Origin of the sequence: Halomonas jincaotanensis (genome assembly GCF_018448785.1) — a bacterium.
Lineage (GTDB): Bacteria > Pseudomonadota > Gammaproteobacteria > Pseudomonadales > Halomonadaceae > Halomonas > Halomonas jincaotanensis.
The window spans coordinates 1-189,954 of record NZ_JAHCLU010000002.1; the positions used below are offsets into that span (position 1 = coordinate 1).

The 189,954-nt window shown below is 60.5% G+C and carries 182 protein-coding genes, 1 tRNA gene and 2 pseudogenes; 89 read left to right on the forward strand and 96 right to left on the reverse strand.

Translation table 11 applies throughout. The annotated features are described in order from the left end of the window. Positions 1-311 precede the first annotated feature (311 nt). From tig to KG088_RS02445, 7 genes are all read left to right on the forward strand, one after another. Positions 312-1,691: a trigger factor gene (gene tig / locus KG088_RS02415; RefSeq protein WP_213823901.1), complete on the forward strand. Its 1,380-nt coding sequence runs from the start codon at positions 312-314 to the stop codon at positions 1,689-1,691. 84 nt (positions 1,692-1,775) lie between these two features. After that, complete coding sequence (gene clpP / locus KG088_RS02420; RefSeq protein ID WP_213823902.1) at positions 1,776-2,396, forward strand: ATP-dependent Clp endopeptidase proteolytic subunit ClpP; 621 nt, start codon at positions 1,776-1,778, stop codon at positions 2,394-2,396. Between the two features lie 143 nt (positions 2,397-2,539). Continuing rightward, entirely contained in the window at positions 2,540-3,820 is a 1,281-nt protein-coding gene (gene clpX, locus KG088_RS02425; protein ID WP_213823903.1) for an ATP-dependent Clp protease ATP-binding subunit ClpX, read from the forward strand. Between the two features lie 229 nt (positions 3,821-4,049). After that, positions 4,050-6,458 (forward strand): endopeptidase La, encoded by a 2,409-nt coding sequence (gene lon, locus KG088_RS02430; protein WP_213823904.1) that lies wholly within the window; start codon positions 4,050-4,052, stop codon positions 6,456-6,458. Positions 6,459-6,634: 176 nt separating this feature from the next. Then, entirely contained in the window at positions 6,635-6,907 is a 273-nt protein-coding gene (locus tag KG088_RS02435; RefSeq protein WP_213823905.1) for an HU family DNA-binding protein, read from the forward strand. A 173-nt stretch (positions 6,908-7,080) separates the two neighbouring features. After that, on the forward strand, positions 7,081-8,901 hold the full coding sequence (locus KG088_RS02440) for a SurA N-terminal domain-containing protein (RefSeq protein ID WP_213823906.1): 1,821 nt from the start codon (positions 7,081-7,083) through the stop codon (positions 8,899-8,901). 185 nt (positions 8,902-9,086) lie between these two features. Next, positions 9,087-10,097: a CobW family GTP-binding protein gene (locus KG088_RS02445; RefSeq protein WP_250148030.1), complete on the forward strand. Its 1,011-nt coding sequence runs from the start codon at positions 9,087-9,089 to the stop codon at positions 10,095-10,097. 20 nt (positions 10,098-10,117) lie between these two features. On the opposite strand, the gene KG088_RS02450 is transcribed toward KG088_RS02445, so the two are convergent. Continuing rightward, positions 10,118-10,879 (reverse strand): UDP-2,3-diacylglucosamine diphosphatase, encoded by a 762-nt coding sequence (locus tag KG088_RS02450; RefSeq protein WP_213823908.1) that lies wholly within the window; start codon positions 10,877-10,879, stop codon positions 10,118-10,120. Beyond that, positions 10,876-11,367, reverse strand: a complete 492-nt coding sequence (locus KG088_RS02455; protein WP_213823909.1) for a peptidylprolyl isomerase — start codon at positions 11,365-11,367, stop codon at positions 10,876-10,878. Before KG088_RS02455 ends, KG088_RS02450 begins: the two co-directional genes overlap by 4 nt. Before the next feature lie 193 nt (positions 11,368-11,560). Between KG088_RS02455 and KG088_RS02460 the strand changes: the two genes are divergently transcribed. From KG088_RS02460 to KG088_RS02475, 4 genes are all read left to right on the forward strand, one after another. Next, the gene (locus KG088_RS02460) at positions 11,561-13,273 is read left to right on the forward strand and encodes a glutamine--tRNA ligase/YqeY domain fusion protein (RefSeq protein WP_213823910.1); all 1,713 of its coding nucleotides are present in this window, start codon (positions 11,561-11,563) and stop codon (positions 13,271-13,273) included. Positions 13,274-13,287: 14 nt separating this feature from the next. Continuing rightward, positions 13,288-14,694: a cysteine--tRNA ligase gene (cysS, locus tag KG088_RS02465; RefSeq protein WP_213823911.1), complete on the forward strand. Its 1,407-nt coding sequence runs from the start codon at positions 13,288-13,290 to the stop codon at positions 14,692-14,694. A gap of 201 nt (positions 14,695-14,895) precedes the next feature. Then, the gene (locus KG088_RS02470) at positions 14,896-16,239 is read left to right on the forward strand and encodes a type II toxin-antitoxin system HipA family toxin (RefSeq protein WP_213823912.1); all 1,344 of its coding nucleotides are present in this window, start codon (positions 14,896-14,898) and stop codon (positions 16,237-16,239) included. Continuing rightward, complete coding sequence (locus KG088_RS02475; protein WP_213823913.1) at positions 16,236-16,541, forward strand: helix-turn-helix transcriptional regulator; 306 nt, start codon at positions 16,236-16,238, stop codon at positions 16,539-16,541. The genes KG088_RS02470 and KG088_RS02475 overlap by 4 nt, the downstream gene beginning before the upstream one ends. A 103-nt stretch (positions 16,542-16,644) precedes the next feature. On the opposite strand, the gene KG088_RS02480 is transcribed toward KG088_RS02475, so the two are convergent. Then, positions 16,645-17,631 carry a DUF1853 family protein gene (locus KG088_RS02480; RefSeq protein WP_213823914.1) on the reverse strand — a complete coding sequence of 329 codons (987 nt, stop codon included), beginning with the start codon at positions 17,629-17,631 and terminating at the stop codon, positions 16,645-16,647. A 105-nt stretch (positions 17,632-17,736) separates the two neighbouring features. Here KG088_RS02480 and osmF point away from each other — a divergent pair, with 105 nt between their 5' ends. From osmF to KG088_RS02525, 9 genes are all read left to right on the forward strand, one after another. Then, positions 17,737-18,639 carry a glycine betaine ABC transporter substrate-binding protein OsmF gene (gene osmF / locus KG088_RS02485; protein ID WP_406565582.1) on the forward strand — a complete coding sequence of 301 codons (903 nt, stop codon included), beginning with the start codon at positions 17,737-17,739 and terminating at the stop codon, positions 18,637-18,639. Between the two features lie 12 nt (positions 18,640-18,651). Then, a complete protein-coding gene (locus KG088_RS02490; RefSeq protein WP_213823916.1) occupies positions 18,652-19,812 on the forward strand; it encodes an ABC transporter permease in 1,161 nt (386 codons plus the stop codon). After that, a complete protein-coding gene (locus tag KG088_RS02495; RefSeq protein WP_213823917.1) occupies positions 19,809-20,753 on the forward strand; it encodes an ABC transporter ATP-binding protein in 945 nt (314 codons plus the stop codon). Before KG088_RS02490 ends, KG088_RS02495 begins: the two co-directional genes overlap by 4 nt. Continuing rightward, positions 20,746-21,507, forward strand: a complete 762-nt coding sequence (locus KG088_RS02500; RefSeq protein ID WP_319941372.1) for an ABC transporter permease — start codon at positions 20,746-20,748, stop codon at positions 21,505-21,507. The genes KG088_RS02495 and KG088_RS02500 overlap by 8 nt, the downstream gene beginning before the upstream one ends. A gap of 230 nt (positions 21,508-21,737) precedes the next feature. Then, complete coding sequence (locus KG088_RS02505) at positions 21,738-22,952, forward strand: thiamine pyrophosphate-dependent dehydrogenase E1 component subunit alpha (RefSeq protein ID WP_213823918.1); 1,215 nt, start codon at positions 21,738-21,740, stop codon at positions 22,950-22,952. Position 22,953: 1 nt separating this feature from the next. Continuing rightward, positions 22,954-23,931, forward strand: a complete 978-nt coding sequence (locus KG088_RS02510; RefSeq protein WP_213823919.1) for an alpha-ketoacid dehydrogenase subunit beta — start codon at positions 22,954-22,956, stop codon at positions 23,929-23,931. A 45-nt stretch (positions 23,932-23,976) separates the two neighbouring features. Then, entirely contained in the window at positions 23,977-25,335 is a 1,359-nt protein-coding gene (locus KG088_RS02515; RefSeq protein ID WP_213823920.1) for a 2-oxo acid dehydrogenase subunit E2, read from the forward strand. A 4-nt stretch (positions 25,336-25,339) separates the two neighbouring features. Then, complete coding sequence (locus tag KG088_RS02520; protein WP_213823921.1) at positions 25,340-27,202, forward strand: protein kinase domain-containing protein; 1,863 nt, start codon at positions 25,340-25,342, stop codon at positions 27,200-27,202. A gap of 139 nt (positions 27,203-27,341) precedes the next feature. After that, positions 27,342-27,770 carry a YqaA family protein gene (locus KG088_RS02525; protein WP_213823922.1) on the forward strand — a complete coding sequence of 143 codons (429 nt, stop codon included), beginning with the start codon at positions 27,342-27,344 and terminating at the stop codon, positions 27,768-27,770. A 77-nt stretch (positions 27,771-27,847) separates the two neighbouring features. Here KG088_RS02525 and KG088_RS02530 read toward each other — a convergent pair whose 3' ends face one another. Beyond that, positions 27,848-28,288: a DUF411 domain-containing protein gene (locus KG088_RS02530; protein ID WP_213823923.1), complete on the reverse strand. Its 441-nt coding sequence runs from the start codon at positions 28,286-28,288 to the stop codon at positions 27,848-27,850. Further along, positions 28,285-28,428 (reverse strand): hypothetical protein, encoded by a 144-nt coding sequence (locus KG088_RS02535; protein ID WP_213823924.1) that lies wholly within the window; start codon positions 28,426-28,428, stop codon positions 28,285-28,287. Before KG088_RS02535 ends, KG088_RS02530 begins: the two co-directional genes overlap by 4 nt. A gap of 246 nt (positions 28,429-28,674) precedes the next feature. On the opposite strand from KG088_RS02535, the gene KG088_RS02540 reads away from it, so the two are divergent. After that, entirely contained in the window at positions 28,675-29,154 is a 480-nt protein-coding gene (locus KG088_RS02540) for a cupredoxin domain-containing protein (RefSeq protein WP_213823925.1), read from the forward strand. Between the two features lie 9 nt (positions 29,155-29,163). Beyond that, positions 29,164-29,463 (forward strand): response regulator, encoded by a 300-nt coding sequence (locus tag KG088_RS19485; protein WP_250148031.1) that lies wholly within the window; start codon positions 29,164-29,166, stop codon positions 29,461-29,463. On the opposite strand, the gene KG088_RS02550 is transcribed toward KG088_RS19485, so the two are convergent. From KG088_RS02550 to KG088_RS02560, 3 genes are all read right to left on the reverse strand, one after another. Further along, entirely contained in the window at positions 29,437-30,735 is a 1,299-nt protein-coding gene (locus KG088_RS02550; protein WP_213823926.1) for a TRAP transporter large permease, read from the reverse strand. The genes KG088_RS19485 and KG088_RS02550 overlap by 27 nt on opposite strands. A 67-nt stretch (positions 30,736-30,802) precedes the next feature. Continuing rightward, the gene (locus KG088_RS02555) at positions 30,803-31,354 is read right to left on the reverse strand and encodes a TRAP transporter small permease (protein ID WP_213823927.1); all 552 of its coding nucleotides are present in this window, start codon (positions 31,352-31,354) and stop codon (positions 30,803-30,805) included. A gap of 70 nt (positions 31,355-31,424) precedes the next feature. Next, positions 31,425-32,429 carry a TRAP transporter substrate-binding protein gene (locus KG088_RS02560; RefSeq protein ID WP_213823928.1) on the reverse strand — a complete coding sequence of 335 codons (1,005 nt, stop codon included), beginning with the start codon at positions 32,427-32,429 and terminating at the stop codon, positions 31,425-31,427. A 190-nt stretch (positions 32,430-32,619) separates the two neighbouring features. Here KG088_RS02560 and KG088_RS02565 point away from each other — a divergent pair, with 190 nt between their 5' ends. Genes KG088_RS02565 through KG088_RS02575 form a run of 3 tightly spaced genes read left to right on the forward strand, consistent with a single transcriptional unit; the run spans position 32,620 to position 35,059 of the window. Continuing rightward, on the forward strand, positions 32,620-33,375 hold the full coding sequence (locus KG088_RS02565; protein WP_213823929.1) for a 5-oxoprolinase subunit PxpA: 756 nt from the start codon (positions 32,620-32,622) through the stop codon (positions 33,373-33,375). A gap of 11 nt (positions 33,376-33,386) precedes the next feature. Beyond that, positions 33,387-34,118, forward strand: a complete 732-nt coding sequence (gene pxpB, locus KG088_RS02570; protein ID WP_406565579.1) for a 5-oxoprolinase subunit PxpB — start codon at positions 33,387-33,389, stop codon at positions 34,116-34,118. Beyond that, on the forward strand, positions 34,118-35,059 hold the full coding sequence (locus KG088_RS02575; protein WP_213823931.1) for a 5-oxoprolinase subunit C family protein: 942 nt from the start codon (positions 34,118-34,120) through the stop codon (positions 35,057-35,059). Before pxpB ends, KG088_RS02575 begins: the two co-directional genes overlap by 1 nt. An 81-nt stretch (positions 35,060-35,140) precedes the next feature. On the opposite strand, the gene KG088_RS02580 is transcribed toward KG088_RS02575, so the two are convergent. From KG088_RS02580 to KG088_RS02590, 3 genes are all read right to left on the reverse strand, one after another. Next, positions 35,141-35,353 carry a hypothetical protein gene (locus KG088_RS02580; protein ID WP_213823932.1) on the reverse strand — a complete coding sequence of 71 codons (213 nt, stop codon included), beginning with the start codon at positions 35,351-35,353 and terminating at the stop codon, positions 35,141-35,143. A gap of 186 nt (positions 35,354-35,539) precedes the next feature. Then, positions 35,540-36,226: a DNA-binding transcriptional regulator CsiR gene (gene csiR, locus KG088_RS02585; protein ID WP_213823933.1), complete on the reverse strand. Its 687-nt coding sequence runs from the start codon at positions 36,224-36,226 to the stop codon at positions 35,540-35,542. Between the two features lie 93 nt (positions 36,227-36,319). Further along, positions 36,320-38,041, reverse strand: a complete 1,722-nt coding sequence (locus KG088_RS02590; RefSeq protein ID WP_213823934.1) for a SulP family inorganic anion transporter — start codon at positions 38,039-38,041, stop codon at positions 36,320-36,322. 120 nt (positions 38,042-38,161) lie between these two features. On the opposite strand from KG088_RS02590, the gene KG088_RS02595 reads away from it, so the two are divergent. Then, positions 38,162-39,436, forward strand: a complete 1,275-nt coding sequence (locus KG088_RS02595; RefSeq protein ID WP_213823935.1) for an O-acetylhomoserine aminocarboxypropyltransferase/cysteine synthase family protein — start codon at positions 38,162-38,164, stop codon at positions 39,434-39,436. 36 nt (positions 39,437-39,472) lie between these two features. On the opposite strand, the gene rarD is transcribed toward KG088_RS02595, so the two are convergent. Then, positions 39,473-40,414 carry an EamA family transporter RarD gene (rarD, locus tag KG088_RS02600; RefSeq protein ID WP_213823936.1) on the reverse strand — a complete coding sequence of 314 codons (942 nt, stop codon included), beginning with the start codon at positions 40,412-40,414 and terminating at the stop codon, positions 39,473-39,475. A 217-nt stretch (positions 40,415-40,631) separates the two neighbouring features. Between rarD and KG088_RS02605 the strand changes: the two genes are divergently transcribed. Both KG088_RS02605 and KG088_RS02610 read left to right on the forward strand, forming a co-directional pair. Beyond that, the gene (locus KG088_RS02605) at positions 40,632-41,447 is read left to right on the forward strand and encodes an amidohydrolase (RefSeq protein ID WP_213823937.1); all 816 of its coding nucleotides are present in this window, start codon (positions 40,632-40,634) and stop codon (positions 41,445-41,447) included. Then, positions 41,447-42,151, forward strand: coding sequence for a pseudouridine synthase (locus KG088_RS02610; protein ID WP_213823938.1), 705 nt, complete (start codon positions 41,447-41,449; stop codon positions 42,149-42,151). The genes KG088_RS02605 and KG088_RS02610 overlap by 1 nt, the downstream gene beginning before the upstream one ends. Positions 42,152-42,155: 4 nt before the next feature. Here KG088_RS02610 and KG088_RS02615 read toward each other — a convergent pair whose 3' ends face one another. The 7 genes from KG088_RS02615 to gloB all read right to left on the reverse strand — a co-directional run bounded on the left by KG088_RS02615 (position 42,156) and on the right by gloB (position 51,917). Continuing rightward, positions 42,156-43,910 (reverse strand): sensor domain-containing diguanylate cyclase, encoded by a 1,755-nt coding sequence (locus tag KG088_RS02615; RefSeq protein ID WP_213823939.1) that lies wholly within the window; start codon positions 43,908-43,910, stop codon positions 42,156-42,158. 165 nt (positions 43,911-44,075) lie between these two features. After that, the gene (locus KG088_RS02620; RefSeq protein WP_213823940.1) at positions 44,076-45,677 is read right to left on the reverse strand and encodes an ABC transporter ATP-binding protein; all 1,602 of its coding nucleotides are present in this window, start codon (positions 45,675-45,677) and stop codon (positions 44,076-44,078) included. Beyond that, positions 45,667-46,761, reverse strand: coding sequence for an ABC transporter permease (locus KG088_RS02625; RefSeq protein WP_213823941.1), 1,095 nt, complete (start codon positions 46,759-46,761; stop codon positions 45,667-45,669). The genes KG088_RS02620 and KG088_RS02625 overlap by 11 nt, the downstream gene beginning before the upstream one ends. 4 nt (positions 46,762-46,765) lie before the next feature. Next, positions 46,766-47,839, reverse strand: a complete 1,074-nt coding sequence (locus KG088_RS02630; protein ID WP_213823942.1) for a microcin C ABC transporter permease YejB — start codon at positions 47,837-47,839, stop codon at positions 46,766-46,768. 85 nt (positions 47,840-47,924) lie between these two features. Next, entirely contained in the window at positions 47,925-49,760 is a 1,836-nt protein-coding gene (locus KG088_RS02635) for an extracellular solute-binding protein (protein ID WP_213823943.1), read from the reverse strand. Positions 49,761-49,883: 123 nt separating this feature from the next. Further along, a complete protein-coding gene (locus tag KG088_RS02640) occupies positions 49,884-51,068 on the reverse strand; it encodes a transglycosylase SLT domain-containing protein (protein WP_213823944.1) in 1,185 nt (394 codons plus the stop codon). Positions 51,069-51,149: 81 nt separating this feature from the next. After that, the gene (gene gloB / locus KG088_RS02645) at positions 51,150-51,917 is read right to left on the reverse strand and encodes a hydroxyacylglutathione hydrolase (RefSeq protein ID WP_213823945.1); all 768 of its coding nucleotides are present in this window, start codon (positions 51,915-51,917) and stop codon (positions 51,150-51,152) included. A gap of 232 nt (positions 51,918-52,149) precedes the next feature. Between gloB and KG088_RS02650 the strand changes: the two genes are divergently transcribed. From KG088_RS02650 to nudC, 4 genes are all read left to right on the forward strand, one after another. Then, on the forward strand, positions 52,150-52,884 hold the full coding sequence (locus tag KG088_RS02650) for a class I SAM-dependent methyltransferase (protein ID WP_250148032.1): 735 nt from the start codon (positions 52,150-52,152) through the stop codon (positions 52,882-52,884). Then, positions 52,877-53,347 (forward strand): ribonuclease HI, encoded by a 471-nt coding sequence (gene rnhA, locus KG088_RS02655; RefSeq protein WP_213823947.1) that lies wholly within the window; start codon positions 52,877-52,879, stop codon positions 53,345-53,347. The genes KG088_RS02650 and rnhA overlap by 8 nt, the downstream gene beginning before the upstream one ends. A gap of 69 nt (positions 53,348-53,416) precedes the next feature. Next, a complete protein-coding gene (dnaQ, locus tag KG088_RS02660) occupies positions 53,417-54,169 on the forward strand; it encodes a DNA polymerase III subunit epsilon (protein ID WP_213823948.1) in 753 nt (250 codons plus the stop codon). Then, complete coding sequence (gene nudC / locus KG088_RS02665) at positions 54,169-54,942, forward strand: NAD(+) diphosphatase (RefSeq protein ID WP_213823949.1); 774 nt, start codon at positions 54,169-54,171, stop codon at positions 54,940-54,942. Before dnaQ ends, nudC begins: the two co-directional genes overlap by 1 nt. A gap of 16 nt (positions 54,943-54,958) precedes the next feature. Here the strand turns inward: nudC and KG088_RS02670 are convergent. After that, a pseudogene (locus KG088_RS02670) lies at positions 54,959-55,039 on the reverse strand (SCP2 sterol-binding domain-containing protein); the annotation flags it as partial. Between the two features lie 91 nt (positions 55,040-55,130). Here KG088_RS02670 and sohB point away from each other — a divergent pair. Further along, a complete protein-coding gene (gene sohB / locus KG088_RS02675) occupies positions 55,131-56,171 on the forward strand; it encodes a protease SohB (RefSeq protein ID WP_213823950.1) in 1,041 nt (346 codons plus the stop codon). Between the two features lie 13 nt (positions 56,172-56,184). On the opposite strand, the gene KG088_RS02680 is transcribed toward sohB, so the two are convergent. Next, positions 56,185-56,514, reverse strand: a complete 330-nt coding sequence (locus KG088_RS02680; RefSeq protein ID WP_213823951.1) for an ArsR/SmtB family transcription factor — start codon at positions 56,512-56,514, stop codon at positions 56,185-56,187. A 214-nt stretch (positions 56,515-56,728) separates the two neighbouring features. Here KG088_RS02680 and KG088_RS02685 point away from each other — a divergent pair, with 214 nt between their 5' ends. The 3 genes from KG088_RS02685 to KG088_RS02695 all read left to right on the forward strand — a co-directional run bounded on the left by KG088_RS02685 (position 56,729) and on the right by KG088_RS02695 (position 60,518). Then, on the forward strand, positions 56,729-58,744 hold the full coding sequence (locus KG088_RS02685; protein WP_213823952.1) for a propionyl-CoA synthetase: 2,016 nt from the start codon (positions 56,729-56,731) through the stop codon (positions 58,742-58,744). A gap of 245 nt (positions 58,745-58,989) precedes the next feature. Continuing rightward, positions 58,990-59,673: a 7-cyano-7-deazaguanine/7-aminomethyl-7-deazaguanine transporter gene (locus KG088_RS02690; RefSeq protein ID WP_213823953.1), complete on the forward strand. Its 684-nt coding sequence runs from the start codon at positions 58,990-58,992 to the stop codon at positions 59,671-59,673. A 23-nt stretch (positions 59,674-59,696) separates the two neighbouring features. Next, positions 59,697-60,518 (forward strand): alpha/beta fold hydrolase, encoded by an 822-nt coding sequence (locus tag KG088_RS02695; protein WP_213823954.1) that lies wholly within the window; start codon positions 59,697-59,699, stop codon positions 60,516-60,518. Here KG088_RS02695 and KG088_RS02700 read toward each other — a convergent pair. Both KG088_RS02700 and KG088_RS02705 read right to left on the reverse strand, forming a co-directional pair. Continuing rightward, entirely contained in the window at positions 60,515-61,900 is a 1,386-nt protein-coding gene (locus KG088_RS02700) for a 3'-5' exonuclease family protein (RefSeq protein WP_319941373.1), read from the reverse strand. The two genes, KG088_RS02695 and KG088_RS02700, sit on opposite strands and share 4 nt — an antisense overlap. Before the next feature lies 1 nt (position 61,901). Continuing rightward, complete coding sequence (locus KG088_RS02705) at positions 61,902-63,086, reverse strand: ABC transporter substrate-binding protein (protein ID WP_213823955.1); 1,185 nt, start codon at positions 63,084-63,086, stop codon at positions 61,902-61,904. Positions 63,087-63,357: 271 nt separating this feature from the next. Between KG088_RS02705 and KG088_RS02710 the strand changes: the two genes are divergently transcribed. Continuing rightward, positions 63,358-65,064, forward strand: a complete 1,707-nt coding sequence (locus tag KG088_RS02710) for a potassium/proton antiporter (RefSeq protein ID WP_213823956.1) — start codon at positions 63,358-63,360, stop codon at positions 65,062-65,064. 58 nt (positions 65,065-65,122) lie between these two features. Here KG088_RS02710 and KG088_RS02715 read toward each other — a convergent pair whose 3' ends face one another. Continuing rightward, positions 65,123-65,671: a YaeQ family protein gene (locus KG088_RS02715; protein WP_213823957.1), complete on the reverse strand. Its 549-nt coding sequence runs from the start codon at positions 65,669-65,671 to the stop codon at positions 65,123-65,125. Positions 65,672-66,318: 647 nt separating this feature from the next. On the opposite strand from KG088_RS02715, the gene KG088_RS02720 reads away from it, so the two are divergent. Then, entirely contained in the window at positions 66,319-68,472 is a 2,154-nt protein-coding gene (locus tag KG088_RS02720; protein ID WP_213823958.1) for a heavy metal translocating P-type ATPase, read from the forward strand. 413 nt (positions 68,473-68,885) lie between these two features. Here the strand turns inward: KG088_RS02720 and KG088_RS02725 are convergent, their stop codons facing one another. Further along, positions 68,886-69,464: a GNAT family N-acetyltransferase gene (locus KG088_RS02725; RefSeq protein WP_213823959.1), complete on the reverse strand. Its 579-nt coding sequence runs from the start codon at positions 69,462-69,464 to the stop codon at positions 68,886-68,888. Positions 69,465-69,911: 447 nt separating this feature from the next. On the opposite strand from KG088_RS02725, the gene KG088_RS02730 reads away from it, so the two are divergent. Both KG088_RS02730 and KG088_RS19995 read left to right on the forward strand, forming a co-directional pair. Beyond that, positions 69,912-70,805 carry a hypothetical protein gene (locus KG088_RS02730; RefSeq protein WP_213823960.1) on the forward strand — a complete coding sequence of 298 codons (894 nt, stop codon included), beginning with the start codon at positions 69,912-69,914 and terminating at the stop codon, positions 70,803-70,805. Position 70,806: 1 nt separating this feature from the next. Then, positions 70,807-70,974 (forward strand): annotated as a pseudogene (locus tag KG088_RS19995) (hypothetical protein); the annotation flags it as partial. A 191-nt stretch (positions 70,975-71,165) separates the two neighbouring features. Here the strand turns inward: KG088_RS19995 and KG088_RS02735 are convergent. Next, a tRNA-Ser gene (locus tag KG088_RS02735) sits at positions 71,166-71,256 on the reverse strand. Between the two features lie 254 nt (positions 71,257-71,510). Here KG088_RS02735 and KG088_RS02740 point away from each other — a divergent pair. The 6 genes from KG088_RS02740 to KG088_RS02765 all read left to right on the forward strand — a co-directional run bounded on the left by KG088_RS02740 (position 71,511) and on the right by KG088_RS02765 (position 74,309). Then, on the forward strand, positions 71,511-72,179 hold the full coding sequence (locus KG088_RS02740) for a Bax inhibitor-1/YccA family protein (RefSeq protein WP_213823961.1): 669 nt from the start codon (positions 71,511-71,513) through the stop codon (positions 72,177-72,179). A gap of 72 nt (positions 72,180-72,251) precedes the next feature. Next, the gene (tusD, locus tag KG088_RS02745; protein ID WP_213823962.1) at positions 72,252-72,644 is read left to right on the forward strand and encodes a sulfurtransferase complex subunit TusD; all 393 of its coding nucleotides are present in this window, start codon (positions 72,252-72,254) and stop codon (positions 72,642-72,644) included. Positions 72,645-72,654: 10 nt separating this feature from the next. Beyond that, the gene (gene tusC, locus KG088_RS02750) at positions 72,655-73,026 is read left to right on the forward strand and encodes a sulfurtransferase complex subunit TusC (protein ID WP_213823963.1); all 372 of its coding nucleotides are present in this window, start codon (positions 72,655-72,657) and stop codon (positions 73,024-73,026) included. A gap of 42 nt (positions 73,027-73,068) precedes the next feature. Next, a complete protein-coding gene (tusB, locus tag KG088_RS02755; protein WP_213823964.1) occupies positions 73,069-73,359 on the forward strand; it encodes a sulfurtransferase complex subunit TusB in 291 nt (96 codons plus the stop codon). Beyond that, entirely contained in the window at positions 73,359-73,712 is a 354-nt protein-coding gene (locus tag KG088_RS02760; protein ID WP_213823965.1) for a TusE/DsrC/DsvC family sulfur relay protein, read from the forward strand. The genes tusB and KG088_RS02760 overlap by 1 nt, the downstream gene beginning before the upstream one ends. Before the next feature lie 24 nt (positions 73,713-73,736). Further along, positions 73,737-74,309: an acyl carrier protein phosphodiesterase gene (locus KG088_RS02765; protein WP_213823966.1), complete on the forward strand. Its 573-nt coding sequence runs from the start codon at positions 73,737-73,739 to the stop codon at positions 74,307-74,309. A 32-nt stretch (positions 74,310-74,341) separates the two neighbouring features. Here the strand turns inward: KG088_RS02765 and KG088_RS02770 are convergent, their stop codons facing one another. The 11 genes from KG088_RS02770 to KG088_RS02820 form a co-directional block, all read right to left on the reverse strand. Further along, positions 74,342-75,550, reverse strand: a complete 1,209-nt coding sequence (locus KG088_RS02770; RefSeq protein WP_213823967.1) for a molybdopterin molybdotransferase MoeA — start codon at positions 75,548-75,550, stop codon at positions 74,342-74,344. Next, a complete protein-coding gene (gene moaB, locus KG088_RS02775; RefSeq protein WP_213823968.1) occupies positions 75,543-76,064 on the reverse strand; it encodes a molybdenum cofactor biosynthesis protein B in 522 nt (173 codons plus the stop codon). The genes KG088_RS02770 and moaB overlap by 8 nt, the downstream gene beginning before the upstream one ends. Then, entirely contained in the window at positions 76,065-76,394 is a 330-nt protein-coding gene (locus KG088_RS02780) for a DUF1244 domain-containing protein (protein ID WP_213823969.1), read from the reverse strand. 96 nt (positions 76,395-76,490) lie between these two features. Continuing rightward, complete coding sequence (locus tag KG088_RS02785; RefSeq protein WP_213823970.1) at positions 76,491-77,552, reverse strand: formate dehydrogenase subunit gamma; 1,062 nt, start codon at positions 77,550-77,552, stop codon at positions 76,491-76,493. 12 nt (positions 77,553-77,564) lie between these two features. Next, positions 77,565-78,179: a formate dehydrogenase FDH3 subunit beta gene (gene fdh3B, locus KG088_RS02790; protein WP_213823971.1), complete on the reverse strand. Its 615-nt coding sequence runs from the start codon at positions 78,177-78,179 to the stop codon at positions 77,565-77,567. 26 nt (positions 78,180-78,205) lie between these two features. Beyond that, positions 78,206-81,061: a formate dehydrogenase subunit alpha gene (locus KG088_RS02795; protein ID WP_213823972.1), complete on the reverse strand. Its 2,856-nt coding sequence runs from the start codon at positions 81,059-81,061 to the stop codon at positions 78,206-78,208. 27 nt (positions 81,062-81,088) lie between these two features. Further along, entirely contained in the window at positions 81,089-81,292 is a 204-nt protein-coding gene (locus KG088_RS02800) for a twin-arginine translocation signal domain-containing protein (RefSeq protein WP_213823973.1), read from the reverse strand. Positions 81,293-81,363: 71 nt separating this feature from the next. Beyond that, complete coding sequence (locus KG088_RS02805; RefSeq protein ID WP_213823974.1) at positions 81,364-81,996, reverse strand: TorD/DmsD family molecular chaperone; 633 nt, start codon at positions 81,994-81,996, stop codon at positions 81,364-81,366. Between the two features lie 5 nt (positions 81,997-82,001). Continuing rightward, on the reverse strand, positions 82,002-83,726 hold the full coding sequence (locus KG088_RS02810) for a 4Fe-4S binding protein (RefSeq protein ID WP_213823975.1): 1,725 nt from the start codon (positions 83,724-83,726) through the stop codon (positions 82,002-82,004). Between the two features lie 61 nt (positions 83,727-83,787). Next, positions 83,788-84,450 (reverse strand): DUF3306 domain-containing protein, encoded by a 663-nt coding sequence (locus tag KG088_RS02815; protein ID WP_213823976.1) that lies wholly within the window; start codon positions 84,448-84,450, stop codon positions 83,788-83,790. Next, positions 84,447-84,878, reverse strand: coding sequence for a DUF3305 domain-containing protein (locus KG088_RS02820; protein ID WP_213823977.1), 432 nt, complete (start codon positions 84,876-84,878; stop codon positions 84,447-84,449). The genes KG088_RS02815 and KG088_RS02820 overlap by 4 nt, the downstream gene beginning before the upstream one ends. A gap of 93 nt (positions 84,879-84,971) precedes the next feature. Between KG088_RS02820 and KG088_RS02825 the strand changes: the two genes are divergently transcribed. Continuing rightward, on the forward strand, positions 84,972-85,811 hold the full coding sequence (locus KG088_RS02825) for a formate dehydrogenase accessory sulfurtransferase FdhD (protein WP_213823978.1): 840 nt from the start codon (positions 84,972-84,974) through the stop codon (positions 85,809-85,811). Positions 85,812-85,866: 55 nt separating this feature from the next. Here the strand turns inward: KG088_RS02825 and KG088_RS02830 are convergent, their stop codons facing one another. Further along, positions 85,867-86,502, reverse strand: coding sequence for a helix-turn-helix domain-containing protein (locus KG088_RS02830; RefSeq protein ID WP_213823979.1), 636 nt, complete (start codon positions 86,500-86,502; stop codon positions 85,867-85,869). Positions 86,503-86,673: 171 nt separating this feature from the next. Continuing rightward, a complete protein-coding gene (locus KG088_RS02835) occupies positions 86,674-87,606 on the reverse strand; it encodes a histone deacetylase family protein (protein WP_213823980.1) in 933 nt (310 codons plus the stop codon). Positions 87,607-87,723: 117 nt separating this feature from the next. Between KG088_RS02835 and KG088_RS02840 the strand changes: the two genes are divergently transcribed. Beyond that, positions 87,724-90,471 (forward strand): bifunctional acetate--CoA ligase family protein/GNAT family N-acetyltransferase, encoded by a 2,748-nt coding sequence (locus KG088_RS02840; RefSeq protein WP_213823981.1) that lies wholly within the window; start codon positions 87,724-87,726, stop codon positions 90,469-90,471. A 65-nt stretch (positions 90,472-90,536) separates the two neighbouring features. On the opposite strand, the gene pdxH is transcribed toward KG088_RS02840, so the two are convergent. The 4 genes from pdxH to KG088_RS02860 all read right to left on the reverse strand — a co-directional run bounded on the left by pdxH (position 90,537) and on the right by KG088_RS02860 (position 92,767). After that, positions 90,537-91,178 carry a pyridoxamine 5'-phosphate oxidase gene (gene pdxH, locus KG088_RS02845; RefSeq protein ID WP_213823982.1) on the reverse strand — a complete coding sequence of 214 codons (642 nt, stop codon included), beginning with the start codon at positions 91,176-91,178 and terminating at the stop codon, positions 90,537-90,539. Positions 91,179-91,255: 77 nt separating this feature from the next. After that, on the reverse strand, positions 91,256-91,651 hold the full coding sequence (locus KG088_RS02850; RefSeq protein WP_213823983.1) for a DUF2069 domain-containing protein: 396 nt from the start codon (positions 91,649-91,651) through the stop codon (positions 91,256-91,258). Next, positions 91,648-92,271, reverse strand: a complete 624-nt coding sequence (wrbA, locus tag KG088_RS02855) for an NAD(P)H:quinone oxidoreductase (RefSeq protein ID WP_213823984.1) — start codon at positions 92,269-92,271, stop codon at positions 91,648-91,650. Before wrbA ends, KG088_RS02850 begins: the two co-directional genes overlap by 4 nt. A gap of 52 nt (positions 92,272-92,323) precedes the next feature. Continuing rightward, positions 92,324-92,767, reverse strand: a complete 444-nt coding sequence (locus KG088_RS02860) for a gamma-glutamylcyclotransferase family protein (protein ID WP_213823985.1) — start codon at positions 92,765-92,767, stop codon at positions 92,324-92,326. A gap of 117 nt (positions 92,768-92,884) precedes the next feature. Between KG088_RS02860 and smrA the strand changes: the two genes are divergently transcribed. After that, the gene (gene smrA / locus KG088_RS02865; RefSeq protein WP_213823986.1) at positions 92,885-93,478 is read left to right on the forward strand and encodes a DNA endonuclease SmrA; all 594 of its coding nucleotides are present in this window, start codon (positions 92,885-92,887) and stop codon (positions 93,476-93,478) included. A gap of 4 nt (positions 93,479-93,482) precedes the next feature. On the opposite strand, the gene KG088_RS02870 is transcribed toward smrA, so the two are convergent. From KG088_RS02870 to metH, 3 genes are all read right to left on the reverse strand, one after another. Beyond that, positions 93,483-94,055: a DUF934 domain-containing protein gene (locus tag KG088_RS02870; protein WP_213823987.1), complete on the reverse strand. Its 573-nt coding sequence runs from the start codon at positions 94,053-94,055 to the stop codon at positions 93,483-93,485. Then, positions 94,048-95,700 carry a nitrite/sulfite reductase gene (locus KG088_RS02875; protein WP_213823988.1) on the reverse strand — a complete coding sequence of 551 codons (1,653 nt, stop codon included), beginning with the start codon at positions 95,698-95,700 and terminating at the stop codon, positions 94,048-94,050. Before KG088_RS02875 ends, KG088_RS02870 begins: the two co-directional genes overlap by 8 nt. A gap of 169 nt (positions 95,701-95,869) precedes the next feature. Then, the gene (gene metH, locus KG088_RS02880; RefSeq protein ID WP_213823989.1) at positions 95,870-99,583 is read right to left on the reverse strand and encodes a methionine synthase; all 3,714 of its coding nucleotides are present in this window, start codon (positions 99,581-99,583) and stop codon (positions 95,870-95,872) included. 243 nt (positions 99,584-99,826) lie between these two features. Between metH and nfuA the strand changes: the two genes are divergently transcribed. Beyond that, entirely contained in the window at positions 99,827-100,417 is a 591-nt protein-coding gene (nfuA, locus tag KG088_RS02885) for a Fe-S biogenesis protein NfuA (protein ID WP_213823990.1), read from the forward strand. Between the two features lie 11 nt (positions 100,418-100,428). Here the strand turns inward: nfuA and KG088_RS02890 are convergent, their stop codons facing one another. Beyond that, a complete protein-coding gene (locus tag KG088_RS02890; protein ID WP_213823991.1) occupies positions 100,429-101,499 on the reverse strand; it encodes a DNA-binding protein in 1,071 nt (356 codons plus the stop codon). Positions 101,500-101,839: 340 nt separating this feature from the next. Here KG088_RS02890 and KG088_RS02895 point away from each other — a divergent pair, with 340 nt between their 5' ends. Continuing rightward, positions 101,840-102,904: a tyrosine-type recombinase/integrase gene (locus tag KG088_RS02895; RefSeq protein WP_250148044.1), complete on the forward strand. Its 1,065-nt coding sequence runs from the start codon at positions 101,840-101,842 to the stop codon at positions 102,902-102,904. 80 nt (positions 102,905-102,984) lie between these two features. Further along, positions 102,985-103,410, forward strand: coding sequence for a SufE family protein (locus KG088_RS02900; protein ID WP_213823993.1), 426 nt, complete (start codon positions 102,985-102,987; stop codon positions 103,408-103,410). A 25-nt stretch (positions 103,411-103,435) separates the two neighbouring features. Here KG088_RS02900 and yidD read toward each other — a convergent pair whose 3' ends face one another. The 6 genes from yidD to KG088_RS02930 all read right to left on the reverse strand — a co-directional run bounded on the left by yidD (position 103,436) and on the right by KG088_RS02930 (position 108,195). Then, positions 103,436-103,780 carry a membrane protein insertion efficiency factor YidD gene (gene yidD, locus KG088_RS02905; RefSeq protein ID WP_213823994.1) on the reverse strand — a complete coding sequence of 115 codons (345 nt, stop codon included), beginning with the start codon at positions 103,778-103,780 and terminating at the stop codon, positions 103,436-103,438. A gap of 17 nt (positions 103,781-103,797) precedes the next feature. Continuing rightward, positions 103,798-104,250: a phosphoribosyl-AMP cyclohydrolase gene (gene hisI / locus KG088_RS02910; RefSeq protein WP_213823995.1), complete on the reverse strand. Its 453-nt coding sequence runs from the start codon at positions 104,248-104,250 to the stop codon at positions 103,798-103,800. 40 nt (positions 104,251-104,290) lie between these two features. Next, complete coding sequence (locus KG088_RS02915) at positions 104,291-104,743, reverse strand: transcriptional repressor (protein ID WP_213823996.1); 453 nt, start codon at positions 104,741-104,743, stop codon at positions 104,291-104,293. Positions 104,744-104,811: 68 nt separating this feature from the next. Next, positions 104,812-105,801 (reverse strand): alpha-L-glutamate ligase-like protein, encoded by a 990-nt coding sequence (locus KG088_RS02920; protein ID WP_213823997.1) that lies wholly within the window; start codon positions 105,799-105,801, stop codon positions 104,812-104,814. Positions 105,802-105,805: 4 nt separating this feature from the next. After that, the gene (locus KG088_RS02925; RefSeq protein WP_213823998.1) at positions 105,806-107,311 is read right to left on the reverse strand and encodes a UUP1 family membrane protein; all 1,506 of its coding nucleotides are present in this window, start codon (positions 107,309-107,311) and stop codon (positions 105,806-105,808) included. Positions 107,312-107,349: 38 nt separating this feature from the next. Beyond that, positions 107,350-108,195 (reverse strand): ATP-dependent zinc protease family protein, encoded by an 846-nt coding sequence (locus KG088_RS02930; protein WP_213823999.1) that lies wholly within the window; start codon positions 108,193-108,195, stop codon positions 107,350-107,352. Between the two features lie 260 nt (positions 108,196-108,455). Here KG088_RS02930 and KG088_RS02935 point away from each other — a divergent pair, with 260 nt between their 5' ends. Further along, positions 108,456-109,004: a DUF3833 domain-containing protein gene (locus KG088_RS02935; protein WP_213824000.1), complete on the forward strand. Its 549-nt coding sequence runs from the start codon at positions 108,456-108,458 to the stop codon at positions 109,002-109,004. A 72-nt stretch (positions 109,005-109,076) separates the two neighbouring features. Here KG088_RS02935 and KG088_RS02940 read toward each other — a convergent pair whose 3' ends face one another. The 3 genes from KG088_RS02940 to gorA all read right to left on the reverse strand — a co-directional run bounded on the left by KG088_RS02940 (position 109,077) and on the right by gorA (position 111,978). Next, a complete protein-coding gene (locus KG088_RS02940) occupies positions 109,077-109,487 on the reverse strand; it encodes an ectoine synthase (RefSeq protein ID WP_213824001.1) in 411 nt (136 codons plus the stop codon). Between the two features lie 246 nt (positions 109,488-109,733). Further along, entirely contained in the window at positions 109,734-110,312 is a 579-nt protein-coding gene (gene ectA / locus KG088_RS02945) for a diaminobutyrate acetyltransferase (RefSeq protein WP_213824002.1), read from the reverse strand. A 271-nt stretch (positions 110,313-110,583) separates the two neighbouring features. Then, positions 110,584-111,978 (reverse strand): glutathione-disulfide reductase, encoded by a 1,395-nt coding sequence (gorA, locus tag KG088_RS02950; RefSeq protein ID WP_319941374.1) that lies wholly within the window; start codon positions 111,976-111,978, stop codon positions 110,584-110,586. A gap of 136 nt (positions 111,979-112,114) precedes the next feature. Between gorA and can the strand changes: the two genes are divergently transcribed. From can to KG088_RS02995, 9 genes are all read left to right on the forward strand, one after another. Next, on the forward strand, positions 112,115-112,813 hold the full coding sequence (gene can / locus KG088_RS02955; RefSeq protein WP_406565580.1) for a carbonate dehydratase: 699 nt from the start codon (positions 112,115-112,117) through the stop codon (positions 112,811-112,813). A 128-nt stretch (positions 112,814-112,941) separates the two neighbouring features. Beyond that, a complete protein-coding gene (locus KG088_RS02960; RefSeq protein ID WP_213824004.1) occupies positions 112,942-114,507 on the forward strand; it encodes an ABC transporter substrate-binding protein in 1,566 nt (521 codons plus the stop codon). A gap of 100 nt (positions 114,508-114,607) precedes the next feature. Continuing rightward, positions 114,608-115,654 carry an ABC transporter permease gene (locus tag KG088_RS02965; protein WP_213824005.1) on the forward strand — a complete coding sequence of 349 codons (1,047 nt, stop codon included), beginning with the start codon at positions 114,608-114,610 and terminating at the stop codon, positions 115,652-115,654. After that, the gene (locus tag KG088_RS02970) at positions 115,651-116,595 is read left to right on the forward strand and encodes an ABC transporter permease (protein ID WP_213824006.1); all 945 of its coding nucleotides are present in this window, start codon (positions 115,651-115,653) and stop codon (positions 116,593-116,595) included. The genes KG088_RS02965 and KG088_RS02970 overlap by 4 nt, the downstream gene beginning before the upstream one ends. Positions 116,596-116,600: 5 nt before the next feature. After that, entirely contained in the window at positions 116,601-117,623 is a 1,023-nt protein-coding gene (locus KG088_RS02975; RefSeq protein WP_213824007.1) for an ABC transporter ATP-binding protein, read from the forward strand. After that, positions 117,620-118,681 (forward strand): ABC transporter ATP-binding protein, encoded by a 1,062-nt coding sequence (locus tag KG088_RS02980; RefSeq protein WP_213824008.1) that lies wholly within the window; start codon positions 117,620-117,622, stop codon positions 118,679-118,681. The genes KG088_RS02975 and KG088_RS02980 overlap by 4 nt, the downstream gene beginning before the upstream one ends. A gap of 61 nt (positions 118,682-118,742) precedes the next feature. Beyond that, positions 118,743-119,651 carry a LysR family transcriptional regulator gene (locus KG088_RS02985; RefSeq protein WP_213824009.1) on the forward strand — a complete coding sequence of 303 codons (909 nt, stop codon included), beginning with the start codon at positions 118,743-118,745 and terminating at the stop codon, positions 119,649-119,651. Between the two features lie 54 nt (positions 119,652-119,705). Then, positions 119,706-121,013, forward strand: coding sequence for a Xaa-Pro dipeptidase (gene pepQ / locus KG088_RS02990; protein WP_213824010.1), 1,308 nt, complete (start codon positions 119,706-119,708; stop codon positions 121,011-121,013). Positions 121,014-121,020: 7 nt separating this feature from the next. Continuing rightward, positions 121,021-122,055 carry a hydrolase gene (locus KG088_RS02995; protein ID WP_213824011.1) on the forward strand — a complete coding sequence of 345 codons (1,035 nt, stop codon included), beginning with the start codon at positions 121,021-121,023 and terminating at the stop codon, positions 122,053-122,055. Here the strand turns inward: KG088_RS02995 and msrA are convergent. The 4 genes from msrA to KG088_RS03015 form a co-directional block, all read right to left on the reverse strand. Then, positions 122,036-122,650, reverse strand: a complete 615-nt coding sequence (gene msrA / locus KG088_RS03000) for a peptide-methionine (S)-S-oxide reductase MsrA (protein ID WP_213824012.1) — start codon at positions 122,648-122,650, stop codon at positions 122,036-122,038. The genes KG088_RS02995 and msrA overlap by 20 nt on opposite strands. A 59-nt stretch (positions 122,651-122,709) precedes the next feature. Next, complete coding sequence (gene tamB, locus KG088_RS03005; RefSeq protein ID WP_213824013.1) at positions 122,710-126,741, reverse strand: autotransporter assembly complex protein TamB; 4,032 nt, start codon at positions 126,739-126,741, stop codon at positions 122,710-122,712. Then, the gene (gene tamA / locus KG088_RS03010) at positions 126,741-128,564 is read right to left on the reverse strand and encodes an autotransporter assembly complex protein TamA (RefSeq protein WP_213824014.1); all 1,824 of its coding nucleotides are present in this window, start codon (positions 128,562-128,564) and stop codon (positions 126,741-126,743) included. The genes tamB and tamA overlap by 1 nt, the downstream gene beginning before the upstream one ends. A gap of 124 nt (positions 128,565-128,688) precedes the next feature. Then, positions 128,689-129,528 carry a coiled-coil domain-containing protein gene (locus tag KG088_RS03015; protein WP_213824015.1) on the reverse strand — a complete coding sequence of 280 codons (840 nt, stop codon included), beginning with the start codon at positions 129,526-129,528 and terminating at the stop codon, positions 128,689-128,691. A gap of 257 nt (positions 129,529-129,785) precedes the next feature. On the opposite strand from KG088_RS03015, the gene KG088_RS03020 reads away from it, so the two are divergent. Next, positions 129,786-130,379, forward strand: coding sequence for a Fe-Mn family superoxide dismutase (locus tag KG088_RS03020; protein ID WP_213824016.1), 594 nt, complete (start codon positions 129,786-129,788; stop codon positions 130,377-130,379). Between the two features lie 103 nt (positions 130,380-130,482). On the opposite strand, the gene KG088_RS03025 is transcribed toward KG088_RS03020, so the two are convergent. Further along, complete coding sequence (locus tag KG088_RS03025) at positions 130,483-131,781, reverse strand: nucleotide sugar dehydrogenase (RefSeq protein WP_213824017.1); 1,299 nt, start codon at positions 131,779-131,781, stop codon at positions 130,483-130,485. A gap of 3 nt (positions 131,782-131,784) precedes the next feature. Continuing rightward, a complete protein-coding gene (gene galU / locus KG088_RS03030) occupies positions 131,785-132,675 on the reverse strand; it encodes a UTP--glucose-1-phosphate uridylyltransferase GalU (RefSeq protein ID WP_213824075.1) in 891 nt (296 codons plus the stop codon). Positions 132,676-132,818: 143 nt separating this feature from the next. On the opposite strand from galU, the gene ubiG reads away from it, so the two are divergent. Together ubiG and KG088_RS03040 are read left to right on the forward strand one after the other, a co-directional pair. Further along, positions 132,819-133,544, forward strand: coding sequence for a bifunctional 2-polyprenyl-6-hydroxyphenol methylase/3-demethylubiquinol 3-O-methyltransferase UbiG (gene ubiG, locus KG088_RS03035; protein ID WP_213824018.1), 726 nt, complete (start codon positions 132,819-132,821; stop codon positions 133,542-133,544). Beyond that, positions 133,544-134,206 (forward strand): HAD family hydrolase, encoded by a 663-nt coding sequence (locus tag KG088_RS03040; RefSeq protein ID WP_213824019.1) that lies wholly within the window; start codon positions 133,544-133,546, stop codon positions 134,204-134,206. The genes ubiG and KG088_RS03040 overlap by 1 nt, the downstream gene beginning before the upstream one ends. 20 nt (positions 134,207-134,226) lie before the next feature. On the opposite strand, the gene KG088_RS03045 is transcribed toward KG088_RS03040, so the two are convergent. The 13 genes from KG088_RS03045 to KG088_RS03105 form a co-directional block, all read right to left on the reverse strand. Further along, complete coding sequence (locus tag KG088_RS03045; RefSeq protein WP_213824020.1) at positions 134,227-134,991, reverse strand: YciK family oxidoreductase; 765 nt, start codon at positions 134,989-134,991, stop codon at positions 134,227-134,229. A 15-nt stretch (positions 134,992-135,006) separates the two neighbouring features. Beyond that, on the reverse strand, positions 135,007-135,774 hold the full coding sequence (gene ybgF, locus KG088_RS03050; protein ID WP_213824021.1) for a tol-pal system protein YbgF: 768 nt from the start codon (positions 135,772-135,774) through the stop codon (positions 135,007-135,009). Between the two features lie 30 nt (positions 135,775-135,804). Then, on the reverse strand, positions 135,805-136,344 hold the full coding sequence (pal, locus tag KG088_RS03055) for a peptidoglycan-associated lipoprotein Pal (protein ID WP_213824022.1): 540 nt from the start codon (positions 136,342-136,344) through the stop codon (positions 135,805-135,807). A gap of 69 nt (positions 136,345-136,413) precedes the next feature. Continuing rightward, positions 136,414-137,700 carry a Tol-Pal system beta propeller repeat protein TolB gene (tolB, locus tag KG088_RS03060; RefSeq protein WP_213824023.1) on the reverse strand — a complete coding sequence of 429 codons (1,287 nt, stop codon included), beginning with the start codon at positions 137,698-137,700 and terminating at the stop codon, positions 136,414-136,416. Further along, positions 137,700-138,863 carry a cell envelope integrity protein TolA gene (gene tolA / locus KG088_RS03065; protein WP_213824024.1) on the reverse strand — a complete coding sequence of 388 codons (1,164 nt, stop codon included), beginning with the start codon at positions 138,861-138,863 and terminating at the stop codon, positions 137,700-137,702. The genes tolB and tolA overlap by 1 nt, the downstream gene beginning before the upstream one ends. A 9-nt stretch (positions 138,864-138,872) precedes the next feature. Then, entirely contained in the window at positions 138,873-139,313 is a 441-nt protein-coding gene (gene tolR, locus KG088_RS03070) for a protein TolR (protein ID WP_213824025.1), read from the reverse strand. A 12-nt stretch (positions 139,314-139,325) separates the two neighbouring features. Further along, positions 139,326-140,015, reverse strand: a complete 690-nt coding sequence (gene tolQ / locus KG088_RS03075) for a protein TolQ (RefSeq protein ID WP_319941375.1) — start codon at positions 140,013-140,015, stop codon at positions 139,326-139,328. A gap of 11 nt (positions 140,016-140,026) precedes the next feature. Then, complete coding sequence (gene ybgC, locus KG088_RS03080; protein WP_213824026.1) at positions 140,027-140,464, reverse strand: tol-pal system-associated acyl-CoA thioesterase; 438 nt, start codon at positions 140,462-140,464, stop codon at positions 140,027-140,029. A gap of 25 nt (positions 140,465-140,489) precedes the next feature. Beyond that, positions 140,490-141,527 carry a Holliday junction branch migration DNA helicase RuvB gene (gene ruvB / locus KG088_RS03085; RefSeq protein ID WP_213824027.1) on the reverse strand — a complete coding sequence of 346 codons (1,038 nt, stop codon included), beginning with the start codon at positions 141,525-141,527 and terminating at the stop codon, positions 140,490-140,492. Between the two features lie 48 nt (positions 141,528-141,575). Continuing rightward, positions 141,576-142,190, reverse strand: coding sequence for a Holliday junction branch migration protein RuvA (gene ruvA, locus KG088_RS03090; protein WP_213824028.1), 615 nt, complete (start codon positions 142,188-142,190; stop codon positions 141,576-141,578). 143 nt (positions 142,191-142,333) lie between these two features. Then, positions 142,334-142,873 carry a crossover junction endodeoxyribonuclease RuvC gene (gene ruvC, locus KG088_RS03095; protein WP_213824077.1) on the reverse strand — a complete coding sequence of 180 codons (540 nt, stop codon included), beginning with the start codon at positions 142,871-142,873 and terminating at the stop codon, positions 142,334-142,336. Between the two features lie 138 nt (positions 142,874-143,011). Further along, positions 143,012-144,793: an aspartate--tRNA ligase gene (aspS, locus tag KG088_RS03100; RefSeq protein ID WP_213824029.1), complete on the reverse strand. Its 1,782-nt coding sequence runs from the start codon at positions 144,791-144,793 to the stop codon at positions 143,012-143,014. 65 nt (positions 144,794-144,858) lie between these two features. Beyond that, the gene (locus KG088_RS03105; protein ID WP_213824030.1) at positions 144,859-145,149 is read right to left on the reverse strand and encodes an FmdB family zinc ribbon protein; all 291 of its coding nucleotides are present in this window, start codon (positions 145,147-145,149) and stop codon (positions 144,859-144,861) included. A 200-nt stretch (positions 145,150-145,349) separates the two neighbouring features. On the opposite strand from KG088_RS03105, the gene KG088_RS03110 reads away from it, so the two are divergent. The 3 genes from KG088_RS03110 (at position 145,350) to KG088_RS03120 (ending at position 148,225) form a co-directional block, all read left to right on the forward strand. Further along, a complete protein-coding gene (locus KG088_RS03110; RefSeq protein WP_213824031.1) occupies positions 145,350-146,285 on the forward strand; it encodes a D-2-hydroxyacid dehydrogenase in 936 nt (311 codons plus the stop codon). 13 nt (positions 146,286-146,298) lie between these two features. Next, positions 146,299-147,207 (forward strand): ribokinase, encoded by a 909-nt coding sequence (locus KG088_RS03115; RefSeq protein ID WP_213824032.1) that lies wholly within the window; start codon positions 146,299-146,301, stop codon positions 147,205-147,207. Between the two features lie 73 nt (positions 147,208-147,280). Continuing rightward, complete coding sequence (locus tag KG088_RS03120; protein WP_213824033.1) at positions 147,281-148,225, forward strand: nucleoside hydrolase; 945 nt, start codon at positions 147,281-147,283, stop codon at positions 148,223-148,225. Between the two features lie 30 nt (positions 148,226-148,255). Here KG088_RS03120 and KG088_RS03125 read toward each other — a convergent pair whose 3' ends face one another. Further along, positions 148,256-148,528 carry an acylphosphatase gene (locus KG088_RS03125; protein WP_213824034.1) on the reverse strand — a complete coding sequence of 91 codons (273 nt, stop codon included), beginning with the start codon at positions 148,526-148,528 and terminating at the stop codon, positions 148,256-148,258. 59 nt (positions 148,529-148,587) lie between these two features. Continuing rightward, complete coding sequence (locus KG088_RS03130) at positions 148,588-149,496, reverse strand: YihY/virulence factor BrkB family protein (protein ID WP_213824035.1); 909 nt, start codon at positions 149,494-149,496, stop codon at positions 148,588-148,590. 136 nt (positions 149,497-149,632) lie between these two features. Between KG088_RS03130 and KG088_RS03135 the strand changes: the two genes are divergently transcribed. Continuing rightward, positions 149,633-150,727, forward strand: a complete 1,095-nt coding sequence (locus KG088_RS03135; RefSeq protein WP_213824036.1) for a bifunctional nicotinamide-nucleotide adenylyltransferase/Nudix hydroxylase — start codon at positions 149,633-149,635, stop codon at positions 150,725-150,727. A gap of 11 nt (positions 150,728-150,738) precedes the next feature. On the opposite strand, the gene KG088_RS03140 is transcribed toward KG088_RS03135, so the two are convergent. From KG088_RS03140 to KG088_RS03170, 7 genes are all read right to left on the reverse strand, one after another. Continuing rightward, positions 150,739-151,656, reverse strand: a complete 918-nt coding sequence (locus KG088_RS03140; RefSeq protein ID WP_213824037.1) for a LysR substrate-binding domain-containing protein — start codon at positions 151,654-151,656, stop codon at positions 150,739-150,741. Between the two features lie 66 nt (positions 151,657-151,722). After that, positions 151,723-153,141, reverse strand: a complete 1,419-nt coding sequence (gene cls, locus KG088_RS03145) for a cardiolipin synthase (protein ID WP_213824038.1) — start codon at positions 153,139-153,141, stop codon at positions 151,723-151,725. Between the two features lie 126 nt (positions 153,142-153,267). Further along, positions 153,268-154,773, reverse strand: a complete 1,506-nt coding sequence (locus KG088_RS03150) for a fumarate hydratase (protein ID WP_213824039.1) — start codon at positions 154,771-154,773, stop codon at positions 153,268-153,270. A gap of 171 nt (positions 154,774-154,944) precedes the next feature. Continuing rightward, positions 154,945-155,769 (reverse strand): endonuclease VIII, encoded by an 825-nt coding sequence (gene nei, locus KG088_RS03155; protein ID WP_213824040.1) that lies wholly within the window; start codon positions 155,767-155,769, stop codon positions 154,945-154,947. A 12-nt stretch (positions 155,770-155,781) separates the two neighbouring features. Continuing rightward, on the reverse strand, positions 155,782-157,809 hold the full coding sequence (uvrB, locus tag KG088_RS03160) for an excinuclease ABC subunit UvrB (protein ID WP_213824041.1): 2,028 nt from the start codon (positions 157,807-157,809) through the stop codon (positions 155,782-155,784). 67 nt (positions 157,810-157,876) lie between these two features. After that, complete coding sequence (locus tag KG088_RS03165; protein WP_213824042.1) at positions 157,877-158,299, reverse strand: OsmC family protein; 423 nt, start codon at positions 158,297-158,299, stop codon at positions 157,877-157,879. Positions 158,300-158,334: 35 nt separating this feature from the next. Next, the gene (locus KG088_RS03170; RefSeq protein ID WP_213824043.1) at positions 158,335-158,532 is read right to left on the reverse strand and encodes a hypothetical protein; all 198 of its coding nucleotides are present in this window, start codon (positions 158,530-158,532) and stop codon (positions 158,335-158,337) included. A gap of 144 nt (positions 158,533-158,676) precedes the next feature. Between KG088_RS03170 and ygfZ the strand changes: the two genes are divergently transcribed. Further along, the gene (gene ygfZ / locus KG088_RS03175) at positions 158,677-159,714 is read left to right on the forward strand and encodes a CAF17-like 4Fe-4S cluster assembly/insertion protein YgfZ (protein WP_213824044.1); all 1,038 of its coding nucleotides are present in this window, start codon (positions 158,677-158,679) and stop codon (positions 159,712-159,714) included. A 3-nt stretch (positions 159,715-159,717) separates the two neighbouring features. Here ygfZ and KG088_RS03180 read toward each other — a convergent pair whose 3' ends face one another. Both KG088_RS03180 and KG088_RS03185 read right to left on the reverse strand, forming a co-directional pair. Continuing rightward, entirely contained in the window at positions 159,718-160,476 is a 759-nt protein-coding gene (locus KG088_RS03180) for a TatD family hydrolase (RefSeq protein WP_213824045.1), read from the reverse strand. A gap of 25 nt (positions 160,477-160,501) precedes the next feature. Continuing rightward, a complete protein-coding gene (locus KG088_RS03185) occupies positions 160,502-162,091 on the reverse strand; it encodes a peptide chain release factor 3 (RefSeq protein ID WP_213824046.1) in 1,590 nt (529 codons plus the stop codon). Positions 162,092-162,234: 143 nt separating this feature from the next. Between KG088_RS03185 and KG088_RS03190 the strand changes: the two genes are divergently transcribed. Beyond that, positions 162,235-162,609, forward strand: coding sequence for a DCC1-like thiol-disulfide oxidoreductase family protein (locus tag KG088_RS03190; RefSeq protein WP_213824047.1), 375 nt, complete (start codon positions 162,235-162,237; stop codon positions 162,607-162,609). Positions 162,610-162,683: 74 nt separating this feature from the next. After that, positions 162,684-162,812, forward strand: a complete 129-nt coding sequence (locus tag KG088_RS19820) for a hypothetical protein (protein ID WP_264759028.1) — start codon at positions 162,684-162,686, stop codon at positions 162,810-162,812. Between the two features lie 34 nt (positions 162,813-162,846). On the opposite strand, the gene KG088_RS03195 is transcribed toward KG088_RS19820, so the two are convergent. After that, complete coding sequence (locus KG088_RS03195) at positions 162,847-164,802, reverse strand: winged helix-turn-helix domain-containing protein (RefSeq protein ID WP_213824048.1); 1,956 nt, start codon at positions 164,800-164,802, stop codon at positions 162,847-162,849. Between the two features lie 183 nt (positions 164,803-164,985). Here KG088_RS03195 and KG088_RS03200 point away from each other — a divergent pair, with 183 nt between their 5' ends. After that, positions 164,986-165,591 (forward strand): DUF1326 domain-containing protein, encoded by a 606-nt coding sequence (locus tag KG088_RS03200; protein WP_213824049.1) that lies wholly within the window; start codon positions 164,986-164,988, stop codon positions 165,589-165,591. Between the two features lie 13 nt (positions 165,592-165,604). Further along, the gene (locus KG088_RS03205) at positions 165,605-166,369 is read left to right on the forward strand and encodes a DUF2182 domain-containing protein (RefSeq protein ID WP_213824050.1); all 765 of its coding nucleotides are present in this window, start codon (positions 165,605-165,607) and stop codon (positions 166,367-166,369) included. An 88-nt stretch (positions 166,370-166,457) separates the two neighbouring features. On the opposite strand, the gene KG088_RS03210 is transcribed toward KG088_RS03205, so the two are convergent. Continuing rightward, a complete protein-coding gene (locus KG088_RS03210; RefSeq protein ID WP_213824051.1) occupies positions 166,458-166,865 on the reverse strand; it encodes an HAD family hydrolase in 408 nt (135 codons plus the stop codon). A 994-nt stretch (positions 166,866-167,859) separates the two neighbouring features. On the opposite strand from KG088_RS03210, the gene KG088_RS03215 reads away from it, so the two are divergent. Beyond that, a complete protein-coding gene (locus KG088_RS03215; protein WP_213824052.1) occupies positions 167,860-169,131 on the forward strand; it encodes an ATP-binding protein in 1,272 nt (423 codons plus the stop codon). Between the two features lie 35 nt (positions 169,132-169,166). Next, on the forward strand, positions 169,167-169,706 hold the full coding sequence (locus tag KG088_RS03220; RefSeq protein WP_213824053.1) for a response regulator transcription factor: 540 nt from the start codon (positions 169,167-169,169) through the stop codon (positions 169,704-169,706). Between the two features lie 12 nt (positions 169,707-169,718). Here the strand turns inward: KG088_RS03220 and KG088_RS03225 are convergent, their stop codons facing one another. Next, positions 169,719-170,489 carry a 3-hydroxybutyrate dehydrogenase gene (locus KG088_RS03225; protein ID WP_213824054.1) on the reverse strand — a complete coding sequence of 257 codons (771 nt, stop codon included), beginning with the start codon at positions 170,487-170,489 and terminating at the stop codon, positions 169,719-169,721. 94 nt (positions 170,490-170,583) lie between these two features. After that, the gene (hybE, locus tag KG088_RS03230) at positions 170,584-171,000 is read right to left on the reverse strand and encodes a [NiFe]-hydrogenase assembly chaperone HybE (RefSeq protein WP_213824055.1); all 417 of its coding nucleotides are present in this window, start codon (positions 170,998-171,000) and stop codon (positions 170,584-170,586) included. A 111-nt stretch (positions 171,001-171,111) separates the two neighbouring features. Between hybE and KG088_RS03235 the strand changes: the two genes are divergently transcribed. From KG088_RS03235 to KG088_RS03245, 3 genes are all read left to right on the forward strand, one after another. Beyond that, positions 171,112-171,936, forward strand: a complete 825-nt coding sequence (locus KG088_RS03235) for an inositol monophosphatase family protein (RefSeq protein WP_213824056.1) — start codon at positions 171,112-171,114, stop codon at positions 171,934-171,936. Between the two features lie 196 nt (positions 171,937-172,132). After that, the gene (locus tag KG088_RS03240) at positions 172,133-172,408 is read left to right on the forward strand and encodes a GrxA family glutaredoxin (protein WP_213824057.1); all 276 of its coding nucleotides are present in this window, start codon (positions 172,133-172,135) and stop codon (positions 172,406-172,408) included. Between the two features lie 154 nt (positions 172,409-172,562). Then, positions 172,563-173,351 carry a VOC family protein gene (locus tag KG088_RS03245; protein WP_319941376.1) on the forward strand — a complete coding sequence of 263 codons (789 nt, stop codon included), beginning with the start codon at positions 172,563-172,565 and terminating at the stop codon, positions 173,349-173,351. 201 nt (positions 173,352-173,552) lie between these two features. On the opposite strand, the gene KG088_RS03250 is transcribed toward KG088_RS03245, so the two are convergent. After that, a complete protein-coding gene (locus tag KG088_RS03250) occupies positions 173,553-174,215 on the reverse strand; it encodes a CoA transferase subunit B (RefSeq protein ID WP_213824058.1) in 663 nt (220 codons plus the stop codon). A gap of 81 nt (positions 174,216-174,296) precedes the next feature. Beyond that, the gene (locus tag KG088_RS03255) at positions 174,297-174,998 is read right to left on the reverse strand and encodes a CoA transferase subunit A (RefSeq protein WP_213824059.1); all 702 of its coding nucleotides are present in this window, start codon (positions 174,996-174,998) and stop codon (positions 174,297-174,299) included. A gap of 159 nt (positions 174,999-175,157) precedes the next feature. On the opposite strand from KG088_RS03255, the gene KG088_RS03260 reads away from it, so the two are divergent. The 6 genes from KG088_RS03260 to KG088_RS03285 all read left to right on the forward strand — a co-directional run bounded on the left by KG088_RS03260 (position 175,158) and on the right by KG088_RS03285 (position 180,390). After that, entirely contained in the window at positions 175,158-176,057 is a 900-nt protein-coding gene (locus KG088_RS03260) for a LysR family transcriptional regulator (RefSeq protein ID WP_213824060.1), read from the forward strand. A 79-nt stretch (positions 176,058-176,136) separates the two neighbouring features. Then, positions 176,137-177,009 carry an acyltransferase gene (locus tag KG088_RS03265; protein ID WP_213824079.1) on the forward strand — a complete coding sequence of 291 codons (873 nt, stop codon included), beginning with the start codon at positions 176,137-176,139 and terminating at the stop codon, positions 177,007-177,009. 89 nt (positions 177,010-177,098) lie between these two features. Next, positions 177,099-177,935, forward strand: a complete 837-nt coding sequence (locus KG088_RS03270) for a LysM peptidoglycan-binding domain-containing protein (RefSeq protein ID WP_250148035.1) — start codon at positions 177,099-177,101, stop codon at positions 177,933-177,935. Positions 177,936-178,056: 121 nt separating this feature from the next. Further along, positions 178,057-179,217: a glycosyltransferase family 4 protein gene (locus tag KG088_RS03275; RefSeq protein ID WP_213824062.1), complete on the forward strand. Its 1,161-nt coding sequence runs from the start codon at positions 178,057-178,059 to the stop codon at positions 179,215-179,217. Continuing rightward, positions 179,189-179,731 (forward strand): phosphatase PAP2 family protein, encoded by a 543-nt coding sequence (locus tag KG088_RS03280; RefSeq protein ID WP_213824063.1) that lies wholly within the window; start codon positions 179,189-179,191, stop codon positions 179,729-179,731. The genes KG088_RS03275 and KG088_RS03280 overlap by 29 nt, the downstream gene beginning before the upstream one ends. 53 nt (positions 179,732-179,784) lie before the next feature. After that, a complete protein-coding gene (locus KG088_RS03285) occupies positions 179,785-180,390 on the forward strand; it encodes an alpha-ketoglutarate-dependent dioxygenase AlkB family protein (RefSeq protein ID WP_213824064.1) in 606 nt (201 codons plus the stop codon). 101 nt (positions 180,391-180,491) lie between these two features. Here the strand turns inward: KG088_RS03285 and gcvT are convergent, their stop codons facing one another. Further along, entirely contained in the window at positions 180,492-181,601 is a 1,110-nt protein-coding gene (gene gcvT, locus KG088_RS03290; RefSeq protein ID WP_213824065.1) for a glycine cleavage system aminomethyltransferase GcvT, read from the reverse strand. An 84-nt stretch (positions 181,602-181,685) separates the two neighbouring features. After that, positions 181,686-183,092, reverse strand: a complete 1,407-nt coding sequence (locus KG088_RS03295; RefSeq protein ID WP_213824066.1) for an alanine/glycine:cation symporter family protein — start codon at positions 183,090-183,092, stop codon at positions 181,686-181,688. Between the two features lie 592 nt (positions 183,093-183,684). On the opposite strand from KG088_RS03295, the gene gcvH reads away from it, so the two are divergent. The 3 genes from gcvH to ppnN all read left to right on the forward strand — a co-directional run bounded on the left by gcvH (position 183,685) and on the right by ppnN (position 188,561). Next, entirely contained in the window at positions 183,685-184,077 is a 393-nt protein-coding gene (gene gcvH / locus KG088_RS03300; protein ID WP_213824067.1) for a glycine cleavage system protein GcvH, read from the forward strand. A gap of 96 nt (positions 184,078-184,173) precedes the next feature. Further along, entirely contained in the window at positions 184,174-187,068 is a 2,895-nt protein-coding gene (gene gcvP / locus KG088_RS03305) for an aminomethyl-transferring glycine dehydrogenase (protein ID WP_213824068.1), read from the forward strand. Positions 187,069-187,199: 131 nt separating this feature from the next. Beyond that, a complete protein-coding gene (gene ppnN, locus KG088_RS03310) occupies positions 187,200-188,561 on the forward strand; it encodes a nucleotide 5'-monophosphate nucleosidase PpnN (RefSeq protein ID WP_250148036.1) in 1,362 nt (453 codons plus the stop codon). A gap of 25 nt (positions 188,562-188,586) precedes the next feature. Here ppnN and KG088_RS03315 read toward each other — a convergent pair whose 3' ends face one another. Beyond that, the gene (locus KG088_RS03315; RefSeq protein ID WP_213824069.1) at positions 188,587-188,955 is read right to left on the reverse strand and encodes a hypothetical protein; all 369 of its coding nucleotides are present in this window, start codon (positions 188,953-188,955) and stop codon (positions 188,587-188,589) included. After that, on the reverse strand, positions 188,955-189,419 hold the full coding sequence (locus KG088_RS03320; RefSeq protein ID WP_213824070.1) for a flavodoxin: 465 nt from the start codon (positions 189,417-189,419) through the stop codon (positions 188,955-188,957). Before KG088_RS03320 ends, KG088_RS03315 begins: the two co-directional genes overlap by 1 nt. 179 nt (positions 189,420-189,598) lie before the next feature. Here KG088_RS03320 and KG088_RS03325 point away from each other — a divergent pair, with 179 nt between their 5' ends. Further along, on the forward strand, positions 189,599-189,808 hold the full coding sequence (locus KG088_RS03325; RefSeq protein ID WP_213824071.1) for a DUF2788 domain-containing protein: 210 nt from the start codon (positions 189,599-189,601) through the stop codon (positions 189,806-189,808). Positions 189,809-189,954 lie beyond the last annotated feature (146 nt).

A 189,954-nucleotide genomic window follows, 5' to 3' on the forward strand; every position in this document is an offset into this window, starting at 1 on the left:
ATTTGCCCGTTCTTCCTCAGAATTTCCCTCTTGTTTGTCCCCTTGCCAACGAATTTGAACGTGCCCCTCGACGAACGAAGGATCGCTAACATTGTTGTTGTTCGACATGGCTTGTTGGGCGAAGCCTGTCATGACTCGGATCGAAACACAGCGTTGCCGCATGTTTTTTGGCCCTTGGCGCCTTGTATTACCGCCCGACGCCCCCATTTCACCGGCAAGGCGCTTGCCAGTGCCAGGAGGGATTCATAGAATCCTTCCCTTAACGTTTTTCACGCACCCAACAGAACGCCCCAGTCGGTAGAGGACATTTCATGCAAGTTTCCGTCGATACGACCTCCCAGATCGAACGCCGCATCACCGTGCAGGTGCCGGCTAACGAGATCGATGAGGCCGTCGCTGCCCGTCTCAAGGATGCCGCCAAGAACGTACGAATGGACGGGTTCCGCAAGGGCAAGGTGCCGATGTCGGTGATTCGTCAGCGCTACGGCAGCGACGTGCGCAACGAAGTGGTGGGTGAAGTGATGCGCGAGCGCTACGTGCGCGTCATCAGCGACGAGAATCTCAATCCGGCCGGCTACCCGAATATCGAAGCCACCGTCAATGAGGCGGGAAAGGATCTTGAGTTCACCGCAACGCTTGAGATCTATCCGGAAATCGAGCTGGCGTCCATCGACGGAACCGAGGTCGAGCGGCCGGTGGTCGAGATCACCGAGGCGGATGTTGACGAGATGATCGAGACGCTGCGCAAGCAGCATGCCTCTTGGGAAGAAGTCGAGCGCGCCGCCGAAGATGGCGACCAGGTGACGATCGACTTCCAGGGGTTTCTCGGCGATGAGCCTTTCGAGGGCGGTAGCGCCGAAGGTCATCAGTTGGTGATAGGGTCCGGCAACTTTATTCCGGGTTTCGAGGAGCAGCTCATTGGTGCCAAGGCCGGTGAAGAAAAGACGCTCAAGGTGACTTTTCCGGAAGACTACCAGGCCGAGAATCTGGCCGGTCAGGAAGCGACCTTCCAGGTCAAGGTGCATGCGGTCAGCGGTCAGGCCCTGCCGGAAGTGGATGCCGAATTCGTCAAGCGCTTCGGTGTCGACGATGGCGACCTCGACAGGTTCCGCGAAGAGGTCAAGCAGAACATGACGCGCGAGGCCAACCAGGCCGTCGACAACCGCGTCAAGCAGCAGGTGCTCGAGGCGCTCAAGAAGGCCAACGAGATTCCGGTGCCGCAGAATCTCGTCCAGCAGGAAACCGACGGGCTCAAGCGTCAGGCGGCTCAGCAGTTTGGTCTCGGCGAGGACTTCGATGTCAACCAGCTGCCCAACGAACTGTTTGCCGATCAGGCAAAGGGCCGCGTTCAGGCGGGCCTGCTGCTCGCCGAAGTGATCAAGACTCATGGCGTTGACGCCAGTGATGACGAGATCAAGGCCAAGGTTCAGGAGCTCGCCCAGCAGTATCAAGAGCCCGAACAAGTGGTCGAGTATTACATGGGTAACGAGCAGATGAAGACTCAGGTCAAGTCTGCCATCCTCGAAGAGAAAGCTGTCGATATCCTGTTGGAACAGGCATCCGTCAAGGATGTGGAGATGAGTTATCAGGAAGCGCTGGCGACAGCGCAGCAGCAAGCAGAAGTCGACGACGATGCCGAGGATGACGCTGAAGAGCAAAGCGAAGAAGGCAGTGACCAGGCCAAGGCCTGATGGCTGCGATGCCCCGTGCCAGCAAGGCATGGGGCGCCGCCCTTACCCACCCTTTCCTTCATCGGATGCAAGGACTTCACGCAAATGAGTAACGAGTTCGATATTCAAAACGCCGGCGGCCTGGTGCCGATGGTGGTCGAGCAGAGCGCGAGAGGCGAAAGGTCTTATGACATCTACTCTCGTCTGCTCAAGGAGCGTGTGATCTTCCTGGTGGGTCCGGTGGAAGACTACACGGCCAACCTGGTGGTCGCGCAGCTGCTGTTTCTTGAATCCGAGAATCCGGACAAGGACATTCATCTTTACATCAACTCGCCGGGTGGCGGCGTGACGGCTGGTATGTCGATCTACGACACCATGCAGTTCGTCAAGCCCGATGTGTCGACTGTCTGCATCGGCCAGGCCGCGAGTATGGGGGCCTTCCTGCTGGCAGGCGGGGCAGCCGGCAAGCGTTTTTGCCTGCCCAATTCCCGCATGATGATTCACCAGCCGCTGGGTGGGTATCAGGGTCAGGCCTCGGATATCGAGATCCACACCCGCGAGATTCTGGGCATCCGTGACAAGCTCAACCGTATTCTGGCGCACCACACTGGCCAGGACTTCGAGACGATCGCCCGGGATACCGACCGCGATAACTTCATGGATGGCAAACAGGCCGCCGAGTATGGCTTGATCGACGCGGTGCTGGATAAGCGTCCCACATCCTGATAGCGTAATTCGTAATAGTTACGCCGTTCAGGCGAAGGATGCCGTTCAGGCGAAGTTAGTTTCCCGGCGGCGTGCGCCGCCGTGACGAATCCGACGATCCAGGCGGTTACTGTCAGGATCGTCTTTGTGAAAGAGGTACGCGAATGGCCGACGGCAAAGGCAAGGACGAAGGTAGCAAACTGCTTTACTGCTCGTTCTGCGGCAAGAACCAGAACGAAGTGCGCAAGCTGATTGCCGGCCCGTCCGTCTATATCTGCGATGAATGTGTCGACCTGTGTAATGACATCATTCGCGAAGAAGTTCTCGATGCCGATGCCGAGAGCGATGAAGAGCGTCTGCCGGCTCCCCGCGAGATTCGTCACACCCTCGACGATTACGTGATCGGCCAGGACCGCGCCAAGATGGTGTTGTCCGTGGCAGTTTACAATCACTACAAGCGGCTTCGCTCCGGCGTGAAGGGGGAGGATGTCGAACTCGGTAAGTCGAACATCCTGCTGATCGGCCCTACCGGCAGCGGCAAGACTCTGTTGGCCGAGACGCTGGCGCGGCTTCTCAATGTGCCTTTTACCATTGCCGACGCGACCACCTTGACCGAAGCCGGCTATGTCGGTGAAGACGTCGAGAACATCATTCAGAAGCTGCTGCAGAAGTGCGACTACGACGTCGAGAAAGCGCAACGTGGTATCGTCTATATCGATGAGATCGACAAGATATCGCGCAAGTCGGACAACCCGTCGATCACGCGAGATGTCTCCGGCGAGGGTGTCCAGCAGGCCTTGCTCAAGTTGATCGAGGGTACCACGGCCTCGGTGCCGCCCCAGGGTGGTCGTAAGCATCCTCAGCAGGAGTTCCTGCAGGTTGATACTGGCAATATCCTGTTTATTGTAGGCGGCGCTTTTGCCGGCCTGGACAAGGTGGTCCGTGAGCGCACCGAAAAGGGGGGTATCGGGTTCAATGCCGAGATCAAGAGCAAGGACGAAGCCAAGGGCGTGGGTGATCTGCTGACCAACGTTGAGCCCGAGGATCTGGTCAAGTTCGGCCTGATTCCCGAATTCGTGGGCCGACTGCCGGTTATCGCCACCTTGACCGAACTGACCGAGGATGCCTTGATCGAGATCCTCACCGAGCCCAAGAACTCGCTGGTCAAGCAGTACGCCAAGCTGTTCCATATGGAAGATGTGGAACTCGAGTTCCGTGAGGATGCCTTGCGCGCGGTGGCGCACAAGGCGATGGCGCGCAAGACCGGTGCACGTGGCCTGCGCTCCATTCTTGAATCAGTGCTGCTCGATACCATGTACGAGATCCCTTCGCTCGAAGGGGTGTCCAAGGTGGTTATCGATGCGTCGGTGATCACCGGCGAGAGTGAGCCGCTGATGATCTACTCGCAGCAGGAAGAGGCGCGAGTCGACGGCACCGACGGCTGAGGCGAAGGCAAAGGCGGGAACAAGCTCTCCTTGTGCTGGGAGTGGGGTCATTGCGATGGCGTGCTGATAGGGACGTGCCGCAATGGGTTCGCTCCCATCGTTTTTATAACCTAGTGCCGCTTTTTTATGCCCTCCTGCGCCTTGCCTTGCAATATGGCAATGCCGCCCCCACTCCGTTGGTAATACGTCAGTCAGTATTCTTCCGATTCGTTTTTGAGGAACGTCTGCGATGCAGCAGAACGCCGAACAGACCCTGAGTCTGCCCCTTTTGCCGCTGCGGGACGTGGTCGTCTACCCGCAAATGGTTATCCCCTTGTTCGTCGGCCGCGAGAAATCGATCCAGGCTCTCGAGGCAGCCATGGAGGCGGATAAACGTGTCCTGCTGGTAGCTCAGCGTGAAGCCAGCAAGGATGACCCTGATCACGGTGATCTTTTTTCGATCGGAACCGTGGCCGAGATCATGCAGTTACTCAAGCTGCCCGATGGCACCGTCAAGGTACTCATCGAGGGTGTCTCGCGCGCCAACGTCGGGGAAATCCTTGTTGTCGATCAGGGGTATAGCCGTGCCGAGGTAAACCTGCGCGAGAGTGAACCCCTCACCGAGCGGGAGCAGGAGGCGCTGGTACGTGTCTTGCTCAACCAGTTCGAGCAATACGTGAAGATGTCGAAGAAAGTGCCCAATGAGGTGCTCAACTCGCTCTCGGGCATCGAAGATCCCAGCCGCCTGGTCGACACCATCTGCGCGCATCTGTCGCTGAAGATCGACGACAAGCAACAGTTGCTGGAGATGGATCGCGTGCGTGATCGCATCGAGCATCTCATGGCGTTGATCGAGTCAGAGATCGATCTCTTGCAGGTCGAGAAGCGTATCCGCTCGCGGGTCAAGGACCAGATGGAGAAGTCTCAGCGCGAGTACTATCTCAACGAGCAGATGAAGGCCATCCAGAAAGAGATGGGCGAGCTCGAGAATGTGCCCAACGAGGCCGAGAAGTACGAGCGGGCGATCAAGGACGCCGGCATGCCCAAGGAGGCGGCCGAGAAGGCGACCCAGGAGCTCAACAAGCTGAAGATGATGTCGCCGTCATCCGCAGAAGCCACGGTCGTGCGCTCCTATCTTGATTGGCTGGTGGCGGTTCCGTGGAAGAAGCGCACGCGTGTAAAGCATGACCTGGTGCATGCCCAGAAAGTGCTCGACGAGGATCACTACGGCCTCGAAGAGGTCAAGGCGCGGATCCTCGAATATCTTGCCGTGCACAAGCGGGTCAAGACGCTCAAGGGGCCGGTGCTCTGCCTGGTCGGCCCACCTGGCGTTGGCAAGACATCGCTGGGTCAGTCCATCGCCCGTGCCACCAATCGCAAATATGTGCGTCTGGCGCTGGGTGGCGTGCGAGACGAGTCCGAGATTCGGGGCCATCGTCGCACCTATATCGGTTCGCTGCCAGGCAAGATGGTTCAGCGCATGTCCCGGGCTGGCGTCAAGAATCCGCTGTTTCTGCTTGATGAAGTCGACAAGATCGGCATGGACCATCGTGGTGATCCCGCTTCCGCGCTGCTCGAGGTGCTTGATCCGGAGCAGAACAATACCTTCAGTGATCACTACCTCGAACTGGATTACGACCTCTCCGAGACGCTGTTCATCTGCACGGCCAATTCAATGAACATCCCTGGCCCGCTGCTCGACCGCATGGAAGTGATCCGTCTGCCGGGTTACACCGAAGACGAGAAGCTTGCGATCGCCAAGCGCTATCTGGTACCCAAGCAGCTCAAGGCCAACGGCTTCAAGGACGAAGAGTTGGAGTTTGCAGATGAGGCGTTACTGGAACTGATACGCTATTACTCCCGTGAAGCTGGGGTGCGTGAGCTCGAGCGTCAGATCGCCAAGGTATCGCGCAAGGTGTTGCGCGAACTGCTTGCCAAGGAAGCCAAGGAAGGGGCCCAGGCGCCGGTGGTGTTGGCAGGTGCTGATATTGAGCAGTATGCAGGCGTTCGCCGCTACAGTTATGGCCTGGCCGATCAGGAGGATCAGGTGGGGCGCGTGACGGGGCTGGCCTGGACCTCCGTTGGAGGAGAGCTGTTAAGCATCGAGTCGGTGGTCACGCCTGGCAAGGGGCGCATCAACAAGACCGGCTCGCTGGGTGATGTGATGAAAGAGTCAGTGAGTGCTGCCCATACCGTGGTGCGTGCTCGCGCCGTGTCGCTGGGTATCGATCCCGAGCGCTTCGAGAAGGAAGACTTGCACATCCACGTGCCCGAGGGGGCAACACCCAAGGATGGTCCCAGTGCGGGCGTCGCTATGGTGACGGCGATGGTGTCCGCCTATTCCGGTCGGGCCGTGCGCTGTGATGTGGCCATGACCGGGGAAGTCAACCTGCGTGGCGAGGTTATGCCGATCGGTGGCCTGAAGGAGAAATTGCTGGCAGCCAGGCGCGGTGGTATAAAGACGGTGCTGGTGCCCGAGGAGAATCGGCGCGATCTCAAGGAGGTTCCCGACAATATCAAGGAAGCCCTCGACATCAGACCTGTCCGCTGGATAGACGATATTCTCGAAGAGGCGTTGGCTAAAAAGCCTGAAGCATCAGGCGAGGATTCTCGGACTGATGATCCAGTCGCTGCGCATACGATGGTAAGCACGCATTAACGATAATTATCCTGTCATATCGGTTCCAAAATCCCGGTATGGCGGGGTCTGGCGCTCAAGATTACTTGACAGTCGTTTGACCGCATTGCTATAAATCATGTCAGGCTGAGACCGCGTCATTTAGTTTAAAGTTGCGCCGGTTAAAGCCAATTTCCGTAAAAGTCAAGGGGTGAAGTGTGAACAAATCCGAGCTGATCGAAGCCATCGCCGCATCTGCCGATATTCCCAAGGCGGCAGCGACTCGCGCCCTGGACGCCATGGTCGATTCCGTAACCGATAGTCTAAAGAAGGGCGATAGCGTTTCGCTGGTAGGCTTTGGCACTTTCACCGTCAAGGAGCGGGCTGCGCGTACTGGCCGCAATCCCCAGACTGGTCAACCGATCGAAATCAGTGCTGCCAAGGTGCCGAGCTTCAAGGCCGGTAAGGCACTGAAGGACTCCGTCAACTGAGCGACCGGCTTGTGCCATCGCCATGACGCTTGTTTCCTCCAGGCGCATCGCCCACCGGCGGTGCGCCTGTTTTCTTGTGAAGCGCCGATTTAGCGTGGACTGATGGTCGCGTGTCAGGCGTCGATGCGTATAATGTGGCGGGACTCTGCCCATACCACCTACCCGAGGCCTGCATGCTGCAAAGTATTCGAGACCGCTCCAGGAGCTGGGGCGCCAAGATCATCATCGGTGCCGTCGTCGTGACCATGGCATTGTTTGGTGTCGAGTCGCTGGTCGGACTGCTCGGTAACAGCGGAGAGGATATCGCCGAGGTTAACGGTGAGACGATCACGCGTCAGCAGCTCGAGATGGAGGTCCAGCGAGCCATCCGTAGCGGGCAGGTCCCCCCTGAGCAGGAGCGGCAGCTTCGCAACGAGATGCTAAACGAGCTTATTAGCGTCCGTTTGTTGACCCAGTATACCGACGAAGGTGGAATGCATCTCTCCGAAAATCAGCTTGATGAACTGATCGTTTCGCTGCCGGAGTTCCAGGACCAGGAAGGGCGGTTCTCTCAAGAACTTTTCCGCAACCGTTTGGCCAGCGCCGGTTATACGCCGCTCTCCTTCCGCGACCAGCTGCGAACCGACATGAAGCGCCAGCAGCTCGAGCAGGGCATGGCGCTCAGTGAGTTCACCTTACCCGCCGAGCGCGAGACACTGGGTGCTCTGCAGCGTCAGACACGTGACTTTCGCTACCACGCGTTGACCGTCGACGATCTCGAGAGCCTTCCCGAAGCCGACGATCAGGCCATCCAGCGTTATTACGAAGAAAATACTGAGGACTTCCGTCGTCCCGAGCAGGTGCGTCTCGACTATGTGGTGCTCGATCGACAGCAAATGGCACAAGACGTCGATGTCGAGGAAGACGCCCTGCGTGAACGCTGGAATGCGACGAGCGCCGATGCCGATCGTCGCGTCTCGCACATCATGCTGACCTATGGCGAGGAGCGAACGCGTGAGGAAGCCGAAGCGGCTCTGCAGGATGTTCGAGAACGCCTCAACGACGGCGATGCCTTTGAAGACGTGGCCGCTGAGGTGTCCGAGGATAACGTCTCCGCCGAGCAGGGTGGTGATCTCGGCGTCATCAGCCGTGGCTTCTTTGGTGAGGCTTTCGAGGATGCGGCATTTTCCCTGGATGAAGGCCAGGTATCGGAAATCGTTGAAACTGACAATGGCCTGCACTTGATCAAGGTGACCGAGTTGGAGCGGCCTGACTTCGAGGAGGTTCGCGATCAACTTGAGCGTGAGATTGCCTTGTCGAGGGTGTCGGATCAGTTCAACGAAAAAGCACAACAGCTGATCGACAGGAGTTTCGCCGCTGATGACCTGCAGAGTGTCGCCGACGAAATAGGCCTCACGCTGCAGACCAGTGACTGGATGTCTCGCGATGAAGCCGAGGGGGTGCTATCCGAGCCTGGTGTCATGCAGCAGGCATTCAGCGACGATGTCATCGAGGAGGGGTATAACAGCGAAGTCATCGAACTCGATGAAGATCGTCGAATGGTGTTGCGTGTTGCCGATCATCGGGACGCTAGCGTGCTTGAACTCGACGAGGTACGTGAAGAGGTGCGCTCGAGGGTCGAGACCAGGCTGCGCCGTGAAGCCTTGAGGGAACTTGCCGCCGAACGCGTCAAGCAATTGCGTAGTGGTGATTCTCCTGATATCGACTGGGAGAGTGCCGAAGACGTTGGCCGTCAGTCCTCGGCTGACGTCAGCCAGTCGGTGATAGAAGCGGTCTTTCGTTTGCCGGCACCCAAAAATGGCGAAGCGGTTTTTGGCCATGTCGTCGATGGGGATGAAGCGATTTTGATAGCGCTCGACAGCGTCGAGGAAGGCGAGGTCGATGAGCAAGTCGAGCAATTTGTGGCACGCATGGCCGAGCGGCTACGTGTTCAGGCCGCAATCCAGGGACTTCTCGAGACACTTCGCGATCAGGCGGATATTGAGCGGCTGTAATACATGGTTGGGATGGTATGGGGCGCTGAAGCGCCCCATTTTTTAACCATGATATTTATACCGTTATCTTTTTGATTTCACGTTTATAGAACAGTTCCAATATGGCCAAGCAGCCCTGTTAAGTTATAATATAACAGAACTATTGCGACCTTCATGGACCTCCACGTTTCGTTATGCAGAATCTGTTGAACCCGATAACCGTACATTTGATCACCGGCTTTCTGGGCAGTGGCAAGAGCACCCTGATTCGTCGACTGATCGAGCAGAAACCGACCCATGAGCGTTGGGCAGTGGTGATCAACGAATTCGGTCGGGTCGGGATCGATCAGACAATGTTTCCCGAGCGAGACGATCTGATCATCCAGGGACTGCCGGGAGGGTGTCTGTGCTGCCAGTTGGCGTTTGTGCTGCAGGCGTCTCTGGTCAAGCTGGTACACCGATATCGACCAGACCGACTGATTATCGAGCCGTCGGGGTTGGGGCATCCGGCCGGCCTGCTGGATGTCCTGCAAGGGGAAGGCTTCGCAGGGGTGCTGGAAGTACGCGACATTATTGCTGTCCTGGATCCCCGGCGCCTGGAGGACCCACGCTCCCGCGACAGCGTGACCTTCAGCGATCAGTTGAGCATTGCCGACGGGATTGCGCTGACGATGACCGACTTGTCGACGCCTGCCCAGATTCAGGCTGCTCTCGAGTTGGCAGAAACGCTTTGGCCGCCACGCAAGTGGGTAAGGCAGGCGCCCCATGGAGAGCTTGCGCTATCCTGGCTGCTTCAGGCTGGTGATCAGGATAGGCCTAGCAGCGACCGTACCCCACCTGTGCATCGTCATACTCACAGGGCAGCGGCTCACAGTTCGCAGGAAGACGCGATGTTTCGCGAGCCCGCACTCGGTGAGCCGATTCTCGACATCGGTTCCTCGCTCGGATATGTGTCTCTGAGTTGGCGCTGGCACGCGCAGGATCGTTTCGATCTGGACCGTTTGACGGCGTACCTGGGGGAACTGCCGGGGGAGTTGCGGGTAAAAGGCGTGTTTCACACTGTAGATGGCTGGAAGCTCTATAACCGCGCCGACGCTGCGGTCACCCTGACGGCGTCGGCCTGGCGTCGTGATTCACGACTGGAGCTTATCGGTGAACCCGACGCCATGCCGAAGGCAGAGGCAATACAGTTAGCCTTGCAGGGCTGTCAAGCTTGAGAGAAGGCGACATCCAAGTGTCACGACAGGGCAAATTCGCGTAACTGAGGTGTCTGTCCAGCTTCCACGAGGATTTCCCAGCCCTTGTCAGGGTGCCAGTCGCCCAGCACGAAGCGTTTGGCTGGCTCGCCGTCGACCTCGAGCTCATGCACTGCTGGCCGATGGGTATGACCGTGGATCAGGGTCGTCACACCGTACCCACGCATGATGTGGATGACCTCATCCGGCGTTACGTCCATGATGTCCTCGGCCTTGTTGGAATTGGCTTCTCCCGATTGCTCGCGTAGCTGGCGGGCGAGCGCGATACGCTCAGTGATCGGCATGGCGAGTATCTGGCGCTGCCACACAGGGTCGCGGGCCTGCCGCCGGAAGGCCATGTAGGCGGTATCGCGGGTACACAGGCTATCGCCATGCATCAGCAGCACCTGGCTGCCGCCGAGCACCACGACGCTCGGGTCGTCGAGCAGGCGTGCGCCGGCTGCATCCGCAAAGCGCTCGCCCAGCAGAAAGTCGCGATTGCCGTGCATGATGAATATTTCCGTACCCTGGGCGGCCAGGCGGTGCAGGGCGCTGGCGACACGCGCCGCGAGGGCGGCGCTGCCAGTGGGATCGCTGTCCGTGAGGTCGAGCAGGTCGTCGCCGATCCAGGCGTCGAAGAAATCACCCAGGATGTAAAGGGAGTCGGCGTCGCTGGCACGCCGCTCGAGCCATCGCATGAAGCCTTCAGTGACCTCGGGAGCGCCGGGATGCAAGTGCAGGTCCGAAATCAATAAGGTGGTCATGCGATATAGGCACGCTGGATGATGACATCCTCGGCGGGCACATCGGCATGCATGCCGCGGCGTGTGGTGGGAACCGCCTTGATGCTTTCCACCACCTCTATTCCGTCAGTGACTTCTCCGAACACGCAGTAGCCCCAGCCCTGGATCGACTTGCCGCTGTGGTTGAGAAAGTCATTATCCGCGACATTGATGAAAAACTGCGCGGTGGCCGAGTGCGGATCCTGGGTGCGTGCCATGGCGAGGGTACCGGCGGTGTTCTTGACGCCGTTGTCGGCTTCGTTCTGGATGGGGTCACCAGTCGTTTTCTGGTTGAAGTCGGTGTCGAAGCCGCCTCCCTGGACCATGAAGCCTGGAATGACGCGATGGAAGAGTGTGCCGTCATAGAAACCGTCGCGCACGTATTGCTCGAAATTGGCTGCGGTCTTGGGCGCCTTGTCGTAGTAAAGCTCGATGGTGATGTCGCCGTAATTGGTCTGCAGTACGATCATTGACAAATTCCTGTCTCGTGGTGTCTCGGTAATGTGTCGAGTGTCTGGCAATAACCCGGATGCGCCTTGGCGCTACCCCTAGACGTGGCGCTATAATAGCCCTTTTGCATCGATGCGCGAAGTCGAGGGGCGTTCAAACCGTTCCCCTCCCATTGTCAGGCTCGCGATTCAACCAGAGGTTGCCTCTCCTACCATGACCACCGACACCACTAGTGCGCCGAATTTTATCCGCAATCAGATACAGGAGGAGGTCGAGGCAGGGCAGACAGCCAAGGTCGTCACTCGCTTCCCGCCGGAGCCCAATGGTTTCCTGCATATCGGCCATGCCAAGTCCATCTGCTTGAATTTCGGGCTGGCGGAACAGTTCGGTGGCGACTGCCACTTGCGCTTCGACGATACCAATCCGGCGAAGGAAGAGCAGGCCTACATCGATGCCATCAAGGCTGACGTCAACTGGTTGGGTTTCGAGTGGGCCGGTGGTGTGCGCTTCGCCTCCGACTACTTCGATCAGCTGTATGCCTGGGCCCAACACTTGATACGCGAAGGCAAGGCGTATGTCGACGATCTTTCCCCTGACGAGATCCGCGAGTACCGCGGCAGCCTGACCGAACCGGGTCGTCCCAGCCCCTACCGCGAGCGTCATGCCGACGAGAATCTCGACCTGCTCGAGCGCATGCGCGTGGGCGACTTCTCCGAGGGGCAGAAGGTGCTGCGCGCCAAAATCGACATGGCCGCGCCCAACATCAACCTGCGCGACCCGATCCTCTATCGCATCCGTCACGCCAGCCATCACCAGACCGGCGATAAGTGGAAGATCTATCCGTCCTACGACTTCACCCACGGCCAGTCGGATGCGATCGAGGGCGTCACGCACTCCATCTGTACGCTGGAATTCGAGGATCACCGCCCGCTCTATGAGTGGTTTCTCGATAACCTGCCGGTGCCGGTGAAGCCCCGCCAGATCGAGTTCGCGCGCCTCAACCTCAACTACACCCTGACGTCCAAGCGCAAGCTCAGGTTGCTGGTGGACGAGGGGATCGTCGACGGCTGGGACGACCCGCGCCTGCCGACCATTTCCGGCATGCGGCGCCGCGGCTACACGCCGGCCTCGATCCGCAAGTTCTGCGACATGATCGGCGTGACCCGCGCCGATGGCGGCCTGGTGGACATCGCCATGTTGACCCATGCCATCCGCTCCGATCTCGAGGACAACGCCCCTCGCGCCATGGCCGTGCTCAAGCCGCTGAAGCTCGTGCTGACCAACGTGGCGGAAGATGTCGAAGAGGTCTACGAGGTGCCCGGCCACCCGGCGCGCGAGGACATGACGGTGCGGAAGGTGCCGTTCACGCGGGAGCTCTACATCGACAAGGATGACTTCATGGAGGAGCCGCCCAAGAAGTTCTTCCGCCTGGCACCGGGCAAGGAGGTGCGCCTGCGCAACAGCTACGTGATCCGCTGCGATGAGGTGATCAAGGACGCCGCCGGCGAAATCAACGAACTGCGCTGCTCTGTGGATTTCGATACGCTTGGCAAGAACCCCGAGGGTCGCAAGGTCAAGGGCGTGATCCACTGGGTCAGCGCCACGCATGGCGTGCCCCTCGAGGTGCGCCTCTACGACAACCTCTTCCAGGTCGAGCAACCGGACAAGGACCGGGACGCCGACTTCCTCGAGCATCTCAATCCCGAGTCACTGGTCACCGTCGAGGGCATCGGCGAGCCGAGCCTGGCCACCGCCACCCCGGAGAGTCGCTTCCAGTTCGAGCGGGTGGGCTACTTCTGTGCCGACCGTCATGACAGCCGCGATGGCCGGCTGGTGTTCAACCGCACTGTAGGACTCAAGGACAGTTGGGCCAAGGTCAAGAAGCAAGAAGCCCAGAAAAAAGATCAAGATAAGACGAAGGGGTGAACGTGAGCGCTGATATGCAGATCTACAACACGCTGACGAGGCGCAAGGAACCCTTCACGCCCATCGAGCCGGGCAAGGTGCGCATGTATGTCTGTGGCATGACCGTCTATGACTTCTGTCACTTGGGTCATGCGCGGGTGATGGTGGCCTTCGATGTGATCACCCGCTATCTGCGCGCCCGGGGCTACGACGTCACCTATGTGCGCAACGTCACCGATATCGACGACAAGATCCTCAAGCGCGCCGATGAAAACGGTGAGTCGATCGCGTCGCTGACCGAGCGCATGATCGAGGCCATGCACGAGGACGAGGCGCGCCTCTGGGTGCTGCCGCCGGATCACGAGCCGCGTGCCACGCGTCATGTCGACGACATCCTGCGCATGATCGAGACGTTGATCGACAAGTCCTACGCTTATGCCGCCGACAATGGCGATGTCTATTTCCGGGTGCGCCGCTTCGAGGGCTATGGTCGGTTGAGCAACCGTGATCCCGACGACATGCGTGTCGGCGCGCGCATCGACGTTGACGAGCACAAGGAAGATCCGCTGGACTTCGTGCTGTGGAAGGCCGCCAAGCCCGGCGAGGCCAGCTGGCCTTCGCCCTGGGGCGAGGGACGCCCGGGCTGGCACATCGAATGTTCGGCGATGTCGACCTGCTGTCTCGGCGAGACCTTCGATATTCACGGTGGCGGCCCCGACCTGCTGTTCCCCCATCACGAGAACGAGATCGCCCAGAGTGAAGCCGCCACCGGGCATCACTACGTCAATACCTGGATGCATGCGGGGGCGGTGCGGGTGAACCAGGAGAAGATGTCGAAGTCGCTGGGCAATTTCTTCACCATCCGTGAGGTTCTCGAACATCACGACCCCGAGGTGGTGCGCTACCTGCTGGTGGCGAGCCACTACCGCAGTCCGATCAATTACGCCCCGGATTCGCTCGCCGAGGCGCGCAAGTCGCTGGAGCGTTTCTATAACTCGCTTGAAGGAGTGGCACTCGAGGGCGTCGATTTCGTTGAAGATGACGTGGATAGCCGCTTTCATAAGCGCTTTACCGCGGCCATGGACGACGACTTCAATACCCCCGAAGCGCTGTCGGTACTCTTCGACCTTGCGCGCGAGCTCAATCGTGCGAGGAAGGAAGCCCCAGAACAGGCCCCGGCGCTGGCCCACGAACTTCGCCGGCTAGGCGACATGCTGGGACTGCTGCAGCAGGACCCGGCGACCTTCCTGCAGGGCGGTGTCACTGACGTTGCGCTTGACGAGGCGGAGATACAGGCGCGTATCGAGGCGCGTGCCACCGCCAAGAAGGCCAAGGATTTTGGTACGGCTGATGCTATCCGCGACGAGCTGGCGGCGCTGGGTATCGTGCTCAAGGATTCCCGCGAAGGCACCAGCTGGGTTTTCGAAAAGCCCGAGGGGTGAGGAGCCAATGGCGCATTCCGGTCTCGACGCCCGGCTCACGAAGAGATGCGCCGGGCGTCTAGTATTGCTTGGTAGTGATTGCCTGCCTTGATGAGCATTATTCTACGCAAAAAATTATTTTGTATGATATTCTGTGCGCCAAGTTGCTCATAAGTAAGAAGGTTCGCTTTTTTTGAGCATTACTTTGCGCAGGAGTAAGCTTTGGAACTGACGCTGCAGATTCACTTCGATCAGGCTTGGCATGATGCGGCCATCCTGATACTACCTGCGCCTGATCGAGGCATCAGGGGGGAAGCCAAGCTTCGCTATGAACACAATTACGCCATCGACTGGATGTTTCATGATGACTTGCATGCTTGTAGCTTGCTCCTTCCCGTAGAGCTGATGCTCACCCATAGTGCACCTCGCTGGTTTGGCTTCCTGGAGGACATCATGCCCGCCGGTGCCAGCCGCCGCTTTTGGGTGAACTACCTTGGGTTGCACGAGCTGCCGGAAGGGCGTCAGGACACGTTGTTGCTTGCCAAGGGGACCATAGCGCCTGTGGGAAATCTGCGAATTAAGGAAGCCGTGCCGGAGAAGCGCGCTACAGCTTCTCAGAGCAAACGGCGCTTTTCCCTGAGCAGCGTGGTGGAGCGGCACACCGATTTTCTGGAATATGCCCAGCAGATGGGGGCCGCCAGCGGTGGTGCTACGGGCGCCGGGGGGGAGGCACCCAAGTTGTTGCTGCGGTTGGGGGCAGACGAGCGGGTCTGGATCGACACCTGGCAGGATGAGGATCAACAGCCCGATAGGCCGATGCTGGTGAAATTTCCGCGTGGAAGGCGCTCCAGTGATGACTGCGATATTCTGCGTGCCGAATACCATTATTATCAGGAGCTTGCAGCGCTGGGCGTTGATACCATCGACACTGAGTCCATGCAACTCGTCGAAGGCGAGAGATACCCATCCCTCTGGCTGCCACGATTCGCCATGCAATATCGTAATGGAGCCTGGCAGCGATATGGCCTGGAATCGGTCTACTCGCTCATGGAAGCTGCCCCGGGAAGTTTTCTCAAGCACGGCGTGACGCTGCGTCGGCTTGTCGACCTGCTGCAGGGACAGTATAGAGTCACTGAGCAGATAGCATTCGACAGCGAAGCCTTCGTGATCGAGTGGGTCAAGCGTGACCTGCTCAATATCGCTTTCGGCAACTCCGATAATCATGGCCGTAATACCGCCTTGCTCAAGCGAGCAGAGGGGGTCTGGCTCTCTCCTGTGTTCGACTTTGCTCCCATGAAGGCCGACCCCGAAGGGGTGACCCGCACCATGCAGTGGGGGACACCGCTTGAAGTGGGGGGCGAATTCGATTGGCTCGGCATTGCCGATTCCCTGGCCGATCTGGTTGCACCCGAAAGACTGATGGCGGCGCTGACGGAGCTGGCACTCGCATTGGAGGGCCTTGGGGAACGCCTGGAGAGCCGAGGGGTGCCGACGCGTATACTCGGCATGCCGGCGGTAGGGCTGAATTCGCTGAACGCCAGACTGCAGCGCTGGGGGCTACTGTGAAACCCCGTAGTCAGCCGGATCGAGAGGCTGCGCTGCTGTTCCTGCTCGAGCAGTTCTACGCAGACGAGCTCACCGAGGGGCAGCTGCTACGCGCCCTCCGCCGAGATGTGCTGGGGCTTTCCCAGACCGATTATGCCAGCCTGGTAGGCATCAGTCGGCGCACGCTTTCCGACTTGGAAGGCGACAAGAGCAATATTACTCTCGCCGTGATGAACCGAGTCTTCAAGCCGTTGGGGTTAAAGGTCGGTCTGCTGCCCCGTCAGCGCCATCTGTTGGAGCAGGCGCTGAATCCAGCGCAGTAATGGTTAGCGCTTCGGATCATCTCTCCTTCCGCCATGTCACCTCCATGAAGTCTGGCGCCATACTGGCCTGTCGAATGATCTGCACTATGACTGTTGTTGAGGCTCAGCCATCGGCGCAGGCGGGCATGGGCGGCAGAGGAATCTGCCGTGGCCAGTCATCTGCCACCAGGAACAACCGTTGCCGTTGGCCGTCAGGTGTCATTACGACGAGTTGTAACGGCGAGGCGGCAAGCTGGAAGTGGCGGGCGAGTCCTTGCTCAAGCCCTTGCATCGACCACAGTTGCTCATCGCGGGGCTCGGCGAACCAGTGAGGCCTTCTGAGCCAGGCGCCACGGGTACCGGCCGGTTGTGATGCGCGCCATTGTTGCCAGTCCTTCCAGAATAGCCATTGCCCGGACAGATGTGCCGGGCCGGCTTCCATGGGGGCCGGCATGGGCGCATGCCAGGGATAGAAGAGGACGCCGGGCATTGCGAGGCGGTGTTTGATAGGTATCGGCTCATCGACCTCGTATGTCGTTTCGCCAACGGCGGAACGGATCGCCTCCCTCGCTTCTGCCATGCCGCTTAACGGCAACTGGTGCCGATGCAGACGCTCCCGCTTGATCGCCAGGCTGTCGGCACCACTCGGGCCAATCCAGCGGGCCTGGTCCGTGGCGGGGCCGGGGCCGTCCGGCAACCCCAGGTAAAATTTGATCGCCACCTCGAGGTGCACGGGTGTGGGGTCATCCTTCCGGCAATACAGCAAATCGAGTTCGCCAAGCGTCAGCTTGCCTCGACTGATCCGTTGATTGTGTGCCAACAGCCTTATAGCGGGCGCGCGTTCGAGCAGGAATTGCCAGAGGCGCTCATGGTAGAGTCCCATGCGACCGGCCAGCGTATTGCCAAGGTAACGTTGCAGCCCTTGAGGATATTGCTCAAGCTGACCTAGCCATGCCTCTAACGTCGCGTTATCACTCAGACCCAACTCGTTGATGGATGGCCGCCCCAGGTAGGGAGTGACGATCAGGTCAGGCGCCAGGAGCACCCAGGCAAGATCGCGTACCAGTGGGTGATGCAGGCGGGAGAGCAGCGCAAGAGCCGATGGTGGCATTACGTTGATGATTCGCGTTGAGAAATATAATGAGTGATTGGCTGATACAGGTTTTATAGTCAGCTTACCTTCACAAGGAATCGGGTGATAATCATGTTTCGACCTATGTCTCGTATCGGGGTAGTGGCTGCCAGTGCCCTGCTGACATTTACCCTGGCTCAGGCCCAGGACCCTGTCGTAGTTTCCTCAAAGATCGACACCGAAGGCTCGGTGCTCGGTCAGCTGATTCTGCAACGGCTAGAGGGCGGTGGCATCGACGTCGAAGATCGCCTACAGCTCGGAGCCACCAGCATCGTGCGTGAGGCGCTTATCGCCGGTGAGATCGACCTGTACCCCGAATATACCGGCAACGGTGCCTTCTTCTTTGATATGGCCGATAGCCCGGTGTGGAATGATCCCAGAGAAGCATTCGAAACAGTCCGTGAGCGCGACCGTGAGGCCAACGACCTCATCTGGCTGACGCCTGCCGAGGCCAACAATACCTGGGCAATCAGCGTGCGCGAAGATCTCGCCAGCGAGGAGGGTCTCGAGAGCCTCGAAGACCTGGCAACGTATCTTGAGCAAGGAGGCGAGTTCAAGTTGGCCGCGAGTGCCGAATTCGTCGAGTCGCCGCAGGCGCTGCCGGCGTTCCAGGAGGCCTATGGTTTCGAGCTCTCCGAGGAACAATTGCTGGTATTGTCCGGCGGCAATACAGCAGCCACGATGCGCGCCGCTGCGCAGCAGACCAGTGGCGTCAACGCCGCCATGACCTACGGGACCGATGGGGGCATCGGCGCGCTGGGGCTGGTCGTGCTCGAGGATACGCTCGGGGTGCAGCCCGTCTATCAGCCAGCGCCGGTGGTTCGCCGCAGTGTGCTCGACAGCTACCCGCAGATCGAGTCGCTGCTGGTGCCGCTCTTCGAGGCACTCGACCTGGAGACCCTGCAGAATCTCAACGGCGAAGTGGCGGTCAATGGTCGCCCGCCTCGTGAGGTGGCATCCGAATTTCTCGATACCCTGGACGAGTGATCCGACCAGCGAATGGATCCTCAGCATCATAATCGCGTTTTACCAGCCTTGATGATCGCGGCGTTGGTGGCCTGGTTTGTCGCCGACCTGGTCAGCGTGGCAGCCAACCGCATCGTGCCCGGCGAAGGCGTTGCTACCCTCGATGCCATCGGCTGGGGTGGCGTGCTGGCGGGTTCGCTGGCGATGCTCGCGGTGGCCATATTGGGGTTTCGTCCCAACCCGCGCAAATACCGCGCTGCCTTGATTGTGACGGTGACCATGCTGATGGCCCTGCCGGCGGTGCTCGCGCTGGCCGCCGCCAGGCTCGCCGATTCCGATATGCCTCAGGCGCGCCTGGGTATCGGGCCGGGCTTCTGGGTCGTGCTGTTCGTGACGTTGCTGGCCATGATCGAGTTGCGCACCCGCCTGGGGGTCTCACGCCTCAATGGCTGGGTGCTGATGCTTCCCGTGGTACTCAGCTGGTGGCTGTGTCTGAGTCTGTGGCTGGCGCCATTGGCGCTGCTCCAAGAGTTTCGTGGGCGTAGTGATCAGTTCGTGTCTGCCGTGCTCTATCACTTGGCACTGGTCGGTGCAGCAGTCGGCACAAGCCTGGTGCTGGGTGTGGCACTGGCGCTCGCCATGCGGCGTTTCCCGACCCTGCAGCGCGCCGGTTTTGGCGTCCTCAATTTTCTGCAGACCATTCCCAGCCTGGCCCTGTTCGGTCTGTTGCTGGCACCGCTCGCCTGGCTAGCGGCCAATGTCGAGTGGGTCTCGACTCTCGGGGTACGTGGCATCGGCTGGGCCCCGGCATTGATCGCTCTGGTGGCATACAGCCTGCTGCCGATGGTGCGCAACACCTTTGTGGCGCTTTCGCAAGTCGATCCGGGCGTGATCGAATCCGCGCGGGGCATGGGCATGAGTCACGTACAGGTTTTTCTTCAGGTGCGGTTGCCGCTGGCACTGCCGGTCATGCTGGAGGGTGTTCGAATCACTACCGTGCAGGCGATCGGTCTCACTGCCGTGGCGGCCTTGATCGGCGCCGGAGGACTGGGTGGCTTTATCTTCCAGGGGTTGGGGCAGGCGGCGATGGACCTGGTGCTGCTGGGTGCGCTGCCGATTTTGGGCATGGCCTTGGTGGCGGATGCCTTGCTCGGGGCCTTGAGCGAGCGACTGCGCCCGGGAGGGGCGAAATGATCGAACTCTTTGACGTCACCAAACGCTTTGGCGAGGAAGCCGCCGTCGATGCCATTTCGCTGCGGGTCGATAGTGGCGAGCTGTGTGCGCTGGTCGGCACCTCAGGATGCGGCAAGTCGACGACGCTGCGCATGATCAACCGTCTGATCGAGCACAGTGATGGCGAGATCCATATCGACGGTCAGCCGGTTCGTCGCTTCAAGGAAGACACGCTCAGGCGACGTATCGGTTATGTAATCCAGAGCACCGGTTTGTTTCCACATTGGACGGTAGCCCGCAACATTGGCCTTGTGCCACGGCTTCTCAAGTGGTCGCCCGAGCGGATCGAATCGCGAGTCGAGGAGTTGATGACACTGTTGGGGTTGCCGCACGAGGCATTCGCCGACAAGTATCCCGACCAACTGTCGGGAGGACAGGCACAGCGTGTCGGCGTGGCCCGCGCGCTGGCCGCCGACCCGGACATCTTGCTGATGGACGAGCCGTTTGGTGCCCTGGATCCCATCACTCGCGAGGCGCTTCAGGACGAGTTGCGCGAATTGCAGGCGCGACTGCACAAGACCATCGTCTTTGTGACCCACGACATGGACGAGGCATTGCGTCTCGCCGACAAGCTGGTGGTGATGGACGCCGGGCGGATCGTCCAGCAAGGCACCCCCCTGGAGTTGCTCCGCGAGCCGGCAACCCCCTTCGTCGAGTCGATGCTTGGTGGCGATGATCGTGGCCTGAAGGAAACTAGCCTGGTGCGTGTCAGTGAGCGCATGCAGCCGCCAGGACAGACACTCAACGCGAAGGCCCGGGTCCATCGTGATGCTACGCTTCGCCAGGCGCTCGCGGTCATGTTTCGCGAGCACGCCGATCAACTCACGGTGTTCGATGACGAAGATAGGCCCGTGGGCGAGCTGTCGTTACAGCGCCTGGTCGGGGTCACACGCCATGAATGAGCATGGTGTTCAATGGCGAGCAAACCGCGCCCTGCGCCACTGGCGTCTGCCACTGGCATGGTTGGTGCTGCTGACGGCGTTGACCGTCGGCATGGCCGAGCTGGAGAGTGTGTTTCGCTGGGTCGAGGCCGACAGTCGACAGGTGATCTACGATCGCGCCGACTTCGTCACCTTGCTAGGACGTCATCTGCTGGTGGTGTCGGTGGCCTCGTTGCTGGCCACGCTGATCGGGGTGAGTGCGGCCATCGCCGTGACGCGCCACGCCGGCCAGGATTTCCTACCGCTGGTCGCGCAGATCGCCTCCATGGGCCAGACCTTTCCGCCCGTTGCGGTGCTGGCCCTGGCCGTGCCGGTGCTGGGCTTCGGAACCTTGCCGATCATCGTCGCCTTGCTGCTCTACGGACTGCTGCCCATCGTGCGCAATACCCTGGCGGGGTTACAGGGCATCGAGCCATCGATACTCGAGGCGGCCCGTGGCATGGGCATGAGCGGGGGCCAGGTGCTTCGTCAGGTCGAACTGCCCTTGGCCGCGCCGGTGATTCTGGCGGGCATCCGCACCTCGGTAACGGTCAGCATCGCCACCGCCGCACTGGGAGCGACGGTCGGTGCCAGCAACCTCGGCGATCCCATCATCTCCGGCATCGTTAACGGCAATACTGCCTATATCCTGCAAGGCGCGCTGATGATCGGGTTGCTGGCACTTACCGTGGACAGCACGTTCGAGCGTCTGACCGTGCGGCGCATCAGTCGCTGAACCTGCGTAGTGAATCCCACTTAGTGACCCTTCCCGCATAGTGACTCTCGCTTGTAAGTCAATATCACCTGCAATCTGGAGGCAACGTCCGCGCGGGAAAACGCTTTCCCTCACATGCCGCTTACGTTAACGTCAGGTTTGATTGCGTTGACGGCCGCCGGGGCCGATCCCCTGGCGGAGAGGCTCATTAGCGACAACACTGCCCTCAAAAGGGACCCAGGATCACGGTGATGACAACGACAACAGATATCCACTCGCCGGACTTTCTCGCTGGCGATGAATTCAGCATTCCCACCTTCCGCCTCCTTCAACAGGACGGCACGCTCTTCGACGGGGCGGTGGCGCCCGAGCTGAGCCGCGAAGAGGCGCGACACATCTATCATGCCATGGTGGCGACCCGGGTACTCGACGAGCGCATGATGGCGGCGCAACGTCAGGGCCGGCTGAGTTTCTACATGCAGTGCACCGGCGAGGAAGCCGCGGTCGTCGGCGCAACAGCGGCGCTCGATGACGCCGACATGATCATGGCGCAGTACCGTGAGCAGGGTGCCCTGATGTATCGCGGTTTCAGCTTCGACGAGTTCATGAACCAGTTGTTCGGCAACGAGCTCGATTATGGCAAGGGCCGCCAGATGCCGATCCATTATGGATCGCGCAAGCTCCACTACATGACCATCTCTTCACCGCTGGCCACGCAGATTCCCCAGGCCACCGGCTTTGCCTATGGGCAGAAGCTGGCCGGAGAAGGGCAGTGCACCATCGTGTTCTTCGGCGAGGGTGCCGCTTCTGAAGGCGACTTCCATGCGGCCTTGAACATGGCGGCGGTGCATCAGGTGCCAGTGATTTTCTTCTGTCGTAACAACGGCTACGCGATCTCCACGCCCTCCATCGAACAGTTCGCTGCCGATGGCGTGGCGCCGCGTGCGTTCGGTTACCGTATGCATGTGATCCGCGTCGATGGCAACGATATCCTGGCGGTCTACGACGCCACTCGGGCGGCGCGTCGCCTGGCCGCCGAGCACAACCAACCGGTGCTGATCGAGGCGATGACCTACCGCCTGGCGGCCCATTCCTCGTCGGACGACCCCTCGGGGTATCGCTCGAAGAAGGAAGAAGAGGCCTGGCGTGAGAAGGATCCGCTCTTGCGTATGCGTCGCTGGCTGAACGACAAGGGCTGGTGGAGCGACGAGGAAGAGACGGAGTGTCAGGAGCGCCTGCGTCGCGAGGTGCTCGAAACCATGAAGCGTGCCCAGAAGCGCCCGCCGCCACCACTCGATAGCCTGGTCACCGATGTCTATGCCGACGTGACGCCGGCCCTGCAGCGCCAGCTGGATACCCTCAAGACGCACATTCGTCGCTATCCCGACGCCTATCCGAAGGGTGCCATGTCGCTGGACCCCGATGTCTCGCCGCGTGACGACGCCGACGACAAGGGAGGCGCCTAGGATGCCGACCATGAACATGCTGCAGGCCATCAATAACGCGCTGGATATCGCCATGGCCGAGGACGACAAGGTGCTCTGCTTTGGCGAGGACGTGGGCGGCTTCGGCGGGGTTTTCCGTGCCACGAGTCATCTTCAGGAAAAGTACGGCAGGTCGCGCTGCTTCAATACGCCGCTGGTCGAACAGGGCATCATCGGCTTCGCCAACGGCCTGGCCGCCCAGGGTTCGGTCCCGGTCGCCGAAATCCAGTTCGCCGACTACATCTACCCGGCCTTCGACCAGATCGTCAACGAGACGGCCAAGTTCCGTTACCGCTCGGGGGATCTCTTCAACGTCGGCGGACTGACCATTCGCGCGCCCTACGGGGGCGGCATTGCCGGGGGCCACTACCATTCCCAATCCCCCGAGGCCTATTTTGCGCACACGCCGGGTCTCAAGGTAGTGGTGCCGCGCGATCCCTACCAGGCCAAGGGGCTGCTGCTGGCGTCGATTCGTGACGCCGACCCGGTGATCTTCTTCGAACCCAAGCGTCTCTATCGGGCCTCCACCGGCGAGGTGCCCGAGGAGGATTACCAGCTGCCCATCGGCGAGGCCGAGGTCACCCGCGAAGGCGCCGACGTCACCCTGGTGGGCTGGGGGGCGCAGATGGAAGTCATCGAGCGCGCCGTCGAACTTGCCGAGAAGGAAGGGATTTCCTGCGAGGTCATCGACCTGCGCACCATCCTGCCCTGGGACGAGGACAGCGTGGTGGAGTCGGTACTCAAGACCGGGCGACTCCTGATCACCCACGAGGCGCCATTGACCGGAGGCTTCGCCGCCGAGATCGCGGCCACCGTCCAGGAGCGTTGTTTCCTGTATCTGGAATCGCCGATCGCCCGAGTGACCGGCCTGGATACGCCGTTTCCGCTTACGCTGGAAAAGGAGTATCTGCCCGACCATCTGAAGATCTTCGAGGCGATCAAGGCCAGCCTGGCCTTCTGACGATTCGGTATCAGGGCTTATGCGAGCCAGGACAGGAGACGCATCATGAGCGAGTTCAAGCTGCCCGATATCGGTGAAGGTATCGTGGAGTGCGAGATAGTCGAATGGCGGGTCGCCGAGGGTGATCTCATCGAGGAGGACCAGCCGGTGGTCGAAGTCATGACCGACAAGGCGTTGGTCGAGATCACGGCCCCCGAGGCGGGCAGGGTGACGCGGTTATTCGTCCCCAAGGGCGAGATTGCCAAGGTGCATGCGCCGTTGTTTTCCTATGACGTCCAGGGTGAGGGTCAAGGACAAGGCGACGATCAAGAAGGAGGAGAACTGGGCGACTTGCAGGAAAAACCGCAGGGAAGTGTTCCGCTTGATGACGAACGTGTTAGTAACGACAGAGACGCTGGGCTCGACGACGGTTCATTCACCGATTCGGCATCGGCGCCTTCGGCCGAGCAACGAGTGGCGTCGAGCGAGGCCTCGAGGGGGCAGGGGCCCTATGGACGCATTCCCGCGAGCCCGGCAGTGCGTCGATTGCTGCGCGAACATGGCCTGGCCCTCGAGGATGTGCCTGGTTCCGGCAAGGACGGCCGGGTGCTCAAGGACGATGTGTTGCATGTGCTCGAGCAGGGGGTCGACAAGGGTAGCGAGCCGGCGGCCCGAACCGATGCCGCGGTCGAAGGCGGGCGGCGTCATTCCGATGCGGCCGAGACTCGGGTGGAGCCCCTGCGCGGCATGCGGGCGGTCATGGCGCGGCGGATGGTCGAGGCGGCGACCACGATCCCTCACTTCCACTATGGCGAGCAGCTCGACGTCACCGACCTGCTCGCTCTGCGCGAACGGCTCAAGCCGCGTGCCGAGGCGCAGGACTCGAAGTTGACACTGATGCCCTTCTTCATGAAGGCCCTGGCGCTGGCGGTGCAGGAATTTCCGATTCTCAATGCGCGCCTGAACCAAGCCGTCGACGAGATCCATTATCTGCCGTCGGTGAATATCGGCATGGCCGTGGATGGCAAGGCCGGATTGATGGTTCCCAACGTCAAGGGTGTGGAGCGATTGAGCCTGCTCGAGCTTGCCAGGGAGACGCAGCGCCTGACCGCTGAGGCGCGCGAGGGGCGAGTCGCCCAGCAGGACCTCAAGGGCGGTACCATCAGCATCTCCAATATCGGCGCGCTGGGCGGGACCTACGCCGCGCCGATCATCAACGCCCCGGAAGTGGCGATCGTCGCCATCGGCAAGACGCAGTGGTTGCCGCGCTTCGATGAAAACGACAATGTCATCAAGCAGGCCATCCTGACCGTCACCTGGGCGGGCGATCACCGTCTCATCGATGGCGGTACCATGGCCCGCTTCTGCAACGCCTGGAAAGGTTATCTTGAAGCTCCGGAAACCATGTTACTGAACCTTAGCTAAGCCCATGAGTCATGGTCCCCTGCAGCAGTTCTATATACCCGAAGAGCAATCGGTGTATCTGCTCAGCCATGACGATGCGCGCAAACTCAAGGCGTGGGTGGCGTTGTGCCAGACACAGCTCGAGCAACTGGGTTATCGCCATATCGAGTTGATCGGCAAGGGGGCCTACGGATTCGTGTTCGCCGGGCTCACTGGGCTCGGCGACGAATACGTGTTCAAGTTCACCCGGGTGAACCTGCCCCAGCATCTCCAGGACCGGCTCGAGGAAGAGGCCTTCATGCTGGAACAGGTCGATCATCCCCGCGTGCCCAAGCTGATCGTCTTCCAACGCGTGCGTCGCCAGTCGATCCTGGTGATGCAGCGCGCCCCCGGGCTCAACCTGGAGGAGGTGTCGCTTCGCGAAGGGCGGCTCTCACCGCGCCTGGTGGTGCGCATTGCCGATCAGATCGCCGATATCCTGCGCACCCTGCGTCGAGAAGCGTCCCATAAGCCGGGCAGTGGGCTCATCGACAGGCCCATCGTGCATGGCGACATCAAGCCCTCCAATCTGGTGTTCGACGCCGGTATCGAGCGGGTAGCGCTGATCGACTGGGGATCCTCGGTCTTCGCGCAACTCGATGCCAATCTGCAGTTCGTGGCGGCCAACGTCATGGAGCTGATGTCGGACAACCTGCAGCAGACCAACGCCCGACTGGGGGACGTCTACTTCATCGGCGAAGAGCAGCTCAATGGGGCGTTGTCTTCGCCCCGCTTCGATGAGCAGGGCGCCGCGGCCACCCTCTATGCGCTGGCCTCGGCCCAATCCTGTCGTTTCGGTCATCGCGCCATTCCCGCGACCTCACTGGGCCTCCCGGTCGAGTTTGCCCGCATGCTCGACGCGATGCTCGACCCCGACCCGCGCACGCGGTTGAAGGCAGGTGATCATTTCATCCGCGAGATGCCGCGGCTCGCCAGGCTGGTCATGCTCGACATCCCTCAGAAATCCGCTGCGCCGCTGGTGCCGGTATGGGTGCGTCCGGCGACGCGCGAGATCGATACCGTGGTCTACAGCTCGCGCAAGGCCTTTCTGCGCGAGGAAGGCGAGCCGGAGACACTCAACGATGTCAACGACGTGCAGCTTGATCGCTATTACAAGAATTTCATGCAGGGCATGGGCGAAACCGAGAAAGCCTTTCTCGCCGCCGTGAGTCGGCTGGGCAAGTACCCGGTGGTCGGGGGGCTGGCGGTACGCTGGGAGGCCGAAGGCGTCTACATCGATACCTCACTCAACCTGCACGATGCGGCGCTCAAGTCGGCCTTTGTCGCGGCCGTGAACAACATGGTGACGCTCGCCCGGGCCATTCATCGCCGTGGCATCTTCAAGAGCTGTCTGTTCAACGCCCGCGATACCCTGCACCTGGACCGCGAGGGCCCCGAGCGTCCCTTCGTGATCGAACCCGGCATGCGTCTGGCCTTCGAGGTCAGCGCGATGCCGGAGCTGGAGGACCATACCCGCGTGCACAGTTACTTCGAGGACGGCCCCGACCCCGAAGAGTTCCTGGTATTGCCCCAGGCGATCATCGCCTCGCTTGAAGCGCTCAACGAGATCCATCACACCGGCATGATCATCTTCGAGGCACTGCCGGCGCATCTCAAGATCCACAGCTACTATCGCCTGCTCGACCCCTCGCGAGAGGCGGAATTTCGCCAGCGGCTGGACGATATTCTCGCGGCGGTGGGGCTGATCGAGGGGCTTGGGGTTTCAGGTTTCATGAAGATGCCCTACAAGGATACCCGCCTGTTTGCGCACGTGGCCCGACAGCCTGAGCGTTTCTATCCCCGCGATCCGCGAGCGGCGCTGGTGGCGGTAGATACCACCCGACGCTAGAGAGTCATGAAGGGAACGGCTTCTTGGCCGGAGCCGACGATGTTCAGGCTATTGAATAGGAATCAGGGGACGGACTTGATCTTATGTCGTTGCGTTTCAAGAGGGCAGAAAGCGTTCTGGAAGGACGCACGATAGTGCCATGCTGAGCCTCTTTCTGGTGGCGCTGATCAGCGCCACTTTGCTGCCCGGTGGCTCCGAGGTATGGCTGGCCCGACAGTGGTGCCTTAATCCATCCTGGTTGGGTCTTTGGGCGGTGGCCACCGCCGGCAATAGCCTGGGGAGCTTGATCAATGTGGCCCTGGGTCGCTATGCGCGTCACTTCAGCGACCGCTGGTGGTTTCCTGCTAGTCCTGCTGGGCTGGCCAGGGGCGAGCACTGGTATCGGCGCTTCGGTCAAGCCAGCTTGTTGCTGTCTTGGGTACCGGTGGTTGGTGACCCGCTCACCGTTCTTGCCGGTATCTTTCGCTTGCCCTTGTGGCGAGCCGCATTGCTGATCATCCTTGCCAAGGGTGGCCGCTACGCCTTGGTACTTATGCTCGCCGAGGCTTGGCTGGCACCGCTGTGTTGAGCAAAACTGTCCTTGAAACGCTTCGCCCCGGCGAGTTCCGGGGCGAAGTGGTTATACTCGACATGCCCGACGGATCCTCAAAGGGTTATGAAGGAGGCGTCCTGCCGGTCGGTGAACTGATACACCTCATAGGGCTCTTGCTGAGGGCCAGGCATACCGGGAGTGCCAATAGGCATGCCAGCCAGGCCGATGCCATCGATGTCGGGTTGCTCCTCGAATAGCTTCTCGATGGCTGCCATGGGGACATGGCCTTCGATGATATAGTCGCCCATCTCGATGGTATGACAGGAACCAAGGCCATAGGGAACGCCCGAGGCTTCCTTGATCTTGCCCAGTTCCACGTCGTCGATGATGGTCACGTCAATGCCCATCTCCTCCAGGTGGCGACCGTACTCATCACAGCAGCCACATTGCGGGTTCTTGTAGAGGGTAGCTTCAGTCGGCATGGCCGCCTGAGCGGTAGTCGCGCCCAGCAGCAGGGCGCCGGAGAGAAGCAGGGGAGTGGTGTAACGGCTCATGTACGATCTCCTTTGGAAGAGAAGAGGTATTTGACGAGAGAGGCGATACCCAAGCCTACGAGAAGCAGGAAGGCGAGTGGCATCACCCAGCCCATCCAGCCCATGGCACCCATGTGGGCAAAGCAATCGCTGGTCATCATGATGTGATTCCTGATAATGGTACAAGTGAATTTGGTAGCGGGCGCGTGGCCGGCGTCACCGTGGTGATGGAGGCCTCATCAAGGCCCTTTCATTTTATGCGAATGTCGCATATCAGCTTAAAACCTGTGGGTAGCCCCTAGGTCAAGAAGACTTATCCCTTTGCAAGCAATCTGTTCCGGGTTCAGTCTCATTTCAGTTTCGTGCGGTATAAACGAGATTCCCAGCACCACTGATGAGATGACACGATGCGCAAGACACTGCTGGCCCTGGCACTGGGCATGATCACGACCACGGCATTCGCTGCCGGTGAGCATGGCGGCTCCCACGCTGACGTGAGCGAGGCCGATATCGATCGCACCATCAGCTTTGAGGCGGGCGACATGTGGTTCGACTCAGAAAGTCTCGACATCTCACCGGGTGAGACCGTCAAGTTCGAGATCGTCAACACCGGTAATCTCGGGCATGAATTTGTCATCGGGGATGCCGAGGCGCAGGAAGCGCACCGCAAGATGATGCAGGAAATGAGTGGCGGGCACGATGATGGTGGACATGACATGGCCGAGGGAGAGCATGGCGGCAACATGCCGGCGATTACCATCGCGAAGGGCGAGACGGCAGAACTCGTCTGGACCGCCCCCGAGAACGTCGACGACCTGGAGTATGCCTGCAACATCCCGGGGCACTATGAGGCCGGCATGTCAGGAAACATCGATCTCCAGGGGTGATGCTCCCGCATGAAATTTTTGCTGCTCGAAGATGACGACCTGCTCGCGGAGAGCCTGGCCGAGAGTCTGAAGGACAACGGTTACCGCGTCGATCCGGCCACCTCGTTGAGAGTGGCCAGATCCGTCATGAGGACCGAGAACTATGCCCTGGCCATTCTCGATCTCGGATTGCAGGACATGACACGGCGCTTCTGGATCGGCCTGGTGCTGGCCCTGCCGGTGCTGATGCTGGAGATGGGCGGTCACCTCTTCAGGCTCGATCATCTGATAGTCAGCCATCGCTCAGCGGTTTCCCATGGCCGTCGGTAGGAAGGTCACGATTTCGGGAAACAGGCTGATCAGCACCAGGCCCAGCATCATCAGGAAGAAGAAGGGCATGGCCGCCCAGGCGATATAGAGGATGTCGCGGCCGGTCATTCCCTGCAGGACGAATAGGTTGAAGCCCACCGGGGGGGTGATCTGGGACATTTCCACCACGATTACCAGATAAATGCCGAACCAGATCAGGTCGATGCCCGCCGCCTCGACCATCGGTAGCATGATCGAGGTGGTCAACACGACCACCGAGATGCCGTCAAGAAAGCAGCCGAGCAGAATGAAGAACACCGTCAGTGCCGCCAGCAGCATGAAGGGTGAAAACCCCTGGGCGCCGATCCAGGCGGCGAGATCGCTGGGCAGGCCGGTGAAACCCATGGCGACCGTGAGAAACGACGCTCCGGCGAGGATGAAGGCGATCATGGTCGAGGTGCGCACCGCGCCCATCAGGGCGTCGCGAAACACCTCCCTGTCCATGTTGCCCTGCGCCTTGGCGAGTATCAGCGACAGTAAGACCCCGACAGCGGCCGCCTCGGTGGGCGAGGCCAGGCCTGCGTAGATCGAGCCGATCACGCCAATAATGAGGGCCAGCAGTGGCGCCAGCCGCCTCGAGCGGCGCAGTCGTTCCGACCAGGGCATGCTGGGATCAGCCGCAGGAATCCGCTCGGGATGCCGCCAGGACCAGAGCATCAGGTAACCGGCGAACAGGCTGACCAGCAACAGCCCTGGAAACACCCCGGCCATGAACAGTCGAGCGATGGACTGTTCGGTGGCGACGCCGAAGACGATCAGGATGATCGAGGGCGGGATCAATAGCCCGAGGGTGGCCGAACCGGCGAGGGTGCCGATGACCAGTTGCTCGTCATAACCGCGGCGAGTGAGCTCGGGGAGAGTCATCTTGCCCATGGTGGCGCAGGTGGCCGCCGATGAGCCGGAAACGGCGGCGAACAGACCGCAGCCCACCACGTTGGTATGCAGCAACCGACCGGGAATGCGCTGCATCCAGGGTGAGAGACCCGTGAACATGTCGTCGGCAAGACGCGAGCGGAAGAGGATCTCGCCCATCCAGATGAACATTGGCAGGGCCGTCAGTTCCCAACTGTAGCTGGATCCCCAGACATTGGAGGCCATGACATCGCCGGTGGGAATGGAGGTGAACTGCTCGATGGCGATCCAGCCCAGGGCGAGCAGCGAGAACGCCACCCAGACGCCGCTCCCCAGGAGTACCAGCAGCACGACGAAAAGCGTCAGCATGATCAACAGCATGATCGTGCCTTATTTATGGGTCGTGTTTGGTTCATAGGTCGTGCCCTGTACGTAGGTCTTGACTCGTTCATAGTGGCGGCTGGTCGTCGATGGCGAACGATGTGGGATCACGTAGCGCGGTCAGCAGGGTCTGAACGAAGGCTTCGCCAAGCGCCAGGCAGAACAGCAGCACGCCCAGAAGCATCGCCGACTGGGGAATCCACAAGGGAATGCTGATCAGGCCGTAGGAGGTTTCACCGAAGGCGATGCTGTCGGCAAGCAGCCAATAGAGGTACCAGGCCAGGTAAAGGCACAGCACCAGCGAAATGGCCAGACAGAAGGTCTCGACGTATACGCGGATATGCATCGGTAGGCGGCCGATCAGCAGCGTGACCCGGATATGGGCACCGTTGACGAAGGTGTAGGCGAGTCCCAGGAAGCTGGCGCCGACCAGCAGGAACCCGGACACTTCCGACAGGCCGGGAATGGCCAGACCGATGCGATCACCGCCGATCCCCGTGGCGATTCGGTCGATGATCCGGCCGAGGATCTGTGCCGTGATCAAGGTGCAGATCAGGATCAGACAGGCAGCCGAGAGGTAGCCGCCCAGGTTGTAAAGCGCTCTGAAACGGTAGGTCATGACGGCAACCGAAGGCAGACCCGGGGCGTGTCAAGCCCCGGTGGGATAAGGTTCAGTGGTGGAGGCGCGCTCAGTCGCGGACGTTCTCATAGGCATCGAGGATCGTCTGGCCCTGTTCGCCGGCACGCCCGACCCATTCTTCGGTCATGGTTTCGCCGACCTGCTGGAGTAATTCGGCCAGTTCCGGCGTTGGCTCGGTGACCTCTATGCCGTTCTCTTCCAGGACGGCGAGCGCATCGTCGGTTTCCTGGCGGCTCATGTCCCAGCCACGCGTTTCCGCCTCGGTAGCGGCGTCGAGCAGAGCCTGCTGGGTGGCCTCATCGAGTCGCGAGAATGCTTGTTCGCTGACGATGACCATGTTCTTGGGCAGCCACAGTTGCGCATGGTTGAAGTGGTTCAGGTAATCCCAGGCCTTGGTGTCGGCCCCCGTGGCAGGAGAGGTGATCATGGCATCGACACGGCCGGTGCTGAAGGCGGTGGGAATATCCGGCACCTCGACCTGGGTGGGTACGGCGCCGGTCAATTGGGCGAGCCGCTCACTGGCAGCGTTGTAGGCACGCATGCTGAGGTTCTTCAGGTCGTCTGGACCTTCCAGCGCTTCCTGGGTGTAGATTCCCTGTGGCGGCCAAGGGACAGCAAACAGCAGACGAAGCTGCTGCTCGGCCAGTTCCTCGGCAATTACCTCGCGAGAGGCGTCCCATAGCGCCTGTGCCTCGTCATAACTGGCCGCCAGATAGGGCACCGAGTCGACCTCGAAGATCGGGTTCTCGTTGGCCAGGCGCGACATGATCAGTTCACCGATCGGCACGATACCGCGACGCACCGAATTCTTGATCTCGGCATGGCCGATCAGCGAGCCGTTGGAATGCACGGTGATGTCCAGTTCACCATCGGTGGCCTCGCGAACATCGTCGGCAAATTCGCGGATATTGACGGTGTGAAAGGTCGGGTCACCGTAGGGTGTCGGCATGTCCCATTCCGTGGCGGCCTGGACACCGGCGCTCAGGGTCATGACGCCCAAGCCCATCGCAGCGGTCATGCCGAGGTGGGCCAGTGGCTTGAGTCGAGTGGTCATGAACGCGTCCTCATTCGGTTGGTTTATCGGGCTGGAGGCCAATCATCTCGACTTAGATAATAGCCATTGTTTCAAACCGGGGGCGGGTCTATCACCCATGTGTCATCAACGGTAACGGGGTAAGGCATGGCTGTGTTGTCGTGAAAACGTTGGTAGATTGGATTATATCGCCGCGCGGAGAGACGCCTTCATGAAAGCCTTGCTGTTGAATGCCGATGTGGGAGAGAGCTTCGGGTCCTGGGTGATGGGGCTCGACCATGAGGTGATGCCGTATGTCGATCTGGCCAACGTGGCCTGTGGTTTTCATGCCTCGGACCCGGACGTGATGCGAAGGACCGTCGCACTGGCCCGGCAGTATGGCGTCAGGGTCGGTGCCCATCCGGCGTATCCCGACCTGGTCGGCTTCGGGCGCCGTTCCCTGGCCTGCAGCGCCGAGGAGATCGAGAATATGGTGCTCTACCAGGTCGGGGCACTGGCGGGGATCGCGCGTGCCGAGGGCGTCGAGCTCGATTACGTGAAGCCCCATGGCGCGTTGTATAACGACATGATTCGCGAGCCGGCGACGCTGTCGGCCGTCATGCGCGCCGTCGTGGCGTTCGACACTCGCCTGCCGCTGATGGTGATGGCGACACGGGATACGTCTCCGGCTCGCGAGCTTGGCGAACAGCATGGCGCAAGCTTGTGGTTCGAGGCCTTCGCCGATCGGGCTTACGATGGTGAGGGGCGGCTGGTCTCACGCCGCGAACCCGGCGCCGTGCATCATGATCGCGAGGTGATCGTCGACCAGGCGCGTCGCATTGCGACTGGCAAGCCTCTCACCGCTAGCGATGGAAGTGACTTGATGCTCTCGGCCGATACCCTCTGCGTCCATGGTGACAATCCCGAATCCATCGCGTCGGTCAAGGCGATTCGCCATGCGCTCGACGGCCTCGTGCAGTCCTCATGAGAGCACGAGACGTGAGTCGATTGCCTAGGGTCGAGCCGGCCGGGCTAGATGCCTGGCTGCTGCGTCTGTTTGACACCATCGACGAAGCCAATCTCCCATGGATGACCGCTTTGACACGGGCGTGCGAGAAGGCCCTGGGGCCCGATCTGGTGGATCTTGTGCCGTCATACACCACGCTGCTGGTGGTCTTCGATCCGCTGCGACTCGAGCCCGACGCAGCTCGTCGATGTCTTGAGGCACAATTGGCCTCACTAACCCCCGATGGGGCAGGCGACGACGGCAAGCGTCATGAACTACCGACCTGGTACGACGTCAGTGTCGGGCCAGAGCTACCAACATTAGCCGAGCGCAGCGGCTTGAGTGTGGACGAAGTAATTGCCTGTCACAGCGAACGGAGCTATCGCGTGTTTGCCCTGGGCTTCGCGCCGGGTTTCGCCTTCATGGGGCTGCTCGACGAGCGTCTCGAGTGCCCACGGCTGGATACGCCGCGTCGACGCGTCCCCATGGGCAGCGTGGCCGTCACGGGGCGTCAGACGGCGGCGTATCCGGCTGTGACCCCGGGGGGGTGGAACCTGATTGGCCGTACCTCGACAACGTTGTTCGACCGGCACCATGACGGTTTCAGTCTGCTGCGCATGGGAGACCGCGTGCGTTTCGTGAGTGTCGATCGCGCCGATTTCGAGGCCGCAGGTGGTGACGCGACCCCCATGGACCCTATGCCCAAGCACAAGGAGCACTCGTGATGGCCGAGGAAGGCGTATCCGGGTTGCGGGTCCAACGTGCCGGTCCTCTGGCCTTGCTGCAGGATGCCGGCCGCTTCGGCGTGCGTCAGCTAGGGGTGACTCAGGGCGGTCCCGCGGATCTGCATGGTTGGGCCTGGGCCAACCGGTTGGTAGGCAATGACTGGGGGGCGCCGGCATTGGAAGTGACCTTTGGTGGCCTGGAACTTGTCGCCGAACGGGATCTCTCGGTCGCAATTGCCGGGGCCGACCTTGGTGTCACCGTAGACGGAAAACCGTTGGCCATCTGGCGGTCCCTTACGCTTCGCGAAGGACAGGTGCTGGCCTTCGCCTCTCCTGTCAATGGATTACGGGCGTACCTGGCCGTCGCGGGCGGCTTTCGGGCCCTGCCGGTGCTGAACAGCGTGGCGTGCGTCGTGCGTGAAGGGTTGGGAGGGCATGACGGCGAAGGACACAAGCTTGCCGAGGGAGATCGCTTGCGGGTTTCTGCAACGGCCGGTCGAGAGGCGCCGGTCGACGCTGCCCAGCCCCCTTCGCCTCCCGATTATCAGCAGCCCGGGCCACTCGGTCTGCTCGCCGGTGCACAAATCGCCGAGTTCTCGGGTACCAGCCTGTTTCGCGCCTTCAATACGGTTTGGCGTGTGGATGACCGTGCCGATCGCATGGGTGTTCGGCTGACCGGGCCACGCCTGCAATGCCGGCTGTCGACAATGATCTCCGAGGGGATCGGCATGGGAGCCGTACAGGTGCCCCCTGATGGACAGCCAATCGTGCTGCTCAATGATCGACAGACCATTGGTGGCTACCCGCGCCTGGGTGCATTGACGCCGCTTGCCGCGAGCCGGCTCGCTCAATGCCTGCCGGGTCAGGAGGTGAAAATCATGGCCGTCTCGCACGAGCGAGCGCTGGCCGAGTATCGACGCTTTCGTGGCGGCTTCGGCTGAACTAGCTTTAGCTGAACCAGGAAAGCGTGCATGCGGCTAAACCGAACTCCAAGCCGAGCCCTAATCTGAACTATGCTGTCATCATGCGCCCAGACCACTTTCGCGCAGTAACTGATCGATAGGTCGCTCGACGCGATTGAGCGCGGAAGTCTCCAGCAACAGCTGGCTCTCCAGGCCGTTGAGTCCATCATCGAGGCAACGTTCGATCAGCACGGTTTTGCTGAGCCCGGTCTGTCGGCTGAGTCTTTCGAGGCGTCCTTCGGTATCGCGGGGAAATCGCAGCAGGTGTGGCATCGGGTTTCTCCATCAGCTGGCGCCTCGAGTCGTAAGCGCCCATGGTCTAACATCAGTCTACCATCGCCGATCGCGGGGATTGGCTGATATCGAGTCTCGTGACTTTCCATGACGTCTTCATGACATCGAGCTATGGCGTTTGCTGACAAGGTTAAAACTCCTGGCGGATTTCATGCCAAGAGACACTTATGCCAGGCCGTGCCGGTGCATCACTTCGGTAATGACAGGAACAGGGGTCATCAAGTGGTCATGGATCAGTTCCGTGGCGCGCTCGGCGTTGCGTGCCAGAATGACCTCGACAAGTTCGGCATGCTCCTGTCGCTTGCGTGCCAATGCCGAATCGGAAAATACGGTCTCGCGTAGCCATAGGTGGCGGTAGCGCTCGACCTGGTCGAAAAGGTTGTCGCGCACCTGCAACAGGTGGGGCGAATGGCAGCCTTTTACCATGGCAGTGTGAAACGCCTTGTGGCGCGTGTCCCAGACTTCCAGCAACTCGTCGGGGCTATTGACCTCTACGACCTTGGCCAGGGTATGGGCGCAGGCCAGGATATCGGCTTCCCAGGTATCGTCACCACGCTCGATGGCCAGTCGTAGCATCATGGCTTCCAACTGGGCGCGTGCGTCGTAAAGGTCGGCAAGTTCGGCCAACGACATCGGCGCCACCCGGTAGCCGCGCTGGCTGATCGCTACGACCAACCGATCGGCAACCAGTTGCGACAACGCTTCGCGCAACGGCCCGACCCCCAGGGCGTAGCGTGCCTTGAGCCCTGTCATCAGCAGCTTTTCGCCTGGTGGGAACACGCCACGGATGATGTCGCGCTTGAGCCATTGATAGGCGCTGATGCCAAGATTCTGTCGAGGGGGTTGCGCCATGATGCCGCCGTTCGCTAAATAATAGCGCCATAGTAACCGATCGTCGCAACTCTCGTTAATCGTCGCCAACGCCGATACGGAGCGTCACTCGCTTCAATCGGCATCATCCGGCTTGCGGTTGAGCTCAGTCCAGGCAGCGAAGGTGCTCAGAAAGACCCGGCCGGTGATGTCGTTGAGAAAATCGCTGTTCTTTAGTCGGTCCATGACCGGCCCCTTGACCTCCGCCAGGTGCATGGTGACGTCAGAATCCTTGAGGCGGGCATTGATGGCATCGAGGCTTTCCAGTGCCGAGGCGTCAATGAGGTTCACGGCCGAACAGATCAGCACGACATGCTCCAATTCCGGCCGGCTCGCGACCAGGCTGTAAAGCGTATCCTCCAGGTAGCGCGCATTGGCGAAATAGAGACTCTCGTCGATGCGCAGCAAGGCGATATGGCTGGCGGTTTCGGTACTGTGTCGTTCGATGTTGCGAAAGTGCTCGGTGCCCGGGATGCGTCCCACGAGCGCGCTGTGGGGCCGGCTGGTGCGATACAGGAATAGGCCGATGGAAAGCACCACCCCGGCGATGATCCCGGCTTCGACCCCCTCGACCAGCGTCAGTAGAATGGTCACGGCCATGGCCGAGAAATCGCTACGCGAATAGCGCCAGGTCTGACGAACCATGGGAATGTCGACCAGCGTAAGAATGGCCACGGTGATGGTGGCCGCCAGGGTAGCGATAGGCAGGTGATGGAGCAGCGGGGTCAGGGCAAATGTCACGATACCGATACCCACTGCCGCGAAGAGGCCTGCCATGGGAGTTTGGGCGCCGGCATCGAAGTTGATCACGGTGCGTGACAAGCCCCCGGTAACCGGCATGCCGCCCGAGAAGGCCGCTGCCAAGTTGGCACCCCCCAGGCCAATCAGCTCCTGATTAGGCGAGATGCGCTGGCGTCGCTTGGCGGCGAGCATCTGTCCCATGGAAACCGATTCGACGAACCCCACCAGGCTGATCAGCAAAGCGGGGACGAGCAGGTGTTGCCATAGTGATGCATCGAAGAAGGGCAGAGTGAGAGGCGGAAGCCCTCGCGGGATGTCACCGACCACGGCGACGCCTTGCTGGGCCAGATCAAAGTGCCAGGCGACAAGCGTCGTTACCACGACCGCGAGCACGGGGCCGGCCTTGGCCAGAAGGGTCGCCAGGCCCGGGCTCAGGCCGACACGCATCAGCGTGGATTTCCCTTGGTGGCGCACGCCGACCAGGAACAGCAGGCTGCCGGCACCGATGGCCAGGGTCGGCCAGTGAATCTCGGCAAGTTGCGAGGCCAGGCTGACGACGAGGGCCATCACCGTATAACCACTGCTCTCGATGCCCAGCAAATGGCCCGCCTGGCTAGCGGCGATCAGGATCCCTGACGCCGACAGGAAGCCGGCAATCACCGGATGGCTCAAGAAGTTGGTGAAAAAGCCCATCCGCAATAGGCCCATCAGCGTGAGCATTCCCCCCGACAGCATTGAAAGCACCAGAGCCGCCTGGAGATACTCGGGACTGCCCGGTGCGGCCACGCCACCGAGCGCAGCGCCGGTCATCAGAGCGATGATCGCCACCGGACCTACCGCCAGGGTGCGGCTGGTGCCGAGCAACGTGTAGGCGACCAGCGGTAGAATACTGGCATAGAGACCAACCACGGCTGGCAGACCGGCGAGCAGGGCATAGGCCAGGGACTGGGGGATCACCATGATGGTGACGATGACCCCGGCCAGCAGATCGGCACCACCCAGTCGAAGGTTGTAGTGCGGCAGCCAGGTGAGAATCGGCAGGTAGCGCTTGAGCATCCGGTCTCTTCGCGTTGTGGGTCTGGACCCTCAGACTAAACGATATTGGTGGATGGGTTGAGTGTTGGTTAGCATCAGATGAAATAACGCAACACCGAATCGACCTCCACAGGACACGCCATGAAACCCGAAACCATCGCCTTGCACCACGGCTATGTTCCCGACGACCAGCATGCCGTGGCGATACCCATTCATCAAACCACGTCGTTCGCTTTCGACAGCGCCCAGCATGCGGCTGACCTCTTCGACCTCAAGGTCGAGGGCAACATCTATTCGCGCATCATGAACCCCACCTGTGCCGTACTGGAGCAGCGGATTGCGGCATTGGAGGGAGGTATCGCCGGACTGGCAGTCGCCTCGGGAATGGCCGCGATCACCTACACCATTCAGACCATCGCCGAGGCTGGCGACAATATCGTCTCGATCAGCGAATTGTACGGCGGCACCTATAACCTCTTTGCCCATACTTTTCCGCGCCAGGGCATTAAGGTACGCTTCGCCGACAAGGATGATATCGACGGTATCGAGTCGCTGATCGACGCGCGTACCAAGGCGGTGTTCTGTGAGAGTGTCGGGAACCCGTCGGGCAGCGTGGTCGACATGCAGAGACTGACCGAGGCTGCACATCGACATGGGGTACCGGTGATCGTCGACAACACGGTGCCTACGCCTTTCTTGTGGCGGCCGATCGAGCACGGTGCCGATATCGTCATTCACTCCGCTACCAAGTACATCGGTGGCCACGGCACTACCATGGGCGGGGTCATCGTCGATTCCGGCAAGTTTCCCTGGGCCGACCATGCCGATCGTTTCCCGCTGCTCAACGAGCCTGACGCCTCCTATCACGGCGTCTGCTATACCCGTGACCTGGGCGAGGCTGCCTTCATCGGCAGGGCCCGGGTAGTGCCGCTGCGCAACATGGGGGCGGCACTCTCTGCTCAAGCGGCGTGGAACCTGCTGCAGGGTCTGGAGACGCTGGCGCTACGTATCGAGTGTATTTGCAAAAACGCTCGATCCGTTGCCGAGTATCTGGAAGGCCATCCGCAGGTGACTTGGGTCCAGTACGCCGGTCTGCCCGGCCACAAGGATCAAGAACTGGCCCAGCGCTACATGGGTGGGCATGCATCGGGCATTCTCAGTTTCGGTATCAAGGGTGGGCGCGAGGCCGGGGCGCGGTTCTACGACGCGCTGGGCATGATCCTGCGGCTGGTCAACATCGGTGATGCCAAGACGTGCTCGTCGATTCCCGCTGCGACCACGCACCGCCAACTCAACGATGATGAGCTCAAGGCCGCCGGCGTCACCGCCGACATGGTGCGCCTCTCCATCGGCATCGAGCACGTCGACGACATCATTGCCGACCTGGAGCAGGCGATCGCCGCCAGCCAGGCTTGAAGGTGTGCCGGGCGCCTCACAACGAGAGGCGACCGCTTAGCGACGCTGCTGTTGCTGAGGTGATGCCCCCGCGGGTGCCTGGAGCGTACGCGCTCGCTCGCTCCAGGCCGACCAGGAGTAGAGTGCCAGACCCACCCAGATCAGCAGGAAGGTGCCAAGTTGCACGGACGATAGCGGCTCATTGAACACCAGTAGAGCGATGAAGAACTGAATGGTTGGGTTCAGGTACATCAGAAAACCCAGGGTGGCAAGACGCAGACGCCTGGCGGCACCGGCGAAGGCGAGCAGCGGCAGTGCGGTAATCACGCCGCTGGCGATCAACAGCATCGTGGTGCGTGAGTCGGCGAAGAAGTGCGAAAGCTCGGCCTGTGAAAGCCATGTCAGGGCCATGAGCGCGAGTGGCAGCAACAACAGGGTTTCAACGAACAAACCCGAAAGTCCGTCGAGCGGGACTTGCTTGCGCAGCAGCCCGTAGGTGCCGAATGACAAGGCTAGCGTTAGGCTAATCCAGGGGATTTTGCCCAGCATGAGCAACTGCAGGGCGATGGCCAGGGTGGCCAAGGCAACCGCTACGGCCTGAAGTCGATGCATCCTTTCGCGCAGAATCAACATACCCAGTGCCACGTTGACCAGCGGTGTCAGGAAGTAACCGAGGCTCGCTTGCAGGACTTGTCGCGTCTCCACCGAATAAATGTAGAGCCCCCAGTTGATGGCGATCAGAACGGCACAGCCAAGCACGCGTCCCAGTCGGCGAGGTTCCCGTAGCGCTACCCGAATCGGCTTCCAGCGTCCCATCAGCGTGACCAGGCCCACCAGGAACAAGCACGACCAGGTCACACGATGAATGAGTATCTCGTAGGCGGGCACGGCATCGAAGAGGGCAAAGAACAGCGGAAAGCAGCCCCACATGACGTAGGCAATGAGCCCGAAAGCGACGCCCTTGCCGGCTTCGGGAATGTTAGTAGAGGGAGCAGACATGCCGTGTCCATCAGCGAAAAGGGTAATCTACCACACGATGCCCTTACCTGGATGAATGGCCTCATAGGAAGGCTTCTACTTGAAAGTCCGGACGAGCCGACGAGAGGGCTGCGCGATGCGCCCGGGTCGGTTACGCTGGATGTTGATCCCTGCATACCATAAGACATACCCCCATACTCCATACTCCGCGACCTGTTATGCCGATAGGAGCTCTTCGATGAGTGAGCTGAGAACCACCTTGGTGCAGTGTGACCTGCGCTGGGAAGACCCCGACGCCAACTGTCGGATGCTGGAAGACACATTGGGAGACTTGGGTGCCAGCGACACCGACCTGATCGTGTTGCCGGAGATGTTCGCCACCGGCTTCACCATGAATTCCCAAGAGATGGCCGAACCCATGGAGACGAGCACCGCGGTGGCATGGCTGCAGGCCCAGGCGCGTCAGCGTGGCTGTGTCGTCACCGGCAGCGTGGCGGTAGTCGAGGATGGCAACTATTATAATCGACTGGTCTGGGCACGGCCCGACGGCAGCCGCGCGACCTACGACAAGCGGCACCTCTTTCGCATGGCGGGCGAACATGAGCGTTACGGCATGGGTCACGAGCGAGTGATCGTCGAGCTCAAGGGCTTCCGAATCCTGCTCAGTGTCTGTTATGACCTGCGCTTCCCGGTATGGCTACGCCAGCAGCCCGGCCCGGATGAGCATTTCGAATACGACCTGCTGCTGTGTGTGGCCAACTGGCCGGCGCCGCGTCGCCATCCCTGGCGTATCTTGCTACAGGCTCGCGCGATCGAGAACCTGTGCCCGGTGATCGGCGTCAACCGTGTCGGGGAAGACGCCAAGGGACTCGCCTATGCCGGCGACTCGATGCTGGTGGACTTCAAGGGCGAGGCAATGCTCGATGAGCCGCCCGACCAACCCTTCGTTCGTACCGGTCGGCTTTCCCGGGATGCGCTGGACGCCTTCCGCGAGAAATTCCCGGCTTGGCGGGATGCCGATCATTTTGGCCTCGCCGACGGTGTGGGGTACTGATGCGCCTGGATCGTTTTCTCGCTGAGACCACTGAATTGACGCGCAGTCTGGCCAAGAAGGCCATGCACCGTGGTGAGGTTTGCGTGAACCACGAAATCGTCAAGAACCCAGCGACCCAGGTCGATACCGAGCATGTGGTGACCTGGAATGGGGAGCGATTGTCGCTGGTGGGGCTGCGTTATGTGATGCTCAACAAGCCGTCGGGGGTCGAATGCACGGCACGTCGAGGGCTTTATCCGCGAGTGGTGGATCTTATTGACCTGCCCAAGGTGGAGCGTCTCCAGCCAGTAGGCCGGCTGGACGTCGATACCACCGGATTGTTGCTGTTGACCGATGACGGCCAGTGGTCGCATCGGGTGTCATCACCGAAACGGCGTTTTGGCAAGGTCTACCAGGCGAGCCTGGCCGAAGCGCTGACAGGTGAGGCCCTGGAGCAGACCGTCGAGCGGTTTGCTCAGGGCATTGAGCTTGAAAGCGAGGAGATGCCAATGCGCCCGGCCGAGCTTGTCATGCATACCGATACCGAAGCGCAACTGACCCTCTACGAAGGCAAATATCATCAGGTGAAGCGTATGTTCGCGGCTGTCGGCCATCACGTAATGGCTCTGCATCGGGAGACGATAGGGCCACTTTCGCTCGACGCATCATTGGCACCGGGCGAATGGCGCGAACTTGACGCATCGGAGATCGCCGCGTTCAGCTAGCATTTTACCCAGCAACAGAGGCGACATAGGTTTCGCTGCGATCGCGGCCGGCGTGCTTGGCCCGGTACAGGGCCTGGTCGGCGAGCGTGACCAATTCGCTAGGGTCACGGGTGTGCTGCGGATAGGCCGCGATGCCGCAGGACAATGTGACCTCGTCCAGTGGTGTGTCGAGGTGTCGGAAGCGCCTGCCACGGATGGCAAACAGCAGCGCCTGCACGCGTGCCTCTGCGCGTTGTGCCGTAGCGCCCGGGAGTACCACGACGAATTCCTCGCCGCCCAGGCGGCAGACAACATCCGCATCGCGAAAATGCTCGCGTAGCAAGGCGCCCACTGAGGCCAATACTGCATCGCCGGTCTCGTGGCCATGGCGATCGTTGAACTGCTTGAAATGGTCAATATCGAGCATGACGAGGGCGAGTGGTGTGCGTTCACGGCGCGCCGAGGCCGACTCGTGAACCAGCAATTCCTCGAAGTGACGTCGGTTCTTCAAACCGGTGAGCGGATCCTGATACGAGTAGTCCCTAAGGGTGTCCACCAGTGTTTCCAGTTCCTGGGTTCTGGCAGCTACTTCCTGCTTGAGCTCGCGATTCAGGCGCTGGATTTCACGTTGCGTTCTTGCATAGTCAGCGAGTGAAATTATCACCATGGTGAGGGAAAACCCCAGCGCGCCAAGGCTTACGGGAATCCGGCGCCAGGAGAGCAGGCCATGAGCGACGGCCATGTCGGCGATCAGCAGCAGGCTAAAGAAACCGCTGGCTGTGATAATTGCCTTCTGTTCGAGTGAAAGGTGACGAAACAAGACCAACACTGGGCCGAGCATGATAATCAGGCTGACTACCAGAAGGGCATCGAAGGGTGGGTAAGTGGTCGACAGATCCACGACACCCGACAGCGATAGCCCCAGTGCAAGAACCGCATAAAGCAGGTGACCCTGCCAGAGTCGCCGCATGACCCACGAATACCGCCCCTCCAGCCAATGTTCCAGCAGCAGTGCCAGTGCGACTGGCAGCAGGAAGTAGCTGCCGGCGGCGAGTGTGTCCCAGAAAAGGGGCGCTTCGAAAAGCAGCTGGCTGGCCTGCGATTCGGCCAGGATCATCAATCCCGAAGCCAGGGAAAACAGGCCGATGGCAGCGAAGCTGCGCCGGTTGGTCTGGAGCAGGGCAAAAAAGAAGGTGAGCAAGGCGATCAGCAAGGAAAAACCACTGATCGCCAGGGCTTTGGCGGATCGCTCGAGGATATAGACGAACAGCTCGGGGCGCTCCATGAGCTTGACCTCGCCCCACAGGCCGATATCGGTGTAATCGGAAAAAACCCGAAAATACAATGTACTGTTGCCGAAGTCTTCGGGTAGCTCGATCAGGTGCCAAGGCCAGCCTTCGAAACGTCCCCGGCCGTCCTGGTCGAAGGCGCCGTACTGGTAGATCAGGTCCGATTCCAGATAGACCTGCACGATCAAGTCGACGCTGAAGATATACACCACCGGATCACGCCAGTCGCCCTCCGGCAGGGTGATGCGAAACCAGGCATTTTGACGTTCGTCACGACCCGGCGGGTTGGAAGGAAAGCCGATGGGTTGCCATGCCTCATCGACAGCTTCCTGGGTCCAGACAAGGGTGCCATTCTCGTCGAGGGGGGAATCTCCCCAACGATATTGCCAGCCGCTTTCGAGGTCGGTGGTAGTGGCGCCTGCCTGCAACGGCACGCTTATCGAAAGGCAGAATACCAAGGCCCACAATAGCGGGGGGAGGGATGAACGCATGATGAGCCATGACCGGCTTGCAGATCGCTGGTATTATTATAAGGCAAACCTAAAACTCTGTCCCCTTATTCGATATAGGGAACTACTGGCCATCAAGTAAAATTATACCGTTATCTTTCATTAAATATCAAAAAGTGAAACTTATTGAACAATTTAAAGAATAGGTTAAACAGCAGTTCGTGTGCTGAGGGAGAGTCCAGCCGCCTTAACGAGAGCGCGAGTATAGTCGGTAGTTGGGCGCTCGAGCACAGCCAGACATTCACCCTGCTCGACGACTTTTCCTTCCTTCAACACCATCACACGATGCGCCATCGCATGGATCACCGCCAGATCATGACTGATGAATAGATAGCTCATTCCCCGACGAGCCTGAAGATCACGCAACAGTTCGATCAATTGTTTCTGCACGGTACGATCCAGCGCCGAGGTGGGTTCGTCCAGCACGAGCAGTTCCGGCTCGAGAATGATAGCCCGCGCGACGGCAATGCGCTGACGCTGCCCACCAGAGAACTCATGGGGGTAGCGCGAGGCGCAGTTTTCCGGCAGGCCGACTTCACGGAGCGTGTCCTGGACCCGGCGGATGACGTCGGCTTCCTTCAGCTCGGGAAAATGAAAGCGCAGGCCCTCGCTGATGATCTGCGATACCGGCAGGCGGGGTGACAAGGAGCCATAGGGATCCTGAAAAACCACTTGAAATCGGCGGCGAAGCTGGCGCAGCGGCTTGCCGGTCAGTTGGTCGAGCCTTGAGCCTTCGAACTCGATCCCGCCCGTTGACTCGGTCAGACGCAGCAATGCCAATGCCAGTGTGGTCTTGCCGGAGCCGGACTCGCCAACGATGCCCAGGGTTTCACCGGGCGACAGCGTCAGATCCAATGGGCAAACCGCTTCAAAGGGCGCCGGGCGGCGGCTGAAAAGCCTTTTAGGCCGCTGAAAACTGACACCGAGTTGGCGAGCCTGTAGCAATGGCGACACGCCGGGAATCGCAACCGGTCGGCCCTCGGGTTCGGCATCGATCAGCAGTCGAGTGTAGGTACTGCGCGGCTGACGAAATACCTCGCCGACCTCGCCGGTTTCCTGTTCACGCCCCTGGAAGAGCACGCAGACACGGTCGGCATGGCGACGCACCAGGTTAAGATCATGGGTAATGAACAGCATTCCCATGCCGTGATGGTCGCGTAGCTCAGCGAGCAGAGCCAGGATTTCCTGCTGTACGGTCACATCCAGGGCGGTGGTCGGCTCATCGGCAATCAAGAGTTCCGGCTCGTTGGCGATGGCCATAGCAATCATTACGCGCTGCCGTTGTCCCCCGGAAAGCTGGTGCGGCCAGACATCAAGCAATTCCTCGGCGCGTGGCAGCTTGACCTGTTCGAGCAATTCGCGGCTGCGTCGCCGGGCTGCCTTGCCCGAGAGCCCCTGATGCAGGCGCAAGGTTTCGCCAATCTGCTTGTCGATGGTTTGCAGCGGGTTTAGCGAGGTCATCGGTTCCTGGAAGATGAAGCCGACCTGCCCCCCGCGCAGGCCACGCCAACCTCGCGCCGACAGCGTCGTAAGATCAGTATCGCCTAACCGGCGCTCGCCGGTGACCCGGGCGTTGGAGGGCAGTAGATTCATCGCCCCGAGCGCAGACACCGACTTGCCGGAACCCGACTCGCCCACCAATGCCAGCGTCTCGCCGCGTCCAACGGTAAGCGACAGCTTGTCAACGACATTGATACCGTCGAAAGCGATGGACAGGTCATCGAGGCGTAGCAGTGGCTCAGCAGGCATCGCGAGGTTTCCTTGTCGCCCCGGCGGTGGGGTCGGGGCTGGCGGAGTACTGAATATGGCGTGGGTCGAAGGCGTCACGCAGCCCTTCGCCGATGAACACCAGCAGCGAGAGCATCACCGACAGCGTAATGAAGGCGGTGATGCCCAGCCAGGGAGCCTGCAGGTTGTTCTTGCCTTGAGCTACCAGTTCCCCCAGCGAGGGCGACCCCGGCGGCAATCCAAAGCCCAGGAAGTCGAGGGCCGTCAGCGTAGTGATCGCCCCGGTGAACAGAAAGGGAATAAAGGTCAGGGTCGCGACCATGGCGTTGGGCAGCACGTGACGCCACATGATCAGCCGCGAGGGCAGGCCCATGGCTTTGGCGGCGCGGACATATTCGAGATTGCGGGCGCGCAGGAACTCGGCGCGCACCACATCGACGATGCCAAGCCAGGAGAAGAGCAGCATGATACCCAGTAGCCACCAGAGATTGGGCTCCACCAGGCTCGCCAGGATGATCAGCAGGAACAGCATGGGCAGTCCCGACCAGATTTCGGTGAAGCGCTGCCCGATCAGGTCCACCTTGCCGCCGAAGTAACCTTGAATCCCGCCGGCGAGCACGCCGAGTACCAGAGAGCCGGCAGTGAGGATCAACGCAAACACTACCGAAAGACGAAAGCCATAGATCACCCTGGCGAGTACATCGCGGCCCTGGTCATCGGTGCCCAACCAGTGGCGAAAACCCGGCGGCGAGGGGGCCGGATGATCGAGCTCCATGTCGAGGGTTTCATAGGAGAAGGGAATGGGAGGCCACAGCATCCAGCCATTGGCCTCGATCTCATCGCGGACATAGGGGTCGCGATAGTCGGCGGCACTCGGCAGGAAGCCGCCGAACTCGGTATCTGGATAGTCCACCAGCAGTGGCAGGTACCAGTCGCCCTGGTATTGCATGACGATAGGCCGATCGTTAGCGATAAGCTCGGCGACAAGGCTAAGGAGAAACAGCGCAGCGAACAACCACAGCGACAGCCGGGCACGCCGGTTCGCACGAAATACTGCCAGTCGGCGGCGGGTAATGGGGGAGAGCGTGGGCGACAACAGGGACATGGGCTCAAGACTCTCGGGTTTCGAAATCGATTCGCGGATCCACCCACACATACGTTAGATCCGAGATCAGTTTCAACACGAGCCCGATCAGGGTGTAGAGGTAGAGGGTGCCGAAAATGACGGGATAGTCGCGCTGCATCACCGCCTCGAAGCCTAGCAAGCCGAGGCCGTTCAGCGAGAAGATGACCTCGATCAATAACGAACCGGTGAAGAAAATGCCCACCAGCGCGGCGGGAAGCCCGGCGATGATAATCAGCATGGCGTTGCGGAACACATGACCGTAAAGCACCCGGCTGTCGCTTGCTCCCTTGGCCCTGGCAGTCAGCACGTATTGCTTGTGGATTTCATCCAGAAAGCTGTTCTTGGTCAGCATGGTCAGGGTGGCGAAGCTGCCGATCGCCGAGGCGATCACCGGCAGCGTGATGTGCCAGAGATAGTCCTTGACCTTCCCCCAGGCGGAAAGCTCGTCGAAGTCCGGCGAGGTAAGCCCTCGCAGCGGGAAGACATCCCAGTAACTTCCGCCGGCGAACAGGACAATCAACAGGATAGCAAACAGAAACCCCGGGATAGCATAGCCGACGATCACCAGCCCCGATGACCAGACATCGAAACGTGACCCATGGTGAAGCGCCTTGCGAATGCCCAGCGGTATCGATACGAGATAGACCACGAGGGTGGTCCAAAGTCCGAGAGAGATGGATACGGGCAGGCGGTCCAGCATCAGGGTGATGACCTTCTCATCGCGAAAGAAACTCTCACCGAAATCGAAGGTGGCATAGTCTGCCAGCATGCCCAGGAAGCGTTCGTGAGGCGGCTTGTCGAAGCCGAACTGTTGCTCGAGCTCGACGATGAGGTGCTCGGGAACGCCACGGGCGCCACGTGAATCGCCACTTGCCGCCGCATCGCCACCGCCACCCTCCATTCGGGTGCTGGCCTGACTCGAGAAACCCTCGAAGCGAGCCAGCATCTGGTCGATAGGCCCGCCCGGTGCCGCTTGCACAATGATGAAATTGAGCAGCAGGATCCCCAGCAGGGTGGGAATCATCAGCAGCAGGCGGCGCACGACATAGGCGGCCACGGCGTCTCCTTGGAGGCTATAAAGGTGATAGTGGATGCCCCTGGCTGGCTCGGCTCTCTTGGCTTAGCCCAGGAGCAAATACGGCTCAGCGGTTGCGCTGCCGGGCCTCAATGGTGGCTCCCCGCTCAGGGTCTACCCACCAGGCGGCCAGGTCCAGGGTGTACTCGGGGAAGGGCTCGCGCCAACCGAACTTATCCCAGATGGCGATTCGGGTCTGGCCTAGATGCCATTGGGGAATAACGTAGAAGCCCCAGCGCAGCACCCGGTCCAAGGCTTGCGCTGCCGTATCGAGAGCGTCTCGGGAATCGGCGGCAATCAGCTTATCCACCAAGGCATCGATCGCCGGGTCGGCCAGGCCAATAAGGTTGCGGCTCTGGGGCACATCGGCATAGGGGCTAGTCCAAAAATCGCGCTGCTCGTTGCCCGGATTCGCTGACTGGGGGAAGCTGCCGACGATGATATCGAAGTCGAAGCGGCGCAATCGGTTAAGATACTGGTTGACATCGACGACACGGATCCTGCCCTCGATACCCAGACGCGATAGATTACGTAGAAGTGGCTGGACCACGCGCTCGAACTGGGTGTCGAAGAGCAGCACTTCCAGTTGCAGAGGCTCGCCACTTTGCCCATCGACCAGCTTGCCGTCACGAGTCTCGTAGCCGGCTTCACGCAGCAGCTCCAGGGCCCGACCCAGACGAGGGCGCATTTCCTCGGGATGCTCGATGGGTAGCGGTTGTTCAAAGACTCGCTCGGGCAGGCTGTCGCGGTGAGGCTCAAGAAGCGCCAGTTCCGCTTCGCTTGGCAGTCCCTCGGCGGCCATTTCGGAATTGGCGAAGTAGCTTTCGGTGCGCTCGTAGGCGCCATAGAAGAGGTTGCGGTTGAGCCAGTCGAAATCGAAAGCCAGGTTCAAGGCTTCGCGTACCCGCACATCCTGAAAGGTCTCGCGTCGCAGGTTTATCACATAGGCCTGCATGCCCGCGGGCTGGCCATCGGGAATTTCCAGACGCTTCCCGAGCCCTTCTTCCAAGGCGGGAAAATCGTAGGCCGTCGCCCAGTTGCGGGCGCTGGACTCGATACGCATATCCAGGTTGCCGGCCTTGAATGCCTCGAGCGCGACGGTCTGATCGCGGTAATAATCGTAAACTAACCGGTCGATGTTATGACGGCCACGATTTACCGGCAGGTCCCGGCCCCAGTAATCCTTGACGCGCTGGTAAACGATGCGGCGGCCCGGGTCGACCTCGGCAATGCGATAGGGGCCCGAACCGAGCAGGGCATCACGCGTTGTCGCTTCGAAATCGCGCTCTTCCCAGAAGTGAGCCGGCAGGATCGGCAACTGGCCGATGATCAGTGGCAGCTCACGCGATTCGCTCTCGGCAAGATCGAAGTGGACGGTTTGCTCATTGACGGCGCGAACCTCGATGACGTCGTTATAGTAGGCGCTATAAAAGGGCTGGCCCTGCTCGGTCAGTGTCGTAAAACTGAAGACCACGTCGTCCGCGGTGACCGGTTCGCCATCGTGGAAACGCGCCTCAGGATGGAGGTCGAATTCGATCCATTGCCGGTCCGGGTCGAGGCGAATGCCCTGGGCGAGTTGGCCGTACATGGAGAAAGGCTCATCCGGATTCTGGGTGAGCAGCGTATCGTAAATTTCGGTCAGGTCGGTGGCGGGGGTGCCGCGAATGATGAAGGGATTGGTGGAGTCGAAGCTGCCGATGGAGGACCGTGTGAGCGTGCCGCCCTTGGGCGCTTGAGGATCGGCGTGAGGAAAATGCTCGAAGCCTTCGTCCAGGCCCGGCTCGCCGTAAAGGGCCAAGCCATGCACGGTGGGGACATCGGAAGGGTCGGCGGCCCAGGCGGACGAAATCAGCGCCGTGACAAGCAGGGCACTCGACAAGCAACAACGCGGGATGAACGGCATCACTGACTTCCTTGATCGAATCTACTCCCGGTCGATCCGGGATTCGTTATCGCCATAAGGTGTCAGGACGCCGTGTGCTTGTAAACCTTGGCCTGCAACGTCCTTGTCAACAATAGGATCGATTTAACGCGATGCAAGGCTTCGTTGAGGGATATCGAGCACTTGTCCCGACTGTATAAGGTTACTGTCCAGGCCGTTGTGGCGACGAAGCTCTTCCACGCTCACTCCTTGCCTTGAGGCGATGAGCGAAAGCGAGTCGCCGTTCTGGACGACATAGGAACCCTCGCTTGCCGTGTTGCTCGGGGGAGACCGACGGTTTTCCAATTGGCTGAGCAGCCTCTCCTTCCGGCCGTTGGGCACCAGCAGGACTCTGGTGTGGTTGGGATGCGCGTTGCCGCCAATCAGGCCCGGGTTGAGATCGGCCATGGTATCGAGCGATACCCCGGTAAGGCGAGCCGCCTCGGCAAGACCCAATGGCCGTGTCAGCGGAATACTGGCGAATCCCGGGTTTGCGTCTATCTCAGGAAGCGTCACCTGATAGTCGTCGGGGGCATCGATGATGGCCGCGATGGCCTTGAGCTTGGGCAGGTAGTGCATGGTTTCGTTGGGTAGCTGCAGGCTCCAGTAGTCGCCAGCTTCGCCGCGGGACAATGATATATTCCTTGCGCGGTTGACGGTGCCGGCGCCGGCATTGTAAGCGGCCAGCGAGAGCTGGATGTTGCCGTCATACCATTGATCGGCCTGAAGCTCGATATAATCCAGCGCGGCCCGGGTCGAGGTGACGACGTCGAGTCGCCCGTCATAGGCACCGTTGCGGCGCAGGCCCAAGGCATCCGCGGTCCCTGGCATGAATTGCCAGAGACCAGCAGCACCGCGATGGCTGCGCGCTCGCGGATCGAAGGAGCTCTCGATGAAAGGAACCAGCGCGATTTCGCCAGGTAGGCCACGCTCTTCAACCTGCTCTGTGATCCAGGCAAGCCAGGGGCGCGCTCGCTCGGAGATCTTGGCAACGTTCTGGGGGTTGGCCTGGTAATGGGTTATCCAGTGTTTGACACGCTCGTTGTGCGGCTGGTCTTGCCACTGGAAATTCGCACGTAAATGACTCCAGGCATCTTTCGGTTCCAGCGCCAGGGCTCCCCAGAAATGGCCGCCCACAAAAGGTGCGGTGTCATCCTGGGGGATGGCGTTACCACCGCCGGGGGGCAGGCTGGTAGATGCTTGACCATGCGTGAAGGTCAACAGCGAGCCGATCATTGCGGCGACGCTGGCGAACCCCATCATCCGTCGACGTGTGTTGTAATAGGTCATCGAGCAATAGCCTCTGGTCGCAAGCACAAGGGAGCATAGCCGGCTGGCAACGCTCCAGGGCTTGTGCCCATCGGGTAATGTTCAGAAATTGTCTTTCCATGCGCGCAGTGTGGCAAAGGTCGCCTCGCTGGTATCGGTGTTGCCCTGCGATGAGACAGCCTGGCGAACATGGTGATCATTACAGCGCAGGAATGGGTTTATGCGCTTTTCACGACCCAGCGTGCTGGGTAGCGTCGGGCGGTCGAGCTCACGTGCTCGCTGACATTCTTCGAGGGCGCTGGCCACATCGGCATTCCCCGGGTCTGCTGCCAGGGCAAACCGCAAATTGGCAAGCGTATATTCATGAGCGGCGAACACCATGGTGTCATCCGGCAGCAACGAGAGCTTGTTGATCGAGTCGTGCATTTGCGCGGGCGTCCCTTCAAAGAGACGACCGCAGCCTCCGCTGAAGATGGTGTCACCACAGAACAGCAAGGGGGGGATGCCGGCGGTGAAGAAAGCGATATGGTCGAGGGTATGACCGGGCACTTCATGGACTTCGAACAGCCGCCCCATGACACGGAACTCATCCCCCTCCCGAACCGATTGGTCGATACCCGCGATATCAGGATTGTCGGGGCCGATTACATGGGGTGAATAACGCTCGATCAGTTCCGCCAGACCGCCGGTATGATCTTGATGGTGATGGGTGATCAACACCGTGGATAACGTAAGATTCTCTCGCTCGAGAAGCCGGATAACCGGTCCGGCATCACCAGGATCAACCACGCAGACATCGGCATTGGCATCTTGGCGGAGCAACCATATATAGTTGTCGCCAAGCGCGGGAATCGGTGTCACGCTCAACATATGCAGGGTATCCAGTTCGGGGAATGGTATCCGCTCAGCCTCCCCGCCGCGGGAAAATGCTCGCTAGCGAAGAAATAACAGGTGGCACCTGGGTCGTGGCTAACGCGCATCGTGACCTAACCTTGCGGTTAATCGGAAAAATTTCAAAATCCTCTTACGTTATAGGGTAGCGCTCGACATGTCAACTACGTCGTCCACGCTAGAACTAGCAAGGCTCGTGCGCGAGGGGCGTATGTATTGGGCGAGTCAGTCAGGACAGGCTGTCCGCCAGGCTGAACGGGCCTGCCTGGGACCGGTCTGCGAGGGGGTCTTCGGTGCCCACAGCCTGGAACTCGGTATGGGCGTTACGATGGCCGATATGTGTCCGGTGCGTCACCCTATGCGCTGGGCACCCACCCGTGAACTTGCCGACGACGCCTCGACGCTGGTCTGTCAGCCTGATGCCTTGCCGTTACCGGACGAGTGCCTCAGTCTGGTGGTGATACACCATCTTCTCGAGGTGGTGCCCCATCCACACCATGCTCTGCAGGAAGCGGCCCGCGTGACCGCCGCCGAAGGTCGATTGATCATTTTCGGCTGGGCACCCTTGGGTCCCGGTGGCCTGAGCCGGGCTCTACCGAGACGCCGCCGCCGGCTGCCGTGGCGGGGCCACTGGCGTACGCCGGGTCGTCTTGGCGATTGGTTGGCGTTTGTCGATTTTGAAATCGAGCGAGTAGACTATTGTGGCTTTCATCTGCCCGGCAGTCTGCCGTGCAATGCCATGCTGGAAACTCTGGGTCGTCGCCACAATCTTCCATTGGGCGACAGCTACATGATTCATGCGCGTCGCAAGTCGCAGATTGTTCGGCCGCAAGGGGCTTCTCTTCCCTTCGCCCGGCCTTTGGGTACCTCATCGTTAGGAGGTGCGGCGAGACTCGGGCAGGCTCGCTCCGAGCACGAACTGGAAAGGACGACCGAGGGTGACTGATACACGAAAGGCTACAGACCTGCCCCGGGTGACGATCTATACCGATGGCGCTTGTCGCGGTAACCCCGGGCCGGGCGGGTGGGGCGCATTGATGGTCAGCGGGCGCCATGAAAAACCCCTCAATGGCTTCGAGGCGGTGACGACGAACAATCGCATGGAGCTGATGGCCGCCATCATGTCGCTGCGCGAGCTGAAGCGCCCCTGCCACGTCGAGTTGTGGACGGACTCCGAGTATCTGCGCAAGGGCATTACCGAGTGGATCCACAGTTGGATCAAGCGTGGCTGGAAAACCGCCGCTCGCCAGCCGGTCAAGAACGCCGAGCTATGGCGGGAGCTTCTGGAAGAGACCCATCGTCATCGCATCGACTGGCACTGGGTAAAGGGTCATAACGGCCATCCCGGCAACGAACGGGCCGATGCACTTGCCAATGCCGCCATCGATGCCAATCGGGCCCCGGCCTGAATCGTGACGTAGACTCATTTCCCGCTCTACATCTTACCGCCCACCATTCTGCCAGCCGACGAGACCACCATGCGTCAAATTATATTGGACACCGAAACCACCGGCATTGACCCCCGTGATGGCCATCGCATGGTCGAGATCGGCGCGGTCGAGATGCTCAACCGCCGCCTTACCGGCAAAACCTACCATCAATATATCAACCCGGAACGCGAGATCGATCCCGAGGCCGTGGCGATACACGGCATCACCAACGAGGATGTCGCCAACAAGCCACGATTCGGAGATATCGCGGATGAATTCTGGGCGTTTATCGAGGGCGCCGAGTTGGTGATTCACAACGCGCCCTTCGATGTCGGTTTCATGGACCACGAGTTCCGTCTGTTCAATCGGTACCTCGGTGAATCGCGATTCGCTCCGGTCGCCGAGCATTGCCGAATCCTCGATACGCTTCAGTTAGCCCGCGACAAGCATCCCGGCCAGCGCAACAGCCTGGATGCTCTCTGCAAGCGTTACGAGATCGACAATGGCCACCGGGTACTGCACGGCGCGCTGCTCGATGCCGAGATTCTCGCCGATGTCTATCTGGCCATGACGGGGGGGCAGACCGCGCTATCTCTCGATGCTTCCACTACCCGCGAGGGGCAGACGGGGGCTCAGGATGGGCTATCGATTCGCCGCATCGCGCTTGAGCCGGGTCGCCTGAGAATCACCTCCCCCGACGACGCTGAGCTGTCCGCACACCGTGCCAAGCTTGCTGGTATTCGAGCGGCGGCAGGGGAATGTCACTGGGATCGCCTGGCCGGAGATGGGGAGGCGAACTGATGCTGCGTCGCGAGTTGCCGGTCAATGCCGATGCAGGACACGTGATTCGCTTGTCCGAAGGGCGCATTGCGCCGTCTGAGAACGGCGATTTTCTGCAGCCCGTTTGTCACTGGACCTCGGCGATGCAGCCGCTGTGCTATTGGAACGATGAACCGGTGGCGCTCAGCGTGGAAGCGAGTGCCGGCGACGACTGGCCCGATGGACGCAGCTGGTTGAGTCGCCTCCCAGAGTCCCGATTTGGCCTGCTATCGACGGCACTTGAGGTGGGGGCCTGGCTGCGCAATCACCATTTCTGTGGGCGTTGTGGTGCCCAGGCCTCGCGTCTTGATGCCGAATTCGCGATGCACTGTCATGCTTGTGGGCATCGCAACTACCCCCGCATCTCGCCCTGTATCATCACTCTGGTCACCCACGGTGAATCAATCCTGCTGGGTCGTAGTCCGCGTTTCCCCGTCGGGCGCTACTCGACGCTGGCAGGATTTATCGAACCCGGGGAGGCCGCCGAGGAGGCGGTGCGCCGGGAGGTCTTCGAGGAAGTGGGAATTGCCGTGGGTCACGTCCGTTATTTCAAGAGCCAGGCCTGGCCCTTCCCCCATTCTCTGATGTTGGGATTCTTTGCCGAGGCAGCGAGCCGGCGTATCCGTATCGATGGGGTTGAAATCAGCGATGCGGCCTGGTTCAGCCCGCGCAGCTTGCCTCAGTTGCCGCCGCTCTATTCCATCTCCCGCGCGTTAATAGAGACACATCTGGCAGAGGTCAAGACGGGACACTGATACCGCGGCGACCGATCTATCGTGTCGGGAAGAGGCTGCTCAACTTGGTGGCCAGCGTGACGTTTCCGGTGGCCTTGAGCTTTCCCGTCATGTAAGCCGCATGTTGACTTCAATGCAGGCTTGAATGTGCGGTTAGGGTGGCCTGTTTCCATCCTGGGTCGAGGCAAAATATAGGCGAGGAGTCTGATGTGAACGAGTGGTTGACTGATTTTGGCATGTTCCTGGCACAGCTACTGAGCTTGGTCCTTATCATCGCACTGATTGCCGCGGTGGTGATGCGAGCAAGAAACAGCAGTCCGGAGCAAAGCCGTTTGCATCTCGAGGAGCTCAACGAGACGCGAAAGCACCGCCAACGGCGAATGACCATGGCCGTTAGCGAGCCGGGGGCTCGCAAGCGATTGTTAAAAGCTTTTCGCAAAGAAGACAAAAGGCGGGGCCACCGCGAGCGCAAGACGCAGGAAGACGCTCGCTCTACGGTCTGGGTGTTGGATTTCCATGGCGATATCAAGGCCAGTGGTGCTGCCAGGCTCGCCGAGGAGATTTCCGCTGTTATCGCCGTTGCGGCGGAGGGCGACGAGGTAGTGCTGCGTCTGGAGTCCGCCGGAGGCCTGGTGCATGCCTACGGGTTAGCGGCTGCCGAGATGGATCGCCTGCGACATGCCAAGCTTTCAACGACGGTATGTGTCGACAAGGTGGCGGCTAGCGGAGGCTACCTGATGGCGTGTGCTGCTGATCGAATACGTGCCGCCCCCTTTGCAGTACTCGGCTCCATCGGGGTGGTGGCACAACTACCTAATGTGCACCGTCTGTTGAAGCGTCACGATATCGATGTGGAGTTGCTGACCGCGGGCCGTTACAAGCGCACCCTGACGGTGTTTGGCGAGAACACCCAAGAAGGCCGGGATAAATTTCTCGAGGATATGCAAACCACTCATGACCTATTCAAGCGCCATGTTGCCGAGCGACGCCCAGTCCTTGATATCGATGCAGTCGCGACAGGTGAAATATGGTACGGCAGTCAAGCTTGCGAGATCGGCCTGATCGATGCGCTGGGGACCAGTGAGGCGTATCTGGTCGAGCGCATGGAGCATCAAAAGGTGATCAGTTTCAAGCTGCAGCCCAAGCGCAAGTTGGGCGATCGCTTGGGTCTGGCGATATCGCGAGGCGTTGAAAGGACCCTCGAACGTGGTCTTGAAGTGCTGGACGCAACACGCTGGCAAAAGCGCTAGATAGCAAGATGATTCAGTCTTTCGAGGCGAATTCGGTGCTGCCCAATGCATCGATCACAATACGCGCATGATCGCCGCTCAACGAGTAGTAGATGGTCTGCGAGGCGCGACGGGTGCTGACCAGCCCTTCGCGGCGCAGGATCGCCAGATGCTGGGAAAGCGCGGACTGACTGAGAGACAGACGTTGATTGAGTTCTGTCACAGAGAGTTCCTGTTCCTGGAGCAAGCAGAGGATTCTCAGGCGGTTGTCGTTGGCCATGGCTTTCAACAATGATGTGGCCTGATTGATGACCGAATCTCCTCTCTTGAGGAGCCGAGATGTGTCGTTACGGGTATTGCTCATTGTGCTCTCCCTGAGCTGGCGTAAGTCGCGGATCCAAATAGCGGCCCCAGCGAATGGCTGCCTAGGGTCCAACCCCCGGCAGATCTTCCTGTTTTAACTATCCCTCAATGATAGACCAGCGAGGCAACGGAAGACGTCATGTTTTCGACTGATTCCACGGCACGAACTTAGTCAGGCCCTCCCCGTTTGTTTGTCGACAATGACGGCGAGGAGGATGCTGATTTTGTCGAACGTTAGCCCATTGTATGAGTGGCAGTCGGTCAATTCTGCTCTAAAGTGTCGACAATCTTCGACGCTAACGACCACAAGCAGGCCACTCATGGACTCCTATCGCAGCCACTTCGACCGCTCTATCGAACAGCCAGAAGTCTTCTGGGCCGAGCAAGCCAACCGTATCCCTTGGTTCAAGGCCCCCACGACGATTCTCGAGTACGACGACACTGGACATGCCCGCTGGTTTGTCGATGGCGAGCTTAATATTTGTCATGCCGCGCTGGACTTCCACGTGGAACAGGGCCGAGGTGACCAGCCTGCCATCTACTGGGATTCACCGGTAACCGGCAACAAGCGCACCCTATCGTTCCGCGATATGCGTGACGATGTGGCGCTGTTCGCCGGGGCTCTCAAGGGGCTCGGGGTGGAAAAGGGCGATCGCGTGGTCATCTACATGCCGATGGTGCCGGAGGCATTGGTCGCCATGTATGCTTGCGCGCGTCTGGGCGCCGTGCATTCTGTCGTGTTCGGCGGGTTTGCGCCTCACGAGCTGGCGGTGCGTATCGAGGATGCCGAGCCCAAAGTGGTGGTGGCGGCTTCCTGCGGCATCGAGGTCGACCGGATACTGCCCTACAAGCCGATCATCGACAAGGCGATCGAGCAGAGCGCCTACAAGCCCCAAGCCTGCGTGATATTTCAGCGTGAGCAACAGCGCGCCGAACTGAGTGCTAACGATCACGACTGGTCTGCCTTGGTGAGCGAGGCCAAGCCTGCCGATTGCGTGGCAATGAAAGCCAGTGATCCGCTCTATGTGCTTTATACCTCCGGGACTACCGGCAAGCCCAAGGGAGTCGTGCGCGATACCGGCGGGTATGCTGTTGCATTGCACTACTCAATGGACGTCATTTACGACGTTGCTCCCGGGGATGTGTTCTTCTCGGCCTCGGATGTCGGTTGGGTCGTTGGTCACTCCTATATTGTCTACGCTCCTTTGCTACGAGGGTGCACCACGGTCGTCTATGAAGGAAAACCAGTGATGACTCCGGATGCCGGAGCCTTCTGGCGGTTGATCGAGACGTACCGTGTCAAGAGTTTCTTCACGGCGCCGACGGCGTTTCGCGCCATCAAGAAACAGGACCCGGATGGCAAACTGCTTGCGCAATATGACATCAGCAGTCTCAAGGCCCTATTCCTGGCGGGCGAACGGCTCGACCCTCCCACCTATCATTGGCTTGACGACTTGCTCGAGGTGCCGGTGCTCGATCACTGGTGGCAGACCGAAACTGGCTGGCCTATCGCTGCCAACCTGCATGGCCTTGAACCTATGCCTACCAAGGCGGGCAGCGCCACGGTTCCGGTACCCGGCTTCAATGTGCAGATACTCGGCCGCGATGGTCAGCAGGTCGGCGCCATGCTCCAAGGCAGTGTGGTCATAAAGCAGCCCATGCCACCGGGATGTCTAATCGGCATCTGGCGGGATCCAAAACGCTTCCATAACGCCTATATGGCAGCCTTTCCCGGCTATTACCTCACCGGCGACGGGGGGTACGTCGATGAGGACGGCTATCTGTTCATCATGGGGCGTACCGATGATGTCATCAACGTGGCGGGGCATCGCCTTTCCACCGGTGAGATGGAAGAGGTAGTGGGGGCGCACGCAGCGGTGGCTGAGTGTGCCGTTATCGGCATCCACGATGCTCTCAAGGGGCAGGTGCCGGTCGGACTGGTGATCCCCAAGGATGGCTTCGACGGCGATGAATTGCGGCTGGAAAAGGAACTCATCGACCTGGTTCGTAACCGGATTGGCCCCGTCGCCAGTTTCAAACAGGTGCTGGTGGTCGACAGACTACCCAAGACACGCTCCGGAAAGATTCTGCGCAAGCTGATCCGCAACATCGCCGACGGCAATGAGTTCGGGATTCCTTCGACGATCGACGATCCATCTAGTCTGCACGATGTACGGGAGGCAATGATAGAGAGGTCCCTGGGCTTGGCCCATGAGGCACGACAGGTGTAAATAGCCAGAGGAGTTAGCTAGTTCGCTGCTGCTGCCTCCAGGTGGCAGCAGGGCAAGTATCGCTTGTTGCTATTGTCGTCATAGCCAGCTTGAAGTCGTCCCCGTATAATGCCCCTCCATTCACTCGATGCTAGCGGTCTTGACGCTAGCGATTTCGATCAAGAGGGTTCCCTCACCCCTCTTCTCCAAGCCTCTTGGCAAAACGCCTTTCGGCAAAACGCCCTTCGGCAAAAAAGGACAACGGCATGTTTGCGCTTTCCCCTGACCAGTACCGCCGCTGTGTTGTGTTACTGGTGGGTTTTCATATTCTGGTTATCGCAGCCAGCAATTATCTGGTGCAGTTGCCCTTCACGCTAATGGGCTTTCATACCACTTGGGGCGCGTTCAGCTTCCCGTTTATCTTCCTGGCGACTGACCTGACTGTCCGCCTGTTCGGCAAGGAGCCAGCCAAGGCGATTGTGATGCGTGTCATGTTGCCCGCGCTGGTCATGTCCTATGTGATCTCGGTGGTCTTCCCCCAGGGGGGCTTTGCAGGCTGGGCGGCGCTAGGAGAAGTAAACCTGTTCGTTGCCCGCATTGCTGTGGCGAGTTTCATGGCCTATTTGCTCGGGCAACTTCTCGACGTGAACGTCTTCGATCGGCTTCGCCGGCTGCGTGCCTGGTGGGTGGCGCCGGCAGTTTCCACGGTGCTGGGCAACCTGATCGATACCTTCGCCTTCTTCTCGATCGCTTTCCTTCACAGCCCGGACCCCTTCATGGCCGCTAACTGGCTGGAAATTGCCTGGGTCGACTATGTCATCAAGCTTGGTATCAGCCTGTTGTTCTTTCTGCCACTGTATGGCTTGCTGTTGTCTTGGCTGAGCCAACGACTGGTGGCGGTAACCGGAAGCCGGGATCTGCCGCCGTCCGCCTTATCAGCGCGCCATTGAACCCATAACCGCCGAGGAGAGAGATGCCAACGCCACTCCACTATGTTGATACCCAGGTCGATACCCACGCTGATAACGGTGACGACAACAGCAAAGGCATTCCGCTGGTGGTGATCCACGGCCTGTTCGGCAACGCCGACAACTGGCGCTCGCATGTCAAAGCCTGGCAAGACGTGCGTCGGGTGATTGCCGTGGATCTGCGCAATCATGGTCGTTCCCCCCATCTGGCGGGAATGGGCTACGCCGAGCAGGCGGAGGATGTGGTGGCCTTGCTCGATCGTCTGGGTATCGAACAGGCTCACCTGCTGGGTCACTCAATGGGCGGCAAAGTGGTGATCAGTGTCGCACGGCAGTATCCGCAGCGGGTGGCCTCGCTGATCGTGGCCGATATCGCCCCGCAGGCGTATGGCCATGATCACGACACGGTATTTGCTGCGCTACGCCGGGTTGCCAAGGGAAAGCCCGCAAATCGTCGCGAGGCCGATGAACTGCTCGCCGAACATGTCGATGAACGACCTGTCAGGCTCTTCCTGGCGACTAACCTTGAGCGCGCGGAGGAGGGCGGCCTAACCTTGCGACTCGGTCTCGATGAAATCGAGGCAGATTATGAGGCGATCATGGGGGCGCCGGCGGGTCGGTCGCCCTACCATGGGCCGACGCTGGTGCTACGTGGTGCGCACTCGCATTACGTTGCCGACGCGGCGCTGCCTGCGCTTCGCGAGGTATTGCCGAAAGCCCAGATCAAGACACTGGATGCCGGCCATTGGCTGCATGCCGAGCAACCCGAGGCATTCCGGGAGGCGGTCGATAATTTCCTGGCGGAACTCGGCCCCCGAGGCGTTTAGGCTGGCACGATCCTTAGCCGGCTGGCATAGGGATCGTCGAGACAGCGCCTGAGAATGCGATAGGTATCCACATCGAATCGATTGTCGGTGCCATCGAGTGTCGATGCCTCTTCTAGACAGCTCACACTGCCCAGATATGACCAGTGGGCGACGAGATGCCATCGTTCATGGCCGTCGTCGTTCGTTTCGCCGATGGCTACACGCCCCTCCCACGGCCAACTCTTGACCTGAAGGCGCGCGAGGGCGTCTCTTGCCCTGCGTTCGTGTTCATCGAGACTCTCGGCTCCGTGACAGGCACCTTGGCACTTGCCCAGTTGGCTGGCGAAACATCGACCTCGCCCTGCTTCAATGCCCAACACCCGCCGGCACAAGCCCTGATCGGCCGCTATCTGCTCGAGGGCGCGGCGGGCCTCCTTGCGACTGCGGAACAGTCCGAACAACTCACTGGCTTGTGGGCCGGTCATGGCACCGCCGCTGACCAGGGTGGGCGACAAATCACCTTCGGGCCAGCGCCAGCCCATTAGCTCACCGCGTCGCCGTAGTTGCCGGTTCATGGTTGGTAGCAACTCCTTGACTAGGCGGGCTTCCAGCAACTGGGCCTCAAGATCGCCTACGGTTTCTCGCCAATCGATGCGCTGGATCCGGCGGACGAGTCGCATCTCGCGATCATGCCGATAGTCACTCTGAAAATGGCTCATGACGCGGGCGCGCAGGTTGACGCTCTTGCCGATATACAGGGGCAGATCATTCTCGCCGTAGAACAGATAGACGCCTGGCTTGCCTGGGATGGACTGGATCAGCCCGGGATCCAGGTGGGCAGGCAGGCTCGGCTGGCTGAATTGCCGAGAGACTTCTGCCTCTATACGGTCAACAGGATAGTGGGTCCCCCAGCGTTGCCAAAGTGCGAACAGTGCTCGTGCGTCACCCTCAGCACGGTGCCGGGCTTGGTTGCTGAGCTCATGCCGTTCCAGCAGCGCGTCGAGATTATGGTGAGCCTGGTCAGGGTTCAGACGGCGGGAGAGGCGCAGGGTACAGATCACCCGGGCGCGAAAGTCGATGCCGGCGCGCTGGAATTCGTTGCGCAGAAAGCCGTAGTCGAAGCGTGCGTTATGCGCGACAAGGCAGGCGTCTCCCAGCCACTCTTGAAATGACGGGGCAATGGCGGCAAAGGAGGGTGCCTCGGCCACCATGGCGTCGTCGATACCCGTCAGCGACACAATTTGCGCAGGAATACGCATGCCTGGCTGAATCAGCTGGGCCCAGCGACCCACGATACGACCCTGCTCGACACGCAGTGCCGCAATCTCGGTAATGCGGTCACGCGTGGTGCGGGTACCGGTCGTCTCCAGATCCAGGAAGACCAGCGGGTAAGCAATGGACACGTCAGGGCGCTCCAAGATCGACGGCGAGCCGCTCTACAGGGGTCAAGGTATCGACCATGGCGTTTTTGTGTAGGAAGGCCTCAAAGCGCGCGTAGCGGCCGTGATCGAGGGCGGCGGGTCGCGCGCTGAAACGCGCCAAGGTATCCGACCAGGCGGCGCGGCTGCTGGGAGAGTCAAGGCCCGGCTCGACACCAGCCAGCAACTCCCAGGCGTCATCAGGATATTCGATGATCCATGCCGTGGCCTCTTCCAGCGCCTCCACCAACAGGCGGATAGCCGCGCGGTTCTTGCCGAGTCGATCGCGGTTGGCGACGAGGATCAGGCCGTCATGCAAGGGCACGCCGTGATCCTCGACCCGTAGCACCCGGGTCGCCATGCCTTCATCGGCCAACTGTCGGGGCAGCAAGTGACGCATGGAGCCGATCACACCGTCCACTTCGCGGGCGCTCATGACGTCATCGAGTTCGAAGTCGACACCTTGCACCTTCAATTCGTCGCGTCGGATGTCGTATTGGCGCAGCAGGCTCGACAGCAGTATCCCCAGACCATCCTGGGTCGCATAACCGATCCGTAGCCCAGCCAGTTCCGCAGGGGAGTCAATGTCGAGGTCCTCACGCAGCACCAGGCCGGCAAGCGGTGTGCCGATCAGGGTAGCGACTCTGATCAATGGTAAGCCTCGATCGACCTCATGGTGAAGCAGCGGCTGGTGGCTCAGCGCCAGCTCAACGCGCCCAGCGGCCAGCAGTTTCAGCGGGACGTCAGGATCGGCAGGGGTCGACACGATCACGGACAATCCGCGTTGCTCATACAGGCCACGTGCCTGGGCCACGAACAGGGCGGCGTGCTGTGGGCCTGGATACCAATCGAGCGTCACTTCCAGCGTAGTGAGAGGGGGCGGCTCGATGGGTTCAGGCGGTGCCTCGACCACGGTCGGCCCCGGGTCGGGGGGCGGCGTAACGCCAGTGACATCTGAGGGTGGGTTAATGGCTTCATGCTCGGGTGTTGGCGCTTCAACAAGTGGCACGAAGGGGCTGTCGGTGAATTGCTGAACCCGTCGATCACTGGCAGATGGCTCGGTCATCATTGCCGTCCCGCTATCATCGTTGCCCAGCGTTGGGACCATCACGTCGGTCGCCAGGGGCGGATAACCCAGAGGCGGCGCAGGTAGTGCTTCGTCGGAGGCCATGGAGGAATGCCAGCTATATAAAAGGAACACCCACAACACTAACCATACCAAGAGGGTGTGGGACCAGCGTGGCTGGTATCGAGTGTGCGTTGTCATCAAGGCCTCTTCGGCGTAGGCGACAGTCGCGTCTGCAGGATGCGACAAAAATGTAGCCTAGTGTAGCCTTTGGCCGTTGATCATGGCCAGCACCCTTCTGAGGGTAAACAGGTGGCGTCGCGAAGGGCTGGGTGGCATGCAATAATCGCGTTTTCTGGCGCTTGTCTGGATATCGATGGATACGATTAATACGCTCTTTCTGCTCAGCGGCTTTCTAATTGCGTTGAGTGTGTTGGCCAGCCGCCTTTCTACTATGGCAGGGGTGCCCTTGCTGTTGATCTTCCTGGGCTTGGGGATGCTGGCCGGCGAGGAAGGGATTCTCGGCATCGAGTTCGATGACTATTCGCTGGCATTCGTAATTGGCCATCTGGCGCTTGCCATGATCCTGCTCGACGGTGGGTTACGGACGCGTCTCAAGACATTCCGGGTGGGTTTCAAGCCGGCGCTGAGTCTGGCCACGCTTGGCGTATTCATCACCAGCGGACTGGTGGGGCTGATCTCGATGTGGGTCTTTAATCTTACCCTCATCCAGGGCCTACTGGTGGGAGCGATCGTTGGCTCGACCGACGCGGCGGCGGTATTTTCCATGCTGAGCGGTCGCGGGGTCAATCTCAACGAGCGCGTTGGGGCGACGCTGGAGATCGAATCCGGCACCAACGACCCCATGGCCATCTTCTTGACGATCGTACTCGTCGAGGTGCTGGTAGGCGAGATCGGCGGTGTTGTCGATACCGGTCTCTTCCTGGTGAAGCAGTTCGGTCTGGGCATGGTCGTTGGCCTAGGCGCCGGTTGGCTGATCGCAAAGCTGCTGCGCTGGGTCGATCTTGCACCGGGGCTCTACTCGCTGCTGGCTCTGGCGCTAGGTTTTTTTGTCTTTGGCCTGGCCAGCGTGCTGGGCGGAAGCGGTTTTCTGGCCATCTATCTGACCGGCTTGATGATTGGCAACCAGCCCGGACGGCATCTCAACTTCATCCTGCCGGTGCATGATGGGCTTGCCTGGCTGAGCCAGATCGGGCTGTTCCTGGTGCTGGGCCTGCTGGTCAATCCCAGCGAGCTACTTGAGCACGCCTTGCCCGCGTCGCTGGTGGCATTGTCGCTGATCTTCATCGCGCGCCCACTTGCCGTATTACTGTCCATCAAACCCTTTTTCAAATTCCGTTGGCGGGAAGTCGGGTTCATCTCCTGGGTGGGGCTGCGCGGGGCGGTGCCCATTGTGCTGGCGATCTTTCCGGTCATCGGCGGTGTCGAAAATGCGTCCTTTTACTTCAATGTGGCCTTCGCTGTGGTGTTGATGTCGTTGCTTATCCAGGGAGGTACGCTGCCCTGGATGGCCAGGCGCATGAAGGTCGAGGTACCTAAGAGTGTCACTCCGAGCCTTCGTGGCCCCTTGGGGGTGCTGCCGGAAAACGACTACGAGATGTTCGTGTATGTGGTGGACAACGAGGAACTCAAGGATGTGCCGATCCGGCTGCTACGCTTTCCCTCCGGCGCCCTGATCTCGGCGCTGTTCCGGGAACATGCCATGTTGCATCCCAAGGGGAGCACTCGACTGCAACTGGGCGACGTCATCTGTGTCATCGGTCGTACCGATGATTTGCCGGCCTTGAATCGGATTTTCAATGGCGATGCGAAGCTCAAGCAGGTGCGGGCTTTCTTCGGTACCTTCACGTTCGATGGCCAGGCGCGAATGCAGGACATTGCCGATGCCTACGGTCTCACCCTGAGTCCCGGCGAGCACGACATGACGTTAGCCGACTTCGTGTCATTGCGCGTAGGCGGCCATCCGGTCGTGGGCGATGATGTTGACTGGCACGGCATCCATTGGGTCGTAAGCGAGATGGAAGGCAACACGGTGACCCGCGTGGGCTTGCGCCTGTATTGAGTCTTTCGCCGCCGGCGCTACGCAAGAAACCGAGGTCCGTGTAAGGTCGGGGTATACATCAGGATGGTAGGGGGTGGCGTATCTCCATTGTCACCTCCACTGAGTCGTCGAGGCTCGCCATATAAGTGCTGCTGTCCTGGATCGTGCAGCTGAGCGTCATATTCTTGGCACTCAGCGCAGCCAGCGATGTTACAGAACCGGCACCGATATCGACGACCACAAGGTTTTCAAGGCCTTTGAGCTTTCTGCCGATCTGCTCCCACCACACCTGAGCCCCATGGCCGCTGTACGAGTAGACGACGACTTTTCTGGCCTGGCCGCACGCCTTGCGTAGGGTCTTTTCGTCCGGTTGCCCCAGTTGGACCCAGAGCTCGATGGCACCGGTCAGATCCTTCTGCCAGATGTCGGGTTCGTCCTCGGCACTCACCCCGCGACCGAAATGTAGTGATTCATTAGCATGGTGGGCAAATGCCAGGAGCCGCACCATCATTCGCTCATCGTTTTCCGATGGATGGCGAGCCAGGGTCATGGTGTGCTCGGCATAGTAATGCCGGTCCATGTCGGCGATCTGGAGTTTCACCTTATGTACCGTTGCTTTCAGTGCCATGGGGTGTGTCACCTGATTGGGCGAAAAACGTGGGTCATGATGCCATACCCAGCGTCGCCGACGATGATGGACCGCAAGCGTCTTCTCTGCAGTCCGAGGGAATCCGAACGGTATGCCTTCCCCTATGGACGATTCCGGCAAGAAGATCTAAGGTGAGAGAGCGAAAGATCAGCTATTAGTGAAAAGTGTGGCGAATGAAAGCCTGAATAGGCAGTCACACCGTGGGTCGCAGTGTTGCGACGTTGTAAGACGAGTCGCGACTGTGTCGCCAATCGTTCAGGATTAATGGAATTTAAAGGGAGTTTTTATGAATAATATCGTCTATATCGTCGGGGCCGTCGTTATTGTATTGGCCATCCTTTCATTTCTCGGTTTTCGTTGAATCTTGGCGCCTAGCCATGCCAGCGCCCTTCCTTGCGAAGCGGGGGAACGGCGGTAAAGCGAGATAGCGTTCATATCGTTCATATAAAGAAGCCCCGAACAGCGGGGCTTTTTTTATGGCACCGATGCTCAGCATGGGGTTCGCCTGGCGAGAGGGTGGTCATATCGCCCGACATGGCTTGAGCTTCTAGTTACAATAGGAATTATCCTGATCTCGATTATCCCGATCGGCGAGGTTGCGAAAAACGCCATGTGAGAGAAATGCCATGACAGAGAAAGCACGAGGCGTGGCCACTGCTGGCGACACGCTTCGGTGGCGCGTCGAGGGGATGGATTGTGCCGGTTGCGTGCGCAAGGTCGAGTCTGCGGTCATGCGCGTGGACGGGGTCGAGAGCGTGGCCGCCAATGCCACCATCGGCTCGGTCAGCGTCACTGCCAAGGAGAACAGGTCTCCGTCACGTCGGGCGATCGAGAGCGCAATCCGCGGCCTGGGTTACGGCGTCACGCCGGACGAAGCGGGCGGGTCGCCCTCAAAATATTTGCAGCCGCAAGCCTGGTGGCAGAGCGCCAAGGGACGCCTGGTGGGGGCAAGCGGTGCGTTGCTGGTGCTGGCCTTCGCCCTGCACTGGGTATGGCCCGAGCTAGGTAACTGGCCCTTCGTCGTCGCCACCATCGTCGGCCTGGTACCGATCGCGCAGGCGGCCTGGCGCGCCTTGCGCGTGGGAGAGCCTTTCACCATCGAAATGCTGATGACCATTGCCGCCGGCGGCGCCCTGGTTATCGATGCCGCCGCCGAATCCGCGGTGGTGGTGTTCCTCTTCGCGGTGGGTGAGCTGCTTGAGGGAGTGGCGGCCTCCCGAGCGCGACGCAGTATCTCGGCGCTCTCGGACCTGAAGCCCTCGATGGCTCAGCACCTGGAGGACGGCGAACCCCGTGAAGTTCTCGCCGACACTCTGCTGCCCGGACAGTGGGTCCTGGTACGCCCCGGCGATCGCGTGCCCTGCGATGGACTTATCGGGAAAGGAAGCTCTTACCTGGATGAGTCGCCGGTCACTGGCGAGTCCGTGCCGCGACTCAAGACAACCGGAGATACCGTCTTTGCCGGGACCGTCAATCACGATGGTGCGCTCAAGGTGGAAGTGACCCGCCGTGCCGAGGACAACACCATCTCGCGAATCATTCGTCTCGTGGAAGAGGCCCAGGCCGCAAAGGCACCGGTCGCGCGTTTCATTGATCGCTTCGCCCGCTGGTACATGCCGGTGGTGGCCGGCTTGGCCGGGTTGATGGCGGTGGTGCCGCCGCTTGCCTTGGGTATGGCCTGGTCGGAATCGATTTATCGTGCGCTGGCGTTGTTGTTGATTGCCTGTCCCTGTGCCCTGGTGATCTCGACACCGGCCGCCATCGCCGCTGGCCTCTCCAGCGGCGCACGCCGGGGCCTGCTGATCAAAGGCGGCGCCGTTCTCGAAACGCTGGGCAAGCTCAAGACCATCGCCATGGACAAGACCGGTACGCTGACTGTCGGCATGCCGCAGGTCACCGATGTGGTGGCCTTTACCGATGATGATGATGAGCGAGGCATCTTGCGATTGGCGGCAGCGCTCGAGCGCGAGTCGAGCCATCCGATCGCCACCGCGATCATGAACTACGCTCGCAAGCAGGATCTCGCACTGCCCAGGGTACAGGCCGCCCGGGCGCTTTCCGGTGCCGGAGTGGCTGGTCACGTCGAGGACCGGGACCTGCAGCTGGCCAGTCCCCGTCATGTGGCCGATAGGTTAACGGAACAGCCCGAACGCCGTGACTACATCGAGAGCCTCGAGAAGGAGGGCAAGAGCGTCGCCATTCTGGTCGAGGGCGAGCGGTTGCTTGGTGTCATCGCCGTACGCGATGAGCCCCGCGACGATGCCCGGGAAGGCCTGTGGGCGCTCGAGCGGCTGGGTGTCAAGGCGGTGATGCTGAGCGGCGACAATGCCCGCACGGCGGCGGCGATCGGTCAAGCCCTGGGCATCGAGGCCTACGGTGAGTTGATGCCGGACGACAAGGCGCACCGTGTACGCGAATGGCAGGCCAGTGGACGAGGACCGGTGGGCAAGGTGGGTGATGGCATCAACGATGCCCCGGCGCTGGCAGCGGCAGACGTAGGGATTGCCATGGGCGGCGGCACTGAAGTCGCCCTCGAAACGGCGGACGCGGCACTACTCGGGAACCGGGTCGCAGGCATCGCCGAGCTGATCGACCTGTCGCGCGCCACCCTGCGCAACGTCAAGACCAACGTGGCCCTGGCGCTGGGCTTCAAGGCCATCTTCCTGGTGACCACGGCGATGGGCATTACCGGGCTGTGGATTGCCGTGATGGCGGATACTGGCGCCACCGTGCTGGTCACCCTGAACGCGATGCGACTGTTGAGGTATCGCTTCGAATGACTAACTATCACCCCATTTCCCGATGGACATCTTCGGACACTGCAACGCCGAGTCAAAGAGTGGCGCAGACAGATGGCGCTTCACCTTGTGTTTGGTCAAGGTAGCACCGATGTTACTTCCCCGATATATGACCATGAAGAGAAGATCAGCAGTGAAGAGGGACAACCACTCGGTAACATTCCTGATGAGAGGCAGCAGAGTAACCTTTTCTTGTGAGGCAACACGCACGGCCCGGTCAGAGTAATTGTCGCTCTATAACCCAGGGGGACTACCCACATGACAAGCCCCTTACCGAATGTGTTGCACCGCCAGAGCAAGGGCGCAGCGGGAATGCGCTTTCAGGATGAAAGCGCCCTCGCAGAAATCTGCGAGGGCTTCGTGGTCTCGAATTTCGGATATGCGCACAAAGTGGACTACCCGCCCGCACGCAGCATCGGGAAACGTTTCGGCGTTCCGGGCAACTGAACTTCCGCTAAAAGCTCGAAACCATGACGGTGGTAGAACGACAGGTTGGCGGGATTGCTGGACTCGAGGTAGACCAAGGCGTGTTCGCCATCACAGTTCTGCAAGCCATACTCCAGCAGCTTTGCACCGCGCCCCTGTCTCTGCTGTTCCGGATCAACTGCAAGTAACTCAAGTTCCCAATAGGGCTTTTCGGGCCTGAACTTCACACATGCATCGAGAAGGGAAAAAAAGGATGCTATCCGATCCTGTCGATCTAAATTCTCAAAGACCCGCGCCAGTTCGGCCTCATCGAGCCCGACGCCGGGCGGATACCAGATTGAGGCACCGGAAAAATCGGTGAAGACGTGAACTCCGCCAACGTTGAACGCGGGCCTGGCGCACACCTCGACGAACTTACGGTGAGATGTCATAAAATCCCGTTCGGTCAACACCCAATTGACGGTAGGGTCCGCTTCGAAACCCTTGTCCATGATCGCGGCGATTTCGTTCATTTCAGAAGGCGAAGCGACGCAGATAGGGTGACCCATCTTCTCTCTCCCGAAGGGGCGAAGTGGAACCAGTTGAGCCAAATATGAACCAAAATGCAAGGTGCACAGCATCCGACGGTGGTGGGCGACCTAGGTCGCTGTGATCTTACCCAGCAATCGTGGACACCATCCCCCCCGCGCTGCACGCCGGGGCCAACCCTTGGCCCGCACGGCTGACGCCATGCTGCGTCGGTACAGGACTTCATCGCTCGCGCTGCGTTGGCGTGCGGGTCGCGCTTCGCGCCACCCTCGCCGCGGACCCGTGCTTTCTGGCGCTGCTTCCCAATCCGCCCCCGGCTGACGCCGGCGGCTGGCTCACTGCCCACCGCCGCCGTCGCTGGTGTACCCTGTCGCCATCGCTTCCGCCTCGAAGAGCCGCGCATGCCCCAGGCCACCTACCGCCACTAATCCCAGCTTCACCGTCGATACGTTCGCTCGGTGATGAAGATGATGGGCCTGCCCAAGAAGCCCCGGATCGAGGCCGAGATCTTCGCTGAGATGGTGCACGACGAACAGGTGGTGCACTCCATCAACGGCGAGCTCCTGATGCTGGAGTGGCACCACGGCCGCGAGGGGAAGGTGGTGGTGCCCGAGTCGTCACTGTCCGAATGGCTGCAGACGGTGCAGCTCAGCCGCGTGAAAGGCGACGCCTGGTCGTGGCCGTGGGCGTTCAGCACCTTGTCGTTCCCGTCCAGGCAGACCTTTCATGGTCACGCACTGGACGGTGCCCTGGTGGCCTGGGTGGATTCGACCACGCTGCCTGGCCGCTATGAGGCCTTCCTGCGCGCCCACGACAACCCGCACGGCGTGGACATGATGGGCCTCGGCGATCCCTGGCTGATCGTCGCGATCCACAACCCGCTGGGTACCCAGCCCAGCCTCAACCCCACCATGTTGCGCGGCGCCTTCAAGCCCTCACAGATCACCGACTTCATCAATCGCGAGGCCATCGAATACCCCGGTGGCCGGTCGACGCCACTGGCCGATGAGGAGGGCATGATCCTGCGTGCCGTGGTGCGCTACGTGCTGTCGCTGGGTATGTATCTCTCCGCCTATCCCGAGGCGCTGTCGAGCGGCGTGCCGGCCTGGATGAAGAACAAGCACCCGGAAGGGAAAAGGGGCGTGCCTTTCGCGCATATCGGCTACGACCGCGAGGACCGCAAGTTGAATCTGGCCATGACCGCCCCACGCTCGGTGTCTCCGTGCTGGCGACAGCTGCGCGACGAACGTTTCTATCGCGGCAAGTGGGCCGATCGCCGACGCGGTAGCCTCTATGTGCTGGTCAGCGGCTATGAGGTGGGAGCCGGGAAGACAGTGGGGGTGGAATCGTTAGAACCATGATCGGCTGGAGGCACTGGAAAAGCCGCTTCAGGACGCCCAGCAGCGCGCTCACAAAACCGAATTGGCGAGGCGGGGTGAGTCCCTGACGGAACGGCTGCAGACTCTGGAACGCCCTACGCAACACGTGATGAACGATGAGGGAGATACAACCAATTCCAGCTGCCACTAGCGAGCTAGAAATGGTCCCGTGGGTACCGCGACAACTCGTTCAAATAGCTTGACAGTGGGGGGGCCGGAGACTGTCCAAGTGCTTCCAGCCTGAACCGTTGACAGCCAACTGAAAAGTGTGGGTCACAGTGTGGGTCAGCAGACACTAAAAAAAGAAAAAGCCGCTGAAATCAGCGGCTTAATCGGTATTCTTGGCGGAGGGACAGGGATTCGAACCCTGGAAGGGCTATTAACCCTTGCCGGTTTTCAAGACCGGTGCATTCAACCGCTCTGCCATCCCTCCGGCTTACGGAGCAGCATACTACCAGTTTTCGATCGCTGGTCAAGCGCCTAGAGAAGCAATATCTTAGCGGGAACCGAAGGTCGGGCTTAAGGTGATTTGCGAGCTAACCGCTTGAATAGCGTGCCGTAAGCTGGGACGCTATCTTTCAGCATAAATACCGTTGAGTTTCGGCGAGACAATGACTTGCGCCGGGAACTCCGAGTGGGCATTCTAGGTCCAAACCATAGATCATCATAACAGGGAGCTCTGCAATAATGGCTTACCAAGATACGCATCTGACGCGTCCGCAGTCTCAAGCGGTCAGTACCAACAAGGTGCTCCGCAATACCTATGGCCTGCTGGCCATGACGCTACTGTTCTCCGCTATGACCGCTGGTGCTGCAATGGCCATGGGCATCGAGCGAATGAACATTTTTGTGTTCTTCATCGGTGCCTACGGATTGATGTTCCTGGTTCACAAGACGGCCAATTCCGCGATGGGGTTGCTGTCGACGTTTGCCTTCACCGGATTTATGGGCTTTACCCTGGGGCCGATTCTAAGTGCGTACCTGACGTTGCCCAACGGCGCTCAGTTGATCATGACAGCATTGGGTATGACGGGGGCTACCTTCCTGGGGCTCTCGGCCGTGGCCTTGTTGACTCGCAAGGATTTCAGCTTTCTGGGTAATTTCCTGATGGCGGGTGCCATCGTGCTGATTCTGGCCATGGTGGCAGCGCTGGTCTTCCAGATTCCCGCGCTCTCCTTGATGGTTTCAGCTGGCTTTGTGCTATTTGCCTCTGCCGCCATTCTCTACCAGACCAGCGAGATCGTGCATCGCGCGGGCGAAACCAATTATATACTCGCTACCATTACCCTCTATGTCTCGATCTACAACCTGTTCATCAGCTTGCTCTCGATTCTCGGCATCATGAGCAACGACTGATCGTCCGGCGCCAAGATGTCACTGGCCCCGCCGATTGGCGGGGCCAGTCCGTTTCAGGAGGTCCCTTTTGTCATGCGCTACGCCATCTTGCTGCTCGGCGCCCCCTACAGTCACCAGGCTTCACATTCCGCCCTGCGCTTTGCGCACGCCTTGCTCGCGCGTGGACACTCCCTCGATGCCGTGTTTTTCTACCACGATGGTGTGCAAAATGCGGCGCGTCTTGCGGCTCCGCCACAAGATGAAAGGCACGTGGTAGATGAATGGATCGCCTTGCATGCCGAGCATGGCACCTCGCTGGAGGTCTGTATCGCCGCGGCACTGCGTCGTGGCCTGCTGGATGAACGCGAGGCCGCACGCCATGGCAAGTCAGGGCATAGCATAGACGCGCCATTCGAACTGACTGGCTTGGGTCAACTGATTGATCTCGGCCAGCGGTGTGATCGACTGATCACCTTCGCACCATGAAGGGCATCACATGACATCACACTTTTCTTCCGATCTGCTGGTAATACTGCGTCACGGCCCTCATGGCAGCAGTCTGCTGCGTGACGGACTGGACGCCGCGCTTGTGGCGGCGGCCTTTGGACAACGGGTGTCCCTATTGTTCATGGGGGAAGGCGTTATGGCCTTGGTGGATGACCAGCAGCCAGATCCGCTAGGCCAGAAGGGCACGTCAGCGACGATCGAGATGCTGTCGATGTATGATATCGAGGCGATATTGGTTGAACAGACGGCCCTTGAGCTCTTTGGGCTGACGCCTGACGAATTAATGCTACCGGTCCGCTTGCTGACCGGTGCAACGTTATCGACGCTGCCGACCTCGCATCGACTGGTGCTGACATTCTGATGGTACCGATGCCTGACGACGTTAATCTTTCCAAGGATTCCTATGCTGTTGCATGTGCTTAATCGTTCTCCCGCCACCAGTCGGGTCTACCAGCAGGCATTGACCATGATGGGTGAGGAAGACCGGCTGCTGCTTGTCGAGGATGGTGTGCAGGGGGCTTTGCCGCAGATGGTTCGCCATTTCGGCGAGGTGCAAGGTCGGCTCTTCGCGCTCGAGGAGGATCTGGCATCGCGTGGCCTGCTGGGTCGGTGTGATGCCTCGGTACAGGTGGTCGATGTCGACGGTTTCGTACTATTGACCGAACAAGCCGAACGCACGATGAGTTGGTACTGATGGCGTCCACCACTCTCGCCCGCTACCTAGACGTGAAAGGTCAGCGTATCGGTTTGGATCCCGAAGGGTACCTGGTGAATCTCGATACCTGGTCGCCCGACGTGGCCCATGCGCTGGCCGATGAAGACGGCATAGCGCTGACTGACGAGCACTGGGAGGTGATCGAGGTGCTTCGGAACTTCCATGCTCGCTTCGCCATGGCACCCGCCATGCGGCCGCTGGTAAAAGCGGTGGGACAGTCATTGGGAGAAGACAAGGGGCGCTCGATCCACCTGATGCGCCTTTTTCCCGGCAGTCCTGCCAAGGTGGCCGCGCGCCTGGCGGGCCTGCCCAAGCCGACCAACTGTCTATGAGTCTCTCGCCATGAGAGGAGCATTGTGAACTTTCTCGCGCATGCCTGGCTAGCGCGTGGCGGCAGTGATGATTTCCTGTTCGGTAATCTAATCGCCGATGGCGTCAAGGGGCCCGACTTGTCACCTTGGCCAACCGACGTTGCCAGTGGCATTCGCCACCATCGCCGGGTCGATGCCTTCGTCGATGCGCACCCGGTCGTAGCGGGGACCTTGTCACGTGTCCCGCGAGGCCAGCGCCGTGTGGCGGGCATTGCCCTCGATATGGTCTGGGACCACTTTCTGGCGAGGCGGCTGGGCCTGGAGACGGAGCGGTCGTTGCTGATAGCGCGTTGTTACCGAGTGCTGGATAACCAGCCCGCTCCGGCACGACTGGCCACGATGATGCCGTTGCTGGTCCAACAGGACTGGTTGCATCGCTATGCGGATTTCCGCTTCACCTGCAACGCGGTAGCAGGTATCGGCCGACGCCTCTCCGGCCCCAATCGCCTCGAGGAACTGGTGCCTTGGCTCGAGACGGACTACGACCGACTGGCCGATGATTTCAGCCAGCTCTGGCCCTCTGTTGTTACTGCGCTCTGCATCGCCCCAGCCGCATAACTCCAACAGCATAGCCCCTGCGGCAATTTCTTTCAGTCCACCTTGAGCCACAGGCAGTCGATGCGATCGTTCGCTGCTACCTGAGTCTCGGCAGGAATGACGGCCAGTGCATCCGCGTGAATACACGACGACAGGACGCTCGAATTCTGATCGCGAAAGGCATGTGCGGTTATGCCCTGGTCGTTGAACGCAAGTGCGACACGCATGTAATGTCGGCGCGGCCCCGTGGTGGTGGTAAACGCGGCGCGCGCGGAGAGTTGGGGCAACGTTTTCAGCGCGGGGCAGGCGAGTAGGGCGCCCACCAGTGGTCGCAGGAACAACCAGGCGCCGACAAACCCGGAGACCGGGTTGCCGGGCAGACCGACAAAGCGGGCCTCGCTATTGTCATGGCGTGTCAATCGCCCCAACGCCAATGGTTTGCCGGGGCGAATGGCCAAGCGCCACATATCGAGTTGACCCAGTGACTCCGCGGCGGTCTTGACATGGTCCTCCTCGCCGACGCTGACCCCCCCGGTAGTGACCACGAGATCAGCGACCTCGGTGGCCTTGCTGAGTATGCCCCGTGTCGCGCGGGGCTCATCGGGCACTGTGACGGCCTGTATGACCTCGGCACCGAATCGTTCGAGCAGGCGTTTGAGCATCGGCCGGTTGGAATTGTAGAGCTGTCCCGGTGCCAGTGACTGGCCGGGATCGATGATCTCGTCGCCGGTGGAGAGCAGGGCGACGCGAGGGCGGCGGCGTACCATAAGCTCGGTGATACCCTGTCCCGCCAGGTGGCCCAGGGCGGCCGCTTCCAGCCGTTCACCGGCGCACAACAGTACATCGCCAGTCGAAACGTCGCGCCCGCGGCGACGGACGTTGTCGCCGGCGGGCAAATTGCCGGGAATCCATACCCTGTCGCCCCGTCGCTCGACCTTTTCCTGCATCACGACACAGTCGGCGCCTGAGGGTATCTCACCGCCGGTAAAGATTCTCGCGCAACTGCCCGGCGCCAAGGGCGTGGCAGTCGAGCCGGCGGCGATGCGCTGGCTAACCGTCAGCCAGCGTCCGGCATCGCCATGATACAGGGCATAGCCATCCATGCCGCTGTTGTCGAAGGGGGGGGCGTCGAGGCTCGCGGTGACGTCTTCGCACAGGACGCGCCCGCCTGCTTCGTCACCAGCAATACGCTCGCAATCGACAGGTTCCACCCCCTCGACCAGGGCGGCCAGCGCCGCCTCGACGGACCGCAACTCAGCCATGCTGGCCACGCTCGGGTATGACCAGATTGGCGAAGTTGCAGGGCTTGTGACGGCTGTCGAGCTGTTCGGCGAGGATGCCGTCCCAGCCCGTCAGGCAGGCGCCGGTGGAGCCCGGCAGGCAGAAAATTACCGTGGCATTGGCGAGGCCACCGAGGCAGCGACTCTGTATCGTGGAACTGCCGATTTCCTGCCAGGACAGCTGTCGGAACAGCTCACCGAACCCTTCGATTTCCTTGTCGAGCAGCACCGAGACCGCCTCGGGTGTCGAGTCGCGTCCGGTGAACCCTGTTCCGCCGGTCGTCACGATGACCTGAACGGCAGCGTCGGCGATCCATTCGGCGACTACCGCACGAATCCGGTAGACGTCGTCGATAACGATACGCTTTTCGTGCAACTGGTGTCCGGCAGCGCTGAGTCGCTCTATCAGCGCCTGGCCACTGCGATCGGTCTCATCGGTGCGCGTGTCGGAGATGGTCAGCACGGCAATGGTCAGCGGAATCATCGGTTCGCTCATTTATGCTTGCTCTTCCTTGGCGGCCTTCTTGCGAGCCTGCAGCGCCTCGAACGCCGCCTGTTGTTCGGGGGAAGCTTCCTTCTGATAGTGGGCTTTCCATTTGCTGTAAGGCATTCCGTAGACATAGTCACGCGCGGCGTCATAGTCGAGCTCGGCGCCACGCTCTTCCGCGGCCGTCACCAGCCACTTGGAAAGGCAGTTACGGCAGAAGTCCGCCAGGATCATCAAGTCGATGTTCTGGACGTCCTTACGGTTATCGAGATGCTTGAGAAGACGACGAAACGCCGCCGCCTCGAGTTCGGTACGTGTCGCATCGTCTAGGTGTTGCATAGGGTAATGTCCTTCTTGGAGGAGGGTGGCCGATAGGGCCAGCATAACAAAAGACACCGCCCGTAGGCGGTGTCGAACGGTAGGGCACGATAGGCATCAACTCGTACGCGGCGTCGCCTGATCCCCGTCCCGGGAGCTTCCACGGTCGGCAGCGAGCTGCTCTTCCGTGACCGTCTGGTCCTTGACCTTCTCGTACCAGAGGTTGTGATGCTCCTTGGCCCAGGTTTCATCGACATAGCCGGTGGCCATGCCTTCCAGCGAACCTTCGGTGCCGATGGTGCCGATGTAGATGTGGCCCAGGGCCACGGCGGTAAGACCAAGAGCCCCCAGCGCGTGAATGATGTTGGCCCACTGCATGGTATCGCGACCCTGACCGAAGTTAGGGAAGTCGAGTACCAGGCCGCTGGCGATCACCACGATCCCGGCAGTCGCCAGCAGCCAGTACCAGACCTTTTCACCACCATTGGCGAAGCCGGCATCGACATGGCCCTTGCCGATCATGCCCCCGCCTTTCTTGAACCACACCAGATCGTGTTTCTTCGGCAGATTTTCCTTGAACAGGCGCAGCAGCAGGATCACCAGCAGGATGCCGAACAGCGGCCCCAAGTAATTATGAACCAGCTTGGAGGCCGAGATCATCCCCGACCACGCGCTGTCACCGAACAAGGGCTTGAAGACCAGCTTGCCGTAGAACAGGTTGAGCCCTGAAAGGGCCAGCAGTATGAACAGTGTTGCCACTGTCCAATGCAGCGACCGCATCATCAACGGCCAGCGAAGCAGCTTGCGACCGGTCCTGGGCTCATCCAGACGCTTGCGGCCGAAGATGAGATAGAAGATCACGATCATTGCGAACATGCCGCCGATGGCGATCAGCCCGAAGGGGGATACCCAGCGGTTGCGCAGCTGACGCCAGTTCTCACCACTGGCGTTGATCAGGTTATAGTTGCTGTCGAATCGCGATGATCGAAAGTTAGGTCCTGTCTCTCCGCTACGAATCTGACGCCAGGCATCGGCATCCACCGACGGCACGGCCGTGGCTATCTCGCGATCCGGGTCGGCCTGGGCCAGCGCCTGCTGACCCAGGCCGAGTCCGAGGATCAGCACCAACGCCATCAGTGCCATTCGCCACACCGACGTCCAAGCTTTGGAAACGTTCATCACCTGGCCTCCTTACCCCTGCTGGGTAGCGTCATAGGCCAGCGAGTCGGCTTTGGCCTGAGGGTTGCCCGACCATCCGCCGTCCTTGTGGCCACGCTGGACCACCCGCTGACGGAAGATGTCGGCCACTTCCTGGGCGTCGCCAGCGAGCAGGGCCTTGGTCGAACACATCTCGGCGCACAGCGGCAGCTTGCCCTCGGCAATACGATTGGCACCGTATTTCTGGTACTCCTCTTCCTTCGTCTCGGCTGGACCACCGGCGCAGAAGGTGCACTTGTCCATCTTGCCGCGTTCGCCGAAGGCGTTCTGTTTCGGGAACTGCGGCGCACCGAAGGGACAGGCGTAAAGGCAATAACCACAGCCGATACACAGGTCCTTATCGTGAAGCACGATGCCATCGTCGGTCTTGTAGAAGCAGTCAGTAGGGCAGACCGCCATGCAGGGTGCATCGTCGCAATGCATGCAGGCGACGGAAATCGACACTTCGGTCGGCTCACCGTCGTCGAGGGTGACCACGCGGCGGCGCTGTATGCCCCATTCGACTTCGTTGGCGTTCTTGCAGGCGGTGACGCAGCCGTTGCACTCGATGCAGCGCTCCGCGTCGCACATGAATTTCATTTGAGCCATGGGAATCTCCTTGGACACGGGCGCAATCAGCTGGCTTTCTCGATTCGACACAGGGTGCACTTGGTTTCCTGCATCTGCGTCACGCTGTCATAACCGTAGGTGGTCGCGGTGTTGGCGGCTTCGCCGAGGACATAGGGTGCCGACCCTTCGGGATAACGGTCGTGCAGACTTTCGCCCTGGAACATGCCGCCGAAGTGGAAGGGCATGAAGACCACTTCGCGCGCCACCCGGTTGGTGACCATCGCCTTGACGCGAACGCGTCCACCTTCCGCCCCTTCGACCCAGACATCGTCGCCTTCCGCGATACCCAGATCGTTGGCCAGGGCGGGATTGATCTCGACGAACATTTCTTGCTGAAGCTCGGCAAGCCAGGACATCGAACGCGTCTCTTCGCCGCCGCCTTCATACTCGACCATGCGGCCGGAGGTCAGGATCGTCGGGTATTTATCGGTGACATCGTTCTCCTGAATCGACTTGTAAAGCGTCGGCAGGCGGTAGTGAGAGGTCACGTCGTCCCAGGTGGGGTAATCTTCCACCAGATCGCGACGGCTGGTGTAGAGCGGCTCACGATGCTTGGGGATGGGGTCGGGGAAGGTCCAGACGTTACAGCGGGCCTTGGCATTGCCGAAGGGTGAGCACTCGTGAGCGATGGCGACGCGCTGGATGCCGCCGGAGAGGTCGGTCTTCCAGTTCTTGCCGTCGGCTTCGGCTTTCTCCTCGTCGGTGAGGTCATCCCACCAGCCGAGATCCTTGAGCATGTCGGCGGTGAACTCGGGATAGCCATCCTCTATCTCGGAATCGAGACTGTAGGAGCCATCGGCCAGAATGTTCTCGCCGTCGCGTTCGATCCCGAAACGCGCCCGGAAGGTCAGGCCGCCTTCGGAAACCCGCTTGCTGGTGTCGTAGAGCAGCGGCGTTCCGGGGTGGCCCATCTCGGCGGTTCCCCAGCACGGCCAGGGCATGCCGTAGTAGTCGCCATCCGCCGGCCCGCCTTCCGCCTGGGTGGTATGGAAGTCGAAGGTGTGCCAGTTCTGCTGATGCAGCTTCAGGCGCTCCGGGCTCTGGCCGGTATAGCCTACCGTCCACATGCCGGCATTGAACTCACGGGTGATGTCCTCGACCAGCGGCTCGGTGCCGTTGACCTGGATGTTCTTGCAGAGCTCCTCGGCGAATCCCATCTTGCGCGCCAGCAAGTACATGATCTCGTGATCGGGCTTGGACTCGAAGAGCGGGTCGATGACCTTGTCACGCCACTGGAGCGAACGGTTGGTGGCCGTGACACTGCCGGAGGTCTCGAACTGCGAACAGGCCGGCAGCAGATAGACGCCATCGGTACGGCCATGCATGACCCCGGCCACGGTGGGATACGGGTCGACGATGACCATCATCTCGAGCTGCTGCATGGCCTTTTGCATCTCGACGCCGCGGGTCTGTGAGTTGACCGCATGGCCCCAATAGAACATCGCCTTCAGCTGGGTGCGTTGAGAAATGGCCTCTTCTTCCTCGAGTACGCCATCGATCCAACGCGAGACGGTGATACCGCTACTGAACATCGGTTTGCCGTCGGCGTATTCGGTCTGGTCGAAGCGGCTTTCCAGCCATTCGTAATCGAGATCCCAAACCCTGGCCCAGTGCCTCCAGGCACCCTCGGCCAGGCCGTAATACCCCGGCAGCGAGTGTGACATCAGGCCCAGGTCGGTCGCCCCCTGTACATTGTCATGGCCGCGGAAGATGTTGGCGCCACCACCCGACTTGCCGATGTTGCCAAGCGCGAGCTCGAGAATGCAGTAGGCGCGCGTGTTGTTGTTGCCCGTGGTGTGCTGGGTGCCGCCCATGCACCACACGACGCAGCCGGGGCGATTCTCGGAAATTCGACGAGCCGTGTCGCGCATCTGGTCTTCCGGAACGCCGGTAATGTTCTCGACGACGTCCGGCGTGAAGTTAGCCACTTCTGCACGTACTTCGTCCATGGCATAGACGCGCTGGTCGATATATTCCCGATCTTCCCAGCCGTTCTCGAAAATATGCCACAAGAGGCCCCAGATGAACGCGACATCCGAGCCCGGACGAAGACGGACGTAGCTGTCTGCCTTGGCGGCAGTGCGGGTGAAGCGCGGGTCCACGACGATGATTTGTGCGTGGCTGCGCTCCTTGGCCAGCAGAATATGCTGCATGGCCACCGGGTGCGCTTCCGCGGGGTTCGAGCCGATGAACATGATCGACTTGCTGTTCTGCAGGTCATTGAGCGAGTTGGTCATCGCCCCGTAGCCCCAGGTATTGGCGACCCCGGCCACGGTAGTCGAGTGGCAGATACGCGCCTGGTGGTCGGTGTTGTTGGTACCGGCCAGGGCAGCGAACTTGCGCATCAAGTACGAGCCTTCGTTGCTGAACTTGGCAGAACCCAGCCAGTAGATGCTATCCGGCCCGTGCTGCTCGGTTAGATCCAGTACCTTGCCGCCGATCTCCTCGATGGCATCGTCCCAGCTCATGCGCTGCCATTCGCCACCCACCAGCTTCATCGGGTACTTGAGGCGCTTGGTGGAATGGCCGTGCTGACGCAGCGAGGCACCCTTGGCGCAGTGGGCGCCACGGTTGAAGGGGTGGTCGAAGGCGGGTTCCTGCTTGGTCCAGATGCCTTCCTGAACCTCGGCATAGACACCGCAACCCACTGAACAGTGTGAGCAGACAGTCCGCTTCGTCTCAACCGGTGCATCGAGGACCGGGGTCTTTTCGTCGGCCTCGGCGCGTTGCATCATCGGCGCCCCCATGAAGCCGGCAGCGGCCAGGCCGCCTGTCGTCGCGCCGCTGCGCTGGAGGAACTGACGGCGGGAAATACCCAGCCCCGAGGCCCTCGGGGTATCGGATTTGCGAGTCAAACGCATGGTTTCGATCTCCTGGCTCTGGGGCCGTCAGTCACGCAGCGTGGCGTAGAAGGCACGAATATGGTCGGTTTCACGGTAGTGGCTCGAGGCCTCCGGGGCAGGGGCGCTCGCCTTGCTTTCCGCCTGTGCCAGAGTGACGTGACCGACGGCCGCTGCCGCCCCGGCGGCGGCGGTGCCAACCCCCAGGGTCTTGAGGAAGCGGCGGCGCTCTGGGTTGCGAGTCTTTTGCATGGGGTTCTCCTCAATCATGCAGTGGCCGTCGATGAGCCTAGTTGTGTTTGTGTCATCACGGTCGGTTAGCGTCAGGGTTCGACGATTCTTACAGGGGCACGGCTCGCCTCGCTTTCGAGGCGGGATTGTTCGCTTTCGATGAATGCCTGGCCAAGTCTGCCGAAGCACGCGTAAAACTCGGTGTCCACGCGCCCCAGGTCAGCCATGCAGCTAGCGGCCCAGGGGGCGATATGGGTCATGAAGAAACGGGCCTCATTGAAAGACCGGCTTTCGATGAGCATCGCCATTACCTCGCAGAGTGCCGCGAGATGATCTTCTGGATCATTGGTGTGTCCAGCACGCTCGAAGCCCAGCAACTTGAGGTCGCGACGCAGCGCCACCAGTGCTTCGTCCATCAATTCACCGTTGCGGTACCAGGAGGCGTAGGGAATCACGTCTCCTTCGACCACACCGATCAGGTGGCGAAAATGCGCTCGAGACAGGGTCTCGGGAGACGCCTTGGCGGCAGCGGCGACCAGCTGCGCCCAACGCTCGGCTAGCACGCCGCCATCCTGTTCGATCTCGAGTGAGGCGAGCCAATCCAGAAGGGCTTGATCCGGGGCCTCCCGCAACAGTCCTGCCAGCAGACCATATACCTCAACGCGAAGCGCATCGGTGTCGTTGAGCTCATGGGGGGGTTGTTGATCCACGGAGGCTTGCGTCATGGGGCTCATACCTTCAATTGCGCGTCAGGGTTGCGGGCCATCTCGTGCCAGACATCCTTGACCCGGCAGTCCTCGCACATCTCGAGCCTTGCCATGGCATCACCGGCGAAATAGGGATGATCGGCAAGCTTGGCCTTGATGGTCTCGACGGTGCTGGTAGAGGCGAATGGCTTGCCGCAACGAATACAGTCGAAGGCGGGTTCCTCGTGACAGACACGCCGCTCGCTGCGCGCATCGCTGGCCAGGAAACCGGGTGCCAGGGCGATGGCGTCTTCAGGACAGGCCTGAACGCAGAGACCACACTGGATGCAGTCCGACTCGCGGAAACTCAGCAAGGGAGAGGCGTCACCCGCGGCAAGTGCCGGGGTCGGGCAGTTTCCTACACACGCTAGACAAAGGGTGCAGGCCTCCTGGTCGACGTTGATGCTGCCGTAGGCGGCCCCGGGGGTGACGCGATGACGCTCACCATCGGGTGTGCCGAGACTCGCGAGACGATCGAGTACCGTGTTGAGTCGCTCGCGCTTGTCACTCGTGGTGAAACGCAATGTCTCGTCGGTCAATGACGTCTCGTCGGGCAGGGCATCGCGGCCAGCGCTGTCTCCGGCATTGACACGTTTTACCCGCGTCGGTGAATGACCCAACGCCTCGAGAAGCACGTGCGCCTGGGAAAGCTGGTCGTCAATGAAGCTTTTCAAGCGCTCGGGCATACGCTCATGGCACTGCACCCGGACTTCGGCGGCGCCGCCCGCGAGAGCGGTCAGCCACTGGTCATGCCCGGCAGCGCCAAGCTCTTCAAGAGGCACATCAAGCACATGACCCGCTGCCTCGCGTTCGCCGGAGAGGTCCTCGGCTTCGGCGAAGCGCACCACCGGGGCGGTACCACCGGCCTTGCGGTAGGACTGCAGCCAGGAGAGCACCGTTTCCTGCTGCCGATGGGTTTCCGGCATGCGGAACTGGATGGCGCCCGTCGGGCATGCACTGCTGCAACTGCCGACACCATGACAACGGAAGGGGTCGATCTCGATCCAGGCCTCGATGCGCCCCTGGTGACTGGCAATCGCATCGGCGGGGCAGACCTCAAGACACCGTGTGCAACCGATGTTACCGCTGGCGGCATGGGCACACAGGTCGCTGTTGATCTGGAAATAGCGAGGCTTGTCGAATTCGCCGACCAGGCCGGCGAAGGCTTCCAACTGCTCGACACGATCAGCCGCGTTCCAGCACATCCTGACATAGCCGGGTGGCGGCAATTCGAGCGACAGGACAGGTGTCTCGCCAAGATCCAGAATCGAGTCGAAATGCGCACGACCCGCCAGAGCCCTGGCGAGGTCCAGTGACTCGCCATCCTTCAACACAGAAACCGAGAAGTGGCCCAGATGGCCCTCGATGCGCAACTGATGAGCCTGTTCGCGCGACAGGGTGTGCTGTCGGCATTCTCGGGTAGCGGCGAGAAGTGATTCGTCGCCGAGTATGTCCTGTTCGGAAGTTCGGCTATCGTCGACGGGCTCGGTGATAAGCAGGGTGACTGACGCGAGCGCCTTGTCCGCAAGCTCAAGAGCGGCGAGGCGTGTGTCGCGTTCGTTGCCGACAAGCAGGACATGGCCATCGCTGACATAGCTGACACTGGCCGGTGTCAGATTGACGGGCCACGAAATACCATTTCTTGCAGCCTCCCTGGCATGTCGGTTGCGCTGCTCATCCACTGGCAGCATCTCTATTCGTTGATTCATGCAAACTCACGTTCGGGGGGTGCGTCAGAGTGTAAGTCGATTTTTTTAATAATTTTATATATCAGTCTTGGCCGGATTGGTGGCGGTTTCCACCCCTTCCTTGGTCTAACATCGAATCGTCGTCTGGTTGACGACTCTCGACGCTCGCTATCGATTCATCACTTGGCGGGGTCTCATCTTGCTCTTCATCTTGCTCTGCGGGTCGCTCGGGCTGATCTGGTGACGATTGGGCTTCGCCGTTGCTGACCTCGCCGGCACCCGATTCTTCCTCACACTCCTCAGGGGAGTCCTCGGCGGGAGCCGTCCATTTACGCATTCGTTGTGCAAGCTCGCTGGCCAGCGGCTTTAGCATTTCGCGGTAGTCGTGATCGTAGTCATCTAGGCCGTCTCGGATACCGTACTTTTCACCGGCAAAAAGACGGCGCAGGGCGCGACGGCGCAGGCCACTGCTGACGCCAGGTTCGAGGAAGGCCTTGATGTCACTGCCAGGGGCCAGGCTCTCCGGGTCGGGCAAGGTAGCGTCGAGACTGCCCGGCGCTGGCGTCTCATCTGCCCCCTCGACCACGTTAACGGCTTCGCCGTCGTGATGTACGGTCTCGTGACTATCGCTCGACTCAGTGGCGCGGGTATCGTCGATGACGGTGTCAACATTATTCGATGCCTCAACCGCCTCGGTGGCGTCGTTCCCGCGCTTGCGGCGCGACCAGCGCTCCAGGCGGCTCATAGGCTCTGCTCCCGGGCACGGCCAGCACCCTTGCGCTTTTTCTTGCGACCTTCCTCTGGCGCTTCGCCATGACGAACCAGATAGCTCTCGAGCCAGACCTGAATCGCTAGGGGCATATCGACCTCGAGCACCTGATGTTCGCCGTCAAGCCATGCGGCCGCCACATCCTGACTGGCGGTGATCGCCGAGGGCTTGGGTATAACACCGGATTGTCCGCAACGCACGAACAGGCGCGGCACGCCACCGGTCAGATTGAAGCGATAAGCGGCCCGCTCGGTGAGAAACAACTGTAGGTCGAGCACCCATGGCCCCGCATCGCCCGGGGAGAGGTCGGCGATACGCCAGCGGGTCGAGCGAAAGCCCTTGATCTGAAGGGTCTCGCTTGTCAGATCGAAACTGAGGGTACGACGACTATTGAAAGATGCCATGAATCACTGCTCTCTCTTCTCTGCTTATTCATTAAAGACACTCGGCCGACGGAATGCCATCATCGTCAATCAACGCTTTACCTGGAGCCCTGGATGCATGCCATCAGCCTGAGCCAGGCACGTCTGCCTGCGACTATCGAGATCGACGTCACCGATGAGTTCGGGCAATCACGACGGCAAGCCATTGCCGCGGAAAGGGCGCTGACGCTTTATCTCAACAAGCGTGAGATCGTCACCCTGATGACCCTGGGAGCCGATCCCGAAGCGCTGGTGGTGGGTTACCTGCGTAACCAGGGATTGCTCGGTGAGCGCGGTGACCTTCAGGCGGTCCATGTCGACTGGGAGGTGGAAGCGGCGGCGGTGGTGACCCGCCGTTTGCCCGAGGACCTCGAAGAGCGTCTCGGGCAACGCACGGTGACCACTGGTTGTGGTCAGGGAACGGTCTTCGGCCGTTTGCTCGAGGTGGCGTCATTGACGGCGCTTCCCACCACCCAATTGCGTCAGTCCGTGCTCTATCGAATGCTCGACCACCTGGGTGAATACAATGAGACCTATCGAAGTGCTGGTGCGGTGCATGGTTGCGCATTGTGCCACCAGGAAACGGTGCTGGATTTCGTCGAGGACGTGGGTCGTCACAATGCGGTCGACACCCTGGCGGGGCGCCAGTGGCTAGCACAAAGTGCTTCTGAAACCGCCGACATCTTCTATACCACCGGTCGCCTGACCTCGGAGATGGTGCTCAAGGTGGCTCAGATGGGCATCGCCGTGTTGGTGTCACGTTCCGGGGTGACGCAGAAGGGCGTCGAGCTCGCCCAGCGCTTCGGGGTGTTGCTGATCGCACGGGCCAAGGGGCGCCATTTCCAGGCGATCCATGCCGAAGGACGCCTTGAACTGGATGCCATGCCCGCTCGGCGGCCGGGCGACCGACATTGATAGCCACATGAGGCCCTCTCGTTGTGGCCAAAACGATGTGGCCCTGTTACCGGCCTCAGGCAGCGCTGTCGCCCCGCGTGCATACCGACAACACGACGGCATCGGCTTCGCTGGCTGAGATAAGCGCGTGGCCCATGTCGCTGTCGAAGTAGATGCTGTCGCCACAGGCCAGGCGTAGAGGTTCATAGAACTCGGTATATAGCAGGATATCGCCTTCGAGCACCATCAGGAACTCCTCGCCGTCGTGACGGACCCACTCGCTGAACTCATCGAAGCGACGTGCTCGCACGATGGTCTTGAAGGGGATCATGCGTTTCTGAGCCAACTCGCAACTCAGCAACTCGTGCTCGTAGGTCGGGGTAGGGTGCTGCTGACCGTGGCCCCGCCGGGTCAGGTCACGGCGTCCCATGGTGCGCGCCTGCGCGCGCGGCGGTGAGAGTAATTGCGGTAGGTCGATATTCAAGCCGCCGATCAGTTTCTGCACGGCTGTAAACGTTGGCGATATCTGGTGGTTTTCGATCTTGGACAACGTGGAGCGAGCCAGGCCGGTGCGTTGACTGACATCCTCGAGCGTCCATTGATGGGACAGGCGAATTTCCTTGAGACGTTCGCCCAGACGAAGCGGCTCGACGAACGGCTTGCGCCCCGAGGCGATGCGCAGGGCCGCATTCTTGTCGGTCATATCGGTCATTTGTTAATTCACTATCGGAAACAGAGTTTCCATTAGCTTATCACTGAACGAGGCCGATATCCCTGGAAAACGCGATAATGAAGACGCTATAACGCAATTTTCGGGTTATCCAGCGTGGTGGCGTTTCCGGGTAGTGTGAAAATGCTCATCGGTTTCGGTTCTTCGCCATCTTCATGCGAAGGGCAATCCCAACAGGGCTTTCAGGTGCGCCTCTGCACTGCGCCCCAGCGATTCCAGGTGATAGCCACCCTCGAGAACCGACACCAGGCGGTTATCGGCATACAGCGTCGCGATTTCCATGGCGAGATGGGTGATCCAATAGAAGTCTTCGTACTCCAGGCATAGATCGGCCATGACGTCTTCCCGATGGGCATCGAAGCCCGCCGACACCAGCACGATATCCGGCTTGAAGGCATGTAGGGCCGGCAACCAGTCATCTTCGATGGCGCGTCGGAAGGCCGTGCTATCGGTACCGGCAGGGAGCGGGGTGTTGACCACGTTGTGCCACTCGCTGCGCAGATAGCGCCAAGGATAAAAGGGATATTGGAAACTGGTGCAGACCAGCACGTCGGGGTCGTCCTTGAAAATATCGATGGTGCCATTGCATTGATGGACATCGAAATCGAGGATGGCGACACGTCGCGCGCCGTATTTTGCGCGGGCATGCGCCGCTCCGACTGCTATGTTGTTGAGGAAGCAGAATCCCATGGCATCGGTTGCCTCGGCATGATGACCGGGCGGACGTACGGCGCAGAAGACATTGTCGGCCTGGTGTCGGAACACTTGATCCACGCCGCGAATCACGGCGCCCGCGGCCATGCGAGCGACCTGTAGACTATGCGGATTCATTATCGTGTCACTGTCGAGTGCGACGATCCCCGTATCGGGCACGCATTTCTCGAGAGCACGCAGATGGCGCAACGGATGGACGCGGCCGAGTTCTTCTTCGCGGGCTTCACGGGCTTCGGATTGCATGGTCTGTTGAAGTACGCCGGCAAGCGCCAGGCGTCGACTGATCGCGTCCAACCGCAAAGGGCTCTCGGGATGATCCGGTCCCATGTGATGAAGGTGGCAATCGGGGTGAGTAATGTAGCCGGTGATCATGCGTGTGCTCCAGAGTGACTGGCACCACCATAGTCGTCGCCGTCCCTTGCACGACACTGACAATAGGTCGTACATAGAGCATAGCCCTCATGCCATCCACCCAACGTGGAGAATGCCTTGAGTACTCGTTTCCTTGATCATTTCTTCAAACCCCGCACCATCGCGGTGATCGGTGCCTCCGCGAAGCCTCACTCGCTGGGTGGGCTCGTCATCCGCAACCTGCAGGAAGGCGGCTTTCCCGGTGTCCTGTGGGCTGTAAACCCCAAAGGGTACAAAAGTGTCTTTGACGTCCCCTGCGTCAAGCGGGTGTCGCACCTACCGTCGCCGCCCGACTTGGCAGTCATCTGCTCGCCCGTCTCGACGGTGCCGGGACGCATCGCGCGCCTGGGACGTTTCGGTGTCAAGGCGGCTCTGGTGCTTTCCGGCGGACCGCATCTTGATGATGAGCTGGACGGCAAGGGGTCGATACGTAGCCGGATGCTTAGCGCTGCACGCAATTCCGGCATCCGGGTGCTTGGCCCGGAATGCATGGGCCTGATCGTGCCGGGCAACAAGCTTAACGCCTCCTACGCCAACCGCTCCGTCAAGGTGGGGCGTGTGGCCTACCTCGGCCAGTCGGGAATGCTCGGCACCGCCATGATTGATTGGGCCGCAGGACGGGGCATCGGGTTCTCCCACCTGATTACGGTGGGCGACAGCGTCGATGTCATGCTGCCCGATCTGATCGATTACATCAGCCAATTTTCGCCTACCCAGGCCTTGCTGCTGCACCTGGAGCGTATTCTCGATGCCCAGCATTTCATGACAGCATTGCGCGATGCCTCGCGCAATCGCCTGGTGTTGGCCATCAAGAGTGGGCGTACCGCGGAATCCGATCTGACCGGCTTGCCGCCGACCCCTGGCATTGCCAATCGAGACCAGCTCTTCGATGCCGCCTTTGCTCGGGCCGGGGTGGTTCGGGTCAATGACTCCGATGAGTTATTCGATGCGCTCGAGACGCTGTCGCGCATGAAGCCACTGCGCGGTGATCGCCTGGCCATCGTGTCCAATGGCCTCGGGCCGGCGCTGCTTGCCATCGACAAGCTGATCAGCACCGGTGGGCGTCTCGCGGTCTTTAATGAGCAGACCTACCGCGCCTTGCTCGATGCGAATGTCGACATGAGTCGTCCAGGAGACAACCCGGTGGACCTCGGAGGCAACGCAACGCCGGAAACCCTGGTGGATACCCTGGAGATCGTTGCTGCCGATCCGGGCGTGGATGCGGTACTGGTCGTGCATGCGCCGACTCGCATGGCACCATCGAAAACTACGGCTCAGGCAATCGTCGCCAACCGCAAGCGCTTTCGGCGCAATCTGCTGACCAGCTGGATGGGGCTCGAGGAGGCCATTTCGGCTCGCCACGAATGCAACCTGGCTGGAATCCCGACCTATATTTCACCGGAGCAGGCGGTGAAAGCCTTCATGCACATGGTCGTCTATCAGCGAGTTCAGGTGCTGCTTCAGGAAACCCCGCCGAGCCTTCCGTTTACTACCACTCCTGACATCCGCGCTCGCTGCCGTACGCTGATCGAGGAGGCGAAGGCGGCGGGGCGGGAGTATCTATGGCATCACGAAACAGCTCAGGTAATCGAGGCCTACGGCATCACCGTGGCGCCCAGTCGCTACGTGACCGATGTTCAGGAAGGCAGGCACGCCGCACTGGCGTTCGATGGCGCCATGGCGCTCAAGGTGGTTCACGAAGGCAATTCCCGCCCCTTTCGTTACCGCAACCACCCCCACAGGATATCCGCCGGCCTGCTTCAGGATTTGACGACGCCCGAGGAAGTCGCCTTGGGGGTGTCACGTTTGGCCGCCAATGTGAGCGAAAAGTATCCCTCATTTGGTGTCCACGAGTACTGTCTGCAGCCCATGCAGCGTGGTATGCATTCCATGCAGCTCTGCGCTGGCATCACGCGAGATCCCATCTTCGGTCCGGTGGTCGTCTTTGGCATCGGGGGTTACAAGGCCAATATCCTGGCCGATCGGCAGGTGGCGCTCCCTCCGCTGAATATGCACCTGGCTCGGGACTTGGCGAGGCGCACTCATGCCGCACGGCTGATTCAAGAGCATTCCAGCGATCCCGAGCGCGATATGGAGCGGGTTTGCCAACTGCTGGTCAAGTTGTCGCAGATGGCCAGTGATCTTCTTGAGCTTCGCGGCCTCGAGCTCAATCCGCTCATGCTTAACCGCGACGGCATGGTGGCACTGGATTTCGCCATGGATCTCGGGCCGCCGGCGCGCTTCGCGATCATGCCCTATCCGGAAGAACTGAGAGAATGGGTCACGCTCAAGAACGGCTGGGATGTGGAAATTCGCCCAATCCGGGCCGAGGATGCACCGCTCATCACCCGCTTTCATACCCACCTGTCCGAGCAAAGCATCCGCTTTCGCTACTTTCACAACAAGGCTGACCTGACTCAGCGCGACCTGTCGAACCTCTCCCACATCAATTATGACCGCCAGATGGCCTTCATTGCCGAACGTATTTCCGATGCTGGCGAGAAAGAAATGCTCGGTGTCGTGAGGGTCTGGAATGACCCTGATAATATCCGCACCGAGTTCTCCGTCATCATCCGCGACGACCTGCAAGGGCTTGGCATTGGCACGCTTCTGATGAAGAAGATGATCTGCTATTGCAAGAGTGTTGGCACCCTGGAAATGATCGGCAAGATCATGGTCGATAACCATCCCATGCGCTCATTGGTGAAACGCCTGGGATTTCGATTGCACTACAACATGGAAGAGGAGGTGGTAGACGCCGTGCTGCGGCTCAACGAGCCCACAAGCGAGTGGCAGCGCCATCGCCTGGAAAGCCTACCCGACTGAGCCGTTGATCAGACTGCCCCCGATTACCGGAAGCAGTCACGTCCAGTTACAACCAGGGAAGAAGTTCAAGGCGCCATGCGGAAATGGCGCCAGGTAACGTCACGCAGCTCGTAGCGGATGCGATCGTGCAAGCGGCTGGGCTGGCCTTGCCAGAACTCGATCATGTGGGGAATGACGCGGTACCCACCCCAATGGATAGGGCGCGGAATCTCCTGACCTTTATAAGCGCGCTCGAAACGCCGCTCGCGCTCCTCGATCCAGGTGCGGTTGGGAATCAACACGCTCTGCGTGGCAATCCAGGCGCTCAGCTGACTGGAGCGTGGCCGGCTGGCGAAATAGGCATCCGACTCGCTGTCGCTGATTCGTTCGACACGCCCCTCGAGGCGCACCTGCCGAGACACCGAGGGCCACCAGAACACCAGAGCCGCGTGGGGAACATTAGTGAGTTCGCTGCCTTTGTGACTATGGTAGTTGGTGTAGAAAACGAGCCCACGTTGATCGAGCCCCTTGAGCAGTACCACTCGGGCGTGGGGAAGTCCCTGGCTATCCACGGTCGCCAGGGTCATGGCGTTGGCGTCGATACCCTCGGTTTCCAGTGCCAGGGTCAACCATTCATCAAACAATGCCATGGGGTCGTCAATGGCCTGGTCTTCATCCAGTCGACCGCCTTCGTAGTCGCGGCGAATATCGGCGATGTTGCGTGTCATGTTGATCTCCACGGATTGAGTGTCGTGTTCGCCGCTCACAGCGTCGAGCTAACTATCTTATTGTCAACCTGCAGTTACTAATCGGCCGCCTGAAGCTGGCGGCTTCGAAAGCGGGCGTAGCCCATGCAGCCGGCAAACAGAGCTAGTGAAGCGATGACCTCGAGCAACCCACGCAGGCCACTACCGGGCAGCGTGGCGATCATGACGCCCTGCGTGAAATAGAGCAGGCTGACGAACGCCAGCCAAGCATGGCCCCGCGGGCGGCGCGTAATGATCGAGGGCAGGAAAAGCACCAGCGGCAGCACGAAGGCAATGATGGGCATCAGGCTGCCGGAATCACTCTGTACCACCAAGCCTCGATACAGCATCAATAGCAGTAACAGCGTAAAGCTGCCCACTACCAGTTGGCGCGAACGTCGTGTCAGGTGATCAAGCCCCTGGCGAGCCTCGAGTCCTTCAAGCCATTGTCTCATGACTCCTCCCGCCGCATGACGGACAGGGCCAGGGAAAGTCTGGCAAGACGGCGACCCTGAGCGTGGATCATGTGGCGTTCATGCTCGTCCAGAGGACGGTCGCTGCACTTGCCGGCAAGATGGCTGGCCCCATAGGGCGTGCCGCCACTGACCGTCTCCATGAGCTCGGTTTCGCTGTAGGGTAGGCCGGCATACACCATGCCATGGTGCAGAAGCGGCAGCAGCATGGACACCAGGGTGGTCTCCTGGCCGCCATGCAGGCTCGCGGTCGAGGTGAAGGCACTGGCTGGCTTGTCGATCAAGGCGCCGCCGAGCCATAGTTCACTGGTCGTGTCGAGGAAGTACTTCAGGGGCGCTGCCATGTTGCCGAATCGGGTTGGGCTGCCGATGGCCAGGCCGGCACAGTGACGCAGATCATCCAGGTCAGCGTAGACGGCACCCGTGGCGGGTATCTCTGGCTCCACGGCCTCGCTGGTGGCAGATACGGAGGGTACGGTGCGCAAGCGCGCCTCGATACCCCGGCACGACTCGATGCCGGCGGTGAACTGCTCGGCCATGGCGCGCACAGCGCCATGACGAGAGTAATAGAGCACCAACACGTAGGGGAGGGTATCGCTCATCGCGGATCCTTGGCGAAAACAAGCATGCATTGTAGAAGGGTCGTAGGGCCGGTCACAACGCTGATGACTCGGAGGTTGCCGCTTCGAGGCGGCGATACACCCACGCCTCGCGACCATCAGCCAGATCGAGCCGGACGCGCTCGTAGCGCAACCCGAGCCGTTCGTAACGATCGAGACGCGCAAGCTCTTCTGCGCTGACCGTGATGATCTCCCCCTCGACACTCGCCTGCGGCGACTCGCTGATGTCGAGCGCGTCGCGCTGAAAGCCTTCCAGCGTCGCCGGGCGGGCCTCGCCGGCACGCCCCATAACGACCCAGCGCACGAGGGCATAGCGCAAGGTACCATAGACAAAGACACGGTGAGGGCCCTCGGCAATGGGCTCAAGATGCGCCGGGCGGTCATACATGAAGGGGCTCAACATGGTCAGCCACAGCCAGCCTGCCACTGCCAGGCAAGTGGAGAGCAGCAGGCCAATCAGCCATTTGATCAGTCTCATTGCCCCGCCTTATCGTGATGATTCGGGGGATCATCCTGCCATGTCGCGCCCTTTGGCTTAAGCCTTTCCGTGACCTTTGCTAGGATGAAGGTCCATCCGATGGTCATGAGGTGCCCCATGAATCAGCCGAATCGTAACGATGTGGATTTCCGGGCACTGATGGATGACGTGCGTCCCATCGACAGCGTCCGCAATCGCGCAGACCCGGGCCGCCCGCGACTCGCGCCCAGCGAGTCACAGTTGGCTCGGCGCGAGAGTGCCGCGGCCGAGACGGACGGATACGATTTCCTTTCCGATGATTTCGTGGATCTGGTACCTCCCTTCGATCCACTGGCGTATCGCCGCGACGGCATCCAGCAGGGCGTCCTGGACCGCTTGCGCCATGGGGGCTACGACGCCCAATCCCGCCTCCACTTGCTGCGACGTCCCCTGGAGGAGTGTCGTCGGCTTCTCGCTCCCTTCATCCACGAAGCCTATGCCCATGACCTGCGATCAGTAATGATCGTGCATGGCCGCGGACGCGAGATCGATAGCGCGCCCAACGTGCTTCGCTCTTACCTGGCGAAATGGCTGGCTCAATTTGATGAGGTCCAGGCCTATGTCTCGGCCGAGCAGGGCGATGGTGGCCTCGGTGCAACCTGGGTGATGCTGCGCAAGAGCGAACGCGCCAAGGCGGCAAACCGGGAGCGCCAGCAGAAGAGGCGCGGCTGACGACTCAGGATCGGCGCTTCTCGCGCAGGCGACGCTCGAAGAGCGCCTCGCCGACATCGACCGCCGGCTGGTAGCTGACGCTGAAGGCGCCGAGTGCGCGCATGGCGTCCTCGAGACGCTGGTCCTCGCGTAGTGCCAGCGCATCGAACCCGCATCGCGTCATGTAGTAGAGCTGGTCGACCAGCACATCACCGATGGCACGGATCTCGCCGGAATAGCCGTAGCGCTGCCTGAGCAGCCGTGCCAGCGTGTAGCCGCGACCATCGGTAAAGGCAGGAAAATCGATGGCGATCAACGGCGCCGCCGCGAGGATGGCGGCCAGCTCAGGCGTTACTTCGGTTTCGCTGGAAAGCCATGGCGCCAGCCCCCGGTCGTCTGCCTGCTTGCGCCAAAGGGCAAGTGGCACGATGACCGGCCGGCGCTCGGGCAGCGCCTCCTCGATTCGCGACAGGGCCCACTCGTCCTGTTCCGGCTGGCCCATCTTGATCAAGGTGTCGACATGATGGAGCTGCTGGTCGGCCGTGAGCGGATCGGATGAGCTTTCTTCAGGCGTATGTTCAGGCTTGGTTTCAGGCATAGACCCGCTCCTTGAAAGGCTTGTGGCCGATGCGCCGGTAAGTGTCGAGGAAGCGTTCATCTTCATGGCGCTGTTCCACATAGACCTGCAGCACCTTGTCGATCACCTCCGGAACATCCTCGCGGAAAAATGAGGGGCCAAGGATCTTGCCGAGCGACGCATCGTCGGTCGAGTTGCCACCCAGCGAGACCTGGTAATATTCTTCGCCCTTCTTGTCGACACCCAGAATGCCGATGTGGCCGACGTGGTGGTGACCGCAGGCGTTCATGCAGCCGGAGATATTCAGGTCCAGCGGGCCGAGATCGTAGAGGAAATCAAGATCCTCGAAGCGCTCCTGGAGTGCCTGGGCGATGGGAATCGAGACCGCATTGGCCAGGCTGCAGAAATCCCCACCCGGGCAGCAGATGATGTCACTCAGGGTGCCCACGGTGGGATTGGCCATGCCGTGTGTCTCAAGCGCTTGCCAGAGCGCCTCGAGTTCATCCACCGGCACATCGGACAGCACCAGGTTCTGCTCGTGGGTCACGCGGCACTCGCCGAAACTGAATTGCTCGGCGAGATCCGCCACGGCTTCCAGTTGATCGGCCGTCACGTCGCCGGGCGCATGCTCGCGGCGCTTGAGTGACAGCGTCACCGCCTTGTAGCCCGTCACCTTGTGATCCGTCACGTTGTTGGTGACGAAGCGCGAGAAGGCACGGTTGTCGATACGCAGGCGCTCGAACGCCTCGATCGCGCTGTCGGCCACCGGCCGGCGCGGCGGCTCCGGGAAATGCTGACGAGCATCTTCCACGGCCTCGGCTGTCAGGGTCTGGGTACCCTCCTTGAGATGCGCCCACTCGGCCTCGACACGCCGCCGGAATTCGTCGATACCCAGCGCCTTGACCAGAATCTTGATGCGCGCCTTGAACTTGTTATCGCGGCGGCCGAACTGGTTGTAGACCCTGACGCAGGCCTCAAGATAGGTAAGCAGATGCTGCCAGGGCAGGTCGTCTCTCACCACATCGCCTATCATCGGGGTGCGACCCAGACCGCCTCCCGCCAGCACCCTGACCTTGAGCTCGCCCTGGTCGTCGTACCACAGCCGCAGCCCGATATCATGGACCTGAATCGCCGCACGGTCCTCGGCCGCCCCGGAAACGGCGATCTTGAACTTGCGCGGCAGGAAGGCGAACTCCGGATGCAGGGTCGACCACTGGCGAATCAGCTCACACCATGGCCGCGGGTCTTCCACTTCATCCGCCGCAATCCCCGCAAACTGGTCGCTGGTGGTATTACGGATGCAGTTGCCGCTGGTCTGAATGGCATGCATCTGCACTTCCGCCAGCTCGCCGAGAATCTGCGGCACGTCTTCCAGAGCGGGCCAGTTGAGCTGCAGGTTCTGACGGGTCGTGAAGTGACCGTAACCGCGATCATAGCGACGCGTGATCGCCGCCAGGCGCCTGAGCTGGTGACTGCCGAGCATGCCGTAGGGGATGGCGATGCGCAGCATAGGCGCATACTTCTGGATATACAGGCCGTTTTGCAGGCGCAGGGGACGAAACTCGTCTTCGCCGAGTCGCCCCCCCAGGTAGCGATCCATCTGATCGCGGAATTGGACGACGCGCTCGTCCACGAGGGTCTGGTCGTAGGTGTCGTACCGATACATTCGGGCGTTTCCTGCTGGTCGAAGCGGGTGAAGGAGACTGCCGTGATGGCAACATACTCCTCTTCCGTTATTCTATGAAAGAATAAATAATCATAAAATTTAATCAATGAGTTATTAGTTGCGAGCGCAATAAGTGAGGCGAGAAGGCCTGTGAGGGCCCTGTTGGCGGTCAGGCCGAGTCGTAGGACAGCACGGGCGCGAGCCAGCGCTCGAGCGTTTCCAACGACATCCCCTTGCGTTCTGCCAGCACCTCGACCTGGTCACGGGTGATCTTCCCGGTAGCGAAATACTTTGAACGCGGGTGGGAAAAGTACCAGCCCGCCACGGCCGCCGCGGGCCACATGGCGAAATTCTCGGTCAGCGTCAGGCCACTATGGGTTTCCGCCTCGAGCAGGCGGAAAAGGGTGGCCTTCTCGGTATGGTCCGGACAGGCCGGGTAGCCCGGGGCCGGCCGGATGCCCTGGTACTTCTCGTCAATCAGGTCAATGTTGTCGAGCTGCTCGTCGGGGACATAGCCCCAGAATTCCTTGCGCACTCGCTCGTGCAGGCGCTCGGCGAACGCCTCAGCCATGCGGTCGGTCAGCGATTGAACCAGGATGGCATTGTAGTCGTCACCGGCCGCCTTGTATTCCTCGGTCAGCGCTTCCACGCCATGGCCAGCCGTCACCGCAAAGCCACCGATCCAGTCCGGCTTGTCGCTTTCCTTGGGCGCGATGAAGTCGGCCAGGCTCTGGCAGACGCCGTCACGATTCTTGGTGGTCTGCTGGCGAATATGGTGCAATCGTTCGATAACCTGACGGCGCGATTCGTCAGAATAGACTTCGATGACATCATCGTCGACGCTATTGGCGGGCCATAGACCGATCACGCCGCGGGCCTGAATACGCTTCTCGGCGATCATCTTGCGCAGCATCGACTGGGCATCGTCGAACAGGCTGCGCGCCGCCTCGCCGACTTTTTCATCGTCGAGAATCCGCGGGTATTTGCCGGAGAGCTGCCAGCTCATGAAGAAGGGCGTCCAGTCGATGCGTTCGATGAGCTCCTCGAGCGGGTAATCGTCGAACACCTCGAGACCGGTCATGGCAGGCCGAGGTGGTGTATAGCCTGCCCAGTCCATCTCCGGCTTGCGCTCGCGGGCTTCTGGGTAGCTGAGGTTAGCGGCCTTGGGGCGACGTTTGGCGTTGCGCTCACGCACCTTCTCGTAGTCGGCGCGGATATCGGCGACGTAGGCGTCTTTCAGATCGGCGGAAAGCAGCTTGCCGGCCACGCCGACGGCGCGTGAGGCATCCGTGACATAGATAACCGGATGCTCATAGCCCGGTTCGATCTTGACCGCGGTATGCGCCTTGGAGGTGGTGGCACCACCAATCAGTAGCGGCAGGGCGAAGCCTTGGCGCTGCATTTCCTTGGCCACATGGACCATCTCGTCAAGCGAGGGGGTAATGAGTCCCGAAAGACCAATGATATCGGCGTTTTCCTCACGCGCGACGCGCAGGATCTTCTCGGCCGGGACCATGACCCCGAGGTCAATCACCTCGTAGTTATTGCACTGCAGGACGACGCCGACGATATTCTTGCCGATGTCGTGCACATCGCCTTTCACCGTGGCCATGACGATCTTGCCCTTGGCCTGGCTATCTTCCTGAGAAAGTTCGCGCTTCTCGGCTTCGATGTAAGGAATCAGGTAGGCCACCGCCTGTTTCATCACCCGTGCCGACTTGACAACCTGGGGCAGGAACATCTTGCCGGCGCCGAACAGGTCACCGACCACGTTCATACCATCCATGAGCGGACCTTCGATCACCTCGATAGGCCGCGTCGCCCGTTGGCGGGCGAGCTCGGTGTCTTCCTCGATGTGAACGGTAATCCCCTTGACCAGCGCATGCTCGATGCGTTTTTCCACTTCCCAGGAACGCCACTCGAGGTCTTCCTTCTTCGCCGGGCCGCTACCGTCACCCTTGAACTTGTCGGCGATTTCTACCAAGTGCTCGGTACTGTCACTGCGACGGTTGCGAACGACATCCTCGACGGCTTCGCGCAGTTCGGCCGGCAGGTCGTCGTAGACCGCCAATTGACCGGCGTTGACGATGCCCATGGTCAGCCCGGCGCGGATGGCATGATAGAGGAACACCGAGTGAATCGCCTCGCGCACCGGGTTGTTGCCCCGAAACGAGAACGAAACGTTGGAGACGCCGCCGGAGACCATGGCATGCGGCAGGTGCTCGCGGATCCAGCGGGTGGCCTCGATGAAGTCCACCGCGTAGTTGTCGTGTTCCTCGATGCCGGTGGCGATGGCGAAGATGTTGGGATCGAAGATGATGTCCTCGGGCGGAAAATCGATCTCGTCGACCAGAATGCGGTAGGCCCGCTGGCAGATCTCGGTCTTGCGGGCGAAGGTGTCGGCCTGCCCCTGCTCGTCGAAGGCCATTACCACCACCGCGGCGCCGAAGCGGCGGCACTTGGTCGCCTGCTCGCGAAAGGCGTCCTCGCCCTCCTTCATGGAGATGGAGTTGACCACCGCCTTGCCCTGGACGCACTTGAGGCCCGCCTCGATGATCTCCCACTTGGAGGAGTCGATCATGATGGGGACCCGGGCGATGTCGGGCTCGCCGGCGATCAGGTTGAGGAAGCGCACCATGGCCTCCTCGGACTCGAGCATGCCCTCATCCATATTGATATCGATGATCTGGGCGCCGTTCTCGACCTGCTCGAGCGCGACCTCGAGCGCCGTGGTGTAGTCCTCGTCGACGATCAGGCGCTTGAAGCGCGCCGAGCCGGTAACATTGGTGCGCTCGCCGACGTTGACGAACAGCGAGTCGGCCTGAATATTGAAAGGCTCGAGGCCCGAGAGGCGACACGCGCGTGCCCGCTTCGGAACCCGACGCGGCGCAAGGCCTTCGATCGCCGCATGAAGTGCCGCAATGTGCTCGGGCGTGGAGCCACAGCAGCCACCGATGATGTTGACCAGGCCGCTCGCGGCGAACTCGGCGACGATCGCCGCCATCTCCTCGGGGGTCTGGTCGTATTCGCCGAACTCGTTGGGCAGCCCGGCATTGGGGTGGGCCGACACGAAGGTGTCGGCCTTGCTGGAAAGCTCGTTGATATAGGGACGCAGCTCTTCGGCACCCAGGGCACAATTCAGCCCGATCGAGAGCGGCCGGGCATGACGCACCGAGTTCCAGAACGCCTCGGTGGTCTGGCCCGATAGCGTTCGCCCGGAGGCATCGGTGATGGTGCCGGAAATCATCACCGGTAGCCGCTCGCCCCGCGCCTCGAAGAGCTCCTCCAGGGCAAAGATCGCCGCCTTGGCGTTGAGCGTATCGAAGATCGTCTCGATCATGATCAGGTCGGCACCGCCCTCGATCAGCGCCTCGGCGGCCTCGTAATAATTCTCGCGCAATGCATCGAAGGTGACGTTGCGCTTGGCTGGGTCGTTGACGTCCGGCGACAGCGAGGCGGTGCGTGAGGTCGGCCCCAATACGCCGGCGACATAGCGCGGCACCTTGGTCTCCGCCGCCACGGCGTCGCACACAGCACGTGCCAGACGCGCCGATTCTCGATTGAGCTCCGTCACGATGGCTTCCATGCCGTAGTCGGATTGCGATAACCGCGTACTATTGAAGGTATTGGTTTCGATAATGTCGGCACCGGCCTCCAGGTACTCACGGTGGATGCGCGTTACCAGGTCAGGGCAGGTCAGCGCCAGCAGGTCGTTATTGCCCTTGAGATCGCTCGGCCAGTCGGCGAAGCGCTCACCACGAAATTCCGCTTCGGACAGTTCGGCATTCTGCAGCATGGTGCCCATGCCGCCATCGAGCATGAGAATGCGCCGTGACAGGCTGTCGGTGAGCGTGGCGGTCAAGGCGGTGGGAACGGCGGCCATGGGTCGAGGCGATCTCCAGGTAAACGATGCAAGCGGCGATAAGGCAGACGCAAAAATAGCTCTCTAGGGTAACAAAAAGGCGTACCGGAGGGCAGAGGGGGCAGTTCGCGCAGGGTGTGACTAATCCCGAGCAAAACAGTCGGGATTGTCTCATCCGGCAGGCTGTCTTACCATATAGGTATTGATATGGGCGTCGTCGATACATCGCCGCGCCGCCCCACGGACCTGAACAGCGAGAATCCCATGAGCGAGAGCATCCAGATTACCGACAGCGCCCAGGACTATCTTGCCGAACTGCTCGAAAAGCAGAACGTCGAAGGTATTGCGGTGCGCATTTTCATTACCCAGCCCGGCACGCCTTATGCTGAGACGTGCCTGGCCTATTGCCGCCCCGGCGAGGAGGAGCCGAGCGACGAGCGTCTTGAGCTCGAAAAGATCGCCGTCTACCTGGACAAGAACAGCCTGGCCTTCCTCGATGAAGCCGTGGTCGATTTCAATGCCGACCGTATGGGCGGGCAGCTGACTATCAAGGCGCCCAACGCCAAGATGCCCAAGGTCAACGCCGACAGCCCCTTGGAAGACCGCGTCAATTACGTGCTCTACAGCGAGATCAACCCCGGTCTGGCCGCGCACGGTGGCGAAATCAAGCTGATCGAGCTTACCGAGGCGCAGATTGCGGTCTTGTCTTTCGGCGGTGGCTGTCAGGGGTGTGCCGCCGTCGACATCACGCTCAAGGATGGAGTCGAGCGCACCTTGATGGAGCGTATTCCGGAGCTTGGCGGCATCCGCGACGTCACGGACCACACGGACACCACCAACGCCTATTATCGTTAGACGCTAGCGCTTTAGGGCGTATCCGGCTTCGGGTCTTCTTCAGACCCACTCCCTTCCGAGGGCTTCGCTTCCGCGGAGCCTTTATCGTTTCCGGCCTCGTCAGTCCCGGTCTCCCATGCCGACATCGGCGTCTGCCAGAGATGGTGGTTGAGCTGGCCCTCGAGATCCCTTAGGCGGCTTGCCTGGTCTTCCAGCAAGCGTTTCTGCTCGTCGACACGGGCCTGAAGCAGGGCTTGTTCATGCTGCAGAGTGTGCGTACGGTCCTCGGCCCGCGTGCGCGCCCATTCGAGCTCTCGGCGGCGCTTCTCTTCTTCTACCATGTCGGCCCGTGACGCCTGTAGCTGTTGCTGCAGCGTTTCCAAACGTGTTTCGATCTGCCGCTCCCTGGCGGCATGGCGCTTTTCCGCGGATTGTCGCTCCTGTCTTGCCTCGTCGAGCAGCGTCATCAGGCGCGCCTCGGCGCTTTCATGACGCTGCTCTTCCTGAGCCAGCCGCTGCTGATGCTGGGTTTCCCGAGCGGCTAGTATTTCCTGGTGGTGCCGTGACTGGTGCTCTTTCTGTGTCTGCAGCTTCGCCAGTTGTTCCTCGCGCTTTGTCAGGCGGGCGGCATGTTCTGCCTCACGTTCTTCCTGGGCGTGGCGGGCCGACTGGCTACTGGCTAGCTCGGCGCTGCGCTCTTCGAGGCGTTGCTCAGTGGTGGCGAGGTGCGATGCGAGCGCGGATTCGCGCTGCTGCGCATCCTCGGCCTCGCGTCGAGCCTCGCGGGTCTCGACACGCGCCGCCTCGACCTGCTGGTTCGCCTCAGCCCGGTAGTGATTCAGCGCCTCGCCGGCCTCTTGTTGAGCTTGCTCCCAGAGCGCGCTGGCCAAGAGCTGCAGGGATTCCGGCATATCGTGAGGCGCAGGGAGATCACGGTTGGCCTCGCGCCTGGCCCGCCATTCGCGCAGATGCTCGCTGATGGTGGTGAAGCTGCCGGTGCCCAGGAGCTCGCGAACCTTCTGCACGCTGGGCGTCTCATGACGCGCTACCAGTTGGTCGATCGCCTGCTGTACATCTTCGTAACGTACTCCGCTACGTGCCATCTACCACTCCTTGAGTGTTCAAATCGTCAGCTCGACGCGCTGGCTGTCGGCAGAAGTGATCTTTCATGAGGTCGCAGCGTAGCCCGAAATGCGGATAAAAAGTAGTTTTTACGTTATATGTATTATGTAATATACATTACGATATTGATAATAAAAGCAAGATTACGCGCCTTATCTTGCTTATTGGTAGGGTGTGTCTGACAATACGACGTGTGAAATCGGCGGGAAGATAGCGATGAACGAGAGCCAAGAGCCATCCCTTGCCCCAGTGTCACGTGTAAATTGGCAGCCTGGCGTCTTGTCAGGGCAGGCGTTGCACCAGGCAGACGCCGTGCCAGCCATGATCAATGCCGATACGGATGCCGAGGCGATCGCCTGCTGGTTGCGCGAATACCGCGGCAGTCCGCGCACGCAGCAGGCCTATCGACGCGAAGCCGAACGCCTGCTGTTGTGGCTAGCCGATCAGGGCCTGGGATTGGCGGCGATGCGCCGTGAGCATCTCGACACCTTCGAGGCCTTTCTTGGCGACCCCAGGCCGCGAGCGCGCTGGGTGGGGCCGACCCGTCCCCGTAAAGATGACCGCTGGCGACCGTTCCGCGGACCGCTGTCGCCGGCGAGCCGCCGCCAAAGCCTGGTGATTCTGCAGGGCATGTTCAATTGGCTGGCAGAAGCGGGGTGGGTACGTCACAACCCATTTCGCCTGATGCGCGACAAGCGCCGACGCCTCGACAATCACCAGGGCCGTATCGAGCGCTACCTCGAGCGGCAGCTTTGGACGTGGCTCTGGAGATGGCTGAACCGGCCACTGGAGGATGGCGCTTCAGGTCGCCAGTGCTTCGAGTACGAGCGTCGTCGTTTCACGTTCGGCTTCGCCTACCTGCTCGCGCCGCGAATCGGCGAGATGAGTGCGTCGCGCATGGCGGATTTCACCCAGCGCGAGGGGCGCTGGTGGTGGCAGGTGACGGGGAAGGGGGGCAAGACGGCCAGCATTCCGGTGCCTCCAGATATGCTCTCACTTCTGAAAGCATGGCGTTGCCGCCTGGGGCTATCGTCGGAGCCTGCACCCGACGAGACGGGGCCGCTGCTACGCGCCCTGGATGGTACCCGAGGGCTGGGCGACAATCGGTTATATCGTCTCGTTTGTGAGACTTTCCACAAGGCCGCTGAGGTGCTGGAACAAGAGCAGGGTGAAGACGCGCGTGCCTACGTGTCGCGACTACGCCGGGCCACGCCTCACTGGCTACGCCATACGGCGCTGACGCATCAGGCCCAGGCCGGCGTGGAGCTTCGCTATCTGGCCGAGACGGCGCGTCATTCACGCCTCGATACCACAGCGCGCTATCTGCATGCAGAGGATGAGGAATGGCATCGCCAGCAGTCGTTTCACGGCCTGGACCGGCCATAGGAAAGGGCTGGGTGGTGGTCACGTGATCGAGAAGACGACGCTGAGCCGTTATAATAGAGGAAAGCCTCCAAGGAGTTACCATGAGTTCCGCGACATCGGTTGAACAGGCCCAGCAGGAGCTTCTCGAGGAATTCGAGATGTTTGACAACTGGATGGACCGTTATCAGTACATCATCGACATGGGCAAGCAGCTGCCGGCCTTCCCGGAAGAATGGAAGGTGGTTGAGCACAAGATTCAGGGCTGTCAGTCCAATGTCTGGATGCATCATCGTCGTGATGGCGATTACGTGCATTTCGATGCCGTCTCGGACGCCGCAATCGTATCGGGTCTGATTGCCGTGTTGATGCGCATCTACAATGATCGCCGACCCGCTGATATCCGTGACACCAGCCCGCATTTTCTTGGCGATCTGGGACTCGACAAGCATCTGTCGCCCACTCGCAGCAACGGTCTCAATGCCATGTTGGAGCGGATTTATCGCGTGGCCGAGCACGAAGCCGCCTGACAGCACCGGCCTTTACACCCCGGCCCTAAGACTTCCTGTCGGATGGACGGCAACGGTAGTCGGCATCGAGCTCCGGATCCTCGCGGCAGAGTATCTCGCTGGGTCCCCCCGGTACCGGATCAATGCCGCCAGCGCTGCCGGGATGACAGCGCAGGAGGCGTCTAAGCGCCATCCAGCCGCCCTTGATTGGCCCGTGCGTCCGGACCGCTTCCTCGGTATAGTGTGAGCAGCTTGGCCAGAAACGACACCGAGGGCCCAGCAGGGGGCTCAAGGTGACTTGATAGAGCTTCACCAGGCCCACCATGATCCCAGCCAACAACCGCCCGGGCAGGTGGATGAGATAGCGGGTCCAAACGCTCGAATCTGTCATTGGCCAAGCCCTTTGTATCAGCCCCGGAATCTCTCCGGCCCATAAAGAGTTGCTGGGTCGATCAAGGGCGCACTGACAATACGCGCGTGGCGGCTCTCCAGGCTGACATAGAAGCAGCTCTTGCGACCCGTGTGACAGGCAGGGCCGGTCTGGTCGACCTGCAGCAGCAATGTATCTCCGTCGCAATCCAAGGCCGCACTGATCAGTGCCTGCTGCTGGCCGGAGCTTTCTCCCTTGCGCCAGTAGGCCTGGTGCGACCGCGACCAATAGCAGACACGCCCGGTTGAAAGGCTCTCGTCCAACGCGCCTCGGTTCATCCACGCCATCATCAAGACCTCGCCAGTATCATACTGCTGAGCGATTGCGGGAACGAGGCCGTCGACATTGAACCTCACTGCATCGAGCACCGCGTCAAGCGGGTGGAGACTATCGAGGTCGGCTCGTTCAAGGGTCTTGAAGGTGTCGGTCATGATCCAATCCGGGTTGGCAAGTAGAAGGAGGGCGATAAGGTCAGGCTTCACGGGCCACCTGCAGACAGGCGTCGCAGTAGCCGAGCAGTTCGATGGTCTGCCGGTCGACCCGAAACCCCAGCTCCCGGGCCCGGTGAGAGAGCCGATCATTGATCTCGTCCAGATGCAACTCCTCGACGCGACCGCACCGACGACAGATCAACAGCTGGAAACCATGAGCATGCTCGGGACAGGGGCAGGCGACATACGCGTTCAAGGACTCGATACGGTGCACCAGCCCCTGGTCGATGAGAAATTCCAGGGCGCGATACACCGTCGGTGGACGCGCGGCGGCATGCTCGGTGGTCAGTCGGTCGAGAAGGTCATAGGCCTTCAGGCCACCCGGGTCACCGGCAATCATTTCCAGCACGCGACGGCGAATCGGGGTGAAACGCACACCACGCTGCTGGCATTGCGCTTCGGCCTGCTGCATCAAACCACGGGTGTCGGTCATGGTGGCCATGGGGTATAGAAGTGGAACGCCGTATTCTACGCACCGGATGTGCCGCGGGCCAGCCACGCTCAACCTGTGGCGACGGCTGCATCCTGGGTTGAGCCTTCTTCGAGCTCGCTGTGCCGAGCGAAGTGCTTCTGGGCGAAGGCCACCCGTTGCTCCGGGGTGCTGCCCTCTGCTTGTTGTTCGACAAGGTCAAGCCGCAAGCGTAGTCCTTCTCCATTGGCCATCTGGATGGCCAAACCGGGGCGGGCGTTCAGTTCCAGAAGCATGGGGCCGAAATGACGGTCGAGTACCATGTCGGTGCCCAGATAGCCCAGCCCCGTCATTTCGTAGCAGCCGGCGGCCAGCAAGAGCAGAGTGCGCCAGTCGGGGATTCGCAAGCTGGCCAGCTCATGGCCGGTATCGGGGTGGTCTTGTCGGGTACGATCGAACTGCACGCCGCGGATCGCGGTTCCGGTGGCGATGTCCAGCCCGACGCCTACAGCGCCCTGATGGAGGTTGGCTTTACCATCGGAAGCCGCCGTGGACAAGCGCATCATCGCCATGACCGGGTAGCCGCGAAAGACGATGACCCGGATGTCGGGTACGCCTTCATAGGTATACGCCGACAATCCTTCATCAAAATTGATCAGCGCCTCGATCAGTGCCACGTCCGGTGATCCACCCAGGGAGTAAAGGCCTGAGAGCAAATTGGAGACATGTCGCTCGACATCGCTCAGCGTCAATCGCACTCCGCTGGGCTTGATGAAATGCTCACCTTCAACTCTCTCGATGACCAGGATCCCTTTGCCACCGCTGCCCTTGGCGGGTTTGATCACAAACCCATGGTGGCCGCCAAGCACACGATTCAGCTGCTTGATGCCGTGCTGCGTGCTCACGGTGCCGATCAAGGCGGGCGTGGTGATGCCGTGCTCCTGGGCCAGCAACTTGGTCTTGAGTTTATCGTCGACCAGTGGGTATAACCGCCGCGAGTTGTAACGGCCAATATAGCGAATGTTGCGACGGTTCATGCCGATGATGCCCTTGAGGCGCAGCTTGGCCGGGGTAGTCCACATGAGCTCAGTCCTCTGTCACCGGCTTGAAACGACGCAGTTCAAGCAAGCGGTAACCCGTGTAATTGCCCAAGAGAAGGATCAACGCCATCAGGATCAGTTGAACCCCGAGAAAGTTGAAGGTGATATGGCGTATCAAGGGATTATTCATTGCCAGAAATGCCAGTACCGCCGTCAGCAAGCTTCCCCCCCCTTGGATCAGGACTTCCTTGGGACCTTCTTCTTCCCACAGGATCGACATTCGCTCTATGGTCCAGGCCAGAATGATCATCGGGAAGAAGGTGATGGTCAGTCCGGCATTGAGGCCGAAACGATAGGAAAGGACCGAAAATATCGAGATGATGGCGATGACCGTGATGATGACGGCCGAGACACGAGCCACGAGCAACAAATTGAGATAGGAGAGATAGTTGCGGATCACCAGACCCATGGCGACGACCAGCAGGAAGCCAATCAGGCCGGTCACCAGAGTGGTCTGGATGAACGCTAGGGCAATCAATACCGGCATGAAAGTGCCCGAGGTCTTGATGCCGACCAGAACCCGAAGTATCACGACGACGAGTGCCCCGATAGGAATTAACAGGATGGTCTGGAAAAGGGCCTGCTCTTCGAGCGGAAGGCTATGAATCGAGAAGTTCAGCAGCGTATCGTTGCTGAGCTGATTACGCACCGCCGCGGCTGCCGGTTGATTATGCGTCAGCATCGAGAAGGTGACACGCGAATCGGTTCCGCCTTCCACCTCGAGAACGGCGTGACCTGCCGTCTCCCAGAGCAGCAAGTTATCAGGACGTCCCTGTTCACCACTGTTGGGGTCGAATAACGCCCACTGCTCGCCGTCGTAGACCTGCACCCAGGAGGTGAGGTTCTGGCGTCGGCGACCGTCCTCGAGATTGAGCCCGCTGACCTCCCGGGCAGGAACACCGGCCTGATTGATGAGCCTTACCAGGAGTGGGCTGCGTTGGAATTGGGTGAGTAGCAGGCGTGCGTTTTCGCCCTGGCGCTCGTCACTGAAGTCATGCATCAGTTCCCTAGCGAAGGTGAAAGGATCAGCGCTGCGGCTCCAGGCACGCTCGATGACCTGGGCGGCGGCGGTATCATAGGGTCGCTCCCAGACAATATCCCGACGCAATTGCGGTGGAGGCATTTCCGGGGCTCTGGCATCGGGTGACACCAGCAACTGGACCGTATAGAAGAGCTGCTGACTTCCTGATGCCTCGCGAATCGACCATTGGGCGCGACGACCGCTTTCACTCTCGACGAACGAAAGGCCATAACCGGGCGAGGCGGTGTGCTCTGTGAGTACCCGAAAACCCTGCTGATTGGTGGGAAGTGCCATATCGATCAGAACGGGATCACCCTGGGCCTCGAAATTGATCAGCGCCTCGACTTCCCAAACCTGGCGTTGTTCTCCTGGTGTCCAGGGAACTTCAAGACTTAAATGGCGATGAATGCTGAACGCGATGCCGGCTACCAACAACAGGCCGACGATCAGATAGAATGGCAGTCGTGACATGGTTCATCCTTGCTGATGACGCCCGAATCGGTCAGAGGTCAGGCTTCTTCTTCGTCATCGGGATCATCGACTTCATCGACGTCGGACTCTTCCGAGGGCAGCCCGCCAGGAAATTCAGGGCGATCATGGATATACGCTTGCGCGACATCAATGATGCTGATGTCGAGGAGGAAACGGCGCCCCAAGAGCACCGGGTAGCTAAGATGGCTGCGATCGTTGAGAGTGAACTCCACCGGCTCACGAATCGACCCCAGGGTCATCAGCAGGCTGATCACCGGGCGAGATTCCTCGCCGGCAGCTTGAATGATCCGCACCCGACGTTCCACCGGCTCTTCGATCCATTCATCAACGACATCCTCCACGACCACATCGTTCTCGTTGACCCCGAGCTTGAAGCGCACCCAGTCCTCGCCATCGCGTTCGAAGGGGGTGATCTCGGTTGCCGAAAGGGACGAGGTATTGGCGCCGGAATCCACTCTGGCCTTGAGATAAGTGCCAACATCGGGAAGTCCAACCCATTCACTACGGCCCACCAGCACCTTGTTGGCCAGCAACGAATCTTCCTGCTCGCAACGCTGCTGGATGACCAGTGGGGTTGTCCCGCTGATATCGCTGCTGGCTGTGTCGCGGGTGTGCCGGTGCAACAATCTGCCGACATCGCGAAGTTCGGCACCGAGTTGAACCTGCTGGCGTACAAAAGCATCGAGCTTGTGTTCCTGACGGTCACAGCGCTCGGCGATATTACTTTCGAGACGATCGATGCGGTCGGCGAACACTTCTGGGCCCAGCCTCGGTTCGGGTTCCGGCGACTCGGTCAGCAGGGTACATCCTGAGAGCAACGAGGCAAGACAAGGCGCGATAAGCAGCTTTAGATGTTGGCGCATGGGGCAGTACATTCCGGTGGCAGGTGGCGTGATGATAAGGAGTCGCCAGCATCCTTGTCCAACGTGGAGGTGAATACCATGCAAGATCATCACTCAGCTATCAGGTTGGCTTGTAGATAAACTAGCACTTTATTTAACATAATATACATTATACGAACTGACGGTGGATGATTCTCCACGCCAGTATTGCCATGGCATCACACCGAGATTAGCGCTAGGCTAGCCAAAATCATAGACGACACCTATACAGGAAATTTCACATGCATCATTACCGACCTATCATTCTCGCCCTTTTGACATGGCTCATGGTGGGCTGTGCAAATGGCGACCTAGAGCTCTATGCCGGTACTACACCAAAACTGGACATCGGCACCTACTTCGACGGTCGCAGCCGCGCCTGGGGCATGGTGCAAGACTATTCCGGCGAAGTACAACGCCGATTTACCGTCGACATCGATGGTCGGCTCGATGGCGATACCTTGGTACTCGACGAGCGCTTCATGTACGATAACGGCGACACAGATCACCGAGTTTGGACCTTCGAGCGCCAGGCCGAAGATCATTGGTTCGGCAGTGCCAATGATGTTGAGGGACCTGTCGTCGCCCGCCAGGCCGGCCACGTCTTCACCATGACGTATCCTCTCGACGTGGAGATATCGGGACGCACGTTCACTTTCACTATGGATGACTGGATGTTCCTGCAACCCGACGGACGCTTGATCAACCGCACCGCCATGAAGAAATTCGGCGTGACGCTTGCCGAGATCACCATCGTTTTTGATCGACAGTTCACCGCCGAGGACCCATAAAAAAGATGCCTCCATACTCGTCGAGATGGAGGCATCGGCAGCACGGCGCGTAACGCTTACTTATGTCGGTGCTTAGATCGGTGATTTGTCGTCGGCAGCCGGAGCCTCGTAGGAGCCATCTTCGCGATGGACCTCCTGCCCGGTCAGCCCAGGTGTAAAGACGCAGGCAAGGTGCATAGTCTTGTGGGCCCGCAACAAGTGTTCGTCGTGTTGGTCCAGGATATAGATGTCACCCGGCTTGATCGGCCATATCTTACCATCGGCCTGGGTTTCCACCTCACCTTCACCCTCCATGCAGTAAACCGCTTCGAAATGATTCTTGTAGTGAATATGCGTCTCGGTCCCTTCGTAGATGCGCGTAATGTGAAACGAGCATTTACCGCCATCGTCGGCGAGGGAAAGACGCGTGCTGTCCCAGTTGCCGTTCTCGGCCTTGACCAGACGATCAGTCTGACGCGCTTCGTCGAGGTTGCGAACGATCATGGAAAAATCTCCGTAGTTTGACATTAACGAGCCGACCGGACATCCGACCGACCAATGACCTGGCTGACTACAAGGACAGCCTAGCTCAAGCGTATCATTTCAGCGCCTGCTTGACGCTGGTTTCGAGAATCTCCGGGTGGCGATTATCCGGAGACGAGCAACCACCCTGCCCTTGCGCTGGGCATCACACTCGAAGAGGTCGTCGCTCCAGTACTTGCGACAAGATGGCAAGTCAGCCCTCACGTCTCAGAGACGGTTATTCTGAAAGGGGCCGATCCGCACCAGATTTTCGGGATCGTGTTCGCCACCGAGCTGGTCGGTAGAAAAATACTCGCGGCTGTTGAGAGGTGCATGCCAGCGGTTGGCCAGCCGACGGAAAAGCCCCCAGGACGCTTCATTGTCGGGGGTGATGGTGGTTTCCAGATGATGCACATCAGCGAGTTCCTGACGCGTCATCACGGCCTCGACCAAGCGGCGGGCAAGGCCGGTACCGCGGGCCTTCTCGCCGACAGCGACCTGCCAGAGGAAGTAAGTGTCCGGAGCATTGCTCTTCACATAGCCGGATACGAAGCCAACAATCTCGCCCTCCTCGTTGGTTGCCACGGCACAAGTCTCGCGAAACTGCGTCGCCAGCAACAGGTAGGCGTAAGCGGAGTTGACATCCAGAGGCGGACAAGACTTGACCAGTTCGTAAACGCCCCAACCATCGTCCGGATTTGGCTTGCGAATGAATAACGGGGTTTGCTCATTGCCCACTACCGCATCCGCCACGCTGGGGCGAGCAAGATCGGCGGAAGGAATAAAAGGTTCGGATGTTGCACTCATAGAAGGTTTCGCTATGCGAATTTACTACCATTATAACATTGGCTTATGACAATTCAAAATTGTCCGGTTTTGTCACCATCACTGAACGATGAGAAATCGTATCACCATCACCGCCGTGTGAATCCAGCTCAACTTGTTCTCTTCTTGAGTCTAGCCGAGTTTTCCGCGGGCTCGCCCCCTTTCGTGTTCCGCCCTTGGTGCCCCTCGCCGGACTGATTTGACGATGTTTACCGGTTGTAGGTTGCAGCACCCGCCGCAACCTCTCATGAATTCAACGTCGGGTCAGCGTTCGCATGGTGACAAACTCCTCGGCGCCGGTGGGATGAATGCCGATGGTGGCATCGAAGTCAGCCTTGGTGAGTTGCGCTCGAACGGCAATGGCAATGCCTTGTATCAGTTCACCGGCTTCATCACCGACCATGTGGGCGCCTACCACCACGTCACTGTGGTCGTCGACGATCAGCTTCATCAAGCACCGCTCACTACTGCCAGACAGGGTGTGCTTCATGGGGCGGAAATCGGTGGTATAGACGCGAATGTCGCCACACGCTTCGCGAGCTTGCTGCTCGGAGAGCCCGACGGTGCCGATGTTGGGGTGGCAGAACACCGCCGTCGCGATATTGTGGTAGTCGAGCGGCTTGGAGGGCGGTATCTCGCCAAAATGATGCTGGACCATGTGCATCGCCTCGGCGAGCGCTACGGGCGTGAGTTCCGCCCCCCCCGTCACATCCCCCAGTGCCAGGATTGATGGCACCGAGCTTTCGAAACGCTCGTTGACCTCGATATGTCCCGTATTACTGAGCGCAACGTCAAGCTTGTCCAATCCCAGCCCGGCGAGATGCGGCCGGCGCCCGGTGGCCGCCAGTACGGCATCGACCTCAAGCCGCTCACCATTGGTGAGGGTGACGTCCAGGCCGTTCTCGACCTTGCGGATCGACTCGATGTTGGTTTCCAGACGCAGTGTGGCCCCCTTCTTGACCATTTCATCGCGGACGAACTCCCTGACCTCATGGTCGAAACCGCGCAGGAAGAGTTCGCCACGGTAGACCAGGTGCGTGTCACTCCCCAGCCCATTGAAGATGCTGGCGAATTCAACCGCGATATAGCCACCGCCAAGTACAAGGAGGCGCTCCGGAAAGGAGTCGAGGTCAAACACCTGATTGGACGTGATCGTCAACTCACTGCCGGGGAACGTTGGTACCCAGGGCCAGCCGCCCACTGCGATGAGAATCTTGGCGGCGCTTATAGTTTCATCCGCCACCTCAACAGTATGGGCATCCACCACGCGAGCCCGACCGTGGATCAGCCGCACGCCGGCGTTATCGAGCATGCGATCGTAGATGCGATTCAACCGCTTGATCTCACCGACCTTGTTGTCACGAAGGGTCGCCCATTCAAACTCGGGGGCTGCCGGCAGTCGCCATCCGAAACCACTGGCGTCCTCGAAGCTATCGCGGAAATGCGCCGCATAGGAATAGAGCTTCTTGGGAACGCAGCCGACATTGACACAAGTTCCGCCCAGATAGCGGTCCTCGGCGATGGCCACACGGGCCCCCGCCGCCGCCGCGGTCCGCGCGGCGCGTACCCCACCAGAACCTGCGCCGATGACAAAAAGGTCGTAGTCGTACCGGGTGCTATCGTTTTGTAAGGGGGCGAGTTCGGCCACACCAGTCTCCTGAGCCGTTGAGGACCGAAAAGAAGGTCCCGGGGTTGAATGCCACAAGATGATACCAGCCCACTTCTCGACTCGGGAGAGCCGACAGTTGACCGGTTCACGAAGGAGAGGTAAAAGGAAGCGCCACATGGGTACCCGTCACGATCACTTTTTAATCGGGGGAATAGTGATGCACGACAGCGACATACAGGGATTGCTGGACAACAATCGCGCCTGGGCGAAACGCATGTGCCAGGAAGACCCGGACTATTTCACCCGGCTATCACGCCAACAGAACCCGGACTATCTCTGGGTCGGCTGTTCCGACAGTCGAGTCCCCGCCAACCAGATCATCGCTCTGCCTCCAGGCGAAGTCTTCGTACACCGCAACGTCGCCAACCTGCTCCATCACAATGACATGAACGCCCTCTCGGTCGTCCAGTTCGCGGTGGACGTACTCGAGGTACGTCATATCATGGTTGTCGGCCATTATGGTTGCGGGGGTGTCCGAGCGGCCGTCACTGGCGGTGAATGCGGAATGGTCGACTACTGGCTGCATTCGGTTCGCGAACTCTACAGCCGTCACCGTGACACGCTCCAGGGGCTGCCGCTAGAAGATCAGGTCGACCGCATGTGCGAGCTCAACGTCAAGGCCCAGGTCAACAACCTGTGCCGCACCAAGATTCTTCAACGTGCCTGGCAGCGAGGCCAAGCACTGTCGGTACACGGCTGGGTGTACGGTCTGGCAGATGGCCACATCAAGGATCTTGACTGTTCCATTACCGGCCTCGAGCAGGTGGCCACGCTTTATCGCATCGACCGCCTGGCGCCATCGCGGGATGACTGAGACGTCCGCGTTCAGCGCGGTCATGTAATGAGCGTATAGCGTTTCTCACAATTTCGATTGTGCTTTTCCCTTTCGCGTCACAGGGTTGATGTTGTAGCACCAACAACAAACCGAGAAAGGGAACCCAGATGAACTCCAAGAAGACTCTGCTGGCAGGCCTGATCAGTGCCAGCGTCGCCCTGCCCGCGGCGGTCATGGCCGAAAACACCTTGCGCATGGCCTATGACGCTGATCCGGTGTCGCTGGATATCCATGAACAACTCTCCGGCGGTATCCTCCAGCTATCACACATGACGTTCGATCCGCTGGTGCGCTGGACCGATGATCTGCAGTTCGAACCCCGGCTGGCGAGTGAATGGGAGCAGGTGGACGACACCCATATGCGCATGACCCTGCGCGAGGACGTGACCTTCCACAGCGGCAATGCCTTCACCGCCGAGGATGTGGTCTGGACGGTCGAGCGACTCAAGCAGAGCCCCGATTTCAAGGCGATCTTTACGCCGATCACCAGCGTGACGGCCATCGACGATCACACCGTCGAGTTCGAGACCGAAAAGCCCTACCCGCTGCTGTTGAACCTTGCCACCTATATCTTCCCGCTGGACAGCGAGTTCTACTCGGGCACCGACAGTGATGGCGATGCCAAGGACGAGATCGTCAAGAATGGCAACTCCTTCGCCTCGAGCAACCTGTCCGGCACCGGCCCCTTCACGGTCACCGAGCGTCAACAGGGCGTGAGGATGGAGTTCGCGCGCAATACCGACTATTGGGATCAGGATTCTCCCGGTAACGTCGACCGTATCGTCATGACACCGATCAGCGAGAGCGCGACCCGCGTGGCAGCGTTACTGTCGGGTGACGTCGACTTCATCGCGCCGGTGCCACCCAACGACCTCGAGCGCGTTCGTGAAGACGAGGACGCCAAGCTGGTGACCATGTCTGGCACGCGAATTATCCTCTTCCACATGAATCAGGACCGCGTCGATGCCTTCAAGGATCCACGGGTACGTCAGGCATTTACCTATGCCATCAATCAGGACGCCATCGCCGATCGCCTCATGAAGGGCTTTGCCACGCCGGCGGCACAATTCTCGCCGGAGGGTTACGCCGGCCATGTGGAAGACCTGGAACGGCGTTACGATTTAGAGAAGGCCAACCAGCTGATGGCGGAAGCCGGCTTCGAGGACGGCTTCGAGATCAGCATGATGGCGCCCAACAACCGTTACGTGAACGACGCCCGTATCGCCCAGGCCGTGGCCACCATGCTGGCGCGCATCAATGTCGACGTCGACCTAAGGACCCTGCCCAAAGCGCAGTACTGGGGCGAATTCGACGATCGAAGCGCCGACATGATGATGATCGGCTGGCACGCCGATACCGAGGATAGTGCCAATTTTCACGAGTATCTGACCGCCTGCCAGGATGCCGACAGTGGCGCGGGTCAGTACAACGCCGGCAGCTACTGCAACCCCGAGCTCGATGCGCTGGTGGCAGAAGCCAATCTCGAGGTCGATCTCGAAAAACGTGCCGAGATGCTTCAGCAGGTCGAGCAGACCCTGTATGACGAGGCCGCTTTCGTGCCGCTCCACTGGCAGGATCTGGCCTGGGCGTCGGCTCAGAACGTGAATATCGAGCCCATCCTCAATGTGATGAACTTCCCTTATCTCGGGGATCTGGTCATCGACACCGAGTAACTCGACACGCCGGTTTGCTGCCGGCCATGTACCCGCCCGCAACAGCGCGACGCACTCACCGTTGAGTGCGTCGACGCCTGTTGCCTAGAGGACGACAGACATGATCGCCTTTCTGGTCAAGCGCCTTTTTCATGCGCTGCTGGTGATGTTCGTCATCAGCTTGATCGCCTTCGCCATTCAGGAAAACCTCGGCGACCCTATCCAACAGATGGTCGGCCAGTCGGTGCCGGAGAGCGAGCGCGAGGCGCTGCGCGAAGAACTGGGGCTCAATGACCCCTTTTTCGTCCAATACCTTCGCTTTGCCGGCAACGCGGCACAGCTCGACTTCGGTTATTCCTACAATTTCAATCAGCCCACCATGGAGGTGATTGCTCGCCATCTGCCGGCGACGCTCGAGCTCGTGGCGGCGGCCACCTTCCTGATCGTGTTCCTGTCGGTGCCGATTGGCGTCTACAGTGCGATCAAGCCTCGCGCCTGGCTGTCGCGCTTCTTCATGGGCGTGTCGATCGTCGGCATCTCGATTCCGGTCTTTCTCACCGCCATCGTGCTGATCCAACTGTTCGCGATCGGGGTGAGTTGGACGCCCTTCCCCGCCGATACCGGCTGGGGAAGCTGGCTCAATGGCGTGATCACCACCGACGGCGGCATGCCGGCTTATGGACGCGGCAATCCGGTGCCGGTCTTTGGCACCTGGACGACCAATTTTGCCACCCTCGAAGGGTTGACCTACCTCGTGTTGCCGGCGATTTCGCTCGCTTCGATCATGCTACCGCTGTTCATTCGCCTGATCCGGGCGGAGATGCTTGAAGTGCTGCAGTCCGACTACGTCAAGTTTGCCCGCGCCAAGGGCATTCCGCTGCGTCGCATCTACTTCCTGCATGCGCTCAAGAACACCATGCTGCCGGTCATCACCGTGGGCGGGGTGCAGATCGGCACCCTGGTGGCCTATACGATTCTCACCGAGACCGTCTTCCAGTGGCCCGGGATGGGCTTGATGTTCCTCGATGCCATCGAGCGCTCCGATATTCCCTTGATCGTGGCCTATCTGATGATCGTGGGCCTGATCTTCGTGATCACCAATACCCTGGTCGATCTGATCTACGGCCTGGTCAATCCCACCGTTAAACTGACCGGGAGACCCGCATGACCACGAGCACGACTGTTCCCCGGGCGGGCCGCTGGGAGCGTTTACGCGACTCCTACCTGCTCTACAGCTTCAAGCGCGACCTGGTCGCCCAACTGAGTCTGTTGATATTCATTGCCATGGTGGCCGTTGCCATTCTGGCGCCCTGGCTGGCGCCGATGAATCCTTATGATCTGGCCCAGATCGACATCATGGCCTCCGAAATGCCACCCTTCTGGATGGCCGGCAGTGACGACGCCTACCTGCTGGGGACCGATGCCCAGGGGCGCGACCTGCTGTCGACCATTCTCTATGGTGCCAGGGTGTCTTTAATCATCGGCTTCGGCGCGGTAGCGCTGCAGGCGGCCCTGGGCATCTGCTTCGGCTTGCTGGCGGGCTACCTGGGGGGGCGCATCGATGCCTTCCTGATGCGGCTGGCCGATATCCAGCTGTCCTTTTCCACCCTGATGGTTGCCATCGTGGTCGGTGCGCTGGTCAAGGCGATCTTCGGCAGTTCCACCTTCAGCGCCTATGCCGTGCCACTGCTGGTGCTGATCATTGGCCTGGCCGAGTGGCCACAATATGCGCGTACTGTGCGGGCGTCGGTGCTCGCCGAGAAAGGCAAGGAATACGTCGATGCGGCCCGAACCATGGGGCTTCCCAGCCGACGCATCATGTTTCGGCACATCTTGCCCAACACCCTGTCGCCCATATTCGTGATTTCCACCGTTCAGGTGGCCAATGCCATCATTTCCGAGGCGGCGTTGTCGTTTCTGGGTTTGGGCATGCCCGAGACTCACCCGTCACTGGGGTCGCTGATCAAGTCGGGCTTCGACTATCTCCAGTCGGGTTCCTGGTGGATCACCCTCATTCCAGGTGCCGTGCTCGTGGCTCTGGTGCTGGTAATCAACCTGCTGGGCGACTGGCTGCGCGATGTTCTCAATCCGCGACTTTACAAGGGCTGAATGACATGGCACTTCTCGACGTAAACCATCTCGATGTGCGTTTCGGCATGCGCCGCGGTGAGCTTCAGGCGCTGCGTGACGTCAGCTTCAGTCTCGATCGCGGCGAACGCCTGGGGATCGTCGGCGAGTCCGGCGCCGGCAAGTCCGTGGCGGCGTTCAGCCTGTTGAACCTGATCGGCAAGCCAGGGTATATCGCCGGTGGCACGATTCGCTTCGACGGCCAGGAACTGACGAGCATGAGCGACCGCGAATTGCGCCATATCCGCGGGCATCGGGTATCGATGATCTTCCAGGATCCGATGATGACCTTGAACCCAGTGCTGAGCGTGGGCGAGCAGATGGTGGAATGCCTCAAGGCCCATCGGCGCATTTCGAAGCGCGAGGCACGCGCGATCGCGCTGCACAAGCTCGAGCAGGTCCAGATCCCCTCTCCCGAGGCGCGACTCGATCAATACCCCCATGAGCTCTCCGGGGGCATGCGGCAGCGCGTGATCATCGCCATCGCCCTGCTGCTCGATCCGGACATCATCATCGCCGACGAACCCACCACCGCGCTCGACGTGACCATCCAGGCCGAGATCATGGCGCTGCTGCTCGAACTTTGCGAAAAGCACAACGTCGCCCTGATCCTGATTACCCATGATCTCGGCGTCGTCAGCCAGGTCACCCAACGCATGCTCGTCATGTATGCCGGTCGAGTGATCGAGCAGGGTCCGACGCGCGAGATCATCAACGATCCGCAGCATCCCTATACCCAGGGGCTGATGAACGCCCTGCCGCAGATGGCGACCCCAGGCAGCCGGCTCAACCAGATCCCGGGCAGCATGCCATCACTGGATAATCTGCCGAGCGGTTGCGCCTTCCATCCCCGGTGCGGCTTCGTCCAGCGTGATGATGGCTCCCATCGCCGCGCCTGCGAGGATAATATTCCCGGCTTCGTCACCTCCGGGAATTGCCAGGTGGCCTGTCACATGGTGGCCGAGATGCTCGAACGTGACCGGATCCCGGCCGAGGAGACATCGCGATGAACGTAATGTCCCAGACTGTTAAAACCCCGGGTGCAGACATTCAAGAGGAAACCCCGCTGCTGGAGATTCGTGGCCTGGTCAAGCGCTTCTCGCTATCCGGCGACTTTCTCGAGCAACTGAGATTCAAGGGCGGCAAGCTGGTGCGCCATCAGGAATACGTGCATGCGATCAACGGCGTGGATCTGGCGATACGGCGTGGCGAGGCACTGTGCGTGGTAGGGGAATCCGGTTGCGGCAAGTCAACCGTGGCGCGGACGGTCATGGGGCTGCTGCAACCTTCTGCCGGCGAGATACGCTACGGCGGCTCGCGGATCGATAACATGTCGACCCGGGAATTGATGCCTTTTCGGCGTCGCATGCAGATGATCTTCCAGAACCCCTACGCGTCTCTGAACCCACGCATGACCATCCAGCAGACGCTGGAAGAGCCCATTCGCCTGCACCATCCCGGCTGGGACAGCACACGCGTGCGTGACAAGGTCGCCGAGGTGATGGCCTCGGTAGGCATCGCCCAGGACTGGGGCACCCGCTACGGCCATGAGTTCTCGGGTGGCCAGCGGCAGCGCATCGCCATTGCCCGAGCCCTGGCCGTCGATCCGGAATTCATCGTCGCCGATGAGCCGATCTCGGCCCTCGACGTGTCGATCCAGGCTCAGGTTCTCAACTTATTGATGGAGGCGCAGCAGCAGCACAATCTGACCTACTTGTTCATCACCCATGACCTGGCCGTTGTCGAGCATTTCGGTACCCGAGTGGTGGTGATGTACCTGGGACGGATCTGTGAGGTCGCACCGACCGCCACTTTGTTTTCCAGGCCGCGTCATCCTTATACCCAGGCACTGATGTCGGCCATTCCGCGCCTCGAGGATGACCGCCCCCAGCATCTACGGCTGAAGGGCGAGGTGCCGACGCCGGTCAACCTGCCATCGGGCTGTGTCTTCCATGGACGCTGCCCTCACGCCAACGAACGTTGTGGACGGGAAATCCCCGCCCTCATCGACACGGCCGAGGGCAGCCAGGTGGCGTGCCATGGCGTGGAGGAAGGCCGCATCGGCTGAGCTCCATAAACCTCTGGCATACTGACGAGTTGGAAGACTTCACACCGGCCTGGAGGAAATTATGGAGCTGCGCTGGTTGGAAGATTTTCGTGCTCTGGCACGCACGCGACACTTCTCTCGAGCCGCCGAGGAGCAGAATGTTACCCAGCCAACCTTCTCGCGTCGCATCAAGCTATTGGAAGAGGAGATGGGCACCACGCTGATCAATCGCCAGACATTGCCGTTGTCTCTGACCCCGGCGGGCGAGGAGTTCCTGGCGTTATGCCACGATGTCACCCAGCGGATCGCCGAGAGCCGCCGGCGTCTGGACCAGCTGACCGAACAGCAGGCCGGACGCATACGTCTGGCGGCGCCGCAGAGCCTGCTCGTCCACTTCGTCCCCGAGTGGTTGAATCAGTGGTCCGCCCCGCCGCCGGTGACTCCCTACCTTAGAGCGACCGGCTGGCTGATCGATGACTACTTCAAGGGCCTGGCACGTGAGGAATGCGACCTGGTGCTTTGCTACTGGCCGCCGATGACCTGCGGCATGGAATCGGTGACCGAGGAGACGGTCTATCGCCAGGTCGGTGAGGAGCGACTGGTCCCCGTATCGCTGGCCGAATCGGATGGGCGGCCACGTTATGACCTGGACCGGATGGCAAAGCTGCCACTGATCGCCTATCACCCCCGAGGCCTGTTCGCTGCCGCCATCGGGTCGCATCTGGCACGACTGGGCGATGCCCCTGAGTTCAGTGTGCTCAACGAGAGCATCCAGAGCGGGAATATTCGTGAGCTGGTTACCCTGGGCTATGGCGTCGGCTGGTTGCCCGAGCGAACCGCTCATGGGGCGCTTCGGGCCGGCACCCTGGTAGTAGCAGGCAGTTCGCGTTGGCGAGTCCCCATGGAAATTCGCCTATACCGGCGGGTCAACCTTGCTGACGGAGCGCCGCGTCGTTTCTGGTTCGCGGCGCCCGTCCATTCGGTCACTTGAGCATTCATTTCAGCTATATCAGTTATGTCACTTATGTCAGCGATGGAGAGCCACATGCCGCCAGGTTTCGATGCCCTGCAACGTCAGCATCTTGATGCCCTCGAAAGTGCCTACGCTGAAGTGCTGGCGCGCCATCAACTGGATGGTGTGCTGCTTTACAGTGGCCATCCACGCCGTCATTTCGCCGACGATCAGGAGGCGAATTTCGCGGCCTTCGGCCACTTCCAGCATTGGACCGGCCAAGCCGGTCTGGCACGCAGCTGGCTGCTGATATGCCCAGGCCAGGTGTCCAGGCTGAAGGTACATGCGCCTCGGGATTTCTGGCACTTGCCCGCTCGGCTGCCGGACGAAGCCTGGGTCGGACGGTTCGAGATCATCCTGAGCGATGACGATGCGCCCCCCGTTCTTCCCAAAGGGCGCTTCGCGGTGCTCGGCGATGTATCGCAGGCCTGTCTCGATGACGTGAGCGTCGTATATCAACCGGAAGCCTTGCAAGCCGACTTGGACGAGTTGCGGGTGCGTAAAAGCGAGTACGAAGTCGCCTGCCTGCGCGAGGCCAATCGGTGCGCCATGACCGGACACCACGCAGCGCGCCAGGCGTTTCTGGCTGGCGACAGCGAACTCGACATCCAGCTCGCCTATCTCGGCGCGTCTCGACAGCGTGAGGCCGCCTTGCCGTATTCCAGCATCGTCGGCGTCAATACGCATGGCGGTGTGCTGCATTACCAACACTACGACACGGCGCCGCCCGAGACTTGCCACAGCTTGCTGATGGATGCCGGCCAGCGCTACCGAGGCTATTGTGCCGACATCACGCGCACCTGGTCGGGCCCCGACGCCGACCCGGCGTTTCGACCCCTGGTGAATGGTGTCCGGGCGCTGCAAAAGCAGCTGGTCGCCGCCCTCAGGCCCGGCATCAGTTTCATCGACCTACATCAGCAGATGCACGACGGCCTTACCGAGCTGCTGGTCGAACAGGGTGTGATCACCTGTTCAGTCGTACATGCCCAGGCGTCCGGCCTGACCCGCGCCTTCTGTCCCCACGGCCTGGGGCACCTGCTCGGCCTGCAGGTCCATGACGTGGCAGGCAGACGGTCCGCCGATGGGCTGCCACTCTTGCCTCCGTCCGCCGATCCCGCATTGCGCCTGACACGGGAACTGGAGGCCGGCATGGTGGTCACCATTGAGCCGGGGGTGTATATCATTCCCCAGCTGATTGAACCTTATCGTGACAGCGGTGATATTGATGCCTCAGTTGTTCAGCGGCTAGCCTGTCACGGTGGGATTCGCATCGAGGACAATGTTCTGGTGACCCGACAGGGCCCCGACAACCTGACGTCGACGACAACCGAAACCGAGTGACACCGCCATGGCAGCCCAGCTGCATTGCGCCGATTTTATCCCGCCTCCCGGCCTGGCCAACCGCCATGTACAGACGCTGCTGCCGCGGTTGCTGCCCCGGCGTCGGTTGACGTGGCGGGCAGAGATTCTCGAGCTGCCCGATGGCGATTTTGTCGAGCTGGCCTGGGCGATGCCGGATACGGTGGCGGAAGACGCGCCGTTGTGTCTGCTGTTCCATGGGCTGGAGGGAGGCACCCGCTCTCCTTATACTCAGGAATTGCTGGCCACGGCAGCAGAGCTCGGTTGGCGGGCGCTGGTCATGCACTTTCGAGGTTGCGGAACCCGACCCAACCGCTTGCCACGGGCCTACCACAGCGGCGATACGGCAGACGCCTACTGGCTGATCGCCCAGCTGGCGCACCGCTATCCCCGTGCCGTCAAGGTGGCTATCGGCGTGTCGCTGGGTGCCAACATGTTGATCAAGCTGATTGCCGAACAGGGCGGCGACGGCCTTGACCTTTCAGGTGCGATCGCCATCGCGCCACCTCTCGATCTCTCGGCCAGCGCCGACACTCTCCACCAGGGCTTCTCGCGACTCTACGAACGCCACCTGCTGGCATCGCTCAAGGCCAAGGTGGCAAGCCGCCTCGAGGAGCTACCATTGTCGCTCACGGCGCGGGAACTCGAGGCCCTCGACAGCCTGCGCGACTACGACGATGCCGTCACTGCACCCCTGCACGGCTTCGAGGATGTGGCGGACTATTACCGGCGCGCCTCAGCGGGTCCGTTGATCGGTGACCTCGAGCTGCCGACCTTGATACTGCACGCCAACGATGATCCTTTCATGCCGCCGGACCTCTTCGACCAACTTCCCGCCCCGGGGGATGCCGTGCGAGTCGAGATCGCCCGACACGGTGGTCATGTCGGCTTCGTTGAATGGCATGACGGCCTGTTCGGCAGCTGGCTGGCCCGTCGCGTGGCTCGCCAGTTGGGGGATTGGGGACGCGTGACCCCACAAGACGCGTGGCAGGAGCCGCGTCGGGTCAGCCGATCGGACAGCTGACGCCGGTGCCTCGCAGCCCACAGTAACCGCCGGGGTTCTTGTCCAGATATTGCTGGTGATATTCCTCTGCATAGTAAAACGCTTCCAGCGGGGTAATCTCGGTGGTGATCTCGCCCCTGCCGGCGTTGGCCAACGACTGCTGATAGGCCTGGCGGCTGCGTATCGCCGCGTCTTGCTGGGCCTTGCTGGTGGTCAGGATGATGGACCGGTACTGAGAGCCGATGTCGTTCCCCTGGCGATTGCCCTGGGTGGGATCATGGGCTTCCCAGAAGGCACGCAGCAGCGTTTCCAGCGCGATCCTGTCGGGATCGAAGACGACGCGCACGACCTCAGCATGGCCGGTCTGCCCGCCGCAGGTTTCCTGGTAGGTCGGATTGGGTGTCGTCCCACCCGCGTAACCGGCGGCCGTCACATGCACGCCGGGAAGCTGCCAGAACAGCTGCTCGGCGCCCCAGAAGCAGCCAAGCCCGAACACAATCTCGTCGAGCCCCGGCTCGAAGGGAGGAAGCATGGAATGCCCCGAAACGGTATGCACGCCACTGATCTCGATGGGGGTAGAGCGCCCTGTCGGAGCGCGTCGGGTATCAATGCTCATCTCTTTCTCCTGTTGAAGCTCAGGCCTGGAGACGTCAAGGTCAGGCCTGTATATGTGGCTCAAGGGTCTGGCGGCGCGCCCGGGCGACTGAAGGCATAGACCAGATCCACGGCCTGGGCGGCACCCGACACCGCTTCAAGATACAGATTGCGCCATACGGTATAGCGAAGCGTCAGCTCGGCGATGGGCGAAAAGAGCCCCACGCCATAACTGAGGCGCAGGTCCTCGGTGAGCTGTCCGCTGAGCACCACCTGGCTTTCGTCTCCCGCTCCCGCTGTCTCGAGGTTGAGATCATCGACGCCAAAGGCCTGCCCGATGGCCCCCACTGCACCGCCGGTGCGACCCAGCGTCATGCCGACAAGCGCCGAGGTCAAGGCGCCATCGGCGCCACCGCTGTCATCCGCCGAGCGACCTCGCAGCAGATAGGAAAGCGCCTGCGCTTCTTCCATGCTGGGCTCGGAAAATATCTCTAGCTGTGGCTGGGCGGTACTTCCGGTGACCCGAAGGCCAGCGATGACGCCATCCTCGGTCACCTCAGGATTGCGGATTGCCTCGAAATCGAGCAGCGGTTGATCTGGAGGACCACTGAACAGCAGCTGCCCTTCACGAATCAACAGATCCTGGCCGAACGCCCGGAAGCGACCATCGACCAGACTGACGTCGCCAAACAGCTGGACCGGACCATTCTGCTGACGGACTTCCAGGTTGCCGGAAAGCCCGGACTCCAGACCATAGGCATCGAGCAGCATATCGGGACCCAGTTGCAGCTCGATCCGAACATCCATCGCCATCCCGGCCTCGGTCAACGTCGCGGCGGCACTCTCGCCGTTCTGTTGCATTTCCTGCGCGGCGGCCCGCTCTGCCGCACGCTGTGCTTCGAGGTCCATGCGGCGTTGGTCGCGGCGCGTGATGATGACCTCATCGGGGCTTGGCGCTACCGCTGATTCGGGTATATCTCCCACCTCAAGACGGGCCCAGGGCACCTGCACCGTGCCGCGAACCTGCAGGCGGTCCGGCACCACGCGTATGGTTAGATCGGGGGCAATCCGCAGACGCCCGAATGCCGGGAGCGTTGCCAGCAAGGGGTCCTCGCGCGCCTCCAGATCCACGGCGACTCGCCAGTTCTCAGGGTCGGGCCAACCGGCCGACCCGTCGATTAAGAGACGGCCTTGTTCGGCGGCGATGAAGCCATCGATGTCGGCGCGATCACCGGCCAGCTGCACCTCGAGCTCTCCATCGGCAACGGCCAGAGGCAGATCACCGCCTTCGAGGCGTAATTGGTCGAGACCGATCCGACCATCGAGGGTGGGCGCCGCACGGTTGCCACCGATCCGAACATTTCCACCGAGAGTGCCTTCCATCCTGTCCATGCCCGCCACGAGCGTGCGATAGGGCGCAAGCTGGAGGGAGCTCAGGCGTAATCGTCCGTCGAGTTGCGCTTCACCGGTGGGATCGTCAATCCCCAGCTCCAGATTGATGTCACCCACCTCCGCCAGGCTCAGGCCCAGATCCATATCGGCGCGCGTCTGATTCGCATCGGCGGTCAGGGTCACGCTCGATTCCGGTAGCGCCCATGGCTGGCCGTAGGCGTCCACACCGTTCATGGCGAGCTCGCTGTCCAGATCCAACTGTGCCCGCCAGGTACCACCCGCTCCCCATTCGGCGATCAGCTCGGCATTCGTGGCGCCATCAAGCTCCCACTCCGCCGGAACGACTTCATCCAGCAACGACATGGGCAGTGCCTGCAGCGCCAGTTGCGCCCTGCCGCTCTCGGCCGAGGCATCGAGCGGTTCCTGTAGACAGAGCGCGCCGCCCTGGACCCGCTCCAGACAGAAAGGTGCTACCTGAGCGCTGCCTGCCGGCAGGTTGATCTCGAAGGCCAATGCCTCGGCCAGACGAATATCACCGTAAAGGGTATCCACTTCCAACGGGGTCAAGCGACCCGCATAGCGCTCACGCGACTCACCCAGCCCTCCTTCGATCGCCAACGCCGCACGGGAGAGCGGCATGCCTTGGCCAGCATTGGCATCGAGGGTCAGCCGGTGCTCGGACAGGCGGCCATCGAGGCCCAGGTCGATGGCGTCGAAGCGCTGACCGGCGGCATCGAGACGCTCGATTCCCAGCTCGATATCCAGTGCCGGGTCTTCGAGTCCACTGACCCTGCCGGCAAGCCGCAGACGCTCGAGGCGGTTCTCGGCGAAGCGCAGGCCCTGTCCGGACATTTCTAGGTCCAGTTGGGGCGCCTCGAGCGTCCCGGAGCCAGAGAACTCCCCGCTTAGACTGCCCCCCAGGTCGTCGTACAGGCTGGCCAGTGCCGGCAGGTCGAGCTGTCCTGCGACATCAATCGAGGTCTCACTGACCTGACCTCTGGCCGTCAGGCGATTCTCGCCCTGGCGGAAGTCCAAGGTGTCGATCTGCCACTGCATTTCGCTGTTGCCTGTTAGGCTTGCCGCCAACGACAGCGGGCGTTGCTGAAGCTCCCCATCGATCGCCAGGCGAGGTACTTCCACCGACCACCCGGCGACGGATTGGGTGAAGTTGAGCTCGGCGTCGCCGTCGAGTCGCCCCGGGAGTCCCTCGACGAACGCCTCGGGATCCAGATTATCCAGCCGTGTGATGGCCTCGACATCCAAACCTTCTGCCCAGTCGACGCGCCCGCGAGAGACGACCGAGGCCTGGCCAAGACTGAAGGATAACGGGGTCCAGGCAAAATGCTCCAGGTCGCCCGTCCCAGCAAGCGCGAGGCGACTATAGGGCAGATCGGGGCCCTCCGCCATCAGAGAGGCAGCGACCCGATAACCTGTCAGGCTGCCGTCGAGCCGCAGGGTGATATCTTCGACCAGCCAGGGGTCGGTCGGATCCAGTGGCGTGTCACCCAGCTGTTCGGGGTCGGCCAGCGCCGCCGCGCTAGGCAAAGGCCACTGAACCAGCTTGCTGTCCAGAGACGCGGTAAAAGGCACTGTCGGGTCCAGGGCATCGAGGCGGGCGTCGAATGTTGCCGTAATCGGTCCCGAGAATCCTAGCCGAACGATCAGGTCGCCTAGGTTGCCGTCCAGGGCCAGGTTGATGCGCTGTCCGGCAAGCTCGGGCATCCTCTCGGGCAGCCATAGCGCCGCTTTCAGGCGAGCCTGCAGCGGATAGTCGTCGCGAAGCGTCACGTTCGCTTCCAGCCGCGCATCGGCGTCTTCCGTCGTCACCTCGAGCGACGAGATGTCGACCTCATGTTCTTCGGCGGTCAGCGACACCGCCAGGCGCTCGACGGCGTAATCCATTGGGCCACCGACCACGAAGTCTTCCACCAGCAGTTCCGGTGCCTCGATACGCAATGGCAAGCGGATGTCGGGTAGCTCGCGACGCGGCTGTTCCTCGAGGGGAGGACCGTCTGGCTCCTGCCCATCGGCAGAAGCCACGGCCGGGGGTGACGAGCCTGCGGCAATAGCGGCATCGATCGCTGCTGCTGTTATCCGCGGTTGGCTTCGCTCGGCCTGGGGGGTGTTGTCGTCAAGCGCCAACTGCCACCCGGGCGATCCCGGCAGCATCAGCCTCGTGTCGGACAAACGGGTCGGCGCCAGGGTGACTGTGTCGTCTTCCGCTACTGCGCCGGTGCTGAAATGATCCCAGGCGAGCCGGGTGCCGTCGGCGAGTCTGACCTCGACATCGCGCAGAGCCAGCGAGCGGATTTCCACGGGGAACGGCAAGGCGATGGGGCTTGCTGGTTCGCCGGGCTCGCTCTCCTCGGCCGGGGCAGGCTCGGTCGCCGACACGCGGATTCGAGCGCCTTCGACCTCGAACGTATCTAGGCACAGTCGACCCGACAGCAGGCAATCCTCTGCCCAGGCGATCTCGAGCCGCTCCGCCGCGATGTTCGCGGGTCCGGCGTCGAGACTCAGGTCACGGAGCACCAGGTGATCCAGGGGCGAGCCCTCGTAGGATTCCAGGGTATAGAAACCTCGCTTGGCGCCTTCTTCCAGCAGCATGCCAGTTCCCCAAGGCGATAGCCCCAAGCCCAGCAGCAGGAAGATCAGCCCGAACAACCACAGCGGCAACAGTATCATTAGGCGTAACATTACCCAGAAAAGGGTCAAGATCATCAGAACTCCGGGCCGATGGCGAAATGAATTCGCCATGAATCGTCTTCGTCAAAGGGGTGGGCGATATCGAAACGCACCGGTCCCACGGGAGAGACCCAACGAACGCCGAGCCCAGCGCCAGTATTTAAGTCACTGGGGCCCCAGTCATCGAAGGCATCACCGGTATCGACGAAGGCGGCGCCCCACCAGTCGCCGGTCACCCGTCGCTGGTATTCGACACTGGCGGTGAACAATTGTTGCCCACCGAGCAACTCTCCTTCTTCATTGCGAGGCGCCAGGCTCTCGTAGGAATAGCCCCTCACGGTGCGGTCGCCACCGGTAAAGAAACGCAGCGAAGGGGGTATATTGTTGAACTCGCTGGTCTCGATGGCACCGAAACCGGCCCGACCGACAAAACGGTTGTCGTCACCCAGCATGCGTATCCATTGGGTATCCGCCGTGAGCCGGACAAAGTCAGCCTGCGAGCCCCATAGGCCATCAGACACCTCGAAGGACAACTGTTGACGATCGCCCCAGGTAGGAAATGTCGGGTTGCGTGTCCGGGTGCGAGACCAGCTGATGCCCGGATATAACAGCAGCACCTGCTGTTCCTCGTCGGCCTGGGTGTAGTCTTCAAAGGTACTGCGCAGATATAGCGTCTGCACCCAGTCGTTGTCGAACTCCCAGCGACGTGCGGCTTCAATGGTCGCCTGGAGCGACTGGGTATCCTCGTTGTCGAGGTTTCGAAAGCCATACTGGAAACGGTAACTGTCGCGCAGGGGATCAGCGAGTGGCACCTGGTAGGTGCCGGTGAAGCGCTGCTCAGGCGCCGCCAGGAAAAGCTCGTGGTCCAAGCCATGCCCGTAGCGATTGATCCAGGGCTGCTTCCAGGAAAAACGCGTACGTGGCCCTACATCGGTGGCATAGCCCAGGCCGATTTCGAATTGATGGCGATCAGCGGGAGTGACGCGCACATCGATGGGCACCGCGGGACGCGTGGGTTGATTCAGGCTGGTCGCGGCGGCAAGCGCATCTTCCGACAGCCGTGGCTTGGTCGACGCGTCGCGACTGTCCTGGATGGCCTGAGCGTAATCGCTCTCGAGCTCAAGCACATTCCAGAAATCCATTTCCCGGTCAGGCAAGGCAAGACTGGCAGATTCCTCGAGTCTTGGGCGCACCGTGATGGTATTGAACCAGTTGGTTTGCCCCAGGCGCTGATTGAACGTAGCAATCTCGCCGGCCAGGTAGGGATCACCCGGGGTGAAGGAGAGCAGGTTGCGCAACCGCTGTTCCTCGATATGGCTACCCGTGAAGGTCACGTCACCGAAACGGTAACGCGGGCCACTATCCAGACGGAGATAGAGCCGAGCGCTCTCATCGTAGGGCCGGACTTCCATACGCCGATCGACGAAGCGCCAATCGAAATAGCCGCGTTCCAGGGAAAGGTTCGCCAACCGCCCACGAAGCCGATCGTAAGGCGCATGGACGAGAGGATCGCCAATCTCGAGAGGAAAGGCATCGATGGCCTCCTCGAAAGGCGGGTCCTCGGTGGCATCGCCTTCCAGGCTGAAGTCGAGGGTCTCGATGGCAACGCGTGGGCCGGGCTCGATGGTCAGCTCCACGAATTCGGGCGGGTCATTGTGGTCGAGTTCGTGGGTAATCTGCGGTGAATAGTAGCCATAGGCCCGCATCGCTTCACGCGCACGGCGCTGCACGCCGCTCTCGACCCGGCTGCGGCTGAGTTCGGTGGCATCGAGACCTTCCAGGTACTGGCGGATGTTGGCAGCGACATCACCTTCGATGCCCTCAACACGCGACTCGATACTCAATACGATGGGCGACATTCCGAGCAAGCCGATGCCCAAGCACATCCCTATTAAGCCCTGGCATGCTCTGGTCGGGCGGACAATCACGGGTTTTTCCATAAAAATGATTTCCCTAGCCTAGATGGCACGCCGTCCGCTCTGCTCAGGGTTGCAGGGCTTCCAGCTGGGCGCTCATGGCAAGTTGCCCACGTCGCAACTCGGCAAGCTCATCTTCCAGGACATTCAACCTCTCGACAGTGGCGCTGCTGCGCTGCTGGTCAGCATCCTGTGATGATTCAACGGATTCAATCGCTTCGGCGAATTGTGACTGACGGCTGTTGAAGTCCTCAAGCTGGCGTTGGGTACTGATCAATCGCTCTTCCAGCATAGACTGCTCGGTCTCGAGTGTGGCGATCGTCTCATTCTCGAGGGTGTCGATGCGTTGCTGATCACGCTCCCTGGCCTGGGCCATCGCCGTGAGACGTTCATCCAGCGCGGCTCGACCTTCTTCCCCAGCGCGTTCCAACGCATCCAGCGACATCCGCGCCGAGGCAAGCAAGGCATCGCGCGCCTCCGCGTCGCTCGCCGCTTCAGCTTGTCGAGTTTCCCATTCATCGAGGCGTTCATCCATGGTGGACAACTGGGCCTGCGCCCTTTCCTGAATGTCTTGGAGACGCTCTTCGAAGGCCGAGTCACGCGCTTCGAGTGCCTCGAGACGGGATTCCAGCGATCTCAAGACGTCACCCTCTCCTTGTTGCGCCTCGAAACGTGCATGGACGTTGGACACCTCCCCGGTAAGCCGGGTCAATTCACGCTCGAATCGCGAACTTTCCTGCCAGCCGGTCCAGGCAAGTACCACGCAGCCAACCATCAGCAACAACACAAGCAACCACAGGGGCCACACCCGCGGCGCAGGCGGCTGACGCATGCGAGGTGCCAGGCTTGAATCCGGGTCCGGAACGATCGGTCGTGCATGTCGGCGGTCTTCCGGGCGCTCTGCCATGGCAGACTCCTTTCTTCGATCTTCATGCTTCGTGCGAATGACCTACCGCGGACGGCAGGGAGCGTCAGGTGATGTATTCTCCTAGAGCGAGACGGCGTGTCGACGGCCTATGCAACCCGATACCCTGGTGCCGGGATGATAGTTTCAGAGCGTTTTCATAGTGTAAGGTTTTTTTCTGGCATGCACACGAGCTCCCGCCAACGCCCCGATGAACACGCCTATCCCCACGATTAACAGCGACGAGCGAGAATGGCCGTATGACCTTCGAATTACCCGCCCTTCCCTATGACAGGAACGCTCTGGAGCCCCATCTCTCTGCGGAAGCGCTCGATTATCACTATGGCAGGCTTCACCGCTCACATGTTGCTGCGCTCAACACATTGGTCGAAGGCACTGCGCTTGAAGGCAAGTCGCTCGAGGAAATTTTGCATGCCTCCAATGGACGCACGTCTGCTCAGGCGGCAGAGGTCTGGAACCATGCCTTTTACTGGCATTGTCTCGCGCCCAAAGGGGGTGGCGAGCCAACCGGTGCCCTGTCTGACGCCCTCACCGAGGCGTTTGGCGACCTCTCGACGTTCAAGCAGGTCTTCCTTGCGAGCGCCATGGATAATGACGCGTCCGGCTGGACCTGGCTGATCAAGACTCCCAATGCCGGCATCGAGATTCTCAGCACGGGCCACGCTGACACGCCCATTGCCCACGGTCGTATCCCGCTGCTCGCCATCGATGTCCACGAACATGCCTATGCCCTCGATTACGGCGATTCGCGCAGTCGCTATCTGGAAAACCTATGGCAGGTGATCAACTGGGATTTTATTGCACAGAACTTTTCTAGCCCTGACCTTCTCTAGCCTCGACCTTTCCTACCCCCCAAACTTCACGAACCCCTGAAAGCCGGCCGATGGCCAGGCCTTCAGGTGATTCAGAGGCACTGCGTAGCGCATGGCTGGAGTGTCAGCGAGGATCGGCGCGTCTTCCTATGCCTCGATAGTGCAGCCCCTGGCTCGCCACCCAGTCCGGCTCGAAAATGTTACGACCGTCGAGCAGCAGTTTTTCGCCCAGCAGGCTGACCAGACGAGGCCAGTCGGGGTTCCAGTAGTCTTTCCACTCGGTCACAAGCAACAACGCGTCGGCGCCCTGGCAGGCCAAGTACGGGTCATCATCGAAGACCTCCAGCAGCGGGTGCTCGCCGACTTCGGCAAGCAATGCATGGATGGCTGACGGGTCGTGCAGCCGTACATGCACACCCTGGGCCCAGAGCGCACGAAGCAGGGTCAACACGGGCGCATGGTCGATACGTGCCGTACCCGGCTTGAAGGCCGCTCCCCAGATCGCCACGATGCGACCCTGCAATTGCCCATGGAAATGCGCCCAGAGCTTGCGGAACAGGGTCTCCTTCTTGTGCTCGTTGATGTCGAGCACCTGGTCGAGCAGCGCCGAGTGGCGGCCGCTCGACGATTGGACATCGGCCAGTCGCATCAGGTCACGCGAGAAGTTGGGGCCACCGAAGCCACAGCCAGGGTAGAGATATTCGTAGCCGATACGGGAGTCGGCACCCATTCCGCGGCGCACGAACTCGACATCCACGTCCAGGGTGTCGGCTAGCCCGGCGATCTCGTTCATATAGCTGATTCGTGTGGCCAGCATGCCGTTGATCGCTAGCTTGGTCAGCTCCGCAGCCCGTCGCGGCATGCGCTGAATCACCTCGCTACGCCGGTTGAAGGCACGCAAAAGCTCGCGGACGCGCTTGGTGGCCTCCTCATCGTCACAGCCCAACAGCCAACGGCTAGGTCGCGAGAAAGTCTCCCAGGCGCGTCCCTCCTCCAGCAGGTCGGGAAGCGCGACGGCAGTCCCGCGACCCTGCAGCGAGGCTTCGAGGCGTTCGGTCTCACCCACCGGAAAAGTCGAATTATTCACCAGCACGAAGCCCTCGGCCACATGCTGAACGAGATGGCTGAGAAGTCGATCGCAATCGCCGCGCTGTTCCGGCGACAGGGCCAGCCACAGGATTTCGATATCGTCACCGAGCGACACCAGCGAGTCGGCATTCTCAATCACACGTAGGCTCTTCTTGGCAACGCTCTCGTTCAGCTGCGCAATGAGCTGCGGTTCGCGAAGCAGCCAGTCGGACGCAGCCAGTTGTGGCCAGGAAGCCGTGGAATGGGGGAGCCAGATGACCTTGTGTCCCACCCAGGAAAGCGCCGCAGCAGCTGTGGCGGCTGACAGTTCACTGCCGTGTACCAGGATGCGCATCGGTCATTCCCCGCCAGCGTAGCGGGTCAGTAATTCACGGAACCCTTCCCCGTAGCGGGCATGACGGCGGCCGTAGGCAAGTATCGCCTCCAGGTAACCTAGCTGATGGCCGCAGTCATATGTCTTGCCGCGCATTCGCCAGGCATCAACGCCTTCTTGCACACGCAACGACTCGATGGCATCGGTCAGCTGGATCTCATTCCCTGCGCCCGGTGGTGTTTCAGCAAGCAGCGGGAAGATACGGCCCGGCAAGGCATAGCGGCCAATCACCGCGAGATTCGAGGGGGCCTCGTCAATATCCGGTTTTTCCACGACGCCGGCCATCTGACAAGACTCGCTGGGTGCGGGTAATTCGCCACGGGTATCGACGATGCCGTACTTGTACACCATGTCGTGGGGGACCTCCTCGACCATCAGCTGAGCGTGACCGGTACGATCAAACGCCTCCAGCATGCCGGCGAGATCATTGCGTGAAAGCCCCGTGTCATCGACCAGTACGTCGGGCAGCAGCACAGCAAACGGCTCGTCGTCACCGATGATCGGCCGGGCACAGAGGACGGCATGGCCCAGCCCCAACGGCTCGGATTGGCGTATACTGATGATATTGACGTCCTCAGGCACGATGGAGCGTAGCTCCTCGAGTAGGTCGTACTTGCCCTTGGCTTCCAAAGTGGCTTCGAGCTCGAAATGCTTGTCGAAGTGGTTTTCGATGGCACTCTTGCTGCCGTGAGTCACCAGCACGATATCGTGAATACCGGCTGTCACGGCTTCCTGTACCACGTACTGGATCACCGGTCGATCGACGATGGTGATCATTTCCTTGGGTATCGCCTTGGTGGCGGGGAGGCATCGAGTGCCGAAACCGGCGACGGGTAATACTGCCTTGCGAATCATGGAACCATCCTTGTCGGGCGAGTCGAGATGCAGCCGGGACGATGACATGGGAATGCCGCCCTGGGTACGCGTATAATGTCATGATACCGAACGTTACGCGGCTTGCCACCGTGGCTGACCAAGGATTCCAACGGAGGTTTCAGATGACAGACTGCCGACCACAGTCGGACAATGTCGATGCGGCGGAAATCGCCAAGTTCGATACCATGGCCGATCATTGGTGGGATCCCGAAGGTGATTTCAAACCCCTCCACGATATCAATCCGTTGCGACTGGATTTCATCGATGCCAGGGCCGGGCTGGCCGAGCAGAAAGTCCTCGATGTGGGCTGTGGCGGCGGCATCCTTGCCGAGGCCATGGCGCATCGGGGCGCCCGTGTCACCGGGATCGACCTGGGCGAGGCGCCTTTGGCAGTGGCGCGACGGCATGCTTCGGCAAGCGGCAGGGAGATCGATTATCGCTGGATCAGCGTGGAAGCGCTGGCCGACGAAGCGCCGGGCAACTTCGATGTGGTGACCTGCATGGAGATGCTCGAGCATGTGCCCGATCCGGCCTCGGTGGTGCGGGCCTGCACCCGCTTGGTCAAGCCTGGTGGCCAGGTGTTCTTCTCGACACTCAACCGCAACCCCAAAGCATATGCCCTGGCGATCCTGGGCGCGGAATACGTTTTGCGTATGCTACCTCGCGGTACACACGATTACGCCAAGTTCATCCGCCCTTCCGAACTCGCCGGCTGGTGCCGCAAGGCGGGGCTTGAGGTTCGCGAGCAGAGCGGCCTGGTTTACAATCCGGTAACACGGCGCTATCGACTCTCAGCCAACGATGTATCAGTTAATTATCTCATGCACTGTCGTCGGAATGTCGTCTGATGCCAGCCGATACGCGCCCCCGAACGCTGCTTTTCGACCTGGACGGTACCCTGGTCGATACGGCTCCCGATCTCGCCCGAGCGACCAATGAGTTGCGAGAGAGCCATCGGCTTTTGCCGCTGCCCTACTCGGTCATCCGTGCTCAGGTGTCCAACGGTGGTAGCGCCCTGGTCACTCTTGCCCTCGGCCTGGAGAAGCAAGCCGCTGGCCATGACGCGGCACGGGCCTTCCTGCTTGAAGCCTACGGTCGTGCCGTGGCGGTGGAGAGTCGTGTCTTCCCGCCGCTGGAGCGACTGCTGACCGCCTGGGAATCGCAAACACGCCCTTGGGGGATCGTGACCAACAAGCCTCGTGCCTATGCCGAGCCGCTGATCGAGGCGCTGGGGCTGACGCCAGGTGTGCTGATCTGCGCGGACGACCTTCCGGTCAAGAAGCCGGCACCGGAGCCGCTATGGGAAGCGGCCCGACGGCTGAATTGCACACCTGGCGAGTGCTGGTACATCGGCGATCATCTACGTGACATACAGGCCGCACAAGCCGCCGGCATGCCGGCGGTCGCGGTAGGTTATGGCTATATCGAGGAAGGGGACGACTATCGAGCCTGGCCGGCCGATCGATGGTTCGACACCTCAGAATCCTTGGTCGAGGCGCTGTTGAACTGACATGTCGTCAGTGCGGGAGGTTATACGGTTTTAGGCGGTTGGGCATCGAACCGTTCCCCGTTGTGACCAAGGCTTTCCGGGCCCATCAACCACAGGTAAGTGGGCATGATTTCCTCGGGCGACCGCAGGGCAATGGGATCCTCGCCAGGGTAAGCGGTCTTGCGCATCTTGGTGCGGGTCGCACCGGGATTGAGACTGTTGACGCGAAAGTTGCCTAGATGCTCGATCTCGTCGGCCAGCACCTCGACGAAGCCCTCGGTCGCAAACTTCGACACCGCATAGGCGCCCCAATAGGCACGTCCCTTGCGCCCGACACTTGAGGAGGTGAAGACCAATGAGGCATCGTTTGATGCCTTGAGCAAGGGCAGCAGCGCCTGGGTCATCCAGATCGGGCCATTGATATTAATCTGCATTACCTGTTCCCAGAGCTCGGGATTGTACTGCTCGAAGGGGGTGATGCGCCCCAGGATACCGGCATTGTGCAGTAAGCCGTCGAGCCGCCCGAATTCTCGGTCCAGGGTTTCCGCCATGTCGTGATAGTCCTTGAGGGTGGCGCCCTCGAAGTTCAGCGGAAAGATGGCGGGCTGGGGGGAGCCTTGGGCTTCAATCTCATCGTAGACTTTTTCCAGCTTGGCGATGGTACGGCCCAGCAGTATTACCGTGGCGCCCGCCGCGGCGTAGGCCAGGGCCGCAGCCCGACCGATGCCATCTCCCGCACCTGTCACCAGAATAATGCGATCTCGGAGCAGATCCGTCGGTGGCTGGTAGTCGATCTTGCAGGTCATCGGGGCTCCTTAAAATCAACTGTCCTGGCGCAGGAAATCATTGGCCAGTCCGGCAGCGCTGGTGTCGGGGTGCTCTTCGATCACTCGCTCAAGCAGGGCTCGGCTCTCTTCCGGCTCGCCTTGGCGCGCCTTGAGCAGGCCGAACTTATAGAGCGTATCGGGCGCCTTGCGGCTTTGTGGAAAGTCATCGAGGACGCGCTGGAACGCCGATTCGGCCTGTTCTAGCTCGCCTTCGGCAGCGTACAGTTCCCCGAGCCAGTAATAGGCATTCGCGGTCAAGCCGGTATCGGGATGATTATCGACATACGCGACGAAGGCATCTATTGCCTCGGTGAATTCGCGTGACTGAACATGCGAGAAGGCAGCCTGATACTCCGACTGAGCCTCGGCGCTGGTGCCGCTGGGGGATGGCGCATTCGCCACCTGCTGGGCGGCCTCCGCGTCCACCTCGGCACCGGTATCGACACCCGCCATGCTCGAAGCCAAGCGATCCTCGATATCCAGGTACTGCTCGCGGGTCTGGCGACGCAGTTGTTCGATCTGATGGCGAAGTTCCTCGACCTGACCGCGCAACTGCCTGATTTCCTCCTTGTGCTGCTCAACCTGGTTGAACAACACAAGGCTACCACTGGATTCCTCACGTACCTGCGTTTGATCATAGAAAGAGCGCGGCTGATCGGAGAGATCCTCGATCAGCGGCTGTTGTGCCATGGCGGGTCCCCATACGGACAGCGGGAGCATCAAGGCTCCCGCACCGCACAGTCCTTTCAGACCGTGTTTCATGCGTGTCTCCTTACGTGCAAAGACGCCGGTTCAATAGGCGAACACGACGCGACGGTTCTGGGCATAGGCCTCTTCGTTCTGGCCCCGTGCCGCCGGACGCTCTTCACCATACGCGACAACATCAATCTGCGACGGCGAGACGCCTTGTACGTTCAGAAACCGCTCCACCGCATCGGCACGGCGCTCGCTGAGGGCCATATTGTATTCACGGGTACCGCGCTCGTCGGTATGGCCCTGCAGCACCACGCTGGCATCGGAATTGTTGCGCATGTAGCGGACATGAGACGCCAATACCGGCTCAAATTCTGATTGTATGATGTCACTATCATAAGCGAAATAAATGGTACGAACCTCGGGAATGCGTGCGTCGGCTTGCTGTCCCGCCCCATCCCCCATGCGGCTGCCACTGGCCTGGCCGCTGCGGGTGGCATCGGAGCCGGAGACCCCGTCGCGCGAGCCATCAGCTGAACCCGCCATTCCGTCCTGGCTGCCCCCACGGCTGGCACAGCCGGCCAGTAGCGCCAGAGAGAGTGCCAGTGCCAGACATTTAGCATAGGGCTTGAGTTGCATGTGTTCACTCCGTGTTGGTCTTGCGAATCGACATCGTAAATATGGGAGGTGTGTCAACGGCGATGCGTGTCAGTCCAGAAATGGGGACCACGCGGGTTCACGCACGTCACCCTCGGCCGAAGGAAGCCGGAAAGAGGATCGGCCATCTGCCGATACCGCCCCGAGCACCCCGCGATTTCCTTGTTGGGTGGCGAAGATTACCATGGTCCCGTTGGGGGCAACACTGGGCGACTCGTTCTGCCCGGAATCGCTGAGAACGACCAGGCGCCCACTGTCGAGTTCCTGTCGGGCAACCTGATATCCGCGGTCGCCGCGATGGATCAGAAAGAGCGACTCGCCATCCGGCGCAAAGCGGCCGCGAGCGTTGTAGTTGCCGGTGAACGTCAGCCGCTCCGACTCGCCACTGGCAAGATCATAGCGATAAAGCTGCGGTCCACCGCTGCGGTCGGAGGTGAAGACCAGGCTTTGGCCGTCGGGTGCCCAACTGGGCTCGGTATCGATGCTCGAGTTGTTGGTCAGACGCTGGAAATCGCGGGAGCCTATATCCATCACGTAGATCTCCGGCTGGCCATCCTTTGACAGCGACATCGCCAGTCTGCGTCCGTCTGGCGACCACGCCGGCGCGCCGTTGATGCCCTCGAAAGAGGTGGCGCGTACTCGTTCCCCGGAGTTCAGGTTCTGGATGTAGATGGCCGGACGCCCGGTTTCGAAGGAAACGTAGGCTAGTTTGCGGCCATCCGGTGACCAGCTAGGCGAAAGAATAGGCTCGTCTGACGAAAGAATCTGCTGGCTGTTGTGTCCATCGGCGTCTGCCACATGCAGGACGAAGCGGATGTTATCGCCCGTGCCACGTGCGGTCACATAGGCGATTCGGGTCGAGAAAGCACCCCGGATATCGGTGATCGCCTCGAAGATCTGGTCGCTGATGTAGTGCCCGGCTCCACGCAACTCGCCATTGCCGGCGGTCACGACTTCGCCGAGCATACGTCGCTCGCCGCTGACGTCCATCAGCTCGTACTGGATACGGTAGCCATTCCCTTCCTGAGTGGCCGTCCCCACCACCAGATAGCGAACCTCCAGGGCACGCCAGTCACCGAAGCGGACCTCGTCGCCCGTGGTCGGACGCTCAAACATCGCGTTGCGCTCGAGCGGATCAAAATACCCGCTGCGCGCCAGGTTGTCGTGGATGATGCGCGACACGTCTTCGGGCAGCGCGTCGCCACCGCCGAAGGGCACCACGGCAATCGGCGTAGCCCGGTCGCTGCCACGGGTAATCTCGATGGTCAGGTCAGCCTGGGCCAGGCTGCCGAACACCAGCAACGCGGCCGCAAGCCAGGTCGTTATCAAGGCTTTCATCAGCGGATATCCCCCGGTCTGAAGCGTAGATTGAATTGACGGTAATCCCGTTGCACTGATGAGGGCAACTCGCGCAACTCACGAAACGGTGCAGCGGCTTCCACGGCCTGGACCACCGATCGGTCGAAGGCCCCATCACCGCTACCCCGGGTAATATTGGCAGCAAACAGCTCGCCGGAAGGCCCGAGACGCACCGATACCTCAGCACTGGCACCCTCGGGTGAGTTAGGTGGAATAACCCAAGCCTGTTCCACCGCGCGGCGCACCAGCGTAATGAAGCTATTGGCCGCTTGCTGTGCCTGACGCGCCGCGGCCACGTCCTCGGACTCACCTTCGATGGCGCGATCGAGCCCCTGGCTTGCCGCCTCGGCTGCGCGGCGTGCTGCCTCCTCACGTCGACGCTGCTCATCGGCCTGCTGTCGAGCTTGCTCTTGGCGGCGCTGCTCGGCTTCGGCCTGACGTTGCCGCTCAGCCTCGGCTTCGCGCTGTCGCTGCGCCTCGAGTTCCTGTTGACGCTCGCGTTCTGCCGCTTCCTCGCGCTGGCGTTGCGCTTCGGCTTCTTCCTGACGCTGTTGTTCGGCGGCCTGACGTTGCCGCTCTGCCTCAGCCTCCGCCTCGCGTGCTCGCTCTGCTGCCGCTTCTTCTTCGCGTCGTGCCTGTTCAGCAGCCTGACGCTCGGCTTCGGCTTCCTGGCGCTGTCGTTCCTCGGCCTGCTGTTCACGCAGACGTGCCAGCTCCTCGGCCTGCGCGGCACGGCGTTGAGCTTCCGCTTCGGCAGCACGGAGGGCTTCCTCGCGCTCACGCGCCTCGACCTCTCGCTGCTGTCGAGCCTCTTCTGCCTGCTGCTGAGCCTCGGCATCTTCCGCCTGCGCGTCTTCCTCGGCCTCGCGTTCTGCTTCTTCGGCCTCGCGCTCTGCTTCCTCGGACTGACGCCGCTCCTCTTCCTCGCGAGCGAGGGCGCGTGAGCGCGCCTCTTCAGCGCGCTGGGCCTGATCGGTGGTGGTTTCGGTGCTGACGAGGGTCGCCTGAACGATGGAGCTGCTCGGTGATGCCTCTTCCTGTTGGGGAAAGCGCATCACGCTGAACAGCAAAATACCCAGGTGCAGGACGATGGCAAGGATGGTCGGCAGACCATAACCCACGCGCTGGTCGTGTCTGGCCATGTCGACTCCTCAACCCTCGCCGGGGGACGGTTCCGAGATCAAGCCGACATCGGCCACCCCGGCGGTCTGCAGCGTGCTCATCAGGGTAATCACCTGACCATAGGAAACGTTGCGGTCTCCTCGGACCAGCACGCGCGTCGCCGGGTTGCGATCGAGCAGGACAACGACACGGTCGGCGATTTCGTCGAGACTCACTGCCGTCTCCTCACCGCCCAGCGAGATAAAATACTCCCCTTCACGGTTCACCGATACGACGATAGGCTCGCTGTTTTCGGCCTCGTCGATCGGTTCAGAACTGGCCTGCGGCAAATCGACCTGAACGCCCTGGGTCAGCATGGGCGCGGTAATCATGAAGATCACCAGCAACACCAGCATGACGTCGATGAAGGGCACCACGTTGATTTCGCCCATGGGCTTGCGGGTGCCACGGCGATTGAAAGGTCCATGCATGATGCGCCTCCCTCAGGCGGTACCGGTTTCGGCCCGGCCCTGCAGGTTGCGATGCAGGATGGAATGGAATTCCTCGGCGAAGTCTTCGTACTTGCCGAGAAGACGACCGGACTCGGCCGAGAGCCGGTTGTAGAAGATGACCGCCGGGATGGCGGCGAACAGACCCATCGCCGTGGCGATCAACGCCTCGGCTATCCAGGGGGCTACCGTGGCGAGTGTCGCTTGCTGGGCCATGGAGAGCGACTGGAAGGACCCCATGATCCCCCAGACGGTGCCGAACAGGCCGATATAAGGGCTTGCCGACGCGACGGTGGCCAGGAATACCAGATGAAGGTTGAGACGCTCCTCTTCCCGTGACCAGGCCACTCGCATGCTGCGCTGCACGCCATCGAGGATCGCCTGTGGACTGCGGGTCTTGGGCAGCAGGCGATTGAATTCGCGAAAACCCGATCGGAACAGGTGCTCGGCGCCCTGAGTTTCCTGCTCGGAGGGTGTTTCACGGTAGAGTTCATTGAGATCGACACCGGACCAGAAACGTTCCTCGAAGACCTGATGCGCCTTGCGGGCACGGCGCATCACGAAGGTTCGCTGGAAGATCATGACCCAAGAGATGATCGAGGCGATTATCAGGAGCAGCATAACGCCCTGCACCACGGTGCTCGCATTCATGATCAGGTGGGGAATAGACATGGAGTCGTTCACGGGCATCCTCGTCAGACTGACTGTTGAGCATCTTGCGGGTGGTCGGAGGCTGATCGAGAGATCAGGGCCGCGGCCAGTGCCGGCGGCCATTGTGTGGGCTTGAACCGCTTGGCATCGACACAGGCTATGTCGACCCTGGCCTCGCAGAGAGGCTCACTATCGCGTGCCACCGTCTGGGCGAACTGCAAGCGGCAGCGCCCTTGGGTCAACACCTCGACACCAACGTCCAGGCTGTCATCCAGGCGAGCGGGCCTGGCATAGCGACACTCCAGGCGGTGCACAACCAGCTGGATGCCGCTCTCGAGCAATGCCTGCTGGGTGAACCCGGAGGCGCGCAGCCACTCGCTGCGGGCCCGCTCCATATATTTCAGATAGTTCACGTAGTAGACGATACCGCCGGCATCGGTATCTTCGATATAGACGCGCACTGGCCATTGAAACACGCTCATGGCCGTACCTTTTTCATGGACGTCTTCATGGACGTACCTCGCCCGGTGCATCCATGGAGTGTTGGTCGGGGGCCAGGTCGAAGTGCTGCCAGGCCTGACGCGTGACCACCCGACCCCGAGCGGTGCGCATCATCAGCCCTTGCTGTATCAGGTAGGGCTCAATGACATCCTCGATGGTATCGCGCTCCTCGCCGATCGCCGCCGCAAGAGAGTCGACGCCGACCGGGCCGCCGTCGAACTTCTCTATCATCGCCAGCAACAAGCGGCGATCCATATGGTCGAGGCCATGATGGTCAACATGCAGCATATTGAGCGCCAAGTCGGCGGTATCGGCATCGATGTGGCCGTTGCCGCGAACCTCGGCATAGTCGCGAACCCGTCGCAACAGCCGATTGGCGATACGTGGTGTGCCGCGAGAGCGGCGCGCGACTTCCACCGCCCCCGGCCGTTCGGTCTCGACGCGCAGCAGTCTCGCCGAGCGGGTGACGATCTCGGTAAGGTCGTCGATGTTATAGAATTCCAGGCGCTCGACGATACCGAAGCGGTCGCGCAACGGTGAAGTCAGAAGCCCCGCGCGCGTCGTGGCCCCAACGAGGGTAAAGTTGGGCAAGTCGAGCTTGATCGAACGCGCAGCGGGACCTTCGCCGATGACGATATCGAGCTGGAAATCCTCCATGGCGGGATAGAGGATTTCTTCGATGACCGGCGACAGGCGGTGGATCTCATCGATAAAGAGTACGTCGCCGGGTTGCAGGTTGGTCAGCATGGCGGCGAGATCGCCGGCACGCTCGAGCACCGGACCGGAGGTGGACTTGAGTCCGACCCCCATCTCCTCGGCGATGATGTTGGCGAGTGTCGTCTTGCCAAGCCCAGGCGGGCCAAAGATCAATGTGTGATCGAGGCTCTCACTACGGCCTCGCGCCGCGTCGATGAAGATCTCGAGTTGCTCTCGGACCCTGAGTTGTCCAATGTAATCGGCCAGTCGCTTGGGGCGGATGGCACGATCGATATGCCCCTCCCCTTCGCTCGAGTCGGCGGCGATCAGGCGATCATTCTCCAGCATCGGCGGTTCTCCGGCACGGCAGGGTCGAGACTTGCGACATGAAGGGCATCACCCGGCCAGGCGTCGGCTCAGCGCCGCCTTTATCATGGCCTCGGTGGAAGGCTCCTGTTCGAGACCGACCAGCATCCTGGCCGCTTCCGCGGGTTTGTATCCCAGGCTGATAAGTGCCGACTCGGCATCGGCCAGCGGATCCTGACGAGGAGACGATAGTGCGCCAGTGTCGTCCTCGAATGCGGAGAGCGTCTCGCGGGGGGCTTCCCAATGGGGGAAGCGATCGCGCATCTCGATGATCAACCGCTCGGCCGTCTTTTTGCCCACCCCGGGTAAACGAGTCAAGGCCTTGGCATCGTCATCCAGCACACAACGAATGAAGGCGTCTTCGTCCATACCAGAAAGAATGGCCAAGGCAAGACGCGGGCCAACACCATTGACCTTGATCAGGGCACGAAATAACGCTCGTTCCTGTTCCCGGGCGAAGCCGTAGAGGAGATGGGCGTCGTCACGCACCACCAGATGCGTGAAAATGGACACCAACTCACCACTCACGGGCAGCGACACCAGGGTATTCATTGAGGCTTCCAGCTCGTAGCCGACGCCATTCACATCTACGACCATCCAGGGCGGCTGTTTCTCGAGCAGGGTGCCACGCAGGCGTCCGATCATGGGGTTGTCATATCCATTGCCATCAATTCCATCGTGATCACTCAGGCCACCGTGCCAATACTATACTGGTCGTCCGAGCGACTGACCAGTCCGCCATCAAACGCCGTTCGAGAATCGCTGAGGTTGTCGTGAAATGCCGGCGCTCAGGGCCGGAAGTCGCGCCAGGACCCCCCCTTGCGTCGGCTAGAATGCCCACCGAAGCTTCCTACGGTAAGCAGGCCGCTGCGGGCGTGGGCATGGGTCAGGGCAATCGCCAGCCCATCGGCCGCATCGGCCTGGGGCGTTCCGTCGAGCCCCAGAATGGCGGTCACCATGTGTTGAACTTGCGACTTGTCGGCATTCCCACTGCCGGTAACGGCCTGCTTGATCTGACGCGGCCCGTACTCGCTCACAGGCAGGCCGTGATTCGCCGCACAGACGATGGCGGTGCCACGCGCCTGGCCGAGTTTGAGCGCCGAGTCGGCATTCTTGGACATGAATACCTGCTCGATGGCGAATTCGCCCGGCCGGTGTACCGCGATCAGCTCACCGATGCCGGCGTAGATCTGGGCGAGTCGCTGGGCAAGGTCATCGGCCTGGATGCGGATACAGCCACTGGCCACGTAGCGCGGTGTAGTACTGGCAGCATCCAGCACCCCGTATCCAGTAATCCGTGAGCCGGGGTCGATACCGAGAATCAGCATAGTGCTCGCGCCATCGCGGTGTTCATGAACGTCCCGGTCATCACCGATATCCTCAAGCGCACTGGGGCGCCTTGTCATCAAGCTGACACCGGCGCCTGGAGGCGCCGGTGTGTCGGTCATCGAGATCGCGCTGACCGCCTATTCACCGGCGGCTTCCCCCTTGGCCTTGGGGCGCAAGCGAATATTTAGCTCGCGCAGCTGCTCGGCGCTCACCTCGCCCGGCGCCTCGGTCAGCAGGCAGGCCGCGCTCTGGGTCTTCGGGAAGGCGATCACCTCGCGGATGGTCTTTGCCCCGCTCATCAGCATCACCAGGCGGTCGAGGCCGAAGGCCAGGCCGCCATGGGGCGGTGCGCCATACTGCAGTGCGTCGAGCAGGAAGCCGAACTTCTCGCGCGCCTCCGCCTCGCCGATGCCCAGCACCTCGAGCACACTCTGCTGCATCGACAGGTCGTGGATACGGATCGAACCGCCGCCCAGCTCGGTGCCGTTGAGCACCATGTCATAGGCCCGCGAGAGCGCGGAGGCAGGTTGCGACTTAAGGGTCTCGACGTCGCAGGACGGGGCGGTGAAGGGATGGTGCAGGGCCTGCAGGCGGGCACTACCATCCTCCTCGAACATCGGGAAGTCAATCACCCACAGCGGGGCCCAGTCGGCGGTATAGAGGTCGAGGTCCTCGCCCAGGCGCACGCGCAGCGCCCCCAGGGCCTCGTTGACGATGCGCGCCTTGTCGGCACCGAAGAAGATGATATCGCCGTCCTCGGCGCCCACGCGATCCAGCAACTGTTCGACCACGCCCTCCATGAACTTGACAATGGGCGACTGCAGCCCTTCGAGCCCTTTGGCTCGCTCGTTGACCTTGATCCAGGCCAGCCCGCGGGCGCCGTAGATGCCGACAAACCTGGTGTAGTCGTCGATCTCCTTGCGGGAGAGGCTGGCGCCCCCCTTGACCTTGAGGGCGGCGACGCGACCCTCGTCGGCATTGGCAGGGCCCGAGAAGACCTTGAAGTCGACATCCTTCATCAGGTCATCGACGTCGGTGAGCTCAAGCGGGATGCGCAGGTCCGGCTTGTCGGAGCCGAAGCGGCTCATGGCATCGGCATAGGGCATGCGCGGGAACTCGGGGAGTTCGACGTCGAGCACCTCCTGGAACAGCTGGCGGACCATCGTCTCGGTGATCGCCATGATGTCCTCCTCCTCGACGAAAGAGGCCTCAATATCGATCTGAGTGAATTCCGGCTGACGGTCGGCGCGCAGGTCCTCGTCGCGGAAGCACTTGGCGATCTGGTAGTAGCGGTCGAACCCCGACACCATCAGCAGCTGCTTGAACAGCTGTGGCGACTGGGGCAGCGCGAAGAAGCTGCCTGGATGGGTGCGGCTTGGCACCAGGTAGTCACGGGCCCCCTCGGGGGTGGCGCGGGTCAGGATCGGGGTCTCGATGTCCAGGAAACCCTGGCCTTCCAGAAAGGCCCGCACGCTATGCGAAATACGCGAGCGCAAGCGCAGCTTCTCGATCATCTCCGGGCGGCGCAGGTCGATGTAACGATGCTTTAGGCGAACCTCCTCGCCGACCTTACCATGCTCGTCGAGTTGAAAAGGAGGCGTGGCGGCGGTATTGAGGACTTCCACTTCCTTGGCCAGCACCTCGATCATGCCGGTAGGCATGTTGGGGTTCTGGGTGCCTTCAGGGCGCAGACGAATCCGGCCAACGATACGCAAGACATACTCGCCGCGGGCGCGGTCGGCATTGGCGAAAGCCTCGGCGGTATCGGGGTCGACCACGACCTGGGCGATGCCGTCGCGATCGCGCATGTCGAGGAAGATCACGCCTCCGTGGTCACGGCGGCGATGTACCCAACCGCACAGTGTGACCGTCTGGTCCACCTGGGTCTCGTTCAGCTGGCCGCAATAATGGCTGCGCATGTCGTATCCTGTTCCGTTGCGTTGTCAAAAATGTGTTGCCCGAGGCTCGAGCCTGGAGGCGGCCCTCAGGCCGCCGTTTCATCCTTCTTGGTCGCCGGCTTGCTGCTTGCTGGCGGTTTGTCGCTGGAGCCTGAAGATTCGCTGGAGGAATCCCCGGCCAGATTCTTCTTGCTACCGGACTTGAAATCGGTCTCGTACCAGCCGCTGCCGGCGAGCCGGAAGCCGGCGGCAGAGATCAGCCGCGTCAGTTCGGGGGTCTCGCAGGCCGGGCAGTCGGTCAGCAGCGGGGCGCTGATCTTCTGCAGCTTTTCCAGACGATGGCCGCAGGCCTTGCACTCGTATTCGTAGATGGGCATGGTTTGAATCACTCCGTAAAACGACATTGCCCAGAAAAGGCGACGCCAGGCGACGATGGGCGTCTCGCCTGACGAATATGTGGCCGGCCCACGGATATTCCAAGCCTGCCCAAAGCCGGTCATTATAGCGTGATCACCACCACTGCGGGCAAGGTATGCGCCTTCTGACCGCAACAGGGAACCGCCACCAAGGACATCTCATGAAAGCCGTGATTCTCGACGCCGACAGCCTCGGCCACGACATCGACCTTACCCCGGTCCGCGACTATGTCGACACCCTCGAGGTCCATTCGCTCACCACCACCGAGCAGAGCACCGAGCGTCTCGCCGGCGCGCGGGTCGCCATCGTTAACAAGGTAGTGCTCGACGCCGCAACCCTGGAGGCGCTACCCGAACTGCGTCTGATCTGTGTGCTGGCGACCGGCACCAACAACATCGACATGGCGGCCGCCGAGCGGCTCGGCATCGAAGTGCGTAACGTCAGCGCCTACGGGACGGCCAGCGTCGCCCAGCATACCCTGATGCTGATATTGGCGCTGGCCAACCGTCTGCCTCTTTACCAACAGGACGTGCGCAACGACCTCTGGAATCAGAGCCCGATCTTCTGTCTGATGGATCACCGCACTCTACAGCTTGAGGGCAAGCACCTCGTGATCGTCGGCCAGGGGGAGCTGGGTTTCAAGGTCGCTCAACTGGGTGAGGCGTTCGATATGCGTGTCAGCTTCGCGGCCCGGCCGGGCAACGAAGCCAACGACAGTCGCCGAGGATTTCATGAGCTGGCACCCGAGGCCGATGTGATCAGCCTGCACTGCCCATTCACCGAGGCGACGCGTCATCTGGTCGACGCCGAGTTGCTCGAGAAGTTCAAGCCCGGTGCGCTGCTGATCAATTGTGCTCGCGGCGGCATCATCGACGAACAGGCCGCACTCACCGCCCTGCGTAACGGCCGTCTGGGTGGACTCGGGGTCGATGTACTGCCCAAGGAGCCGCCGCGTGACGGTCATCCGCTACTCGATGCCCTTGCCGAGCCCCTCAACCTGATCGTCACTCCCCATAATGCCTGGATCACGCCTGAGGCGCGTCAGCGGATCGTCTCGTTGACCGTGGATAACCTGCGTACCTGGCAAGCCAGCTGATCGAGGAGCCTCCATGCTCTACAACCTTGGCTCTATCAACCTCGACCATTTTTATCGCGTTGCCCATTTCGTCACCCCTGGCGAGACGCTGGCCAGCCATGATTATCGTATTGGCCTGGGCGGCAAGGGCGCCAACCAGTCGCTGGCCCTGGCGCGTGCGGGTGCCGCGATCGCGCATTGGGGTCGTGTCGGCCGCCAGGATGGCTGGGCACGAGACCTTCTTGCCGAGGCCGGCATCGACGTCTCGCGTGTCGAATTGGTGGAGGAGCCCAGCGGCCATGCGATCATTCAGGTCGACGATCAGGGCGAGAATGCCATCTTGCTCTTTGCCGGCGCCAATCACGGTTTCCTGTCGTCGAACCTTGATGACGCCATCAGCAGTACGCAATCAGGCGACTGGCTGCTGGTTCAAAATGAATGCAACGCCCTGTCCCATCAGATGACCCAGGCGAGTGCGCATGGCTTGAATATTGCCTTCAACCCGGCGCCGATGACCGATGAGGTGTTATCGCTTCCGCTCGAACACTGCCGCTTGTTGTTCGTCAACCGCGGCGAGGCAGCGCGCCTGGTCGAACTGCCGGAATCCACTGCAGCCGAGGCACTGCTGGAGGCTCTGGCAAGCAAGCTTCCCGCTACCGAGACAGTGTTGACCTTGGGTAGTGAAGGCGCCTGGCGTCAACGAGGTGATGAGCGCCAATATCAACCTGCATTGCCGGTGACGGCAGTCGATACCACCGCCGCCGGTGATACCTTTATTGGCTATTACCTTGCCGCCCTTCAGGAAGGCAGAAGTGTGACGGATTGCCTACATCGCGCCACCATTGCCGCCGGCCTGAGCGTTCAGCGCCATGGCGCCACCGACAGTATTCCCCATTTCGCCCAGGTCGAAGAGGCTTTGCAAAGGGCCTCACCATCGGGCTGAGTCCCGTCCCACGCCTGAGAGCTCTCTAACCTACGCTTTAACTTGAAAATGTATCGCTCCGAGGAGGCACTTCATGCCCTATCCGATCATCTTCGATACCGACCCGGGCGTGGACGACGCCCAGGCCATTGCCATTGCCCTGCGCCACCCTGAAATCGAACTTCTGGGCATGACCACTACCTATGGCAATGTCGACGTGGAAACCGCCACGCACAACGCTCTTCTGCTTGCTGAACTGGCCGGCCAGCCAGTCCCCGTCGCACAAGGCGCAGCTGGACCCTTGGTCAAGCCTCGCCACCCTGCCCCGGCGCATATTCATGGCGTCAACGGTCTTGGCGACATCGAGTTGCCCGAGGTGAAGGGCAAGGCAGACCCGCGTAGCGCGGCGCAATTCATCGTCGATACGGTGAACGCTCGCCCCGGTGATGTGACCCTGGTAACCGTCGGTCCGGTGGGTAATCTGGCCGCGGCCCTGCAGCTCGATCCGGGCCTCATCGAGAAGGTCAGTCAGGTCGTGGTCATGGGAGGGTCGATCAAGGAGGGCGGTAATGTCACGCCGGTGGCCGAGGCCAACATGTTCAACGACCCGGATGCCGCCGCCCGAGTGCTGACGGCCGGCTGGCCCTTGGTCCTGGTGGGGCTCGATGTCACCCATCGCTGCGTACTGACCCAGGCCCACATGGATCGCATCGAATCCGGCCTAGGTGGACACCTGGGCAGGGTGCTGGCGGAAAGCTACGCTTTCTATCGTGACTTTTACCGCGAATTCCTTGGCATCGACGGCTGCTGTCCGCACGACAGCTGCGCCCTCGCCTGGCTGCTGCGTCCCGACTTGTTCACCACCGCCCGCGGGCACCTGGGCGTGGCAACCTCCGGTGTTGCCGAGGGGCAGACCGTCTTTGCGCCTCAGGGCCGCGGTTTCATCGAGACCCGCTGGTCGAGCACCCCCGTGGTGGACGTCTGCCTTGGCGTCGACGGGAACGCTGTCAGCGAGTGGATCGCCGACACACTATCCTGATGGGTCCGCGGAACGCGATGTTTCGCGCGCTCATCGCGTACTGAAGGTGTCCGGGGCATGGGCATCGATCACCTCGAATTCCACATGAGTGACCCGGGCGCCTGAAGGGCCTTTCCAGAGCCATTCGCTGAGTTTCTTGACCGCCTCACGATCACCGCACAGCAGTACCTCGACGCGGCCATCGGGCAGGTTTTTCGCATGGCCGGTCACGTTGTGCTGCAGTGCCTGTTCCTGAGTCGCCCCACGGAACCAGACACCTTGAACCTTGCCGGTCACCATGGCTTTCACGCAGCATGTCTGCATGGCTCGCCTCCCTTCATTTTCAAAGATCTCGTGGCGTTTTCAACGATCTAATGGCTGACTCACAAGCCGTCGACCAGCTCGCGACGCACCAACACCGCCGTATTGCGTGGCACGATATGCCGTCCGCGGCGAAGCATCAGGCATTTGGTGAAAGCCGCCCCGAACAACAGAATCAGTGATGAGTAATAGACCCACAGCAGGATCATCACCACCGAGCCCGCCGCGCCATAGGTAGACGCCGTGGCGGTATAGGCCAGGTAAATAGCGATCCCCCAGCGACCGACCGTAAACAGAACGGCTGTGACCACCGCTCCGGCAAGCACGTCCTGCCAGCTCAACACCACGTCAGGCAATACCTTGAAGATGGTTGCAAAGAGCGCAGAGATGACCGCCAGGGAAATGAGCAGCTCGGCAGATGTCGTCAGGATTCCCACGACAGGTAGCAAGTCATCGGCTGTTTGCAACACGGCGCGCAGTGCTACGCCGAAGACCAGCGACACCATCAGGATGAAGCCGATTGACAACACCACCGTCAAGGACAGTACGCGGTTCTTGATGAAGATCAGCAGGCTATTACTGCTGGGTCGCGCGGTGACGCCCCAGATCGTGTTCAATGAAAACTGCATCTGCGCGAATACAGTGGTGGCGCCGACCAGCAGGGCGCCGACACCCAGCAGCGTCGGTAGCAAACCGGATTCCTCGATACGCGACTGAGCGACAGCATCCTCGACCGCCTGAGCGGCATCGGCGCCCATGGTGCTTTGCAACTGGGCAACGATCTGCCCTTGAGCCGCCTCTTCGCCCATGACCACACCAAGCACGGTCACGGCAATGATCATGGTCGGTGCCAATGAGAACAAGGTATAGAACGCCAGTGAACCGGCATAACTGAACGCATTGCGCTCCAGCCAGAGTTTGGTGGCATCCTGAACGACCTGCCACCAGAAAAGCACGATCGATATGATCACGATGTTTCCCTGCCATGCGTGTGTCCTCGGTCAAGGATACGTGAATAGACGGGGCTTCGCCGTGAGTTGATCATCATTGCACCATATGGCGGGCGTAACGATAATAGTTGATGCCCTTCTTCAGCCAGGATTGCCCATGAGCCATCGACCAGACGAAGATATTCGCGACTCTGATTTCGACTGTCTGGTATTCATCGGCCGCTTCCAACCTCCTCATTTGGGTCATCTTGCGGTAATCCACGAAGCGCTCAAGCGCGCACGCCAAGTGATTGTCCTGATCGGCTCTGCCTGGCAGGCTCGCTCGCTGCGAAACCCCTGGCATTACGAAGAGCGCCAACACATGCTGCGCAGCGCTTTCGACGGCGAAGACAACGATCGACTCGAGATCGTCCCGTTGCTGGATGCTCTTTATAACAATGATGTCTGGGTGCGCGACGTACAGCGCAAGGTGCGCGATATCGCCAGCCCCGACCGAGCACGCTTACCGCGCATCGGCCTGATTGGCGCCAGTCGAGGGCAATCGAGCTATTATCTGTCGCTGTTTCCTCAATGGGAATCGGTCAGCGTGCCGTTGGTCGAAAGCATCTCGGCTAGCCATATACGCGAGCGTTTGTTCCGCTCCGTGGCGTCCGCTGAAGATTACCTGAGCACCAACGCCAGCCACGATCTTCCCCCGGGCGTGGTCGGCGGGATCCAGAACTTTCTCGAGGCAGAGCCCTACCAGCAGCTGGTCGAGGAGCAGCGCTTGCTCGACCAGTATCATTCTGCCTGGGATCAGGCGCCCTACCCCCCGATCTTCGTTACCGTCAGCGCGGTGGTCGTACAATCGGGTCATGTGTTGCTGGTTCGACGCACTGCGGCCCCCGGAAAGGGGCTCTTCGCCCTGCCGGGCGGCTTCATCAATCCCCATGAGCGGTTACTCGATGGATGCTTGCGCGAGCTTCGCGAACGGATCCGCCTGAAGGTGCCGGAACCTGTCCTTAAGGGCTCACTGCGCGCCCAGCGGCTATTCGACGAGCCCCACCGTAGCTGGCGAGGACGCACCCTGGCCGAGGCCTTTTACTTTGCGCTGCGTCCCGAGCAACAGCTACCGCAACTAAAACCCGTCAAGGGCGGTGATCATGCCCGATGGGTAGCGCTGGCCGATCTCGAACCGGAGGGTCTGTTCGAGGATCACTTCTTCATCATCCAGAACTTCCTGGGGCTTCCCGCGGATTATGCCGGCGCTTGAGTGTTTCGAACTCAGGCATGAAGGAAGTCTCGTGGCAGCTTCATCATCTGGCGCCAAAGAGTTTCCACGCCAGGTTTATGCACCAGTGAGCAGCGGTAGAGACGAATCTCCAGCGGCACGTCCCACTTCTGATTGCCAGCCCGAACCAGTCTGCCGCTCGACAGTTCCTCGCGAATGCAAAAGTCGGGGATCCACGCCATGCCAACGCCCTGCAGCACCATGCCCTTGAGACCTTCGGCCATGGCGGTCTCGTATACGGTTCGCAAGCGCATGCGCAACGGGTCATTCTTGAGCAACATGCGCACGCTGCGACCAAGGAAGGCCCCTTGGGTATAGGAGAGATACGGGATCGACTCCTGACCTGCCAAGGGAAATCGTGGCTTGCCCGCCGCATCAGGCAGCGAGACCGGCAGCATGTTGACCTTGCCGATCGAGAAGGAGGGGAAGACTTCGGCGTCCAGCTGCATGCTGGCGTAGGGGTCGTAGTAGGCGAGCATCAGATCGCAATTGCCCTCGCGCAACACATGAATGGCCTCGCCGACGTTCATGGCTACCAGCCGTGTAGGTAGTTCCCCCACGCCTTGCTGGAGCCGCGAGATCCATTGCGGGAAGAAGCTCAGTGCCAGCGAATGCGCGGCGACAATATCAAGGGCTTCGTTAGCCATGGAGAGTCCGCGCAGATGGCCGAGCGACTCGGTGAGCTGCTCGACGAGATTACGCGCTGTCACCAGAAATAGCTGACCTTCCGATGTAATACCTACCGGCGTGGTGGAACGATCGATCAGAATGACACCGATGGCGTGTTCCAGTGACCGGATTCGGCGGCTGAAGGCCGGCTGGGTGACATGGCGCTGACGCGCGGCAGCAGAAAAGCTTCGGGTATTGGCCAGGGTGACGAAGTCTTCCAGCCATTTGGTCTCGAGGTTCACCGTGGCTCCCGATCACTGGTGCATTACCGGACAACGTCTTGCTGCCCTTGGCGAGGCGCTAATGTATCACTGGATTGGCGACAGCAGGTAGGCGGCGCGAGAAACCAACTTGCGCCATAGGGGACGCGAGGTCAGCTCCTCCAATGTGATAAGCCGACAACGGGAAAAATCGCGATCGAGCATCTGCCGAACCTCGGCAGCGAAACGCTTGTCGGGTACCACGGCGGTGATCTCAAAATTGAGGCGAAACGAACGGTTATCGAGATTTACCGTTCCGACACTGGCGGCGACATCGTCGATGAGCATCACTTTCTGATGCAGGAACCCCGGCTGGTAGCGATAGACCTTGACCCCGGCTCGCAACATGTCGGGCAGGAAGGAAAACGCCGACAGGAAGACCAGTAGATGATCTGGGCGCTCGGGTATCATGATCCGAACATCGACACCACGCATGGCGGCCAGCCGTAAGGCATCCTGTACCCCCTGGTCGGGCACGAAGTAGGGGCTGGTCACCCAGAACATTTTATTAGCACTGTGGATAGCATGCTGGACCAGCAGGCTAGCGGTCTCCTGCCGGTCTGCTGGTCCCGAGGGGACGATAACCACGTTCTGATTATCCTCACAGGTGATCCGTGGGGTCCAGGCAAGGTTGATCACCTCGCCCGTGGCCCAATGCCAGTCTTCCCAAAAGGCCTCCTGCAGCCCCAGGACGCTGGGCCCCGTCAACTTGAGATGGGTATCACGCCAGTGGCCATGACGATGATGCTGACCCAAGTACTCTACCCCGACATTAAAGCCCCCCAGCCAGCCTTCGCAGCCGTCGATCACCATCACCTTGCGGTGGTTGCGGAAGTTGAGCTGAAAGCGATGCCGGAACCCGCGTGATGAGCGGAAAGGGCTGACTTCGATACCCGCCTCGGCAAGCTCGCGCAGGTAGCCGTCTCGCAAGTTGTGGCTGCCGATTTCATCGTATAGAAAATACACCCGCACGCCACGTTCGACGGCCCTCACCAGGCGCTGTTTTAGATCAATACCCAGGGCATCGTGGCGCACGATGAAAAACTGGATCAACAAGTAATCCTCGGCTCTTTCGATACCATCGAACAGGCTTTCGAAAGTCGCCTCACCATCGATCAGGAGCCCGGCACAATTACCCCCGGTCATGGGCATCATCGCCAGCTGTTCGACGGCACGGATGTCGGCTTCCTGCGACTGGGTGATAAACGGTTCGACCCGCTCTCGGTAACGTGCCAAGACTCGGCGCAGTACGCTGTCGCGTTCGCCACGCGCCGACACGTAGCCGTAGAATCGCGGCCGACCGAAGATCCAGTAAGCGGGAACCGCCAAGTAGGGAAAGGTGACCAGAGAAATGATCCAGGCGATGGCGCCCTGGGAAGTCCGGCTGGACATCAAGGCCAGTACCGCCGAGAGGAACCCCAGCAGGTAGATCAGAAAAATCGCCCAACCGATCAACCAGGAAGTCATGTTCGCATCCCGTACCATAAGATAGCGGCAGTATGCCGCCCAGAAAAAAACAACGGTCTACAGCATACCCTTAAGGACAACGGCCCCACCAGAAGGCGGGGCCGTCGGATCTATTGAGTCATCGCGTCAGGCGCGCTCGGCGATGATCTCCTTCCACTTGGCAGGCCCGGTCTGGTGGATCGAGGTGCCTTGGCTGTCGACCGCTACGGTTACAGGCATGTCCTCCACCTCGAACTCATAGATGGCTTCCATGCCCAGGTCTTCGAAGCCCACCACTCGTGCCTTCTTGATGGCTTGCGCGACCAGATAGGCAGAGCCGCCCACGGCCATCAGATAGATGGCTTGGTTATCACGGATCGCCTCGATCGCCGCCTCACCCCGCTCGGCCTTTCCGACCATGCCCAGCAGGCCGGTTTCCTCGAGCATTGTGCGGGTGAACTTGTCCATGCGTGTCGCGGTAGTCGGACCGGCCGGGCCAACGACTTCGTCGCGTATCGGGTCCACGGGGCCCACGTAATAGATGAAGCGGCCTTTCATGTCGACGGGCAGGCTCTCGCCTTTCGCCAACATGTCGACCATGCGCTTGTGGGCGGCATCACGACCCGTGAGCAGCTTGCCGTTGAGAAGCAGGGTGTCGCCAGGCTGCCAGGTCTGCACCTCCTCCGGCGTTACGGTATCGAGGTTGACACGCTTGACGTTGTCACCCGCCTCGCGAGTGATCTCCGGCCAGTCCTCAAGCCTGGGTACCGGCAAGGCCGCCGGCCCCGATCCATCCAGCGTGAAGTGGGCATGCCGGGTAGCAGCACAGTTGGGGATGATTGCCACCGGCTTGTTGGCGGCATGGGTCGGGAAGTCCTTGACCTTGATGTCGAGCACCGTGGTCAAGCCCCCCAGACCCTGGGCACCGATGCCGCTCCTGTTGACCTTGTCGAAGAGCTCGAGGCGCAGCTCCTCGGCACGGTTCGATGGACCACGGGCCTGGAGCTCCTGGATATTGATAGGCTCGAGAAGCGATTCCTTTGCAATCTCCATGGCTTTTTCCGCAGTGCCACCGATGCCGATGCCCAGCATGCCGGGCGGGCACCAGCCGGCGCCCATCTTCGGTAGCTGCTCCATCACCCAATCGACCACGTTATCCGAGGGGTTGAGCATGGCAAACTTGGATTTGGCCTCGCTGCCCCCGCCTTTGGCTGCCACGTGAACCTCGATGGTATCGCCGGGCACCAGCTTATGATGGATAACCGCCGGGGTATTGTCGCCGGTATTCCTGCGGGCGCCGTCCGGGTCAGCCAACACTGAGGCGCGCAGCACGTTGTCAGGCAACTGGTAGGCGCGGCGTACGCCCTCGTTGATCATGACGTCGAGACTCATATCGGTCTCGAAGCGCACCTGCATGCCGATGTGGACAAATACGGTGACAATGCCGGTGTCCTGGCAGATGGGACGATGCCCTAAGGCGCACATACGTGAATTGATCAGGATCTGGGCGATGGCGTCCTTGGCCGCAGGATTTTCTTCTCGTTCGTAGGCAGCTGCCATGGCCTCGATGAAATCCTTGGGATGGTAGTACGAGATGTATTGTAGGGCATCGGCGACGCTCTGGATCAGATCGTCTTGGTGGATTACGGTCATTGGCAAGCGTCTCCTCAGGTGTTGTCGTCATGCCCGCGTCGAGGCGATCAAAGGCCGCAGCGGTAGGTTCAAACGGCGGGCATTATACCTTCCCCTTTGACTTACTGACATTTACATCTTTATCTGGGTTGTTAAATAAAAAAAGACAACGGTATAATATTTCCTCAGCGATCAACCTGCTGGCTGGCAGCGAGGACAGAAGTAGAGCCGTCGGGAGGTCACCATCACCCGTTCGATGTCCGTGCCGCAGGCGTGGCACGGCAGGCCTTCACGCTCGAACATGGCAAAGCGCCAGCGTCGCCAACTGGCTTCCCGGGCACGCTCGGCGGCACCCCAGTCGGCACGATTAGTCACCCCCGCCTGGTCGTAAGCCTGGCGCGTCACCGATAGGATGCATGTCGCCAGGCGCGACAGGGCGCCCTCCTCCAGCTCTCCTGGCCGACTCGTGAAGTGCAGTCCGGCAAAGAACAGGATCTCGGTGCGCAGGTAGTTGCCGATGCCGGCGAACAGCGATTGGTCAAGCAACAGCCCGCCGAGGCAGCGCCGCTGGAAGCGCGGCTCGAGAAGCGTCGCCCTGACCTGCCCCAGCGTCACGCCATGGGTCAGCAGGTCTGGACCGAGACGCGACAGGAAAGGGTGGTCGCCGAGCTGCTCCCCGGCCCATAGCGAGACGTCCGAGGCGCTGTAGAGGCTGGCCGCCCTCCCCTGCGCCACCAGTCGGACGCGCAGCGAACGGCTGGTATCCGGCTCGCAGTCGGTAGCGTGAACCTTCCAGACTCCGTACAGCTGGTTATGGGAGTAGAGCACGCGGCCGTCGTCAAAGCGGGTCAGCAACGCCTTGCCCCAGCTGTCCACGGCGATGACCTCGCGACCGACCAGCGAGGCGGCCTGCCCGGCCAGATCGGGAAAGACGAACCAGGCATCGTCGAGACGCCGGCCGGCGATCTGACGATGCACGCGGTCCGCGGTACGACGGATCTCCGGACCTTCTGGCATGGCGGGCGGCCGTCAGGCGGAGCCAAGGAGCAACTGGCGCTCCTTCAGCTTGTGGAGGCGATCCCGCAGCCGCGCGGCTTCCTCGAATTCAAGATTCTGCGCGGCTTCGAACATGGCATCCTCGATGCGAGAGACTTCTTTCAAGAGCTCCTTGGGCGATAGTTCGTCTAGATCGTAGACCGCGGCCCCCTCCGCCACCTGGCGCTCGTTCTTGCGCCGCTTGCTCTTCCCACCTGGCGCTTGTGCGGCCTCGAGAATATCGGCGACTGAGCGGGTCACGGTCGTCGGGGTGATCCCGTGCTGCGCGTTGTGGGCAATCTGCTTGTTACGCCGCCGCTCGGTTTCTTCCATGGCGCGGCGCATCGAGTCGGTGATCCGATCCCCGTAGAGGATCGCCTTGCCGTGAGCGTTGCGTGCCGCTCGCCCCATGGTCTGGATTAGCGAGCGCTCGTTGCGCAGGAAGCCCTCCTTGTCGGCATCAAGTATCGCCACCAGCGACACCTCGGGGATATCGAGCCCCTCACGCAGCAGGTTGATGCCTACCAGCACATCGAACTTGCCCAGCCGCAAGTCGCGGATGATCTCCACCCGCTCGACCGTATCAATATCCGAATGCAGATAGCGTACGCGCACGCCGTGCTCGTCGAGGTATTCGGTGAGGTCCTCGGCCATGCGCTTGGTCAGGGTCGTCACCAGCACCCGCTCCTCGACTTCCGCCCGCAAATGGATCTCTGATAGCAGGTCATCGACCTGGGTCGAAGCTGGGCGCACCTCCAGTTGCGGATCGAGCAGGCCGGTCGGGCGCACCACCTGCTCAACGACCTGACCCGCGTGCTCGGCTTCATAGGGCCCGGGAGTGGCCGACACGAAGATCGTCTGAGGCGAGATCGACTCCCATTCCTGAAAGGTCATGGGGCGGTTATCCAGTGCTGAGGGGAGCCGGAAGCCATATTCCACCAGCGTTTCCTTGCGTGAGCGGTCGCCCTTGTACATGCCGCCCACCTGAGGAACGCTGACGTGGGACTCGTCGATGAAAAGCAACGCATCCGCCGGCAGGTAGTCGAAGAAGGTGGGCGGCGGCTCGCCAGGGTTGCGACCAGACAGATAGCGTGAATAGTTCTCGATGCCGTTGCAGTAGCCCAGCTCCAGCATCATCTCGATATCGTAGAGGGTGCGCTGCTCCAGGCGCTGGGCTTCCACCAGGCGCTCGTGCTTGCGCAGCCAGTCGAGCCGCTCGACCAGTTCGGTCTTGATCGCGTCGATAGCCCCGAGGATGGTCTCGCGCGGGGTGACATAATGCGACTTAGGATAGATGGTCATGCGCGGCACCCTGCCCCGCACTTCGCCGGTCAAGGGGTCGAAGAGGCTGATCGTGTCGATCTCATCGTCGAACAGCTCGACCCGCACCGCCTCGTCCTCGGCATCCGCCGGGAAAATATCGATCACGTCGCCGCGCACGCGATAGGTGCCACGCTTAAAGTCCATGTCGTTGCGGGTGTACTGAAGTTCCGCCAGGCGTCGGAGCATCTTGCGTTGGTCGATCAGCTCGCCACGGGAGAAATGCAGTCGCATCTTCAGGTACTGGTCCGGGTCGCCCAGGCCGTAGATCGCCGATACCGAGACCACGATAATTGCATCGCGCCGCTCGAGCAGGGCCTTGGTAGCCGACAAGCGCATCTGCTCAATATGGTCGTTGATCGAGGCATCCTTCTCGATGAAGGTGTCCGATGACGGCACATAGGCCTCGGGTTGGTAGTAATCGTAGTAGGAGACGAAATACTCAACGGCGTTGTCGGGGAAGAAGGCCTTGAATTCCCCGTAGAGCTGAGCGGCCAGGGTCTTGTTGGGCGCCATCACGATAGTCGGGCGCTGCAGGCGCTCGACCACGTTGGCCATGGTGAAGGTCTTGCCGGAGCCCGTGACGCCCAGCAGCGTCTGATGGGTCAGTCCCGAGTCGAGCCCCTCGACGAGACTCTCGATGGCCGCAGGCTGGTCGCCCGCAGGCTTGAACTTCGACTGCAAATGAAACGATTTGCTCATGGCATCTTCCGGACGGCGCGGGCGCCATGATGGCGCCCGCGCGAGACGATAATGACCCCAGATCGCGTCAGGCGTGAGGCTGGGTAGTTCGCGTGGTGACTTCTACGGTGGAACTGGTTATCAGCCGGTGTATCGGACACTTGTCACTGATTTCCTCTAGCCGTGCCCGCTGCGCGGGATCGTCGATCCCATGGAAGGTCATCAGCACTTCGAGTCGGTACGTGCCGTGGCGTTCCTCGCTGTCATCACGATTGACCGTGACGCTGACCCGTTTCAGGGGCCACGCCTTGCGCCGCGCATACATCTGCGCCGTGATGGCCTTGCAGGCGCCAAGCGACAGATCGAAGTAATCATGCGGATCCGGCGCGGTCCCTTCACCGCCGAACTCTTCCGGCACATCGACGAAGAGGTCGTCGAAGCCGTCGAGTTCAACACACTGACGGTAGATATGGTTGCGCTCGCTAATGACTTCAATGGGCTTCTTCTTCATCCTTTACCTCGACATGATCGGGTGACGTAATGTAGTCAAGTCACATTGATAGACAGATCAAGGGCTTCCACCGCCTTGATCAAGGCGTCCCGTCGGACTCGACCCTCCACCTCGGCGCCATGCTTACCGACTTCGACACTCTCGACACCGTCGATCAACATGAGCGTAGTCGTGATGCAGTTGACCTGCTCGGCGCTCTCGACGCCCTCGAAACTAAGCGACTGGTTCGCCATACACATTTACGTCCTGACTTGGCATGCCTGACAAGGTTCCAAGTCTAGCATGGCCGCAATACCGCTAAGGTGGTTGCAATGCGGCACCCAAGCCCGCATTTAGACGTCATGAACGATTTCACCTCATCGCCAGGAGCCCCGGAAATGACCGATTGGATCGCTGCCACAGGCGGTCGGCAGGAAGCCGAATACAAGGTGTTGTTCGACGCACCGGATCAGGCGCGCCTGGCCCTGGAAGGTACGACACTGACTCCGCTGGCCCACTTTGGTGTGCTCGACGTAGTCGGCAGCGACGCCGAAACGTTCCTGCAGGGACAGACCAGTGCCCAGGTGGCCCTGGCCGACGGGGACTTCGCTCCACTGACCTGTTTCTGCACCCCCAAGGGCCGCATGTTGGCCAATGCCCAGTTATGGCGGGTTGCCAAGGATCATTACCGGTTGCTGATGCATGCCAGCCTGGTCAAGGCGCTGGCCGAGCACCTGGGCAAGTTTGCCGCCTTCTACAAGGTCAACCTCGACATCCGCGACGATCTGGCGCTGCTGGGTCTGGTCGGCCGCGAAGCGGCGGCCCTCGCCGAGGTACGTTTCGATATTAAGCCGCCCCGGCCATGGCACCAGGCAGCCAACGACGACCTGCAGCTACTGGCCCATCCCGGCCCGCGCCCTCGCATGCTGGCCTGCCTGTCCGCCGAGCGGGCCATCGAGGCCTGGCAACGGCTGAGCGAACATGCCACGCCGGTTGATAATGCTGTCTGGCGCTTGCACGACATCCAGGCTGGCCTCGCCTGGCTGGATACCAGCCAGCGTGATGCCTACCTACCGCAGATGATCAACTGGGAGGCCCTGGGCGGTATCAGCTTCAAGAAGGGCTGCTATACGGGCCAGGAAGTGGTCGCTCGGGCGCACTTCCGTGGCCAGGTCAAGAAGCGCCTGGTCCGGGCCCAGCTCGACGGCAATCGGCTTCCCGACCCCGGCAGTGCTATCGAGGATGCCGACGGCAAACGTCTCGGCGAGGTGTTCTGCGCCGAGTTGGATGCCTATGGAGAAGCCGAAGTGCTGGCAGTGATCAGCACCCGGGAAGCGGCCTTGCCGTTGAGTGTCGCGGGCCAGAGGCTCAAGCTGCTGAAACTGCCCTACGAGATAGAACGGTTGGACCCCGAGAGCCTCGCAACCAGAGGCTAAACCTCAACGTTGGAACAGGCGCTCAGCATTGGCGGTGCTGAGTGCTGCCACCTGATCGATCGTCTGCTCACGCAGCTTCGCCACATGCTTACACACCTCGGCAACGTTGGCCGGTTCGTTACGCTCGCCCTGAAGGCCGGCAAGCGGCATGTCGGGGCTGTCGGATTCCAGCACAAAGCCCTCATCCGTCAGCGACGCGACCGCGCGATGAAGACGCTTGGCGCGCTCATGGGTCAAGGCACCGCCGAGGCCCAGGGTAAAGCCGAGATCGAGAAACTGGCGGGCCTGTTCGGGGGAACCGGAAAAGGCGTGAATCAGCCCACCAGCCGACAGGTCGAGCTGACGCAAGCGCTTGGCTACCCGATCGTTGGCTTGAACACAGTGAATCACCACCGGCAGCCGGTGTCGCTTGGCCAAACGCAACTGAGCATCGAAGAAACGCCACTGATCGCCGAGTGTGTCGGCAAAGCGCGCATCGATGCCGCATTCGCCGACTGCCACGATCTCGGGGTGGGCTGCCAAGGCTTGATCCAGTGCCTCGAGATCCGACTCGCGATGCTGGTCGATGAAGTAGGGATGCAGTCCCAGGCAGACCTCGACGTCATCTCGCTTGCCGAGCACCAGCACCAGATCCCATCGTGCCCGGGTCGTGCCAGGCACCACGAAACCGCGCACCCCTCTGGCCCTGGCCCGCTCGAAGACCGCCTCGCGGTCGGCATCGAAGTCGGGAAAATCCAGGTGACAGTGGGCGTCTATCAGCATGAGCATCGACCAATACGGAAAAGCATCAATGTTCGCGTGTGGGCTGGAAGCGGATCTCCGGCCAGCGCTCCTGGGTCATCTGCAGATTGACCCGCGTCGGCGCAATGTAGGTCAGATAACCGCCGCCATCGATGGCCAGATTGGTGCTGGCCTTGCGCTTGAAGTCATCGAGCTTCTTGGCATCCTCGCTGTAGACCCAACGGGCGGTATGCACGTTCACCGCCTCGTAAAGACAGTCGACCTTGTACTCTTCCTTCAGCCGATGGGCGACCACATCGAACTGCAGGGTCCCCACCGCGCCGAGAATCAAGTCGTTGTTGTCCAGTGGCATAAAGACCTGGGTCGCACCCTCCTCGGAGAGCTGCTGCAGGCCCTTCTGCAGTGCCTTCATCTTCAGCGGGTCCTTGAGGCGCACGCGCTTGAAGAGTTCCGGAGCGAAGTGCGGGATGCCGGTAAAGCGCATGTCCTCGCCCTGAGTGAAGGTATCACCGATCTGGATGGTGCCGTGATTGTGCAGCCCAATGATGTCGCCCGGCCACGCCTCCTCGACCTGCGAACGGTCCGAGGCCATGAAAGTCAGGGCATCGGCGATCTTGACATCCTTGGCGATACGCACGTGGCGCATCTTCATGTTGCGGTCGTACTTGCCGGAACACACACGCAGGAAGGCAATGCGGTCGCGGTGATTGGGGTCCATGTTGGCCTGTATCTTGAAAACGAAACCGCTGAAGCGCTCATCCTCAGCTTCGACGGTGCGGACATCAGTATCGCGGGGCTGGGGCGTCGGCGCGTACTCGACGAAGCCATCCATCATCTCGCGCACGCCGAAATTACCCATGGCGGTGCCGAAATACACTGGTGTCAGCTCGCCACGCCGATACGCCTCCAGATCGAAGTCATGAGAAGCGCCGCGAACCAGATCGATTTCCATGCGTAACTCCGCGGCCTGCTCTTCGCCAAGAACCTTATCTACCTCGGGGTTATCGAGTCCCTCAATGCGCTTGTCGTCGGGAATGCGGCTACCCTGCCCTTGAGTATACAGATGGATAACATCGTTCAGCAGGTGATAGACGCCACGGAAGTGGCGCCCCATGCCGATCGGCCAGGTCATCGGCGCGCACTGGATGTTGAGCACCTCCTCGACCTCGTCCATGACCTCGATCGGGTCACGGGTGTCGCGATCCAGCTTGTTGATGAAGGTAAGGATCGGCGTGGTGCGCAGGCGGCAGACCTCCATCAGCTTGACGGTCCGGGACTCGACGCCCTTGGCACAATCGATGACCATCAGGGCCGAATCCACTGCGGTCAGAGTACGGTAGGTATCCTCGGAAAAGTCCTCATGCCCTGGTGTGTCGAGCAGATTGACGATGCGACCGCCGTAGGGAAACTGCATGACCGAGGTCGTTACCGAGATACCGCGTTCCTGCTCCATCTTCATCCAGTCGGAGGTAGCGTGGCGGTCGTTGCGCTTGCTCTTGACCGAGCCAGCCATCTGGATGGCATTGCCGAAAAGCAGCATTTTTTCGGTGATGGTGGTCTTGCCGGCGTCGGGGTGACTGATGATCGCGAAGGTTCTACGAAGCCCGACTTCACGGGCCAAGGTGGGATTTGACATCGATGCGGAGCCTGGTCGGGTCTCGAATGGATTCTCGAAAGGCCGCCATGATAGCGCGACAGACCACTGGGCTGCACCCTGGGTATTACACAAACCGGGGTCAAACACGTTAGGCTGAACACAGCATTCATCGAGGTAGTCCAATGAAGCTGGTTTACGACGGTCAGTGCCCGATGTGTCGGCAATATGTGCGGCTACAACGCATCCGACGTGATCTGGGTGAGGTTGGACTGATCGACGCCCGTGAAGATAGCGCCGTTAGAGACGAATTGACCCGCCTCGGCATCGACCTGGACGAAGGCTTCGCGTTGCAGATTGGCGAATGCTGGTATCACGGCAGTGAGGCGTTGCATCGACTCAGCCTGATGAGTACTCGAAGCGGCCTCGTCAATCGCGGAATGGCGCGCCTCTTTGCGTCTCCCGAGCGCTCTGCTCGTCTTTACCCGCCGCTCAAGGCTTTCCGAAATACCCTGCTGAGGCTGTTGGGACGCCTTCCTATCCATAACCTGCGCAAGTAATCGGGCGGCATTCCCAACTTGCCGTTCACGGAATTATCTACAACGATGAAGCGATCGAGAACGGTGCCTACCTGATGATGCTCGATGTTCCCGAGGGACGGGAAAATGAGATCGATTCAGTCATTCATCGCCATCATCCCGAAGTGGTCATAGAAAAGGCCACCCCCAAGGAGAAGACATTCTGGGGGCAAGGCCAGCAATGATTCCCGCACGCCCCCAACAGATCGACTCGTCGCCCTAGCGTGGCCTGAGACGATACCCTACGCCTGTCACGGTCTCGATTCGCGAGGCCTGGCTGCCTAGCTTGCCTCTCAGGCTATGCACCACGGCATCCACAACGTTGCTGCCGCCCTCATAGCGCGTGCCCCACACATTATGCAGTAATTCGCTGCGCGATACCGCCTTGCCCTGACGGGCGGCCAGATAACGTGTGACACCAAACTCCAGTGGGGTCAGCGCCACCCGATCTTCCTCCAGCACTAACTCCCGCGCTTCCACATCGAGCAGTTCCTGACCGTGATGAATACCGAGTTCCGCCGCGGCGATGTCTGACAACCATCCATCCACTGAAGCCGGCCCAAAGTCGAGCACGACACTGTGATAAGTGACACCGTTGAGATCGACCTCTCGGTCGGATAACACTTCGAACCCCAGCCGTTCAGCCACCGAAGCATAGGCGGAAAGATCACACACCGTTAGATACACCCGCCGCAGCCTCGGCCGCAGAGTCATGTAGATACGCTTCAGATCTAGCCAGACAGCGGCTTGGACATCGCTGGGCGAGTCGCCTTCATCGACGCTCAACCAGCGTCGGCACAATAGGGCAATGGCTCCACGGGGCATCGGCCATTGCTCAAGATGCCGGAACCACTGGGCCGTTATCGGATCCTCGAGAAGCCATGCCGGCTCAGCGGTATCAGAGCGCAGTTTGCAACATACGCCAGCGACACGACCTTTCCGGCCGCGCACGACAGAGAAACTCTGCGGCTGACGTCGCCACCATCGCATCAATGCCTCGGCTGCCTCACGGCTCTCGTGCGCATGGACAATAGCCGCTATGGCCTCACTGTCCTGTGGCTGTGCGTGCTCGACCATCAATGATGGCGTGCCGCTGGGAAAGAAGGCTTCGCGCACTACCGGATTCTCGATCAGGTAGAGCATGTCGGCTGTGTAGCGCCACAGATCGACGCCAGCGGCGGCCTCGGCTTCGGTTATCAGCTGCCGCCAGGCAGCGCGCCGATACGCCAGATGGCGACTGGGGTCGCTGGCATGCAGGGAGTGAGCGATCGCATCCCTTACGGCGTCGTGGATCACCAGGCCATCACTGGCAATTTCCACGAAGGGTAACTTACGCAGGCGCTCATAAGCATCTTGTGGGGCGATCTCAGGGAACAGGGCCCGTAACAATGAAATGGTGACCCGCCGTGCGACGGCGGCCCCTTCCAATACACGGCGAGTGGCCACGTCACCGACATCAGCTAGGAACATCTGGGTTAGTTCTTCTAGGGCTTTCTGTATCGGGGCTTCTCGCAGCCATTGCCCGGACGGCTCTTCGCGGACCGCAGCGGCTGCAAGCGTCAGGGCCAGAGGATGACCGTGAGTCGGGGGAATGATCGACGCCACCTGCTCGGCGTTCATTCCCATACTCGTCAAGAAATCTCTCGCTTCGGTCTCGCTCAATGGCGATATCGCCACGGATTGCAACAATCGTCCCCAGCCCGGCATATCAGCCCAGGTGTCGAGCGGCCGCTGGCGGCCAAACAGGAACAGCCGGACGTTCTCGGGCAACATCGGCACGAAAACTCGGCACAACCAGGTATCGAGAAGACGCAGGACCTCGTAGGTATCCAAGGCCAGAACGGTCGCTGGCCCAAGGTCACCCAAGCGAGCCGTGAGAGCGCCGATGTCCTGATCCCCACCACCAATGGCATGGCTTAATGCCTTGAGAAAACCGGGTTCCGTCGGCTCCACATTGCGGCAGTCCAGACGAACGACAGTGACACCTGCATCCCTGGCCTGTTTGGCAAATCTTTCAAGCAGCGCCGTCTTGCCGATGCCAGCGATGCCGTGGACATGCACCACACGCGCCCCGTCACGCCCAAGCGCGTCATTCAGGGCATCCAGTTCCGCAGTACGACCGACGAAGGCTTGATGCGCCTGAGTCGCCAACAAGTCTGACATCCGCTGCGGCATGGCTCGCCCTCCTCTTGACTTCAGGTTAGTTGGCCAGGGGCAGGTGTGCAGAACGCGTTGGCCTTACGGGGAAGAAAGGTAATTCTCATGATTTTCTCATCGCCTCATCACATGTCTTAACCGATTCGGCGCTATAAAAAATGCACAGCCAGAATAAAGTTTACAGACGAGAGGAGCAAAACCATGAACACACAATGGAATATTAAAGGTGAATACCTGGAAAGCTGCAGCTGCCGTGGGGCTTGCCCCTGCGTGTATCTTGGTTCACCCACCGAGGGCGACTGTAGTGCACTGGTCGGTTGGCACATTAATGCAGGACGCTATGGCGACATCGGGCTCGATGAACTCAATGTTGCCGTTGCACTGAGTTCTCCCGGGGCGATGGCCGAGGGTAACTGGAAGGTCGTGTTGTATCTCGATCAGCGGGCCGATGAGCGCCAGCAGGAAGCGCTAGGGACAATATTCGGGGGTCAGGCAGGAGGTCATCCAGCCGTGCTTGCCTCACTTATCAGCGAGGTGCGCGGCGTAGAGCGGCTGCCCATCAGCTACGGGATCGAAGGAGGCCGGCGGCACCTCGCACTGGGTGAGACCGCAGAAGCCGATATTACGGCTCTTGAAGGCCTGGATGGCGGTGAGATCACTATCACCAACCACCCATTGGCGGTGGCGCCAGGTCAGACCTTGGTGGTGGCGAGCTCAAAGGCACTGCGACATCAGGCCCACGGCATTGATATTGATCTCAGCGAACGCACGGCATTCTACTCGCCGTTTGCCTATACGGGACCTTGAGAGGAGCATCGCCATGGAGATGACCATGTCGCGGATTCACTCGCACGAGCGGGTACTGACCGCCACGGCTCTGGTTGCCCTGACGATGCTCGCCTGGTGGCATCTCATCATGCAGGGATCAGCCGATGGCATGTCCATGAGCATGCCGGCGTCGAGCGACTGGGGCTTGCAGATGCTGGGGGTAAGCGTACTGATGTGGAGCGTGATGATGATCGCCATGATGCTGCCGAGTGCCGGTCCGATGATCCTTACCTATACCCGGGTCTACCAGAAACGACGCGCGAATGGTTCAGCGCTGGTGCCGACCTGGCTATTCGTGGTGGGTTATCTCACTATCTGGGTGGGCTTCGCGATCTTCGCCGCCCTGGCACAGTGGAGCCTGCACCAGAGCACACTACTGAGTTCCGCGATGGGCCACGTCGGTCCGTTACTGGGGGGCAGCCTGCTCATCATGGCGGGTGCCTTTCAGTTCAGTGGCCTCAAACAAGCCTGCCTTGGCAAGTGTCGTACGCCGCTCAGTTTCTTGACCACCGAGTGGCGCGAAGGGCGAACTGGGGCATTTACCATGGGCTTAAGACACGGTGCCTTCTGCACTGGATGCTGTTGGGCGCTGATGCTGCTGATGTTCGTGGGTGGTGTCATGAGTCTCGTCTGGATGGTGGCTCTGGCGGTGTACCTCCTGACCGAAAAACTGCTGCCCCGTGCGGATGATATCAGCCGTCTCGTTGGCGGCCTGCTGGTTCTGGCAGGAATCGCGTTACCGCTTGTCATGGCCTGACGAGGACGACGCGCCGTCTTGAATGATGAGATAGCGCGACGTCCTTGCTATCGTGAGGAGGCAAGTAATTCTCTATCATTTTTATTTATCAACGAAAGCATTTCCGATAGAACCTCTGCATTATTTGCTTCGTTGAATCGGGCGTCATTAAAAGCAACTTTCTGCGAAGCTTTAACATCGCTACTCTTGCCAAGTGTTGTTTACCGTGCTTGGCGACTGACTCCATGCCCGGACGACATACTTCACTCGTTTCCAGACAAAGAACAGGTTTTCCCGAACGCTCTGCCACCCTTTTCGCCACCGGCTCATCTTTTGTAATTAACAGCCGCGTCACCGAACATCTATAATGATCGGCTTGGCGGATGGCATATTCCCCAGCGCAATCCTTCTTTCTCATCGATGACGCAACGCTCATCATCGGATAGCCATGCCCTATGTTATTGTCTGCTAGCCAACGTAATGTTGGCTCACGATATTTCTCACTACGATGGGTCATGGCTGTATGCAGTTTATAGAATATCGACGAACTTGATGCTATCCCTCTCGATATACACTGCCAGCCGGGTCACCTGACGCGATGTCTTGTCTTGAATTTCCTCAAGCGCAGCCCGCATGGAAACCCCTGTCATGACGCCATCATCTACCAGCAATTTTTTTTGGCATCCCAGACGGTATGCAAAGCTCTCGCTCCTTTCCTCGTGCTACCCGAGATTATTCGAGCATCATTGAGGAGAGGAAGGAGTTCAGATCGGTACATTTGAAGTTAAGTAACAGGCTTATCATATACGCAGGAATCATTCCGCTTCGAGGAATACCGACCACCAAATCGTAGCCCTCTGCTTGAAGCTTATGAATATTATCCTGAATATCCTTAACCAAATCTTTATATTATTTAAACTACATAGCTAATCCTTACCGGCATTTCTCAAAAGACTACTTATTGAACAGATTGATCAAGAAAAATTAAAAATACAGTCACTGAAGGACTAGATTTATCATCAAGGACTAACATGGGATAAGCCCGCTTCCATCTTGGATATCGAATCTAAAAAGAGATTAGCACGCTTCAACTCATGGGCACAAACATTTCGATAGCATGACAGACAATGAACCCTCATCTTACAAGTGGCCATTTTTCTTACGTCGTGATCTGGCGACAACTACGTTGACAGATAGGGAGCACGGCAACGACCACTTACGCAGCATATAGTGATCATTTTTTTTATATCTTTGATTAGCATGTTAATGCTTTTATTATTTTTTAGTTATTGATCACACTGAAACTTACTACATCTTCATTATGACGATAGCCAAGATTGAATGATCCTCAGCATCTTCATCGTCTCGCTCGAAGCACCAGAAAGGTGAATCACGTTGCTTCAGAACACTTTTGGGGATAGATATCGTTTTTCAGACGCTCCAGCACTGGCATTGTCGGCGAGCCATGCGCGATCGGGTATCATCTAGGCGTCGTGAAACTTGGAGAGATCATGCTCGCCGCCCTGCCCCTGCCGCTTTCTACCCCCGGCCGTAACCTGGTACGCCTAACCTTCGTACGCGGCATCACCTGGACCGGTTTTCTTGCCGGTATCATCATCGGTATCGAGGTGCTGGATTTTGCGCTCGATGTGACCACCGTCATCGCGGTGATCGTGAGCATGGCCCTGATCAATGTCACTACCTGGTGGCGTCTCGGCCGCCCGCGTGCAGTCACCCACGGCGAGTATCTTGCCCACTTGATGGCCGATGTCGCTGGGCTGACCTTGCTGTTCTACTTTACGGGCGGCTCCACCAACCCGTTCATTACTTACTATCTCGTGCCGGTCACCATCGCTGCTGCCACCCTGCCCTGGCGCCACGCCTGGACTGTCGCTGCAGCAGCGATGCTGGCCTACTCGGTGCTGATGTTTCATTATCAGCCGATTCCCCAGCTGAGCCATGGCCATACCAGTGGCAACCTTAATCTGCACGTGCTGGGTATGTGGCTGAATTTTGGCCTTTCTGCGGGACTGGTGACGTTCTTCATCTTCAAGATGGCCCACGCTCTGCGCGGCCGTGACCAGGCATTGTCACGCACCCGTGAGGCGGCACTACGTAACGAGCAGGTACTGGCCGTGGCCACCCAGGCCGCCGGCACGGCACACGAGCTGGGAACTCCGCTGTCGACCATGGCGGTGCTTCTCAGCGAGATGCGTGAGGAGGTCCGAGGCAATGCCCTTCTCGAGAAGGATCTGGCGGTTCTGCGTGACCAAGTGGATACCTGCAAGTCGCGATTGCTCCATCTTGTGGAAAATGCCGACCGAAGGCGTATGGCTGAGCCCGAGATCCTCGATGCCAACCTCTGGCTGGCCCGAGTGGTTCAACGCTGGCTGGTGCTGCGCCCCGACGTCAGCTACCGCCTTGAGGTCGCCGATCGCCGAGGTCGGCCGTGGCTGGCCGTGGATACTACTCTCGATCAGGCGCTGACCAACCTGCTCAACAATGCCGCCGATGCCAACTCGGACGATATCCTCATTCATCTCGACTGGACGGCGGAGGATGTGGTGATCGACATCCGTGACCATGGCCCCGGCGTAGCCATGTCCATCGCCGACCAGCTCGGTGAGACCTTCGTTTCCACCAAGAGCAAGGGCCTGGGTATGGGACTCTTCCTGACACATGCCACCATCAACCGTTTTGGTGGCGGCGTCAGACTGTACAATCACCCCGAAGGCGGAACCCTCACCGAGGTTACCCTGCCACGTAGTGAACCTGCTGTCTGACTGCGCATTGTTGTCAACATCCCTGCGAGGACGCCATGCAAGAGAGCACACAACACCTGCTGATCATCGACGATGATGAGATGTTCTGCCATGTACTACACCGTGCCATGAGCCGGCGGGGTTACGAAGTACTGGTGGCTCGCAATGCCGGCGAGGCGTTGACCCTGGCCAGACGCCACCTACCGGAAATAGCCACACTGGATCTCAAGCTCGAGAATGAATCTGGCCTCAAGCTGCTGCCCGAGTTGCTGGAACTGGTGCCGGCTTGCCGGGTGGTGGTCCTGACCGGTTATTCCAGTATTGCCACGGCGGTGGAAGCGATCAAGCTGGGCGCGGTGAACTATCTGTGCAAGCCGGCCGATGCCGACGAGATTCTAGCCGCCCTTCAGAAGCAACAAGGTGACCCTGACACCGAAGTGGCGGACAAGCCGCCGTCGATCAATCGCATCACCTGGGAGCACATCCAGAAGGTACTGCAGGAACACGACGGCAATATCTCGGCGACTGCCCGCGCATTGGGGATGCACCGACGCACTCTTCAGCGCAAGCTGCAAAAGCGGCCGGTGCGACGCTAAGGATTAACGCAATTACTGCGCCGTCCAGCCCAGATCGATATTCCAGCTGGAGCCGGTCACCGCGCCGGCCGCATCCGAGGCCATATAGGCGACCAGCTCGGCGACCTCGGAAGGTTCGATCAGACGCTTGACCGCCGCATTCTTGAGCATGATTTGCTCGATCACTTCCTGCTCCTGCATGCCGTGCATTCTGGCCTGGTCAGCAATCTGATTGTCGACCAGCGGGGTTTTCACGTAAGCCGGACAGATGGCGTTGGCGGTGATGCCCTGAGCGCCACCCTCCAGCGCTGCGGTCTTGGTCAAACCGATCATGCCATGCTTGGCACTGATATAAGCCGACTTGCCGGGTGAGGCCACCTGAGCATGCACAGAAGCGATATTGATGATGCGCCCCCAGCCGTTCTCGCGCATGGAGGGCCAAACAGCCTGGCTTAGCAGGAAGGGTGCCGTGAGCATCAGATCGATGATGCGACGCCACTGGGACTCGGGAAACTCCTCGATGGGGGCAACGTGCTGGATGCCGGCATTATTGACCAGGATATCAACCCTGCCGTAGCGCTTGATGGCATCGGCCGCCGCCGCCTTGCAGGCCTCACCGTCGGTCAGGTCTGCCTGATAAAAAGCCGCCCCAACCGACTCCGCAAGCGCCTTACCATCCGGATTGAAATCCACTGCCAGGACCTGGTGGCCCAGTTCGCGAAAGTGGCGGACCACGGCCTCACCGATACCGCTACTGGTGCCGGTCACCAAGGCGACGCGGGGAGTGGCTGCGCTCGATGTCATTTGTCTCTCCTTAACAATATTGATCGGGATTCGGATAGGGATTTGGCAAGCGTTCGCCCTGCCCAGCATACGGATGCGGCCAGGATGTCACCAGTCAGCCATCGTCGGGCGTCATGACGCGCTCCATGAGCTGCTGAGCCAGACGGCTAGCTTGCTGTAGCGACTCAATATCCGAGAGATCATCCAGCACCTGGCAGCGCCACCACCAGATACCCACCTCGAGTCGTTCAGCTACAAAATCGTAGCCACCCGAGGGCAAAGCAACATGGCGTGTGGCACCATTGTCCGGCACCAATGCCGCCGAGTCTTGGGGCAGCATCGCCAGCGACAGTGACAGCGGCGTGATCAGCGCCCCCAGCAGTTGGTTATCCACCGGTTGAAAACACAAGGCATCGACGCCGAGTCGCGGATTGAAATGCGGATCACGCTTGGCCGATTTGAGATGGCGACGTGTCCAGGCATCGGCAAACTGGCGCAGCCGTCCATACTGTTCGGGGCTCAAGGACTGCATCGACTCCTCCCTAGGTTGCACGCCATGATACCCAGCCATCGAGGTGTTCGGCAGCGCCGTTGTGAACTGCTAGCATAAGTCATTCGTCCCGCTGCCGATAAGTTGACCGCCATGTCCCCTGCCGAGCGCCTGAAGATAACCGTGAACATCGCCAAGGAGGCGGGCCAAATGATTGTAAAGGCTCGTCAGGAAAAGAATTTCGCGCACCGCTACAAGGATCAGGGGCGTGAACTGGTCACCGATGTCGACGTGGCGGTAGATACTCTGATCAGTGAACGCCTTCAGTACCACTTCGGCAACGAAGCGCGCCTCAGCGAAGAACTTGCTCCTAACCGAGACGCTCTGGGACAGCAAGGACCGCTCTGGGTCATCGACCCGATCGACGGCACCGTCAACTTCGCCCATGGTTTGGCCCATGTCGCGGTTTCCATTGCCTGGGTGCTCGATGGCCGGGTTCGCATCGGCGTGGTGCATGCACCTTTTCTCGGTGAGACCTTCACCGCCATCGCCGCACGAGGTGCCTGGTGCAATGATACCCCCATTCAGGCAAGTCGGAGCGACGATCTAGAGCGTTGCCTGGTGGCCACCGGATTTCCCTATCAACGCGACATCCGCCTCCCTCTGATGCGCCGCTTCGCCGTCGTTCTCTCTCGTTGCCAAGATGTGCGACGCAATGGGTCGGCGGCACTGGACCTGTGCGATGTCGCTTGCGGTCGTCTCGATGCCTATTACGAGAGCGTCTCACCTTGGGACTTTGCCGCTGGCTGGTTGATTGCCCGTGAAGCAGGCGCCCGAACCGGCCATCTGTACGCCTGCCCGGCGGGGATTCCCGAAGATTTGTTCGGTGAGAACCTGCTGGTCGCAAGCCCGGCGATCTACGACGAACTTGGCGAATTACTGCGTCTCGCTGATGACAGTGCAGCGACTCCCGGGTAAGGCGGCATATTGGCGAGCAAGTCTTGTCAAGCAGGAAGAACGGAAGGCCTGATGACATAGCGGGGCATTATGGGCCCGCTAGCCGGCCGCTATTGGTCAGCACTTTCGCTGATTGACAAAATGAACACACATCGCTCTCTAACCTTATCCCGCTCTACTCACTACATTGCGCGCTTCAGGCGCCAGGAGATTTTTCATGTTCGTGGTCATTTATGGTCGTCCCGGCTGTTCCTTCTGCATACGCGCCTTGCAGCTGGCCAAATCCCTTGAAGCGGCAAGCGCTATCGAGGGCCTGCGCTATGTCGACATCCATGCCGAAGGCATCACCAAAGCGGATCTAGGCAAGACTATCGGCAAGCCGGTACATACCGTGCCGCAGATCCTCGTCGACGAGACGCATGTCGGCGGATTTACCGAGTTCGATCGCTATGTGCGCGATCACGACCTCCTGGCCGTCGCTAGTCCGCGCTGAGTACTGAGAAAATTGTCTTGAAGATCCCGTCGTCGCTCGACAGCGGCGTTGGCAAGGGCGTTAGCCTGTCACAGCGTCATCCCCTCGTTGAATGCCTTCATGATCCCTCTGCCTATACTTTTGGCCGAGACGTCACGGCGAAAGCCGAAGCTTCATGACCGAGGGATATGCCACGATGCAGCGGGAAGAGTTCATCCAGCAGCTATGGCTGGACTACGTCCATCAGCACCCCGATATCAGTGGGCTTAGACTCTGGCCAGTCGATGCACCGATGGAGTACATGGCTCTGCTGACCCTGAACCATGGGGAGTATGCCATGGACAGGCTGTTACCGATCCTGGCGCTTCTTGGTTATCGCCGTGTGCATCGCCATGCCATGGCCGACCGTGGCCTGCTGGTGTCCCTGCTCTCTCCCCCCGACAATAGCGCCTGGCTGCTGCTGGCCGAGCTGCAACTCGGCACTCTGTCGCGTCATCCTCGCGACACACTCAAGACGCTGGTGTCGGATACGCCGCCGGGATTACGGCAAGACCAGAATCTATTGCACAATGGTCGCCCCTGGGCAATGCCCGCCTGGTCGACGTATCAAGCGTTACATCTCGCCCACCCCTTGGCCGGCTGGCTAGCGGTGATGGGTCCACGGCTGCATCACGTCGGATTCGATTGCACACAGTTGGGTTGCGATATCGAGGTGCTGGATCAGCAGTTGGATCAGGCGGGGCTTGACGGCCACCGCAACCGCCACCAAGGCGTCTTTCCCGTCTCCCCTCTGCTCGACTTTCGTTTTTACCCCACACGCTCTCGACGCATGGCCTTCGCCCAAGGCGATGAGCATCGCATCGAACTAGGTGGCCTGGCGCTGGTGCAAAAGCAAGTCAGCGCCAACCAGGAGCGCACTTCGGAGCTGTTGTTGCCGCACCATACTCGCTGTGAGATGTCCTGATAGCGGCACCCCGAATCATCCACAGATTCTGTGGATAACGCTGTGCAGGAGCCGCTGGCAAGCGGTGACAAGCGCCGAGATGACCGGCTTGAGCAAGACTGGTCAGTTTTTCGACATCGGCGCGCCGATCATTCCCCACAACACACGACGACCCGAATCATCGCCTCCGGGCCGTCATGCGCTGTCCAATCAGGCCATCGATCAGACGTCGAATGTCATTTCCGGCACATGGTCGGGGACGATCAGCTTACCGGCGGTCTTCTCGATAATTTCCTCGACGCTGATCCCCGGCGCACGTTCCTTGAGGATGAACGCGCCGTTCTCGATCTCCAGGTAGGCGAGATCGGTCAGCACGCGGTTGATGCAACCTGCGCCAGTCAACGGCAGGTTACAGGACTCCAGAAGCTTGGATTCGCCATGCTTGGAGGCGTGGGTCATGGTGCAGATGATGTTCTCGGCCCCGGCCACCAGGTCCATGGCGCCGCCCATGCCCTTGATCAACTTGCCGGGGATCATCCAGGAAGCGATGTTGCCGTTCTGGTCGATTTCAAAGGCGCCCAGCACGGTCAGGTCGACGTGACCACCACGGATCATGGCGAAGGATTCAGCCGAATTGAAGATTGCCGCGCCGGGCCGGGCGGTGACCGTCTCCTTGCCGGCGTTGATCATGTCGGGGTCGAGCTCTTCCTCGGTGGGGTAGCGCCCCATACCCAGCAGGCCGTTCTCGGACTGCAGCATCACGTCGATGCCGTCGGGGATGTAGTTGGCGACCAGGGTGGGGATGCCGATGCCCAGGTTGACGTAGAAGCCGTCCTCGAGTTCGCGCGCCACGCGCATTGCCATCTGTTCGCGGGTGAGTGCCATGGTGTTGCCTCTTGTGATCGGTAACGCCGAGGGGGATGAGCGCCCTGGCGGTGGTGTCTGTGTCGACGGTGTGACCGGTGGTCAGCCCTGGTGCACGGTGCGCTTCTCGATGCGCTTCTCGAAGGTGCCCTGAATGATGCGGTCCACATAGATGCCTGGGGTGTGGATCTGGTCGGGCTTGAGCTCGCCGGGCTCGACGATTTCCTCGACCTCGACCACGGTGATCTTTCCTGCGGTGGCCGCCATTGGGTTGAAGTTCTGGGCGGTGTCGCGATAGACGACGTTGCCGTAGCGGTCGGCCTTCCAGCCCTTGACGATGGCGAAGTCGCCGACCACTGACTCCTCGAGAATGTAGTGACGCCCGTTGAACTCGCGAACCTCCTTGCCTTCACCGATCGGCGTGCCATAACCGGTGGCGGTGTAGAAGGCCGGGATACCGGCGCCGCCGGCACGCATTTTTTCCGCCAAGGTGCCCTGCGGAGTCAGAACCACCTCGATCTCGTCGTTGAGCATCTGTTTCTCAAAGAGGGCATTCTCGCCGACGTAGGAAGCATGGATCCGGCGGATCTGCTTATCTTCCAGCAGCACACCCAGGCCGAAGCCATCGACGCCGCAGTTGTTGGACCACACCGTCAAGTCCTTGACGCCGCGACGCTTGATTTCGCCGATCAGGTTTTCGGGAATGCCGCAGAGCCCGAAGCCGCCGGCGATCACGGTCATTCCGCTCTCGATGCCGTCCATCGCGTCTTCATAGGAGTAAACTCGCTTGTCGAATCCGGCCATAGTGGCGCCTCGTGATGTTGTGAAGAGAATATTCAGCGTAGTTGTCGCCAAAGGGCATGACGCTTTCACACAGTGTTGTACGTCAGGATATATTTGTTAAGTTTGTTTTTCTTATCGATTGACTCTTTATACCAATAAATTAGACCTTGGTAGCATGCCATGACCATTAAACAGCTGCGCGCCTTTCTCGCCGTGGCCCAGACCCTGAGTTTCACCCAGGCATGCGAGGTGCTCCATCTTTCGCAACCCGCCCTCAGCCTGGCCATCAAGGGTCTGGAGGAGAGCCTCGGGGGCCGCCTACTGATTCGCAGCACCCGCAGCGTACGCCTGACCCCCGAAGGCGAGTCGCTGGTCCCACTGGCAAAGCGTCTGCTGGCTGACTGGGACAATACCGAAGAGATGCTGCGCCAGCGCTTCACCCTGCAGCTTGGACGCCTCACGGTCGCTACCATGCCCTCCTTCGCAAGCAACTTGCTACCGCCAGCGCTGATGGCATTCCGGCGACGTCATCCCAAGGTCAATATCACCGTCCACGATGTCATCAACGAGCAGGTCATCGACATGGTGCGCAATCGCCAAGTGGAACTCGGCATTGCCTTCGAACCCGAGGCCACCGGCAGTCTCACCTTTGCCCCGTTGTTCGTCGATCGTTTCGTCGCCGTGGTTCCGGCGAACTCGATGCTTGCCAGCCATTCCCGGCTCGAGTGGTCGACGCTGTTGACGCATGACTTCATCGCACTTCAGCGCCCCTCCATGGTACGCCGCCTACTCGATCGGCAGCTCGTTGAAAGGAACATTCATTTGCCGATCGCCTTCGAAAGTCATCAATTGGCTACCGTAGGTAGGATGGTCACAAGCGGTCTGGGGGTCAGTGCGGTGCCTTCACTATGCCTTCGCCAGATGCAGGAACTCGGTGCGGTCTGCCTGCCGCTTACCCAGCCGGTCATCGAACACGCCGTCGGCGTGCTCACCTATGGTACTCACGAGCTCTCGGTCGCAGCCCTGGCGTTGCAGCAAGTGCTCGCCGAGACGATCGATAACTCCACTATTGATTCGTGACGTTGATGGCACCGTCTGGGCAGCTCGGGCATGATCTATTAGCATGAGCGCTTTCGCATCCTGCCGCGGGGTCCATGGCATGTCGTTGCTCAAGGGAATCGTCAGCGTCTTGCTACTGTTTCTCAGTACAATTTTTTGGGGGGTGCCGTTGATCCTGCTGACACTCCTCAAGCTGATCACGCCGAGCCGCCCGCTACGTCGACGCGTATTGGCAGGCCTCAACGGGATAGCACTCAACTGGATCGGGACCAATCTGTGGTGGATGCGCCGCTGGCTGAAGCCGCCACTCGATATCCAACTGCCGGAAGGGTTGAGTCGTGATAAGTGGTGGTTGGTGCTGTCCAACCACCGCAGCTGGACCGATATTTTTCTGTTGTTCATCGCTCTGCATCGCCGCATTCCCATGCCGCACTTCTTCGTCAAGCGTCAATTGATCTGGATTCCCGTCGTCGGCCTGGCCTTCTGGGCCATGGAGTTTCCGATGTTGCGTCGCCTTACACGCGAACAACGCGAACGCAACCCCGAGCTGGCACGCCGGGATCGCGATGCCACCGAGCGGATGTGCCGCCATGCCAGGGAGCGGCCGATCGCCATCTACAATTTCGTTGAAGGTACACGCTTCACGCCGGCCAAGCATGTCGCCCAGGCGTCGCCATACGGTCACCTGCTGCGTCCACGCGCCGGCGGCGTTGCTCAGGTGCTGAACCTGCTGGGTGATCGCCTGGATGGTATCCTCGACGTGACGCTGTGCTACAACAATCCCCAGCCGAGTTTCTGGAGCTTTCTCTGTGGGCGCGAGGATCGCGTGACGCTGCATGCGAAACGACTCGACATCCCCCCCTGGATGATGCACGGCAATTATCATGACGATCCGCTGACCAAGGAACGCTTCCATTCATGGCTGAACGCCCTGTGGCAGGAAAAGGACGACATCCTTTCGCGCCCCCGATAGTTCTTACGTTAGTTCTGACGATGGTTTTGTTGATACTTGCCGGCTGCGCCTCGAGTTCCGACAGGTCAACACAGCGCGATCGCGCTACCATGGCGGGCAATTGGGTCAGCGTCCAACGTGGCGATACGCTGGGAGAGCTTGCGCGACGCGGTGGCGTCCCGCTCGAGCGCCTGCAGCGGTTCAATCCCGGCGTCGATTCGCGCAAGCTGGCGGTCGGTCAACGCCTGTTGCTGCCGACCCAGAATGAGCGTGCACCCGCAAACGGCCCCTATCGCTACCAGATTCGCCCCGGTGATACCTATACCAGTATCGCCAGACGCTTCAATACTCGCGCATCACGTGTGCAAGCAGCCAACCCCGGCATGTCGGCCACTGCGCTCAAGGTCGGCCAGATCATCTCGGTGCCCCTCACTGGCCCAGGTTCCACGGGTCAGGCCAGCACCGGAGGCGCCAAGGCTAGTGATAACAAGGGCAGTGATACCACGAAGACCCGCTCTGCCAGTGCAGCGACACGAACGGCCAGCCTGCCCGATCCGGGCAACCTGCCCATCTCGGCCCGCCAATGGCCTTGGCCATTGCAGGACTACCGCATCGTCAGGCGCTTCGGTAGTGATAGCCGAGGCACGCTGCAGCCAATGCTGCTGGCGACGGAGCGTGGCGTTCGTGCTCGGTCGGTGGCCGACGGCGACGTGCGCTTTGCCGACAGCATGCGCCAACTCGGTCAGGTTGTGATCGTCCATCACGCCGACAACATCCAGAGCGTCTATGCCCTGTGCGACGATACGCTAGTCACCAACGGCGATCGGGTCAGCCGTGGCGACGAACTGTGCGAGGTGGGGTACAACAACGCAAGCGAACGCTTTGATCTGCTCTTCGATCTACGTCATGGGGGGAAACCTATCGATCCACGGCAGGTCTTGAGGTAGGTTCGCTTGCATCGCTTGCGTCATGGTCTATTCATCGGCATGTCGCCGTAATGTCATCCTTTAACACCATTCTTGTCCTTGAAGTGGCCCAGCCAGGGCCTTCAACAGGACGAGGAATGTCATGCGCATCGCGCTGGTCAGTGAAACCTGGTCACCCGACATCAACGGCGTGGCTCATACCCTGAAGCAGATCGACAACGAGTTGCGCAGCCGTGGTCATGCGTTGCAGCTAATTCGACCGCGGCCTGCCGATGGCAGCTACTCTCGTGCCGATGGCATGGACGCCGAACTTCAGGTTAGGGGTATGTCGGTCCCGAGCTATCGCCAGGTGCGATTCGGCATACCCGACACGCGCGCCATTGTCCGCCTGTGGCGCGAGCAGCGACCCGATGTCGTCTACCTCGCCACCCAAGGTCCGTTGGGGTGGTCCGCGCAGCGCGCCGCGCAGCGTCTGTCGATACCGGTCGTCGGGGGCTGGCACACCAACTTCGATCATTATTGCACCGATTATGGTCTCGCCTGGCTGACCCCGCTGGTCATGCAGCGACTCCGCACCTTTCATAACCGCTGCGCGGCCACGCTGGTCCCCACCCGCCAACAAGCCAATCGTCTCAGCGACCAGGGTTTCGACAATCTTCGCATCATGGCCCGCGGTATCGACGGGGAGTGTTTCTCACCGGTAAAGCGCGACCCTGCCCTGCGTCAATGGTGGGGCGCTGACGCGCATGGGCCGGTGGCACTGCATGTGGGTCGACTGGCACCCGAAAAGAACCTCGATCAGTTGCGAGAAACCTTCCATGCCATGCTGGCCGCGCGTCCGGATCTGACGCTGGTCGTCGTCGGTGATGGCCCGGGCCGACAGGCACTACAAAAGGCCCTACCCGAGGCGTACTTTACCGGCTTCATTGACCTAGAAAGCCTGACACGTCACTACGCTAGCGCAGATATCTTCGTTTTTCCCTCCCTTTCCGAAACTTGGGGGAATGTCGTACTGGAAGCCATGGCCAGCGGTCTCGCGGTGGTGACGTATCGCCATGCAGCCGGCGATGAACTGATCGATAACGACCTCACCGGTGTCAGCCTGCCGACGGACGATACCGCGGGATTTCGCGATGCGGCGGCGAATCTCTGCCTCCACTCTGCCCGCTATGCCCGGCTAGGGCGAGCCGCCAGAACTCGCGCTCTAACCTATCGGTGGTCGGCCATTACCGACGACTTCATCGCCACCCTCGAATTTGCTCGGGAGAGCCGCCATGAAACCACGAGCACCTGCCGTGTTTGATCGTCTCGACCTGCTCGAATGGCAACTCTGTCAGCGTATGGCCGGCTTGAGCGTTCATCGCCGCTGGCTTTCCACCCTAAGGCTTGCCAGCAAACTGGGAGACTGGCCGGTATGGGTGGCTTTGATCGCGCTACAACCGCTGCTGCATGAGCCCCACGGGTGGGTTTACTTGCTTCAATATAGCGTTACGGCACTGCTCGCTGTCGGTGTGTATCGTCTGCTCAAGACACGCCTGTGCCGCGAGCGTCCCTTTATTACTTTCGATGGCACCATCGCCTGCACTGAACCCGCGCGCGATCGTTACAGCTTTCCCAGCGGGCACACGATGCATGCGGTCATGTTCTGTTTGCTCACCGCCAGTCACAGCCCCTGGGTACTGATTCTGCTGGCACCACTATCGCTACTGATTGCCATCTCCCGAGTCGGCCTGGGCCTGCACTATTTCAGTGATGTCATCGCCGGCGCCTTGATAGGCATCACCTTTGCCTGGGCAAGCCTGCAATTGGTGGGTTAGCTACTCGCAACCGGTCGCTGGCTCGATAACACAGTCCATGGCATCCTGATGCCATGCGTCATGCCGATAACCACCTCCTGCTCGCCTCGCCGGTCATCAGGCGATTCGACACGCTGCTTGGAGAGACAACGGCCGGTTTGGCATTAACGTGCCTGGATGAAACTCTCGATTGGCAGCAGCCACGCCTGCGCCTCTTCGGGCGTGAGCACCCCATCCCGCGACGCCAGGTATGGATGGGTGACGCCGAAGCCCGTTACCGCTACTCCGGACAAATTTTCTCGCCCGACAGCTGGCATCCCATCGTCTTGGACATCCGCAATGCGGTTATTGCCCGACTCGATCGCGCCGGCATCGTAGCGGACTTCAATAGTGTATTGCTCAACCGCTACGGCACTGGCCAGGAACGGATGGGGTGGCACAGCGATGATGAACCTGAACTCGGCTCGACCCCCTTGATCGCCGCTGTAAGTCTCGGATGTGAACGCCCCTTGCGGTTTCGCTGGAAGCACAAGGAAGGGTCTGCCTTCAACGTCTGCTTGCCTCACGACAGTTTACTGGTGATGGGCCCTGGCGTTCAGGCTCGTCTGCAGCATGCGCTTTTGTCACGCCGGGCGCCTGGGTTGCGCATCAGCCTGACGTTCCGTTGGGTGTATTTTTAAAGTCGTTTCACAAAAAACGACCACCCATGTATCGGCTAGTTCTCGAGTGCAATCGAAATTAGATAACGGTATAAATCTACCGACGAAACCCTCGAGAGCCTTCAGCCGCGGTAGTAGCCTGGCGTAACGAAAGGCGTCTTGCTGACGATCATGGGCAATCGCTTGCCTCGCACCTCGGCGAACACTTGCGTACCCACCTCGGATTGCTCGATATCCACATAGCCCATGGCCACAGGCTTACCGATGCTGGGCCCGAAACCGCCAGAGGTCACCACACCGATATGCTTGTCATCCTCGGTGTATAGTTCGGCACCCTCGCGTACGGGAGCGCGACCCTCGCCAAGCAGCCCCACTCGTTTACGGCGATGATCCTTCTCGGCCACTTGATGCAGGATGAGATCGGCACCCGGAAAACCGCCCGGGCGCTCACCACCTCGACGACGCGGTTTGCCGATCGCCCAGATCAACCCTGCTTCCACTGGCGTGGTGTGGGTATCGATATCGTGACCATACAGGCAAAGCCCGGCCTCCAGACGCAATGAATCCCGTGCGCCCAGACCGATGGCCGCCACTTCTGGCTCAGCCAGCAAACGACGCGCCAGGGCCTCAGCGTTTTGGGCAGCAACGGATATCTCGAATCCGTCTTCGCCAGTGTAGCCACTGCGGCTGACCCATACGTCAATGCCGCCGATTGTGAACCTGCCATGTTGCATGAACACCATGTCACAGGCTTCGGGACAGCACCGCTGCATCACGGCCGCCGCCGCGGGCCCCTGCAGGGCCATCAGCCCGCGGTCCAGCACCTCGACCTCGTGCTCGCCTAGCCCACGCCGCAAGTGAGCCACGTCCTGGTCCTTACAGGCGGCATTGACCACCAGATACAGATGATCGCCTGCATTCACGATCATCAGGTCATCAAGGATGCCCCCTTCTTCGCTGGTGAACAGGCCATAGCGCTGCATGCCATTGGCCAACCCAAGCAGGTCGGACGGCACGAGCGTCTCGAGTGACTCGGCCGGGTGCGGTCCTCTTACCAGCACCTGGCCCATGTGCGACACATCGAACAGGCCACAGGCTGCCCGTGTGTGCTCATGCTCCTTCTTCACGCCCAACGGATACTGGACCGGCATTTCATAGCCGGCAAAGGGCACCATCTTGCCGCCGAGCTCTTCGTGCAGCGCATGCAAAGGGGTTTGTTTCAGTTGGCTCATGTTGTCATCACTCATGGCTCATGATGAAGAACGCTGCTCCGCCAAGAGAGGTGCCGGATCGGCACCTCTCGGCAGGCATGACATTCAGGATTTGTCGTGATCGAGCTCTTCGCCCGGCAGAATATCCTTGCCGTCGAAATAGTCCCGAGCCAGCTTGAATACCACCGGCGACAGAAGCGCCAGCGCGATCAGGTTGGGAATGGCCATCATGGCATTGAAGGTATCGGCCATTAGCCAGATGAAGCCCAGGTTAGCCATGGCGCCCAACGGAATCGCCAGCACGAAGAGCACTCTGTAGAGCATGATCGAACGCGTCCCGAAGAGAAACTGGAAGCATTTCTCACCGTAGAAGGACCAGCCTAGGATGGTGGTGAAGGCGAATATGGCCAGCGCCACTGACACTATCTGGTTGCCCATCCCCGGCAAGGCCTCGTCGAAAGAAAGCGCGGTCAGTGATGCCCCGGCTTCACCGGTTTCCCAGACCCCGGCGGTCAGGATCACCAGGGCGGTGATGGAACAGACGATGATGGTGTCGATGAAGGTTCCCAGCATGGCGATCAGACCCTGGCGGACCGGATTCTTGGTCTGTGCCGCGGCGTGGGCGATGGGCGCACTGCCCAGGCCGGCCTCGTTGGAGAAGATGCCGCGCGCTACACCAAAACGGATCGCCGCCATTACCGCCGCGCCCGCAAAACCGCCCATGGCCGCATGGGGGTTGAAGGCGTAGTAAAAAATCATGCTGAATGCCTCGCCGATCTGGCCAGCGTTGATGATCAGCACGGCCAGGCCGGCGAGCACGTAGAGAATCCCCATGATTGGCACCAGCTTTCCCGCCACCTTGGCGATACGCTTGATGCCACCGAGAATCACGGCACCGGCCAACACCATGATCACCACGCCGGTGATCCAGTGAGGAAAGCCGAAGGTTGAGTCCAGCGCATCCGCCACGGAATTCGACTGAACTGTATTACCAATGCCAAACGCCGCCACGGCGCCGAAGAACGCAAAGGCACCACCAAGCCAAAGCCACTTATGCCCTAGGCCATTCTTGATGTAGAACATTGGACCACCGACGTGATAGCCCGTGCTGTCAGTCTCACGATAACGCACCGCCAAAACCGCCTCGGCGAACTTGGTCGCCATCCCCACCAGCGCGGTGATCCACATCCAGAACACTGCGCCTGGGCCCCCCAAGGCAATGGCTGTCGCCACGCCCGCAATGTTGCCGGTACCGATAGTTGCCGACAGGGCGGTCATCAAAGCGTTAAATGGCGAGATTTCCCCCTCATCCAGAACCTTGGCCTTGTCTCCTGGCCGAGGCTTTCGATCCCGCCCCTGCCACATCAGCCTGAAACCCGTACCGAGCTTGCGAATCGGCATGAATTTCAGCCCAAGCTGGAGGTAAAGGCCCACCCCCAACAGCAAAATCAGCATCAACGGCCCCCAGACCACGCCATTGATGGCACCAAATATATTGTTCAAGGTTTCCACGAGTGCCTCCCTTTTTCGCTTGTACTTTTCATTTGGACTGTTCGCTTGACGCTGCGCCTCGCACCCTTGCACACAAGACTCAACAGATGATTGTGTTGTCTGACCAGCGATTCATGACACGATCACCAGTCAGTTCACGCGTACCTTAGCGGAATATGTCTGTCCGAGACCAGAGAAGCGAAACGAATCGACGGCATTTTTGACACACAAAGCTGTCAAGACCAGCCCAAGAGGAACAAATTTCGTATCGGAAACCAACGCTGATCCAGATTTCACAGCATGCTGAACGATGACTCCCCCGCCCCGTCCACCGCCTTACGACATGGTTAACAACGATCGCTTTCAAGCAAGGCCCCATGGCAGCACCCCTTGCAGCATAGGAACAATAACCGCATTAGTGCCCGTGGTTTTTTCAGAAGTTGAAAGTGAGAGGCGTCGATGGCTGGACGACGCATCACGACCGGGCCACTCTGAAGGGCGGCATGAGTAGTGGCTAGCATGCCACCGACATGCCAAGGTCAGACTCGCCAAACGCCTCCAACGGCGTTAGCATTCGGGTATTCTGAAAACCTTTTTCGTATAGGAAACCGAGATGAGCACGATTCCTGCCAATCTGCGCTATGCCGAGACACATGAATGGGTGCTGGACAACGGTGACGGCACCGTAACGATCGGCATCACGGATCATGCCCAGCAGGCATTGGGCGATGTGGTGTTTGTCGAACTGCCAGACGTCGGCACTCAGTTGGGGCACAAGCAAGAATTCGGGGTTATCGAATCGGTCAAGGCTGCATCCGATCTCTACGCCCCGGTGGCCGGTGAGATTCTCGAGGTCAACGAAGCACTCGAAGATTCACCCGAAACCGTTAACGAATCTCCCTATGAAGACGGCTGGATCATGAAGGTACAACTCGAGGACCACAGCGCACTCGACGCCTTGCTCGATGCCGACGCCTATCAGGCTGCAACCGACGCCGACGATTAAAAGCTAGATGCTGCTATCCGCCGCTCCGGGCCGATGCCCGGGGCGGCTTTTCCATGACCCGGGGCTCTGGTCCCGCCACACTGAATAGGGTGTTTCATGGCTTTCGACAATCGCCGCCTGGCCGATCTGGCCGCTCACGATGCCTTCATCCAACGCCATAACGGTCCTGGTGATGACGACGTGGCCGCCATGCTGACCTTTCTGGACATCGACAGTCTGGATACGCTTATTGAGAAGACGGTACCGGTGGACATCCGTCTGGGCCGTGAACTCGACCTCGACCCACCGCGCACCGAAGCCGAGGCGCTCGATTACCTCAAGCGTATTGCTCGACAGAACCGCGTCTTCAAGAGCTATATTGGTCAGGGTTATCACGATACGTATCTACCTCCGGTGATCCAGCGCAACGTTCTGGAAAACCCTGGCTGGTACACCGCCTACACTCCCTATCAACCGGAGATTGCCCAGGGACGTCTCGAGGGGCTGCTTAATTTTCAGCAGATGGTCATGGACCTCACCGGGATGGAGCTGGCCAACGCCTCGCTGCTCGACGAGGCCACTGCCGCCGCCGAAGCCATGGCGCTGTGCAAGCGGGCCAACAAGAAGTCGAAAAGCGATACTTTCTTCGTCGCTGATGATGTCCTGCCCCAGACGTTGGATGTCGTACGCACCCGTGCGGCGTGGTTCGGCTTCGAACTGGAGGTCGCCCCGGCAGACGAGTTGGCGGATGCCAACGTCTTCGGCGCCCTGCTCCAGTATCCCGGTCATAGCGGCCAGGTACGCGACCTTGAGCCGGTGCTCGCAAACGCTCGCCAGCAGGGGATCATGACCTGCGTGGCTGCCGATATCATGAGCCTGGTGCTGCTCAAGGAGCCGGGGGCGCTCGGTGCAGACATCGTCGTTGGCAACTCCCAGCGTTTCGGTGTCCCCATGGGCTACGGGGGTCCCCATGCGGCCTTCTTTGCCACCACCGACAAGCTCAAGCGCTCAATCCCCGGCCGCATCATCGGTGTGTCGAAGGATAGCCGTGGAGCCACCGCCCTGCGCATGGCAATGCAGACGCGTGAACAGCACATCCGCCGCGAGAAGGCCACCTCCAACATCTGCACCGCCCAGGCGCTGCTGGCCAATATCGCCGGCTTTTACGCCGTCTACCATGGCGCCGAGGGGCTGCGTACTATCGCGAGTCGCATTCACCGGTTAACCACCATTCTCGCAACAGGGCTCACCCAAAAAGCCGTGCGCCTGGCCCACGACAGCTGGTTCGATACCCTGCGCCTCACCGGCGTCGACGCCGGCAAGATCCATGGTCGCTCGATGACCCACGAGATCAATCTTCGTTACTTCGATAATGGCGACGTCGGCCTGAGTCTGGATGAGACCACCACCGCCCACGATCTGGATGTGCTCTTCGACGTCCTGATGGGCGAGGAGCATGGTTTGTCGGTGAGCGCCCTGGACGAGAAGGTCGTGGCCGAGGCAACGAGCGGGATCCCCGCCGACTGTCGTCGTGAATCTGCATTTCTCGAGCATCCGACCTTTCGCCGCTATCGCAGCGAGACCGAAATGCTGCGCTATCTCAAGCGTCTGGAAAACAAGGATCTGTCATTGGTCCACGCCATGATTCCGCTGGGCTCCTGCACCATGAAGCTCAACGCCACCAGCGAGATGATTCCCATTACCTGGCCGGAGTTCGCGCGCATGCATCCCTTCGCGCCTCGCGACCAGGTCGCCGGCTATCGTCAGATGATCGACGAGCTGGCCGCCTTCCTGGTCGAGATCACCGGCTACGATCATGTCTCGATGCAGCCCAACTCCGGGGCCCAGGGCGAGTACGCGGGCCTGGTGGCAATCCGTCGCTATCAGGCAGCGGTCGGCGAAGGCCATCGTGATATCTGCCTGATACCCAGCTCCGCCCACGGCACGAACCCGGCCTCGGCTGCCATGGCCCGCATGAAAGTTGTAGTGGTGGAATGCGATACCGATGGCAATATTGATGCCGGTGACCTTCGTCGCAAGGCCGAACAGTACAGCGATTCCCTTTCGGCGATCATGCTCACCTACCCTTCCACGCACGGGGTTTTCGAGTCCGGCGTGCGTGAAGCTTGCGACATCGTGCATACGCACGGCGGCCAGGTATACATCGACGGGGCCAACATGAACGCCCAGGTCGGCCTGACCCGTCCCGGCGACTATGGCGGCGATGTCAGCCATCTCAATCTGCACAAGACCTTCTGCATCCCTCACGGCGGCGGCGGTCCCGGGATGGGCCCGATAGGCGTCAGGGCGCATCTGGCCCCTTACGTGTCCAACCACGTTGTCACACCGATCAAAGGCGTCGAACCCGGCTGCGGGGCCGTCTCCGCCGCGGCCTATGGCTCGGCCTCGATCCTGCCGATCTCATGGGCCTACATCAAGATGATGGGGGCCGCTGGCCTGCGGCGCGCCACGGAACTCGCCATCCTCAACGCCAACTACGTCGCCAAGCGTCTCGAAGCGCACTACCCAGTGCTGTACAAGGGCGACAACGGCACCGTGGCCCATGAATGCATCATTGACATACGTCCGCTGAAGGCCTCTTCCGGCATCAGTGAGGAAGATATTGCCAAGCGCTTGATGGATTACGGTTTCCACGCACCAACCATGTCATTCCCGGTGCCTGGCACGCTGATGATTGAACCCACTGAGTCGGAATCGCGCTACGAGATCGACCGGTTCTGCGATGCCATGATCGGCATTCGCGATGAGATCACCCGGGTCGAGAACGGTGACTGGCCGGCCAACGACAACCCGTTGGTCCATGCCCCCCATACCATGGCCGATCTGATGGACGCGGACTGGTCTCGTCCTTACTCACGCGAATGGGGAGCTTTTCCCTCTGAGGCGGTCAAGGCCGCGAAGCAGTGGCCGGCCGTCAATCGCGTGGACAACGTACTCGGCGACCGCCAGCTGATCTGTTCCTGCCCCAGCATCGATGAATACCGCGACTGACCCAATTGGTTGTCCTCGCCAGACCAAGCCCTCGACATTCTGTGTCGAGGGCTTTTGCATGGCACGCTGCGTCGGAATCATGGGCCATGTTAGCATCGCGACATCACCCCCCAGCGAGAACCCTATCCCCGATGCCCGAAACTATTTCAACCACCATTTCACCGGAAGGCAGCCTGGAGATTCTTTCGCAGCATGAGGTCAGTCGTCTACACGACACCTCGCGTTCCGGTTTGCATGACCTGCTGCGTCGGTGCGCCCTGGCTGTCCTCAACTGCGGCACTCCTACAGACGATAGCCTGGCGCTGATGGAAGCCTATCGGGACTTCGATATCGAGGTCATACAGCAGGACCGTGGCGTGCGGCTGAAGCTTACCAATGCGCCTGCCGAAGCCTTCGTTGATGGCCGCATGATTCGTGGCATTCGGGAGCACCTATCGGCGATCCTGCGCGATATCGTCTATGTCTACAACGAGATTCAAGGCCACCAGCGCTTCGACCTGAGCACGGCCGAGGGCACAACCAATGCGGTATTTCATATCCTGCGCAAGGCGGGCACCTTGAAGCCCGGCCGCGACCCGAGCCTGGTGGTGTGCTGGGGCGGTCACTCCATCAGCCGAGAAGAATACGAGTACACCAAGGACGTCGGCTATCATCTGGGCCTGCGCGATCTGGATATCTGCACGGGTTGCGGCCCCGGGGCCATGAAGGGCCCCATGAAGGGTGCCAACGTGGCCCATGCCAAGCAGCGCCGTTATCAGGGTCGCTATCTCGGGGTGTCGGAGCCCGGAATCATCGCCGCCGAGGCGCCCAACCCGATCGTCAACGAACTGGTGGTGATGCCGGACATCGAGAAACGGCTCGAGGCCTTCGTGCGCCTGGGCCATGGCATCATTGTCTTCCCCGGCGGCGTGGGGACCGCCGAGGAGATACTCTATCTACTGGGGATACTGCTTCATCCGGATAATGCCGATATGGAGCTGCCGGTAATCCTCACCGGCCCGGCGAACTCAGCCGAATATTTTCGGCGTATTGACGAGTTCCTCGTCTACACGTTGGGCGAAGCGGTTCGACGCCATTACCGCATCATCGTCGCTGATCCGACGGAGGTGGCTAGAACTATGCGCAAGGGGGTCGATGCCGTCGCCGACTACCGGCGGGCTCGTCAGGATGCCTTCTATTACAATTGGCGGCTGACCGTCGACCGCGACTTCCAGGAACCCTTTGCGCCGACGCATGAGGCCATGGCGTCACTTGCTCTTCGCCGAGACCTTCCGGTACATCGACTGGCCGCAAACCTGCGTCGTGCGTTTTCCGGGATCGTTGCCGGCAACGTCAAGGAGGATGGCATGCGAGCGATTGCGGCACATGGGCCGTTTACCCTTCATGCCGAAGCCGAACTGATGGCGCGTCTGGACGCCTTGCTCAACTCCTTCGTGGCCCAGGGCCGCATGAAACTTTCAGGCGACTATTCGCCTTGCTACCGCCTGGCATGAGGCACTAGATACCGGGGGAGTCCATTCATTCGCTCCCGGCTTGCCACCAAAGGCTCAACGCGTATAGCAGCAATCCGAGCGTGGCGCCATGGGATATCAGGCGCTGCCAGCTGATCCAGTCGCTGAACAGCAGGTGCCACAGCCCCATCGCCATGAGTCCGCCAACCATGGCGAGGGCCAAGCGACCGAGCAGCCTGGGTAAGCGAGACTTGTCATCGGTGGAAAGTAGCCACCATTGGAGTAACCCCACCACTCCCACTACCGCGAGTGCCAGCAGGATCAGTGTCAAACGAGTCTGGTGGCCCGCGGCAACATAGCGGGGAAGAATCGACAGCATCAATACCCCCAGCCCCAGCAGCAGACTCACACGCTCAGGCGTGTGTCGAGCCTCCATCAGGCCACCTTCAACTGTTGGGTCTCAATCCATTCTTCCACCCAAGGCAGGGCTGCATCGTCGGCCATAAAGGTCTCCATGGCATCGATCTCAAGCCGCTCGCCGAGACGTTGCGCGCCGAGTCCGGCGAGCAGTTCGTCGAGGTTGCGCCCCGCCCCGCAAAAGGTATCGCCATAGGAGCTGTCGCCCATGGCGATCAGTCCGTAGCGAAGCTCCGTCAGTGATGGGGACGTTTCATCGAGCGCATTGGTGAGCGGCACAAGGCTACCCGGATAATCTCCGCTGCCAGTGGTGGAGGTACAAAACAGCGCCAGGTCGGTGGGGGAACCCGACAGGTCGTCAAGAGTTGGCTGGTCATAGATCGCCACTTGGTAACCGGCTTCTTCGAAGAGCGGTTTGACTTGTTCGGCAACGTCAAGCGCACCGCCATACACGGTTCCTACGAAAATCTTCAGCATCGGCATGTCTTGGATTTACCTGAGAATTTGGCCCGGATTTTACCATGTAGAGAAACCATGGCACATCCCGAAAACCAACGGAGAGGGAATCGAAGATGGGACATCGGGTCGCGGTCGGCCGCACTGCGCCAGGCGCTTTGGCCCCGTATAATAGGTGTTGAGTAAATCTCTGGAATGGAGCCACCATGCAGCAAACCTTCGAGGCTTGGATCACCCCGATAATGATCGGTGGTCTGATGCTTTTCATGTGCTTCATCATCTGGGACCTGGCGCGCGAGTCGAAGGCCGGAAGATTCGGCACCATCATGCTGTTCGTGGTGCTGGGCGCCGGCATGCTCGGCTATATCCTCAAGGTAGTCATCACCTGGATGCTCGAGAACGGTGGTGGTGTCTGACAGGGTGCAACGTCACGAAAAACGCCACCTCTTGGGGTGGCGTTGCTGCTTGTGCTGCTTATAATCTTACCTGATTACTCATGTTGATCAGCCATCGCGCCAACCTGAGGGCTATACTGGATTTACATGGGTCGACAAGGAGTGAG

What these genes read in the sequence shown, in the direction of transcription:
- tig (WP_213823901.1), top strand. Translation starts at nt 312, where the DNA reads ATGCAAGTTTCCGTCGATACGACCTCCCAGATCGAACGCCGCATCACC.
- clpP (WP_213823902.1), top strand. Translation starts at nt 1,776, where the DNA reads ATGAGTAACGAGTTCGATATTCAAAACGCCGGCGGCCTGGTGCCGATG.
- clpX (WP_213823903.1), top strand. Translation starts at nt 2,540, where the DNA reads ATGGCCGACGGCAAAGGCAAGGACGAAGGTAGCAAACTGCTTTACTGC.
- lon (WP_213823904.1), top strand. Translation starts at nt 4,050, where the DNA reads ATGCAGCAGAACGCCGAACAGACCCTGAGTCTGCCCCTTTTGCCGCTG.
- KG088_RS02440 (WP_213823906.1), top strand. Translation starts at nt 7,081, where the DNA reads ATGCTGCAAAGTATTCGAGACCGCTCCAGGAGCTGGGGCGCCAAGATC.
- KG088_RS02450 (WP_213823908.1), bottom strand. Translation starts at nt 10,879, where the DNA reads ATGACCACCTTATTGATTTCGGACCTGCACTTGCATCCCGGCGCTCCC.
- KG088_RS02455 (WP_213823909.1), bottom strand. Translation starts at nt 11,367, where the DNA reads ATGATCGTACTGCAGACCAATTACGGCGACATCACCATCGAGCTTTAC.
- KG088_RS02460 (WP_213823910.1), top strand. Translation starts at nt 11,561, where the DNA reads ATGACCACCGACACCACTAGTGCGCCGAATTTTATCCGCAATCAGATA.
- cysS (WP_213823911.1), top strand. Translation starts at nt 13,288, where the DNA reads ATGCAGATCTACAACACGCTGACGAGGCGCAAGGAACCCTTCACGCCC.
- KG088_RS02480 (WP_213823914.1), bottom strand. Translation starts at nt 17,631, where the DNA reads ATGCCACCATCGGCTCTTGCGCTGCTCTCCCGCCTGCATCACCCACTG.
- osmF (WP_406565582.1), top strand. Translation starts at nt 17,737, where the DNA reads ATGTCTCGTATCGGGGTAGTGGCTGCCAGTGCCCTGCTGACATTTACC.
- KG088_RS02490 (WP_213823916.1), top strand. Translation starts at nt 18,652, where the DNA reads ATGGATCCTCAGCATCATAATCGCGTTTTACCAGCCTTGATGATCGCG.
- KG088_RS02495 (WP_213823917.1), top strand. Translation starts at nt 19,809, where the DNA reads ATGATCGAACTCTTTGACGTCACCAAACGCTTTGGCGAGGAAGCCGCC.
- KG088_RS02500 (WP_319941372.1), top strand. Translation starts at nt 20,746, where the DNA reads ATGAATGAGCATGGTGTTCAATGGCGAGCAAACCGCGCCCTGCGCCAC.
- KG088_RS02505 (WP_213823918.1), top strand. Translation starts at nt 21,738, where the DNA reads ATGACAACGACAACAGATATCCACTCGCCGGACTTTCTCGCTGGCGAT.
- KG088_RS02510 (WP_213823919.1), top strand. Translation starts at nt 22,954, where the DNA reads ATGCCGACCATGAACATGCTGCAGGCCATCAATAACGCGCTGGATATC.
- KG088_RS02515 (WP_213823920.1), top strand. Translation starts at nt 23,977, where the DNA reads ATGAGCGAGTTCAAGCTGCCCGATATCGGTGAAGGTATCGTGGAGTGC.
- KG088_RS02520 (WP_213823921.1), top strand. Translation starts at nt 25,340, where the DNA reads ATGAGTCATGGTCCCCTGCAGCAGTTCTATATACCCGAAGAGCAATCG.
- KG088_RS02525 (WP_213823922.1), top strand. Translation starts at nt 27,342, where the DNA reads ATGCTGAGCCTCTTTCTGGTGGCGCTGATCAGCGCCACTTTGCTGCCC.
- KG088_RS02530 (WP_213823923.1), bottom strand. Translation starts at nt 28,288, where the DNA reads ATGAGCCGTTACACCACTCCCCTGCTTCTCTCCGGCGCCCTGCTGCTG.
- KG088_RS02535 (WP_213823924.1), bottom strand. Translation starts at nt 28,428, where the DNA reads ATGATGACCAGCGATTGCTTTGCCCACATGGGTGCCATGGGCTGGATG.
- KG088_RS02540 (WP_213823925.1), top strand. Translation starts at nt 28,675, where the DNA reads ATGCGCAAGACACTGCTGGCCCTGGCACTGGGCATGATCACGACCACG.
- KG088_RS19485 (WP_250148031.1), top strand. Translation starts at nt 29,164, where the DNA reads ATGAAATTTTTGCTGCTCGAAGATGACGACCTGCTCGCGGAGAGCCTG.
- KG088_RS02550 (WP_213823926.1), bottom strand. Translation starts at nt 30,735, where the DNA reads ATGCTGTTGATCATGCTGACGCTTTTCGTCGTGCTGCTGGTACTCCTG.
- KG088_RS02555 (WP_213823927.1), bottom strand. Translation starts at nt 31,354, where the DNA reads ATGACCTACCGTTTCAGAGCGCTTTACAACCTGGGCGGCTACCTCTCG.
- KG088_RS02560 (WP_213823928.1), bottom strand. Translation starts at nt 32,429, where the DNA reads ATGACCACTCGACTCAAGCCACTGGCCCACCTCGGCATGACCGCTGCG.
- KG088_RS02565 (WP_213823929.1), top strand. Translation starts at nt 32,620, where the DNA reads ATGAAAGCCTTGCTGTTGAATGCCGATGTGGGAGAGAGCTTCGGGTCC.
- KG088_RS02575 (WP_213823931.1), top strand. Translation starts at nt 34,118, where the DNA reads ATGGCCGAGGAAGGCGTATCCGGGTTGCGGGTCCAACGTGCCGGTCCT.
- KG088_RS02580 (WP_213823932.1), bottom strand. Translation starts at nt 35,353, where the DNA reads ATGCCACACCTGCTGCGATTTCCCCGCGATACCGAAGGACGCCTCGAA.
- csiR (WP_213823933.1), bottom strand. Translation starts at nt 36,226, where the DNA reads ATGGCGCAACCCCCTCGACAGAATCTTGGCATCAGCGCCTATCAATGG.
- KG088_RS02590 (WP_213823934.1), bottom strand. Translation starts at nt 38,041, where the DNA reads ATGCTCAAGCGCTACCTGCCGATTCTCACCTGGCTGCCGCACTACAAC.
- KG088_RS02595 (WP_213823935.1), top strand. Translation starts at nt 38,162, where the DNA reads ATGAAACCCGAAACCATCGCCTTGCACCACGGCTATGTTCCCGACGAC.
- rarD (WP_213823936.1), bottom strand. Translation starts at nt 40,414, where the DNA reads ATGTCTGCTCCCTCTACTAACATTCCCGAAGCCGGCAAGGGCGTCGCT.
- KG088_RS02605 (WP_213823937.1), top strand. Translation starts at nt 40,632, where the DNA reads ATGAGTGAGCTGAGAACCACCTTGGTGCAGTGTGACCTGCGCTGGGAA.
- KG088_RS02610 (WP_213823938.1), top strand. Translation starts at nt 41,447, where the DNA reads ATGCGCCTGGATCGTTTTCTCGCTGAGACCACTGAATTGACGCGCAGT.
- KG088_RS02615 (WP_213823939.1), bottom strand. Translation starts at nt 43,910, where the DNA reads ATGCGTTCATCCCTCCCCCCGCTATTGTGGGCCTTGGTATTCTGCCTT.
- KG088_RS02620 (WP_213823940.1), bottom strand. Translation starts at nt 45,677, where the DNA reads ATGCCTGCTGAGCCACTGCTACGCCTCGATGACCTGTCCATCGCTTTC.
- KG088_RS02625 (WP_213823941.1), bottom strand. Translation starts at nt 46,761, where the DNA reads ATGTCCCTGTTGTCGCCCACGCTCTCCCCCATTACCCGCCGCCGACTG.
- KG088_RS02635 (WP_213823943.1), bottom strand. Translation starts at nt 49,760, where the DNA reads ATGCCGTTCATCCCGCGTTGTTGCTTGTCGAGTGCCCTGCTTGTCACG.
- KG088_RS02640 (WP_213823944.1), bottom strand. Translation starts at nt 51,068, where the DNA reads ATGACCTATTACAACACACGTCGACGGATGATGGGGTTCGCCAGCGTC.
- gloB (WP_213823945.1), bottom strand. Translation starts at nt 51,917, where the DNA reads ATGTTGAGCGTGACACCGATTCCCGCGCTTGGCGACAACTATATATGG.
- KG088_RS02650 (WP_250148032.1), top strand. Translation starts at nt 52,150, where the DNA reads ATGTATTGGGCGAGTCAGTCAGGACAGGCTGTCCGCCAGGCTGAACGG.
- dnaQ (WP_213823948.1), top strand. Translation starts at nt 53,417, where the DNA reads ATGCGTCAAATTATATTGGACACCGAAACCACCGGCATTGACCCCCGT.
- nudC (WP_213823949.1), top strand. Translation starts at nt 54,169, where the DNA reads ATGCTGCGTCGCGAGTTGCCGGTCAATGCCGATGCAGGACACGTGATT.
- KG088_RS02680 (WP_213823951.1), bottom strand. Translation starts at nt 56,514, where the DNA reads ATGAGCAATACCCGTAACGACACATCTCGGCTCCTCAAGAGAGGAGAT.
- KG088_RS02685 (WP_213823952.1), top strand. Translation starts at nt 56,729, where the DNA reads ATGCTGATTTTGTCGAACGTTAGCCCATTGTATGAGTGGCAGTCGGTC.
- KG088_RS02690 (WP_213823953.1), top strand. Translation starts at nt 58,990, where the DNA reads ATGTTTGCGCTTTCCCCTGACCAGTACCGCCGCTGTGTTGTGTTACTG.
- KG088_RS02695 (WP_213823954.1), top strand. Translation starts at nt 59,697, where the DNA reads ATGCCAACGCCACTCCACTATGTTGATACCCAGGTCGATACCCACGCT.
- KG088_RS02705 (WP_213823955.1), bottom strand. Translation starts at nt 63,086, where the DNA reads ATGGCCTCCGACGAAGCACTACCTGCGCCGCCTCTGGGTTATCCGCCC.
- KG088_RS02710 (WP_213823956.1), top strand. Translation starts at nt 63,358, where the DNA reads ATGGATACGATTAATACGCTCTTTCTGCTCAGCGGCTTTCTAATTGCG.
- KG088_RS02715 (WP_213823957.1), bottom strand. Translation starts at nt 65,671, where the DNA reads ATGGCACTGAAAGCAACGGTACATAAGGTGAAACTCCAGATCGCCGAC.
- KG088_RS02720 (WP_213823958.1), top strand. Translation starts at nt 66,319, where the DNA reads ATGACAGAGAAAGCACGAGGCGTGGCCACTGCTGGCGACACGCTTCGG.
- KG088_RS02725 (WP_213823959.1), bottom strand. Translation starts at nt 69,464, where the DNA reads ATGGGTCACCCTATCTGCGTCGCTTCGCCTTCTGAAATGAACGAAATC.
- KG088_RS02730 (WP_213823960.1), top strand. Translation starts at nt 69,912, where the DNA reads ATGATGGGCCTGCCCAAGAAGCCCCGGATCGAGGCCGAGATCTTCGCT.
- KG088_RS02740 (WP_213823961.1), top strand. Translation starts at nt 71,511, where the DNA reads ATGGCTTACCAAGATACGCATCTGACGCGTCCGCAGTCTCAAGCGGTC.
- tusD (WP_213823962.1), top strand. Translation starts at nt 72,252, where the DNA reads ATGCGCTACGCCATCTTGCTGCTCGGCGCCCCCTACAGTCACCAGGCT.
- tusC (WP_213823963.1), top strand. Translation starts at nt 72,655, where the DNA reads ATGACATCACACTTTTCTTCCGATCTGCTGGTAATACTGCGTCACGGC.
- tusB (WP_213823964.1), top strand. Translation starts at nt 73,069, where the DNA reads ATGCTGTTGCATGTGCTTAATCGTTCTCCCGCCACCAGTCGGGTCTAC.
- KG088_RS02760 (WP_213823965.1), top strand. Translation starts at nt 73,359, where the DNA reads ATGGCGTCCACCACTCTCGCCCGCTACCTAGACGTGAAAGGTCAGCGT.
- KG088_RS02770 (WP_213823967.1), bottom strand. Translation starts at nt 75,550, where the DNA reads ATGGCTGAGTTGCGGTCCGTCGAGGCGGCGCTGGCCGCCCTGGTCGAG.
- moaB (WP_213823968.1), bottom strand. Translation starts at nt 76,064, where the DNA reads ATGAGCGAACCGATGATTCCGCTGACCATTGCCGTGCTGACCATCTCC.
- KG088_RS02780 (WP_213823969.1), bottom strand. Translation starts at nt 76,394, where the DNA reads ATGCAACACCTAGACGATGCGACACGTACCGAACTCGAGGCGGCGGCG.
- KG088_RS02785 (WP_213823970.1), bottom strand. Translation starts at nt 77,552, where the DNA reads ATGAACGTTTCCAAAGCTTGGACGTCGGTGTGGCGAATGGCACTGATG.
- fdh3B (WP_213823971.1), bottom strand. Translation starts at nt 78,179, where the DNA reads ATGGCTCAAATGAAATTCATGTGCGACGCGGAGCGCTGCATCGAGTGC.
- KG088_RS02795 (WP_213823972.1), bottom strand. Translation starts at nt 81,061, where the DNA reads ATGCGTTTGACTCGCAAATCCGATACCCCGAGGGCCTCGGGGCTGGGT.
- KG088_RS02800 (WP_213823973.1), bottom strand. Translation starts at nt 81,292, where the DNA reads ATGCAAAAGACTCGCAACCCAGAGCGCCGCCGCTTCCTCAAGACCCTG.
- KG088_RS02805 (WP_213823974.1), bottom strand. Translation starts at nt 81,996, where the DNA reads ATGACGCAAGCCTCCGTGGATCAACAACCCCCCCATGAGCTCAACGAC.
- KG088_RS02810 (WP_213823975.1), bottom strand. Translation starts at nt 83,726, where the DNA reads ATGAATCAACGAATAGAGATGCTGCCAGTGGATGAGCAGCGCAACCGA.
- KG088_RS02815 (WP_213823976.1), bottom strand. Translation starts at nt 84,450, where the DNA reads ATGAGCCGCCTGGAGCGCTGGTCGCGCCGCAAGCGCGGGAACGACGCC.
- KG088_RS02820 (WP_213823977.1), bottom strand. Translation starts at nt 84,878, where the DNA reads ATGGCATCTTTCAATAGTCGTCGTACCCTCAGTTTCGATCTGACAAGC.
- KG088_RS02825 (WP_213823978.1), top strand. Translation starts at nt 84,972, where the DNA reads ATGCATGCCATCAGCCTGAGCCAGGCACGTCTGCCTGCGACTATCGAG.
- KG088_RS02830 (WP_213823979.1), bottom strand. Translation starts at nt 86,502, where the DNA reads ATGACCGATATGACCGACAAGAATGCGGCCCTGCGCATCGCCTCGGGG.
- KG088_RS02835 (WP_213823980.1), bottom strand. Translation starts at nt 87,606, where the DNA reads ATGATCACCGGCTACATTACTCACCCCGATTGCCACCTTCATCACATG.
- pdxH (WP_213823982.1), bottom strand. Translation starts at nt 91,178, where the DNA reads ATGACACGCAACATCGCCGATATTCGCCGCGACTACGAAGGCGGTCGA.
- KG088_RS02850 (WP_213823983.1), bottom strand. Translation starts at nt 91,651, where the DNA reads ATGAGACAATGGCTTGAAGGACTCGAGGCTCGCCAGGGGCTTGATCAC.
- wrbA (WP_213823984.1), bottom strand. Translation starts at nt 92,271, where the DNA reads ATGAGCGATACCCTCCCCTACGTGTTGGTGCTCTATTACTCTCGTCAT.
- KG088_RS02860 (WP_213823985.1), bottom strand. Translation starts at nt 92,767, where the DNA reads ATGAGACTGATCAAATGGCTGATTGGCCTGCTGCTCTCCACTTGCCTG.
- smrA (WP_213823986.1), top strand. Translation starts at nt 92,885, where the DNA reads ATGAATCAGCCGAATCGTAACGATGTGGATTTCCGGGCACTGATGGAT.
- KG088_RS02870 (WP_213823987.1), bottom strand. Translation starts at nt 94,055, where the DNA reads ATGCCTGAAACCAAGCCTGAACATACGCCTGAAGAAAGCTCATCCGAT.
- KG088_RS02875 (WP_213823988.1), bottom strand. Translation starts at nt 95,700, where the DNA reads ATGTATCGGTACGACACCTACGACCAGACCCTCGTGGACGAGCGCGTC.
- metH (WP_213823989.1), bottom strand. Translation starts at nt 99,583, where the DNA reads ATGGCCGCCGTTCCCACCGCCTTGACCGCCACGCTCACCGACAGCCTG.
- nfuA (WP_213823990.1), top strand. Translation starts at nt 99,827, where the DNA reads ATGAGCGAGAGCATCCAGATTACCGACAGCGCCCAGGACTATCTTGCC.
- KG088_RS02890 (WP_213823991.1), bottom strand. Translation starts at nt 101,499, where the DNA reads ATGGCACGTAGCGGAGTACGTTACGAAGATGTACAGCAGGCGATCGAC.
- KG088_RS02895 (WP_250148044.1), top strand. Translation starts at nt 101,840, where the DNA reads ATGATCAATGCCGATACGGATGCCGAGGCGATCGCCTGCTGGTTGCGC.
- KG088_RS02900 (WP_213823993.1), top strand. Translation starts at nt 102,985, where the DNA reads ATGAGTTCCGCGACATCGGTTGAACAGGCCCAGCAGGAGCTTCTCGAG.
- yidD (WP_213823994.1), bottom strand. Translation starts at nt 103,780, where the DNA reads ATGACAGATTCGAGCGTTTGGACCCGCTATCTCATCCACCTGCCCGGG.
- hisI (WP_213823995.1), bottom strand. Translation starts at nt 104,250, where the DNA reads ATGACCGACACCTTCAAGACCCTTGAACGAGCCGACCTCGATAGTCTC.
- KG088_RS02915 (WP_213823996.1), bottom strand. Translation starts at nt 104,743, where the DNA reads ATGACCGACACCCGTGGTTTGATGCAGCAGGCCGAAGCGCAATGCCAG.
- KG088_RS02920 (WP_213823997.1), bottom strand. Translation starts at nt 105,801, where the DNA reads ATGTGGACTACCCCGGCCAAGCTGCGCCTCAAGGGCATCATCGGCATG.
- KG088_RS02925 (WP_213823998.1), bottom strand. Translation starts at nt 107,311, where the DNA reads ATGTCACGACTGCCATTCTATCTGATCGTCGGCCTGTTGTTGGTAGCC.
- KG088_RS02930 (WP_213823999.1), bottom strand. Translation starts at nt 108,195, where the DNA reads ATGCGCCAACATCTAAAGCTGCTTATCGCGCCTTGTCTTGCCTCGTTG.
- KG088_RS02935 (WP_213824000.1), top strand. Translation starts at nt 108,456, where the DNA reads ATGCATCATTACCGACCTATCATTCTCGCCCTTTTGACATGGCTCATG.
- KG088_RS02940 (WP_213824001.1), bottom strand. Translation starts at nt 109,487, where the DNA reads ATGATCGTTCGCAACCTCGACGAAGCGCGTCAGACTGATCGTCTGGTC.
- ectA (WP_213824002.1), bottom strand. Translation starts at nt 110,312, where the DNA reads ATGAGTGCAACATCCGAACCTTTTATTCCTTCCGCCGATCTTGCTCGC.
- can (WP_406565580.1), top strand. Translation starts at nt 112,115, where the DNA reads ATGGGTACCCGTCACGATCACTTTTTAATCGGGGGAATAGTGATGCAC.
- KG088_RS02960 (WP_213824004.1), top strand. Translation starts at nt 112,942, where the DNA reads ATGAACTCCAAGAAGACTCTGCTGGCAGGCCTGATCAGTGCCAGCGTC.
- KG088_RS02965 (WP_213824005.1), top strand. Translation starts at nt 114,608, where the DNA reads ATGATCGCCTTTCTGGTCAAGCGCCTTTTTCATGCGCTGCTGGTGATG.
- KG088_RS02970 (WP_213824006.1), top strand. Translation starts at nt 115,651, where the DNA reads ATGACCACGAGCACGACTGTTCCCCGGGCGGGCCGCTGGGAGCGTTTA.
- KG088_RS02975 (WP_213824007.1), top strand. Translation starts at nt 116,601, where the DNA reads ATGGCACTTCTCGACGTAAACCATCTCGATGTGCGTTTCGGCATGCGC.
- KG088_RS02980 (WP_213824008.1), top strand. Translation starts at nt 117,620, where the DNA reads ATGAACGTAATGTCCCAGACTGTTAAAACCCCGGGTGCAGACATTCAA.
- KG088_RS02985 (WP_213824009.1), top strand. Translation starts at nt 118,743, where the DNA reads ATGGAGCTGCGCTGGTTGGAAGATTTTCGTGCTCTGGCACGCACGCGA.
- pepQ (WP_213824010.1), top strand. Translation starts at nt 119,706, where the DNA reads ATGCCGCCAGGTTTCGATGCCCTGCAACGTCAGCATCTTGATGCCCTC.
- KG088_RS02995 (WP_213824011.1), top strand. Translation starts at nt 121,021, where the DNA reads ATGGCAGCCCAGCTGCATTGCGCCGATTTTATCCCGCCTCCCGGCCTG.
- msrA (WP_213824012.1), bottom strand. Translation starts at nt 122,650, where the DNA reads ATGAGCATTGATACCCGACGCGCTCCGACAGGGCGCTCTACCCCCATC.
- tamB (WP_213824013.1), bottom strand. Translation starts at nt 126,741, where the DNA reads ATGATCTTGACCCTTTTCTGGGTAATGTTACGCCTAATGATACTGTTG.
- tamA (WP_213824014.1), bottom strand. Translation starts at nt 128,564, where the DNA reads ATGTCGCCCATCGTATTGAGTATCGAGTCGCGTGTTGAGGGCATCGAA.
- KG088_RS03015 (WP_213824015.1), bottom strand. Translation starts at nt 129,528, where the DNA reads ATGGCAGAGCGCCCGGAAGACCGCCGACATGCACGACCGATCGTTCCG.
- KG088_RS03020 (WP_213824016.1), top strand. Translation starts at nt 129,786, where the DNA reads ATGACCTTCGAATTACCCGCCCTTCCCTATGACAGGAACGCTCTGGAG.
- KG088_RS03025 (WP_213824017.1), bottom strand. Translation starts at nt 131,781, where the DNA reads ATGCGCATCCTGGTACACGGCAGTGAACTGTCAGCCGCCACAGCTGCT.
- galU (WP_213824075.1), bottom strand. Translation starts at nt 132,675, where the DNA reads ATGATTCGCAAGGCAGTATTACCCGTCGCCGGTTTCGGCACTCGATGC.
- ubiG (WP_213824018.1), top strand. Translation starts at nt 132,819, where the DNA reads ATGACAGACTGCCGACCACAGTCGGACAATGTCGATGCGGCGGAAATC.
- KG088_RS03040 (WP_213824019.1), top strand. Translation starts at nt 133,544, where the DNA reads ATGCCAGCCGATACGCGCCCCCGAACGCTGCTTTTCGACCTGGACGGT.
- KG088_RS03045 (WP_213824020.1), bottom strand. Translation starts at nt 134,991, where the DNA reads ATGACCTGCAAGATCGACTACCAGCCACCGACGGATCTGCTCCGAGAT.
- ybgF (WP_213824021.1), bottom strand. Translation starts at nt 135,774, where the DNA reads ATGAAACACGGTCTGAAAGGACTGTGCGGTGCGGGAGCCTTGATGCTC.
- pal (WP_213824022.1), bottom strand. Translation starts at nt 136,344, where the DNA reads ATGCAACTCAAGCCCTATGCTAAATGTCTGGCACTGGCACTCTCTCTG.
- tolB (WP_213824023.1), bottom strand. Translation starts at nt 137,700, where the DNA reads ATGAAAGCCTTGATAACGACCTGGCTTGCGGCCGCGTTGCTGGTGTTC.
- tolA (WP_213824024.1), bottom strand. Translation starts at nt 138,863, where the DNA reads ATGGCCAGACACGACCAGCGCGTGGGTTATGGTCTGCCGACCATCCTT.
- tolR (WP_213824025.1), bottom strand. Translation starts at nt 139,313, where the DNA reads ATGCATGGACCTTTCAATCGCCGTGGCACCCGCAAGCCCATGGGCGAA.
- ybgC (WP_213824026.1), bottom strand. Translation starts at nt 140,464, where the DNA reads ATGAGCGTGTTTCAATGGCCAGTGCGCGTCTATATCGAAGATACCGAT.
- ruvB (WP_213824027.1), bottom strand. Translation starts at nt 141,527, where the DNA reads ATGCTGGAGAATGATCGCCTGATCGCCGCCGACTCGAGCGAAGGGGAG.
- ruvA (WP_213824028.1), bottom strand. Translation starts at nt 142,190, where the DNA reads ATGATCGGACGCCTGCGTGGCACCCTGCTCGAGAAACAGCCGCCCTGG.
- ruvC (WP_213824077.1), bottom strand. Translation starts at nt 142,873, where the DNA reads ATGCTGATTCTCGGTATCGACCCCGGCTCACGGATTACTGGATACGGG.
- aspS (WP_213824029.1), bottom strand. Translation starts at nt 144,793, where the DNA reads ATGCGCAGCCATTATTGCGGCCAGCTGAACGAGACCCAGGTGGACCAG.
- KG088_RS03105 (WP_213824030.1), bottom strand. Translation starts at nt 145,149, where the DNA reads ATGCCCATCTACGAATACGAGTGCAAGGCCTGCGGCCATCGTCTGGAA.
- KG088_RS03110 (WP_213824031.1), top strand. Translation starts at nt 145,350, where the DNA reads ATGAAAGCCGTGATTCTCGACGCCGACAGCCTCGGCCACGACATCGAC.
- KG088_RS03115 (WP_213824032.1), top strand. Translation starts at nt 146,299, where the DNA reads ATGCTCTACAACCTTGGCTCTATCAACCTCGACCATTTTTATCGCGTT.
- KG088_RS03120 (WP_213824033.1), top strand. Translation starts at nt 147,281, where the DNA reads ATGCCCTATCCGATCATCTTCGATACCGACCCGGGCGTGGACGACGCC.
- KG088_RS03125 (WP_213824034.1), bottom strand. Translation starts at nt 148,528, where the DNA reads ATGCAGACATGCTGCGTGAAAGCCATGGTGACCGGCAAGGTTCAAGGT.
- KG088_RS03135 (WP_213824036.1), top strand. Translation starts at nt 149,633, where the DNA reads ATGAGCCATCGACCAGACGAAGATATTCGCGACTCTGATTTCGACTGT.
- cls (WP_213824038.1), bottom strand. Translation starts at nt 153,141, where the DNA reads ATGACTTCCTGGTTGATCGGTTGGGCGATTTTTCTGATCTACCTGCTG.
- KG088_RS03150 (WP_213824039.1), bottom strand. Translation starts at nt 154,773, where the DNA reads ATGACCGTAATCCACCAAGACGATCTGATCCAGAGCGTCGCCGATGCC.
- nei (WP_213824040.1), bottom strand. Translation starts at nt 155,769, where the DNA reads ATGCCAGAAGGTCCGGAGATCCGTCGTACCGCGGACCGCGTGCATCGT.
- uvrB (WP_213824041.1), bottom strand. Translation starts at nt 157,809, where the DNA reads ATGAGCAAATCGTTTCATTTGCAGTCGAAGTTCAAGCCTGCGGGCGAC.
- KG088_RS03165 (WP_213824042.1), bottom strand. Translation starts at nt 158,299, where the DNA reads ATGAAGAAGAAGCCCATTGAAGTCATTAGCGAGCGCAACCATATCTAC.
- KG088_RS03170 (WP_213824043.1), bottom strand. Translation starts at nt 158,532, where the DNA reads ATGGCGAACCAGTCGCTTAGTTTCGAGGGCGTCGAGAGCGCCGAGCAG.
- ygfZ (WP_213824044.1), top strand. Translation starts at nt 158,677, where the DNA reads ATGACCGATTGGATCGCTGCCACAGGCGGTCGGCAGGAAGCCGAATAC.
- KG088_RS03180 (WP_213824045.1), bottom strand. Translation starts at nt 160,476, where the DNA reads ATGCTGATAGACGCCCACTGTCACCTGGATTTTCCCGACTTCGATGCC.
- KG088_RS03185 (WP_213824046.1), bottom strand. Translation starts at nt 162,091, where the DNA reads ATGTCAAATCCCACCTTGGCCCGTGAAGTCGGGCTTCGTAGAACCTTC.
- KG088_RS03190 (WP_213824047.1), top strand. Translation starts at nt 162,235, where the DNA reads ATGAAGCTGGTTTACGACGGTCAGTGCCCGATGTGTCGGCAATATGTG.
- KG088_RS19820 (WP_264759028.1), top strand. Translation starts at nt 162,684, where the DNA reads ATGATGCTCGATGTTCCCGAGGGACGGGAAAATGAGATCGATTCAGTC.
- KG088_RS03195 (WP_213824048.1), bottom strand. Translation starts at nt 164,802, where the DNA reads ATGCCGCAGCGGATGTCAGACTTGTTGGCGACTCAGGCGCATCAAGCC.
- KG088_RS03200 (WP_213824049.1), top strand. Translation starts at nt 164,986, where the DNA reads ATGAACACACAATGGAATATTAAAGGTGAATACCTGGAAAGCTGCAGC.
- KG088_RS03205 (WP_213824050.1), top strand. Translation starts at nt 165,605, where the DNA reads ATGGAGATGACCATGTCGCGGATTCACTCGCACGAGCGGGTACTGACC.
- KG088_RS03210 (WP_213824051.1), bottom strand. Translation starts at nt 166,865, where the DNA reads ATGACCCATCGTAGTGAGAAATATCGTGAGCCAACATTACGTTGGCTA.
- KG088_RS03215 (WP_213824052.1), top strand. Translation starts at nt 167,860, where the DNA reads ATGCTCGCCGCCCTGCCCCTGCCGCTTTCTACCCCCGGCCGTAACCTG.
- KG088_RS03220 (WP_213824053.1), top strand. Translation starts at nt 169,167, where the DNA reads ATGCAAGAGAGCACACAACACCTGCTGATCATCGACGATGATGAGATG.
- KG088_RS03225 (WP_213824054.1), bottom strand. Translation starts at nt 170,489, where the DNA reads ATGACATCGAGCGCAGCCACTCCCCGCGTCGCCTTGGTGACCGGCACC.
- hybE (WP_213824055.1), bottom strand. Translation starts at nt 171,000, where the DNA reads ATGCAGTCCTTGAGCCCCGAACAGTATGGACGGCTGCGCCAGTTTGCC.
- KG088_RS03235 (WP_213824056.1), top strand. Translation starts at nt 171,112, where the DNA reads ATGTCCCCTGCCGAGCGCCTGAAGATAACCGTGAACATCGCCAAGGAG.
- KG088_RS03240 (WP_213824057.1), top strand. Translation starts at nt 172,133, where the DNA reads ATGTTCGTGGTCATTTATGGTCGTCCCGGCTGTTCCTTCTGCATACGC.
- KG088_RS03245 (WP_319941376.1), top strand. Translation starts at nt 172,563, where the DNA reads ATGACCGAGGGATATGCCACGATGCAGCGGGAAGAGTTCATCCAGCAG.
- KG088_RS03250 (WP_213824058.1), bottom strand. Translation starts at nt 174,215, where the DNA reads ATGGCACTCACCCGCGAACAGATGGCAATGCGCGTGGCGCGCGAACTC.
- KG088_RS03255 (WP_213824059.1), bottom strand. Translation starts at nt 174,998, where the DNA reads ATGGCCGGATTCGACAAGCGAGTTTACTCCTATGAAGACGCGATGGAC.
- KG088_RS03260 (WP_213824060.1), top strand. Translation starts at nt 175,158, where the DNA reads ATGACCATTAAACAGCTGCGCGCCTTTCTCGCCGTGGCCCAGACCCTG.
- KG088_RS03265 (WP_213824079.1), top strand. Translation starts at nt 176,137, where the DNA reads ATGTCGTTGCTCAAGGGAATCGTCAGCGTCTTGCTACTGTTTCTCAGT.
- KG088_RS03270 (WP_250148035.1), top strand. Translation starts at nt 177,099, where the DNA reads ATGGCGGGCAATTGGGTCAGCGTCCAACGTGGCGATACGCTGGGAGAG.
- KG088_RS03275 (WP_213824062.1), top strand. Translation starts at nt 178,057, where the DNA reads ATGCGCATCGCGCTGGTCAGTGAAACCTGGTCACCCGACATCAACGGC.
- KG088_RS03280 (WP_213824063.1), top strand. Translation starts at nt 179,189, where the DNA reads ATGAAACCACGAGCACCTGCCGTGTTTGATCGTCTCGACCTGCTCGAA.
- KG088_RS03285 (WP_213824064.1), top strand. Translation starts at nt 179,785, where the DNA reads ATGCGTCATGCCGATAACCACCTCCTGCTCGCCTCGCCGGTCATCAGG.
- gcvT (WP_213824065.1), bottom strand. Translation starts at nt 181,601, where the DNA reads ATGAGCCAACTGAAACAAACCCCTTTGCATGCGCTGCACGAAGAGCTC.
- gcvH (WP_213824067.1), top strand. Translation starts at nt 183,685, where the DNA reads ATGAGCACGATTCCTGCCAATCTGCGCTATGCCGAGACACATGAATGG.
- gcvP (WP_213824068.1), top strand. Translation starts at nt 184,174, where the DNA reads ATGGCTTTCGACAATCGCCGCCTGGCCGATCTGGCCGCTCACGATGCC.
- ppnN (WP_250148036.1), top strand. Translation starts at nt 187,200, where the DNA reads ATGCCCGAAACTATTTCAACCACCATTTCACCGGAAGGCAGCCTGGAG.
- KG088_RS03315 (WP_213824069.1), bottom strand. Translation starts at nt 188,955, where the DNA reads ATGGAGGCTCGACACACGCCTGAGCGTGTGAGTCTGCTGCTGGGGCTG.
- KG088_RS03320 (WP_213824070.1), bottom strand. Translation starts at nt 189,419, where the DNA reads ATGCCGATGCTGAAGATTTTCGTAGGAACCGTGTATGGCGGTGCGCTT.
- KG088_RS03325 (WP_213824071.1), top strand. Translation starts at nt 189,599, where the DNA reads ATGCAGCAAACCTTCGAGGCTTGGATCACCCCGATAATGATCGGTGGT.